The following is a 230,686-nucleotide window of genomic DNA, read 5'->3' as shown; positions in this document are numbered from 1 at the left end:
CTTCGACAGCACCAACGATGGCGTTGCGGCAGCCAACGATGCCGTTAACCTCCTGCGTGACAAAGGTTATCTGGTCTCGGGTGACATCGTCATTGTGACCCAGGGTGATGTAATGAGCATGATTGGCTCCACTAATACCACCCGCGTGATGACCGTCGAGTAATTTCGGTTATGCATTAAAAAACCCCGTTACCGGGGTTTTTTTATTTCTTCGGGAACAGTTCTTTTCGCTTGTACGGCTCTATCTCACCCGGCTTACGCGTTTTGAGCAGTTTAAGTATCCAGGTATATTGTTCCAGATTCGGCCCAACCAGAATCTCCACTTCTTCGTTCATGCGACGCGCGATGGTGTTGTCATCAGCGGTAAGGAGATCGTCCATCGGTGGACGTACTTCGATGGTCAGACGATGCGTTTTCCCATCATAAATGGGAAATAGCGGCACTACACGTGCGTCACATACTTTCATCAAACGACCAATCGCGGGTAGCGTTGCTTTGTAGGTTGCGAAGAAATCGACGAACTCACTGTGCTCCGCGCCGTGGTCCTGATCGGGCAGATAGTAACCCCAGTAACCCTGACGAATTGATTTAATGAATGGCTTGATGCCGTCGTTGCGCGCGTGCAACCGGCCACCAAAACGACGACGAACGGTATTCCACACGTAATCAAAAATTTTATTGCCCTGATTATGGAACATCGCCGCCATTTTCTGGCCCTGCGACGCCATGAGCATGGCCGGAATATCCACGCCCCAACCATGCGGCACGAGAAAAATCACCTTCTCGTCATTGCGACGCATCTCCTCGATTATCTCCTGCCCTTTCCAGTCGATACGATTGAGGACTTTTTCAGGGCCGCGTAATGCCAGCTCGCCCATCATTGCCATCGCTTGCGGTGCGGTTGTAAACATCGCATCGATAATCGCCTCACGTTCCGCTTCACTTTTTTCAGGGAAGCAGTAAAGGATATTAATTTGCGCCCGGCGACGCGCGCTTTTGCCCAGACGCCCGGCAATAAGACCTATTTTGCCCAGGACAGGATCGCGTACTGATGCGGGAAGTAAAGCAACACCCGCAAAGGCGTAAACACCCATCCATGCTCCCCAGTGGCGCGGATGGCGAAACGATTTCTCAAACTCAGGAAGGTATTCAATATTGTTTTTTTTGGTTTCCATGCGGGTTCCAGGGTCTGGTGATGCACAAAATAATAATGAGTTAGTGTAGCGAGGTAGGCTGCAACGCACAAAAGAAAAAGCCGGCACACTGATGTACCGGCTTTATAAAACGAAGAACTAATCGAAGCGCAGCTGCGGCATCACTTCTTTAACCTGAGCCAGGTAATCACTGCGATCTTTGCCGGTCAGCCCTTCAGTACGCGGCAGTTTCGCCGTTAACGGATTGACGGCCTGCTGGTTGATCCACACTTCATAGTGCAGATGCGGGCCAGTGGAGCGTCCGGTATTGCCGGAAAGCGCAATGCGATCGCCGCGTTTCACTTTCTGACCCGGTTTCACCAGCAGCTTACGCAAGTGCATATAGCGAGTGGTATAGGTGCGACCGTGGCGCACGGCCACATAATAGCCTGCTGCACCGCTGCGTTTTGCCATCACCACTTCACCATCACCAACCGACAGCACTGGCGTACCTTGTGGCATCGCGAAGTCAACTCCACGATGCGGCGCAACACGCCCGGTTACCGGGTTCAGACGACGCGGGTTAAAGTTGGATGAAATACGGAACTGTTTGGCCGTCGGGAATCGCAGGAACCCTTTAGCAAGCCCGGTACCGTTGCGATCGTAGAACTTACCGTCTTCGGCACGGATTGCGTAGTAATCCTTGCCTTCAGAACGCAGGCGGACACCCATTAGCTGACTCTGTTCACGTTTGCCGTCCAGCATTTCCCGGGACATGAGAATGGAGAATTCATCGCCTTTTTTCAGTTTGCGGAAGTCCATCTGCCACTGCATCGCCTTGATAACCGAACTGATTTCACCGCTGGTCAGGCCGACATCACGGGCGCTGGCGACAAAGCTTCCGCCAACTGTGCCTTTCAGCACGTTGTTCACCCAGTCGCCCTGCTGCATTTCGCTGGTCATCTTGAAACCGTTTCCAGCACGATCGTAGGTGCGGGTTTCACGACGAGAAACTTCCCAGGTCAGGCGCTGTAGGTCGCCATCGTTAGTGAGTGTCCAGGAAAGCTGCTGACCAATTTTCAGGTTGCGAAGCTCTTTGTCCGAGGCGGCAAGCTGGGTGATATCACCCATCTCGATACCATACTGATTCAGAACGCTGCTTAGCGTATCGCCGGTAGAAACAACATACTCATGGATACCCGCTTCATTCGCGGTTTTATCGTCCAACTCATCCTGAGGAATCGCTTCGTCTTCCTGCGCCGCCTGATCGATAGGCTCACTGGCTTCAGGCAGTAACGAACGAATTTCATTCTTCTCCAGCTCGATGGTTTTAACGATAGGGGCTGAATGCGGGTGGTACACATAGGGCCGCCAGACGGCGACCGCTAAAGTGAGAACTGTAAGGGACCCCAGCATAACGCGGTGGGGTCGAGGCAGATTATTAAATGCCAGGGCGACAGAGCGGGCTATCTGTTGCACGTGTTCACTTCCTCGTTAATCTCCTTTCAGGCAGCTTGAATACTGGTTCGCCAATTGGCTGAGAAACTGCGAATAGCTCGCCTTGCTCAACTGAATATTGGTTCCAAGCGGGTCCAGGGTTCCCATGCGCACGGAAGTTCCCCTGGCCACGGCTTCAACGACCGCTGGCCTGAACTGTGGCTCAGCAAAAACGCATGTCGCTTTTTGCTCAACCAACTGTGTTCTAATTGCATGTAAACGCTGCGCACCAGGCTGAATTTCAGGGTTAACAGTAAAGTGACCCAGCGGGGTCAGACCGTAGTGTTTTTCATAGTAGCCATAGGCGTCATGAAAAACGAAATACCCTTTTCCTTTCAGTGGCGCGAGCTCGTTACCCACCTGCTTATCGGTTGCGGCTAATTGTGCCTCAAAATCTTTCAGGTTGGCGTCTAGTTTGGCTCGACTTTGCGGCATAAGTTCCACTAATTTGTTATGGATTGCAACCGCTGAGAGCCGCGCTATCTCTGGGGAGAGCCAAAGATGCATGTTGTACTCGCCGTGATGGTGATGGTCGTCACCTTTTTCGCCGTCAGCATGTGCATCACCCTGATCGTGGTCGTCATCCTCGGTGCCTTTCATCAGCAGCGGTTTCACACCGGCGAGTTCTGCAATCGTGACCCGCTTTTTCTCAGGTATCTGTTTTGCCGACTTCTGCATGAAGGCTTCCATCTCGGGGCCAATCCAGACAACTAAGTCCGCGTTTTGTAAGCGTTTTACATCGGATGGACGCAAAGAATAATCATGCTCAGAAGCACCGTCTGGCAGTAAAACCTCGGTTTCCGTCACGCCATCTGCAATTGCTGATGCGATGAAGCCCAGCGGTTTAAGCGAAGCGACAACGGCAGCGTTAACATCTTGTGCTGCCGAGCCCCAAAGGGCAGCGGATAATGCTGCGAAAAGAAGCGTATTTTTATGTAACATAATGCAACTTATTATCGTAATGAATGCGTGGAATGTGATATTATAACATCCGATAACTTCTGCAAGCTTAAATTGACATGACGACTTTGGTTTCTCTTGAAAATATCTCCGTTTCCTTTGGTCAGCGCCGCGTCCTCTCTGATGTGTCGCTAGAACTAAAACCCGGCAAAATTTTAACGTTGCTCGGCCCTAATGGGGCGGGTAAATCAACGCTGGTGCGCGTGGTTCTCGGTCTGGTAGCACCTGATGAAGGTGTTATCAAGCGCGATACTGCGCTACGTATTGGCTATGTACCGCAAAAGCTGCATCTCGACGCGACGCTGCCACTCACCGTGAGCCGCTTTCTCCGACTGCGCCCTCATACGCGCAAAGACGATGTTCTTCCGGCACTGAAACGCGTTCAGGCAGGTCATCTTGTTGATGCGCCGCTGCAAAAACTATCCGGTGGCGAAACCCAGCGCGTATTGCTGGCACGCGCATTACTGAGTCAGCCTCAGCTACTGGTGCTTGATGAGCCGACACAGGGTGTGGATGTTAACGGGCAAGTTGCGCTTTATGACTTAATCGATCAGCTTCGTCGGGAGCTGGATTGCGCCGTGCTGATGGTTTCGCATGATTTACATCTGGTGATGGCGAAGACCGATGAAGTGCTGTGCCTTAATCATCACATCTGCTGTTCCGGTACGCCGGAAGTGGTGTCGATGCACCCGGAATTTATCTCCATGTTTGGCTCTCGCGGGGCTGAACAGCTTGGTATTTATCGCCACAACCATAATCATCGCCATGATTTACAGGGACGGATTGTCCTGCGTCGGGGAAATGGACACTCATGATTGAATTGTTACTGCCTGGTTGGTTTGCCGGGGTCATGCTCGCCTGTGCAGCGGGCCCGCTGGGTTCTTTTGTGGTCTGGCGCAGAATGTCTTACTTCGGTGATACGCTGGCCCACGCTTCTCTGTTAGGGGTGGCGTTTGGCCTGCTGCTGAATGTAAACCCGTTTTATGCCGTTATTGCTGTGACGTTAATGCTCGCCGCCGGGCTGGTGTGGCTCGAAAAACGCCCTCACCTCGCGATTGATACCTTGCTTGGTATCATGGCGCACAGCGCGCTGTCACTGGGGCTGGTCGTCGTGAGTTTAATGTCAAACGTTCGCGTTGACCTGATGGCTTATCTGTTTGGCGACTTGCTGGCCGTTACGCCGGAAGATCTCATCTCCATTGCTATCGGCGTGGTCATCGTACTGGGCATCTTACTGTGGCAATGGCGTAACCTGCTCGCCATGACCGTCAGCGAAGATTTGGCCTTTGTTGATGGCGTTAAGCTACAACGCGTCAAACTGCTCCTGATGCTGGTGACGGCATTAACCATTGGTGTTGCGATGAAATTCGTCGGTGCCTTAATTATTACCTCTTTGCTGATTATTCCGGCAGCGACGGCGCGTCGTTTTGCCCGAACGCCCGAGCAGATGGCAGGTGTTGCGGTGATTATTGGTATGCTTGCGGTAACGGGCGGCTTAACCTTCTCGGCGTTTTACGATACACCGGCTGGTCCGTCAGTCGTGCTGTGCGCGGCGGTGATGTTTATCTTCAGTATGATGAAAAAGCCGGCCAGTTAGGTTGATGACCCTCTCCTGCGGGAGAGGGTTGTGCAGTTTAAGGCATGGCAGGCGGCGTGATACCGAAGTGGTTCCAGGCACGTACTGTTGCCATACGTCCACGGGGGGTGCGCTGCAAAAAGCCCTGCTGAATAAGATACGGCTCCAGCACATCCTCAATGGTTTCGCGCTCTTCACCAATCGCTGCCGCCAGGTTATCTAACCCCACCGGGCCACCAAAGAACTTATCCAGAATCGCGAGCAGCAGTTTGCGGTCCATGTAGTCAAAGCCTTCGGCATCCACATTAAGCATATCCAGCGCCTGCGCCGCTACATCCAGCGAAATCGTGCCATCGTGCTTCACTTCAGCAAAATCTCGCACACGACGCAGCAGACGGTTTGCAATACGCGGCGTACCGCGAGAGCGCTTAGCCACTTCATATGCGCCATCGTCGCTGAGCTCCAGCCCCATAAAACGCGCGCTGCGCCCGACGATATACTGCAGATCGGCCACCTGATAGAACTCAAGACGCTGCACGATACCGAAACGGTCACGGAGCGGCGAGGTCAAGGAGCCGGCACGCGTTGTCGCACCAATTAGGGTAAAGGGCGGGAGGTCGATTTTGATAGAGCGCGCCGCCGGGCCTTCGCCAATCATGATATCCAGTTGATAGTCTTCCATCGCTGGATAGAGCACTTCTTCGACCACAGGCGACAGACGGTGAATCTCATCAATAAACAGGACGTCATGAGGCTCAAGGTTAGTCAGCATTGCCGCCAAATCGCCGGCTTTCTCCAGCACCGGGCCTGAGGTCGTACGCAAGTTGACGCCCATCTCGTTGGCAACGATGTTAGCCAGCGTGGTTTTACCCAGACCTGGCGGGCCAAAAATCAGCAGATGATCGAGCGCTTCTCCGCGAAGTTTCGCCGCCTGGATAAAGATCTCCATTTGCGAACGAACCTGCGGCTGGCCGATGTACTCCTCCAGAAGCTTAGGGCGAATCGCGCGATCCACCACATCTTCCGGCGGGTTGCTGACTGCCGATATCAGGCGGTCTGCTTCAATCATCCTTTACCTCACAATGCAGCGCGTAGCGCTTCACGAATCAGAGTTTCACTGTTAGCGTCTGGCCTGCCGATTTTACTCACCATACGGCTGGCTTCCTGAGGCTTATAGCCCAGTGCCACCAGCGCAGCAACCGCTTCTTGCTCAGCATCATCACTGACCGGGCCACTCGGCGAGGTCAGGACCAGATCGGCTGCTGGCGTAAACAGGTCGCCATGTAAACCTTTAAAGCGGTCTTTCATTTCGACAATCAGACGTTCGGCGGTCTTTTTACCAATACCAGGCAGCTTAATCAGCGCGGCGGGATCTTCACGCTCAACGGCATTCACAAACTGTTGTGCAGACATACCGGATAAAATGGCCAGTGCCAGCTTCGGCCCAACGCCATTAGTTTTAATAAGCTCGCGGAACAGCATACGTTCCTGCTTATTGTTAAACCCGTAGAGCAGCTGCGCATCTTCCCGCACCACAAACTGGGTGAAAACAATCGTCTCTTTGCCCGCATCCGGAAGCTCATAGAAACAGGTCATCGGCATAAGGACTTCATACCCCACGCCTCCGGCTTCAAGCAGGACTAACGGGGGTTGTTTTTCAAGGATGATGCCTCTGAGTCTGCCTATCACATGACGCTCCTGCGTTTAGGGCTAAGTATTTTACCGCCATCATAAAAAAAGGCTGGATAAACATCCAGCCTGATTTGTGATTATCGTAACCGGCCTCTTGCCAGATTGAGCCGCGAATCACTCATTTGCATAGCGTTTTGGCTGATATGACAATGGGTTATCGCTATCGCCAGCGCATCGGCGGCGTCCGCCTGCGGGTTCGCCGGGAGCTTAAGTAAGGTGCGCACCATGTGCTGCACCTGGCTTTTTTCCGCACTGCCAGTACCCACTACGGTTTGCTTCACCTGACGTGCGGCGTATTCAAACACCGGCAGGTCCTGGTTCACCGCGGCAACAATGGCAACTCCGCGCGCCTGGCCCAACTTCAGTGCCGAATCCGCGTTTTTCGCCATAAAGACCTGCTCGATGGCGAAAAAATCCGGCTGAAACTGGGTGATGATTTCCGACACGCCCGCGTAGATTAACTTGAGGCGCGACGGTAAATCGTCCACTTTGGTGCGAATACAGCCGCTGCCAAGATAGGTCAACTGACGGCCTACCTGGCGGATAACGCCATATCCGGTGATGCGTGAGCCGGGGTCAATCCCAAGAATAATCGACATCACGCGCCTCCGGTTTTCATGAGGTTAAACCACGCCATTACAGCGTAGCCGCCACCTCATCAGAGATCTCACCGTTGTGATAAACTTCCTGCACGTCGTCACAGTCTTCAAGCATATCGATCAGACGCAGCAGTTTCGGTGCGGTTTCAGCATCCATATCCGCTTTAGTAGACGGAATCATCGACACTTCAGCGTTATCCGCTTTCAGGCCAGCTGCTTCCAGCGCATCACGCACTGCACCCATCTCTTCCCACGCGGTGTAAACGTCAATCGCGCCGTCGTCGAAGGTCACAACGTCTTCTGCACCGGCTTCCAGCGCCGCTTCCATGATCGCGTCTTCATCACCGGCATCAAAAGAGATAATCCCTTTCTTGCTGAAAAGATACGCAACGGAGCCGTCGGTGCCCAGGTTTCCGCCCGTTTTGGTGAAGGCATGACGCACTTCAGCGACGGTACGGTTACGGTTGTCGGACAGGCATTCCACCATTACTGCGGTGCCGCCAGGGCCGTAACCTTCATAAATAATGGTTTCCATGTTCGCGTCATCATCACCACCTACGCCACGCGCAATTGCACGGTTGAGGGTGTCACGCGTCATGTTGTTCGCCAGCGCTTTGTCGATGGCCGCGCGCAGACGTGGGTTAGAACCCGCATCGCCGCCGCCCAGACGCGCTGCTGTCACCAGCTCACGAATGATTTTGGTGAAAATTTTACCGCGTTTGGCATCCTGTGCCGCTTTACGGTGCTTTGTGTTGGCCCACTTACTATGACCTGCCATAAAAATATCTCCAATAAACCGTCTGTTCAGACAGCATGAATTACGAATTCTTCAATCGCCTGCCGGTTGCTCCACGATTTAGTTAACGCAGCGGCTTCGGCTGCATTAACCCAGCGGTAGGTCAAATGTTCGGTGAACTCGACGTCCCGTTCGTGGGGTAGCGCAAGGCAGAACCATGATTCCGTATTGCGCTCGATTCCCGGTGCATAGCGATGGCGTAAATGGCTAAAAATTTCAAACTCCACCGTGCGCTGGCAGTTCATCAAGGTCAGTTGCTCGTCGGCAACATCAATCAGGACCTCTTCCTTTACTTCACGCGCGGCGGCCTGCGGCGCGGTTTCACCCTCTTCCAGGCTGCCGGTAACCGACTGCCAGAAATCAGGATCATCACGCCGCTGCAACATCAGCACCCGCTTCGTGTCCTGCGCAAAGATAACAACCAGAACAGAAACGGGGCGCTTATAGGCCATGTCAGTTTTTCTCTTCCTTTTTCACCACGTCGATACCCAGCTCAGCTAAAGAAGCCGGGTTCGCAAAGCTTGGCGCTTCGGTCATCAGACACGCTGCTGCGGTGGTTTTCGGGAAGGCAATAACGTCACGGATGTTATCAGTACCGGTCAACAGCATTGTCAGACGATCCAAACCAAACGCCAGGCCCGCGTGCGGCGGGGTACCGTATTTCAGCGCATCCAGCAGGAAGCCAAACTTCTCGCGCTGTTCTTGCTCATTGATACCCAGAATGCCAAACACGGTTTGCTGCATTTCAGTGCTGTGAATACGTACGGAACCGCCGCCCACTTCGTAGCCGTTGATCACCATATCGTAGGCGTTAGCGACGGCCTCATCTGGTCCCGCTTTCAGCTCTGCCGCATTCATGTCTTTTGGCGCAGTGAACGGGTGGTGCATGGCGGTCAGGCCGCCTTCACCGTTGTCTTCAAACATGGGGAAGTCGACAACCCACAGCGGAGCCCATTTGGCTTCGTCGGTCAGGCTCAGGTCTTTACCCAGCTTGAGGCGCAGTGCGCCCATGGCATCAGCCACCACTTTCTTGTTGTCTGCGCCGAAGAAGATCATGTCGCCGTCCTGCGCACCAGTGCGCTCAAGAATAGCGTCGATGATTTCTGCGTTCAGGAATTTAGCCACTGGGCTGGTGATCCCTTCAATGCCTTTCGCACGCTCAGTCACCTTAATATAAGCCAGACCTTTCGCGCCGTAGATCTTCACAAAATTGCCGTAGTCGTCAATTTGCTTACGGCTCAGGGCAGCGCCACCAGGAACGCGCAGTGCCGCCACGCGACCTTTCGCATCGTTAGCCGGACCAGCGAAGACCGCGAACTCTACCGCTTTCAGCAGGTCAGCAACGTCAACCAGCTCCATCGGGTTACGCAGGTCCGGTTTATCAGAACCGTAACGACGTTCCGCTTCGGCAAAGGTCATGACCGGGAAATCGCCCAGATCCACACCCTTCACGTCCAGCCACAGGCTGCGAACCAGCGCTTCCATGATTTCACGCACCTGTGGCGCGGTCATGAAGGAGGTTTCAACATCGATCTGGGTAAATTCAGGCTGGCGGTCAGCACGCAGGTCTTCGTCGCGGAAGCATTTTACAATTTGATAGTAGCGATCGAAGCCAGACATCATCAGCAACTGCTTGAACAGCTGAGGAGACTGCGGCAGTGCGTAGAATTTGCCTTTATGAACGCGCGAGGGAACCAGGTAATCGCGCGCGCCTTCCGGTGTGGCTTTGGTCAGCATCGGGGTTTCAATATCAAGGAAACCGTTATCGTCCATAAAGCGACGTACGAGACTGGAAATCTTAGCGCGGGTTTTCAGGCGTTGAGCCATTTCCGGGCGACGCAGGTCCAGATAGCGGAACTTAAGACGCGCTTCTTCAGTGTTGACGTGGTTGGAGTCAAGCGGCAGCGATTCTGAACGGTTGATGATGGTCAGATCGGATGCGAGCACTTCGATTTGGCCAGTCGCCATATCTGCGTTAATGTTTTTTTCGTCACGCGCACGCACGGTGCCGGTAACCTGGATGCAGAACTCATTACGCAGTTCGGAAGCCAGCTTCAACGCATCTGCACGATCCGGATCGAAGAACACCTGTACGATGCCTTCACGATCGCGTAGATCGATAAAAATAAGGCTACCAAGATCACGACGACGGTTGACCCAACCACACAGGGTCACCTGCTGTCCGACGTGGGACTGACGCAATTGCCCGCAATATTCTGTACGCATGAGATATCCCTTAATTTAGCCGCCGGCTAAATGTCGCCTGTTTGACAGGCTACTATGTCGCAGCTTTCTGTATGTCACAAATGGGTGAAAAAAGGCGGCTATTATACTGGAAATTCCGCCGTACGATAAGAGAGAAGCGCGCCAGACGCGCGATTGCTGCGCTCTTATTGCGCATTCTCACAAAAATTAACAAAATTATCCGATCTTCAACAGCCTTTATCGTCGTATGGTGTAGCCGAAGCTATTCATTTGACTGGAGTTACCATGTTTACACTTGATGCCACCAAAACCGCGCTTGTCGTGATTGATTTGCAGGAAGGGATTCTGCCCTTCGCCGGAGGTCCCCATACGGCTGATAACGTTGTCAGCCGCAGCGCGCGACTGGCCGAAAAGTGCCGTGAGAACGCTTCGCCTGTCGTCATGGTACGCGTTGGCTGGTCGGCTGATTTTGCCGAAGCCCTAAAGCAGCCGGTCGACGCCCAGTCGCCTGCCTCCGCTCTACCGGACAACTGGTGGACCTATCCTGCTTCACTCGGTAAACAGGATAGCGATATCGAAGTGACCAAACGTCAATGGGGCGCTTTCTATGGCACCGACCTTGAGTTACAGCTTCGCCGTCGCGGAATCGACACCATTATTCTGTGCGGGATCTCTACCAATATCGGCGTGGAATCCACGGCGCGGAACGCCTGGGAGCTTGGGTTTAATGTGGTCATTGCCGAAGATGCCTGTAGTGCGGCCTCCGCTGAGCAACACCAGGGCAGCATGACGAACATCTTCCCGCGCATCGGTCGCGTGCGCACCACTGATGAGATTTTACGCGCGCTATGATGTATCTGGGCCTGCCCCAATGGTCGCACCCGAAATGGGTGCGCCTTGGCATCACCAGCCTTGAAGAATACGCTCGACACTTTAACTGCGTTGAGGGAAATACCACGCTCTATGCCCTGCCGAGGGCGGAAATTGTCGAGCGCTGGCGTGACCAAACCACCGATGACTTTCGCTTTTGTTTTAAATTCCCGGCAACCATTTCCCACAATGCGGCTTTGCGCAACTGTGACGATCTCACTCAGGAATTTTTCGAGCGCCTGTCGCCGCTTGCAAACCGTATCGGCCAGTACTGGCTGCAATTACCTGCCACCTTTGGCCCGCGCGATCTCCCTGCGCTGTGGCACTTCCTTGATGCCCTGCCGCGCGATTTTAGCTACGGCGTTGAAGTGCGACATCAGGAATTTTTTACCAAAGGCGAAGCGGAGAAAACGTTCAATCGGGGCCTGCTCGAACGCGGCGTAAACCGAGTCATCCTTGACAGTCGGCCAGTTCACAGCGCCATTGCGCATAACGAAGCGATTATTGATGCGCAACGCAAAAAGCCTAAAGTGCCTGTGCATGCCATTGTCACGGCGAATCATCCGATGGTGAGGTTTATCGGCAGCGATAATATGCAGCAAAATCGTGATTTATTTGCCGTATGGCTGCAAACGTTGCCGAAATGGGAGCAAACCACCACCCCGTACCTCTTTTTGCATACTCCTGATATCGCTCAGGCACCTGAACTGGTCGATGCTCTTTGGCAAGCCTTGCAGGCTGCGGTTCCGTCACTCGGACCGGCCCCTGCCATCCCACAACAATCTTCTCTTTTCTGAAATCAGCCCCTATCATAGAAGTGCCATCTGCCAAAAACAGGGAGTTTGTATGGTCAGCGCGCTGTATGCCGTCTTAGGTGCATTACTGCTGATTAAGTTTTCGTTCGATGTTGTGCGCCTGAGAATGCAATACCGCGTTTCGTATGGTGACGGTGGGTTTTCTGAGCTGCAAAGCGCGATTCGTGTTCACGGCAATGCGGTGGAATATATTCCCGTTGCCTTGATACTGTTACTGCTGATGGAAATGGACGGTGCCGAAACCTGGATGGTCCACGTTTGCGGACTGCTGTTGATCGCCGGACGTTTAATGCATTACTACGGCTTTCACCACCGCTTATTCCGGTGGCGTCGTTCCGGCATGAGCGCAACGTGGTGCTCGCTGTTGCTAATGGTGCTGGCCAACCTGTGGTATATGCCGTGGGAGTTGGTTTTCTCTTTCCATTAGCGCACAATACGCCACTTTATTTTTCCCGGATTTTTACGTTATGTCTGATCGCGACACGCTTTTTTCCGCGCCTATCGCCAGCCTGGGCGACTGGACCTTTGATGAACGGGTAGCCGAAGTCTTCCCGGATATGATCCAGCGCTCTGTTCCAGGTTATTCCAATATTATCTCCATGATCGGCATGCTGGCTGAGCGTTTCGTTCAGCCCGGCACGCAGGTCTATGACCTGGGCTGTTCGCTGGGAGCGGCAACGCTGTCCGTTCGTCGTAACGTGCACCATGACGGTTGCAAAATCATCGCCGTTGATAATTCTCCGGCCATGGTAGAACGCTGTCGCCGTCATCTTGACGCCTATAAAGCGCCAACCCCGGTAGAGGTGATTGAGGGTGATATTCGCCACATTGAGATCGAAAATGCCTCGATGGTAGTGCTGAATTTTACCTTGCAGTTTCTGGAGCCTGAAGACCGCCAGCTGTTGCTGGATAAAATCTATCAAGGCCTCAACCCCGGCGGCGCGCTGGTGCTATCAGAAAAATTCAGTTTCGAAGATACCAGCATGGGTGAGCTGTTATTCAACATGCATCATGACTTCAAACGCGCCAACGGCTACAGCGAGCTGGAAATCAGCCAGAAACGCAGCATGCTGGAAAACGTGATGCTGACCGACTCGGTTGAAGCACATAAAGCCCGTCTGCATAAGGCAGGTTTTGAACACAGTGAATTGTGGTTCCAGTGCTTTAACTTCGGTTCACTGGTCGCGTTAAAAGGCGGTAAGGCATGATTGAGTTCAGTAATTTTTATCAACTTATCGCCAAAAACCATCTATCCCACTGGCTAGAAACGCTACCGGGTCAGGTTGCCGCCTGGCAACGCGAGCAACTGCACGGTCAGTTTAAGCAGTGGAGCAACGCCGTCGAATTTTTGCCGGAAATGACGCCTTATAAACTCGACCTGCTGCACAGCGTCACCGCCGAAAGCGAAGAGCCGCTCAGCGAAGGTCAGATGATTCGTCTCGATAAGCTGATGCGTAATCTTATGCCGTGGCGCAAAGGGCCGTTTTCGCTGTACGGGCTGAATATCGATACCGAATGGCGTTCCGACTGGAAGTGGGATCGGGTGCTACCGCATCTTTCCGATCTTACCGGTCGTACCATCCTCGACGTCGGTTGCGGCAGTGGGTATCACATGTGGCGCATGATTGGCGCGGGTGCGCATCTGGCCGTCGGTATCGATCCGATGCAGTTGTTCCTGTGCCAGTTCGAAGCGGTTCGTAAATTGCTGGGTAACGACCAGCGCGCACACCTGCTGCCGCTGGGCATCGAACAGTTACCGGCCCTGGCCGCTTTTGACACTGTATTTTCGATGGGTGTTCTCTACCACCGTCGCTCGCCGCTCGAACATCTGTGGCAGTTGAAAGATCAGTTAGTCAGCGGTGGCGAACTGGTTCTGGAAACGCTGGTGATTGAAGGCGATGAAAATGCGGTTCTGGTACCGGGCGATCGCTACGCGCAAATGCGTAACGTCTATTTTATCCCTTCAGCCCCGGCGCTGAAAAACTGGCTGGAGAAGTGTGGCTTTGTTGATGTGCGTATCGCTGATGTGTCCGTAACATCTACTGAAGAACAGCGTCGTACCGACTGGCTAACAACCGAGTCTCTGGCCGAATTCCTCGATCCGAATGACAGCACAAAAACGATTGAAGGGTATCCAGCACCAATGCGTGCGGTATTGATCGCCACCAAGCCTTAATCGACGCGGCGACCAGAAGTGTACAGCTGAAAAAAAGGCCCCTGTTGAAATTGCAGGGGCCTGGTACAAGCAAGCATCATATTGGGCAAGATGATGCGCGGTAAAAATCGCTACGTTGCTACACGTGATGACGCTCTATTATCGATTTCATTACCGCAACCGACTCTCCATCTACACCGTAGCGGGAGTACTCATCCGCTTCGGCATCTGTCGACATTGACAACCCTGTATTGCGATAACGCATGGGTGAAGGCGTCCATTTGCCAGCAGAGCTATGAAGCTCCTCAACCCCTGCGTTGATAAACATTTCCAGATTGCTGGCACGGACACCCGCACCCGCCATAATTATTGGAACACCTGAATGTGCTTTTAGTTCCGTAATTAATTTAATTCCTTTTTCCGCCGACGATTGCTGACCCGATGTCAGGATACGTGCAACCCCTAACTCTGCAAGATTATCAAAAGCTTGCAATGGATTAACGCACATATCAAAGGCCCGATGAAACGTCACCGCCATTCCTTTTGCAGCAGTCATAACGTGGCGCATACGTGCAATATCGATCCTGGCATCTTTGTCCAGCAGGCCAATCACAAGCCCCGGAAAACCAAGGTCGCGCACCAGAGCAACGTCCTCCAGCATGGCGCTGAATTCATCGGAGCTATAGCAAAAATCCCCCCCACGCGGGCGAATAATCGGGTGCACCGGGATCGTCACGGCCTCACGTACCGACTTAAGCACGCCATAGGATGGCGTTAATCCACCCTCTTTCGGCGCGGCGCAGAGTTCAACGCGGTCCGCACCGTACTTTTGTGCGGTAAGCGCGCACTCCTTGCTGTAACAGCAAATCTCCAGAATCGCCAAGTCATCCTCCTTAAAATCCACATCAACACGCCATCATGCCATGCCGTAAAGTTGCCAACTCAGCGTGAGTTCACAAACTGTTGCGGCCTACTCTTCACTGGCAACAATTTGCTCGATAGTCCATGGATGAAACTTAACCGTTACCTTACCGTCCGTGACGGCAAGCGTTGGGTTCGGCAAACGTTCACGCTCCCCTTTGGGAGAACTGGTTTTGACAAAGATGCCCGACTGGCTCAGCCCATCGTCAGACATCAAGGCCAACGCACGCGCATTCAGCGCATCAGGCTCGCCCGGCAGGACAATTTCGATATGTTCCCAGCCTTCATGCGGATAACGCTTTTCACCAGGCCAGGGTAATTCCACCACGCTGAACTGCCAGTGCGCGACACAAACCGGCTCATGCAGTTTAAACAAACAAATGGGGCGACCATTGATCAGGTTTTCTGACAACAGTTCGCCACATTGTTCAAACCCGCGACGCCAGCGCTCCGCCGTCGCATTTTGATGGCAGCGCAAAGAAATGTGATCGGCATCGAGCGGCGTGATATCAAGCCCGAGACGAGTGGCAAGTTCTGTGAACGCCTGAGTGAAACGAGGTAAATCTGCGGAAATATCATGCAGTTCGTCAATGGTTTGCCAGTTCGCCATAGGGGATACTCTTTTCATGTTGTAAAGCCGCTAATTTACTCTGTTGGGCCTTGCCAACCAACCGTAGATTTCGGGATTTTATCACTGCATGTTTATGCACTATTTCTCTGGCTGTTTTCTAAACGCTCCAGAGGTGGTGCAATGCTGACGCCAGTTGGCATTTGCAGTATACTCCCGCCCTAAATTCTCAAACTGGTGCGAGCGGTCTTTTTACTCGCGTCAAAAATGTAAGGTACCCAGGTGAATATTCAGGCTCTTCTCTCCGAAAAAGTCAGTCAGGCAATGATTGCCGCAGGCGCGCCTGCGGATTGCGAACCACAGGTTCGCCAGTCAGCGAAAGTACAGTTTGGCGACTATCAGGCCAATGGCGTGATGGCAGTAGCCAAGAAACTGGGCATGCCGCCGCGACAACTCGCTGAGCTGGTGCTAACTCATCTGGATCTGGGCGGTATCGCCAGCAAAACCGAAATTGCCGGTCCGGGCTTTATCAACATTTTCCTGGAGCCTGCGTTCCTGGCAACCCACGTTGATGCCGCGCTTAAATCCGACCGTCTGGGCGTGACCCAACCGCCAGCACAGACCATTGTGATTGACTATTCCGCGCCAAACGTGGCGAAAGAGATGCACGTTGGCCACCTGCGCTCAACTATCATCGGCGATGCGGCAGTACGCACGCAGGAGTTCCTGGGCCACCGCGTTATTCGCGCCAACCACGTCGGCGACTGGGGCACCCAGTTCGGCATGCTGATTGCTTATTTAGAGAAACAACAGCAGGAAAATGCCGGTGAAATGGCGCTGGCCGACCTTGAAGGTTTCTACCGCGAAGCGAAAAAACATTACGACGAAGACGAAGCCTTCGCCGAGCGCGCGCGCAGCTACGTCGTCAAACTGCAGGGCGGCGACGAGTACTTCCGCGAGATGTGGCGCAAACTGGTCGACATTACTATGTCCCAGAATCAGCTCACCTATAATCGTCTGAACGTGACCCTGACCCGCGATGACGTGATGGGCGAAAGCCTGTACAACCCAATGCTGCCGGGTATCGTTGAAGACCTGAAAGCCAAAGGACTGGCGGTGGAGAGCGAAGGCGCAACGGTCGTATTCCTTGATGAATATAAAAACAAGGAAGGCGAACCGATGGGCGTGATCATCCGTAAGAAGGATGGCGGCTATCTGTACACCACCACCGATATTGCCTGTGCAAAATACCGCTACGAAACACTGCATGCCGATCGCGTCTTGTATTACATCGATTCCCGTCAGCACCAGCACCTGATGCAGGCGTGGACAATCGTGCGTAAAGCGGGCTACGTTCCTGATTCCGTTCCGCTGGAACACCACATGTTCGGCATGATGCTGGGTAAAGACGGCAAACCGTTTAAAACCCGCGCAGGCGGCACGGTCAAACTATCCGATCTGCTGGACGAAGCGCTGGAACGCGCCCGTCGTTTGGTCGCCGAGAAGAACCCAGACATGCCAGCCGACGAGCTGGAAAAACTGGCCAATGCTGTCGGTATCGGTGCGGTGAAATATGCGGATCTGTCAAAGAACCGCACCACCGACTATATCTTCGACTGGGATAACATGCTGGCCTTCGAAGGCAACACTGCACCATACATGCAGTATGCCTACACCCGCGTGCTGTCCGTGTTCCGTAAAGCGAATATGGATGAAAGCCAGTTGGCCAATGCCACGGTTGTGATTAACGAAGATCGTGAAGCTCAGTTAGCGGCACGTCTGTTGCAGTTTGAAGAGACTTTGACGGTTGTCGCGCGTGAAGGGACGCCGCACGTGATGTGTGCTTACCTGTACGACCTTGCTGGTCTGTTCTCAGGATTCTACGAGCACTGCCCTATTCTCACCGCTGAAAGCGAAGAGATTCGCAACAGCCGTCTGAAGCTGGCACAGCTCACGGCAAAAACGCTTAAGCTTGGTCTGGATACCTTAGGGATCGAAACCGTCGAGCGTATGTAATACCGAAAGAATAAAGTTGGGACTGAGAGGACTAAGCCCGGTAAATTACCGGACTTAGTCCTGCTGTCTGACCTGAATCTGTTCCAGCTGATGGGGTTCAGATTATAAAATGGAGAGGGCGTACATTGTGCAAATCGGCAATTTGTAGGGCCTCCTCAGAAATATTTCCGTAAGTATTCTGTAAGACACAAAATTGCCATCGCCTGTCCGTACGGCATCGATGTTAAAGGGATCTGGCGGTAGAACTCCAGATTGCTGCCCATTCCTGTACCAAACGACGTTTGCAGTAACTCGCCTTCCGGCGAGATGTTTTTCACAATCCCACGAATGGCTTTCTCTGCGACTTCAGCATACTCCGTGCCCACATAACGTTTGCGCACCGCTTTCAGGATCCCATATGCAAACCCCGCCGTCGCCGACGCCTCCAGATACGAATCAGGATCGTCAAGCAGCGTATGCCACAGGCCGCTCTCATCCTGGCACTTCGCCAGCGCGGCAATCTGCGCGTTTAGCACCTGGACCAGATAGCGTCGCACGGCGTTGTTTTCCGGCAGATCCACCAGTTCAAGGAAGTCCGGAATAACTATCGTTAGCCAGCTGTTTCCGCGCGCCCAGCGGGCGTTCGCAAAGTTATGCTGCCCGTCGTAGTTCCAGCCGTGGAACCACAGCCCGGTTTCACGATCCATCAGGTTCTGCACGTGAAGCAAGAACTGATAGATCGCTTCTTCAACGTATTCCGGGCGGTTCAGCAGTTTGCCGATTTTCGCCAGCGGCAGGACGGTCATCATCAGCGTGTCATCCCACATCTGCTGAGGGTTCTCTTCTGCCAGGGTAATGTGCTGCATACCACCGTGACTGGTGCGCGGCATGTCGTTCATTGCCCATTCAGCCCAGGTTTCCAGCCACGGTAAATACGTGGGATTGCGCGTCTCTTCGTAGCGATACGCCAGCGTCAGGAACGGTGCCATGGTGTTCACGTTTTTGGTGGTTGCGCCCTCGGCAAAGCGATCGGCAAACCAGCCGTCAATGATGTCACGCATGTCGTCATCGCCGGTCTGGCAATAATACTGCCAGATACCATATAGCCCGACGCCGTGCGTCCATTCCCATCCCGACCAGCCTTTAGTGTCAATCACACGTCCATCGTCGAGACGCAGCAAAAATTCGCCCGTTTTGTCATGGATATTCACCAGGCCGTGCGTCATCTTCTGAATCAGCGATTTCAGTTCATCCCTGGCAATGAAATGCTCGGGCTGACGCAGTAAAGGGCTATGTTTGACAGGCCACACCTTCATAATCTTAACCTCTGTGATAAGTCGAATTCAGTACCGCGCGATCCTTCAGCGAAGGTGCAGCAGGCTTATTGCGATTCAGATAACCAATGTTGTTGTTGCCCCACAGCGATTCGTACGGCATACCCGCCAGCAGTTCCACCGTTTCGCGCGCCTGCGGCGTAGCGGTGTCTGGCATCGCCCGACCTGATTCGCGCATTTTGGCCGTCTCTTCGCGCAGTGTGCTGTGGGTTTGCAAATTGAGTTTAAAGCGCAGCGAAACCAGGAAGCCGCAGAACAGCACCAGAATGGTACCAACGCTCAGGATCATCAGGATGGTGTGACTCACTTCCGCTGGCTGTGTTTTTTGACCGCTCACAAAGCCGGACATCTGCATGACAATCCCCACCAGCATAATGGCACCTGCCTGCGAGGCTTTACGGGTCAAGGTCATGATGCCTGCGAAGATGCCTTCGCGACGCTGCCCGGTGATCACTTCATCCACATCGGCAATATAGGTGTAAACGTTCCACGGAACATAGTTGATACCACCGCGTCCCAGACCTGCAACGGCAGAAACCAGCAGCAGAAGGGAATACACATCACTCAGCCCTGCGTAATAGAGTACAGCGTAGGAGATTGACGCCAGGCCAAACAGCACCACCACCATCCGGTAAGACGGTGCTGGTCCAAAGCGAATACAGAGTGGGATCATTGCGATAACGGCGATGAACTGGAAGATTGCCATTGTTCCCAGCAGGTTAGACGCCATCGAGGCTTCCTGCATCAGTACGAACACCACGTAATAGGTGAACACGGCGTTGAACACGTCCTGGGCGATATAGCCGCCAAGATACATCCCCAGATGCTGGCGGAAAATCTTCACGCGCAGCGTAGAGCTGAGCTCAACGAACAGACGGTTGAGGCTCTGACTCAGGTTCAGTTTTTTCTTCTCTTCTTCAGCACGAAGCGCCGCTTCAGACCACTCTTCTCGTGGACGTTCCCAGGTGAAGAACCAGACGAAGGTCAGCATCACCGCGCACAGTACGGAGAACACCAGGCTCGCATAGAAGAAGGACACCGCGTTGTCTTTACCGAAATGCGTCAGCAGAATGCCCGGCAGGAAGGAGGCCAGAATCGCCGACATTTGCGCCATCGAAATGCGCGCCCCGGAGAATTTGGTTTTCTGTTTGAAATCGTCGGTCATTTCTGGGACCAGCGTTTCGTACGGCACCAGAATCATGGTGTAGACAATGTCAAACACCAGGTAAGTGACCAGATAATACCAAAAGCTCATGTCGCCCACCCACATCAGCGAGTAGCTGAACACGAATGGAATACCCAGCAGAATAAAGAACTTACGACGGCCAAAGCGTTTGCCGAGCCAGGTAGTACCAAAGTTATCGGTTAAGAAGCCCATCAGCGGACTAACAACCGCATCGAGCACCCTGGCCGCCGCAAAGATGAATGTCGCCTCAATAGGCGAAAGTCCGCAGAAGGTGGTATAGAAGTACAAAAGCCAGGCAGCAGTCAGCGCCGTCGTGCCCGCGCCAAGAAAATCGCCTGATCCATAAGCAAGGTAATTTGTGAGTCCAATTTTACGTGTTTTCATTGCCGTCAACCCTATAAGTTTTGGGAGACTCCCTGTATGCAAACCTCGTCCGGGAGTTTTTACACGGCTACAGTAAAAGTATCGCTGTGTTGATACCTTTCTGTTTTTGCCACCACGACCAGGCGAATGGCAAAAATGCAAAGAGAATCAGTACGCGTGTCACCGATTTATAAAACAGCGTTTCTTTACTATCAAAAGGCAGGGTCATTTTTGCGAGCCAGCCGTCAGATTAGACTGAAGGCTGGTGAAAAGGCAGGCAACTAGCGGTAGTTAACGATAACGGAATTACTTTGCACTTTGAGCGCCGGGATCAGACGTCCACCGCCCGGCACTTCCCAGATAAAGCGCAGCGGCTCAATAGCGGGCACATTATTGAAGGCATGGGTGGTGCCGCTTTCGCCGTCAAGCTCGGTACATCGGGTTTGCGAACACAGGCGCACGCGCAGGCCAGCAGGCGTTGGGCCAATCAGCTGATAACGCCAGACCACCAGCGTCATCAGTCCTGAAACCGGTTCAGCCGACGCCAGAGGGCGCGACGAAGCCGCCACGCCACGGTTGCTCAACGTAATGCCGATACTGCTGGCCTGCCACATACCATCACCCGCGGCCTGCGCCGCAAGTGGCAACCATAAAACCCATAGCCATTTGCGCATTATTTACCTCCAATCGTCGCCGTCATTCTAATTTGACGATTATCCGACAGCTCCATATTCGACAGCACCACCAGTTGGGTCAGGCTGCGACGAAGGAAGCGAGAGAGCAGTGGACGCAGTGCGTGATTGACCAGCAACACCGGCGGTGCGCCGAGCATCTCCTGACGTCCTAGCGCCTCTTGCGTTTGCGCCAGCAGTCGATCCGCCAGACCCGGCTCCAGCCCGCCACCGCCCTGTAATGCCTGCAATAGCAAGCGTTCGAGCGGCGTATCAAGCCCAATGACCTGCACTTCTCCCGAGCCCGGGAACCACTGCTGAGTAATCGCGCGGCCCAGTGCGACGCGCACAACGGCGGTCAGCTCATGCGGATCGCTTTGCAGCGGTGCATGCTCCGCCAGCGTTTCCAGAATGGTCCGCATATCGCGAATCGGCACTTTTTCGTCAAGCAGGTTTTGCAGGACCTTATGCAGCGTGGTCAACGTGACGACGCTCGGTACCAGATCTTCCGTCAGCTTTGGCATCTCTTGCGTCACGCGGTCAAGCAGTTGCTGCGCTTCCTGACGTCCAAACAGTTCGGCAGAGAATTGTCCTATCAGGTGGTTGAGATGCGTCGCGACGACGGTACTGGCTTCAACCACGGTATACCCCTGAATTTGCGCCTGCTCTTTTAGCGCGCTCTCAATCCAGATGGCCGCCAGCCCAAAGGCCGGGTCGATAGTTTGTTCGCCAGGCAATGTCCCTGCGGCCGTCCCTGGATTGATCGCCAGCCAGCGTCCAGGGTAGGCATCGCCGCTGCCAATTTCCACACCTTTCATCAGGATGCGGTAACGTGCGGGCGGCAGATCCATATTGTCGCGGATGTGAACCACCGGCGGCAGGAAACCCATGTCCTGCGCGAATTTTTTACGAATGCTGCGAATGCGCCCGAGCAGCTCACCGTCCTGCTGAAAATCAACCATCGGGATCAGACGATAACCCACCTCCATCCCCAGGGAGTCTTCAAGCTGGACGTCATTCCACGTAGCTTCAACGGCCTGGGTGTTTTCCGGCATTTTGACCGGAGCAGGTTCTGCCGCAGGCTTGATATCTTTACCGCGCAGCCACCAGGCCAGGCCGAGTAATGCGGCGGTGAACAGCAGGAAGACGAAGTTTGGCATTCCCGGGACCATCCCCAGCAGGCCCAGAACCGCAGCGGACAACATCAGTACGTTTGGATTACTGAACAGCTGCCCGACCATCTGCTGGCCCACGTCCTGATCGGTACTCACGCGGGTGACGATAACACCCGCCGCGGTGGAGATAACCAAAGCCGGTATCTGCGCCACCAGGCCGTCACCGATGGTCAACAGCGTATAGCTTTCCGCCGCGTGCCCCACGTCCATGCCGTGTTGCAAAACACCGACCAGCAGGCCGCCGACTACGTTTATCACCATGATCAAGATGCCGGCAATAGCATCGCCACGCACGAACTTACTCGCACCATCCATCGAGCCATAAAAATCGGCTTCTTGCGTAACGTCAGAACGGCGTTTTTTAGCCTCATCCTCGCCAATTAACCCAGCGTTCAGATCGGCATCGATCGCCATCTGCTTGCCCGGCATCCCGTCCAGCACAAAACGCGCGCCAACTTCGGCGATACGCCCCGCACCTTTGGTAATGACCATAAAGTTAATGATCACGAGGATGATAAACACCACGATACCGATGGCGAAGTTACCGCCAACAAGGAAGTGACCAAAGGCTTCAACCACTTTACCCGCCGCTGCACCACCCGTATGACCATCCATCAGGATGATACGCGTAGAGGCTACGTTCAGCGCCAGGCGCAGCAACGTGGTAAACAGCAGAATGGTTGGAAATGCGGCAAACTCCAGCGTGCGTTGGGTAAACATCGCCACCAGCAACACCATGATGGAAAGCGCAATGTTAAAAGTAAAAAGCAGGTCAAGGATGAATGCTGGCAACGGCAGCACCATCATCGACAGAATTAGCAGGATGAGAATCGGCCCGGCAAGGATTTGCCATTGCGACGATTTAATGTTGCTCGGCAAGCGCAACATTGCCACCAGATTAGCCATCAGAGTCCTTCTCGTTCATAAAATCCAGTGCATCAGGCACCGGAAGATTTTTCGGTTTAACAGGCTGTTGACCGCCAGCCAGACGCCAGCGCTTCAGTTGCCATACCCATGCCAGAACTTCTGCCACAGCGGCATAAAGCTGGCCTGGAATTTGTTGTCCAATTTCGGCATGTCGGTAGAGCGCACGCGCCAGCGGCGGTGCCTCCAGTACCGGAATGCGATTTTCTGCGCCAATTTCACGAATGCGTAACGCAATCAGCCCTGCCCCTTTAGCCACCACCTTTGGCGCGCTCATTTTGTTTTCGTCGTATTTGAGGGCAACGGAGTAGTGCGTCGGGTTGGTCACGATAACGTCCGCCTTCGGCACATCTTCCATCATGCGTCGACGCGCCGCGGCACGCTGCATTTGGCGGATACGCCCTTTAACGTGCGGGTCACCTTCCATCTGCTTGTATTCGTCGCGAATATCCTGCTGTGACATTCGCAGCTTTTTGATATGGGTAAAGATCTGGAAGAAGACGTCAAAACCCACCATCGGAATAATGCTCAACACTACCAGCAACGCGCAGAATCCCACCAGATCCATGGCGTTACTCATTGCGGTGAGCGGGGACTCGCTGATGAGGCGCATCATTTCGGGCCAGTTGTGCCACAGATAGAAACCTGCCGCACTGCCCATCAGGGTCGATTTGAGTATTGCTTTCAGCAACTCCGCTCCCGTTTGCGCAGAAAACATTTTCGCAATGCCGGGCAGCGGGTTGAGTTTTGAAAATTTAGGTTGCAGCGATTTGCCGCTAAATACCAGGCCACCCAACATCACCGGGGAAATCAGCGCCACCAGCACTACACCTGTGATCAGCGGCAACAGGGCAATCATGGCATCTTTAATTAGCAGGATGATTTGGCTCAGAATGAGATTGGGATCGTTAACCATGCTGTGATCGAAACGCAGCCCGGCAGAGAGCATCCCCGCCAGTTTACGGGCGAGCGTCTCCCCACCCAACCAGATGATGCACACGCCTACGAGCAATATCAGCAGGGAGGTCAATTCTCGGGATCGGGGGACTTGCCCATCCTCACGCGCCTTTTCAAGTCGGTGGGGTGTGGGGGCTTCTGTTTTGTCGTCGCTGTCTTCTGCCACAGTGCGCACTCGTTGCCCATTACGTCACGGGTATCATGCCAGAGCATGCCGTAATCAATGGGCAGAAAAGCCCGTATAACGCCCCCTTTTTACCCTGTTCAACTGAAAAATCGGGTTACATATACTCACAAAAAAAATAGTCCAGCCCTGTACCAAAAATACAAAAATTAACATTGACAATGCTGTGGGATTTAATTCCAAAGAAAATAAAAAATACACTTTAATAATAAATAGTTAACTATCATCGTTTGAACTGATTTGTTTTGAGCAAAAAAAGATCATCTAATAGACATTGGATATATATTTGAATATATGAATAGCGCATAGGAATGTAATTTCAAATTGTTATGCCGCCACTCTTAACGGGTACACTTAACAACATTATTTAATATCTTATAAACCACCTCTTTTTGCTGTTTAATATCCATGTATACTTCTGCTTACTGCTCGCGTACTTTTTAATGCAATATTTTTCCTGGAGGAACTATCGAAAATGAACGTTACGAAAAAAGCGATAGCGAGTGTTATTCTCGCACTTTCATCAACCTCGGTTTTTGCCAGTGAAATGAATGCTGGCACTATTCATTTCACCGGCCAAATTATCGAACCAAGCTGTACGATTGTCGGTGAAAATGGTACCGATAGCACAGTGCCGTTGGGTACCTATCCTAAATCCTTATTTACCGATATTGGCACAGAATCAACGTTAATGCCGTTCTCCGTCACGCTAGCAGATTGTCCGCTCAAAAGTGATGGTCTGCCTTCCGTTCAGTTGACGTTCAACGGGCCAACCACGCAGGCTGCCTCCACGACGTTGTTGGACGTCAGTAAAATCACAACTGACGGTGATACAGCGGCAACAGGCGTTGGCATTGCCATTAGCCCTGACGGCAAAAACACCCAACTCATTGCGATGGATGGCACAGAAGAGCAGGTTTCAATCGAATTACCCACCAAAAAGGAAGACACTATTAAGGCTGATTTTAATGCCCGATATAAGTCTTTTTCTAAAACGGTCACTGCTGGCCCTGCGGATGCAGACTTAACGGTGAATATTCTTTACCGCTAATCATCAGACTCGAAGCATTCATTAAACCCATAATTAATAATTGGGTAGCCATTATTGAATATTGAAAAGTCAGTAGTATTACGGCCCGTTTCTTGCGGGCTATTACCTTTTCTTTTTACATGTTTATTCAACAGGGATTTTTATGCGTACTCTTTCGCAAATAATAATATGCCTTCCTTTGTTTTTTACATCCTTTAGCTATGCGGCAGGCATTCAAATTGGTCGCACGCGCATAGTATATGATGCTAGCAAAAAAGAGATCGCACTCCCGTTGGTCAACAAGGATAAAGAACTCCCCTGGTTAGTACAGTCGTGGACAGATACCGGAGACGGAAAAACGCGAGGGCCATTTATCGTCACGCCACCACTATTTCGCCTCGATCCCGAAAAAGAACAAAGTCTCCGCATTGCCTGGAATGGAACAGCGTTGCCTGGCGACAGCGAGTCGCTCTTTTACCTGAACGTACGCACCATCCCCGCAACAGCAAAAGAAAATGACGATAAAAACGTTCTACGCCTGATCTACAAAACGCGCCTGAAGCTCTTCTGGCGACCAACGGGTCTAAATGGAACACCGGGTGAAGCGTGCAAAAACCTGAAATTTATCCGTCATGCCGAACAGTTGATCGTGGTGAACAACAGCGCTTATCACAGCACCTTTGACAGCCTGTCATTAGGCAAAACGAAGCTTGTAAAAGCAGACATGGTCAGACCTCACGCTCGCGTTCCAATCGCCTTACCCGATACCACATCTGGCACCTCCGTAAGCTGGCGTTGTATTACGGATTACGGTAACGCCTCTGAACAATACACCGCTTCTCTGGCCCAGGAATAGAGTAACAAAATGACTACAGGACCAGCCCCGCGAAGAGGGATACACAAGAGCTCAGTGATGGGCTATCTGGGCGGAGTGTTGCTGATAACGTCAAGCGGATCGGATGCTCGGGAATACCATTTTTCGCCCTCTGCGCTGGAAGGCGACATGCTAACGCAACAAGATGTCGATCTCTCCCTCTTCTCAAAGAGCAATGCCCAATTGCCCGGGATCTATCCTTCTAAGGTGATGATCAATAATTCCCGACAAGATGAGACTGACATTCGCTATCTCAGCAATTCCGACGGTGAGCTTGTGGCGCAAATCACCCCGAATATGCTGCGTAAATGGGGTGTCAGCATTGAGAAATTCGACGCTCTGGCCACGCTTGATACCGCGACGCCGCTGACAGAATCCCTGGGGCATTACATACCGCTTGCCTCGGCAACGCTCGATTTCTCGGTGATGACGTTACATCTAAGCCTGCCTCAAGCAGCGATTGAGAATAACGGCAAAGGCTACATCAGTCCTTCCCGTTGGGACGACGGTGTTCCGGTCGTCTTTGCCGACTATGCTTTTTCTGGATCGCAAAACAAAGATGACGCGCATAACACCACTAAAAATCACTATCTCAATCTGCGCAATGGAGCCAATCTCGGCGGCTGGCGTCTTCGGAACTATTCCACCTGGAGCAAAACGAATGATGAGAATCACTGGGATACCATCAACACCTATTTGCAGCATGATATTGATGCCCTGAAAGCCCAGTTCACTGGCGGCGAGAGCAGTACCCGTGGCGAAGTTTTCGATAGCCTGCAATATCGTGGCATCAATATCGCCTCTGATGAAGAAATGCTGCCTTACAGCCAACGCGGCTTTGCTCCCGTGATACGCGGTATTGCGAGCTCAAATGCGGAAGTGTCTGTTCGCCAGAATGGCTATCTTATCTATCAGCAAAACGTCGCCCCTGGCGCGTTCGAGATCAACGATCTTTACTCAACCACTAATAGCGGCGATTTGGAGGTGACCGTCAAAGAGGCTGACGGGACCGAGCACCATTTCACCCAGCCCTACTCCAGCGTCGCCGTGATGCAGCGTCCTGGACACAAAAAATATGAGTTCACAGCAGCCCGTTACCGGGCCGACAGTGGTAGCGACCAGAATGAGCCCGTCTTTGCCCAGAGCAGCCTCATTTACGGTCTGAACAACACCATGACGCTATTTGGTGGGATGACAGCATCAGAAGATTATCAGGCGGTGAATACCGGCACCGGTATCGCACTCGGAACGCTGGGTTCTATCTCAGCAGACGTCACCGTCGCGAAAACGCACCTCGACAACGATACCGAAAGCACCGGTCAGTCCTACCGACTGCTCTATTCAGGAAAAATCGATACCACCGACACCAACTTCTCGTTAGCGAGCTATCGCTACTCCACCAGCGGTTATTACAGCTTTGCCGATGCGAATCAAAAATATGAGCGGCACGAAGATGACATGCTATTTCGTTACAACAAGCGCAACCGTATCCAGGCCAGCATTAGCCAGAATATCGCGGGGGTCAGCCTGTACCTGAACGGTTACCAGCAGGATTATTGGGGAACAACGCAAAAGGAACGGAGCGTATCGGCCGGATTGAATACCGTCATTCAAAGCGTCAGCTTTCATCTGGCCTATACCTACAGCAAAACCAACGGCGAAGGCAGCGACCAAATGATCGCTTTCGGCCTGAGCATGCCGCTGAGTCAATGGCTTCCTCGCGCCTGGAGCAGCTACAACCTGAGCAATAGTCGACATGGCTACACCCGGCAGAACCTGGGGCTGAACGGCACGCTGCTTGATGACGAGCGGCTAAGCTATTCGCTACAGCAAAGCCACGCCAACCATGATAGCGAAGATACCAGCAGCGTCTACGGAAGCTATCGCTCACAGTATGCCAATCTGAATGCCGGGTATTACTCCTCTTCCGATAGTTCACAGCAGCTGAGCTACGGTGTTAGCGGCGCGATAGTCGCGCATCCACAGGGCGTCACTCTGGCCCAACCGCTGGGTAGCCAGTTTGCGATTGTGAATGCCAACGGAGCCTCCGGCCTGCGATTCCAGAATTACCGTGGCGTACGTACCGACTGGCAAGGCAACGCCATCATTCCCTCACTGAGCCCGTACCAGGAAAATAGCATCCGCGTCGATACCACAAGCCTTCCTGATGATGTTGATACCAGTGAAACGGCGGTGACCGTGATCCCTACTCGCAATGCCGCTGTTATTGCCCGCTTTGACGCTCGTGTAGGGTATCGCGTACTGATTAAACTCACGCGTCCCGACGGCAGGCCGGTGCCTTTTGGTGCCATCGCTACGGCGAGCGCACCCGCCATGAGCGGCATTGTTGACGATACCGGAAACCTCTATTTGACGGGGGTCTCAGATACCCTGCAAGTCAACGTGAAATGGGGTAACGCAGAACAACAACAGTGCCGCGCCAACGTTACGCTTGATGCCCCGCCATCTGCTATCAGCCCCACCGGCATCCGTTCCGTCAGTGCCCTTTGCCAGCAGGAAAAACCTTATGTTAACTGACACACTCAAACCGCTGTTTTCCGCCTGTATTGCCGCGCTATTCTGGGTTGCATTACCCTTCCCTGCGCAGGCCGTCACGGTCCTGCATGGGTGTTTCGATAACCCGCAGAACTACAATATCGTCTACGACCGCGAACTTAATGCGAGTGAAAACGTCGCCCATCGTGACGTTGACGTCCTTGAACATCTGATTGGTGGCGGAGCCGCAATGGAAGCAAATTGTGAATGCCCCGGCAGCATGGTAGCGTCTAATCAGGTGCTCGAACTGACGCTGGCCGGAAGCCCGCTTAATCCCGGAACCAGTGGCTACGGATACCTCACCGAAAAGCTGGATATTAAGGTCAAGGGTTACAGCGATGCCATCAATTCCCCGGAAGCAACGGGATTAATCGGGATCAATATCACTCAGTATCCTTCGGACATTTCTTCGATGTCGAAAACAATTGAAAACATCAAAACCACCGAAGGAACTGCCAGCGTATGTAGCCAGGATACGCGCCCCGAAGGCGCCGCGACGGTTAAACGTCAGTTTAAGTGGGATGTTGTCGGGGTGACTTTTTACATCAAAAAACCCATTTTGGGCAAAGAAACCATTCCCTCCACGATAATCGTACAAAACTACGCCTGTCTTTACTTCGGCTCAGGCAGCTGTGATGTCAACAATGCCCGGCTGGTATCCAATATATGGCTCAGTGGCACTCTTTCCGCCCCGCTAAGCTGTACGATCAATGAAGGCAGTACCATCGAGGTGGACCTTGGCAATAATCTCGTCAGTAAACAGTTCAGATATAAAGGCCAACCTCCCAAGGGATACGCCCTTAAAAATGTTGATATCTCATACCATTGCGATGATAACGCCGTTGGCAATAACGACAGAATTAAGCTCACGTTGACTGCCGACCAGGGGGTTGTCGATAGCGGTGAACCGCTCATTGCTAAGATGCTCAACCGGGATGATCTGGGCATCAGGGTGTACGACGAAAACAGTCAAAACGTGGCGCTTGATGGTACGTTCGAATTTCCGGTCACGATGGATGAACTGGGAAATGGTACGGTGCGAATTAAAGCCGCTCCCGTGGGGACCAGCAACGCCTCGCCGAAACCGGGGGGATTTGAAGGCAACATGACGGTAAAAATGGATTTGCGGTGAAAGGTTCTCAGGTTGCAGGACAACCTGAGAACCAACCGTATGACTAGAAGCCGAGGCTATCCAGCAGATCGTCAACCTGATCCTGGCTGGCAACAACACCGGCCTTGTTGGTATCAAGCTGCGGGCCATTAAGCAGGCTTTCGTTCTCGCGTTTCGGACGAGCCGCTGGCTCCGGCATGTTTTCCAACAGCACCATCAACAGCTGACGTTCGATTTCCTGAATAACGTCCATCATGCGCTTGATAACCTGGCCGGTCAGGTCCTGGAAATCTTGCGCCATCATGATGTCCATCAACTGGGCATTGGTGAAGCTGGTGTGGCCGGGCACTTCGCCAAGATACTGACGGGTGTCGGTCACCAGTTCACGGGCATCGGCCAGTTCGATTGGGTTTTCAAACCATTCGTCCCAACGCTTACTCAGCCCTTTTGCGCCTTTTTCCATCTCATCCTGATGCGGCTGAGACGCTTCGACGCTGTTTAACGCGCGTTCAGCGGCCTGCGCCGTCATCTGGACCACATAATCCAGACGATCGCGGGCGTCAGGAATCGCTTCTGCCGCTTCAGCAATTGCCTGGTCAAGCCCCAGTTCACGCAGGCTGTCACGCAACATACGCGTCAGGCTGCCGATACGAGCAATAATGTCGCTCGGCGAATGTTCTTCAACAGGTTTCATCGTAGAGTGCAACATGACCAGCTCCTCACATGCCTAGTTTCTCGAAGATCTTGCCGAGCTTCTCTTCCAGCGTCGCGGCGGTAAATGGCTTCACCACATAACCGCTCGCGCCTGCCTGTGCTGCCGCAATAATGTTCTCTTTCTTCGCTTCTGCGGTCACCATCAGAACCGGCAGAGAAGACATTTTGCCGTCAGCACGAATGGTTTTCAGCAGTTCCAGGCCATCCATATTCGGCATGTTCCAGTCGGAGATGACAAAACCAAAACTACCCGCTTGTAGCTTGTTTAGCGCATCAACACCATCTTCTGCTTCTTCAACATTATTAAAACCCAGCTCTTTCAGCAGGTTGCGCACAATGCGACGCATGGTGGAAAAGTCATCCACAACCAAAAATCTGAGCTCTTTGTCCGCCATATAACACCACTCCTCATTAAATACGTATTGCCTGTCCGGCACTGATTTTTGCCAACATTTGCTGGCTTACCTGGCTAAGATCGACCACTTCGCTCACGCCACCCATATTGATGGCCTCGCGCGGCATGCCGAACACCACACAACTTGCTTCATTCTGTGCAATGGTCCAGGCGCCCGCCTGGTGCATTGCCAGCATTCCGGCGGCACCATCGTTGCCCATCCCCGTCAGGATCACCCCAACGGCGTTGCGCCCCGCATGTTTTGCCACCGAATGAAACAGCACATCCACTGATGGACGATGCCGGTTAACCGGCGGCCCATCATGAATTTTGATCTGATAGTTTGCCCCACTGCGCGACAGTTCCATGTGCTTGTCGCCCGGCGCGATATACGCATGCCCTGGCAGCACACGCTCACCGTCTTCTGCCTCTTTCACGCTTATCTGACAGAGCTTATTCAAACGCTCGGCAAACGAACGGGTGAAGCCCGGCGGCATATGCTGAGTAATCAGAATACCCGGGCTTGAGAGCGGCAATGGCTGGAGTACATGGCGAATTGCCTCTGTTCCCCCGGTTGACGCGCCGATCACCAGCAGTTTTTCCGAACTCAGCAACGGCCCGGCTTTGAGCGTGACGGGTGCGCCCATCGGCTTATGTGCCGCCAGTTTCGCCCGCGAAGCGGTACGAATTTTCTCAGCGATCATTTCGCTGTAAGCCAGCATCCCTTCACGAATGCCTAACTGCGGTTTGGTGACAAAATCCACCGCTCCCAGCTCCAGCGCCCGCAGCGTTATCTCTGACCCTTTACCCGTCAGTGAGGAAACCATCACCACCGGCATAGGGCGTAAGCGCATCAACTTCTCAAGGAAATCAATACCGTCCATGCGCGGCATTTCAACGTCCAGCGTCAGCACGTCCGGATTAAACTTTTTGATTAAATCCCTGGCAACGAGCGGATCGGGCGCGGTTGCCACCATCTCCATATCGCTGTGGCTATTGATAATCTCCGTCATGATTTGACGCATCAGCGCTGAATCATCTACAGACAACACCCTGATCTTACTCATGCTTTTTCCTTACTCAGCGCATAAACCGTCTGCCCGCGCAGGCTAAACTCGCGAGCAAGGTTGCTGAAGTTCTCCGAATGCCCGGCAAACAATAATCCGTCAGGCTTAAGCAGCGGGGCAAAACGACGCAGAATCTCCTGCTGCGTCGTTTTATCAAAATAAATCATGACGTTACGACAAAAAATGGCGTCAAATGGCCCCGGCACGTTGTACTGTTTATCCAGCAGGTTAACCGATGCAAACTCAACACAGTTCGCCAGCTCCTGACGGACGCGCACCAGGCCTTCATGCGGTCCCGTACCGCGCATGAAGTAGCGCTGTAGCTGCTGTGGCGACAACGTTTTCAGCTCATCCTGGCGATAAACGCCGTTCCGCGCTTTCTCCAGCACCTCGGTATCAATATCGCTGGCGTACACTTTCCAACGCCCTGGGGCCATTCCCAGCGTGTCGGCAAGCGTGATCGCCAGAGAGTAAGGCTCTTCTCCTGTCGATGCCGCCGCACTCCAGACACGGTATTCACCGCTGCGACGACGCGCATGCTCTGCCAGCACCGGGAAGTGATGGCCTTCGCGGAAAAACGCCGTCAGGTTAGTGGTCAGCGAGTTGATAAACGCCTGCCATTCTGCACTGTTCGGGTTGGCTTCCAGCATGCTCAAATAGCGACCGAAGTCATCCAGTTCAAGCGTGCGTAAGCGCCGCACCAGACGGTTGTAGACCATGTCTCGCTTATGATCGGCGAGCACAATCCCTGCACGCTGGTAGATCAACTGACATATCCGACGAAAATGCACGTCGGATAGCGCGAGACGCTGTGTCATCTGTAACAATAATGACGATTGCCCATTGGGCTGTGATGATGTCATAGCGCCTTCTTAATCACTCTCAGGATACAACTGGCACGGCCTGTGACCGTCCGACTTCTGCTACTGTTTCGACTTGCTCTTTCACGTTAAATACCGCAACCAGACCGGTAAGATGATCGGCCTGATTAGCGAGCTGGTCGGTAGCGGCCGCCGCTTCTTCTACGAGAGAAGCGTTCTGTTGCGTTACCTGATCCATCTGCGACACGGCCTGAGCAACCTGCTCTATTCCGCGACGCTGTTCATCTGAGGCGGAAGCTATCTCACCCATAATGTCGTTGACGCGCGTCACCGATGTCACAATTTCAGTCATGGTATGCGCGGCGGTATCGACCAGTTCAGCGCCCTGCTTAACGCGGGAAACGGACTCTTCAATCAATACTTTGATCTCTTTTGCTGCGTTTGCGCTGCGGCTGGCGAGATTGCGAACTTCACCCGCAACGACGGCAAAACCGCGTCCCTGTTCACCCGCGCGCGCCGCTTCCACCGCGGCGTTCAGTGCCAGGATATTGGTCTGAAAAGCAATACCGTCGATCACGCTGATAATGTCGCCAATTTTCTGCGAGCTGGTGGCAATTTGTTGCATTGTGCTGGCAACGTGTGACGTTTGATCGCCACCTTTTCTCGCCGTTTGCGCGGCACTTTTTGCCAAATCTGACGCCTGACGAGCATTGTCGGCGTTCTGGCCAACCGTCGCCGTTAGCTCTTCCATACTGGCCGCAGTTTGCGCCAGCGAAGCGGCCTGCTGTTCAGTACGAGATGACAGATCGTTGTTACCTGCTGCAATCTCCGAAATACCGGTGTGCATCGCGTAACTGCCGTGACGCACTTCCGTTACCGTTTCACGCAAAGAACCCTGCATCGCTTTCAGGCTGGCAAAAATAGCCGAAATTTCATTCTTACCGAATACCGCGACCGGACGCGCCAGATTACCTTTTGCAATGCTGTCGAAATGGCTGCTGATAATCGCCAGCGGTAACACAATCATCCTGCGCGACCAGAGCAATGCCCCACCAGTGAGCAGCGCGGCCAAAATCACCATCGTGGCAAATATCACTCCCGACATGTGGTAGCTGGTGCGGCTATCCCGACTCGCGTGTTCGACAAACTGGTTCATGTCCACCAGCCAGGCGTTAAAGCTTTTATTGAAAGCAGCCTGAGAATCCTGCACCGGTGCGGTGAGGAAGTCTGACAGCTGATTGTTTTCAAGCCAGGTGGCCTGATGCTCCAAATCGCTGTGCCACTGGGTATAACTTTTCTGCATTTCCGCTTTCAGCGCTTTGCCCTTTTCACTGACCGCGTCCTGTGTGCCAAAGGTTTTAAACTGCACATCGGCCTGCTTCAGACTTTCGCGAGCGGTGACCATCAGTGCTTTGATGTCATCCGGTGGATAGCTTAATGCCGTGAGCGTGCCCGCCTTATTCAGCGCGGTGCTGGCCTGCAATAACACCACTCGCGTTTCTGCGAGCGAGGAGCGTTGCTGGTTACTCGTCTCGACTTCCTGCAAATTCTGATAACCATCGCGAAACGCCCAAAATGACAACCCGTTACTGCCAACCTGCAATACACCGCAAAGAATCAAAATTAAAAACAATGTGGTCGAGATACGAATACGATTTAACATCCACGCTCCCATCATGCGGCAAGCAGCCGCGGTTAAATATCAGTCAAAATGTTTCCCAGTTTTCTTCTTGTCCCTGTCCATGTGTCGTCGCACGGGTGTTTTTCACCCCAGCGACAGACGCCGTCCCGGCAGGTCTTGTCCGTGACGTATCCGTATTGAGTGGTGTAGAGGTAAGGCGAAACGCCGAGACGGCCATCTTCAGACGACTCGCCTGGTCTTCCAGCGCAGCGGCCGCCGCAGCAGACTCCTGCACCAGCGCGGCGTTTTGTTGTGTGACGCGATCCATTTCCTGTACCGCCAGTGCAACCTGGTCGATACCACGACTCTGTTCATCCGACGCAGAGGCGATTTCGCCCATGATGTCGGTCACGCGAGTCACCGCATTGACGATTTCATCCATCGTTTCCCCGGCGCTTTCTACCAGCACCGAACCGGTATTCACACGCGAGACGGAATCTTCAATCAACGCTTTGATTTCTTTCGCTGCATTGGCGCTTCGGCTGGCAAGGTTACGCACTTCGCCAGCAACAACCGCAAAACCGCGCCCCTGCTCTCCGGCACGCGCCGCTTCCACTGCCGCGTTAAGCGCCAGGATATTAGTCTGGAAGGCAATACCGTCGATAACGCTTGTGATGTCGGCGATCTTCTTCGAGCTGCCCGCGATGTCATGCATGGTTTTCACCACACCATCCACCACTTTGCCGCCGCGCTGAGCGGTTTCAGAAGCGCTTTCCGCCAGCTGAGCCGCCTGACGCGCGTTATCGGCGTTTTGCTTCACGGTTGCCGTCAGCTCTTCCATGCTGGCTGCCGTCTCTTCCAGCGCGGAAGCCTGCTGCTCCGTACGTGAGGAGAGATCGTTATTGCCCATCGCAATTTCGCTGGTGCCGGTGTAAATCGCATCCGAACCCTGACGCACGTTGGTGACGGTATCGGTCAGCGAACGCTGCATATGGTCAACGGTAGTTGCCAGTTCGGTCATTTCGTTACGCCCGGAAATGGTGAGCGTTTTAGTCAGATCGCCGCTGGCAATCTCACGAATATGAGCGATGACACGACCCAGCGGATTCAGCAAAACATGTCGGATGCCGTACCATACGCCCACCAGCACAATGACCAGTGCCAACGCTAAAAACGCCATCTGCCACTTGGCAAAACGGTAGTCGTTCTTGCTCTCGGTAAAGGCGGAATGATACTGCTCGCTGCTGGCCTTCGCGTATTCGCTCAACGCGGCACCGAGGGCGTTTTGCATCCCCTGGGTTGGCTGAGCAAAGTAAGCGTCGGTATTGCCGCTCTCGAGGAACTGAATCAGCTCCGTCAGACCGGCAGCATAGCGGGTGTATTTTTCGTCAATGTTCTGGCTCGCCTGCTCCATCGCGGGAAGGGGCGTGATTTTTTTGAAGGCATCGTAATGCTTTGCGGCCTCAGCAAGCGTGGTGCGGGCATTTTTCAGGAGATCGGTTTTTGCACTGCTCTGCTGATTAGCGGGATCCATCATCATGCGCGCTGAAGATCGGCTCAGGTTGATACGCGTTTGCAGCATCAAATCCCAAGTGGACGTCAGTTCACTTTGCTGTAAACGCAGATCGTTCGATACCGCAAAACTTTGCTGGTTTTGTTTTAAAGATGAGAACAACAGCCCACCGGAAAGGAGCTGAAGAAGTGCGAAAATGACCAGCACCATCATCAGCATCGTGACTACGCGGATACGGTTCAACATACAACACCTTCTCTAAGTTTTATTAACGGTGTTATCGGCACGGACGGCGGGAACTTTACATTTGCGAAAGGGAAAAGCGTCGGCTCAGAACGCGACATCAACCACGAGGGTGTCGGTATAGGCTCCGGCGGGGGGTGTGGTTTGGCTGGTCAACACTTTGGCGGTGTAGTTGTAGGTACGCAAAAGCCCATCGGCACTGAGCTGCGATGAGGCCGCGCTGGCCCAGCGTTCGGTCCCGCTACCGCCCCAACGATTGCTGGTGGCTTCTTTATAGATGTCATAACTCATGTAGTTTCCGCTATTCACCATCCGGCGCACGCCGTTAAGTGCGTTTAGCCCATTATTAATGCCGATGGTATAGGTGCTGCCCTTGGTACAGGTCACGGCGACAGCCTGGGAAATCGTCGGGAAATTCTGAACCAACGGCGCGCTATTAAAGCTGACGTTGGGTGTGGTCATGGCACTACAGTCGTTGGTGACGTTCATATTTAGGGTAATGCTGGTCGTTGCCGTACCGGTTTGCGGGGTAAGACACACCGCACCCAACCCGACCGAACAGACGCTGTAGTTAATGCTAAACGTCAGGACAACCTGATACGGGCCTGCCGTCACGTTTTGCCCAGAGACCGTACGGAAGTAGAGCGGGATGTTGTACTGCTTCGCGCCAATCAGGTTTAACAGCGTGTTACCACTCCAGGTATAGGATTTGGCGATTTGAACTTCTGAGCTGCCCGAACAGCCCGTCAGCCCGCACAGGCGCGTGGGGATCACGTCGGTAATCGCCGCGTTATCGGTACGTTTCATGGTCGCCCGGCTATTCGCCGACACGGTAGCGGCGGTGTAGTTGAGCGTCACGGAGTCGTTGGTCAATAAATTGAGCACTGCGTCACAGGTGACCACCAGCGTGCCAGTGGTTTCCACCTCGCCGGTTCCGCTTAACGCAAATGACGTCACACTTCCAAAGGCGGCATTCACGGTGCTGACCGTACAGGCCGCCTTACTGCCGCCCGCAATGACCAGCAGCAGCAGCAACATGAGCAGCACACGTTTCATTTCCCCTCCCGGCAAACCAGCGGGCCATAGGTCTTGAGCTTGTGCTCCGGGTTGGCGTCAATGGTCAGGGTGGCATGGCAGCGTTTACCCTCCGGCGTCGTGACACTGAGCGCATTGATGTCGTTCAGGCTCTCCAGCCAGGCAATACCGTCGTAGCCAACCACCGCCGTATTGCGCGATGGCCGCCTGACCTGGCTTCCCACCGGGATATCTTTCCCGTTGGTATCGTGGAGGATCACGCTTGCCACGCGCTCCTGCTCCATCGGAAAATCAACCAGATAGCCGCTGTGACGGCGGATCGCCACACGGCGCTCGGTCTCTTTTAACCGCGTATCAGCAGGCAAATTCAGCGTGTTGATACTGTAACTTGCAGGGTAATAGGCCGACACGCCGCTGATCAGCAGATAGCCGTTATGATTCGTTTTGCCCACAGGCTGGTTTTCATAATTGACCGGCACGTCCGGATGCCCGTCGGTGCTGATCACCACAAAGGCGTCATTGATTTTATTCGCGGCGAACAGTTCGTTATCCATCAGGACTATCGACCCCATCGCCTCGCCCCACCAGGTCATCATGTCCCGTTCACCGTAGCCGCCGCCCTGCAACTCGATGTTATTGTTACGCCAACCCAGTGTGGCTTGCTGGTAGTGGCTTGATGTCGACTGGTTAGCCAACGCCATATTCCAGCTAAAACCGCCGTCCGATGGCATCGAGTGGTTGTAGTTAACCCGCTGGGTGCTGCCTGAATCAGGCGTGTTTTCGAGGGTAATCGCCGCACTGTCCCGCTCTCCTAGCGGGATTTGCAGCGACATCGCCACCGTCCAGTCACCGCGCTGTTGGTCGCGGCTGGCGGCAAGATAGAGACTGCTGTTGCCCCACAGGTTGCGACTCCAGGAGAGATTGAGCAGCTCTGTTTTTTGACTGTCAAAGCTTTCGACGCCAATCCATGCGGCACCGATATTGCCGAAATCACCCAGATTAAAGGTCAGGGAATACTGGTCGGTGTTGCGACTCAGGCTCGCGATAGGCTGGTTTTGTTCATCGTAGATAGTGGGCTGATCGTAGAGCGCCAGGTTGCCGTAGCCGCGATCGCGTCGGGAATGCTGAGTGGCGAGGCTGAACGCGCTGGTGCTGTACTGATAGCCCCAGTTGATTTGTCCGCCGTCGTCGCCCCGCATCTGGCTGTGGGTATAAGAGGAGTTCACCACGCCGTAGCGACCCAGTTTCACCACCGCCCCTGCTCCGCCCAACGCCAGCTCCTCGGCGGCCTCGGCGTGCCCCTCGAGCGTCAGCCAGTCGGTCGCGCCGTAGCGATAGGATCCGCTCCCTGCCGCCGGGCCGTAGTCAAAATTATCAATGCCGTAACTACGGCGCAGGCTGCCCAGCGTGAACGCCCCGTCGCTCAGGCCTTGTTTTAGCAGATCGCTGGTGACGTAAAATGGCATGGTCGTACTCACCTGACGCCCCAGGGCATCGGTGGTGATTAGCACCGCATCCCCCGCCCCGTTGATGTACGGCAGGTTGGTCAGGGTAAAGGGTCCCGGCTGGAGTTGCGTTGAACCGGAACGGTAGCCGTTAATAAACAGATCGACCGATGTCGGCACGGCGGCCTCGCCGGAAAACTCAGGCAGCGGCCAGGTGACCAGGTCCGGGCGCAACGAAAAATCGCGTCCGTAACTGATGCCGCCCATTCGCACGCTGCTGCTCCAGCTCACCGCATCACTGATCACATCCCCCACGGTCCACGTGGTGGCATCGTCTTCGTTGGTCATCGTCAACGTGGTGTCGTAACGCACGTAGCCTTCCTGCTGGCCGGTATTCCCGTCAAAGCTTTGGCGCGTATAGCCCGTAGAGGAGAGAGAGCCGTTTTCATTAAAGTAGCGGAACTCATGCCATAGCGAGGCCTGACCGCCAATATGTTCGGTGTGGTTGGTGTAGAGATCGTAATTGAGTAAAGCCCCGGTGCCGTAATAGGGTTTGCTCTGAGCAAGCTGTCCACCGAAAGGCGTCACGCGGGCGGATACCCACTCGCGCGGCACGTTTAACAGCAAACGCTGCGCGGTGCTGTCATATTCAACCCGCACCTGCGCCAGTTGCGAGAGATTTACCTCGCCAACGGGCACCTGCTCTGGCGGCAGCCCCGCGCGCAGCAAATCTGCGCTGGAGATGAAAAACATCCCTTCACGCTGCGTGACGGGGACCACCAGCCCGGTGTCGTAGTGGTTAATCACCACCGACAGCTGAAATACTGCTTCGCTATTGACCGCCTGCGCACCTGGCGGTGGCGGTAAATTGTCATCGCCGGACTCGGCCCAGGAGCGTGTCGTGACGCAGAGCAGGATTATCATCGCCGCCTTCAGTTGACAGGCGCCGACTGCCATTGCGGATCCCGGGCATTAATTTGCGCACTCAGCTGACGTGGCTGGCGAAGCCCCGCAGGAAGCGGCCAGCTACGGGTGCTACCCGGCAGAACGTAGCCCAATAGCCCCTCTGCCAGCGTGCGTTTTTGCCCTCCCTGACCGAGCGCAACCTGACTTAACCGCACGTGAACATCCCCTCGATTGCTAACCTGTAACGCAGGTTGCCCTCCGTCCTGAACCACTCGCCAGCTCAGGTTATTGGTTTCCACCAGCGCATGATGCGCCCCTTCTTTGATGGTCTGGATACCCTGACCATAAACAAAAAGCGGAATGGAATAGCGCATCTGGAGTTTGAGGCCCATTTCAGGCTGGGATGTGTCGCTGGGTTGAGGGATTTCATCGACAATAATGCGATAGGCTTGTTCGACCCCCATCGGAACATCGCTTTGTTTGATCAGTCGAATTAACTGCTTGCTGCCCTTAGAAATATTAACGATAGGCGGGCTGGCGACCACATCCTGCTGGGCAGTGTAGCGCTCGTAGCCATTTTCCTGCCGCCAGCGCACGATGCGCACCTGCATGGTGGTCGCGCTATTCCCTTGATTCTGGATCCATAATTCGGTGGCTTTGGTATCAGCGGAAAGCCAGGGATCGATAGGCCAAAGCAAAATGGTTGCCGCCGCGTTTGCTCTCCCCATGGCTGAGGCAAATATCACCCCTAAACCCAGCACGCCATAGCGTAAAAAAGATGCCTTCATTGACCTTCTCCCTGTTTCACCATGACAGGGTCACGGTGAGTTGATCTGTATAGGTTCCTGCGGGGCTAAACCCCGTCAGGAGCGCCACACCAAATAACGGCAGCGCAATATTATTGCTGTTGGTATAGGTCACTGGCACCGCTTGATTAACCCCTATCTCGCTGTTTGCGGCCAGCGAACTGCTGCTGTAAAGCCGGTAACCCACCATGTCGTTACCGCTCGCTCGCGGCATCCGACGCACCGACGAGTAATGCTGCCCGCCATCGATACTCATGCTCAGCGTCACCCCGGGCGTACAGGCGATAGACAGCGCACCGTTAGGCACAAAGCTGGTACTGACCTGGCCCGTTGCTACCCCACTGCGAGCACCAAAATTCAGCGTACCCAGCACTCCCCCCGTTCCCGTCGTCACGGCACAGCCCGGCGTGATAGTGGCGGAGACCTGAAAAGATTGCGTGGTAACCGCCCCCACCGATGTCGCATAAAGCAGACATAACGGCAGGGTAAAAAAAAGATGCAATTTTCCCTCTGCGAGTATTCGCAGATCTGGGATCACAACGGTCATTGCCGGTGTGTAACTAGTAGGTCACGCTAACGTTGATGGTATCGGTGTAGGTGCCAGGCACCACCGTTACGCTGTTTCCGCCGCCGGTAATGCGTCCGTAAAGGGTATAGCTGTCTACCCCCCCTGCGGTTGAGGCCACCGGGATCGGCGCGTTGTTGGCCACGATGTTGTTGAAGCCGCTATCACTAAAGAGGCTGTACGCGACGCCCTGAGCCGTATTCGTCGCATTCACCAAATAACGTGCTGGCGTTCCTGGGGTCCCGACGACGGTGCCAGGTGCGGTGGAGTTGGTGTTGCCGGTTATCGCTACCGAATAACTGGCGGTGGTGCATTGAACGGTAAAGGTATTCCCGCCACTGGCACCGGCAAGTTGGGTCGTGAGCGTTGAGAAGGTGGCTGGATGAGTACCAAAATCCAGGGTCCCGAAGTTAATGCCGTTTTGGGTTGGTGAGCCGTTAATCAGGCAACCGTTTGATAAGGTGAGCGTGGCCCCGATGGTCCCGTTACTGGTCACCGCAACGGCATTGCTCGTCGCCATAGCCAGCATACTGCCCATGCCAATGAGAAGGAGTTTTCTTTTCATGTACAGCCCTCCAGAGAATATTGCCTTTCGCTTTTTGTATTTTATTCATAATGCTCAATCTGTTAGCACCGCTTAACTTTGCTGATAAGCAGTTATTGAGAATTTAGTTTATGGATCTCGCTTCAACCACCAGAGGGGTTTGAGCTGATACTTTTGCCTTATTGACGATAATTATTGTTTAAATACAAAAAGTTAACATTTCAAACATCTCTCGGAGTCGCCATAAACTGAGGATATATTGGTGTTAATGTGATAAGCATCACAATATATCGCACCGGCACCAACAACAAATCTAATAAAAACTAAAAAATAGTTGTATCTACTTTGGCTTTACTTCAATTTATGTGATGAATGTATTGGTGCGCTGCAATTAGAAAATAATATGTCTCAGCGCACGGTTAAAATCATAAGCGCATAGAGGGTATTTTTTCGTGGCAAGTGCAAACAAACTCACGCTCTTCATCGTGATCTTCATGCTGGCGGGCATTCTTTCCGGGGCCGTTATTCATGAGTATGCGTCAACTGACGTCATCACCGCCTGGGCAGACAACATCACACTCCTGACCGACATCTTCCTTCGACTCATTAAAATGGTTATCGCCCCGCTGGTATTTAGCACCCTCACGGTTGGGATAATGAGGCTCGGGGAAACCTCAACCATTGGCCGCGTTGGCGGTAAAGCCATGGTCTGGTTTATCAGCTCTTCTGTGCTGTCTATTCTGGTGGGATTGTTTATCGTCACTCTCGAACAACCGGGCAGCGGTCTTAATCTCAGCATTCCGGTTGAAGCGGTAGATACCGGTCTTGCGGTCGGCGGCATGTCGCTGAAAGGTTTTCTCTCGCATACGATCCCGACCAGTATCGTGGGGGCGATGGCCAATAATGAGATCCTACAGATCGTCGTGTTCTCGATGTTCTTTGGTATTGGCGGCGCGTCGCTGGGCGAGAAATTTAACGCCCCGCTCGTCGCGGCGCTGGACGTGGTTTCTCACATCATGTTGAAAGTCACGGGCTACGTGATGTACGTGGCACCCCTGGCTATCTTCGCCGCCATTTCGTCGGTTATCGCCACGCAGGGTTTGGGCATTCTGTTGAATTACGCCTCGTTTATCGGCGGATACTATGTGGCTATTCTGCTCACCTGTCTGGTGCTGCTGGCGGTGGGATACATGGTGCTGAAGAAAGAGGTCTTCCGCCTGGTCGTCATGCTAAAAGACCCGGTGCTGGTCGCGTTCACCACCAGCAGCTCCGAAGCGGCCTACCCGAAAACGCTGGAACAGCTCACCCGTTTCGGCTGTTCACGCAATATCGTGTCGTTTGTACTGCCGATTGGCTACTCGTTTAATCTGGTGGGCTCGATGGTGTATTGCTCGTTTGCGTCGATGTTTATCGCGCAGGCTTACAATATTCACCTGAGCTTTGCCGAAGTCACCGTGTTAATGCTGACCTTAATGCTGGCATCGAAAGGCATTGCTGGCGTACCGCGCTCTGCACTGGTTGTACTGGCGGCGACTATCCCGAGTTTCCACATTCCGGTTGCCGGGATCCTGCTGCTCATGGGGATAGACCATTTCCTGGATATGGGTCGTTCCGCGATTAACGTTCTGGGGAACGGGATTGCCACGGCGATGCTGGCGCAGAATGAGGGGCTGCTGGAAGAAGAAAGCGATTTGGTAGAGCAAGAAGCCTAAGCTAAAAAAATGCCCGGCAGACGCATTGCGCCGCCGGGCAAGTCGATATTACGCTACGTGGCTTGCCGCGATATCCAGCAGTGCCATCTCATCGCTATTCAGCAGTTTCTCGATGTTCACCAGAATCAGCATACGATCGCCCAGCGCGCCGAGACCCGTCAGGTACTCGGTGGACAAGGTCACCGCAAATTCTGGTGCCGGGCGAATCTGATCGGTGGTCAGCGACAGCACATCAGATACGCCATCAACCACAATACCGACCACGCGCTGTCCCAGATTCAGGACGATTACCACGGTGTTCTCGTTGTACTCGACATCGCTCTGGCTAAACTTCACGCGCAGGTCGACAATCGGCACGATGACGCCGCGCAGGTTAGTCACACCTTTGATAAACGAAGGCGTGTTGGCAATGCGAGTGACCTGATCGTAGCCACGAATCTCCTGCACTTTAAGAATATCGATGCCGTACTCTTCATCGCCTAAAGTGAAAACCAGGAATTCCTGCCCTGATGGCTCGCCCGCCAGTTTCGTTACATTACTCATACCGGTCATGTTTTTACCTTCTTAACTAATCAGGCGGCTGTGTACGCCACACGTTGTTCACGATTTAAACCCTGAAGCGCCGACACATCGACGATCAGTGCGACGCTGCCATCGCCAAGGATAGTGGCAGCTGAAATTCCCGGCACTTTGCGGTAGTTGCTTTCGAGGTTCTTCACCACGACCTGATGCTGACCAATCAATTGATCAACCAGCAGCGCATAGCGGCGGCCTGCACTTTGCAGAATGACGACGATGCCTTGAGTGGCTTCAGTCTTCGCACCGTCAACCTCAAACACTTTCCACAGTTCTACCAGCGGCAGGTATTCACCACGCACTTCAAGCACGCGCTCACCGCCGGCCAGCGGATGTAAATCTTCTTCGCTTGGCTGCAAGGACTCCATGACCGCATTCAGCGGCAGGATAAAGACCTCACCGGCGACTTTCACCGACATACCGTCAAGGATCGCCAGCGTCAGCGGAAGCAGAATTCGGATAGTGGTACCGGTGCCTTGTTTAGATTTGATCTCAACGTGCCCACCCATCTCCTGGATGTTACGTTTCACCACATCCATGCCCACACCACGACCTGAAACGTCCGTAACCTGTTCTGCCGTCGAGAAGCCAGGCGCGAAGATAAGCATCCCCACTTCTTCGTCGGTCATGTTTTCGTTAACGGCCATCCCTTGAGAAAGTGCTTTCGCAAGGATACGTTCGCGATTGAGGCCTGCGCCATCGTCGGTCACTTCGATACAGATGTTTCCGCCCTGGTGTTCAGCGGACAACGTCAGGTTACCGACTGGAGATTTACCCGCCGCAATGCGGCTTTCGGGTGACTCAATGCCGTGATCCAGACTGTTACGCACCAGGTGCGTCAACGGATCGATAATGCGTTCAATCAGGCTCTTATCAAGCTCGGTCGAACTCCCCAGTTGGGTGAGTTCAATTTGCTTGTTCAGCTTGCTGGCCAAATCACGGACCAGACGCGGGAAGCGGCTAAAGACATATTCCATCGGCATCATGCGGATGGACATCACCGACTCCTGCAGGTCACGGGCGTTACGTTGTAACTGACCCATGCTGGTAATCAAATCGCCGTGCGTTACGGGATCAAGTTCATTAGAACGCTGAGCCAGCATCGACTGGGTGATGACCAGTTCGCCGACCAGGTTAATCAGTTGGTCAACCTTCTCAACCGCCACGCGAATGCTGGTTGATTCACTGCTTCGTGCTGCTGGTTTTTCGCGTTCCGCACGATTTGGCGTACCCGCTTCATTCGGCACGGCCTTCAGCGCAGGCGCGTTTGCCGCCACGGCAGGCGCAGCCACTTCTGGCGCAACACCCTTTTCTTCGCTTTCAACAGGCACGGTTTCTGCGACGGCTTCGGTTTCAAAATCGATTTGATCGGCTTCAATCACAAAGCACAGCACCGCCACGATATCATCCTGACCAATACCACCATCCAGCGTCGCGGCAAGACTGTCTTTGCCTTTTACCACGTTACTGAGGGTCGCCAGATTACCGAGCTCTTCTTCGAGTAAATTCACTTCGCCTTCTTTAAGGCGAGAGAGAATCACGCGAAGCTTTGCTTCCTCCACGGGCGCGGTCGCGCCTTCAGCGGCAAGGGCATCAACCACGCTTAATTTTGCCGCATTCACGGCAGGCGCGGCCACTGCACCTTTTGCTTCCAGCGCAAGCTGGCGCAACGCGTTGCAGATGTATTCGAAGCTGGCAGCATCAGGCTCTTGCGAGCTTTTATAGGCGTCGAGCTGTTCCTGCATAATATCTTTGGTTTCCAAAAACAGGTTGATAATGTCGGTATTCAGCTGCATCTCACCGCGTCGAGCTTCATCCAGCAGGTTTTCCATTAAATGGGTTGTCTCCTGCAGGACGGTAAAACCAAAGGTTCCGGCGCCACCTTTTATCGAGTGTGCCGCGCGGAAAATGGCATTAAGCTGTTCTGAATCCGGTGCCTCAGGCACCAAATCCAGCAGATGCTGCTCCATGTCAGCCAACAACTCGTCGGCTTCATCAAAAAATGTCTGGTAAAAATCGCTAATATCCATGCTCACGCTATCACCTCGGATTGGCTGGTGGCGATGTTGGAACGGCAGCCGAAGGCACTGCCCCTGGCTGTTTTAAATCGTCCAGTGACTCATTCTGGCTTTCGGCGTTTTCATGCAGAATGGTCTGCTCCGCCTGCTGATTGAGCACCAAAAGACTGATACGACGGTTAACGGCGTCATCCGGTCCACGGTCGGTCATTCGCATGGTTGCGGCCATGCCAACGACGCGCAGAACTTTGCCTTCATCAAGCCCACCGGTGACCAGCTCGCGACGCGAGGCGTTGGCACGGTCGGCAGAAAGCTCCCAGTTGCTGTATCCCTTCTCGCCGTTGGCATACGGAAAATCATCCGTGTGCCCCGAGAGACTAATACGGTTTGGAATACCGTTCAGGACGGGCGCAATACCGCGCAAAATGTCGCGCATATAAGGCTCGACGTCCGCGCTGCCGGTTTTAAACATTGGGCGATTCTGGCTATCAATAATCTGAATACGTAAACCTTCCTGCACCAAATCAATCTTGAGGTGCGGGCGCAATGCGCGCAGTTTCGGATCGGCCTCAATGAGCTGGTCGAGGTCACCGCGCAGTTTTTTCAGGCGCGCTTGCTCCATGCGTTTTTTCAGCTCATTGATGTTAGGTTCTCTTTTGACTTCACCCTTCTGCTGGGTGAAATCATCACCCCCGCCTGGAATGGCACTGTCGCTTTCAGATATACGCTGCCCACCTGTCACCGCTGTGGCCAGTGGGGTTCTGAAATACTCTGCAATCTGTATCAGCTCTTTCGGGCTGGAGATAGAAATCAGCCACATCACAAGGAAAAACGCCATCATGGCGGTCATAAAGTCCGCATACGCGATCTTCCACGAGCCGTGGGATCCATGCCCATGACTTTTGTGCTTGCGCTTTTTTACGATGACGATGGGATGGGACTGATTTTTCATGCGTCCTCAGTCGTCGTCTGCTGGTTTGGGTTTTTCACCGCGCGCACGTGCTCTTCGAGCTCAATAAACGATGGGCGCTCGCTGGAGTACAGCGTTTTACGTCCGAACTCCACAGCGATTGGCGGTGCATAACCGTTAAGATTCGACAGCAGCGTAATCTTCACACACTGCATCATTTTGGTGGTTTCGGCGCTCTTCTGACGCAGTACGCTTGCCAGTGGAGAGATAAATCCATAAGCGAGGAGAATACCGAGGAAGGTTCCCACCATCGCGTGGGCAATCAATGCGCCGAGTTCCGCCGCCGGGCGATCCGCCGAGGCCAGTGCGTGAACCACGCCCATTACCGCCGCAACGATACCGAATGCCGGTAACGAGTCGCCGACCAGTGCCAGGCTGTTTGCCGGGACTTCGGATTCACTTTCGTGGGTTTCGATTTCCTCGTCCATCAGCGCTTCGATTTCGAAGGTGTTCATGTTGCCGCTGATGATGAGACGCAGATAGTCGACAATAAAATCGAGCATCATCGGATCGGCCAGAATCCGGGGATAGCTGGCGAAGATTTCGCTCTCTTTCGGGTTTTCAATGTCCCGCTCCAGCGAAAACATCCCCTGCTGGCGTGACTTCGCCATCAGGCGATACAGCAGCGCCAGTAAATCCATGTACATGCTTTTGGTGTATTTCGAACGGCGAAACAGCAGCGGAAGCGCTTTCAGCGTTCCCTTAATCGATTTACCGTTGTTGCCAACGATAAACGCACCAATTCCCGCCCCGCCAATGATAATAAACTCAGACGGTTGATAGAGTGCTCCAAGGTGCCCGCCGGTCATCATATAACCGCCGAAAACTGTTACGATTACAACAAGGTAACCTAATAAGATAAGCACGACATCATCCTTCCGCTAGTGACTTTGGCGGGATGTTCAGATCGCATGATTGTCCGAGCTCAGGGCAAAAAAAGCAGCGGTAATAATTTACCGCTGCTGGAATCTTTCCCACACGTTCGGGTTAAACAGCGTGTTCGATCTGTTCATCCAGCAGTTGTGGAATAATATCGGCAGCATTCGAGGAAAGTTTACGTCTTTTTACCGCGCGGGATGGCGGCTGGCATAAACTACAGGCAAAGCTACCCGCGGGTTGATGAGCATGGGTGATAAAGTTGCCATTGCAGCAGTTGCAGCTAGACAATTGTAAGAGACCACTTTCAACGAAACGAACCAGCGTCCATGCGCGAGTCAGCGCCAGCAACGGCCCCTCTTCTGGCTGCGGACACTGTTCAAGATAGAGCTTGTAAGCTTTAATAACGGCATCGACGCCGCTACATAAACCGGTTTTCAAAAGATACTGCCAGGCGTTACAAAACATCGATGCGTGAATGTTTTGTTCCCAGGTCATAAACCAGTCGGTTGAAAATGGCAGCATACCTTTTGGTGGGGGGCTGCCACGTAATTCTTTATATAACTTAATAAGACGACCGCGACTCAACTGAGTCTCGCTTTCCAGCATTTGCAAGCGGGCGCCCAGCGTGATCAGTTCCATTGCCAACTGAATGTCGCGAGCTTCCTGAACAATGCTTTTTACGCTCATCATTAAGCCCTTTTCTTACGGGCCACGTCATCAGACTTACTGACTTCAGAGAGGAGGCGTGTCGAAAGCAATATTCCGGTATGGATCTGTTGCAGATCGTCAACGCGAGAATCCTGAGTCAGACGAGTAATTGTCTGATGGCTGTCAAAGCGGAACTGACAAACCAGTTGATTTGTTTCCGCCAGTTTCACCATCTGAGGGAGGGTCAATCCGCCCAGCGTCGTTGCCATCTCTTCGCTGATACCCAGGCGGAACATTGCGGACGCTTTGTCTTCACTAATCAAACGCTGCGCAAGCAATAAGTATGACAAATTGATGTCATACACGTGTTTCAGCAACTCGGATGTATGCATTTTTCCCATCCAGAATAACCAACTATTATTTTATGCGGTAAGACCGCACCCCGTGATGTCGCCGGGAAAACCCCGGTAAAAAAAAAGAAAAGGCGTAAATGCATAGTTGAATTAAGGGCTCTGTGATTAAAGCGCATGGTGCGGAAAATGATGTCCTTTTGCTTACACGCTTTATCATTTCTTACAAATAACTAAGATTTTTCCTAATTCGAGGCAACTCTACTCGTCAGTTTTCACACATACAATGCAGCCCCTCCCGAAATTTAAAAAAAATGTGACGTGCGTCACATAATTTAACCAAGAATCACGCATAAATCCATCAGCGTGTCTTGTAAATTGGACAAAATATGCTCAGTCGAAGGCGTTATCTATTCCTTGTTGACGAATACTCATTCAGAAGCATTATCGATCCGGGCACGTATCTTGCTCTCGGGGGGCGATTCCAGAGGCTCAGAATGTCATGCGATCTCTTAGTTAGAAACGTTAAGTTAATATTCTTAAAAAACAGGCAGTTATTGAGTAAGCAAAACGCAATGGTTTCGGTGGGTAACCATAATCATTCTGTTGATAACCCGTTAAGACGATTTAACAGTACATTATTTAATTTGTAAGATTTCCGTTAAGTATCTAATTTTAGTTAGCAACCCGACTTATGCCATTATTCTTTTTATAAGAATAATTAATGAATAATTATGAGAAGCGTCACACTAATGTCGTATTGCCCTCTTGCGAAGCGGCGCAAATCGCGCTAATGGTTTCTCATAACCTGTTTTCACTCATCTAAGGAGTGGGCGATGAGTTACTCACATCTACTTGTTTGCGTAGCCGTTTCACCAGAAAGCCACCTTCTTTTATCTCGCGCGGTTTCCATCGCCAGACCCCACAACGCGCGGGTAAGCCTGGTCACTCTTGCCGCTGAGCCGGAAATGTTTAATCAGATGGCAGCCCCGATGTTAGAAGACCTCCGTGGCGTATTGCAGGAAGAGACGCAGCAGTTTTTGCAGGAGCTGGAAGAGAAGGCGCAATATCCAATTGAACGGACGTTTATTGCAACGGGGGAATTAAGCGAACATATTCTCGATATTTGCCGTAAACAGAATATTGATTTGGTTATTTGCGGAAACCATAACCAAAGCTTCTTTTCACGCGCGGCGTGTTCGGCTAAAGCGATTGTTCGCTCAAGCCTGGTGGATGTGCTGTTAGTTCCCCTCGGTGGCGCGTAGGGCCACCGAGGGGCAAACTCAGGCGAGTTTAGGGAAGGCCGCGACCTTTTTTTGCAAATTGCTCTCCACGCTGCGTGCCGTTATCCGCTCAAGATCGCTGATGAAACGCTCCTGCCAGTGATTAATGTCATTTTCGCGAATGACCTTCATCATCTCAGAATAACGAGAGATTCGCTCCGTTAGCGGCATTTTCAGCGCTCTGTCTAGTGCGTTCGCGACATCATCACTATCGTAAGGATTGACGATTAACGCTGAGGTTAACTCGTTCGCAGCACCTGCAAATTGCGATAAAACCAGAACACCAGGATCATTCGGATCCTGTGCTGCGACATACTCTTTTGCGACCAGATTCATCCCATCGCGCAAAGGCGTAACCAACCCCACCTCTGCATAACGGAAGACCTTCATCAGCACTTTGCGATCAAAATGCTGGTTCAGGTAATAAAGCGGGGTCCACCCCAACTGACCGTAGCGACCATTAATCCGCCCTGCTTCGGTTTCCAGTTGATGCCGAATATCCTGATAGGCCTGAACTTCGCCACGTGACGTCGGCGCAATTTGGGTGTAGCGGATTTTGCCATGATGCTGAGGATACTTATCCAGCAGCGTCTCGTAAGCCTGGAAGCGTTCTGGCAGCCCTTTTGAGTAATCCAGTCGTTCTACCGAAAAGATGTTCTTAACGTTCTTGAGCTCGTTTTTAAGCTGCGCCAGTTTAGGCGGCAGCGGCCCGGAAGCATCAGCCGCGATTTCGTCAGGCTCGATACCAATAGGATAGACCGCAGTACAAAACGTTTTGCCCCATGCCGTATGCGATTTGCCGCTGTTGGTCACCAGCCGCGTTTTACTGGAAACGCTGTCCAGGAACGCCACGCGGTCATTCTCAGTCTGGAAGCCAAGCAGATCGTAATCACAAAGCCCCTCTAACAGCTCTTCGTGTGGTGGCAAGGCGTTAAAGATTTCTGGCGTGGGGAACGGAATGTGCAGGAAAAATCCGATGCGATTGTTAACACCACGCTTTCTCAGCTTGCTGGCAAACGGCAGCAGGTGATAATCGTGGATCCAGATAATATCGTCCTCCTTGATGAGCGGCTGCAGTTTGTCTGCCAGCAAGGCGTTGACGCGGGTATAGCCTTCCCATGCATCTCGCTGAAATTTGACGAGGTCCAGGCGATAGTGGAACGCAGGCCACAGCACGGCATTGGAGAACTGCGAGTAATACTCATCGTAGTCCTTCTCACCGAGGTTAAAGGATGCCCAGGTAATATTACCCCGTGTTACCTTTTTTAGCGGCTGGTCCTCGTTGCCGACATCCCCGCTCCAGCCAAACCACAATCCCCCTGCTGCCTTCAAGGCACCTAAGATCCCTACCGCCAGGCCACCTGCACTGGTTTTTTTATCGTCCGGTGGCGCAATACGGTTAGAGACTACGACTAAGCGACCCATCATGTTTTCTCCTGTTGTTATGCGCTATTTTTTCTTGTTGTTGCTGGTTAGCGATTTCTGTTACCCATTGCCAGACGCTGGCCACGGTGGGCAAACGCCATTTGGCCCGTGTTTCGCCCTGTCCGACTTTAATCGACAGGCCTTTAGCCCGATTGACGACGTCAAAACCGTACTCGTCAGTCAGATCATCTCCAATAAAGACCGGCGTTCTCCCCTGGAAGGGGGCTTCTGTCATGAACGACGCGATTGCCTCGCCTTTATTGATACCTTTGGGCTTAATCTCTACGACGCATTTCCCGGGCTGGAGCGCCAGTTGCGGATTGGCTGCAACCATCGCCGCAGCTAATGCCGTTACCGCCAGCTCGTGCTGCGGAGCCTGGCGGTAATGTAACGCAAAGGCCATCCCTTTCGCTTCGAGTTCGGTGCCGGGTAAATGCGCTAGCGCCGCTGTCAGCTGCGCCTGAAGCGTCTGAATCAACGCCTCCGGCAAAGAGACGACATGTGTGTGATCATGGATGTCGCGGCGCTCCGCTCCGTGCACACCGGCAAGCGGAAAGCGATAAGGCCCGGCGAGCGTATCCAGCTCGGCCATTGAGCGCCCTGATATCAATGCCAGTGCCCCATGATTCATCTGCGAAAGCTGGTAAAGCACCTGAAGTACCTCGGTGGGGATTGCCACCTGATCAGGATGCGGTTTTATCTCTGCGAGCGTACCGTCGAGGTCAAAAAAGAATGCAAAATTCCCAGCCAGCACAGGCGGTACGGTTAACGTGTCAGCCACCTTTGTCCTCCTTACAGTTTGCGAGATGTGAAAACTGTTAACATCTCAATCGCCATGTAAGTATAGACAGTGTGACGCTGCTCGCCATTTAGCAAACCGCCCACCAGGGATGCTGGCGGGCGGTTAAGAGGTGCGACTACACTTAAAAGTTGTGTCGCGTTCAGGCAGGAAAAGCGTTATACGGTGCGCTTTGCTTTTTGCTTGTAACGGTCGAAGATCACCGCTGCAAGCAGGATGAGGCCACGTACGACGTATTGAGAGAACGGCGAGATGTTCAGCAGGTTCATGGCGTTCTCCACGGTGCCGAGGATCAGAATACCGGCCACCACATATGAGATTTTTCCGATGCCTCCTTTGAGCGAAACACCGCCTAAAACGCAGGCTGAGATAACAATTAGCTCATAACCAATCGACGTCATCGGCTGTCCGCTGGTCATTCGCGATGCCAAAATAATCCCCGCCGCGGCAGATACCAACCCTGAAAGCACAAAGATGATGATCTTCGTGCGAACGACTGGGACACCGGCCAAACGCGCCGCCTCTTCGTTCCCGCCAATCGCCAGGGTATTACGCCCAAACGTGGTCCGATTGAGCAAGAAGCCGAAGATAATCAGGCAACCCACTGTGAGCCAGATAGGCGCAGGCAGACCCAGCCAGTTAGCGTAGCCCAGCGCGAAGAAACGCTCGTCTTCGATACCCACCGCTTTACCATCAGAAATGATATAGGCCAGGCCGCGCACAATTTGCATGGTCGCGAGGGTGGTAATCAGGGCGTTAATCTTCAAACGCGCGATCACAAAGCCATTGACCAGACCACTGAGCATGCCAAGCAGCAGACCGGCAAATACGCCAATCCACAGGCTTTCTGTCATGTTGATAACCACCGCCGTGGTCACCCCGGCGCACGCAATCACCGACGCAACGGAGAGATCAAAGTCTCCGGAGGCCAGGCAAAAAAGCATGCCGCACGCCACCATGCCGGACATGGAAATCGCCAGCCCCAGCCCTTTCATATTGATAAAACTGGCAAAGTTCGGCACAAAGATCGCACATCCGAGGAACAGGACGGCAAAGACGACCAGCATCCCGTATTGATCCCAGATTCGCCCAAGACTGAAAGCCGATTTCGGCGCCCGGGATGTAGTTACAGAGGACATCATTAACTCCTTACTCAGGCGACAGCCTGGCTGACTTTAGGCATGGCGAGGCTCAACGCCTGTTGTTCATTCGCCTGTTCATGGTGCAATTCACCAGCGATATCGCCTTCACGCATGACGATGATGCGGTCGGCTACGCCTAGCACTTCGGGCAGGTCACTCGAGGCGAATAGCACCGCCACACCGCGTTTTGCCAGCGCATAGATGACGTTATAGATTTCGTGCTTCGCGCCAACGTCGATACCGCGCGTTGGCTCATCAAGCAAAATGACCTTCATATCCTCGGACAGCCAACGACCCAGAATGGCTTTCTGTTGATTGCCGCCAGAAAGGTTCATGATCAGCTGCTCGGCCCCAGGCGTTTTGATATTGAGCGAACGGATATGGTGATCCGCATTAGTCGCTTCCCAACCGTCATTGATCAGACAGCCAGCACGGATAAACTTCCGTCGGGCAGAAATATTGATGTTGTCCCGCACGGAGTGCACAGGAATGATCCCATCCGCTTTACGATCCTCAGGACAAAGCATCATGCCCGCACGGATAGCATGCGCAGGTTTTTGGATATCGACCGGCTGACCGTCGATGTAAACCTGACCCGCGGTGATCCTCGTTCCGCCAAACAGCCCTTTCATTAATTCGCTACGCCCTGCCCCTACCAGGCCAAAGAGCCCGACGATTTCTCCGCTACGCACCGTCAGGCTAATCGGGGTACGCACCCCAGGAGCCTTAACGCTATCCAGTCGCAGACGTTCTTCGCCGTACGGTCGGGATTGCCAGTGATAGATATCCCCTAGTTCACGTCCTACCATCGCTTGCACCAGTTGGTCGTGATTGACCTGCTGCATGTCGGTGAAGGTACGAACGTATCGGCCATCTTTAAATACGGTGATGGCGTCGCTGAGGGCAAAGATCTCTTCCATACGATGCGAAACGTATAAGATGATGCGACCTTCTTTGCGTAACTCGCGGATGACGCGGAACAGATTCTCGATCTCTCGCGCCGACAGCGAGCTTGTCGGTTCATCAAAGGCGATTATCTTGGCGTTACGCGCCAGTGCCTTGGCAATTTCAACCATCTGCCATTGGCCGATAGAAAGGTATTTCAGTGGGGTTTGGGGATCGATATCCAGACCGAGGTGCTTGAGCTGCAATCCTGCTTCGTAATTAAGCAGTGAGCGATTAACAAAACCGCCTTTGTGCGGGAGCTGCCCCAGATAGATGTTTTCTGCCACCGTCATCTCAGGAACAAGGTGAAGTTCCTGATAGATGATTGCGATCCCTGCGTTTAGCGCCGCGTTGGTATCGGCAAACGAGACCTCTTCGCCTCGGATGGCGAGCGAACCCGTGGTGGGGGCGTAATTACCGCTGAGCACTTTCAGCAGTGTGGATTTCCCTGCGCCATTCTCCCCCATCAGGGCGTGAATCTGACCGGGATAGCAGTCGAAACTGATGTCGGTCAGCGCGTTAACACCGGGAAACGTTTTACCGATGCCGCGAAAAGAGAGATACGGGTCAGACTGTTGCATAACGTCTCCGTGATTTCAGTAGTGTACGTCTGGCCCCTCATGACGCCATGAGGGGCGCAATCACAACAAATTACTTACCGCCTAACCCTTTTTTCGCCAGCTCCTCTTTGAAGTTATCGCGGGTTATCAGCACCACATCGGTCACTTCGGTAAATTTAGGTGGCTCTGCGTCTTTGGTAACCCAGTTGTATAGCATTTCGCTCGACTTATAGCCGTGTACATCCGGGCTTGGCAGCAGCGAGCCATAGAAGCCCGTTGCCTGCGCTTTAGACAGCTCACTTACCGCATCCACGCCGTTGATGCCCACACCGATAACGTCTGGCGCTTTAAAGCCCTGACCTTCTGTTGCACGCACACCGCCCAGCACCGTGTTGTCGTTCATCCCCAGCACCAGCCAATGTTTGACTTCCGGGTGCTGCACCAGCATGGAGTTGGCAGCATCAAAAGCGCCCGGAATATCGTTGGATTTTGTCGGGACTTTATAGATCTGTTTTTCCGGGAATCCGGCGGCTTTCAGCGCGTCCATTGATCCCGTTGTACGGCGGCGAGCGGTATCCAGCTCATCCGCGGTGATAGCCATGACGCCAGTTTCTTTCACGTCCCAGCCGCGTTTTTGCATCTCTTTATAGAGCTCCTGGCCCTGGCGCTCACCGATTTTAGTGGCCGCCATCATCACCAGCGGAACGGTGTCCATTGGTTTGCCTTTCGCGTTGACGAACTGATCGTCAACGGCGATGACCTTCATGCCATAGCCACGCGCTTTAGCCACAATGGCGGAACCCAGCTTCGGATCCGGGGTACAAATAACGAAACCTTTTGCTCCGCTGGCGGCCAGGCTATCGATGGCGTTCAACGTTTTCTCACCGTCCGGAACGGCAATTTTAATCACTTCAAAACCCAAATCTTTTCCGGCTTTGTCGGCAAATTTCCATTCCGTCTGGAACCACGGTTCCTCAGGTTGTTTCACCAGAAAACCAAGTTTTAAATTCTCCGCCATAGCGGATTGTGACATAACGGCAGCCAGGCCGATGGCCGCCAGCGTTTTAGTAAATTTGTGCATGGTTAACTCCAGCTTTAGCATTCTTTTATGTAGGGAATAATGGTGTGCTTTACGTTTAATCGGACTTAAAACAAGGCATTAGCGCTCACCCTGTAATAAGCGTTAGTGCTGGAGATAGTTTTAGCGGGAAATTAATCATCCATAAGAGAGCGCCATCACACCGCAGAATTACAGTAATTGCGTACATAGATTCAGCGGAAAATGACATAAAGAAGGAGGCTTTTGTCAGACAAATCAGAAAGGGTTAAGCAAGATAGTCCATAAGGTCAGCTAAGAAATCCCTGTAACCCGGACGCCGTAGCGTCCAGGTGGAAAATTACCAGGCGTAATAGATATGGTCAGCGTGATCGCGAACGGCTTCTTCGTCATTAAGCAAACGCGCAGAAAGCGTCAGGGCAAAATCAAAAGCGTGACCCAAACCTTTGCCGCTCAGCAGATTACCATCTTCAACCACGGGTGCATCAACGTACTTGCCATCCTTCACCGTTTCGAAGAGATCGCCTGAACAGACGTAGCGACGGCCTTTCAGCAGGTCGTTCCCGCCCAGCACGCGCGCGGCGGCCGAGCATATCGGGCAAATCAGTTTACCTGCCGCATCGTGCGCCGAAATAAAACGAATCACGTCTTTGTTGGCCGCAAGATTCACACTGCCCTGCGGACCACCCGGTAACACCACGGCGTCGTAAAGCGTTTCACTGTGCTCGGCCAGCGTGCCGTCCGCCACCATTGGGATCTGATGATAGCTGACCACCGCACGTGATTCGGCGCAGGCAAGCGTGTCGACTTCAATATTCATTCGGCGCAAAATATCAATGGTGATAATTGCTTCTGCTTCTTCAAATCCTGGTGCTAAAAGAACTGCAACTTTAGCCATCATGGCCTCCATAAAAAGTGACTTAAAACATCGTTTCATTTTCACAAAAAGACCAAAGTCAAACTTTCGTCTGGATCACATTTTTCAGTGTTCTATCAAAAATGATCTGTCGCAGGTTTCATTATTAATGACGACACTATTACCGCACGCAAAGCTAATTTAGCTTGCGTAACTGATTTAATGTCGTTATTCAAAACCCCATATATAATCATTAAAAATCATGGCGTTAAAAATAACGTAATATTTTATAGTGATGATGTCGCTATGAGAGTTTTATATAGTGATAGAAGTGGATAGTGGGTCACATAAAGGAAGGGGGGAATAGATCTATTCTGTCATTGATCGTCGCACTCCGTAAATAAGGATATTATTATGACAACTCCAGGCATGATTCAAAAACTCAATACGCAAATGAACCTTGAGTTTAATGCATCGAATCTTTATCTACATTTAAGCGACTGGTGCTCCGAGCATAGTCTTAACGGTACAGCAACCTTCCTGCGTACGCAGGCCCAGGGCAACATTACGCAAATGATGCGTGTTTTTGACTATATGAAAAGCGCGGGTGCAAACCCCATCGTGAAAGCCCGCAATATCACCGATGAACCTTATTCCTCGCTGGAAGAACTGTTTCAGAAAACCCTCGATGAGTACGAGCAACGACTCACTACCCTTAACACCCTTACTCATGAAGCCGAAGCCCTTCAGGACAGTACCACCCTCGATTTCTTACATGATATGGAAAAAGAGCAGCAGCATGATGGGTTACTCCTGAAAACGATCCTGGACGAGGTACGCAATGCAAAACGTGCCGGGTTAGGTATGGCACAAACCGACCAGCACCTGCTGAATGTCGTGAACTATCAACAACATTAATGCTCTCCGGGTCTGTGCATTTTATTTTGCATAGACCCATCATTGTTAAAAAATCGTTATCAAGTCTTTGCTTTTATTGAAATTTAACAAATCCGATCTGGCTCTCAACCCATACCCACACAACATGCAATGATTTAGTGAATTTCGCTAATATGGATGAGAGCTTCATGATTACCATTGAGTTTATTGTCATTATTCTTTGCCTGCTGGTGGGTACGCGGTTCGGTGGCATGGGGCTTGGCCTGATAAGCGGCATCGGCCTGTTTATATTGAGCTTTGTGTTTGGTTTGCAGCCCGGCAAACCACCCGTTGACGTTATGCTCACCATCCTCGCCGTCATCGGCTGCGCGGCCACGCTGCAAACAGCAGGCGGTCTTAACGTCATGATGCAATTTGCTGAACGTCTGCTCAGACGACACCCTCAGCACATCACACTGCTCGCCCCTTTCACCACCTGGATGCTGACCTTCCTGTGCGGTACAGGGCATGTGGTTTACACCATGTTTCCTATCATCGCGGATATCGCTCTAAAAAAAGGGATCCGTCCAGAACGCCCAATGGCGGTCGCCTCCATTGCCTCACAGATGGCGATAACCGCCTCTCCGGTTTCCGTTGCCGTGGTCTCTCTGGTCTCTATTATTGCCGCGCAGCATGGGATTGGTCAGGCATGGGGTATTCTCCAGATTTTAGCCATCTCTGTTCCTGCCTCCCTGTTCGGTGTGGCCATTGCGGCGCTCTGGAGCTTACGTCGTGGCAAGGATTTGGCGGATGACGTTGAGTTTCAGGAAAAGCTCAAAGACCCGAAACAGCGCGAGTTTATTTATGGCAGTACTGAAACCTTAATGAATCAGCGGTTCCCAAAAGAGGCGTACTGGTCGACCTGGATCTTCTTCGCCGGTATCGCAGTTGTGGTCATGCTGGGTGCCTTGCCAGAGCTGCGGCCAGCCTTTGAAATCAAAGGCAAAATGACCGCGCTGTCGATGAATCTGGTCATTCAGATGATGATGCTGATTGCCGGTGCTATTATGCTGGTGGTCTGCAAAGTTAACGCCTCTGCCATTTCTAGCGGGGCCGTTTTCAAAGCAGGAATGGTGGCGATTTTCTCGGTATTTGGCGTGGCATGGATGAGCGATACCTTTTTCCAGGCCCATCTGGACGAGCTGAAAATGGCGCTTGAGGGCGTGGTGAAAAGCCATCCGTGGACCTACGCTATCGTGCTGTTCCTGGTATCGAAGCTGGTGAATAGCCAGGCTGCTGCGTTAACTGCGGTCGCCCCTATGGGATTGATGCTGGGCATCGACCCAAAAATGCTGATCGCCTTCTTCCCGGCCTCTTATGGCTACTTCGTGTTACCCACTTATCCGAGCGATCTGGCCTGTATTGGTTTCGACCGTTCCGGGACAACCCGAATTGGTAAATTTATTATCAACCACAGTTTCATTCTACCGGGGCTGATTGGCGTCAGCTGCGCCTGTGCGGCAAGCTATCTTCTGGTGCAAACGTTCTTCTGACATACCAGCCGGGCGACATTCTCTGTCGCCCGTTCGCGTTTTACTATAAAAACGTTTCAAATTTCAAAACATCGGTTTATTTTAGTGAGACTCACCCTGCGGTGTAAATTTCAGTTCGATGAGCGCGATGGCCTTCTGGACCGCGCGCAGCGTAACGGGATCCGCCGCAGCAGGATGACTGGTGAAATCGATATTTTTCAGCTGAGTGGACATTTTTTCGCGCACTTCAATGGGCGCAATAATGTCTAAGACATCAAGGATTTGTTTAATGACCAGCTGGCACGCGACGACGTCAGATACCAGTTCCTGATCGGCGCTCAGGTTTTGAGACATAGGCTTCTCCTAATTTAAAGGCCGCCATAGTAGCAAACCGTTAGCCCTTTCATCTTCCCTCTCGTCGTTTATGGGCGTAAAAAAACCTGCCGAAGCAGGTTTTTTCATCAGAACATCGCGCCTGGCGGTACGTCTTTAAACGTATTGCAGTAATTTTCCCACATGCTTTTCAGGATTTTGCGCAGTTTCATGGTCATGCTCCGGTAATTTGTTATGCAGATGTTATTGTCTTTGCGCATATAATATGACCAATATCACAAAAATCAACGATTATGTGATGCGAATCACGTTTAAAAAAACAACAAAGCTGCTCACTTGTTAAGAAAAACAACGATAAATCCGAGAGTTAGGATTTTATAAGTTCCAGTAAATTTTTATAATTTTTTTTGATATGGCAGGAAGAGATGGCTGACAACATTACCGGTAAAGAGAGTCGCGGCATGTCCCCTGCGGCACTGCTCGTCGCCGGAGCGTTCTTTATGGAGTTTCTGGACGGTACGGTGATCGCCACTGCGCTGCCGGATATGGCTAAGAGTTTTGGCGTTCAGGCCGTCGATTTGAATATCGGTATTAGCGCCTATCTGATTACGCTGGCAGTACTTATCCCGGCCAGCGGCTGGATTGCCGATCGGTTTGGCGCACGTAAGGTGTTCGCCGTGGCGCTGGCGATATTCACCCTGGCATCGGTGTTTTGCGGGCTTTCAACGACCGTCGATCAATTCGTCGCCATGCGGATACTTCAGGGAATGGGCGGTGCGCTGATGGTCCCGGTAGGACGGCTCGCGGTTTTGAGAACCACGCCGAAACACCAGTTAATTACGGCCATCGCCACATTAACCTGGCCTGCATTGGTCGCCCCGATAATTGGCCCACCGCTGGGGGGATTTATCACCAGCTATGCCGACTGGCGATGGATATTCTTTATCAATGTTCCGCTGGGCATTATTGCCATTATCCTGGCGCTGCGTATTATTCCCGACCTTCATGAAGATACCCGTCGACCTTTTGATACACCGGGGTTTATTGCCACCACCATTGCCATGGTAAGCCTGGTGTACGCGATGGAGTCTATGGGCGCGCAGCAGATGCAGGGGTTGGTCATTTTCGGATTATTGGGCCTCGGTGCGCTGACATTAGTCTACGCGTTACGCCATTTCCAGCGCGCTCAATGGCCGATGATTCGACTCGACGCCATGCAAGTACCCACGTTTCGGGTCACTATGTACGGAGGCTCGCTGTTTCGGGCTTCTATCAGTGCAGTTCCCTTCCTGCTGCCCTTGATGTTTCAGGTCGGCTTTGGGATGGATGCCTTTCATTCTGGCCTGCTGGTGCTGGCGGTGTTTGTTGGCAATCTGACAATTAAGCCTGCGACCACACCCTTAATCCGCCGCCTGGGTTTTAAGAAACTGCTGCTGATTAACGGGGCATTAAACGTGCTGGCTTTATTGGCCTGTGCCTTTATCACCCCAGACACCCCCGTCTGGCTGATAATGCTTATCTTGTATTTAGGCGGCGTTTTCCGCTCCGTTCAGTTTACTGCGGTGAGCACCCTCGCTTTTTCTGATGTCCCGTCGGCGCAGATGAGCTACGCCAATACGCTATTTTCCACCGCCACACAGCTTGCGGTTGGGCTGGGGATTACGCTTGGCGCAATAGGGATCCGGATTGGGGAAAAAGCCAGTGAATTGCTTGGAATTGTAGCCGTACCCGGCATTAGCTTTCGCCTGGCCTTTGTCGCCATCGCGTTGATTTGCCTGGTGGGGATGTTTGACACGCTACGGCTAACGAACGATGCGGGAAGCGCGGTCTCGAACAAAAGGTGAAAAAAAAGCCAGCATCGCTGGCTTTTCATTTGGCCGTTAGATTAACCAACGATACCGCGAACAAAGGCTTCGATCTCTTTATCCTGGCAATTTTCGAAGAAGCACTGCTGGAAGCGTTGACCAGACACGGCTGTTTTCACCAGTTCCGGATCGATGGCACGCAGGGTATCCAGATAGTTTTCTTTCACGACCGCGGCTTTCACCTGGTTCAGGATCCCGGCGTTACGTACCTGAGGCTCTTTGCGCTCTGGTGGATAGCCTTCTCCTTTACGACCGGTGAACGCTTTTTCAAAGATAAAGCGCACGTTCAGTTCAGCGCCCCAGCCGAAGCCTTTAGCGAACGGCAGAGACAAGGCGTTGCCGTTGTTAATCTGAGCAAACAGGAACGCATCTGCCGGATCGATGCAGTAACCGCAGATCACACCCGGATGGATGTTCAGGGACATCAATGCACCCTGACCCGTACCGCAACCGGTCACGACAAAGTCGACCGCTTTAGAATTTAACAGAATGCTGGCCATGATCCCAAGGTGGATGTAGGTCAGGTGGTGATCGTTTTCATCACTCATCCCGACGTTGTAAACCGGGAAACCTTTTTCATCGACAACCGTTTTTAATTCATTAAGGATGGTGGAGTTTTTACTCGCCTGGCTGTTTTCCATCATCAGTGCAATTTTCATTCTTCATCTCCTAATGCGTTGCGGGTTTTCCGCCGTGGATAGCTTTTCGAGTCAACCTTACTACTTAGCAAACGGACTTTCAAATTAACTGAAAAATAGTTTTAAAAAATTAAGAGGCGCTCACAAATTCATGCAAAGAAACTCATTTTTAGTGCTTATGCACAACCTGCCGGCCCCTCCCTCTTTCAACGGTTTCCGCCAACATCATTTGAAATTCAGAATGATATTCGACAGCCTGGCCGACCGATCTTCATCGTTGCAGAAAGTACGGGGCGAATGACGGGCTATTCTTGGCATTGTATGCCGCGTCAGGCGTTACGATAGGTTATTTCCAGTGGCTCAGAGCGAGATATGAAGAAATTAATGGTTGCAGGCATGCTTTTGTTACTCGCGGGTTGTAGCGTGACTCGCCAGGCTGAGGTCAGCACTGCGGATACTACCAGCGGAGTCGTCAAGCTCAACTATGGTCAGGCAATGATGCAAAATGCCCATTATGATGACTACGTCACTAACGGTACCGCTACACGCGAATGCCAGAGTATGGGTTATGCAACGGCCTCGTCTTATGGTCAACCGATAAAAACGTGCACCCTGGTGAGCGGTTCTGTTTGCCTGAATGAGAGCGTCACCATTCAATATAAATGTCTGGGTTATGCCGTCAATCCAGCCGCGGCGCAGACCTACTATTAATGATAGTTCTGCCAGTTATCCGCTGGCAGACAATTTAAATAAGAAACAGAACAATTCTCATTAATATATAAATCATTGCCAATGCGTTTTATTCCCATTCGTATTTTTAATAAATAGATAATTTATTTTACCTTTTGCAAATAAATAAATAACAAATTATAGTGACGCTCTCGCTGACGAATAAATAATTATATGGAGCTGCACCATGCTGAAAACCGAAATGATCGACAAGCTGAATGAGCAAATGAACCTTGAGCTTTTTTCATCCCTGCTCTATCAGCAGATGAGTGCCTGGTGTAGCTTCCACAGCTTTGAAGGCGCTGCGGCATTCCTTCGCCGCCATGCGCAGGAAGAGATGACCCACATGCAGCGTCTGTTTGATTATCTGGCGGATACCGGCAGCCTGCCGCGCATCAATCCGGTCGCTTCACCGTTTGCCGAATACGCCTCCCTGGACGAACTGTTCCGTGCCACTTATGAACATGAACAGCTGATCACCCAGAAAATTAATGAACTGACTCACGCCGCCATGATTGGCCAGGATTATCCAACCTTTAATTTCTTGCAGTGGTATGTTGCTGAACAACACGAAGAAGAGAAGCTGTTTAAATCCGTGCTGGATAAGCTGTCTCTGGCAGGTAAATCAGGTGAAGGCTTGTACTTTATCGATAAAGAGCTTTCAACTCTCGATACGCAGAATTAATTAAAAGGGGAGCCACAACAGGCTCCCTTTTTTAATGGCGACATATTTTGCTTTCGTGGGTAGAAAAACCTGTTTCTACCGGAATGAATTTACCTTTAGCGGCCAAAAACGCCACCAGCGCTGAAGCCGACATCTCAGAAGCAGAACAGGTGTGAAAGCGCGCCGTTTCCCCAAATCGCGAATGGATGGCCAGAACCAAACTTTGTTCGCTGTACTGCTCGCCCGACTCAATCATCATGTTGAGTACTTCATGCCCGTGAATTGACGCCATATAGCCTCCCGTTCAAAAACACAGCCTAAACGTTCATCCCACGTCACGTATTGCGCTGGCACAGCTTTCGACGCATAAGCGCTAACGCCTGTAAAAAATTAATTACACCACTTGTAACGACGATTTGACGAAATAATGATTTTCCCTTACGCTGCGCCGCAGATTAAGTTGCGAAGTGATGGCGCAGTAGAGGAAAGCGTGAAGAATAGAACTCTGGGAAGTATTTTTATCGTCGCAGGCACCACGATTGGCGCAGGAATGCTGGCGATGCCTTTGGCCGCCGCAGGCGTGGGTTTTGGTGTGACGTTGCTGCTGTTAGTCGGACTTTGGGCGCTGATGTGTTATACCGCGTTGCTGCTCCTCGAGGTTTATCAGCATGTTCCCGCCGATACCGGACTGGGTTCTCTGGCGGCAAGGTATCTGGGTCGTTACGGCCAGTGGATCACCGGTTTTAGCATGATGTTTCTGATGTACGCCTTAACCGCAGCCTACATGAGCGGTGCTGGCGAACTGATTGCCTCAAGCGTCAACGACTGGTTTGGCTCGGATATCTCTCCAGCAACCGGCGTTCTCTTCTTTACCCTGATTGGTGGTGGCGTAGTCTGCGTGGGAACATCGCTTGTCGATCTGTTTAACCGCTTCTTGTTTAGCGCCAAGATCGTTTTCCTGGTGGTTATGCTGGCGTTACTCGCCCCGCATGTTCATAAAGTGAACCTGCTAACCTTACCGCTTGAGCAAGGGTTGGCGCTTTCCGCCATCCCGGTTATTTTCACGTCGTTTGGCTTTCACGGCAGCGTGCCAAGCATCGTGAGTTATATGAACGGTGATATTCGTAAACTGCGTCGCGTTTTCATTATCGGCAGTGCGGTTCCGTTAATTGCCTATATCTTCTGGCAGTTGGTTACGCTCGGCAGCATTGGTTCCTCGACCTTTATGGGGTTGATGGCTGACCACTCTGGCCTGAACGGTTTTCTGCAGGCGCTGCGTGAAGTCGTTGCTTCGCCACACGTCGAGCTGGCGGTTCATCTGTTTGCGGATCTTGCCCTGGCGACCTCATTTCTTGGCGTAGCGCTGGGGCTGTTTGATTATCTTGCCGATCTTTTCCAGCGTCGCCGTTCTGTTGCAGGGCGTATCCAAACGGGCATCATTACCTTCTTGCCACCGCTGGCCTTTGCGCTGTTCTATCCGCGTGGATTTGTTATGGCGCTGGGTTACGCCGGCGTGGCGTTATCGGTGCTTGCCCTGCTGCTCCCTTCCCTTCTCGCATGGCGAAGCCGTCAGCAGCATCCTGACGCGGGATATCGGGTTAAAGGGGGAAAACCGTTGCTGGTCATGGTGTTTGCGTGCGGGATAGCGGTGATTCTGGTGCAGTTTTCAATTGCCACCGGGCTACTGCCCGAAGTGGGCTAAAAAAGAGGGGCTCAATATTGAGCCCCTCTTTTTATCAATGCAGACAGCAGCTTTTAAATTTCTTACCGCTTCCGCACGGACACGGATCGTTACGACCTACTTTTACCCCATTCACTATCGGTTGTTGCGCGACAGATTCCTGAGGATTCTCCAGCCAGTAGTTGTATAAGCGCAGCGCCGCTGGCTTAATGCGTTCGATGCTAGCCTCAAACTCTTCTTCCGTTAACCCTTCCAGCTTATCAAAGTTATCTTCGCTACCATGAAGGGCGATGACGTCGAGATCGGCTTTTAACGCTTCGGGCAGTGTGGACCAGTCGGTCAGCGCCATACCGCGCAGATACCCGAAGCACCACTCTTCCACCACCGTGTAGGTTTTGCCGTCCACTTCGTTATAGCCAAAGACGGGTTCGAACTGATCAGGATAGTCGCTCAAGCGTTCGGCGATATCATTCATATGCTTAAAGCAGAGATCGATAAAACGATGCATCTCACGATCGTTTTTCCAGCGCGGAATATGCGCCTTGCCACCCCACACGGCAACCAACCAGGCATCTGGCTCTACCACAACCGGGCCAGATAGCACGGCAGTGAGCATGCCATCGAGTTCAGAAACATCGATTACGGATTCATCGGCATGACCGTGGGACATTAATGTCTCTTCCAGCCACTCCAGTTCGCTTTCATTTAATGGGCCTTCAGTCATTGCAGACACTCCTGATGAAAAAAGAAAAGAATTTTACCACATAACATCAGCCCTAAGGAGAAACGTGCACAACTATCCATTTAGCCAATAGAATACAAATATTCTAATTATGTAATTGATTTTATTGGGCTTGGTTATGGCACATTTTGGTTAACCGCTGCGAGATCAACCTGTTATTTATTTCGATGGAAATATATACACCGATTGATTAACGACAAGACAAATGGGGATTGAAAATGGCAATACCAGCCTATTTATGGTTAAGAGACGATGGTGGCGCAGCGATAAAAGGGTCTGTGGATGTCCATGATCGTGAAAGCAGCATAGAAGTTTTATCTTTTGGGCATGGGCTTTATCTACCAACCGATAATAACACCGGCAAGATCACCAGCACCCGAGTACACGCCCCTTTGGGTTTTCAAAAAGAATTTGATTCATCCAGTCCTTATCTCTACAAAGCGATCGCCAGAGGACAAACGTTAAAGAGCGCAGAATTTAAATGGTACCAAATTAACGACGCGGGTCAGGAAGTTGAATACTTTAATATGTTACTTGAAAATGTAAAAGTGGTCAGCTGTACACCCCACATGCTCGACGTAAAAAACCCCGCTACCGAAAAACATAACCATCTGGAAAATGTTTCACTCCGCTATGAGCGCATTACCTGGAAATACTGCGATGGTAATATTCAGTTTTCAGACGCATGGAATGAGCGATGATACAGTGCACATTCCATTTGAACGGAGGCCAGCTTTCAACATTGAGTTGCCCGGGGATTGGGTTCTTTTCCGCTTACTCTGGCAATACTGGTCCGCACAGAAATAATCCTGATTCTACGGCTGTGAAGGGTAAAGGTCCTCTACCCACGGGAAAGTATTACATTGTATCTCGTCCAAGAGGAGGTCTTAAAAGTCGCTGGGAGGATATGATTCACGGGCTGGAAAGCGGCTCAGATCGTGATTTATGGTTTGCTCTTTACCGAGAAGACGGGGAAATAAATGATATATCCTTTATAGAAAAGGTTGAGCGCGGAAGTTTTCGATTACATCCTGCGGGCAAGTCTGGAATTAGTAACGGATGTATAACCATTCCAAATCATTCTGACTATGCCATTCTTTTTATGGCATTACTGAGTACACCTTACATGATGATTACAGCACAACTTAACGCCTTTGGCACAATTCAGGTATATTAATGAAGCCCATTACTCACGTATTAATATGGCTCATTGAGCTTTTTACACTTTCAATTTTATACAGCATTTTATGCTATCTCGTACCGGGTGAGGAAATTTATGGCTGGTATGAAGAACATTATGGATTCGTCATGGAAAATCAGTGGTACGGTTGGTACACCCTGATCCTGATGATCATCGCGGTTCTCATTAATTGTGGTCTTATTTGGTTCACCGTAAAAATGTACGCGAAAAAAACGCGCAGAGATAAGACAGCCTGTTAGTGATATTTACCGTAACAGCTCCCGCCAGGTCTTTGCAGGAGCTGTTACATAAATCTTCAATATTCTTTAAAGGCCAGTTCCAGTCGCGCGATTAACGGTTTGAACAGATAGCTCAGCATCGTGCGTTCACCGGTTTTTATCGTCACGCTGGCGGGCATGCCCGCTTTAATTTTGTAATCACCGAGTAGATGTACGCCCTCCGCTGAAACCTGCACCTCTGCAAGGTAATAGGGTTGTTGGCTGACTTTATCAATTAACCTGTCGGCTGATATGGTTAATACGCGAGCCGGAACCGACGGCAATAACGCGTGGTTGAGCGCGGGAAACAGAACATCCACCGTCAGTCCTGGGGCCAGTTTGTCGATCGCCTGCACCGGGATTTTGGCGTCAATCTGCAAAGGTTGGCCTGCCGCAACGATATCCATGAGGTGCTCACCCGGTTGAATAACGCCGCCTACGGTGCTGACTTTGACATCCAGCACAATCCCCTCGATAGGAGAGCGGATTTCGGTATTCTCCAGTTCATGTCTGGTGGACACTAATTCATCTTCCAGCATGGCAACATCTTTTTGTTTAAGCGTTAACTCAGACTCGACCTCTTTCATATACTGATGATTAACCTGATACGCTTTTATTTTCAGTTCATTTTGCTGTGACTTGAGTTTAGCAATATTAAGAATGTCCTCAGACACATTGCTGGATATTTCTGCGGCCTCACGCTCGAGGCCCAACAGCTGCGCCTTCGGATAATAATTTTTTTCACTCAACGCCCTGACCGCCCCCAACTCTCTGCTAATCAGGTTGAACTGATGTTCACGAAATCCTTTTATTTTATTCAGATTCTCAGTCTGCCCTGCAAGACCATCCAGCGTCTCATCAATCATCGACAGTTCATCCTGAATGGTTTTACGGCGGGTCTCGAACAGTTTTTCCTGTAGATGTTTAATCTCTTCAAGGCGTTTATTATTGGCAAAATTCAGCGACAGGGTTTCACTAAAGGAAATGATCTCAAGCCCGTCTCTCTCTGCCAGTAAACGGTCTTCGATGGCTTTGGCGGAAATGTACTGCGCGCTCAGCGCGCTGTAGCGCATATCCAGCTGCATTTTATCTAAACGCACCAGTACCTGATTTTTTTTCACCAGATCCCCTTCTTTTATAAAGATATCGGTGACCCGCCCACCGCTTAAATGCTGAATGGTTTTACGATTGCTCGATACGGTGACTGTACCATCCGCCACAACCCCGGCATCAAGAGGGGCTTGCACTGCCCACAGTAAAAAGCCACCTACTCCCAGGATGATAATGAAGATCCCACGTAATAATGGCGGCCAGATATTGGTATCAACACCGCTGGCATTAGGTGTCGGGGGGTTATCGCTTATTTTTTTCATCACAATGCCTCTCGCTGCGGCTCACCATTCAGTCCAGACGCGGTGGATACCGGTTTTAAAATATTCGCCTGACGAAGATTGGCGAAAACCTGGTCGCGGGTGCCAAACTCTTGAACCGCACCGTCGTTAAGCAACAGGATTTTATTCACAACCCCCAACAACGTGGGGCGATGGGAAATAATCACCACGGTTTGTCCCTGCGCGCGCACCGCATTAATGGCCTGGATCAGGGCATATTCCCCGGCGTCATCAAGGTTGGCATTGGGTTCATCAAGAACAATAAAGGCGGGGTTGTTATAGACAGCCCGGGCTAACCCAATACGCTGTCGTTGCCCCCCGGATAATTGATACCCGTTTGCACCGAGCGGCGTGTCGTAACCCTGCGGCAGTCGTAAAATCATGTCATGCACGCCTGCCAGCGTCGCCGCAGCCACGATGGCGTCGCTATCGTTTTGTGTAAAGCGCGCAATGTTTTGCGCGATGCTCCCGTCAAACAGTTCAACTTCTTGCGGCAAATAGCCTATCGACGGGCCAAGTAGGGCTTTGTCCCAATGGCAAATATCCGCACCGTCAATGCGAACCTTACCGGCAAGCGGAGCCCAGACCCCAACAAGTAATTTAGCGAGAGACGTTTTACCGGATGCGGACGGGCCAATAATGCCCAGCACTTCACCTTGATCAAGCTGAAAGGCTATATTTCGAAGCGTTGGCGTCTTTTGTCCGGGAGGCGCGGCAAACAATCCCTCAACGCTAATATTGCCTTTCGGACGCGGTAGCGTCAGCACCGCTTTAGGCTCCGGATACTCTTTCAGCAGCGTTGAGAGTTGCTGCCACGCGTGGCGAAACTGGACAAACTGTTTCCAGCTCGCAATGACTTGCTCAACGGGATTCAGTACCCGCCCAAGAATAATGGATGCTGCAATCATCAGACCCGGGGTAATTTGCCCTCCAATAACCAGCAGCGCACCTGCGCCCAGTGAAACGGATTGCAGCAGTATCCGGACAAACCGACTCAGGCTACTTAGCCCTGAGGTTCTGTCGGCGATATGCGTTTGTATCACCAGGACTTTACTGTGCTGCTCCAGCCAGTGACGCTTCAGGGTTGGAAGCATCCCCATCGCCTCGATGGTATCGGAGTTTTGCAGCTGCTTGTTAAGCTTGCTGCTATTGCTTTGCGTTAATGAATGAGCCTGTTGAATCGGTTTTTTGGTGGTCAGTTCTGTTATCAGCGTCAGGGTAAATAAAAGCAGTATTCCCACGACGGAGATATATCCCAGCAAAGGGTGAACGAGAAAGGCAATTAATAAATAAAAAGGTGTCCAGGGAATATCGAGTAAAGCAAATATACTGTTGCCGGAGAGAAATTGTCGAACCTGAGCCAGATCACCGAGCGCCTGTGCCGGGTTATTATCCCCCGTCACAATGCGTCGCTTAAACGCGGCATTAAACACTAACTGATTTAATTTCACATCCAGCCGATTGCCAAGTCGCGTCATTACGCTGGCGCGCGCAAACTCAATCATCGAAATAACGGTGTAAATACCGATAATCAACAGCGTTAACATGAGTAGTGTGGTGGTGTTTTTACTGACCAGCACGCGATCGTAGACCTGCAACATATAAATTGCTGGTGCCAGCATCAGCATATTGATGGTGCTGCTAAAAAATAGCAGCACCAAAAATGCTGGCCGGGTTCCCTTTAACGCAGTTTGCAATTCTGGTGACGTTGGCTGGCGCGGCATAGTTTTCTCCTTATGCAGTGAATCGCCACGACCCCAGAAAAGGGTCGTGGCTGCCTGAGGTTATAAGATGAAATCCGATACGTTCACGGTGCTGGCCGTGACGCCCGCGAGCGTAATAACGTTGCCGTCAATGTTAACGAGTGCATCGCCCGCACTCGCCGAGATTGCCACGCGTGATGTGAAGTTCGCCGTGGTGATGCCAAGCAGGCTGATATCCATCAGATCCTGCCCACCGCGAGAATCACTGTCGAAACCGGTGATACGATCCCGTCCGAAGCTGGTGCCAAACGCGAAGAAATCGTCGCCGGTTCCCCCGTCGAGGCTGTCATTCCCCGTACCGCCGTTGAGCACATCCACCCCAATGCCACCGCTCAGAACATCGATACCCGCGCCACCGGACAGGTTGTCATTACCGTTTGCACCCTGCAGATTGTCGTCACCCTCGCCGCCATCCAGCATATCATTACCGATGCCTCCTGATAGCTGGTCATTTCCGCCCATCCCTGAAAGACGGTCATTTCCGGAGCCGCCGGTGATGGTGTTGGCAAGTGCATTCCCCGTCGCGGTAAAATTGCCCTGACCGGTAAACACCAGAACCTCGACGTTTTCGGTCATCACGTAGGTATTGAGATCGGTCTGGACAGTATCGTTACCGGCATTAACGCCTTCCGTCACCACATCCCCCACGTTATCCACGATGTAGATATCATCCCCAGCGCCACCCGTCATATTGTCCGCATCCAGCCCGCCGTCGAGGCGATCGTTGCCCGCTTCACCCAGCAGCGTGTCCAGGCCGCGACCACCGTCCAGGCTGTCATTTCCTGCTCCGCCGTTCAGCAGGTCATCTCCAGCCTGGCCCAGCAGCGTGTCATTACCGCCTTCACCAAGCAGCACGTCACTCCACGCCGTACCGACAAGGGTGTTTGCCGAGTTATTGCCGACAACCATATCGCCGATAGGCTGTGTTGCCCCGGAAGTCAGGACGACCGAAGGATTCCCCTCGTCATCCGTGACCGTCACCACAACCTGCAACGTCCGTCCAATCATGTTCTGACCCGGCGTGTAGGTGGCGGCAGTCGCGCCGGCAATGTTGGTAAATGCCCCACCCGTGCTCATTCGCCACTGGTAAGTAAAGTTGCCTCCGGTCAGACCATCACTGTCGGCAATCCCGGAGACAATAGCGGTCAGCGTAACGCTTTCCGTCGGCGTCAGGTCGCTGATAACCGGTGCGCCCGTCGTAGGCTGGTCGCGAACCATTACCGCGCCGGTCTGTGTCGAAACCAGCCTTTCTGCATCCCCCATCATGTCGGTAAAGCTTGCGATAACCCGCAGAGGCGCACCCAAAATGCTACCCGGCACCCGGAATTCCGCGCCAGTCGCCTGATCACGCCACTGGCCTGCAACCAACGCTTGCCATGTCAGCGTAATGGCCGCATTTGCCGCGATACCGTTTCCATCCTGCAGGTTGGCCACATTGACGCGTAAAAGATCGCCGACTTCGGGCGTGCTATCCGAAATGGTCAGATTGCCGGTCGCGCTTTGCGCCGTCACCCACAGTTGCTGACCATTGCCAAACTCCAGCTTTTCGATATTGAGCAGGCGGTCAATACCGTCATTGAAAGCCAGTCCTGCCGCCGGGGTGGCATGATTCACCGTCAGACTGCCATCGGCGTTGCGGTTAAACAGATAGTTGCTGCTGATATCGCGATAGAGCGCAACGTCCGTTTCCGAGCCGTCCCCGTCTCGCACGATCTCGCGCACAATGGAGAGTTGGTTGGGTTTTAAGGTTCCCGCCAGCATGTACGACTTGAGTTCATTCATGCTGTCAGCGCTGGTCACGCTTGCCATTCCCGACACTGCAATGCGCACGTTCAGCCAGGCATCGCCATCAATGATGTCATTCCCCGATTTACCCGTGATACGGTCGCTGCCACCACCGCCGAGTAAAATGTCACCGCCGTTATCCGGATTAAACACCACGGCATGAGGGTCGAGTAGACGCGGGCCGCCCACAATGGTTTGAAGCCCGTTGATCCTGTCTACCCCTTCCTGAGTCAGATTGTTGGATAACGGGACGCCCTGCACTGGCGCAGTACCAATGGGTCGTTCCGTACCGATTAAGACATCATCGAATTTCCAGCCCGACAGCCCCTCGACCAGGTCGAAGCGATCCCGCAGGATAAACTCCTGCTGGTTCACAAAAAGTGGAATACCCAGGTCCGAGTTTGCCGCGTTGGGGTCGCCTTTGTGGATGGCCCAGTCAAAACCCGACATGCCGTTATTACGCTGTATCCCGGCCCCCTGAACCATAATGTCATCGCCGGCTTCGCCATCGTAGTCAGTATCATTACCCTGACCGTTCAGGACATCGTGACCAATAATGGTGCTGTTGAAGAACAGCTCTGAGTTATCACCCGCCAGAGAGTCAAACCCGTCGCCACCTTCCAGCCAGTCGTCGCCTTCGTTGCCCATCAGCGTGTCGCCGCCGGAACCGCCCAGGGCAAAATCGTTGTCACGCCCGGCGAAAATTTCCTGTGCATCTTCGCCCACAACCATAAAATCACTGCCGCTGCCGCCGAAGATGAGATCGTTTCCGTTACCGGAGAAGATAACGTCGTGACCGGCATCGCCATGCAGGAAGTCGGCCCCGCCGATCGGCGTTCCCGTGTCGGTGATAATGTCGTTTCCATCGCCGCCGTGAACCACATCGGCTTCATCGCCTCCGTCGAGACGATCGTTACCCGCATCGCCCCACAGGCTGTCGATGCCTTTACCACCGATTAAGGTGTCGTTACCGGCCGAGCCTCCAAGCACCACATGCCCATCGCCCGAGTATTTAAGATAAGCGCCGTCTGCCGCGCCATCCCCGTCAACATCTGCGCCCGCCGCACGTCGTACCACCAGCGGGAACAGCAGGTCTTTAAGCGCATTTCCCCATTTCGGATCGATATCCGTCTGAACTGCTTTGTTGACTTCCAAAATAAGGTCCGGCGTCTGGAACAGATGAGCAGGCAGGTGAGACGATCCCGCATCGCCCAGGTCGCTATTACGCATCACCAGCGCGGAGAAGGAGTTAGCTTCCAGTTCATTGAGCAAGTTCAGCCCCTGAACGCGGCTCAGGTAGTAGAATCGGTCGCCGTCCTGCAACATCTCCATTTGCGTTTCAAACACAAAATTGAAGGTAGAACCGAGCATCCCGCCAAACTCGTTTTTGCGCTCTGCCAGCCCGCCAATCCAGAAATCAACCGTATTCAGGCCCGATTCTTTTGTCGTCCAGGCTCCCGTGCTCATGAAGAAATCAAGCGCATCGGCACGCGCCGGGTCATCGGGATCGCCAAACAGCAGGAAGTTCACCGCATCGCGCTTCCCTTCAAGGGTAGTGGCGTTTCGAATGAGATCGTGCTGACCGTAGGCGGCCATAAAGTTGATGATGGAAGCGGGATTTTTCAGGAAGGAAGCAAAATCAGCCCAGCTGGTATACGGCCTTAACTCACTGTTGCCGCTCAACTCGTAAAATTGCTCACGCGCCTGATTCAGGGTCGGCATGAGCGTATCGCGTCCACGCGCTAAGTTGAGCGCACCTAAATCCAGCGGCAAGCCGACAAGATTATTACGCAGGGCATCCGTAATAAATTCATCGATTTCGTTGCCAACCTGCCGGGTCATCCCGCGTACAATCGCACCAATGGCCTGCTCATCAGAGATGGTTTCCCCATTTAGCTGATTAAAGGCTAGCGGATTAAGGAACGCCTCAATAAGACCAATATCATCATCCTGCATCTCTGCATCGGTTCGCGCGACGGTTTCCGTCAGCATCGAGTGGCCAAAACGGTAAACCACATGCGCGAATTCTGCGAAAATCGCGGGATTGATGTCGGCACTGTTAGAGAAAACAAACGGATCGACAGCGGGCTGAACGGTGCGGGCAAACTCTTCAAAAACAAGATGCTGATATTCCATTTCGGTGGCGAAGCGCCCCGCCTGGAATAAATATTCACCGTTCCACTGCAAGGTGCTGGTATCGGCCGGTATTTCCGTAATTTGATGATTTGGCATCAGCCATTCGTTGATCAGGCTAATGTCGTGACTGTCGAGAATGGTGGTTTTGTACTGCTCCACCAGCCGGTTGTGCTCGCTATGGAAGACCGAGTGAACGGCGGTAAGACCGATGTTTTCGTTGCCTCGCCCGTCACCGGTAATAAAGTGCCTGTCGAGCAGTTCATCGTCATATGTCCCGGTAGCCGGCGTGCCGCCAATGGCACTGTCGGCATCGGCTACCAGGCCCGCTTTCGGCACGGCGCTATGGGCGATATCATCCAGGAAGGCATGCCCGGTGCGTACTGTATCGGACGGCAAAACATCGCCGTTCGCTTCAACCAGTCCGTGCGCGGTCACGATTTGCACCTTACCGCTATCGCTGAGAATCAGGTTTCCGTAACGGTCGGTTGCCAGCAGAGGAACATTGAAAACATCCTGATTTGTCAGCTTAATGCCGAGCAGCGTTTCCGCCTGATGCTTAACATCAGACCAGGTTGCCAGTCCACCGTTTGCGCCTTCTAATAAATGCCCTGTCGGCTCGGGTTTGCCATCGACCATCACGTATTCACGAATGAAAATCTGGTGTGATGGATGCGAAGTGTAGGTCTGATTCTGATCGATAAACGGAGTCGTCGTATTTTTGGTGTCATGAGCGGCGTTAACTTCAGCACGAGTCAGGAGCATAAAGTTAGTCGGCGATCCTTCAACATATAATGGGTCATCGGGTTGCAGCGGGATAAATACAATTCCGTTTCCCGCCTTTGGAATAAGATCCAGACCATGGTCAAAGAATTGGCCAAAGAACGTCATCCAGCCATTAAACGCCGGGGATAACCCAACGTCAGGGGACAGGTTCGGAATGGACAAACTGCCGTTATCCGAAATAGTTCCTCCGCCTGGGGCATCCAGCAGCGAGTCGTGTGCTTCTTGCGCTGCGGGGTTAGATGCCGTTTGGTCCGAAATTAAATTACTGATGATTCGCGGGTCGGCGTCGACCACCATCTGATTAGGATTTAAATCGAGGTATTTCGCTAATGCCTGCAAATTATTCAGATCAAGTGCAATTAACCGTGGCATGGTTTGATCGGCTGAGCCATACAACTCCTGACCCGGCAACAAATTATTCCATGAACCATCGACAGTGCGTAGCCCGTAGGGTAATAGCGGGCTGGAGACCAGGTCTCGCAGCAGCTCTCCATTAATGGAACCATCCGGGTTTGTTGCGGCTTCAGATATTTTTATCTGTTGCAAAATAAACGCGAGATCGTGCAACGTGACGGTAAAGTCATATTGTGTGGCCATAAATAATTACCTCTTCTCGAATAAGCTATCCCCACTCTTTTTACCGCGAATGATAAATGCTGAAAAAGAATGATCCTCACCAGAAAACGCTGAATGCAATGATAGTAATAAGCTCCTTTTCGTTAATTAAGGACAACGTCTCACCCTGAAACTAAAGTCAGCTGGATAGATCTATAGACGAGTTTATTTACCGCCCAGATTACGCTAAATAAAAGAACACCAATGTTTAGCCAAACTTAACTAGTAATGTATTTTTACCCTTGGTTACGTTTGCACTATGTCATAACTATGCGGCGTGGTTATCTTCCTGACATCATACTTTATAATGAAACACGTTTATTCTGGCCTAGGCTTATCAACACAATAACAACATACTTTAAATGGTCTTTGCTGGTGCAATAAAACGTAAATCGTGACCGTTGCACACATTAGGTGCTTTGTTGTTAACGAGATGTGATCCCCGCTGTAATTTCAGTTCACCGTCCCAGGCGGCTTAAAACGCCGCTCTATACTGAAATATGTCAAAACCCGTACCGTGGGTTAACCACTCTGGCAACCATTTTGCTTAATGTTCCTGCCTGTAAAAGAGAAAAGGAATCCTCGCCGTTATCAGCGGGATAATGTCAGGTTGTTTTTCGTTTAGTGCATTTTGTTCTCGCATTTGCTTTTGGATTGAGTGCGCCGTCAGGCGTTCGGCTTCACACCGTGGTGCAACACACTCTTTACTAAGGAAAATAATAATGTCGCTGAAATTTATCAAAAGTCCTCTTTCTCTGGTGTTAGCGGGTTGCCTGGTGACGGCTTTTTCCGCTCAGGCGGATATCGTCATTGGCGTGGCAGGACCGTTCACCGGGCCGAATGCCACCTATGGCGATCAATACTGGCATGGTGCAACGCAGGCAGCGGAAGATATTAATGCCGCAGGCGGAATTAACGGCGAAAAGATAAAGCTGGTCCAGGGCGATGACGCTTGTGAACCAAAACAAGCCGTCTCCGTCGCAAACCGTTTGGTTGATCAAGATAAAGTCAAAGCCGTGGTCGGGCATTTCTGCTCTTCTTCAACGATGCCAGCCTCTGAGGTTTACAACGACGCGGGCGTGCTTGCCATTACCCCAGGATCAACCAATCCGCTGATTACCGAACGCGGCATGAGCGATATGTTCCGCATGTGCGGACGTGACGACCAGCAGGGGAAAGTCGCCAGTGATTTCATCATTGATAAGCTTAAGGCTAAACGTGTGGCCATCATTCACGATAAGGACACCTACGGTCAGGGACTCGCCGATGCAACCAAAGCAGCACTGGCGAAACGCGGCGTAAACGATGTGCTGTACGAGGGTCTGTCGCGAGGTGAAAAAGACTTTAATGCGCTGGTCACCAAAATTGGCGCGCAAAAACCGGACGTGGTGTTCTTTGGTGGCTGCCATCCTGAAGCCGGACCGCTGGTTCGCCAGATGCGCGAGCAAGGCGTGCAGGCCAAATTCTTCTCCGGCGACTGTATCGTCAATGAAGAGATGGTCACCGCCGCGGGTGGCCCGAAATACACCAACGGGATTTACATGACGTTTGGTAAAGATCCGCGTCTGATTCCCGATGGCAAAGCCGTCATCGAAAAATTCCGCGCCGGTAAATTTGAACCTGAAGGCTACACCCTCTATTCCTACGCCTCTGTGCAGGCAATCGCGGCGGCATTTAAAGCGACCGGCGGGACGGATTCAGCCAAAGCCAGCGCCTGGTTAAAAGCCAATCCGGTGGAAACGGTGATGGGCAAAAAATCCTGGGATGATAAAGGCGACCTGAAAGTCTCGGACTATGTGGTTTATCAGTGGGATGACAAAGGCAAATATCAGGAAGTGCAGTAACGGGACGGCGTTACGCTCAATCTCGACTAACGCGATAAACACCTCAGGCTGCATGTGAATCGACATGCAGCCTGAGGTATGACGGGTACATAACAAGAGCGCGCGAAGATGAGTACATTCTTTCTGCAACAGCTTATCAATGGTTTAACGCTGGGTTCAGTCTACGGGTTGATCGCCATCGGTTACACCATGGTGTATGGCATTATTGGCATGATAAATTTCGCTCATGGCGAAGTGTATATGATCTCTGCTTATCTCAGTGCCATCGGTCTGGCGTTACTTTCTTTCTTCGGTCTGCACTCTTTTCCTTTACTGATCCTCGGCACGCTGGTGTTCACCATTATCGTAACCGGGGTGTACGGTTGGACGATTGAGCGTATCGCCTATAAACCGTTACGAAACTCGACGCGATTAGCCCCGCTTATCTCCGCCATCGGCATGTCGTTAATTTTGCAAAACTACGCGCAAATCAGCCAGGGTCCACGCCAGCAAGGCGTGCCAACGATGCTTGACGGCGTACTTCGTTTTCATATTGGCGAAGGTTTTGTGCAGGTGACCTATACCAAGGTGTTTATTTTGATCGCCTCATTTGCCGGCATGCTGCTGCTGACGTGGATAATCAGCCGCACTCGTCTGGGACGGATGTGTCGCGCGGTACAGCAAGACCGGAAAATGGCGTCAATCCTCGGGATTAACACCGACAGGATTATCTCGCTGGTATTCGTGATTGGCGCAGCTATGGCCGGTCTCGCGGGCGTATTAATTACCATGAACTACGGCACCTTTGATTTCTACGTAGGCTTTGTCATTGGCATTAAAGCCTTCACCGCCGCCGTACTTGGCGGTATTGGCTCACTGCCCGGCGCGATGCTAGGGGGATTAATCCTCGGTATTGCGGAAGCGCAATTTTCAGGGATGGTGAACTCCGATTACAAAGACGTGTTCTCGTTTGGATTACTGGTGGTGATCCTCATTTTCCGTCCTCAGGGACTGCTTGGCCGCCCTGTTGTTGCCAAAGTGTGAGGAGTGAATATGACGACACTTACGGATTCACACGAAGGTTTCTCTTTGAAACGCTGCATTCTGGATGCCCTTTTTGCCGGTATGGTCGCGTTAATTATTTTTGGCCCGATCGTGGGTGTGGTGCTGGATGGTTACAGTTTTAACTTCGACGGGCACCGATTAGCCTGGATAGTGGCGGCCGTTATGATCGGGCGTTTTTTACTGACGGCCTTTCTGACAACCGCCATCGGTACTCGTTTCTTATCGCGCTTCGACGCACAACACGCGGGCGTTTACGTGCGCGCCCCTGAATATAAAAGCCGTATGCGCTGGATTATTCCTCTGGTTCTCACGCTTGCCGTCTGTTTTCCATTTATCGCCACCAAGTACGTCCTCACCGTCGCGATTCTCGGGTTGATATACGTGTTGCTCGGCCTGGGTTTGAATATTGTTGTCGGCCTGGCCGGGTTATTGGATCTGGGATATGTCGCCTTTTACGCCATTGGCGCATACGGTCTGGCGCTGGGTTATCAATATCTGGGGCTGGGATTCTGGACGATGCTGCCGCTGGCGGCGCTGATGGCCGCAGCAGCCGGTGCCTTGCTGGGGTTTCCGGTGCTGCGTATGCACGGCGATTATCTGGCTATTGTGACCCTCGGATTCGGGGAAATTATCCGCCTGATCCTCAATAACTGGCTGACGTTCACCGGTGGACCAAACGGGGTTTCCGCCCCGCCGCCCACCTTTTTTGGCCTTGAATTTGGCAGGCGCGCAAAAGAGGGAGGCATTCCGTTTCATGAGTTTTTCCACCTGACCTACAACCCAAATATGAAGTTTATCTTTATCTATACCGTTCTGGTTCTGGTGGTATTGCTAGTGCTGTATATCAAGCATCGCCTGACGCGAATGCCGATTGGCCGAGCCTGGGAAGCGCTGCGCGAGGACGAAATTGCCTGTCGCTCATTGGGGTTGAATCATGTTCTGGTGAAGCTTTCTGCTTTTACGTTGGGGGCATCTACCGCCGGGATTGCTGGCGTGTTCTTCGCCACCTACCAGGGGTTCGTCAACCCGACGTCGTTTACCTTCTTTGAGTCAGCACTGATCCTGGCCATCGTTGTATTGGGCGGAATGGGCTCAACTCTGGGCGTGGTGCTGGCCGCGTTTGTGCTTACCGTGACGCCAGAGCTGCTGCGTAGTTTCGCGGAATACCGTGTGCTGCTGTTTGGCATGCTGATGGTCGTTATGATGATTTGGCGGCCGCGAGGCTTAATCCGCATCAACCGTAGCGGTTTCGCGGTACGTAAGGGAGTCGCACCATGAACGGTACGATATTAAGCGTTGAGCATCTGATGATGCATTTTGGCGGTATCAAGGCGCTAAATGACGTCAACCTTGAGGTACAGCGGGGTTCGATTACCGCCTTGATCGGGCCTAACGGTGCGGGGAAAACCACCGTATTTAACTGCTTAACCGGCTTCTATAAGGCTTCTGGCGGTAATATCCTTTTCAATACGCGCCAGAAAACAACCAACGTTATCCAGATCCTCGGCCAGAAATTCCAGCCGGGAGATTGGGTAAACCCGCCCCAACTGGCGCAGCGAATCTTTTATAAAATGTTCGGCGGCACTCACCTCGTTAATCGCGCAGGGCTTGCCCGCACGTTTCAAAATATCCGCCTGTTTCGGGAAATGTCAGTGGTGGAAAACCTTCTGATTGCGCAGCACATGCGCGTCAACCGCAATTTGCTTGCCGGCGTGCTGAATACTCCGGCCTGGCGTCGTGCAGAGAGCGACGCGCTGGATCGTGCATTTTACTGGCTGGAGGTGGTGGATTTGGTGGATTGCGCCAATCGTCTGGCAGGCGAGATGTCATATGGCCAGCAGCGCCGACTCGAAATCGCGCGTGCCATGTGTACTGGCCCAGAAATGCTGTGTCTGGACGAACCGGCCGCAGGGTTAAACCCCGTTGAAACCCGTACGCTAAGTAAAATTATTCGTTTTTTACGAGACCATCACGGTATCACCGTTTTGCTGATTGAACACGATATGGGAATGGTGATGGAGATTTCAGACCGCATTATTGTCCTCGACCACGGCGACGTCATTGCCGAGGGCAAACCTGAACAAATCCAACATGATGACAAGGTCATTGCCGCCTATCTGGGCACCGATGAAAACGAGGTCAGCGCATGAGCGACACGATGCTGGAGTTCAGGGAGGTCGACGTTTTTTATGGCGTTATTCAGGCCCTCAGGCAGGTTTCTTTACAGGTGAATAAAGGCGAAACCGTGTCTCTGATCGGTGCCAACGGTGCGGGTAAATCAACCTTACTCATGTCAATATTTGGTCAGCCCCGCATTCGTAGCGGCCAGATACGCTTTCGCGGCGAAGATATTAGTCATAAATCAACACATTACGTAGCCTCGACTGGGATCGCACAAGCCCCAGAAGGTCGGCGTATTTTCCCGGACATGACCGTCGAAGAGAATTTGTTAATGGGCACCATTCCTGTCGGTAACCAGTATGCAGCTGAAGATCTGCAAAGCATGTTCGACCTCTTTCCGCGCCTGAAAGAACGCCGCAAACAGCGCGCCATGACCATGTCCGGTGGGGAACAACAGATGCTGGCCATTGCCCGCGCGTTGATGAGCCGCCCTCAGCTTTTACTTCTGGATGAACCCAGCCTGGGACTCGCCCCGATAGTGGTGAAACAGATATTCCAGACGCTACGCGAACTGGCTCGCAATGGAATGACTATCTTTTTGGTGGAACAAAATGCCCACCACGCGCTTAAGCTTTCCGATCGCGGATACGTGATGGTGAATGGGCAGATCAGGTTAAGCGGCAGCGGCGAAGAACTGTTAGGGAATCAGGAAGTCAGAAAAGCCTATTTAGGTGGGGTATAAAACGCCAAAGACGCTCGAAATCACGGGGTTGCGCCTATTATTTTTATGCTCAGTTACGCAAACCGTGAGCCATTACCCTGTATGAGAATGCAGGACGTGGTTAATAGATAACGTCGCCAGAAATTAGGCTTAGCTAACAGGATGCGGTATGGAAAATTACGCCAACAAAAGCGGTGATTCACAGGTCGTCAGCTTCCACATTGATGCCAATTCGATGAAGGTCCGTTTTAAGAATAACCACGTCTATGCCTACGATATCCGCCACCCGGGGCCGGAGCATCTGGAAAAAATGAAAGAGCTGGCACGCGCCGGATGGGGTCTGAATACCTATATAGAAAGTGAAGTCAAAAACGATTTTTCATCAAAGGTGTTTTAAGCTTCAATTCCTGATCTGGGGCGGCTCGCCAGTCTCCCCACTATCGTCATGCTAATTGCGGTTAAGTTTATCAGGGCACGAATTTCAGGCACAAAAAAACCCGCACAACGGCGGGTAAGGAGAATGAAAATGCCCAGGTTCATGCCAGGGCTAATGATGTTTACGGTTCAAAGGCTGCTTTCTGCTGCAACTTTTGCCTGGGCAATTGCTCCGGCATTGAATATTGGGTGCTCGTAATTGTTCGTTATGTCACGAACGCGGTAGATTTTCCATGCATCATCTTCACGACGAAGAAATACTTCAATGTGTAGACTTCTCCCATCACCCGCCCCCTCAATAACCTGGACGACTTCACCGTTTAAAAATGGCCTTGCGTTTTCCACTCGTAACGCAGGAATCCATTCGCGAGAGTAATCCTGTGTATACGTAAAATAGTCAGACTCTATTAACTCTTGTTCAGAGATTTCCTGAATGGCATCAATACGAGCAATAGTATCTGTAGAAACATATTTACGCAGTTCATCGACAGGGTAAGGTCTGGCTTCATCGCTGCCGAATGCGAAAAGATAGGATTTATAAAATGATTCGGTAGCGTCTTGCGCACTCTGATCTTGATTGGCAGTCGAACTACATCCCCCCAGCAACATAACGACTGATAAATATATCCTTTTCATCAATGTATCCTGTAAATTTTAAAGGATGGTTGCATTTTGCGGTACCCAGGCCCTGGATACAGGCTTTTTTGAACAAAATCAGAAATCCACTGAGTGCCGTCATACATAGTCATGTGACCTATGCCATTTCCACCGTGGTACGGCTGTATCACAGCCACATCGCCAGAAATTAAAGTTGAACCGGGCGGCAACTCACTGAATCCAGCACGTAATAATTCCGCCCCATAATCTTTTGCATATTCTGTGTTCGATACCTTAACACCTCCAGCCAGAATGGCCAGGCGGGTAAACTTTGCACATTCACTATGAGAGTGCCCCAGAGCGTGTGAACGGAGATACGAAACTGCAGCTTCTTTTTTCCAACTCATTCTTAGTTCCTTTAAGTAAGTAAGAATGAAATTATTACGTTAACCGTTGATATATTGTGGGATAAAAAATGCTGATCTTAAAAATACCCCGGCGATATAACAGGGGTAAAGTATCGGGTGCTTGGGCAATCTTGAGCGTAATGCCTGCCAGTAAACCTGATCTCTTGTCGAGCCTCCTGCAGGAGCTTCTTTACGTCGCATCCTTACCTCGTACTACTCCGGAGTCACATTAATCACACGGGTGAAACCAATCTGATCTTCAATACTGCTGGTGTATGAAATTTGGAAGGAACGCTGCAAGAGAAGCAGGAGATATCGGGCCACAAGAACGCGTCTCAAACGGCAAGATATAATAGGAAAATCTCAGTGGTGCCAGTCGTAGGAGGGCAGTGATGCACCCTTCATATGGTGAAGCTGAATGGCGAAACAATGGCGAATGGCGAAATTTAGGCAATAAAAAACCACCCGAGGGTGGCTTATACGACACTGCTTATTGCTTTGTTATTCTACTTTTCCCATGGTACCCGGAACGAGACTTGAACTCGTACAGCCTATGGCCGAGGGATTTTAAATCCCTTGTGTCTACCGATTCCACCATCCGGGCTCGGGAAGAAAGTGGAGGCGCGTTCCGGAGTCGAACCGGACTAGACGGATTTGCAATCCGCTACATAACCGCTTTGCTAACGCGCCTTGATTCTTCAGGTCTTGCGACCAGCATCCGCAACTGCCAATGCTTTTAATTTGGAGCGGGAAACGAGACTCGAACTCGCGACCCCGACCTTGGCAAGGTCGTGCTCTACCAACTGAGCTATTCCCGCAATCATCAAGCTATATGCTAATCACTTGATTTTGTTATCGACTGGCGAAACGTGCCGCCGTTCGATGCGTTGCATTCTACTTATATGACGTTTTGAGTCAACGTTAATTTTGCTTCACCGAATCGTTTGCTGAAAATTACGGCGAAACGATCACTGTTCAAGCAAATCCCCGCGAGAGGCGTTCAGGTATTGCAGCATTGACCACAGGGTCAGCACCGCTGCGACCCACAGCAGACCAATCCCTGCCCATTCTACCCATGCGTTTGGACGCCATAGCATCCACACCAGCGAGGTCATCTGTGCGGTGGTTTTGACTTTCCCAATCCAGGAAACCGCTACACTGCTGCGTTTACCCAGTTCAGCCATCCATTCACGCAGCGCAGAGATAATGATCTCACGCCCAATCATGGTCGCCGCTGGCAATGTCACCCACCAGGTATGATAGTGCTCGGCGACCAGCACCATCGCAATTGCCACCATCACTTTGTCCGCGACCGGGTCGAGGAACGCACCAAACCGCGTGCTCTGGTTCCAGCGACGCGCCAGATAGCCATCAAACCAGTCTGTCACTGCCGCAACGAGGAAAATGAGTGCACAAGCGAAAGAAGCCCACGTGAACGGCAGGTAAAACGCCAGTACAAAGAATGGGATAAGTACGACGCGAAAGAGCGTAAGCAACGTAGGGATATTAAATCGCATAGTGACGGTAACTGTCTGTTGTCAGTAAAATTTAGCTCTATGTTGCTACAGAGCCCTCAATGTTTCAACGAGTAGTAGATCTTTTCTGCCAGCCCTTGCGAAATGCCCGGCACTTTTGCAATTTCTTCAACGCTGGCGTTGAGTAATCCTTGCAATCCACCCATGTACTTTAGCAGCATTTGGCGACGTTTTGGCCCAACACCTTCGATAGTCTCAAGCGTACTGGTATTTTTGACCTTGGCCCTTTTCTTACGATGGCCACTAATAGCGTGATCGTGCGATTCGTCGCGAATATGTTGGATGACATGCAACGCAGGGGAATCCGGTGGAAGATTAAAACCTTCGCCTTCCGGCTCGAAGAACAGCGTTTCCAGGCCGGCCTTTCGATCGGTTCCTTTCGCCACACCCAACAGCAACGGGTGATGCTTGTCCCACTCGACATCCAGTTCGGCAAACACGGTTTTGGCCTGACCTAACTGCCCCTTCCCGCCGTCGATTAAAATTACGTCCGGGATTTTACTCTCTTCAATCGCTTTACCGTAGCGGCGACGCAGCACCTGATTCATTGCCGCATAATCATCGCCTGGCGTGATGCCGGTAATGTTATACCGACGATATTCCGCCCGCACCGGGCCATTAGCGTCAAATACGACGCAGGACGCGACCGTCTGCTCTCCCATGGTATGACTGATATCAAAGCATTCCATGCGCTTTATTTCTGGCAATTTTAACACCGTTGCCAGGGCCAGCAGACGCTGGTGGATGGTCGACTGTTGAGAGAGTTTAGTCGTGAGCGCAATGGCCGCATTGGTGCGCGCCAGCTTCAAATAGCGGGCGCGATCGCCACGCGGTTTTGTCTGCACATTCACGCGTCGCCCCGCCAGCTCGGAAAGGGAATCCGCCAGTAGCGTTTTGTCATTAAGATTGAAATCGAGCAAAATCTCTGAAGGTAGCGTACGCATCTGGCTACCCTGCAAATAAAACTGCCCCACAAAGGTTTCCACGACTTCACCCTGCTCCGTACCGCCCGGAACCTTTGGAAAGTAGCTTCTGCTCCCGAGCACTTTACCCTGTCGGATAAACAGCACGTGAACGCAGGCCATACCCGCATCAAACGAGACGCCGATGACATCCAGATCGTCACCGGTATTGGACACAAACTGTTTCTCCGTCACGCGACGCACGGCCTGGATCTGATCGCGTATCCGCCCCGCTTCTTCAAATGCCAGCGCCTGGCTGGCTTTCTCCATGCGAGCGATGAGCTGGGTTAAAACCTGATCGTCTTTGCCCGCCAGGAACAAGCGTACATAGTCCACCTGTTGTGCATACTCTTCTTCGCTGACTAACCCCGCGACGCAGGGGCCGAGACAACGGCCAATCTGGTATTGCAGGCAAGGACGTGAGCGGTTGCGATAAACACTGTTTTCACACTGGCGCACAGGGAAGATTTTTTGTAGCAGCGCCAGCGTCTCACGCACCGCATAGCCGTTCGGAAACGGACCAAAGTATTCACCTTTGGCATGCTTTGCACCGCGGTGAATCGTCAGGCGTGGATGCGTATCGCTGCTGAGGAAGATAAACGGATAGGATTTATCATCACGTAGCAGAACGTTGTAACGCGGCTGATACAGTTTGATGTAGTTGTGTTCAAGCAGCAGCGCTTCCGTCTCCGTGTGGGTCACGGTCACGTCAATTTGATCTATCAGAGCCACCAGGGCTTCAGTCTTGCGGGAGGCGAGATTACTGCGAAAATAGCTGGAAAGACGTTTTTTAAGATCCTTCGCTTTGCCAACATAAATAACCGTACCGCCAGCGTCGTACATCCTGTAGACGCCCGGCTGGCTGGTTACGGTTTTCAGAAATGATTTTGAATCGAACACATCACTCACTGGCTAGTTAGGGTCTCTGCGTTGCACAAACCATGTCGAATGGCCAGGTGAGTGAGTTCAACATCACCATGAATGTTCAGTTTACTGAACATTCGGTAGCGGTAGCTGTTCACCGTCTTCGGGCTGAGATTCAACTGCTCAGAAATCTCATTCACCTTTTGGCCTTTGGTGATCATCAGCATAATCTGCAATTCACGCTCAGACAAACTGGCAAACGGCGAACCTGTTTTATCAGGTTCAATCTGACTCAATGCCATCTGCTGAGCGATATCCGACGCGATATAGCGCTGTCCGGCAAACACCGAACGGATGGCATTGACCACTTCCTGTGGTGCAGCGCCTTTACTGAGATATCCCGCAGCCCCGGCCTGCATCACTTTAGCCGGTAGCGGATTTTCGGTATGTACGGTCAGCATGATGACTTTAGTATCAACATAAGCACGCGCGATTTTACGCGTTGCTTCTAAACCGCCGATGCCGGGCATGTTCATGTCCATCAGCACGACGTCGGCAGAGTTCGCACGGCACCATTTCACGGCGTCTTCACCGCAACAGGCTTCCCCTGCGACTTTAATACCCTTTATATCTTCAAGTATGCGACGTATCCCTGCGCGCACCAGTTCGTGGTCATCAACAAGAAGGACGTTGATCAATGGAAATGTCTCCAGAATAGGGATAACGCAACTGACTGCTAATTTGGTTTATATTAACGGTTTTCATCTCAACATTAAAACGCTAAAAGCGCGCCATTCGATTTCGTTCTCGTTTTTGGAAATTAGCCTGTACAGCAAGTGGAAAGAGAATGCGTCATTCAAAGGCGATTGCGCCTATTTTTAAGCACCTGTATTCAAAAAGTTACGAAAAACCCAATGCAGACGCTTAAAAAAGAGAAGCTTATTTTTTTGTAACAATAATTAACGATCACGCCACTATCCATAAACAATTAACCGATGCTTAGTCTTTATTGATACTACGCTTAATGCTTGTTTAACCAAATAAACAAAACAGAGAAAAGTACAAAAATTAACCACTGCTTTTTTTGCGCTGGCTTGTGGTATACTCCGCCGCCTTAACTTTCATCGTCGCGCCAGAGCGCAGTTTTGTAATGAGGAAAATAAATGAGCACACCTGAATTCGCCACCGCGGAAAATAACCAAGAACTGGCGCAGGAAGTATCCTGCCTGAAATCGCTGCTGACCCTGATGCTTCAGGCGATGGGCCAGGCCGACGCGGGGCGTGTGATCATTAAGATGGAAAGACAAATCGCGCAGATGGAAGATCAAGCTCAGGCTGACGTATTCTCCAGCACCGTTAAGCAAATTAAACAGGCATATCGTCAGTAAAAAAAAACGGCTGAACGCATCGCATTCAGCCGTTTTCGTGTCTGGCACGCAGAACGGTATTTATCTCAGATGAAACCTGTCGCGGCTGCATAGCACGCTATTTGCGTCTTATTAGGCGCATTAAATTTCTTCTGCATATTCTTTTGATGGAAGTTAACGGTATTCTCGGAGATCGAAAGAATAATCGCGATTTCCGCGGATGTTTTTCCTTCCGCCGTCCACTTCAGAATTTCCTTCTCACGTTTGCTGAATTTCATTTCTGGTGGCATCACCATCTCATGTTCAAATCGCAGCAATGCGGTTAATGCCATTTGCACTAACATTTGCAAACGCAGTTCTATTTCTTCGCTATTCATCATTTTACCAAACTGACTGGTGCGAGAAACCGAAAGAAACCCTAACGCGTGATTAGGCAACATCAGGCACTGTGTTATTCCCTTACGCAACCCATGGTCGCGAGCACTATCCCATAATTCCTGCGCATCCGCGAATAACTCATCGGTCCATGGAAGATGACCATGAATGAAATTCTCGCGCTTCAATACCGGATCGATGGAGAAATAATTCTCAGATTGATATTGTGCCATCCACTCAGCTGGATAAGTTGAATGAACTGACACCTTAGGACGCGTGAATGGCACTGGATGACGAACGCAAAGCGCGAAGTAATCGAATTCCAGAACCTGCGTTTGTTGCTGGAGTTCCTGGTATACCTCGTCGGCTGTTTCCATTTGCTGGAACCGATGAAAGCACTCCCGCCGCCATGTGAAAAAGTCTGTATCCCTCATACTTACTAAATGAAGCCCCTGATAAAAACAATCATAATTATGGTGAATATAACGTAACACATAAATCTTTTTTATAAGTGTAAAATATCGGCTGAATTCCGAATAACTTTAGTTTTTATAAGGTTTAATCATAAATATCGGAATAAAAATTCAATACAAACCCGCCATGCGGCGAATAATTTGCTCCAGAAAAATATTCCAGAGCAAAATAGTGCGATTGTGCTATTGAGTCAGAAACTTATCGAGGAACTGACGCGTGCGCGGATGTTGCGGATTGGTGAATAATTCTTTTGCTGGGCCCTGCTCAACGATGCGTCCCTGATCCATAAATATCGCCCGGTCGGCTACATCGCGAGCAAAACTCATTTCATGGGTGACGATCACCAGCGTCCGCTTTTCCTGCGCCAACTGGCGGATCGTATTCAGTACCTCCCCCACCAGCTCAGGATCCAATGCTGACGTAGGCTCGTCGAAAAGAATCACGTCCGGGCGCATCGCCAAAGCACGAGCAATTGCGACGCGCTGCTGCTGCCCGCCCGAGAGACGCCGAGGATAGCTGGTCTCTTTGCCGGAAAGCCCGACTTTCGCCAGCAGTTCTCTGGCTCGCACGATCGCCTCTTCTTTCGGCTCACCTTTAACGATGACCGGACCTTCAATAATATTTTCCATCACCGTGCGGTGTGGGAACAGATTGAAGCTTTGGAAGACAAACCCAACGTGCTGACGCAGACGGCGAATTGGCCCTTTCTGCTGGCTGAGCGATTTGCCAGTATCAATCGTAATATCACCCACACGAATGGTTCCACCCTCAGGATGCTCCAGCAGATTAATGCTGCGCAGCAGCGTGGTTTTGCCCGACCCGCTCGGGCCGATAATCGCCACCACTTCACCCTGCTGCACCTCAAGATCAATGCCGTGCAGAACCGTTTGTCCGTGGAATTTCTTCACCAGGTTCTTGACGTCGATTGCACTCATTTCGGATCTCGCTCCTGACGGTTAAGCTGGTTTTCAAAATAGTTTTGCAGCGTGGACAGCACGGTCGCCATGACCCAGTAAATCAGCGAGGCCGCCAGATACATGGTAAAGACCTCCAGAGTACGGGAAGTGATGAGCTGCGCCTGGCGAAACAGTTCCGGCACCTGAATGGTTGCGGCCAGCGACGTGTCTTTCACCAGACTAATAAAACTGTTGCTCAGCGGTGGCAGTGCCACACGCGCCGCCTGCGGCAGGATCGCACGACGCAAGGTTTGCCACGGCGTCATCCCAATGCTGGCTGCGGCTTCCCATTGGCCTTTATCAATAGAGGAGATAGCCGCACGTAGAGTTTCTGAGGCGTAGGCTGCTGTATTCAGCGATAAACCAATCATCGCAGCCGGAATCGGATCCAGTTCAATGCCAAACTGCGGCAGACCGTAATAAATCATAAAGAGCTGGGCGATAAGCGGTGTACCGCGAAAGATAGAAATATAGCAACGCGCCAGCCAGCGCACCGGCCAAATAGGCGACATACGCATCAGCGCCAGTACAAAACCCAGCACCAGCCCAAAGAACATGCCTCCCAGGCTCAGCTGTAGCGTAAACACCGCGCCCTTGAGCAGATACGGCAGCGAATCAAGAACCAACTGGATACTTTCTTGCATTATTTGTAGACCTGCAATTTAGACGTGGGGATGATAGGCAAACAGCGCGGGTGCTCCGCCAGTATGCACAAACAGTATCGGGCCTTCATCCTTAAAGCGTTTCTGGGTAATGCCATCTATAAGCCCTGCCATGGCCTTACCGGTATAGACCGGGTCGAGCAAGATACCTTCCAGTCGGGCCAGCAGTTTGACGGCCTCCTGCCCTTCTTCATTCGGCGTGCCGTAGCCTGGAGCAAAGTAGTCATCCCACAGCACAATATCTGCTTTCGCCTGCACCTCAAGCTGCTGCGCGACGGCCTGTTGCAGCGTAACCACTTTCGGTTTTTGATCCGCTACGCTGCGCGAAACGGTAACGCCAATCAGCTCGACATCCGGCATCAGTTGCTCAAGCCCGACCGCAAGCCCGGCATGCGTACCCGCGCTGCCCGATGCCACCACCACCGAAGACAAGCTCACCGCGCCTTCGCATTGCTGAGCGATTTCCAGCGCGCTTTCAACATAACCGAGCGCACCCAGAGCATTAGAACCGCCGACGGGAATAACGTAAGGACGAAAACCCTGCGCTTCCACGCGCGTAGCCAGTTCTTCGAGCTGCGCCGCCGGGTCGATCAGGGCATCGCACATCTCAATCTGCACGTTAAACAGATCCAGCAGCAGGCGGTTACCGTTTGAGAGATAGTTTTCGGCACGCGTGCCAATCGGGTTTTCCAGCAGTGCCACGCAGTTCAGCCCCAGCTTTGCCGCCACCGCTGCGGTTTGGCGCACATGGTTAGACTGAATCGCCCCGGCGGTAATCAGGGTATCGGCACCTTCACGCAGTGCGTCGGCGGCCAGGAACTCCAGCTTACGCAGTTTGTTGCCCCCCATCGCCATTGGGGTTACGTCATCGCGCTTAATCAAAATCTCGCGCCCTAAATAGTCAGAAAGACGTGGCAGATACTCCAGCGGGGTCGGCGAGCCGATGAATTCGAGACGGGGAAAACGCGTTAAATTCTGCAATGACATGGAACCTCCGGTAACTCTGTTTTTTGTTTGATGTTTTTATTATGCACGTTGATGCGCCGGAAATAAAAAAGGCGCTTTTAAAAGCGCCTTTTTTTGTCATTCAAGACTTACTTCGTCACATCTGCCCCGAACCACTTCTCGGAGAGCGCTTTCAGAGTACCGTCTTTCTGCATATCGGCAATCGCACCGTCGATAGCTTTCACCAGATCCTGATTGTCTTTACGAATGGCAACACCGGCTTCCTGACGGGAGAAGGCATCACCTGCAACGGCCAGCGTATCTTTGGTCTTTTTCACCAGGTCCAGCGCGGCCAGACGATCGACCAGGATCGCATCGATACGGCCAACGCGCAGATCCTGATATTTAGTCGGGTCATCATCATAGGTGCGGATATCCACGCCTTGTACGTTCTGACGCAGCCACTCTTCATAGTTGGTGCCCAGACCGACGCCAACCTTTTTACCTTTCAGATCCGCCGCCGAGGCGATGGTGCCCTCGTTACCTTTTTTCACCAGTGCCTGAATACCTGACACGGTGTACGGCGTAGAGAAATCATATTTCTTCTTACGTTCGTCAGAAATGGTCACCTGGTTAATTACCACGTCGATACGTTTGGAGTCTAGCGACGCCAGCATACCATCCCATTTTGTCGGCTTCAGCGAGGCCTTAACGCCTAAATGCTTCGCCAGTTCTTCGGCAAACTCCACTTCAAAACCGGTCAATTTTCCATCATCGCCCTGGAAGCTGAATGGAGGGTAAGTGCCTTCCAGTCCAACCAACAGCGTGCCGCGCTCTTTAACTTTATTCAGCAAATTTTCCGCAGCGAAGGTTTTCACGCTCATCCCTGCGACCAGCGCTACTGCCATGACGCCCATCAGCGCCTGACGACCCAGAAGTGCTAATTTCATAGTTACCCCGATATAGTGGTTTTTTGAGTAGTGTAGGGCTTTCGTTTATTACGTCAAACACGAGTACGCTACATCTTATTCAATTTTAATATATATCAGAAGTTGTCTCTGCGTAGACTTTCTGCTTCATTGATGCGGGCATTTGCGCTTTATATTGCGCGTACTTACGCAGTGCGATGCGGTAGTTATTGGTGCTGGTAGCGGGTAACCACGGTTCCAGATTTTCATCCAGATAACCCGTTTTCAGCAGATCGCGGGAGATGTCCAACTGGGTGAGATGTTGACCTAAACGACGCAAACGTACGACATATTCGCGTACCGTGCCGTGGCTCATCTCTGTTTGTTCAAACAGGTATTGTTTAAAGCCGATGATGTCAAAAAAGTCGCTCTGCTCTTTGCAATGCAGATCGCCACAAAAACGACACAAGGCAACCCACTCCTGCTGCTCTTCCTGCCACGCCGATTCATCCATCAGGGTGTCGAGACGAGAGATCGCAATCTTATTTACGATTTCGCCGCGACGAACCAGCGTGATACGGTCAAGAAGCTTATTGCAATGGGCGCAATGCGTCTGGCTGTGTTTAAAGTCTTTTAGATAGCGGCTTAAAGGCCGTCTTTTAGATTGCTGCACCGTCATGATAACTCCTGGTTGTCAATACGTTGTGCGGCACTTTTCGGGCGAATAAATCACCTATAACTTACCCAGCTTGGTACGTAAGCGTTTAATGGCCTGGCTGTGCAGCTGGCTCACCCGCGACTCTCCTACTTCCAGTACCGCGCCGATCTCTTTGAGATTCAGCTCTTCCTGGTAATAAAGCGTCAACACCAATTGCTCACGTTCCGGTAACGCTTCAATAGCGTCCATTACGCGTTGGCGTAAATTACCTTCCAGTAACTGGTGTAACGGGTTTTCTTGCTGATTTTCATCAGTCACCAGCTCAATACTATCGCCATGCTCTTCACGCCACTCATCATACGAGAAGAGTTGGCTGTTATTGGTATCGAGCAACATCTGACGATAATCTTCAACAGCGATACCCAGACGCTCTGCGACTTCGGTTTCCGTCGCGTTACGTCCAAGCTCCTGTTCCAGCTGTCCCATCGCATGCGCCACTTCGCGTGCGTTACGGCGAACACTGCGCGGCACCCAGTCGCGGCTGCGCAGCTCGTCCAGCATCGCACCACGAATACGCTGTACTGCGTAAGTCGTAAATGCCGTTCCTTGCAGAGCGTCGTATCGGTCAACTGCATTCAATAACCCGATACCGCCCGCCTGTAGCAGATCGTCCAGTTCCACACTCGCCGGCAGTCGCACCTGGAGGCGCAATGCTTCGTGACGCACCAGCGGGACATAACGCTGCCACAGCGAGTGTTTATCCATTACACCATCAGCGGTATAGAGTGAATTCACGATAAACAGCCCTGCGTTAATTGAGTTATCGGCATGATTATCCGATTCTGGAGGGGTTTCAATTGGATGAATAGTGGGTGAAATAAGGGGTTATTTGGGGGGTTATGATAAAAAAGGGAATAAAAAAACCCCGCCGAAGCGGGGTTTTAGTTTGGGCTTACTGCAGCAGAGACAGAACCTGCTGAGGAACCTGGTTAGCTTTCGCCAACACTGAGTTACCTGCCTGCTGGATGATCTGCGCTTTAGACATATTTGACACTTCGGTCGCATAGTCGGCGTCCTGAATACGGGACTGCGCTTCTGACAGGTTAGTAGTGGTGTTGTTCAGGTTGGTTACCGCAGAGCTCAGACGGTTCTGAACTGCACCCAGAGAAGAACGGAATTGGTCTACAGATGCGATAGCTTCGTCCAGCTTAGCCAACGGATTAGAAGATGAACCAGTAGTCAGGTTTTTCAGGCTAAGACTTGAAGTATCAATGGTAAAGGCAGCAGTATCTCCGCCTGCAGCGGTTACTGCTGCTTGAGGATCAAGAGCAATGAAATAATCTTTAGGTTTTGTTGCTTCACTTTCAAAACCATTTGCTTTCAAATTGTTTACTTCAGCAGCATCTGCTGGAGTAATGGTGACTTTTGCAAACAAGTTACCATTGTCATCTTTGTAGACTTCATCGCCTTTTAACACGACGCTCGCAGTTGCAACACCAAGACGTGTAGCTAAATCAGTTGGGGATTTTTCAACTACTGTTGCTTTATCAACGCTAGTGGTAGTGCCGTAATAAGCGGTGAAATCGGCGTTTGCTACGGTACCTAAGGTACCATCTTTGTCTTTAGGACCGTTTACGTTGAAGCTGTCCAGACCCAGAGTTTTAGAGTCGATTTTTTTCAGGTCGATGTCGATGGTTTCGCCATCGTTCGCGCCAACCTGGATAGACATTTTGCCGTCTTTAGCCAGTACGTTCACGCCGTTGAACTGAGTCTGACCGGATACGCGGTCGATTTCAGACAGACGGGATTTGATTTCGTCCTGGATTGAAGACAGGTCAGAACTGGAGTTAGTACCAGTAGAAGCCTGAACGGTCAGTTCACGTACACGCTGCAAGTTGTTGTTGATTTCAGACAGTGCGCCTTCAGTAGTCTGTGCAACAGAGATACCGTCGTTTGCGTTACGTGCAGCCTGAGTCAGACCTTTGATGTTAGAAGTGAAGCGGTTGGCAATTGCCTGGCCCGCTGCGTCATCTTTAGCGCTGTTGATGCGCAGACCAGAAGACAGACGCTCGATAGAAGTAGACAGAGCAGACTGGTTCTTGTTGATGTTGTTCTGAGTGATCAGCGAGAGGCTGTTGGTATTAATGACTTGTGCCATGATTTCATTTCCTGTTGTTCATCAAATCTGTGGATTAGATTTGGGTTTCCACCCTTCGGCTTCATCGCCGTCAAAGTTGTTATCGTCTGGTCTAAAACAACCTTTAGAATTATTTTCAGGATCGCGATAATTTTTTTAACCACAGAAATACTCCTCTCTATACGGCTTTTTCCCGCCATTAAAAAAAATCAATTAATCGTAAACTTTGCCTTATTCGGGCCGATAACCAGTCTATTCGTTCTACGTGTCGTCAAATTAAGGAATAAATATGGCAAGTATTTCAACGCTGGGAATCGGGTCGGGCCTGAAATTAGGGGATATGTTGGCTGACCTTGAGACCGCTGAAAAAGCACGGCTCGCGCCGATTTCCAAGCAGCAGACATCCTATACCGCCAAGCTGAGCGCTTACGGCACGTTGAAGAATTCTCTGGAGGCTTTCCAGACCGCCAACACGGCGCTGAACAAAGCCGACCTGTTCAGTTCGACCACGACCACCAGCAGCAGCAGCGCGTTTAGCGCCACCACGACCGGCGGTGCGATTGCGGGTAAATACACCATCAGCGTGTCGCAGCTGGCGCAGGCGCAAACCCTGACCACGCGTAATACGCAGCCTGACAATAAAACGGCTATCGCCAGTGCTGACAGCAAAATAACCATCCAACAAGGTGGCGACAAAAAACCGGTTACCATCGATATTAGCGCTGCGAATTCGTCATTAACGGGCATTCGCGATGCGATCAATAAAGCGGATGCCGGCGTGAGCGCCAGCGTGATTAACGTCGGTAACGGCGAATATCGTCTGTCTATTACCTCGACCGAAACGGGTAGCGACAACGCCATGACGCTGACGGTTAGCGGCGATGCGGCTCTGCAAAGCTTTATGGGTTACAACGGTACCAGCACCGACGCTGGCAACGGCATGCTCGAAAGCGTCACGGCGCAAAACGCCCTGCTGAAGGTCAACAACGTTGATATCGAGAACAGCAGCAACACCATCAGTGATGCGCTCGAAGATATCACCCTGAACCTGAATGATACGACGTCCGGCAACCAGACCCTGACAATCACTAAAGATACGTCGAAATCTGAAACCGCCATTAAAGCCTGGGTCGATGCATACAACACGCTGCAGGATAGTTTTGCTTCATTGACCAAGTACACCAAGGTCGATGCAGGAACTGATGCACAGGACACCAGCAACGGTGCGCTGATCGGTGATAGCACGCTGCGTACTATTCAGACACAGTTAAAAAGCATGCTTAGCAGCACGACCAGCACCTCAAGCTACAAAACGCTGGCACAGATCGGTATTACCAGCAATCCCACCACCGGCAAGCTTGAGCTGGATAACACCAAACTGAAAGCAGGCCTGGCTAAAGATTCTGCGGGTATTAAAGAGCTGATTGTGGGTGACGGTACCAAAACCGGCATCACTACCACGATGAGCAGCAATTTGACCGACTGGCTCTCAAGCAAAGGCATTATTCAGGCAGCGAAAGACGGTGTGAGCAAAACGCTGAATAATCTGACTGAAGATTACAACAACACCAGCACGCGTATTGATGCCTTAGTCGCGCAGTATAAAGCGCAGTTCACCAAGCTGGACGTCATGATGAGCAAGTTAAACACCACCAGCGACTACCTCACGCAGCAGTTCACGACGACAACCAGCAAAAACTAATACGACCTGAGGGGAATAACATGTACGGCGCAAAAGGCACGCAGGCCTACGCAAAAATTGAGGTTGAAAGCGCGGTGATGAGCGCCAGCCAGCATCAGCTGGTTATCATGCTATTTGATGGAGCCCTCAGCGCGCTAGTGCGCGCACGGTTGTTCCTGGACGACGGCAATATTCCAGCAAAAGGGCTGGCACTTTCTAAAGCCATCAACATTATTGAAAATGGTCTGAAGATTGGGCTGGAAGAAAAGAGTAGCGATGAGTTAACGCAAAACTTAATCGCCCTCTATGCCTACATGGTAAAACGCCTCGTCCATGCCAATTTGCACAATGATTCAAGCGCCATTGAAGAAGTTGAAAATCTTCTTCGCAACATTGCAGAGGGATGGAAGGAAGCTTCCGGCTCGCCAAATCTTATTCAGGACGCTGTCTAATGAATAATGCACCGCAACTCTATACCCTCTACCAGCAATTACTTGAACAAAGTAAGTTGATGCTGCGACTCGCCAGCCAGGGACTGTGGGACGAATTGATCGCCTGCGAAACGGATTATGTCAACGCGGTGCATGCGCTGTCTCGAATCACGCAGGAATTTGAACCTTCCTCGCAAATGCAGGAGCAGCTTAGACCTACGCTGCGCGTGATCCTCGAAAACGAAAAACAGGTTAAAGATCTGCTGCAAAACCGAATGGATGAACTGGCGAAACTCGTTGGGCAGTCATCAATTCAAAAGTCCGTGATGTCCGCCTACAGCAATCAGGGCGGCCACGTCCTGGTCCCACAACACAATCTCGATCAGTAATCATACCTGACGTACGAATTTAACTTACTTCGTACGCCAGGCATTTCTGCGCTTCGTATTCCATACTAGAGGTTCGCAACCTCATGGAGACGGTGCATGCGCAATCCAACCTTACTGCAGTGCTTTCACTGGTATTACCCCACTGGCGGTGAATTATGGCGAGAAGTGACCGCGCTGGCCCCCAATCTCAACGAAATCGGTATTAACATGATCTGGCTCCCGCCCGTCTACAAAGGCGCATCGGGTGGCTATTCGGTGGGTTATGACTCGTACGATCTGTTCGATCTTGGCGAATTTGATCAAAAAGGTTCGGTTGCCACCAAATACGGTGACAAAGCTCAGCTAATGGAAGCGATCGATGCGCTAAAAAGCAACGAGATTGCCGTGTTGCTCGACGTGGTGGTCAACCACAAAATGGGTGCGGACGAAAAAGAGTCGATTCGCGTGCAGCGCGTTAACGAGCAGGACCGTACGCAGATCGACGATGACGTCATCGACTGCGAAGCCTGGACGCGCTACACCTTCCCGGTTCGCGCGGGGCAATACTCCAAATTCATCTGGGATTACAAATGCTTTAGCGGTGTCGATCATATTGAAAATCCCAACGAAGACAGTATTTTCAAAATCGTCAACGACTACACCGGCGAAGGCTGGAACGACCAGGTCGATGATGAGATGGGCAACTTCGACTATCTGATGGGCGAAAACATCGATTTTCGCAATCACGCGGTCACTGAAGAGATCAAATACTGGGCACGCTGGGTGATGGAACAAACCCACTGCGATGGTTTTCGACTTGATGCGGTCAAGCATATTCCGGCATGGTTCTATAAAGAGTGGATCGAGCACGTGCAGGAAGTGGCACCTCAGCCGCTGTTTATCGTCGCGGAATACTGGTCTCACGAAGTCGACAAATTACAGCAGTACATTGAACAGGTTGAAGGCAAAACCATGCTGTTCGATGCGCCGCTGCAGATGAAATTCCACGATGCCTCACGCCAGGGCCGTGATTATGACATGACGCAGATCTTTACCGGCACGCTGGTAGAAGCCGACCCGTTCCATGCGGTTACATTGGTTGCCAACCACGATACCCAGCCGCTACAGGCGCTGGAAGCGCCGGTTGAAGCCTGGTTCAAACCGCTGGCCTACGCGCTTATCTTGCTGCGCGAAAACGGGGTTCCAAGCGTGTTTTACCCGGATCTGTTTGGGGCAAGTTATGACGATACCGGCGGCGATGGTGAAACCTATCATATCGATATGCCGGTCATTGAGCAGTTGCACGAGCTGATTCTGGCGCGCCAGCGTTTTGCCCACGGCGTACAGACGCTCTATTTTGATCACCCAAACTGTATCGCGTTCAGCCGCAGTGGTACCGACGACGCGCCGGGCTGCGTGGTGGTGCTGTCCAACGGCGATGAGGGCGAAAAAGTTATCCCACTCGGGGAAAACTACGGCGATAAGACCTGGCGTGATTTTCTGGGTAATCGAGAGGAGACCGTCACGACCGCAGCCGATGGTGAAGGCACGTTTACCTGTAACGGTGGCAGCGTGAGCATTTGGGTCATGGAGGATGTGTTGTAGCAGATTGAATAGCCGGGCAAGATTTGCGTTTTGCCCGGCAAATGCGCTTAAGGCAGTGTGCTCTCAAGCGGATTTTTCGTCAGATAATTTGCGCATTCCACCGTTGGACGGTCGACGCGCTGTAGCTCCATCCCGTCGTATTCCAGCGTACTGCCTTCACGTTCGAGCTGATAGATATCGAGCTTGCTCGTGACGTTATAAAAATTGTCCGAGCGCAGCATAATCTTACCCGGCACCGCCACAACGCTTTTCCACTGACGACAATCCAGCGTATCGCCCTCTTGCGTCACCACAAGCGTAGCAATCGCTTCCGGGCTGACCATCTTGCTTTGCGGCCCTTTCGACTGCCAGTAACCCGCCAGATGAGCAGGGACAGGATGCTTAATCACGTCCTGATAATTATCGACCTGCACACAACCGGTTAACGCCAGCAACGCGCCAACCATCACTATTTTTTTCATCAGATTTCCCGCATGTGAAGAAAAAAAGATTGTGGCATTAAAGCGTTAAAGCCGCCAGCGTAAGATGGCTATGTAAAAATAGTACTGACTAAAAAACCAAGGCAGCGCTAAGTAAACATCAAAAATTGATGATTTGCGCAATGAACTCTCTCTACATTTTCAGGATATACGATCCGGGGACATCATGGACACTTGTTCAGGGACATAGTAGACACTTGCCACTCAGGCATAAGAATCCGTTGATGAAGTCGCTCATGGCCGTTGGGTACGCTATGATTAAGCGTTGGTTAGAAGACCGGATGACAATGAACAACGGTGCACCCAGGGGAACGGCAGTGGAGGCATAAACATGGGGGTGACCGACCTGAAGAAAAAGTCGATCACTATGGGTAAAGGATGTTAAAAAGCTTTCATCATGACCCCGGACCGTAAATCATTTCGGAAACGCTTTTATAACTCAACTGGATCATGGTGTAGCCGTAAGTCATTTATTCTATTCAATGCAGTAATTTCAAATATTTCCAATTTGCGAGTTACCAGGGCTCCGCAGCACTAGAGTAAGAATAAAATAATTATGCAGTTGTAGTACGATGGATTTTTTCATCTGTGACACTTCTTTTTTCGATCACGGTAATATTTTTGGCCAAGTGAATTACTGGCATTTCAATTAGTCGGAATATCGCATAAGAAACAAGCATAACAAAGGGTGCAAAAACAAATAAACAGAAAGCTAACCTTGCGTCTTTTGTAATATTACCTAACAACGGAAATATATATCTACTAGTAATAATAAATAGGATTCCATGTAGTAGGTACAGTGGGTATGAAATATCGCCAAGAAATTTGAGGCACTTCTCAACGATATTTTTCTCATCCGTTTTGAGATTAAAAATGAAGTATGACAATGCGAAAATTACCGCTGTAAACGCAATTCGCTTCCATCCAGTGATGATAGTAATCTGGTTTCCCTCTGCGGGTAGTATACAAAACACGGCCGCGCAAAAGAGCACCATCAATCCTGTCACTTTGTTTGATAACACTATTTTGTAACTCATAGAGAGATAAGCGATCGCAATTCCGCCAGAGAATAGCAGCGCCTGATTTAAAGGGTTAATATATTTAGCCCACTCTGAACCTACATCTGAAGATGAATTAATAGCAATAAAACAAAAGTATATATAGAAATAAAATAGCAAAACATTTGCTATTGCAAAGGCAAACTTATTCCTGATAGCCAACATTAGGAATGGGAAAAATAGGTAAAAAACAACTTCGTTACCAATCGACCATCCCCCTGTTACCATATATTTTGTTGGTTCGAAGATACCAAATGACAGAGTGAAATTGTAGAGATAAACAGGCCAGTCAATGCGAAGTACCGGTGCAGTGATAACGGCAAGACCTATTACAAGGGCCATTGCAATCCAGTAGACAGGAGCCAACCTGGCGAAACGCCTAACAAAAAATGAAACTGTTGAATTTAAGGTCCACGCGGTATTTTTATATGATATATACATAGACATCCCGCTCACGATATAAAATATAGATACTCCATAAATCCCTAACTTTCCCAGAATCGTATCAGACTGTGGGACGCCAATAGTCCAGGCTGTCAGATGGTACAAAAGAATAGAGAGGGCCATAAGCCCTCTCAGATAGTCAATGCTATGAATTCTCATTCTCTTTTAATAATCCATTAAGATGCTTCTGATTTTGTTATTCTACAAATAATGATAAGAGAGTTCCACGTATAATCCCTGATCAGCTGCATTTTGGGTCTTTCATTGACCTGCATAAAGGCAAGTTAAACCTTCGGCCTTACATTCAGCCTTTCAGGAAAATTAAATATTTTCAATTAGTTAAAACTTAAACCTGCATGCCCATCACTTCTTGATAAGCCGACACCAGCTTATTACGAACCTGAATACCCATCTGCATAGAGATTGATGATTTTTGCAAATCGGTCATCACATCATTAAGCGCAACGCCGGGTTCGCCAAGGCTAAACTTTTCTGCCTGGGTGCGGGCAGCGGTCTGCGTATCGCTGATACGGTCGAGGGCGGCATGCAGTTGGCCTGCGAAGCTGATACCCGGCTGTACGTCAGCCACGCTCTGGTTGCGGGCCGTCATCGCCGTTGCCTGCAACTGACTGAGTACCCCTTCAATGCCTTGTATAGCCATGACTTTCCCCTGGATGGATTTTTATGCGGTCAAGACTAGCACCTTGTCAATAAGATAAAGGCGCTAAATAGCGTGAAAAAATCGGGTTATTTGAGCCATAGAAAATCCTGAATCATCAAATAATGACGGTGCCATCCATATGGAACTTTTGTCGTGTTTGCCGACCCGGGAGTCAGTTTTGTTTCTCTACACGAATAACGTTATTCACGAAGAGCCGCGAGGTGCGCTATGACTGCGACAGCATCGGCAGCACCGCAAAATAAATCGCTCGAGTGGATGAACCGCCTGCGCGCGAACCCTAAAATCCCATTGATCGTGGCAGGCGCTGCCGCCATTGCGATTCTTGTAGCGATGGTTCTGTGGGCAAAAAGCCCTGACTACCGCACGCTCTACAGTAACCTGACCGATCAGGACGGCGGGGCCATCGTTACCCAACTGACCCAGATGAATATCCCCTACCGTTTCTCTGATAACGGTGGCGCACTTGAAGTTCCTGCCGATAAAGTCCACGAACTCCGTTTACGCCTTGCCCAACAGGGGCTGCCGAAAGGCGGTGCCGTCGGGTTTGAACTGCTGGATCAGGAAAAATTCGGCATTAGCCAGTTCAGCGAGCAGGTTAACTACCAGCGCGCACTCGAAGGTGAACTTGCCCGCACAATTGAAACGCTGGGCCCGGTAAAAAGCGCTCGCGTCCATTTAGCGATGCCAAAACCAACTCTGTTTGTTCGTGAGCAAAAATCCCCCTCTGCCTCTGTCACCGTTAACCTCGAACCTGGCCGTGCTCTTGATGAAGGGCAAATCAGCGCGGTGACGCACTTGGTCTCTAGCGCCGTGGCCGGTTTACCGCCAGGCAACGTCACGCTGGTCGATCAGGGTGGCCATTTGCTTACCCAGTCGAATACCAGCAGCCGCGACCTGAACGACGCGCAGTTGAAATACGCCACCGACGTTGAAGGCCGCGTTCAGCGCCGCATCGAAGCCATCCTTGGCCCCATCGTCGGGAACGGTAACGTGCATGCGCAGGTTACCGCGCAGATCGACTTTGCGAATAAAGAACAGACCCAGGAGCAGTACAGCCCTAACGGTGATGCCTCACAGGCGGTGATGCGTTCACGCCAGATGAATACTACCGAGCAGATCGGCGGCCCGTATCCGGGCGGCGTACCGGGTGCGCTGTCCAACCAGCCTGCCCCGGCAAATAACGCCCCGATCTCCACGCCTCCGGCGAACCAGCAGAATGGTCAGCAACAGACCACGTCGACCGCAGCCAGTTCGGGACCACGAAACTCCAGCCGTAACGAAACCACTAACTACGAAGTCGACCGCACCATTCTCCACACCAAAATGAACGTGGGCGATGTGCAACGTCTGTCGGTTGCCGTAGTGGTGAACTATAAAATGCTGCCTGACGGCAAGCCGTTGGCGCTGACCACCGATCAGATGAAGCAAATCGAAGACCTGACGCGTGAAGCGATGGGCTACTCCGAGAAACGCGGCGATACGTTGAACGTTGTGAACTCTCCGTTCACCGTCACCGATCAGACGGGTGGCGAACTGCCGTTCTGGCAACAGCAGGCCTTCATCGACCAGATGCTGTCCGCCGGTCGCTGGCTGCTGGTTCTGATTGTCGCATGGTTGCTGTGGCGTAAAGGGATTCGTCCGCAGCTCAACCGTCGTGCAGAAGAAGCCAAAGCCGCGCAAGAACATATGAGCGCGCGTCAGGAAGTCGAAGAAGCGGTGGAAGTTCGCCTGAGCAAAGACGAGCAGACGCAGCAGCGTCGTGCTAACCAGCGTCTGGGTGCTGAGGTCATGAGCCAGCGTATTCGCGAAATGTCAGATAACGATCCGCGCGTTGTCGCGCTGGTCATTCGCCAGTGGATGAGTAACGAAGATGAGTAACCTTTCGGGTACGGATAAAAGCGTCATCCTGCTGATGACCATCGGTGAAGATCGTGCGGCAGAGGTGTTTAAACACCTCTCCCAGCGTGAAGTACAAGTGCTCAGTGCGGCGATGGCAAACGTCCGTCAGATTTCTAATAAACAGCTGACCGAAGTGCTGGCCGAGTTTGAGCAAGAAGCCGAGCAGTTTGCTGCGCTTAACGTCAACGCCAACGAATATCTGCGTTCGGTGCTGGTCAAAGCGCTCGGTGAAGAACGCGCGGCCAGTCTGCTGGAAGATATTCTGGAAACACGCGATACCGCCAGCGGCATCGAAACGCTCAACTTTATGGAGCCGCAGAGCGCCGCGGATCTTATCCGCGACGAGCATCCGCAGATCATCGCGACCATCCTGGTTCACCTCAAACGTGGCCAGGCCGCGGATATTCTGGCGCTGTTCGACGAGCGTCTGCGTCACGACGTGATGCTGCGTATCGCCACCTTCGGCGGTGTTCAGCCGGCAGCTCTGGCCGAATTGACTGAAGTGCTGAACAGCCTGCTCGACGGCCAGAACCTCAAGCGCAGCAAAATGGGCGGCGTGAGAACGGCAGCAGAAATTATCAACCTGATGAAAACGCAGCAGGAAGAAGCGGTTATCACCGCCGTGCGCGAATTCGACGGCGAGCTGGCACAGAAAATTATCGACGAGATGTTCCTGTTCGAAAACCTGGTCGAAGTCGACGATCGCAGCGTCCAGCGCCTGCTTCAGGAAGTGGATTCCGAATCCCTGCTTATCGCGCTCAAAGGCGCCGAGCAGCCGCTGCGCGAGAAGTTCCTGCGCAACATGTCTCAACGTGCGGCGGATATCCTGCGCGACGACCTTGCCAACCGTGGCCCGGTTCGTCTGTCTCAGGTGGAAAACGAACAGAAAGCGATCCTGCTTATCGTACGACGTCTGGCAGAAACCGGCGAGATGGTGATCGGCAGCGGAGACGATGCATATGTCTAATGAGCTGCCGTGGAAACGCTGGACTCCGGACGATCTGGCACCTCCCATGATGGAGTTTATGCCAGCGTTAGCCGAACCCAGCGAGGAAGGCAGTACTCCAGAGGTGCCGGAGCTCAGCGAAGAAGAGCAACGTGCGCAAATGCTGGCACAACTGCAAATGCAGGCGCACGAGCAGGGTTTTAATGCGGGCATGAGTGAAGGCCGGCAGAAAGGCCATGACCAGGGTTATCAGGAAGGCGTAAGTAAAGGTCTTGAACAGGGGATGGAGCAGGCGCGTCAGCAGCAAGCACCGATCCATGCCCGTATGCAGCAGTTGGTCAGCGAGTTTCAAAACACCCTCGACGCGCTGGACAGCGTCATCGCCTCGCGCCTGATGCAAATGGCGCTGGAGGCGGCACGTCAAGTCATTGGCCATACCCCAGCCGTGGATAATTCCTCGCTGATTAAACAGATTCAGGGTTTGCTACAGCAGGAGCCGCTGTTTAGCGGCAAGCCTCAGCTGCGCGTTCATCCTGACGATCTCCAGCGCGTTGAAGAGATGCTGGGCGCGACCCTTAGCCTGCACGGCTGGCGACTGCGTGGCGATCCGTCACTGCATCACGGCGGCTGTAAAGTGTCTGCCGATGAGGGCGATCTGGACGCCAGCGTCGCCACGCGCTGGCAGGAACTGTGCCGACTGGCCGCACCGGGAGTTGTCTGATGACCGCCCGTCTCACGCGCTGGCTTAACACACTCGATAACTTCGAAACGAAGATGTCACAGCTGCCCTCGGTTCGCCGCTATGGTCGTCTGACCCGCGCAACCGGGCTGGTACTGGAAGCGACCGGACTGCAATTGCCACTGGGCGCGACCTGCGTCATTGAAAGACAGACCGGCAACGAGACTCAGGAAGTTGAAAGCGAAGTGGTGGGTTTTAACGGTCAGCGTCTGTTCCTGATGCCACTCGAAGAAGTCGAAGGCATTTTGCCCGGCGCACGTGTTTACGCGAAAAACATTTCCGGCGACGGACTACAAAGCGGTAAGCAATTGCCACTGGGTCCAGCGCTGTTGGGCCGTGTGCTTGACGGCAGCGGCAAGCCGCTCGATGGCCTGCCCTCTCCCGATACCACCGAGACCGGTGCGCTGATCACTCAGCCGTTTAACCCGCTGCAACGTACCGCCATTGAACACGTACTGGATACCGGTGTGCGCCCTATTAACGCCCTGCTGACCGTCGGTCGTGGGCAGCGAATGGGCTTGTTCGCGGGTTCCGGCGTGGGTAAATCGGTCCTGCTCGGCATGATGGCGCGCTACACCCAGGCGGACGTCATTGTCGTGGGCCTGATTGGCGAGCGTGGCCGTGAAGTTAAAGATTTTATCGAGAATATCCTCGGCACCGAAGGTCGGGCACGTTCCGTCGTGATTGCTGCACCGGCGGACGTTTCGCCGCTGCTGCGTATGCAGGGTGCAGCTTACGCCACGCGTATCGCAGAAGATTTTCGCGATCGCGGCCAGCACGTGTTGCTGATTATGGATTCCCTGACGCGCTACGCGATGGCCCAGCGTGAAATCGCGCTGGCTATCGGTGAACCGCCGGCAACCAAAGGTTATCCGCCTTCGGTCTTTGCCAAACTGCCTGCGCTGGTTGAACGTGCGGGCAACGGTATTACCGGTGGTGGCTCAGTAACGGCATTTTATACGGTGCTAACCGAAGGCGACGATCAGCAGGATCCGATTGCCGACTCCGCGCGTGCAATCCTTGACGGTCACATCGTGCTGTCACGCCGACTGGCTGAAGCCGGACACTACCCGGCCATTGATATTGAAGCGTCGATCAGCCGCGCGATGACCTCGCTTATCACCGAGAAGCATTACGCCCGCGTGCGTAACTTCAAACAACTGCTTTCCAGCTTCCAGCGCAACCGCGACCTGGTGAGCGTCGGGGCGTATGCCAAAGGCAGCGATCCGATGCTCGACAAGGCCATTACGCTCTGGCCGCAGCTGGAGGCCTTTTTGCAACAAGGCATATTTGAACGCGCCGACTGGGAAGATTCTCTTCAGGCTTTAGAGCTGATTTTCCCGCAGGCGTAATACAGGTGGAGGGCGAAGATCATGGCGCAAAACAGCGCATTAACGACGCTGAAAGATCTGGCTGAAAAAGAAGTCGACGATGCCGCATTGCAGCTTGGCGCGATGCGACGGGGATACCAGCAGGCTGAAGAACAGTTGACGATGTTGATCGACTATCAGCATGAATATCGCACCAACCTCAATACCGATATGACACAGGGCATTGGCAGCCAACGCTGGATAAACTATCAACAGTTCATTCAGACGCTGGAAAAAGCGATAGACCAGCATCGCCACCAGCTTACCCAGTGGGACCAGAAAGTTGATAAGGCGCTCAATTTCTGGCGAGAAAAGAAGCAGCGATTGCAGGCCTGGACAACATTACAGGACCGGCAAACCGCCGCCACGTTGCTTGCCGAAAACCGTCTTGACCAGAAGAAAATGGATGAGTTTGCCCAGCGCGCATCAATGAGGAAACCTGAATGATCACACTGCAACAACTGCTGATGACCGACAGTGACCTGTCCGGCAGTACGCTTTCCGGTAAAGGCGCTGACGGCGCGCAAGATTTTCTCTCGCTGCTGGCGGGTGCATTGACCGATACCGCAGGTAAAGGAAAAGAGGCTCCCCTGACGCTGGCCGACCTTAAGGCCGCCAGCGGTAAGCTGTCCAAAGCCGCGCTGCAACAGGATGGCAAGAGCGCTATTCCGGCCAAACTGGCCGATTTGCTGGCACGTCAGGATGCCCTTGCCACTGAAGATACCGTAAAAGCCACGACGACTATCCAAAGCCTGGTCTCCGGATTAATGCCCGCGACCCACAGCGATGCGCTGAAAACGTTAACCGCTGCGGTGCAAAAAGATGACGGCCAAACCGAGCTAAACGAAGAGGAGCTGGCAGGACTTAGCGCCCTGATGGCGATGTTACCGCATCAGCAAACTACCGCGACGGTGACGGCTCAGCCGGTTAGCACCGATGCGGTCACCGCGAAAACGTCGCTGCCGCAGGCCAGCACCGGCCGTCCGTCAGTGCTTCACAACGACATCGCCGACCAGAGCAAAACTCAGCCCGACACGCAGGATACAGACGTAAACCTGTCGACTAGCGCGCAGCTCACGCCAGCCGCCGCTGCGGCCGCCGCAAAACAGGAAGCCTCCAGCACGTCGTCTTCTGCCACGCCAACCGCCACGCTGGCCCCGGTGATGTCCAGCCACGCTACCGCGCAGCCTGCCGCTGCCACCGTGGCGACAGCACCGGTTATCAGCCAGCCTTTGGGTACGCATGAATGGCAGCAGGCCATTAGCCAGCACGTGACGTTATTCACCAAACAGGGGCAGCAAAGCGCCGAATTGCGCCTGCATCCAGAAGATCTGGGCCAGGTGCAAATTTCGCTTAAACTGGATGATAACCAGGCACAGTTGCAGATGATTTCCGGGCATAGCCACGTGCGTGCAGCGCTCGAAGCTGCCCTGCCGATGTTACGCACCCAGCTTGCGGAAAACGGTATTCAGCTTTCCCAAAGCAGCATCAGCAGCGAAAGCTCTGCAGGCCAGCAGCAGTCGTCATCTCAGCAGCAACAACACGCCTCGCGTTCAGGTCAGCAGGGCGGATTTAATGACGAAAGTGATGAATTACTGGTCACGCCTGCCGCACTGCAGTCCGCTGCTCGTGGAAACGGCGCGGTAGACATCTTTGCCTAAACGCCAGAGGTAGCGTGATTATCCTCGTCTTTTCCACGCTTTGACCAAAGCAGGACACGGGATAATCACCTCATTAGCTGTACCGAAACAGGAAGCTCGTATCAGATGACTGACTCCGCTATCAACAAAAAAAGCAAGCGCTCCATCTGGATCCCGCTGCTGGTGTTGATCACGCTTGCCGCGTGCGCCACCGCAGGCTTTAGCTACTGGCGTATGCAGCAAGCCCCGTCCGCTGCCGCCAAAGCGGAACTCCCCCCGCCACCGGCCCCGGTATTTTTCGCCCTGGATACGTTCACCGTTAACCTGGGCGATGCCGATCGCGTGCTCTATATTGGTATTACGCTGCGTCTTAAAGACGAAGCAACCCGCACTCGCCTGAGCGAATATCTGCCAGAAGTGCGTAGCCGTCTGTTGCTGCTTTTTTCGCGCCAGGAGGCTTCCGGGCTCGCTACTGATGACGGTAAACAAAAGCTGGTCGATGCTATCAAGCAATCGCTGGCGGCACCGCTGGTAGCCGGTCAACCTAAGCAGGAAGTCACTGACGTTCTGTATACAGCTTTCATCCTGCGGTAGAGACATGGGCGATAGTATTCTTTCTCAAGCGGAAATCGATGCGCTGCTTAATGGCGACAGCGACCAGAGCGATGATCCAAAACCGGGTTCAGGCGGCGAAAGCAACATTCGTCCCTACGATCCCAATACCCAGCGTCGCGTGGTGCGCGAGCGTCTTCAGGCGCTGGAGATCATCAACGAACGTTTTGCACGTCAGTTCCGTATGGGACTGTTTAACCTGCTGCGCCGTAGCCCGGATATTACCGTCGGTGCGATTCGCATCCAGCCTTACCACGAGTTTGCCCGCAACCTGCCGGTGCCAACCAACCTTAACCTTATCCATCTGAAGCCGCTGCGCGGAACCGGGCTGTTCGTGTTTTCACCGAGCCTGGTATTTATCGCAGTGGATAACCTTTTCGGTGGCGACGGTCGTTTCCCGACGAAGGTAGAAGGACGCGAATTTACCCATACCGAACAGCGCGTAATCAACCGCATGCTGAAGCTGGCGCTGGAATCTTACAGCGACGCGTGGAAAGCGATTCATCCGCTGGATGTGGAGTATGTGCGTTCTGAGATGCAGGTGAAATTCACCAACATCACTACCTCGCCAAACGACATCGTGGTGAACACCCCCTTCCATGTGGAAATCGGTAACCTGACCGGCGAATTCAATATTTGTCTGCCGTTCAGCATGATCGAACCGCTACGCGAGGTTCTGGTTAATCCGCCGCTGGAAAACTCCCGCAACGAAGACCAAAACTGGCGCGAAAACTTGGTACGCCAGGTACAGCATTCACAGCTGGAACTGATCGCCAGTTTTGCCGAAGTCCCCCTGCGGTTATCCCAGATACTCAAATTAAAACCCGGTGATGTGCTGCCGATAGATAAACCCGACCGCATTATTGCCCATGTGGATAGCGTGCCGGTATTGACCAGCCAGTACGGCACGGTAAACGGTCAGTACGCGTTACGCGTTGAGCACTTGATCAATCCGATACTGAATTCGCTGAATGAGGAACAGCCCAAATGAGTGATATGAACAATCCGTCCGATGAAAACAGCGGAGCACTGGACGATCTGTGGGCTGATGCGTTAAACGAGCAAAAAGCACCTGCCAGCAAAACCGCGGCGGACGCGGTATTCCAGCAACTTGGCGGTGGTGACGTGAGCGGCACGCTGCAGGATATCGACTTGATTATGGATATCCCGGTCAAACTGACGGTTGAACTGGGCCGTACACGTATGACCATTAAAGAGCTGCTGCGTCTGACCCAGGGTTCCGTCGTTGCGCTGGATGGCCTGGCGGGTGAACCGCTGGACATTCTGATCAACGGCTACCTGATTGCACAGGGTGAAGTGGTGGTGGTTGCCGATAAATACGGCGTACGTATTACCGACATTATCACCCCGTCAGAACGTATGCGTCGTCTGAGCCGTTAAGCATGAAAACCCAGGCAACGGTATCACAACCCTCTGCGGTTCCCGGCTCGCCACTGCTACAGGTCAGCGGCGCGCTGTTGGGTATTATTGCCTTTATTCTTATCGCTGCGTGGCTGGCAAAGCGCTTTGGCGTGGCCGGCAAAACCGCGACAACGCGCGGGTTAAAGGTGAGCGCAAGCACTTCGCTCGGTCCACGCGAACGCGTCGTGATTGTAGATGTGGAAGATGCCCGGCTGGTGCTGGGCGTAACGGCATCGCAGATCACTGTATTACATAAGCTGCCTCCCGCGCCTGCTCTGGGCGAAGTGAGTGCAGAGAATCCAGCGGATTTTCAGTCCGTGTTAAAGAGTTTGCTTAAGCGTTCCGGGAGATCGTAATGCGCCGTTTGTTAACCCTGACGCTCGCGGGTGTCGGCCTGTTTGCTCCCGCCGTTTATGCCCAGTTGCCCGGTCTGATTTCAACGCCAATGGCCGGAGGCGGACAAAGCTGGTCGCTGCCGGTTCAGACGCTGGTATTTATCACCTCGCTGACCTTTATCCCGGCGATCCTGCTGATGATGACCAGCTTCACCCGCATCATCATCGTCTTCGGTTTATTGCGAAACGCGCTGGGCACACCGTCCGCACCGCCAAACCAGGTATTGCTGGGTCTGGCTCTGTTTCTGACCTTTTTTATTATGTCGCCGGTTATCGATAAGATTTATGCCGACGCCTATCAGCCGTTTAGCGAAGATAAAATCTCTATGCAGGAAGCGCTGGAAAAAGGCGCTCAGCCATTACGTGAGTTTATGCTACGCCAGACGCGCGAAGCCGACCTTGCGCTGTTTGCTCGTCTGGCAAACGAAGGGCCCATTCAGGGACCCGAAGCGGTACCGATGCGCATCCTGTTGCCCGCCTATGTTACCAGCGAGTTGAAAACCGCATTCCAGATTGGCTTCACCATTTTCATCCCGTTCCTGATAATCGACCTGGTGATCGCCAGCGTCCTGATGGCGCTGGGTATGATGATGGTGCCACCGGCAACCATTGCCCTGCCCTTTAAGATCATGCTCTTCGTACTGGTTGACGGCTGGCAATTGCTCGTCGGTTCGCTGGCGCAAAGTTTCTACAGTTGAGGCGCGCGAAATGACTCCTGAATCGGTCATGATGATGGGCACGGAAGCGATGAAAGTCGCCATCTCCGTTGCCGCTCCTCTGCTGTTGGTTGCGCTGGTTACCGGTCTGATTATCAGTATTTTGCAGGCTGCAACGCAGATCAACGAAATGACGCTCTCGTTTATTCCGAAAATCATTGCCGTCTTCGTGGCCATTATTATCGCCGGACCGTGGATGCTAAACCTGCTGCTGGATTACATGCGTAATCTGTTTACCAATCTGCCGTACATCATCGGCTGACTCAGAGATGCTGCATTTCACCAGCGATCAATGGATGCACTGGCTCGGGCTCTATTTTTGGCCTTTGCTGCGCGTCATGGCGCTTATCATGACCGCCCCCATTCTGAGCGAAAAGTCGATCCCCAAACGCGTCAAAGTGGGGCTCGGCATGCTCATTACCTTTGTTATCGCCCCCTCATTACCGCCGGTTAACGTCGCTATCTTTTCCGCGCAGGCGGTATGGCTGGCACTCCAGCAGGTGCTCATTGGCGTGGCTATCGGGTTCACCATGCAGTTGGCTTTTGCCGCGATACGTACCGCAGGTGAGCTTATTGGCTTACAGATGGGTCTGTCGTTTGCTACCTTCGTCGATCCCGCAAGCCACCTCAACATGCCGGTTCTGGCACGATTGATCGATATGCTGGCGATGCTGCTGTTCTTAACCTTAAACGGCCACTTGTGGCTGATCTCCATGCTGGTGGACACGTTCCACACGCTGCCGATTGGCGATAATCCGGTGAACAGCAACGCCTTCCTGGCATTGACGCGGGCCGCCGGGCTGATTTTCCTCAACGGGCTAATGCTGGCACTGCCGATCATCACGCTGCTGCTGACGGTGAACCTTGCATTAGGTTTGCTAAACCGTATGGCGCCGCAGCTTTCAGTATTTGTCATCGGCTTCCCGGTGACGCTTACCGTCGGGATGATATTGATGGGGCTGTTAATGCCGCTCATCGCTCCGTTCTGTGAACATTTATTCGGTGAAATATTCAATCTGTTAGCCAATATTGTGAGTGAACTACCCCGAAATATTAACCCCTGATGTTTATATTGTCTCTCTGAGGATATTCCTAAAATAAAACATTAAAAACATCTACCAGGATATATCTGATGCGGTTTATTTGTTTTTACACCCTTCACAATACTTAATATTTACTTTACTTTAAGAAGATTCCTGGCAAATTATACGTAACTTTACGGGATAGTGAGTTCGCCTGAAAGTCTATGTATTGCTCACAGGTTAATACCTTTTTATCCATCCCGTATGGCTGTTTATGAGCTCTCAGGCAGGTGGTGAATTATCGTTACGCATTGAGTGAGGGTATGCCATGTCAACGATCATTATGGATTTATGCAGTTACACCCGGCTAGGGCTAACCGGGTATCTTGCAAGCAGAGGGGTTAGAAAACGAGACATCAACGATGTTCATAACGTTGAAGAACTTGCAGCCGCTTGTGAACTTCACAAGCCCGGCGTGGTGTTTATTAATGAGGACTGTTTCATTCACGATCCAGCCAACAGTCAGCACATTAAGCAAATCATTAATCAGCATCCTACAACCCTGTTTATTGTTTTTATGGCCATTGCAAATATCCATTTCGACGAATATTTGTTGGTGCGTAAAAACTTATTGATCAGTTCTAAATCGATTAAGCCCGAGTCACTGGATGACATTTTGGGCGATTATTTGAATAAAGAAGTGAAGAGTGTAGGAGAGTTTAACTTACCCACGTTATCATTAAGCCGCACTGAATCAAGTATGTTGAGAATGTGGATGGCAGGGCAAGGGACAATTCAGATTTCCGACCAAATGAACATCAAAGCAAAAACCGTTTCGTCACATAAGGGAAATATTAAAAGGAAAATTAAAACGCATAATAAACAAGTTATTTATCATGTTGTTCGTCTGACGGATAATGTGACGAATGGCATTTTCGTGAACATGCGCTAACCACTTTTGATATCTTCTGCACAACATCAATCTCTGGCCTCGCCAGAGATTTTTCCATTAACGCGCGCCAAAAAGTGGGTCGGGTAATCCAGTCGTCACCCGACGCTCGTCTACTCAGCCAGTTCCACAAACACGCCGTCAGAATGACCAAGCTCGTTAAAGAACCAGATCCCGAGCGGGTAATCTTCCAGCGACACCAGGTACATCACGCCTTCACTGAATTGTTCTACTGCCAGTACCACGCCAGGGCGACGCGGCCCGCCGTCTGTCTTTACGGTAACCCGATCGTTGACCTTCATAAAATCCTCCTGTGGTTTTGAGCCAGTGTAGAACAATTCGCAACAACTGGCAGCGCCTGCGCGTGCAATTGCCGCTTTTCCAGGCAGTCTATACTTAACGTTGGATACGGCTAAAAGAGGTATGCGTAATGAAGACGTCAAAAGAGTACAGCGAGACGGCCAAGCGGGAAGTGAGCGTCGATGTCGATGCCCTGCTCGCCGCGATTAACGAAATCAGTGAAAGCGAGGTCCGTCGTACGGCGGACGATCCCAATCGCGTCATCGTAAATGGACGGGACTATCACACTTACACTGAGCTTGCCGAGGCCTTTGAACTCGACATCCACGATTTCAGCGTGACGGAAGTGAATCGCTAAGGCGAAAAAAATCCCGGTCATGGGGTGACCGGGATCAAACTTGCATAAGCAAGAAGCACTTACAAATTCGTTACACCAGGAAATCTGATGTCGGATAAACCTTATCCGCAATTTTTTTGTATGACAAGGATATATTCATTTACACCACATATACGTCATCAGGAGTTGCTATGTCCTTACTCAAGGAGACGCTGTTGGTATTCACCGACCTTGACGGTACGCTGCTGGATATTCATACCTACGACTGGCAGCCCGCCGCGCTATGGCTGGAGAAATTGCAGGACCACCAGATTCCGGTGATTCTGTGCAGCAGCAAAACGGCCGCAGAAACGCTTGAAATTCAACAAGACCTGGGGCTGGAGGGATTACCTTTTATTGCCGAGAATGGGGCCGTCATTCAGTTAGACGTACGCTGGAACGATCATCCCGATGCCCCTCGTTTGATCAACGGTACACCGCACAGTGACATCAAAGAGGTTATCGATACGCTGCGTGAACGAGGAGGCTATAAATTCACCACCTTTGACGATGTCGATGAAAAGACGATCGGCGAATGGACCGGGCTCAACCGTGAACGTTCAACGTTGGCGCGTCTGCATGAGGCCTCGGTGACCCTTATCTGGCGCGACAGCGACGTGCGGATGACGCAGTTTGAAACCGAACTCACCCAGTTGGGATTTACGTTTGTTCAGGGTGCGCGGTTTTGGCACGTTCTGGATGCGCGCGGAGGTAAAGACCAGGCCGTGAATTGGCTTATTGATGAATACCGCAAGCGCGAGGGATTTGTCCCTACGACCATCGGACTTGGCGATGGGCCAAACGACGCCCCCCTGCTGGATAACGTCGATTACGCCGTGGTAGTAAAAGGTATCAACCGACTTGGGATTACGCTACAGGATGACATTCCAGAGCGGGTTTATCATACCCAGCAATCCGGACCCGATGGCTGGCGGGAAGGCTTAGATCATTTTTTATCCGGACCGCGGCACACCACTTGATTTCTCCCCTGCTGTTTAGCCAGATAGAGACGTGCATCGGCAATGGATTGCAACTGCTCGAAGTCAAAGGCTTCGTTCTCTTCCGTGCTGCTGACGCCCAGAGAAGCGCTTACGCACACCGTGGTACTCTTCTTCACCAGTATCTGCTTGCTGCTAATGCGCGCACGGATACGCTCCGCCACGGCCGCCGCCTGCTCTGCCGTTGCACCCGGCAGCACAACGCAAAATTCCTCGCCCCCTACACGTCCGGCGACATCGGTGCCGCGCATAGCGCTGGCAATCAACGAGGCGGCGTGGGCTAAGACTTTATCCCCAGCCTGATGACCGAAGCGATCGTTGACATCCTTGAAGTGATCGAGGTCTATCTGAATCACCGAGAACGGTACCTGCTGCTGACGGCACACTGCCGCCAGCGCGTTAGCCCGTTCAAAGAGCGCGCCGCGGTTATTGAGTCGGGTAAGCGGATCGTGCCACGCCTGCCACTGCAACGAATTTTGCATGGTGTACATGTTGCTCACCATTCGGCGAATCACCAGCCAGGAGATCAGCAGCATGGCGGTGAACAAGGCCCACAGCAGGGCAAGCGCAATACTAATACTACCGAAGTCACCCTGTACGCCTTCTTCAAGCGTATGAATTCGCAGAATGACGCCGCTGAAATGGTCGAGTCGATGCCAGCTCACAAAACGCGGCCCCAGACGAATACCGCCTGCGGTATCGGTGCTTATGGCCTGCGCGATTTGCGCCACTTCTCGCTCGTCGAACGTTCCAACTTCATTGACTGACGGGGCAGACGAAGCAATCAGGTTAAGTCGGCTGTCATACAGTTGATACTCGCCCTCGTTGCGTCCGTCGACCGCCTCTACCAACAGTTTTTTCATGGCCGGAATGGTGAAGTCCATCGCCAGGACGCCGTACCAGTAACGATCAAAATAGACAGGGACGCTGGCGGTAATAGCGTCTTCCCCCATATAACCCGATGAGGCTGGGGTGATAAACCACTGCACCCCGCGGGCGCGGTTTTCACGATCGGATTGCAGGGTAAACCAGGGGCGCGTCACCAGATGATAGTAACGTGACGCAATCTCCGCGTTTTGCGCGACGCCATCGCTGGCGAGATAAAAACCGGCACGCGAAACATATACGACTCGCTTTTCAGCCATATTCGGGCGCATCGCCAGCTTCAGCAGATAACCCACCTCAAGCGCCGCAGAAAGCTCGTTATCGATTTTGCTATCATCACGGGAAAGCAGCTCAGTTTTTTCAACGAAGGCGTCCGAGACACCTTTTAGAGGCAACGTGCGTTGTGTTTCGACGGCAAGCTGCCAGTAAGGTAAATAGCGAAGTTGACGAAAACGCTCGACCGCACCATGCAGCACTTCAAATGCCAGCGGCGTATGCAGCGCCGCGCCCATACTGTTACGGAAAAAAAGCAGTTTATCGACGCCGAACTGCAACTGTCTGTCTAATGCGCTCGAAACATTTTCCAGGTGATTCTGCTGACTGGAAATATAGGCATCTTCCAGCACCACCACTTCGCGCCAGGTCAGAATAGTCGAGAAGACAAGGACAACCAGAAAGCAGATGTTCACAATTTGTCCGGGGTGGCTACGCCACCGCCCCAGAAGATTTTTCTTTGCTACAAAGGTATCGCGCTGCACACACACTCCCTGCTCACAACTCTGCCCTATCCGCACAATACCAAAGCCTGGCGGGTTTTATGATTTAAACAAACACCGCTCGCGTTAACAGCCGACAAAAACGCCCGGACATGCCGGGCGTTGCGTGATTAAGCCGACTCTCGTCGCTGTTGGTCGTCACCGCGCAGGAGCTCATCTTCTCGAAAAGCTTCTCGCTTGATGCCGAAACCATCATACCATCGGCATTCCACCATGCCACTGGAATACCCCGTGACTATCATCGATGGACCACCGTTTTTCGGCTTAACTTCATCACTGACCACAAAGACCATATCCGCCTCCAGTATCAGGGTGAAACTGTTTCAATCTAGACGAGAAACGGCCTTTTTGCGTAATCCAGCGTATGGCATTTAGTGCGAAACACCGCGCATTTTTGCTACAAGCTTAACGCCCGCGATGACAATGGCACCGATGATAAAACCGATGACCAGGTTCAGGAGCATAGGCAGTATCGCCGCCACAATGGCACCCTGCGCTGTCGCGAAATGTTCAATCGCGTGATGCAGCGGCGCAATACCGTGGACCACAATCCCGCCGCCGACAAGGAACATCGCCAGCGTACCGATCACCGATAAACTTTTCATCAGCCACGGCGCAAGCACCAGCAGACCTTTACCGACGGCTTTCGCCACCCTGCTTGATTTATCAGCCAGCCAATAGCCCATATCGTCGAGTTTCACGATCACCCCGACCAGACCATACACCCCAACGGTGACGACAATAGCAATCCCGGACAGCACCAGCACCTGATTCAGGAGCGGTGCCTGTGAAACAATACCCAGCGTGATAGCAACGATTTCAGCCGAAAGTATAAAATCGGTGCGGATCGCGCCCTTCACTTTGTCGCGTTCAAAGGCTTTCGGATCCTGCGCGGCGAGGGCTTCCAGCCGCTGCTGACGCGCTTGCGGCGTTTCGTCATCCTTACGCGACGCAAATGAGTGCAGCACTTTCTCCACGCCTTCATAACAGAGGAACGCCCCGCCGATCATCAACAGCGGCGTGATAGCCCACGGAATAAAGGCGCTGATGAGCAACGCCAGCGGCACCAGAATCACTTTATTGAGAAACGACCCTTTCGCCACGCTCCATACCACCGGCAACTCCCGGTTGGCACGAACGCCGGTAACCTGCTGCGCGTTTAGCGATAAATCATCGCCCAGCACACCCGCCGTCTTCTTCGCGGCGATTTTACCCATGACCGAAATATCATCCAGCAAGGTGGCAATATCATCCAATAATGTTAATAAGCTACTTCCCGCCAAAATCTCTATCCTTCTTATTTTGATATCTAAGTGATTAGTATGGAGCAAAAATGAGAACCCTGAAACAGGCACCTCAAGTCAACAAATAATTCACATCATTGATACAACTAAAGCGCTCGCCAGAGCGATAGTTTTGACGTTTACTATGAGCGACCTTTTTAATACGCCGTGAGGGACTATGCGTTTCAGGCAACTATTACCACTTATTGGAGCGCTTTTTTCGCTCTATATCATCTGGGGTTCCACCTATTTTGTCATACGTATCGGCGTGGAAAGCTGGCCGCCGCTGATGATGGCGGGTGTGCGTTTTATGTCGGCCGGTGTTCTGTTGCTGGGGTTCTTACTGATCCGCGGCCATAAATTACCGCCGCTGCGACCGATGCTCAATGCGGCGCTGATCGGCCTGCTGCTCTTAGCGGTCGGGAACGGTTTTGTCACGATTGCTGAGCATCAGAATGTGCCTTCTGGCATCGCTGCGGTGGTGGTCGCTACCGTTCCGTTATTTACACTCTGCTTTAGCCGTCTTTTTGGGCTGCGTACCCGCAAGCTCGAATGGCTGGGTATTGGCATTGGTCTCGCGGGAATTATCATGCTCAACAGCGGCGGGAATCTGAGCGGGAATCCGTGGGGCGCATTGCTGATTCTGATTGGCTCAATGAGCTGGGCATTTGGTTCTGTACTGGGCTCACGCATTGAGTTGCCCACCGGGATGATGGCGGGTGCCATTGAAATGCTGGCTGCGGGGATTGTTCTTTTGCTCGCCTCAACCCTGACGGGCGAAAAAATGACGACGATGCCGGGCCTTTCAGGATTACTGGCCGTGGGTTATCTGGCGATATTCGGTTCGGTCATTGCGATCAACGCCTATATGTTCCTGATACGCAACGTTAGCCCTGCCGTCGCCACCAGCTATGCGTACGTCAATCCGGTGGTTGCCGTGCTGCTGGGTACCACGTTCGCGGGTGAAACGCTCTCTTCCATCGAATGGCTGGCGCTGGGGGTCATTATTATGGCGGTGGTGCTGGTGACGCTGGGTAAATATCTGTTACCGGCTAAACCGGTGATTACCCCGTGTGAAGTGGAAAAACCGTAAGCGAGTGAATACCTTTGACGTCGATCTGCGCGGACTGACCGCCGCCGCAGATCCACTCTTCCAGACGCTCCGTCAGCGCCGTATCATTGAGCTTCATCCTGCCTCGTAAGGCGCACTCCCAGACAATCAATACTCGCCATCCTTGCGCACATAACGCGCCGATATCCCGCCTGTCACGCGCCACGTTCTTGCCAATCTTATCAAGCCAAAAATCGGTCCGCGTGGCGGGGACTTTGAACAGATAGCAGTCGTGATGATGCCAGAAACAGCCGTGAGTGAAGATAATGCACCGGTAGTTTTCGACGACGAAATCTGGTCGTCCGGCAAGCGAGGCATCCTGCACGCGAAACTCAACGCCCGCCTGAGTTAATAAACTTGCCAGCCGTTTTTCAATGGCGGTATCACGCGTGCCGATGGCACGCATGTTTTTGCTGCGGGTAGCCTTATCGTGCACATCCGTCATTGACGGCCTCACTCTGGCGCTGCTTAACCGCCAGTTTAATGCGCGACTCCAGCAGCTTCGCGACGGCAGCAAAGGCAGGTACCACCACGGAATTGCCGAACTGACGGTACGCCTGAGTGTCCGAAACCGGTATGCGGAAGCCGTAACCCTGAGGCGATTCAAAGCCCATCAGGCGCGCGCACTCCCGAGGCGTCAGGCGTCGTGGACGATGGCGCTGGTTTTGCGGATCGTCAAAATTCACCTCGCCAAGGGCTTTATCCCAGCCGCGATCGATCAGGATTTCAGCACCATCTTTGTAATAACGCGCCGACAACGTTCGCGTCACGCTAAGCGGGTTGTCCGGATTCACCATGCCAAAGCCAAAACCGTTACCTTTAGCCTGATGCTTTTTGGCATAGCGATAGAGATATTTCCACAGCACCGGCGTGAGGATAAATTTTGCGTCGAAAGCAGGCTCCAGCAGATCGGCCACCGACGGGCGACGCGCAGGATAAAGCGACGGAATGTCACGCAGGGTAAAATCGCCCTTCAGGTTTAAATCCCGACGGAAGCCCACCAGCACGATGCGCTCACGGTGCTGAGGCAAGAAATGTTTACCATCGATAATTTTGGGATCGTCCGCCCCCATATTTTGGGCGTCTGCGACGTCGTAGCCTAATTCATCGAGGGTTTGCATAATAATGCGGAAGGTTTTTCCGCCGTCGTGGCTTTTTAAATTTTTGACGTTTTCCAGCACAAAGATTGGCGGACGCCGGGCATCAATAATGCGTACAACGTCAAAGAATAGCGTGCCTTGTGTATCGCAGGCGAAACCGTGAGCGCGCCCCAAGGCGTTCTTTTTCGAAACACCCGCCAGCGAAAATGGCTGACACGGGAAGCCTGCCAGCAAAACATCATGCTGCGGAATATGCTGTCGAATATGGTTCGCCGCTTCCTCGTCGCTGATACCGGCTTTATGGCTGAGCGTCACATCTCGAATATCTTCATTGAACTGATGCGTGTTGGAATCGCAGTACCAGTTCGCCTTGTAGGTCCGCACCGCGTGTTTATTCCACTCGCTGGTGAACACGCACTGACCACCAATCGCTTCGAAGCCGTTGCGGATCCCGCCGATACCGGCGAAGAGGTCGACAAACCGAAACGCATAATTTGGGTGGATGGCCGGGGGACGAGGCAGCAGATTATGCAGAAGATGATACTCGCCTTCACTTAGACGATGCCCTGCCCGCTCGCTGGTGACCAGACGCTTGAGGATGGCCGGACTCCAGTGGCTCTCGCCAAGGGTATTGAGCTGATTCACCAGCGTTTTTGCATCGTAAATGGTCAACAGCTTGCACAATAATTCCTGCACCGTTGCCGTTGATTTATCTGCCAGCAGAAGCGCGGGCTCAGTCACTGATAATTTTTCCTGCATACCTTCAACCGGTCAAAAAAGACTACAGACAGATTACCATAGTTCCGCCTTACAGACTCCGCTGGAATCGGCTCAGTACCTGCGTATCAAGGCCAAGACAGTCTCCTTGCAATTCTGCACCCAGTTTCGCCATAAACTGCACCAGGAAATCCGCGTTATGCCGCGCGAGCTCCCGACCCATGTCGGTCTGCATCGTTTCAGGCAAACGTAATAGCTTGGTCTGGAAATGGTCGAGCGCAAAAGCCCGGTCGTTTAATGTGCGCGTGGCGGCAAACGGGTCTTCTGCATCAAACAACGCTACGCCAAGCTGTCCAGATACCGCAAAAACGCGTGCTAACCCAATGGCACCCAGAGCTTCAAGCCTGTCGGCATCCTGAACGATTTTCGCCTCAAGCGTTTGCGGGGCCATTCCAGCGCTAAAGCTGTGGGCTTCAATCGCGTGCTGAACGCCGGCATAAAGTGATGATGGAAAGTCAGGAAACTGGTCGCTGAGGATGTGCCGGGTTTTGCTCGCCGCGAGTCGGGATGACTGGCCACGCTCAGGATGATTTTTCGCCAGACTGACGATATCATGGAAATAACATGCCGTAAGCACGATTAGCGGGTCGACCGACTGGCCTTCCATTATCTTCTGCGCCGTCATCCAGACACGACGAAAATGGGAAATATCATGGGCCGCATCCTCGGTGGAATGATGGTTACGCTGCCAGGTTTCAAAGCGTTGTTGCCACTGCTGAGTGTTCATACCGGTTCCTTTTAGTCGTTTTGCCCCCTGCGCTGTGAAATCAATCACATTTCAACGCAAAATGCGCTCTGCCGCGACCTCTGGTCCAGAATATCTTGCGGCAAATTGATCCTAAACAATAACGTTTTTTCATTTCTTATTATATCGCTGCCGAATTACATAAACGACAAATATAGTAGTAACCAACATTATTGATATGAAAAATAATGAGATCATTTGAAATATTTAGAAATAACTTACATCATTTTATTACATTTATTTTTGAAACTATTCCCTCGTTCTTAGAATAGTATCGCCAATGTAGTTACGGAGGTAATTACGTATATTCATACAAATTATAGATAAAGGGAATATATAATGAAAAGAAAAGTTTTGGCTATTTTAGTACCCGCTTTATTAATGGCTGGCGCAGCAAATGCGGCTGAGATTTATAACAAAGACGGTAATAAAGTCGATTTTTACGGAAAGATGGTTGGCGAACGCATCTGGAACAACACTGATAAAAGCAACAGTGAAAATGAAGACACCTCTTATGCCCGTTTCGGTGTTAAAGGCGAAACGCAGATCAGTTCTGAACTGACGGGATACGGTCAGTTTGAATACAACCTGGACGCCAGCCAGCCTGAAGGTAATGGCGTTACAAATGAAGACACCCGTCTGGCCTTCTCTGGTCTGAAACTTAACGATTACGGTTCATTTGATTATGGCCGTAACTATGGCGTTGCGTATGACGCTGCGGCGTACACCGATATGCTGGTTGAATGGGGCGGCGATTCCTGGGCCTCAACCGACAACTTTATGACCCAGCGTACCAACGGTGTCGCCACTTACCGCAACACTGATTTCTTCGGAGCAGTTGATGGCCTGAACTTTGCCGTTCAGTACCAGGGTAAAAATGACGATCGCGATGTATTTAAAGCGAACGGCGACGGTTACAGCATGTCTGTTAACTACAACATCGACGGTTTTGGCTTCGTCGCTGCGTACGGTAAATCAGATCGTACCGACGAGCAGACCGCAGACCAATACGGTGACAACGCTGAAGTCTGGTCACTGTCCGGCAAATATGATGCGAACAACGTTTACGCAGCAATCATGTACGGTGAAACCCGTAATATGACTAAAACTGGCGAAAACTTAGGTTTTGCTAACAAAACTCAGAACGTTGAAGCTGTTGTACAATATCAGTTTGATTTCGGTTTGCGTCCATCCCTGGGCTATGTCTATTCTAAAGGCTTAGATCTGGGTGCGCGTAATGGCGTCGAAGGCGTTGATGCAGATCGCGTTAACTATATTGAACTTGGTACCTGGTACTACTTCAACAAAAATATGAACGTGTATACCGCGTACAAATTTAACCTGCTGGATGACGAAGACGGTGCAATAACCGGAAACGCGACTGACGATCAGTTCGCAATGGGTATCGTTTACCAGTTCTAATCTCCAAAAATACCAAAGGCCGCATTGGCGGCCTTTTTTATTGCCAGCGCATTTACGTTACGGCGCTTCCTGCAACGCTACACGAATAAATCCGTTGTTCTGTTCCAGCAGATCACGTGCTTGCCACGCATCAAGGCTGGTCATCACCATCAGTACTGCCGTTTTAAGATGGTGATTGCAGTTTTCAAGCGCCGTTTTTGCGACCAAACGCGTACATCCTCCCGCTTCCATCACTATCGCAATCTGCCGTTCGGCCCACTTCGTCGTGCTGGCCTCTAGATCGACGCGCATATTACTGTAAACACGCCCGGTGCGAATCGCCAGCCCAGTGGCAATCATATTCAGGATCATTTTTTGGGCGATCCTGGCTTTTGCATTGGTAAACCCTGCCACCACATCCGGCCCGGTTTGGGGAGATATCACCATGCTCGCCAGTTGTGCTGCCTCGCTTTGTACATCATCGGTTATTACCGCAACCGGTGATCCCAGCGACCAGGCGTGACGCATGGCTCCCCAGACCCACGGCGTCTTACCGCTGATGGTCAGCGCCAGCATCATGTCGTGCTCGCCAAATTTCATCGCCTGCAGACAGGCCACGCCGCGCTCGTAACTCTCGATTTCCTCGCCAGCATCAATGCCAATGACCGGATGTTTTCCAGGTGCAAATTCACGCGCTGCCTGAGTAGCCGCGCAGCCTGACAGCCCAGCGCCAACGATCGCCAGACGTCCGCCATGGTTTAGCGTGGCAGCAGCGTTATCAATGACTCGGGCAATGGTGGGTAAAAATGGGGTAATCGCATCGGTAATCCGTTTATCATCCTTGTGAATAACATTTAGCATGTCCAGGGTAGACAACCTGTCGATATCCGCCGTATCAGCGTGACGTCTCTCCTTGACCAAACCGTTCAGCTTAATGCTCATAAACTGCCTCCTTTTTATGAATTACCACACACTATAAAGTGTTTTATATGGATGACTGCGAGGGGGCTCACGAAAACAGTTCCATTCGTAAGCTTTTACATGGCTTTAAGAAAACGCCGTCATCGGCGATAATTACCCCTTAATTATTAGATTCGGAGTGTTGATGAGCGATTTGCAGCCTTTTACGATGACGCACAAGCGCCCAATGAAGCTCAACACCCTGGTCACGCTGATGGTAAGCAGCGTCATTGGCTCCGTTCTGCTGGTCATCTTTGCGCTCTATTTTATGCAGATTACCAGCGCGACACGGGACGGAGTACGGGATACCGCGCTGGCTATCGCCAGAACGATGGCCGATAGCCCCGACATTAAACATGGCCTGCTGTTGTCCCCGGATAAAAACCTTATTCAGCCCATCGCAGAGGCCGTAACGGCGCGCAACGATCTGCTGTTTGCGGTGGTCACCAATATGCAGGGCGTCCGCTTTTCCCATCCTGATAGCAGCCTGCTCGGCAAACATTTTATTGGCAATGATATTAAACCCGCTCTTGAAGGCCGGGAGAATGTCGCGGTGAATCATGGCGTGCTGGCAGAAGCGCTGCGCGTCTTCACGCCGGTCTATGACAATCAAAGCCGGCAAATCGGCGTCGTTGCCATTGGCATTTCGTTAAACAAAGTCGATGAAGAGATTGCTCGCAGCCGCTGGAGCGTTATCTGGACGGTATTGTTCAGCGCGCTGATGGGCTCGCTTGGGATCTGGGGGCTGGTACACATACTTAAGCGTGTCCTTTTCGGCCTCGAGCCTTACGAAATCTCGGCGCTGTTTGAACAACGCCAGGCGATGTTGCAATCGCTCAAAGAAGGCGTCATTGCCGTCGACAGCCAGGGCCGCGTGACGATGATTAACCACGCCGCACGGCAGATATTGCTTTTGCCTGCGAATAAAGCAAACGAAGCCAATCACGTCCCGATGCTCGCTTCCTTGCGTCGGGTGTCGCAAACCGGTAAGGCGTTGCAGGATCAAGAGATCGACTGCAACGGTCGACTGCTGTTGTGCAACACCTTTCCCGTCAAAAGCCAGACAAAGGTCATTGGGGCGATCAGTACCTTTCGCGACAAAACTGAAATCAGGCAGCTCATGCAGCGTATGGATGGCATGGTGAGCTACGTCGATGCGCTGCGTACGCATTCCCACGAATTTATGAACAAGCTGCACGTTATCCTGGGTCTGCTGCACATGAAACGTTATGACAAGCTCGAAGAGTATGTTATTCAGACCGCGCAAAATTATCAGACGGACATCGGCGCTATTCAGCGCAGGATCAAATCGCCGGTGATTGCAGGCTTCCTGCTAGGCAAAATCAACCGAGCTCACGAAGCGGGTTTCAGCCTGACGCTGGCGGAGGAGTGCCTGGTGCCGGATACTCCCAATGAGGAGCAGGTGACGGTGCTGATCACCGTGCTCGGCAATCTTATCGAGAACGCGCTGGATGCGATGACCGGCCAGGCCGAAGGCGAAGTTGGCCTGTTACTGCACTATCAGAACGGCTGGTTAAGCTGCGAGGTCAGCGATGATGGCCCGGGCATAGACCCCGCGCGGCTTGAGCATATTTTTACCAAAGGCTTCTCGACCAAAGGTGAAAACCGCGGTGTGGGATTGTTCCTTGCCCGTCAGCAGCTGGAGAAATTAGGCGGTGATATTACCGTTGAATCAGAGCCTGGCGTCTTTACCCAATTTTTTGTTCAGATCCCCTGGGATAGCGAGAGGAAAATCGCGTGATAAATGTCTTAATTGTCGATGATGATGCCATGGTGGCCGACCTTAACCGTCTGTACGTGAATCGGGTTGAGGGTTTTAGCTGCTGTGGTGTCGCCTCCACGCTCAGTCAGGCCGAAGCGGCCATCAATAATCACACGCAGCCCGTCGATCTGGTGCTGCTCGATGTATATATGCAGCAGGATAACGGTCTGGATCTCTTGCCCGTTATCCGCTCGTCCGGTCGCCTCATTGATGTGATCATGATTTCATCGGCATCCGATGCGGCAACCATTCAGACCTCCATGCACTACGGCGTCGTGGACTATTTGATTAAGCCTTTTCAGTTTCCGCGCTTTGAAGAAGCGCTTAACGGCTGGAAGGAAAAGAAGCAGCTGATGGGCTCTCATCAGTATTACGAGCAGGCGGAAGTAGACCGCTTGTTACACGGTGGCGCGCCTGAATTAGCCGACAGCAAACGCCTGCCGAAAGGGCTTACCCCTCAGACGTTGCGCACTATCTGTCAGTGGATTGACGGGCATCCGGCGGTGGAATTTTCTACCGACGATCTGGCAAATGCGGTGAGTATTTCGCGAGTGTCTTGCCGTAAATACCTGATTTGGCTGGCACAGATTAATATTCTGTTCACCAGTATTCACTATGGTGCTACCGGGCGTCCGGTGTACCGTTATCGCCTGCAAGCCGATCAGAGCGGGCTTCTCAGGCAATACTGCCAGTAACACGATAGCGGCTGTCGAGCAGCGTAAAGCGGAAATGGTTCAGGGAGGAGATCACCACCTCCCTGGCTTTAGTGACAAAGATTGCCTCAATATCCGGTCGCGAGCGCAGCGCCGCGCACCCTTTTTCAATACCCATCCCGTAAACGAGCGTGGTCCAGATATCGCCGTCGATCGAGTCACCCGAGATAATGGTTACGCTGTCCAGCTCATTATCCAGCGGATAGCCGGTACGTGGATTGAGGATATGGTGATAACGCTGACCATCACACTCAAAAAAGCGCTCATAAGTTCCCGATGTCACCACTGATTTATTTTCAACCTCAATCGTACCGATGAGTTCATCTGCTTTCCCGAAAGGTTTCTTGAGCCCTACGCTCCACCCCCCTGCTGGCGATCCTAACGTCTGGACGTTACCGCCGAGGTTGATCAATCCCAGCGTTTGTCCCTCTCTACGCAGGTAATCCCGCACTCTGTCGGCAATGTAGCCTTTAGCAATGGCACCGAGATCGATCTCCATCCCCGAACGGGTGAGAAACACGCTACAAGCATCGTCGTTGAGCTGAACATCAGCCGGGTTTGTGACTGCCAGCAGCGTCTGAATCTCATCATCATGCGGCACGCGATCGCCTTTGAAACCTATTTTCCAGCATTTGACGAGCGGACCGATAGCCAGGTTGAACGCACTATCATCAATCTGACTTGCCGCTTTCGCGCAGCGGATCAGCTCAAAAACCGGACGGCTGACGACGACCGGATGTCGCCCGGCGGCGTGGTTAATGTCCATGACCTCGGACTCAGCCCGATTGACGGTGAGCAGATTTTCGTACTGTTTAATGAGACGAAACACCTGAGAGGCCAGCGCTTCGTCATGTGAAAAGAGCTTCAGGAGAATGGGAGAACCCATCAATACGGCGGAATAGCTGTAGACGCGATTATCGGCAGACATGCGTTGTCTCCTTTGTTTGTAGCCCCGGCAAGCGTCGCGCCGCCGGGGAAATTACCGGATGACGCTGCGCTTATCCGGCCTACAATATGGCTGGCCTACGCCATTTTTGAACGCATCGCCGCCTGATGTCCGGCAAGGGTACCAAAAATAATAATATCTGCCACCGCGTTCCCACCGATACGGTTCCCGCCGTGGATCCCACCGACCACTTCACCTGCCGCGAACGCACCGGGAAGGATGTTGTGCTCACTATCGAGTACGCAGGTTTGCGTATTGATCGTCACGCCGCCCATGGTGTGATGCACGCCTGGGGCGATACGAATAGCGTGGAATGGACCCTCGTTAATCGGGGCACGCAGCGCGGTGGTGCGACCAAAGTCGTCGTCATGCTGTTTTTCAACAAAGCCGTTGTAACGCTCAAGCGTGGCCAGGAAAGCGTGATGATCCATACCCAGCGCTTCGGCCAGGGCCTTCGGTGAGCTGGCGCTAGTGACAAACCCTTTCGCAATGTACTCGTCTGCGGCTTTATTTTTCGCGCGAACATGCTCGTCAAAAACGATATACGCATACTTCTCTGGCAGCGCGATAATCTCTGCAGAAACTTTGTCGCGGGTTTCCATTTCGTTGAAGAAACGACGGCCTTCCTGACTAACCAGAATCGCCCCACCGCCACGGATGGATTCAGAAATCAGGTAGGAGGTGTTCTGCTCAACGGTCGGGTGAATCTGGATTTCTCCCATGTCCACCGTGCCTGCACCAATACGCTCCAGCAACGCAATACCACCGCCGGTCGCGCCTTTATGGTTGGTCGTCACAAAACCATCGAGATCCGGGCGGTATTTCACCACCATCTGGCTATTCGCACTGAAACCGCCGGTCGCCATAATCACGCTTCGGGTCGATACGGCGATCGTTTCATTCTCTTCCGTTATCAACTGCACGCCGGTGACTTCGCCGTTTTCGAAGATAATGTCGCTAACGGAGGTATCCAGCATCACGTCGATATGGCGTTTATTCACGTTCCGCACCAGGCCACTAATCAGGTAACCCCCTACCGCAGAACCGTCTTTTGGACGGTGCGTACGGTCAATGCTCATCCCGCCGGTCGTGGTGATGTCATTCAGCATGATGCCGCGCGTGGCCAGCCACTCAATGGCATCCGGCGCATTTTCGACAAAGCGGCGCAGCAGTTCAGGGTTGTTCCTGTTTTGCCCGCCCTTCAGGGATTCCTGATAGAACAGCTCTTTACTGTCCTGAATACCCTTCACACGCTGAAAACGCGTCTCTGCCGCATTCATCCCGGCGGAGGCTTTAATGGTATTCCCGCCAATCGTTGGCATTTTCTCAACGATCAGCACGCTTGCGCCTTCATCGTGCGCCTGAATAGCTGCGGCTAACCCTGCGCCACCGCTACCCACCACGACCACATCGACGCATTTAGCCATATTAGGGTCAACGCCCTCTTCCGCCGCCAGCACTTTGCTGGATTTGGTCATCGCCTTCGACACCGCCTTTTTCACGGCTTCGCTCTGGCTGGTGGCACCGGTGATGGCGTCCACGTGCGGGGTGTTTGCATCGAGAATGCGGCTGCGGATCTCTTCAAAACTGGTGACAAACTCCACGTCGTGGTCCGGGCCTGAGGCCAGCGCGATATCCGCGATGCGGTCCGTTTCCAGGCTCACGTTGATGACCAGTTCATTGGCCTCATCCTGCACTTTCTCGACAAAAACACCGGGTTTGAATTTTGACTCAGCCATGCTCATATCGCGGATCATCGCTTCAACCAGCGAGAAGCGCCACAGCGGCTCAGGTATGTGCAGTGACTCACGCCTGGTGCTATCCATAAACAGCTCCAGCGTTTCGCCGTTGCTGATACGGTCAGTCCAGTCGGGATAAGCTATGGTCGCGCGACCCACAGCAATCAAATCGTAGCCATTATCCAGCGCGTCGTTAACATCCACGGCATTGACCACCCCGCCCACGCCCATTACCGGAACTTGTGCGAGCGTGTCGGAACGCATTGCGCGGTATTGGGTAATAAGCGGCGTCGGATCTTGCGTATCGACAATTGAGGAGCGTAGCGTCGCGCCCACTGAGAAGTGCAGGTAATCCACGCCGCGCGCGGCCAGTTTCTCCAGCAGATACAGGGTGTCGTCAAAGCGAATCCCCGGAACTTCCATCTCTTCAGGTGAGAAACGATAGCCAATGATGAACGCATCATCAGCGTACTGGCGCACCATTTTGTGAGTGATTTCCAGCACCGCCAGCGGGAATTTTGCGCGGTTATCGCGGCTGCCGCCCCACTCGTCATCACGCTGGTTCGAATTTGGCGAGTAGAACTGCTGAATTAGATAGGTATTGGCCCCGTGAATTTCGACGCCGTCAAATCCCGCCTGAATAGCGCGACGCACGGCTTCGCCGAATTTGCCGATCATGCCTTCGACTTCTTCACCCGTTAACGCAACCGGTGTCGCAGCGCCCGCGCGCGGCGCTGCGACGGCGCTTGGGCCCACCGGAGTGCGCCCGCCAATCAACAGGGGATCAACCATGCGTCCGCCGTGATAAATTTGCAGCACGGCTTTCGAACCTCGGGACTGAATAGCGTCGGCAATCTTTGCCAGGCCGGCGATTTTCTCGTCATTATCGATGCCAATCGCGCCGGGGAAGGCCAGCCCCAAATCGTCAACAAAACAGCATTCAACAATGATGGCACCGATGCTGCCCGAGCGAGCACGATAGTACTCCACCAGCTCACTCGTTACCGTACCGTCGTAATACCCCGTACAGGTGGTCATGGGTGCCATTAACAAACGGTTTTTGAGTTCTGTGCCATTCGGTAAAGTGAAAGGACTTAAGATTCGTTCGTTCGTGCTCATAATAGAAACTCCAAACTTTAAAATTGAAATTCAAGAATTCTTTATCGGATTCGTTTTTGGTTAATTTTTTTGCCGATGTCATGGTATTAATATAGCGATATTTTTAGTTACTAAAGCTATTACGTTAGTTAATAAACTATTTAATCCCTGCAATAACATTATTACTACATTGGTGTTAGCCACATTAATATTGGATGTTTACATTTAAATAAATATCATTAACGTACTCGTTACTTTTAATAAATAACAACCACCAAACATAACCCATGGAAATCAGTAAGTTATATAATATAATCGTTTGCGTGTAATTGCCAAATGAGAATTTATCGCAACCTTAATGATAATATCCACATAACTCATTGGGGTTATTTAACGACGCTCAAAAATACATCTGAAATTCTCATTTCTTGATCGTGATCAATAGAATTGACCTTCAGAAGCGCAATATATAAATATCATTTACTTTTAATTTAACGCATCCAAATATGCGTTGAATCGCTATTAGAGAAATGAGTAACCCGCACCTTAAATAACTAAAGAAAGCAAAGAAACTAAAAAAGGCGCGAACGCATTTCTGAGAAATCCAATTCCTAACAACTTAAGACGCAAACTATGAAAGAAAATACAGCTGTAACGCCCCCGGTGGCGAGCAAGCCGAAAGACGGAAGCAAAAATCGTCTGCTGATGATGGCCCTGCCCATCATCGTTGCAGTGGTTCTGCTTTTTGTTCCAGTACCGGAAGGACTGCCGCCTTACGCCTGGCACTATTTCGCGATTTTTGTTGGTGTCATTGTCGGATTGATCTTCGAGCCTCTACCGGGCGCGGTGATTGGTTTGACCGGGGTGGTTGCCATCGCCCTGTGCAGCCAGTGGGTGTTATTCAGCCCGGAGCAGCTGGCAGATCCGCAGTTCAAGCTGGCGGGAGCCTCGTTTAAATGGGCGGTAAGCGGGTTCGGTAACTCCACCGTCTGGCTTATCTTCGGTGCCTTTATGTTCGCAGCGGGCTACGACAAAACCCGTTTCGGTCGCCGCCTGGCGCTGATTTTGGTGAAATACCTGGGCCGTCGCAGCCTGACGCTTGGCTACGCCATTACCTTTGCCGACCTGCTGCTGGCACCGTTTACGCCGTCCAACACCGCGCGTAGCGGCGGGACAATCTACCCGATCATTGCCAACCTGCCACCGCTGTACGGCTCAAAACCTAACGACCCAAGCGCGCGTAAAATTGGCTCCTATCTGATGTGGGTGGCGATCACCGCAGCGTGTATCACCAGCTCAATGTTCCTTTCAGCCCTTGCGCCGAATCTGTTGGCCCTGGCACTGGTGAAAAGCATTGTGGGTATCGACATCTCATGGGGCACCTGGTTTATCGCCTTCCTGCCAGTGGGCGTGCTGCTGATTCTGGTGATGCCGCTGCTGGCCTACTGGCTCTACCCACCTGAAGTCAAAATTAACGACGAAGTTCCGCTGTGGGCGAGCCGCGAGCTTGAGAAGCTGGGCAAACTATCCCGCAATGAAATCCTGCTGCTGATCTTCGTATGCTGCGCGCTGATGATGTGGATCTTCGCCGCAGCCTGGATTGAACCCGCGTTAGCCGCCCTGTTAATCGTTGGACTGATGCTGTGGACCGGCGTGCTGGAGTGGAACGACATCACCGGCAATAAAGCCGCCTGGAACACCTTTGTCTGGTTTGCCACTCTGGTCGCGCTTGCTGATGGCCTTTCTACCACGGGCTTTATCGGTTGGCTGGGGAAAGAAGGCGGCATGCTGATGAGCGGTATCTCGCCGGGTACAGCAACCATCGTCCTGCTGCTGGCGTTCTACCTGCTGCACTACCTGTTTGCCAGCACCACCGCGCACACCACCGCGCTGCTGCCTGCGATGCTGACCATCGCCGCCACCATTCCCGGCATGAACATGGAAGTGTTCGTCCTGCTGATGGTCACGTCACTGGGCATCATGGGGATCATCACCCCTTACGGCACTGGTCCTAGCCCGATTTACTACGGCAGCGGCTATCTGCCAACCAAAGATTACTGGCGTCTCGGCACTATTTTTGGCGCCATCTTCCTGGCCGCCCTGCTGCTGATCGGTTATCCGTGGATGTCTATGATGTTCTGATTTCTGGCCGCCGGATTTATCCCCCGGCGGTTTTATTTTTGTGGAGCAATACGCTATGTCGAACAAACCGTTTTACTATCAGAATCCTTTCCCGCTCGCGCATGACGACACTGAATATTATCTGCTGACCAACGCGCACGTCTCCGTTGCCGAGTTTGAAGGCCAGGAAATCCTGAAAGTCGAGCCAGAAGCCCTGACGCTACTGGCACAGCAGGCGTTTCACGATGCAGCATTTATGCTACGCCCATCGCACCAGAAGCAGGTTGCCGCCATCCTCAGCGACCCGGACGCCAGCGAAAACGACAAATACGTGGCGCTCCAGTTCCTGCGTAACTCAGAGATTGCTGCCAAAGGCGTACTGCCAACCTGCCAGGATACCGGCACCGCAATCGTGATGGGTAAAAAAGGCCAACGCGTGTGGACCGGCGGCGGTGACGAGGCAGCGCTCAGCCAGGGCATCTATAACACCTACATTGAGGACAACCTGCGCTACTCGCAAAACTCGGCGCTGGATATGTATAAAGAGGTGAATACCGGCACCAACCTGCCCGCGCAGATTGATCTCTACAGCGTAGATGGTGATGAATACAAATTCCTGTGCATGGCAAAAGGCGGCGGTTCCGCTAATAAAACCTATCTGTATCAAGAAACTAAAGCGTTGATCACTCCCGCCAGGTTGAAAAATTATCTGGTCGAGAAGATGCGTACCCTGGGCACGGCGGCCTGCCCGCCTTATCACATTGCCTTTGTGATCGGCGGAACCTCTGCCGAGAGCACACTCAAAACCGTGAAGCTGGCCTCTACCCGCTACTATGACGGTCTGCCGACTGAGGGGAACGAACATGGTCAGGCATTCCGCGACGTTCAGCTCGAACAGGAACTGTTGCAGGAAGCGCAAAATCTTGGTCTGGGCGCGCAGTTTGGCGGGAAATACTTTGCCCACGATATCCGCGTCATTCGTCTGCCGCGCCACGGTGCCTCCTGCCCTATCGGCATGGGCGTCTCGTGTTCCGCTGACCGGAATATCAAGGCCAAAATCAACCGTGACGGTATCTGGATTGAAAAACTGGAGCACAATCCGGGCCAGTATATTCCGGAATCACTCCGCCAGCAGGGTGAAGGCGAAGTGGTGAGTATCAATCTGGATCGTCCGATGGCCGAGATTCTGGCGCAACTTTCCGCCCATCCTGTCTCCACCCGCCTGTCGCTGAACGGCACAATTATCGTGGCGCGCGATATGGCCCATGCCCGGCTCAAAGAGCTTATCGATAACGGTGAAGACCTGCCGCAATACGTGAAAGATCATCCGATCTACTACGCGGGTCCGGCGAAAACACCCGAAGGCTATGCATCTGGCTCGTTGGGTCCAACTACCGCAGGCCGCATGGACTCGTATGTGGATTTACTGCAATCGCACGGTGCAAGCATGGTGATGCTGGCAAAAGGTAACCGTAGCCAGCAGGTGACCGATGCCTGCGGCAAACACGGCGGTTTCTATCTTGGCAGTATTGGCGGCCCGGCAGCGGTTCTGGCGCAAGACAGTATCAAGAGCCTGGAGTGCGTGGCATATCCTGAACTGGGTATGGAAGCTATCTGGAAAATCGAAGTGGAAAACTTCCCGGCGTTTATCCTGGTGGATGACAAAGGCAACGACTTCTTCCAGCACATTCAGAACCAGCAGTGTTCCGGTTGTCCGCAACGGTAGAACGTAAGGCGTCAATATGAAGAGACAAAGCCAGGCAAATGCCTGGCTTTTCAATGTGAGTAGCACAATGTCATTCAGTGTTATAAATGAAGAACTAAGCTACGACATAGTTCACAGAATGAATGACATAGTGGCAAAGCGCTAACGTGGGAGGCAAACGAAGTGGTAACGTGTGTGGCAAAGAGAGGGGTATTTGGCATGTTAACCGTTCTCTATCCTGATCCTGCAATTCTGTTCAAGTGATGAGTTTGCGAACGAAGCGATGATTAAGTGGCCCTGGAAAACGAATGATACCACCCGAAGCACGACGCTGCCGTGGGATGAAGCGTTGGCGATCCCTGTTCTGGCTTACCTCACGCTGGACGAGCAGGCTAAACTGGTTCAACTAGCCGACCGTTTTTTGCAGCAGAAACGGCTCGTCCCCCTTCAGGGCTTTGAGCTGGATGAGCTAAAAAACACCCGTATCGCCCTACTCTTCTGTTTGCCCGTTCTCCAGTTGGGTATCGAATGGCTGGATGGTTTCCATGAGGTGCTTATTTATCCGGCTCCTTTTGTGGTCGATGACGAGTGGGAAGATGACATTGGCCTGGTTCACAGCCAGCGCGTGGTGCAGTCTGGACAGAGCTGGCAGCAAGGCCCGATTATCCTTAACTGGCTCGACATTCAGGACTCTTTCGACGCTTCGGGCTTTAACCTCATTATTCATGAAGTGGCCCATAAGCTTGATACCCGCAATGGCGATCGTGCCAGCGGCGTGCCATTTATTCCCTTACGCGACGTGGCCGGCTGGGAACATGACCTGCACGCGGCCATGAATAACATTCAGGATGAGATAGACCTGGTGGGTGAAAGCGCGGCCAGTATCGATGCCTATGCTGCGACCGACCCTGCGGAATGCTTCGCCGTGCTATCGGAATATTTCTTTAGCGCCCCTGAGCTGTTCGCCCCTCGCTTCCCGGCGCTCTGGCAGCGGTTTTGTCATTTCTATCAGCAAGACCCGTTACAACGTTTACGTGATAATCAAGCGCAGGACGCCGTTCCACCGTCTCAAGTACACTAAAACATCAGGTTGAGTCTTAATTAATCATCTGAATCAGCGTGTTAAATTTAGTGTTGACACAAAATAGCAAGGCAATTAACATGCGCCTCGTTCACACGATTCCTCTGTAGTTCAGTCGGTAGAACGGCGGACTGTTAATCCGTATGTCACTGGTTCGAGTCCAGTCAGAGGAGCCAAATTAGAGAAGCCCGCTTAAGGAAACTTAAGCGGGCTTTTTGTTGTATGGGTGTACTGAATCGATGCCCTATGGGCATCCTGGCACTCTGTAGATTTCGGAAATCACCTGCATCGTGGCGTCTTCGACTGTTCCTTCATTTCGGCATAAAAACCAGTCGTGATTTGCCCTTTCTCGCTCGAACGCGTGGGTAGAAGCAACATGCTCTTCCAGCTTATGCATCACCGTACTGCTTAGCCCACGCGACCGAGCTGCGGCCCTCGCCCATGAAATATCTGGCGCAGTCACAACGCCGACATGCAGGTCTGGCGCTCGCACGTTTCGTTCAATGTTAAGCTGTAAAATCTCTGCAAATGGCACCATCCGACGAAACGCGGCATCCGAGGGATACCAACGGTCTATCAAGATAATGCTGTCTGGTGGCTGTTTAGACAGCACATGCCGGGAAATCCATGAACGGCTATCAGCAAAGCGCTGACAGACCTCCAGTTCCAATTCCAGGGTGGGGTTTCTGACAAATTTGTTAACAAGGGCCATTGTCTCCCCCCTGTAGGGATCGCTTTTTTTCTCGCTAAGTCGGAGTACCTTCTTGTTGTCTGCCCTTAGCACTTTCGTAATAGCTTCCAACAGAGTGGTTTTACCGGCTCCCTTGGGCCCATCCAGAGAAACAAACAGCTGACGACTCATTCTTCAAATGACCAGTGATATTCGCGCAGATTTAAAACCATCACGGTAACAGATTCTCCAGCCACCATCCGAATCTCTTTATCCTTCTATCCCAACTTGCGGTAAAAAGACGCTTTCAGGCCAGCAGTCGCTGCCAAAAGTAAGGCCACAGTCGCAACCCCACAGGCCAGCCAGAGTGTATCAGTCAGGGCCAACCTATCTACGATATAACCCCCGCTCCATGATCCCAGCGCAATCCCCGTATTGAATGCTCCAACATAAAGCGCAGCGGCGATCTCCACGGCACGGGGTGCGGCTTTCATCATCCAGGTCATCAGTCCGACCGAAAGCCCACCGTAAGCCAGCCCCCAGAAGATGAGAACACAACCACCACCTGCGATCGATTGCCCGGCAGTCATGAACAGCAACGGTGTTAACACAAGCCCTGTCGCAATCGCAATCAGGGTGAATGTTGTATAGCGGGCTGCGGTGATACCCGCCAGAAAGTTACCTGCGATGCCGGCAGCACCGTAGGCGAACAAGATGGCACCTATCCACTGCGTATCAAATCCTGATACGGAGATCAGTAGCGGGCGCACAAAGGTAAAGGCCACGAAATGGCTCGTGACGAGTAATAACGTCAGAAACAGGCCCGCTTGTATTTTGCAGTTGCCAAGTTGGGCAATGAAATGGCTGATGTTAGCCGAGCCCGTTACGGGCAACGACGGAATAACCGCAAGGTGGAATATCAGCACCAGCGCGCTGAAAATTGCCATGATTCCAAATGCCCAGCGCCAGCCGATGACATCGCCAATAAACGCCCCCAGTGGCACGCCCAATACCGATGCAGCAGCAACGCCGCCAAAGATAATGGAGGTGGCCAGGCCAATAGCATTCTCCGGAACCAGACGTGACGCAAGACCGCCCGCGATTGCCCATATTCCCCCCATGCAGAAACCAACAAGAATCCGGGCGGCGAGCATTAAGATCAGATTTGGTGCCAGCGCGGAGGCAAGATTTGCTATAACCAGCAACGCCAGCAGGCCACACAGTATCCATCGGCGATCTATTCCACCCGAGGCAATGACGACGAATGGCGCGAATAAAGCGGCCAGCAATGCTGGCAGGGAAATCATCAGACCCGCACTTCCGGTGGTGATGTTCAGTGTTCCGGCTATGGATGTCAGTAAGCCCGCCGGGAGCATTTCTGTGGTGACAACAGAGAAAGTCGCCAGCCCGACAGCAATAACGGCGGTCCAGGCGTTGCGAACAGGTTTTATGGTAGAAAGTGTATTCATCATTCAGCTCCTGGAGAATGCAAATTATCCTGCTTATGCAGGGTTAAATGACTCAAAAGTGCCATGATCAGCACCAGGACTCCGGCACATAAAGCGACGTAGAATCCAACCTGTGCTCCACTGCTATCAACAACCTGACCAGCAATTGCGGCACCCAGCGCAACCCCCACATTCAGCCCGGCCAGCAGCCAGGTCATGCCCTCTGTTAACTGGTTTTCAGAAACTTGACGTTCAATGAGCGACATGGCCACAATCATAGTTGGGGCAAAAAAGAGGCCCGCTACCAGGACGGCTGCCGCCAGCGCGGTAAGATTGGTGACCAATATGAGCGGGACAGTGGTTGTGGCCGTTGCCAGCCCGCCCAACCACAACAGCCGATGGAGCGGAGTTTTCAGTTTAAGTGAGCCATAGAGTAATCCGGACAGACACGAGCCAACGGCATACGCTGATAATACCAGGCTGGCAGCGGCCGGCTGCCCCAGTTGTCCGGCGTAGGCGACACTCACGATATCAACCGTGCCGACAATGACGCCCATCGCCACCATCAGCAGCGCCAACAACCTTACGCTTGCCATACGAATGACTGAACCAGAGCCATTTTTGTAGCAGGAGAACGCCATAATCGGAGGTTCCGTGCCGCGCTGCATCACCAGTGCAAACACGCCTAAAAACAGTAAAAGTGCCGTAAGCAGCAGACCCGCCTGGGGAAACAAGGCGATGGAAAGGCCAATCGAGAGGGGCGGGCCAACAATAAACGTCAGTTCATCGAGCACCGTTTCAAGCGAATAGGCTGTTTGCAACCGCGACTGGCCCCGGTAAAGCGCCGTCCAGCGTGCCCGTACCATGGCAGACATACTTGGCATAAATCCCGCCAGGAATGCGCCAAAAAACAGGGCCCAGTTGGCAACATTCCAAATGGAGCTGGCGATGAGGATGAGAAAGCCGGTGATACTAATAGCCGTAGCAGCAGGCAAAACCTGTCGCTGCCCATAAATGTCCACATAACGGGAGATCCGCGGTGACAGCAGAGCGTAGGTCAGAACAAAGGTCGCGGAAATTGCTCCGGCCAGCGCATAGCCACCGCATTGCTGCGAAAATAGAGTGATCATCCCGATGCCTGCCATCGGCAATGGGATGCGCGCAAGCAGACCAGCAACAGTAAAATATCCCGTGCCAGGGACAGAAAAAAGATCTCGATACAGATTAGCCATCACAATCTCCGGTAGCATTCGCTTGCCACAACCACGTGATACAGCGAAAATACATACAACACGTATGAATACACACCCTATATTCATACGGAGTGTTTGTAAATAATCATTCATGTCGTATGTAAGGAGAAAATGATGGTTCGCCGAACCCGCGCTGAGATGGAAGAGACAAGAGCTACGTTGTTAGCCACTGCCCGTAAGGTTTTTTGCGAATATGGCTACGCTGAAACCTCGATGGATGACCTGACTGCGCAGGCAGGGCTGACCCGTGGCGCGCTTTATCATCATTTTGGTGACAAAAAAGGATTGCTGGTGGCCGTTGTGGAGCAGATCGATGATGAGATGGATCAACGCCTGCAGGCGATTTCCACTCATGCAGCGGATCCGTGGGAGGGCTTTTGTAACCGCTGTCGGGCTTACCTCGAGATGGCGCTGGAACCTGAATTTCAGCGCATTGTGTTGCGTGATGCCAAAGCGGTATTGGGCGGTTCGTCACCTGAATCACAACGTCATTGCGTGGAATCCATGCGCTGCCTGATTCGCAATCTAATTCAGCAAGGTGTCGTTGATGACGTTGATCCAGAGGGATTGGCTTCGCTGATTTACGGTAGCCTGGCAGAAGCGGCGTTCTGGATTGCCGACGGTGAAGAAAGCGAGGCGCGTCTGACGAAAGCCATTACCGCGCTGAACCTGCTGCTTCGCGGACTTCGACATACTGGCTGATACGCATGTCGACACTCGTTGGTAGCGGGTGTCGGCTAAACGTAGCGAAGGTGGGATGGGTATCTGGATGGGCAATCCTTAACGCTCAGGCCATGTAAGGCCGCCTTTGTTCATAAGCTTCCCTGGTTTAATCGCAATGGCCTCTTTATAGGTCGTCATTTCTGCGGTTTGCTCAAGGTACTCTTTAAAATGGGGCGTCAGTCGATGAGCCTGATAAGCCTCTTCGCTGGCGTAGACTTCATAAAAATACCAGCGGTTAGGATTCGCTTTATCGATAGCGGCATACATGGCCAGAACCCCCTCCTCCAGCTTAATGGACTGTGCCATTTCGGGTAAAACGACACGACGAAAAGCCGACGTGAACTCTGGTTTTACCTCAACGATGACAAAGTTATTTATCGTGTTATTGTTTTGCACAATTTTTTTATCTGCCAGAAATTGCGGCACGACATCAAATTTACGCTTTTGACTCGACTCCAGAATATCCACTGAATGACGCAAAAAATCTTTATAGCTCGCTGAGTTCAGGTGTTTTTCGTAAGCATCACTGTCAGCATAAATTTCAAAAACATAAGCAACTGATGGGTTTGTTTCCTTGTTGGCGGAATACATCGCCAGGGTTCCAGGTTCGCTGGTTACCGAAGCGGTAATATTTTTTTCAGCCAGGTTGTTATATGCGTTATTTTTATCTTGCTTGATGACGAGTTCAAAAATATTGAACACGGGCGGCACAGAGACTTTCTGCTCCTGCGCAACAGCAGAACAGCTCAGCGCCAATAAAAGTGATAAGGAAACCCCGGTTTTCATAAATGACCTCTCTTTTACGGCGGCATTCATTTTGCGTCACTATTCCTGATAAGGCGCGTTAACCACACCATCATCTCGACCAATTTGCTATTTGATTCGCAAAGGTGAAAGTCGTGGTGCTTGTTCAGGGAGCGGCGGTACGATGCCATCAACGACATGAGGAACGTACGGTGCTTCCAGGCGTGCCATTTCTTCTGCCGATAATGTCAGGTTAAGTGCTTCCACTGCGGTTAAAAGGTGCTCCGCTTTTGTGGCACCGACGATAGGCGCGGTAATGACAGATTTAGACAGCAGCCATGCCAGCGCAACATGCGCACGAGGGACGCCTCGCCCGTCGGCAATCTGTGCCACAACCTCAACCACCTTCTGGTCCTGTTGCGCGGCGTTTTCATACATTTTCAGCGCAAAGGCATCGTTTTGCGTTCGGGGGGTGGTTTTATTCCAGTCGCGTGTCAGCCTACCGCGTGCCATTGGGCTCCAGGGAATAACACCCACGCCCTGATCCTCACACAGCGGCAGCATTTCCCGCTCTTCTTCCCGATACAGTAAATTATATTGCGGTTGCATCGAGACAAAGCGAGTCCAGCCGTTACGCTCGGCGGCATGCTGCATCTTAGCAAAACGCCAGGCTTCCATAGAGGATGCACCGATATAGCGAACTTTCCCGGCTTTCACCAAGTCATGAAGTGCTTCCATGGTCTCTTCGACAGGTGTGCCGTGATCAAAACGGTGAATCTGATACAGATCCACATAATCCATACCCAACCGGGTCAGGCTGTCGTCGACGGACTGAAACAGCGATTTTCGCGACAGAAAACCGGTGTTTGGCGAGTTACGCCATGGGAAAAATGCCTTGGTAGCGACGACGATTTCGTCCCGATACGCCATATCGCGCAGCGCCCGACCAACAATTTCTTCAGAACTTCCGCCTGAATAAATATTAGCCGTATCAAAAAAATTGATTCCGGCTTCAAGTGCCTGTCGAATTAACGGTCGTGAAGCATTTTCATCAAGCGACCACGGCTGAGGAAGGCGTTCTGGGTCGCCGTAACTCATGCATCCCAGACACAGTCGTGAAACTTTCAGACCACTTCGCCCCAGGTTTACATACTGCATAATTATCTCCTAACCCCGTTTTCAAATGGAAATTGCCACGTCTTTTAGTGCCAGCTTCCCACCATTTTTGGGGTAAATTCTCGAATCTCATAGTCAGCAAGATTGGGGTAATATGCGTCTTCACTCAGAATAGTATCCAGCTCTTCCCGGCTTACGGTCTGAGCAATAATCACCCCTGCTCTATCGCGATCCGAATAAGGGCCGATGAGTACAAACTTGCCTGCCTCAAAATACTGCTGAAACCAGCTGACATGGCGCATAAAAAGCGCTTCATGCTGATCAGGGGAAATGTCTTCATTGACTGCTATATTGATCAGATACAATTTTTGTCCTCTTTTTCAGACAGCCATTTTTAAAGCAGGCGCAGTTTCTTTAATCGTGGTAATCAATCGCAAGGCGTGATCTTTCGCCATCGCTTTCTGTTCCCGGATTTTGGCCTCATCACGCCCGGCATAGCTCATCCCAAAGGTATAAATCGGGTTCTGTAAATCCAGATTGCACAACAATGCTGTCGTTTCAAACGGTGTCATGTATTCCTGAATGTTGTGACCGAAAAAACCTTCAGTGGAATACAGGGCCTCTGGTGTTCCGGCGGTAAAGGAAATAATCAGTTTTTTGCCACCCAGTTTTGCGGTGGAACCATGGGCAAAACCGTGAACAAACACCTGGTCAATCCATAACTTCATTAACCCCGGCACGGAATACCAGGAAAAAGGAAACTGCCAGACAATCACATCGGCGTTGAGTAAGGCTTCCTGCTCCTGTGTCACGTTGATGTGGTAGTCAGGATACAAAGCATCAAGAAAACGCATCTCGGCCTCGGGCAGCGCTTTTGCTACTTCACCCAGGATAGTGGCGTTGCCAATGGACTCATTAAGATTCGGATGACCTGAAATAATCAGTACATTTTGCATTTTTGGCTTCCTGAACAGTGGTTTGTTTAACTGGAAATGAGTATAAACACACCTGATTCTGTTTTTTAGAGCAGTAATAGCTCATACACTCTTAGCCAATAGCTAATAATTTACTTAATTTCCTCTTCCGGATGACGCTATGAACAATGTCATTTACAACCAAATCCGTATTTTCCAGAGCATCGCCCATGAAGGCAGCATTACTGCTGCGGCCAGGAAACTTGAGATAACCCCCCCTTCTGTGAGCAAAGCGTTAAAACTGCTTGAGCGACATATTGGCCATCCGCTTTTTGTGCGCACCACGCGGCGCATTGAGCTGACTGATGCCGGGGAACAGTTGTTGCAACAGACGTCGCGAGCTGTTCAGTCACTGGAAAGTGCGGTGGAAAGCATCAAAGACCTGAATCAGGAACCTTCCGGGCTTGTCAGAATTACGCTTTCACGCTTTGCTTACCTGCTTATTCTGAAACCTTGTATGGCGGAGTTTTGCCAGAGCTATCCGGGGGTCCAGCTTGAGATATCTGTTTATGACGGAACGGTGAACATGATTGATGAACGCTTTGATTTGGGGATACGTTTTGGCGATATCCTCGAAGAGAGCGTAGTGGCTCGCCAGTTGATGAAACCGTTTCGCGAGGGTTTGTATGCTTCTACGGCCTATCTCGCACAACACGGTACGCCAGAACTGCCGACGGACTTGCATCAGCATCAACTCATCGGCTATCGCTTTATCACCAATAACCGTATCCTCCCCCTGATTCTGGAAGACAAAGGTGAGCAATTAACCGTTGAGATGCCAGGGCAGATCATCAGTAATGATATTGATGTCATGGCAGATGGAATACGCAGCGGTCTGGGTATTGGCAGATTATTCGAACCGGTGTATGAATTACAGCCCGATAAAGAGCAATTTATCCCTTTGATGATACCTTACTGGAAGACCTATCCAGCGGTTTATCTTTACTACTTAAAAAACACCGGTAAAGCAAAGCGAGTCAAAGCACTGATTGATTTTTTAATCATGAAAACCACAAAATAGCTAACGATATAACTTGTTATACGCCCGCGTCTGTTAGTTTGAAGCGCGAAACAGTGTCATCAGACTGCTTTGAGCGGTGAGTTCAACTGGCTACTGACTTTTCGGGTAGATCGATAATAACCAATGTACCAAAGCTGCCGATTTCCACAGAATGAGGTATGCCAGCCATGGCGACATAAAGCTGACCAGCCGTGACAGAAATTTTTTTACCCTTAACGTTCAGCTCTAAACGTCCGTCAATGACCAGTAAACACTCATCATACTCGTGTACCTCTTCAATTACTGAGCGTCCATCCATACGTAAAACTTTGAGGTTTGATGCGCCAATATGACCTAAGATGGCAGAGTGCCAGGCCTCTGGTAATGCATTTGCTTCGGTTTTAAGATCATAAAGCGACATAAGGTCATTCTCTTTGTTATACGTTCAATCCTTTATGCCATAAAAGTGACCCGTGACTTATAACAAATATTAAGAAACAAATCGAAAAATAAGATATAATAACATCCACGCAGCTATTGATATAAATCATAGTCAAAGGTTAACAAATGAAAAAAACACTTCCGAAATATACCCCTGTTGACTTATCCCGTTGGGCAAGGAAGGAGCATTTTGAAGTCTTTCAGTCATTTGCTCAAAGTACCATTAACCAAACTGTCCTGCTAGATATTACCATTCTGCTAAAACATATAAAGGAATCTGGCTGGAAATTTTACCCTACTCTCATTTTCTTGCTTTCTAAAATCGTAAACAGTCATGCGGAATTCCGTATGGCCATAAAAAATAATGAGCTTGTCATATGGGATGACATTCATCCAAGCTATACCATATTCCATAACGACACGGAGACTTTTTCATCATTATGGAGTCACTATGATGGCAATATTCATCACTTCCAGAACGTTTATGCAGAAGACCTTGCACGCTATGGCAATAACCTTTCTTATTGGCCTAAGGAAGAGACACGGGAAAATGTATTTTTCGTATCGGCTATTCCTTGGGTAAGTTTTACCAGTTTTAATATCAACGTGGCTAACATGCAGAACTTTTTTGCCCCCATGTTCACTCTTGGAAAATATTACAAAGATAATGAGAAAGTATTGTTGCCTCTCGCCGTTCAGGTACACCATTCCGTATGCGATGGTTTCCATGTGGCAAGACTGGTCAATGAGTTACAAGAGATGAGTGATGACATACTGCGCCTTTCAGAGGAATTCAATTCTTGACACTTAATGCATCAAGAGTCATGAAAACCTCTTTTTTATAGAGCGTGGGCAGCAGACGGAGAAACAAACCTGGCAACAGGAGTTTGCTACCCCTTTAGTTTTTCATTTAACCGTTTCTTATTTTCCCATCAATATAAGGCTGAGGTTTACCAAACAGATAGCCTTGAATGAAATCACAGCCCAGCACCTGAAGGCTTTCCAGCTGCTCCTGTGTTTCAACACCTTCCGCAACGGTCTTCATATTGAGGGATTTCGCCATGCCAGTAATGAGCCTGATGATATTAAGGGCGTCTTCCTGTGTCGATATTGAATTGACAAATGACTTGTCTATTTTTATTTTATCGAAGGCAAGCCTGCTGAGGCGCGAAAGAGAAGAATAACCGGTGCCAAAATCATCGATGGAGATTTTCACTCCCAGAGCCCGCAGCCTGTTAAGCGTATTCATCGGCGTATTGCTCTCAGTAAAGAGAGAGGATTCAGTCACTTCCAGCTCAAGACGCTCAGCGGGAAGTCCCGTTTCGTTTAGAATAGACACCACTATTCCGGCAAAGGCTTTGCTGCTCAATTGGACAGGAGAGACATTGACTGAAATTTTAGCCGGAACCACCCAGGAAGCGGCTTCCCGGCAGGCCATTTCAAGCATTGATTTCCCCATCTCGATAATCATTCCTGTTTTTTCAGCGACAGGAATAAAGGTGTCCGGCGACAGTATACCCTTCAGAGGATGTATCCAACGAATAAGCGCTTCATAGCTGTAAGTTTCCCGGCTGAAGGAATCGACAATAGGCTGATAGTAAACCACGAATTCTTTATTCACTAACGCCAGTGCCATATCATGCTCAAGTGTTCGACTTTCTTGCAGCTTATCTAACATCCATTGCCGGAAGACTTTTATCTTACCCGCGCCTTCATTTTTGGCTTCATAAAGAGCCAGATCAGCAAATTTATAAAGATAGTCCGAGCGGCGTTCAGTATCTGAGATGACAATCCCGACACTGGTGGTTATATTGATAATCGTATTATTAATCGTGTAGGGCTGGTTGATAGCATCACATATTTTTTGGGCTAGTGAAACGGCATTATTTTCCGTCAGGCCACTCGAGAGAAACGCAAACTCATCACCGCCTAAACGATAAAGCGTATCGGAAGTCAGGCCCATCGAAATCAGACGTTGTGATATCTGGCGTAGTAACATATCACCGACATCATGACCATATGTATCATTGACCACCTTGAATCGATCTAAATCAAACAACATCACATTCACAGTATTATTGCTTTTTACTGCGTTCTCGATGGTTTCATTTAAATTCCCCCAAAAAAAATGGCGGTTATTCATTTCTGTCAGAGAGTCATGGTAGACGTCATACTCCAGCTTTGCATTCTGGACCTGCAGCTTTTCTTTAGATTCCTGCAGTGCTTCAGCGAGACTTTTTACCTGAAGGTGAGCTTTAAGAATATTTCTGTTTTGATAAAATATCAACACACCCAGTATCGCACTCATTATTATCAGCAGTACAGACGTCGCTGAGTAAATATAGTACAGGGTTTTAATTTTGAGGTTGGCATCATTTATTGAGTTAATATCCTTGTCTAACGCGCCGGAAGACAGATGACTCAGTGGTGCATCAAGCGTCTGCATGGTTTTCAGGTATGCCTGGATTTCTGAGCGATTCATTTTCTCAAGATGAATATCCAGATACTCCAGTTTCTCTTCAAGCTTTAGCGCTAGTGCATGATGGGATTTATTACTTTCTATGTAATGTTTAAGATCACCTTCTTTCATTAAATCACTCTGGCTGAGCATAATGTCGAGACGCATGCGCACATCATCCAGCTTCATCGTCTCGTCGATAGTGTAAAGACCAAGCACCGATTCGAACCGGTAATATTCTGATACCATCTGTGCAGCAGACCACGCAGCGGCGTAGTGAGTCAGTTTCTGTAACTCTTGTTGCCTTTCATGCACAAGGAAAGAGATATACCCGGTAGATATAAAAAGGAAAAAAATGATGCCAGCCAGAATTCTGTTCATGTTGGTCTTCTGAGCCCTTACTCAATATTCATTCTGCTGACCTGCCATGCTGACCTTGAATAGTAAATCTGATTATTCAACTCAGGTATGCTGTCATAGGGGTAAACCACAAACAACGGGCCTTTATCACGGATACGCATATATTCTCCGTTGATTTTTAAAGCAAGTATAACGTTGTATTTCTTAAAATCACTGAGGGGGATTTCGGTGGTGTAGTCATTGAGCGCAGTGACCTTAACAACAGAACCTTTCGCGCCGACATAATCCATGAGCTTTTGCAGTGAAATACCCGTAAAGGTCGTGCGGCCATCATACCAGGGCGAAGTGGTCTGAAAACTGACCATACCCAGTTTCTCAAGGCTTGCGAGATCAAAGACGGCTTTTCCACCTTCATTTGTATTTTCGATATTGCCAGACAGCGTTAAAAGGACTTTTCCGGCAGGTCTTGAAAGTTCACCCGCCCAGACCTGTGTAGAGAGCACAAAGCTTAACAGCATGATTATTGAACGCATTCTGACCTCGTATATCAACCGGATGTTAAAGAAGTATAATTTAGTTACTGTGCTATTTATATATGCTCCAGGCTATTCTTCATGCAATCATTACACAATATTTTAGTGCATTAAAATCAACTGGTTGAAAAAAATTTCTTTTTATATTGATTAAGCCTGGTCGATGCCGCTTTTTGATATACATAAAACAGCGTTGCACCTGTACAAAAAAAAGCCGCATGTTTACTCAGCGTAAATAAACACACAACAATATAAAGGTTTATTGATTTATGAGCCGGCAGGGATTTCTAACAAACTATGTCCGCGCCTGGCCCGCTTACCGCAAAATCTCCCGCTCGTCACCCGCTACACATCAAACTCCCCACCTTTAAATACCACCCAAAACAGTAATGATAATTATTTGCATCGATGTGATATGTTGAATGCACTTATAGCAAGACATATTTCTCAACACGTTATGGAGATAAGATGATAAGAGTTTCAGTCCGTTCAGTGCTGTTGGCCTCCATCATTGCGATGTCAACCGCCACAACGGTATACGCCGATAGCCAATGGGTAGCCGCCGACACTACCTTCCCTGGCAGTATCCGTGCCGGGTCACGAGACGTTCCTGTTAAGCCCGGAGATAAAACAGTTATCACGATTAAGGGCCTGCAGACGGGCGCAACCGTCACCATGCTGAATGGGGCTGAAGTCCTGACACCGAAACCATTGACCGCCGACGAGAAGGGAAACCTCACGATTCCATTAACCGTTCCGGCCGATGCCGCTACAGGCCTTCATCCACTCACTGTTATCACGCAAAATCCCGCGAGCGTTTCGCAGGTCATGTTGAAATTGTCCCAAATTATTCCCCCGAAAAACACAGAGGCCTTCGGGCTGCAAACCATTCCCGTCGGTGAGCGGGCTTACCAGTCGGCAATTTCGGCCGACGGGAAGTTGTTCGTGACCTCCGCACGCGGTCCTAAGGAGGGTAGCCGCCTGATGAGACTGAACGCGGGAACGCTGGCTGTCGAAGCTGAGGCTACGCTGCCTAAAGACAAAAAGGGTGAGCAGATTAGTGTCTTCGGCGTCGGTGTTGATAATGTCCATAATCATGTCTGGACGACGAACACGCTTGCCGAAACAGTGACCGTCTATGACGCAAAAAACCTTGCCGTCGTGAAAGTCTTTCCGGAGGGGTCGGTCGTACATCCACGCGATGTGATTATTGATGAGGCCCACAATCGGGCTTATGTCAGCGCAGCGTTGACCGGTTTTATCGAGGTATATGATACAAAAACGCTGGAACATATCGGTCAGATGGAATTCGTGACGAACCGTGGCCGCGACCCGTTTTACAGTACCGATCTTGCGCTTGACAGTGCCGGTGGGAAACTCTACGGCGTCAGCCGCGATACGCCCTGGGTGGGCTGGATTGATCTCAAAACGGGCAAGAGTACAACGGTGAAAATACCGCAGGCGCAAGGCGCAACCGACATTGCTCGCGATCCGGAGACCGGCCGCCTTTACGTCGTTTCCCAGGAGACGAACAATGTTGTGGTTCTTGATGCAGAGGGCAAGGTTCTCGCTGACACTGACATTGGTGCCGGGGGCGTATCTGTCGTCTGGGATCCTGTGACGTCGCAGGTTTTCGCCGCCACGCGTGCAGGCGGAACCGTTGCTGTTCTGAACAAGGACGGCAAACTGGTCGCGAATATCCCGATGGATGATACGCCAAACCACCTTACCGTCGCGCCTGATGGAGCCGTTTATCTTGTATCTATGTATGGTACTACCGGAGATAAAACGCAAACTGGCTCAGTGACGAAAATCACCCCAAAAAAATAACGGTTTTATTCCGCTACGTTATTCACGAGCAGGTCTGCTTGGCATTATTATCAACCCCCAGCCGTCTATCGGGTGGGGGTATTTTTTATGTCGGTTCAACGGGTCGATGCACTTAGCAACCATCAACTTTCGCAAATCAAAACATTTTTTTTTACGACTCGTGTATTTTAACCACCACTTTTCCTTTTGCATGCCCCTGAGCAAGATAGTCCAGAGCATCCTTTGTTTCTGCAAAGGGGAATACCTTGTCGATCACTGGCTTGATTGTTTCAGTTTCGACGAGTTTGCTAATTTTATTAAGTTGATCGCCATCCGGTCGGACAAAGAGAAATGAATAGGTCAGGCCTCGTTTTTTTGTTAAACGTATAATCTTGCGGCTCATCAGACCAAATACAAATCGCAGAAAGAAGTTTACCCCCCTAGCCCGTGCAAACGCGGCATCTAATGGTCCAACGAGAGAAACAATACTTCCGCCCGGCTTAAGAATGCGGGTGGATTTTTCAATTAAATCACCCCTGATCGTGCCAAGAACAATATCGTAGCCACGTAATACTTCTTCGAATGGGTGTTTTTTATAATCGAGCACTTCATCTGCGCCAAGACGACTCACCCATTCAAGGTTGCTTGTACTTGTTGTCGTTCCCACTTCCGCGCCAAGATGCTTAGCCAGTTGGATGGCAAAACTGCCAATACCCCCTGAACCTGCCGGAATGAAAACCTTTTGACCGGCCTGCAGACTGACTCGCTCGGTCAGTGCTTGCAAGGAAGTAAGGCTCACCATCGGGAGCGACGCTGCCTGTACAAAATCCAGGTTTGCGGGTTTCATCGATGCCGTACTTTCATGCACTAATGCGAATTCGGCAAGGGAACCTGTTCCGGTATCAAAAATACTGGCAAAAATTTCGTCGCCTGGAGCAAAACGCGTTACTCGACTCCCCACAGCAATAACAACGCCAGATAAATCGCTCCCCAGTGTGGCGGGAAGATTGAAATGTAGCACCGGCTTAAATAACCCTGTGGGGATAATGTTATCAATCGGGTTCAGACCAACAGCATAGACTTTAACCAGAATTTCATCAGCATTAGGCGAAGGATAATCTACGTTATCGAATCCCAACTCAGGGGATTTACCGTAGCGTTTAAACGTAAACGCTTTCATCGTCTTAGTATTCATCTATCGTTTACCCTAACGTATTTGCCTGTGACATTTTATTTAAAGGGCCTGTAACCCGTGCTACACGTTTATTTGTCATGCTAAATCACACGCGTTTATATCGCTCTGCGGCTTCATCTTGTTTGATGTCCGAAAGCAGCGCCTGACGCAAGGTATCAAGGGCATCCCAGCGGGCAGCATTATGTAGAGGCGGGATAGTGACGAGTTCTCGGCGATCAAAGCCCACTAACGCTGCGTCAACTAATTCGCCCACCGCCATCATTTTGGGCAATGTGTTGATGTCGATTCCCGCCCGGTCCCATATTTCCGTATAAGTCCCGGCAGGGAGCACCGCCTGGATATAAATACCCTTAGACGACAACTCAATATTCAGTCCCTGAGACAAGAAAAGAACAAACGCTTTGGTTGCGCCATAAACCGACATTGCAAATTCAGGGGCGAGTCCGACGATGGAACTGATATTGACGACTGCCCCCTCTCCGGCTTCGACAAATCGTGGCGTCACGGCACTTGCAAGTCTCGTCAGCGCAGTGACGTTGAGCGCGATAAGGCTTTCAATCGAATCAGGTGTTTGCTCTGTAAAGCTGCCCGACTGCGCGATACCCGCGTTATTGATAAGAATGCCTATCCGCGTATCTTCGCGCAGACGCGCCTCGACCCTGGCTAAATCCGCCGCTTGTGTGAGGTCAGCCGGAAGAACATCAACAGAAATGCCTTTTTCTTGTCGCAGACGCTCTGCCAGTATCTCTAACTTTGCGTTGTCGCGGGCGACCAGAACAAGGTCGTGTCCCCGACTGGCGAATCGTTCAGCGTAAACAGCACCAATACCCGATGATGCGCCTGTAATGAGAACTGAATTGTTGGTCATAGGTTGTTCTTCTTTATCAATGTGTAATCAGAATTCGCAATGTGCGATGGATGTAGAACCGTGACACCGATAGACAGACTTGCATTGAGGTGTAGGCACGGATTAATGATGATGATCATAATCTAAAAAGTCAAACGGTATGATTATGATCATCATCAATGTATAATTATGGGTGAGAGGCTTAGAAGAGGAGCTGATAACAATGAAAGTGTCGAAAGAACAGGTTCGTGAAAATCGCAGGCGGGTAGTCGAAACGGCATCAGTGTTATTTCGTGAGCGGGGATATGACGGTGTCGGCGTAGCGGACCTGATGTCATCAGCCGGTTTGACTCACGGCGGGTTTTATAAGCATTTTGCTTCAAAGGCTGATTTGATGCTGGAAGCGATGAACTGCGGTTTCTCTCAATCAGCTCAGAACAGCGAGGGGGTCAGCCGAGAACAATTTATAGAAAATTATCTGTCACGCCCTCACCGCGATTCAATGGGTCATGGCTGCGTGATGTCAGCATTAGGTACAGATACAGCCCGACAATCAGAGTCAATGAAAACGACATTTGCGGCTGGACTTGAACAGCAGTTGGCTCTTTTAGCGAATGAGAATGCCGCAGAAGGAAAGACACGCGCCGATCTGATCGACACCATTGCACATCTCGTCGGTGCCATGGTGTTATCCCGCGCCTGCCCGGATAATTCAGCGCTGGCAGATGAGATACTGGAAGTTTGCCGCTCACGTATTCTCAGTCACCATTCAAAGTGAACTGAATATGCGATTACAGAAGAAATATGAACCAAAATGCAGGCCGTAACCTCTTACATCAGGGCTGGCGCTCTTAAACAGAGCGCCGATATGTAGATAGCAAATCCGTTTTGCATTAATGGCGAATGAGTCGCGCTCGGATTGGCCAGCGGATGCCACAGTTGCGTCGTATCCCGTTGGTTATGGCCTCAGCAGAAATTACTCATTGCCCCATTGATTCAGGAAGGTGGCGATCTCGTCGATACGCTCCTCGGCAATACCGGCTTCTTTTGCCATTTCCTTCTGCGCGTCTTCACCGATTTCTTCATTATTCATTAAACGGGTGAGTAGCAACTCGAAATAGCGCGCCAGTGGTTCACGTTCAGACTCGCTTACCGGTTTTGCGGTTTCCGTCGCATACTCATCTGCAATGTCATAATATTTCAGTGGTACTTCGTTGTTCATCAATCGCCTCCAGGCTTACGCCAGTGTCAGTTGCTGCCTGTATTGTCTGGCGGGAATAATATCATTTTTTGGCTGAACTCACCCTAAAACACCTTGTGATGGAGTGATAACGTCAGCGTTTTTTGCACCAGGGTTATCACTTATCCGAATTCGCCTGTCGGCAGAAAATTGGTTATCATCCGCTCCCATTCTCTGTCCGGGCAGCCTGATGTCTACGATTATCGATACCTTTATTGCCCCGCCCTGCCACGACCAGATTGAGACTGTCTATCAGGATGAGCATCTGGTGCTGATCAATAAACCCGCCGGGTTGCTCAGCCTTTCCGGAAAGAATCCGCAAAATCTCGATTCGGTACATTACCGGCTAGTGAAGATCTTTCCCGGCTGCACGCTGGTTCATCGACTTGATTTTGGCACCTCCGGGCTGATGGTGATCGCCCGTAACAAAGCTATCAATGCCGCGCTGTGCCACCAGTTCAGTCAACGCACGGTGACAAAAGCGTACAGCGCCCTGCTCTGCGGGCATCTGGCCGAAAACGAAGGTGTTATAGATGCAGCAATCGCCAAAGATCCGGCGCTGTTCCCGCTGATGTCGATTTGTTCAATCCACGGTAAGCCCGCCCGATCACGCTATCGGGTTGTTGAACGACTTTATCGCGAGCAGGAGGACGGGACGTTACTACCGGTGACGCGAGTGGAACTGATCCCCGAGACCGGGCGCACCCATCAATTGCGCATTCACTGTCAGCAGTTGGGCCACCCGATTTTGGGCTGCGACCTGTATGGTGGTCGCCTGTTGCCAGGTACTGAAAGAACGCCACGCCTGATGCTGCACGCCAGCGAGTTGCATTTCGTGCATCCCGTCAGCAAAGAGTTGATTCACGCCCGGAACTTGAGCCCATTCTGAAAACAAATCTGCGGGTTAAAACGCCAGGATTATTTTCTTCGCGATGATAAAAATGTGAGCCCCGCCGCCGCCAGCAGTAACCCGCCGCTCAGGGCAAACGTACTCTGCCAGCCGCGATGGTCAAAGGCCAAGCCACCCAGAGTCGAACCCAGCGCGATAGACAATTGCACGACGGCGACCATCAGTCCGCCGCCCGCCTCGGCATCATCCGGCAATGTGCGGGCCACCCAGGTCCACCATCCGGTTGGCGCCGCCGTAGCCATCAGCCCCCAGAATCCCAGTAACACCGTCACCATCCAGACATTGTGACCATTGAACATCAGCATCCCGGCTATAACAGCCATCAGTAACGGGATGGCGATCAGCGTCGAATAAAACCCCACCTTCAAAAAATAGCTAATAACCAAAGTGCCGATAAAACCCGCTACCCCGATGGTTAATAAAATGAGGGATAACGTGGCAATCTTCACCTGCGTGACGCTTTCAAGAAACGGACGGACGTAGGTAAATAATGAGAACTGCCCCATAAAGAACAATCCGCAGGCTAACAGGCCAATAGCGACGAGGGGTTGGGAGAGCAGACCAAAAATCGATCCGCCAGAACGGGGGCCTTTATCGGTTTTCATCGCAGGCAGGCTGAAACACTGCCAGACAAAGGCCACTATCGCTACCGGAACCAGGCAAAAAAAGGCTCCACGCCAGCCAATCACCGCCCCGAGATAACTGCCAAGCGGCGCGGCCACGACGGTTGCCAGCGCATTACCGCCGTTAAAGATAGCTAATGCCCGAGGCACCAGACGCTGTGGAACCAGTCGAAGCGCGGTGGCCGCCGACATCGACCAGAATCCTCCAATCGCGACGCCAATCAGAGCGCGACCCACCATATAGACCGTATAGCTGGAGGACATGGCGACAATCATTCCCGAAACGGCCATCAATGCCGTCATGCCAAGCAGCAGAAATTTTCGATTCAGATTTCCAGCCAGAATGGTAAGAGACAGACTTGTTAACACCGCCAGCGCCCCTGAAATGGCAATCCCCTGGCCTGCAAGACCTTCGCTGACGCGCAAATCGGTGGCGATCGGCGTCAATAAACTGACCGGTAAAAATTCCGACGCGATCAGCACAAAAACGCACAGGGTCATGGCAAAAACGCCGCCCCAATGTGCGTGTTCTTCGTTATGTCGTGTTTTACTCAGTGTGGACATTATAGGCATCTCTGAATTCGATCCGTCCCTCTTCAGGCACAGGCGTGTCCCAGGGAGGCGTTGAAACCACCTGCAGATTACAGGTGGCTTTTAGCATGGTGATGGCTCAGATTTTTATCTTAAGCTGGTCTTGAAAAACTGGTCAAAGCGAGCAAACGGGATTTTACCGGCGGCGTTGTCGTATAAGTCCACGTGGTTTGCCCCAAGGACAATCACCAGCTCCTTCTCCTTGCTGCCTACCGCTTTATAAGCATCTTCAGCAAAGTATCGAGAGTGCGCATTTTCACCGGTAACGATCAACGTAGGGATGGTGATTTCATTTGCATAGCTCAGTAACGGCATGTTCATAAACGACAGAGGGGTCGTGGCTGTCCATGCGCCAGTCGAGTTGACGGAACGTTCATGGAACCCGCGCGGCATCCGATAATAATCAAAAAACTCTTTCAGGACAGGGTTGGGATCCGCAGGCAACGTTTCAGGGAGAATGCGTTCAGAAGTGGTTACCTTGCCATTTTTGTCCACGTAAATATCATGACCCGCATGGGCAGTCGTTCCGCTTTCCGCATCCTTCCAGCGTTGTTCGTTCAGATACTGCAATACGGCGCGGCGATCGGCAGTTGAATAACGGTCTTTGCCGTCACCCACGCCATGCCCCATCGCCCGGCTCATGTCATACATGACGCTGGTCGCGACGGCCTTAACGCGAGTATCCATTGCCGCTGCATTGAGCGCCATACCGCCCCAGCCGCAGATGCCGAGTATCCCAATACGGTTGCGATCCACCTCGTTTTGGATGCCAAGAAAATCCACCGCGGCGCTAAAGTCTTCGGTGTTGATATCAGGGGAGGCAACGTTACGAGGGCTGCCACCGCTTTCCCCCGTGTAGGAAGGATCGAACGCCAGCGTAATAAACCCCTGCTCTGCCAGCGTTTGCGCATACAGACCGCTGGACTGTTCTTTGACTGCGCCAAAAGGTCCGCTGACCGCAATTGCCGCCAGTTTGCGTTCTCCGCGATCTTTTGGAATGTAAAGGTCGCCGACTAAGGTAATGCCGTAGCGGTTCTGGAACGTAACTTTACGGTGATCCACCTTTTGGCTCTCGGCGAAGGTTTTATCCCATTTTTCGACCATCGAAACGGGTGCGTTTGGATTTGTCGTTTCAGCATAACTCATCGTTGTGACTCCACTTAATGATGCACATAGCAGCATGGCGGGTATCGCGGTTGTCAGTTTTCGAGTGATAGCAATCATGAAAAGTCCCCTAAAAAAGTGATAGGTACAGGTTTCATACGGACAACGCTGCTGTGCTTTGTTGCAATGCGCACATTATAATCAGCAGAAAGAGTGCTGATTAGAGGGGGATAAATGCTAGGATTAATATCAAATTGTTATAGATAAGGTTACTGGCGGCAGCATTGCTGGTAGCCAGAAAAATGAGGACAGGTCGATGGCGAAACGGGAAAACTATAATGAGCTCTACCTGTTTATGCAGGTAGTGCGGGAAGGCAGTTTTACCGCAGCAGCGCTTCGGCTTGGTCTGGCGCAATCGGGGGTCAGCCGTTCTGTTCGCGAACTTGAAGAGAGGCTAGGCGTGCAGCTTTTGGTTCGCACCACGCGCAAGCTCTCGCTGACGCAGGCCGGCGAGCAACTCTATCAGACGGCAGAGTCGGGATTTGATGCTTTGGATATGGGGCTGGCAACGCTGGCACATTATCGTCAGACTCCCTCAGGCACGGTACGCATCAATGCCAGCCAGCATGCGATTGATAAATTTCTGCTGCCTAAACTCGCGGTATTTAAACAGCGCTATCCTGATATCAGGCTGGAATTGATCAGTGAAAGCCGGTTCGTCGATATTATCGCAGAGAGATTTGATGCCGGTGTACGCCTTGGCCCGGAAGTGGGCAGTGGCATGATCGCGGTTCGCATTACGCCCGATATGGAGATGGCCGTTGTCGCCGCGCCCGAGCATTTTCGCCGTTACGGCTTTCCGCAAACGCCCGCTGATTTGGTGGTACATCCCTGTATTGCCTATCAGTTTGCTGACGGCAGTCTGTATCAGTGGGAGCTCAATCAGGATGACAAAAAAATAACCCACCGACCGCAGGGCCAGTGGGCTTTTTCTGACAGCTACATGGAAGCAGAAGCCGCCCGCCTCGGCCTGGGGTTGGCCTATGTTCCTGAAGAACTGGTGACTGATGATATAGAACGCGGCGTGCTTATCCGCGTGCTGCAACGTTATAGCCAGCGCATGGAAGGTTCCTTCCTTTACTATCCTCATCGCAACGTGTCCCCCGCCCTGAGAATAGTCATTGATACGCTGAAAATCTGATATTCGCCGCTGTGGATGGCGGCGGCAAACCCTGTTCTCAAAAAAGAGCAATAATCAAATCTGATAATCAATGGCCACTTCTTCAGGCTCCATCACCTGACGTTTGATCTCATCCACCGACAGACCTGCATTACACAACTCGATGAAACGCCACACGTAGTTTCGCTGCAATTGTCCACGCTTAAGCCCCAGCCAGACGGTGTTGGCGTCGAAAAGATGTCGGGTATCAAGGCGGATCAGATCCCCCACCTCGCGCTCGCCGCTGGCCTGTTCCGCCACCAGGCCAATTCCCAGCCCCAGCTCAACGTAGGTTTTGATGACATCGGAATCCTGCGCGCTCAGTACCACGTCCGGGGTGATGCCCTTACGGTTAAATGCCTCGTCGATGCGCGAACGCCCGGTGATACCTTGTCGGTAGGTAATGATCGGCCATTTGCCAATATCCTCCAGCGTCAGCGGGGATACCTGGTTCAGGGGATGATCAACGGGAAGCAGAAGGCTGTGATGCCAGCGGAACCACGGGAAGGCCACCAGCAGCGGGTCATTGCTCAGACGTTCGCTGGCGATACCAATATCCGCCCCACCGTTTTGCAGCAGCACTTCTATCTCCTGTGGCGTGCCCTGAATCAGCTCAAGGCGCACGTCCGGGAAAAGATCGCGGAAGGCTTTGATCACTGGCGGCAAGCTGTAACGCGCCTGGGTGTGGGTAGTAGCAATGGTAAGGACGCCAGTAGCGTCGTTGGTAAAAAGATCCGCCAGGCGACGGACATTGCTGGCCTCGTTAAGAATGCGCTCAGCGATGATCAGCAGCGCTTTACCAGGTTCAGTCATCCCCAGTAGACGCTTGCCGCGACGAATGAAGATCTCAATGCCAAGCTCTTCTTCCAGCTCACGGATATGGCGGCTGACGCCCGATTGAGAGGTATAAAGCATGTTGGCGACTTCGGTCAGGTTGTAGTCCCGCCTGGCCGCCTCACGGATAATTTTAAGTTGCTGGAAATTCACGATTCACTCCGGCGCATCTGATATAGCTCTATTGTTAGAGTCAGCAGACCTACAGAACAAATAATAAAAACCAGCATCTTATTCCATAATGGAATATCAGCTCACCAGCATCAGCTCGCGATTCTCCAGGGATGGACGGCTCACCAGCGACATCAGGATCTCTTTCACGGCCTGAGCCTGCGGCGACAGCGAACCTCGTGCGGACATGTTCAGCGATAACGGCAGGCTCATGGATGGCGAGGTGATACGCGCCATCCAGCCATTCGCCGCGCTGCACAATGAACGCGCGGCGGATTCAGGGAGAACCGTCACCCCCATCCCGCTGGCGATCGCGGCGGTTAGCGTAGAGATAGAATCTATCTCGCCAATGATTTTTGCCGTCAGGCGACGCAGAGAAAAGGCTTCGTCGACGCGCAACCGCACGGCGCTGTAATCGCGTGGCAAGAACAGATTCATTTCCGCCACGGCTGTCAGGTCAATGCTCTGGCCCGGGCAATCACGCGTTCCCACCAGATACAGATCTTCTTTTAACAGCGGCTGGCTGGTGATCCCTGCGATAGGCGAACGATCGTAGAGAACCGCCATATCCAGTTGGCCATTCAGAAGCTTATCGTTAAGCACCGACCCACTGTTCTCGTGCAGGTAAACCAGCACTTCCGGGAGCTCAGCACGCACCGCCTGTAGCAGCGGCATGGTAATAGAGGAGGCCGCCGTGCCCGGTGCAAGGCCGATTGACACTTGCCCGCTCAGGGTTTGCCCTACATTGCAAACCGCCAGTTGGGCCTGTTCACATTGACGTAGAATAGTGCGCGCATGGGTATAAAGAATTTTGCCCGCTTCCGTCGGCGTCACGCCGCGTTTAGTCCGTATCAACAGCTGCTGGTCCAGTTCACCTTCCAGAGTGGCCACCTGCTGGCTCAACGCAGGTTGCGCGATATGCAACACTTCCGCGGCCTGAGTCAGGCTACCGATATCGACGATTTTTACGAAGTATTTCAGTCGTCTTAAGTTCATTTTGCCCCCTGTTCGAATTAAAGTGCCGGTACTGGCGCTAATTGTTGAAAAGGGTTTTGCAATATGGATGCCAGTTTTTTAAAGAGGTCGGAGAAGTTCGCTAAGCGGCTGAAAATAAGGAAATCTAATCACACGAACCCGTTTCATGATTGAAACAGCGGTTTATGATCTGCCCCATAAGGGGTATACCCGCACCAAAACCGTGCGTAACGACGCGAAAAACTGCATTTTGATGATTTTGTCAGCAATCGAGCAAAGGGGGGCGATCCACCCTTTGACAAGCGTTAGCGAGGTCGATAATATGCGCCCCGTTCACACGATTCCTCTGTAGTTCAGTCGGTAGAACGGCGGACTGTTAATCCGTATGTCACTGGTTCGAGTCCAGTCAGAGGAGCCAAATTAGAAAAGCCCGCTTAAGGAAACTTAAGCGGGCTTTTTGCTTTCAGGTATTTAAACTAGCTTGGGCGCTCCACGCGCCATTTCCGGGTCAGTGGTTTTTCGATTTCCACGATCAGGAACATCGCAAAGCCGATAATAAAGGTGATGACCCAGTAGCGGAATGGCAACGATGTCGTGCCAAACAGCATCTGCATAAACGGTGCGTAGATAATCAGTAGCTGTAACACCAACAGTACGCCACTCACCATCCAGATGCCCCGATTCGCCAGCAGGCCTTTGCTCAGAGAGAATCCGTCAGACACGCGACAGTTGAGCATGTAGAACCACTGTGCGGTGACGAGCGTTTGCAACAGCACGGTGCGGATAAACTCCGGCGAATAGCCGCGAGGCTGTAGCCACGCCTCAAGCACAAAGGCGCTGACGGCGATCATCGATCCGACGAATATCACGCGCCAGATAGCAAAACCATCCATCACATGTAGCTTAGGATCGCGCGGCGGTCGGTTCATGATGTTCTTTTCACCTGCCTCAAACGCCAGACCAAACGACAGCGTGGCTGAGGTCGCCATGTTCATCCACAGAATCAACACTGGTGTCAGCGGGATTAAATTTCCAGCCAGCAGGGCAATAATAATCAGCAGCCCCTGCGCCAGGTTGGTGGGCATGATAAACAGAATGGTTTTTTTCAGGTTATCGTAAACCCGACGCCCTTCCCTGACGGCACTGGCGATGGTGGCAAAGTTATCATCGGTCAGGACCATATCAGCCGCTTCTTTAGTCACCTCCGTTCCTTTGATACCCATCGCAATGCCAACGTCAGCCCGTTTCAAAGCCGGTGCGTCGTTGACACCGTCGCCGGTCATTCCGACCACTTCCTTCTTGCTTTGCAGCGCCTGGACCAGGCGGAATTTGTCTTCCGGGCTGGTACGGGCAAAAATATCAAACTTCTGCGCCGCTTCACTTAGCTGATTATCGTCCATAACCTCAAGTTCACGACCGGTAATCGCAGTACCCGCATTGCCGATACCCAGCATTTTGCCGATACTCATCGCCGTTTGCGGATGATCGCCGGTTATCATTTTCACCCGGATCCCCGCTTGCAGGCAGTCGCGGATAGCGGTGATGGCTTCAGGACGCGGTGGATCCATCATCCCGGCAATCCCCAGCAGTATCACACCGTGCTGTAGATCGTCGTGAGTCAGCTCAGTCTGTTCAAAACTTGCAGGCTTCCAGGCCGCCGCGACCATGCGCAGACCTTCCCGGGCATACTCTTCAATCTTCGCTTCCCAGTAGGGCTGATCGAGCGGTTCAAGCCCAATTTCCGTCTGCTGATGCTGACACAGTCGGAACAGCACGTCCGGGGCACCGGTTATCAAGATCATCTCTTCATCACCGATGCGGTGCAGCGTCGACATATATTTGTATTGCGAATCAAAAGGAATTTTACTGCGCAGTTCGGTATCGAGCGCAGGCAAGGTCACTTTGGCGGCGAGCACCTTCAGCGCCCCTTCCGTCGGCCCGCCGGTGATTTTCCAGAATCCCTGCTCGTCTTTGATCAGCTGACTGTCGTTACAAAGATCGATAGTGCGCAGATAGCGCTCAAGCAGTGAACCGTGTGTAACGGTTACGGGAGAATCTTCATCTATTGGGTGAATATTCCCCACCGGTTCGTAACTATCGCCTTCAACCCGGTAGACTTTGTCAGCGGTAATCACCGCCTTCACCGTCATTTCATTCATGGTCAGCGTGCCGGTTTTATCCGAGCAAATCACCGTCATTGCACCCAGAGTTTCGACCGTAGGCAGCTTACGGATAATCGCCTGCTGCTTGGCCATTGCCTGAACGCCGAGCGACAAAATGATCGAAATAATCGCAGGCAGACCTTCAGGTACGGACGCCACCGCCAGGCTTATCAGCGAAAGCATCAATTCTGAAACCGGCATATCCCTGAACAGCACGCTAAAGACAAACAGCGCAGCCATCATGATGAGGATGATAATGAAGATAGCTTTTCCGAGCTTATCCATTTGAATCAGCAGCGGCGTACGGTGCTTTTCAATGTCCGACATCATCTGGTTGATATGGCCCAACTCGGTATCGCTGCCCGTCGCAACGACAATCCCTTTGCCGCCACCAGAGCTTACCGTGGTGCCCGAGTACAGCAGGTTGGTGCGATCCCCAAGCGGGAGTTCGCCTTCGAGCCTTTCGGTGCCTTTTTCAACGACGGTAGATTCCCCCGTCAGAATGGCCTCTTCTACCCGCAGATTGTGCGCCTCGATAACCCTGAGATCGGCAGGAATACGGTCCCCTGCACGGATGACGACGATATCGCCAGGCACCAGCGCCGTCGTCGGAACGGTTTCATGAGTTCCCTGACGTACCACCACAGCCTCGCTGGAGAGCATATTGCGAATACTTTGCAGGGATTTTTCCGCATTGCTTTCCTGAATATGACCGATCAGCGCATTGATGACCGCCACGCCCAGGATAACCAGCGTATCCACCCAGTGTCCCATCACGGCGGTGAGCACGGCGGCGGCAAGCAGTACGTAAATTAAGACATCGTTAAAATGGGCCAGAAACCGCAGCCATGCGGGTTTACCGGCTTTTTGCGGTAAGGCATTTTCACCATACTTCTGGAGTCTGGCTGCCGCTTCTGAACCGCTAATTCCCTCGGCGGTACTGGCGGTATTCGCCAGCGTCTCCTCTACGGAGAGCCGGTAAAAGGGTTGTTCCGGTTTTTCGGTATTCATAGTTCCGTCCTTAAATCCTGCAACAAAAACACGCTTGTTATCTCTCGTCTAACGCACAACCAAAACCGGAACGTGCGCGTAGCGAACAATATTTGCCGCGTCTGAGCCCAGCAAATGCGTCTGAATATTCGGGTTACGGGAACCAATAATGATGACTTCCGCAGCGAGTTCGTCGGCCAGCAGTGTCACCTCGTCGCGCACATTACCGCTGCGGACATGGAGATGTATGCGGTCCTGAGGAAACGAGGTTCTTTGCGCCAGAGCAGAGAGTTTTTCTTTTGAATTATTAATCATATAGTCATCCATTTGACGCGCATCGGAAATAAACCCGCGCGTCAGCTCCGGCGAAAGCTTAGGAGTGACATAGAGCAAATGAATTTCGGCTGAAGCACTTTGCGCGAGGAACTTCGCGTGGGCCAGGGCTTTATCGGCCAGCCCGATTTCGTAGACATCGACGGGAACCAGAATGTTTCTGTACATAGGGAGCATCCTTTTATAACCAATACGAAATGTAATGAAACGTAGGGAAATAAGCTCTATAACCAGATAAGGCAAAACGGGGTGGATGCTTTTAAACGTAGCACACGGGACTCAATATTTTTTCAGTTACGCTTAATTATCTGAATACTGGTAGGTATCTGTCCCAATCACTTCCCCCAGCGCACTTCCCTTCGCTTTCTCCTCCTCCCCCCCAATTTTTGAAAGTGCCTAACTTTTTCCATTTTCAGCGTGTATGATAATTAACATACATTCGGCTTTCTTAACAATCCACTACAGATTTTACATTGCAATTATTGACGCACCTGCGTTTCTTGCGAAAGGAGGGAAGATGTTTGGATACAGTTTGATTCGCCTGGTTTTATTTATCGCTCTGGCCATTATAACCAGCTCAGCTGTAGGGGTATTGACCTACCTGGTGGTTTCTGCTCTCGCGGAATAACATCTCTAATAGCTAAATGCGCGCCATAAGTCGGTTTTTTATTTATTAGGGGAATATAGTGAATCGTTACTTTTCTCTTTTACCTGCCATTATTCTGCTTACGACGGCCTGCGATCCCAAGACGCAGGAAGCTGCCCCTCAGCCGCGCATGGTTAAAGTCGCCGTAGTGCAGGCGGCAGGACAAGCTCAGCAGCGGGTTTTTCCGGCACGGATAGAATCCGGTGATGCTACCGACCTTGCGTTTAAACGTGGCGGACAGATTGAAACGCTTGATATTCGTCAGGGTATGAACGTCAAGCAGGGGCAACAGCTTGCCAGCCTTAATGCACGAGAAGCCCAGCAGCGCCTGAGAGACAGACAGACGTCAGCCACGCTGGCGCAGCGGCAATTCGACCGTTTTCAAACGCTGTCAGGCCGCCAGGCGATCTCCAAAGCTGAGATGGACGTGCAGCGAGCCACGCGAGACTCTGCCAATGCAGCGTTAAAAATTGCTCAGGAGGAGCTTAATCAGATGACGCTCTTCGCCCCCTTTGGCGGTGTGGCTGCAAGCGTTCATGTTCGTAATCATCAGGTCGTCTCCGCCGGGCTGCCCATCGTGACGTTAACGCGAACCGACCTGCTCGATGTAAGCTTTAACATTCCCGAAAATCTGTTCAAAACCCTGGATATTCGCAATGCGAATTACCGTCCGGTGGTGAGAATCAACGCATTGCCGGATCGCGAGTTTAGCGCGGTTTACAAAGAGCACACGGGAAGCAGCGATAGCAATACGCTCACCTGGCAGGTGATCCTCACGATGCCCCGTCCGGACGATTTCCCAAGCGTGGGAGGCGTGAGCGGTACGGTGACGGTGAACCTCGCCAATCTGCCGGCAAGCGCAGGGCAGAATGCGCTGGTGGTCCCGGTGGAAGCGGTGTTTAACCCCGATAACAGCCCACGTAATGAACCGCACGTCTGGGTGGTAAAAGGTGACGGCGACCAGCTTCACCTTGAAGATCGCAAAGTTAGCGTAGGCCCAGTCACCGCCCAGGGGGTCATCATTACCGAGGGCCTTCAGGCTGGCGATCGCGTTGTTGCAGCCGGCGTCGGTGAGTTACACCCCCAGCAGCAGGTTCGCATCTGGACGCGTGAGCGAGGTCTGTAATGGATATCTCCCGCCAGTTTATCAATAACCCTATCCGCGTCTGGCTGACCATATTACTGCTGGGCGTGGGCGGTATTTTTGCCCTGCTGAATATTGGTCGCCTTGAAGATCCGGCGTTCACCATTAAAACGGCCGTCGTCATTACCCATTATCCCGGAGCCTCTGCACAGCAGGTTGAAGAAGAGGTGACGCTGCCGGTTGAAAACGCTTTGCAGCAGTTGCCGTATCTCGACAACATCAGCTCAATATCATCGAACGGGCTGTCGCAAATCACCGTTAATATCGCCTCGCGCTATCACTCAAACGAGCTGCCGCAAATCTGGGATGAGCTGCGCCGCCGGGTTGGTGACGCGTCACGACAGTTTCCCCCTGGCGTGGTGACCCCTTTCGTCAATGACGACTTTGGCGATGTGTTTGGCTTTTTCTTTGCCATCTCTGGTGATGAATTCACCAATGCTGAACTCGCTCAATACGCGGATCAACTGCGCCGTGAGCTGGTGTTGATTCCAGGCGTGGGTAAAGTCGCGATTGGCGGCGCGATCCCCCAGCAGATCAATGTCGATATTTCGCTGCCAAAAATGGCAGCGCGCGGTATTACACTCGCGCAACTCTCTGCCATCCTGACGCGCGTCAATGTAGTCTCAAACGCGGGAGAGATAGCTTCTGGCACCGAGTCGATCCGCCTGCATCCTACCGGTGAATTTCAAAATATCGATGAACTGGGGGATTTGATAATCACCCCTTACGGTACAGGAGCAACGACGCGGTTACGGGACATTGCCACCCTCTCTCGCGGTCTCACCGAGTCACCTTCCAGTATCTATCACGCTAACGGTCGTCAGGCCGTCACCATGGGCGTTTCGTTTATCCCTGGCGTCAATGTTATCGATGTCGGGCGCGCCCTTGAGGCGAAGCTTTCGCAAATGTCTGCCGAGAAGCCCGCAGGCATTAACATCGATCTTTTTTACGATCAGGCCTCCGAAGTGGGTCATTCGGTTAACGGCTTTATCATCAATTTCTTGATGGCACTCGCGATTGTCATTGCGGTCTTGCTGATTTTTATGGGCATCCGCAGCGGGATTATCATCGCCCTTTCCCTGGCGCTCAACGTGCTGGGTACACTGTTGATTATGTACCTGTGGGGCATTGAACTTCAGCGCATCTCTCTTGGGGCCTTGATCATTGCCCTGAGCATGCTCGTCGACAACGCTATTGTCATCGTTGAAGGCGTGCTGATCGCAAGGCAGCAGGGCTCCACCCTGATGACTGCCGTCAACTATGTGATCCGTCGCTCAGCGCTTCCCCTGTTGGGAGCAACGGTTATCGCTATCCTGGCCTTTGCACCGATCGGGCTTTCTCAGGACTCTACCGGCGAATACTGTAAGTCGCTGTTCCAGGTGCTGCTCATTTCCCTGATGCTGAGCTGGTTTTCTGCACTCACCATTACACCGGTAATGATTAAGTGGTGGCTATTCAAAGGTGGGCAAACCACAGTGGAAACGCCCGCCGATGAAGACCCGTACAACCGGCGCTTTTACCGGATTTACCAGCAGATGCTTAACACGCTGCTGGCGCGTAAAACCATCACCCTGACGCTAATGGTGGCACTGCTGGCGGCGGCCATCTGGGGATTTGGGTCGGTACGGCAAAACTTCTTCCCATCGTCCAACACCCCTATTTTCTTTGTCGACCTGTGGCTGCCGTACGGCACGGATATCAAGCAAACTGAGAAAATGGCCAGTGACGTCGAGAACGCCATCAAACGTGAAGCTGGCGTGGTGACCACGGTATCAACGATTGGTCAGGGCAGTATGCGCTTTATTCTTACCTACAGCGGCCAACGCCAGTACAGCAACTATGCCCAAATCATGGTGCGCATGGACGATCTGCGTAACATCGCCCCGCTCACGCGCCACATCGACGAATACATTGCTCGCCACTACCCGCAGATCAATGCCAGCACCAAACGCGTCATGTTTGGTCCCTCTGGCGACAGCGCGATAGAAGTTCGTATCAAGGGGCCAGAACCTGACAGGCTGCGTTTGATAGCCAGCCAGGTGGGCGATATTCTGAGCCGCGATCCGGCAACAGACAGCGTGAGAAATGACTGGCAAAACCGCAGTAAGGTCATACGCCCACAATATTCCACCGCGCTGGGCCGTGAACTGGGTGTGGATAAGCAAGATATCGACAACGCGCTGGAGATGAATTTCTCCGGCAGTCGGGTTGGACTGTATCGCGAAGGCTCGGACCTGCTGCCCGTCGTCGTCAGGCCGCCTGAAAGTGAGCGGCAAGATGCAAATCATCTGAACAACGTGCTGGTCTGGAGCCAAAACCGCCAGCAGTACGTGCCGTTAAGCAACGTGGTCAGCGATTTTACGCTGGAGTGGGAAGATCCGCTGATCCTGCGCCGGGACCGGAGCCGGGTACTGACGGTTCAAACCGACCCGAGTCCTCTCAGCCAGCAAACCTCCGGCGATATTCTTGCGCGAGTGAAACCGCAAATTGATGCTTTGGCGCTCCCGCATGGCTACAGCATTGAATGGGGTGGTGATGCAGAAAGCTCCAGTGAAGCGCAGCAAGGGGTCTTTTCTACCCTGCCGATTGGCTATCTGGTGATGTTTATCATTACCATACTGATGTTTAGCTCGCTGAAAAACGCGGTCGCCATCTGGCTGACCGTTCCGCTTGCGCTTATCGGCGTGACGCCTGGGTTTTTGATGACAGGTATCCCGTTCGGCTTTATGGCGCTGATTGGGCTGCTTAGCCTGAGCGGTATGTTGATCCGTAACGGTATCGTGCTGGTCGAGGAGATTGAACAGCAGAAGCAACACAGGAACCAGCATGACGCGATTGTCTATGCCGCAACCTCCCGTTTGCGCCCTATACTGCTGACCGCTTTCACCACCGTGCTGGGTCTGGCCCCTCTACTGCGCGATGTGTTCTTCCAGAGCATGGCCGTGGTGATTATGTTTGGCCTTGGATTTGCTACAATCCTGACGCTACTGGTGCTTCCAGTCATTTATGCATGTTTCCACCGTACGGATAGGGTCGAGGATAATGAATTCAACAGGATTGAACATACTTAAAACGCTGGGATGCATGACGGCGGTGACGTTTTTCACCATCTATAATACCTGGGATCGCTACGATTACGATTATCACTGGATACTGGGATTCCTGACCTTTATCTCCACCATCGCCACGCCACTGTTTTTTGTGGTGGCGGGCTATCTGGACGCGCAGTCCAGGCATGGGTCGCGCTGGCAAATCGGTAAAATTAAAAGTGTAGTGGTGGTTTTTCTGTTCTGGATGACCGTTTACTATATTTGGGAGCCCTACCAGCGCGGATACCTGATCCAGCCCTGGTTTGTTTTTACCTTTATCGTGATTTACACCTTTCATCCGATTATCGAATGGCTCAGCCAGCGCCGAAGCGTATTCTGCGGCGTCATCTCCCTGCTGCTGGTTTTATCCTACGGCTACGATTTACTCGCTGCGCTCTATCCGGATAAACATCTGCTTTCCCTTGCGCCGGAATATCGCCTGTGGACCTGGCTACTGTTTTATCTGACCGGTCAACTTTTTTTCGACCCGTTAATCTCTGCGTGGATAAGCAAAGATAAGGTCGTGAAAACGGCTCTCGCCTCTATCCCGATAATCTATTTATTCACCTGGTTTTACGAGCAGCACTTCTTTTTTGCCCTCTTTAAGGCAGACAGAAACGCCTTTATTTTGACAGGTTCGCAAATCTACATTTTGATTGTCGCACTGGTCATCGCTGCCAACAGCGTGCGTTTTCGCAAAAACGTTGAGTTGAAGGAGGCTATTCTAGGCGCAGTGAGCAAGACAATGACCGGCGTGTACATCCTGCACTATTCCGTTTTTCATCTGCTCACCGCATTGATACCGGTGACGTCGCTTACCACCAAACTGATGCTGATTGCGCTGACGTTTATCGCTTCGGTGCTTATTTCCCTGTTAGCACTGTCGAACTCGGTGGTTAAAAAAGTCATTACCCTGTAAGGGCGATTAAAAACCTAAACGTAGCCATGCAAACAACACGTTGCCGTTGTTGTAAGTGCCAGGAATATAGGTGAACTGGACGGTAACGCGTTTATATCCGGCAGAAAACAGCGGGAAGATAAACGGCAGTGGGACATAGTTAGCAAAGTCATCACGCGCGGTTATCCCCGCAGCCGCACCCAGACCAAGACGGAAATCTTGAGCGTTATCAAGATACCAGCCCTTCTCCCAACCGTAGCCCACCGCAGGCTGCCATTCGTTATGGGAGTCTTTGAACATCATGGCAAAGAGTGCGCTCCAGTTTCCTTCTTCGTTATAACGCGAGACACCCAGACCTCCACCCCACGGCATTTCATTGTAGTTATCCGTCTTTTCCTTGTCATACATAAACCGGGCATGCCAGCTCAGAAACGGTAAATACACATCGTAACGTTCCGGCTCATTCCAGGTCTGAGAGATATCAGTGGAGAGGTTATCCCACCAGCGACTGATACGTTGTTCACCGTAAACGGTGGGCTCCGCTCGAAGCGGAAATGCGGTTAAAAACAGGATAATCCCTAATACGGAAAAGAAGCGTTGCATCGTTAATCCCTCACTATAATCACGCAGCGATCATCATTACTGTAAACCATTCAGCAACCTTCGCGAGGATTTATCTACCAAATGGTTTAGATAAGATTTATTTATTTGGTGCGTTCCGGAAATATAAAAACGTTTTCTCCAGCCCGTTGTCGCGGTAGTCTCACTAGCGTTGCCGATCGTTTAGCAACGCTAATGTGAGTAACCTTTCAATACTAATAACTAAAAATCAGTGCAGACAGGACAACAAATGGATACCACCCTCATCTCCGATCGCCCCAACGAGGAGACACCGTCACTTCATCGCGCCCGTCGCGCCGCTTTTGGTAGTTTCGCGGGGGCCGTGGTCGACTGGTATGATTTTCTGCTTTACGGCATCACCGCCGCGCTGGTGTTTAACCGCGAATTATTCCCCCAGATAAGCCCGTCCATGGGGACGCTCGCCGCATTTGCGACCTTTGGCGTTGGTTTCTTATTCCGTCCCTTAGGCGGGGTCATCTTCGGACATTTTGGTGACAGGCTTGGCCGTAAAAAAATGTTGATGCTCACCGTCTGGATGATGGGAATTGCCACTGCGCTTATCGGCGTGCTGCCCTCCTTTGACACGATCGGCTGGTGGGCTCCGGTATTGCTGGTGACCTTACGCGCCATTCAGGGCTTTGCCGTCGGCGGGGAATGGGGCGGTGCAGCGCTGCTTTCCGTTGAAAGCGCGCCGAAAAACAAGAAGGCGTTCTACAGCAGCGGCGTGCAGGTGGGTTACGGCGTGGGCCTGTTGCTCTCAACCGGACTGGTATCGCTCATCAGCCAGCTCACCACGGATGAACAGTTCCTGAGCTGGGGCTGGCGCATTCCGTTCCTGTTCAGCATTGTGCTGGTGCTGGCCGCGCTGTGGGTGCGTAACGGCATGGAGGAATCGACCGAATTCGAGCAACAGCAGCGTGAAAAAACGCTGACGAAAAAACGCTTGCCGGTGATGGAAGCATTAGCGCAGCATCCAGGTGCATTTTTAAAAATTATCGCGTTGCGTCTGTGTGAACTGCTAACGATGTATATCGTTACCGCGTTTGCCCTGAACTATTCCACGCAAAACCTCGGTCTGCCACGCGAGCTTTTTCTGAATATTGGTCTGCTGGTGGGCGGAATTAGCTGCCTGACCATCCCGTGCTTTGCCTGGCTTGCCGATCGCTTTGGCCGACGTCGGGTATACATTACCGGTGCCACGATTGGCGCACTGAGCGCCTGGCCGTTTTTTATGGCGCTGGAAGCACAGTCGCTATTCTGGATTGTGTTCTTTGCCATCATGCTGGCGAATATGGCTCATGACATGGTGGTGTGCGTACAGCAACCGATGTTTACCGAAATGTTTGGCGCCAGCTACCGCTACAGTGGCGCAGGTGTCGGCTATCAGGTGGCCAGCGTGGTCGGCGGCGGATTTACGCCCTTCATTGCCGCGGCGTTAGTGACTTTCTCGGGAGGCGACTGGCACAGCGTGGCGTTTTATCTGCTGGCAGGTTGCCTGATCTCCGCGACGACGGCTTTATTAATGAAAGACGCCCGCACCTGATGTCCTGACTTTTTTTTCACATACGAGTGACATACTATCGAGTAACGTCGCACATATGTGGAACAAGGAGACAGACATGAATAATAAGGGCTCCAGCCTGACACCTGCCCAGGCTCTGGAAAAGCTAGAAGCGCTGTACGAGCAATCCGTCAGCGCCCTGCGCAGCGCCATCAGCGAGTATATCGAAAACGGTAAACTACCCGACGAAAAGGCCAGATTCGATGGCCTTTTTGTTTATCCCTCGCTTTCTGTAACCTGGGACGGCGGCACAACGAACACACCAAAAACCCGCGCCTACGCTCGCTTTACCCACTCCGGCTGTTACTCCACCACCATCACGCGCCCTTCCCTGTTCCGCCCCTATCTTGAAGAGCAACTCACGCTGCTGTATCAGGATTACGACGCACATATCGCCGTGGGACCGTCGATGCACGAAATCCCTTATCCTTACGTCATCGACGGCTCAGCCCTGACGCTGGATCGCTCAATGAGCGCCGGGCTGACGCGGCATTTCCCGACGACAGAACTCTCGCAGATTGGCGATGAGACGGCAGATGGGATTTACCATCCCGCAGAGTATTCACCGCTATCGCACTTTGACGCCCGCCGCGTTGATTTTTCGCTGGCGCGCCTGCGTCACTACACGGGAACGCCGGTCGAACATTTCCAGCCTTTCGTCCTGTTTACCAACTACACCCGCTACGTGGATGAGTTTGTTCGCTGGGGATGCAGCCAGATTCTGGATCCGGATAGTCCGTATGTCGCGCTGTCTTGCGCGGGGGGGATCTGGATCACCGCCGAAACCGAAGCGCCGGAAATGGCCGTTTCCGACCTGGCATGGAAAAAACATCAAATGCCGGCCTGGCACCTGATCACTGCCGACGGCCAGGGAATTACCCTCATTAATATCGGCGTGGGGCCTTCCAACGCCAAAACTATCTGCGACCATCTGGCCGTACTGCGCCCGGACGTCTGGCTGATGATCGGCCACTGCGGCGGCCTGCGAGAGAGCCAGCTCATCGGTGATTATGTGCTCGCGCACGCCTACCTGCGCGATGACCATGTGTTAGACGCGGTATTGCCTCCGGACATCCCCATCCCAAGCATTGCCGAGGTACAACGCGCGCTGTACGACGCCACCAAAGAGGTGAGCGGGATGCCGGGCGAAGAAGTTAAGCAGCGCCTGCGCACAGGAACCGTGGTCACCACCGACGATCGCAACTGGGAGCTGCGTTATTCGGCGTCCGCGCTGCGCTTCAACTTAAGCCGCGCCGTTGCCATTGATATGGAAAGCGCCACCATTGCCGCGCAGGGTTATCGCTTCCGTGTGCCTTACGGCACGCTGCTGTGCGTCTCAGATAAACCGCTTCATGGCGAGATTAAGCTGCCGGGTCAGGCCAACCGGTTCTATGAAGGAGCGATTTCCGAACATCTCCAGATTGGCATTCGTGAGATTGATTTACTGCGAGCAGAAGGCGACAAGCTGCATTCACGCAAGCTGCGTACCTTTAACGAGCCGCCGTTCCGCTAATAGTAAAAAGGAAAGACATGAACACCACATCACCGTTATCCGCCCTTCGCCACTGGCTTGAGGAAAACCATCTCGACGGCATGATCGTTCCGCGCGCCGACGCCTGGCAGAGTGAATACTGCGCATCACACGACGAAAAACTGGCGTGGCTGACAGGCTTTGATGGCACCGCCGGGCTGGCGTTGGTGCTTAAAGATCGCGCCTTACTGTTTGTTGACGGTCGTTACCAGGTGCAGGCTCGTGTTCAGGTCAACATGGATGATTTTGAAATCCATCACCTGCATAACGAACCGCTGGTCCAGTGGCTGGAGAATCATACTGTTCCCGGCACGCGCATCGCGTTCGACCCGATGTTGATGACCCATACTGAGTTTCAGGAATACGGCGCAACACGCTGTGAATTCGTTCCGCTAACCGAGTCGCCTTTTGATGCTCTGTGGACCGATCGTCCATCAGCACCAGTGGGCCTTATTCGTGAAATGCCGGTTGAGGTCAGTGGCGAAAGTAGCGCCGCTAAGCGCCAGCGCATTGCCCAACTCCTGGCGGATAACGATGCCGATTACCTGGCGATAACGATGCCGGATAACATTGCCTGGCTGTTAAACGTGCGAGGTTCTGATATCCCGACCAGCCCGGTTCCCCTCTCCTTCGTCTTACTGAGCCGCGAGGGCAGCACCGAGTGGTTTGTGAATGGCGATAAGGTGAGCGCGCTGCCCGCATCGGTACTGGACGGGGTGATAGTGTCACCACAGGATGATTTTATTACACGCTGCGGCCAGCTATCCGGTGGCAAGCGCATCTGGCTGGATGCGGATTCAGCGCCCGTCGCGCTTCGCTTTGCTATTGAACCGCAGGGAGAAATTTTGTGGAAGGCCGATCCGATAACCTTTATCAAAGCGGTGAAGAATCCGGTTGAACTGGCAGGCTATCGTGAATCTCATCATTACGATGGCGCGGCGTGGGTTAATTTCCTGGCGTGGCTATCCCATGAAGTCCCGCAGCGTGAAGCGGCAGGCAATCCACTGACGGAGATGGAAGCGCAGGCACAACAGCTGGCGTTTCGCGAGCGGCAGCCAGGGTTTATTGAGCAGAGTTTTGCCACTATTTCGGCCTCAGCGAGCAATGCCGCGATGTGTCACTATCACTCCAGCGAGGCGACCAACAAGGCCATCACCAGCGGGCATTTCTATCTGAATGATTCTGGTGGCCAATATCACAACGGCACCACCGACGCGACGCGTACGCTTTCCTATAGCAAACGGGATGCGCAGCAGCGGTTGCATTACACCGCCGTTCTGAAAGGGTTCCTGTCGCTGATTACGTTGCAGTTCCCGTCAGGGACGCAGGGCCATCAACTGGACGCATTTGCCCGCCGTCCACTGTGGGAGCTGGGACTGGATTATGATCACGGTACCGGACATGGCGTGGGGCATCAGTTGCTGATTCACGAAAATCCGCAGCGTATGGCCAAAAAGGTGAACCCGTGGGCGCTGGTGGCAGGCAGCATTATCACGATTGAACCGGGCTATTATCAGGCCGATAGCCACGGGATTCGTATTGAGAATCAGGTGGAAATAGTGGAAAGCGTACCGGGTTTCTGCCAGTTCGCTTCGCTGACCCTGATCCCGATTGATTTGAGCCAGGTGGAACTGCACTTGCTGAGCGAGAGGGAACAACAGTGGCTGGACAGCTATCACCAGCAGGTGCGTGAGGCGCTTTCTCCGCTGGTAGACAGCGACGCGCGTCCGTGGCTGGTTGCAGCAACGGCACCGATTCGCGTACAGGCAGGTTGATGTTCATTGCCGGGTTTTAGCCCGGCATATGACCTGAACGCAGAAAAGCAAAAAGCCTGCTTAAGTTTCCTTAAGCAGGCTTTTCTAATTTGGCTCCTCTGACTGGACTCGAACCAGTGACATACGGATTAACAGTCCGCCGTTCTACCGACTGAACTACAGAGGAATCGTGTGAACGGGGCGAATACTAACGATGCCACCCCTCATTGTCAAAGGCTGAATGCGCCAAAACAGATCGTTTGCCGATTTATTCTCCACTTTGCGCATTTGGCAGGCGCTCCGCAGGTATTTTGTCTTCTACATCGCGTTTCTTACGCGGGTATTTCCACAACCAACGCCCGCTGACCATCCGCCAGTAGAACAGTACACCGCGCACCGCCCAGTCGAGGAACATCCCGAGCCAAACGCCGACCACCCCCATCCCGAGCATAATCCCCAGCGTATAGCCTGCCACAACGCGACAGCCCCACATCCCAAGCATTGATACCCACATGGCAAAGCGCGCATCTCTCGCCCCTTTCAGCCCGGCTGGCAGTACCCAGGACGCGGCCCATATCGGCATAAACGCCGCATTCATCCAGATGAGGATTTTGACGACCTCTTTGACGTCATCCTCCTGGGAATAAAACGAGGCCAGCAGCCCGGCGAAAGGTGCTGAGCCCCAGGCAATCAGCGTAAGCCCGATCGTCGACAGCCAAAAGACATGACGAAGCTGACGTTCGGCCTGATAAATTTGTCCTTTGCCCAGACGCTTACCGGTAATAATCGTCGACGCCGAGCCAAGGGCGTTCCCCGGAAGGTTTATCAGTGACGCGATGGAGAAGGCAATGAAATTACCGGCAATCACATCGGTCCCCATTCCGGCGACGAACATTTGGGTCAACAATTTACCGCTGTTAAACAGCACCGATTCAATACTGGCAGGTACGCCGATCCCCATCACTTCCCAAATAATGGCGAAATTAAAGGGGCGGAAATAGCTTTTTAGTGAGATACGCAGCGCAGGGTTAAAACCCACCATCAGCACAAAGATGATGGCAATCGCCCCAATGTAGCGTGAGATCGTTAGGCCAAGCCCCGCACCGACAAAACCCAGCCCATCCCAGGAAAAGACGCCGTAGATAAGAATGCTGCTGATAATGATATTCAGGATGTTCATCCCACCATTGATCAACAGCGGAATTTTGGTGTTCCCTGCCCCGCGTAACGCCCCGCTGCCAATCAGCGCAATCGCCGCCGCCGGATAGCTGAGAACGGTCATTTCCAGATAGGTGAGCGCCAGCCCTTTTACCTCACTGGTGGCTTCCCCGGCGACAATATCGATAATTTCTTTGCCAAAATAGTGAATTACCGCCGCCAGGATGATGGAGAAGATGGTCATGATCATCAGCGATTGCCGCGCCGCCTCACGGGCACGCTTCGGGTCGAGTTTCCCGAGGCTGAAGGCAACCACCACCGTGGTACCCAAATCGATGGCGGCAAAGAAAGAAATAATCACCATATTGAAGCTGTCAGCCAGCCCCACGCCCGCCATCGCCTCTTTCCCAAGCCAGCTCACGAGAAACGTGCTCAGTACACCCATCAGCAGAACACAGGTATTCTCCAGAAAGATAGGCACAGCAAGAGGGGTGATTTCACGCCAGAAGAGAACACGGTAACTTTTGCGTTTGGCATACCAGGGCGTGCGCATGACGGCCTGACGTAAAGCAGCAGTGACGTTCAAAATGGACCTTACAGAGAGAAAGTTGAAACTACATTTCAAATGATGATGGAGAAATGCTCATCCTGCAAAGTATTTTCCTTAAAAAATTGTTTGGTCGGGCGACAAACTGTCGACAGAATCAGCAGTTGAACCACAGAAGGTAAGATCAGGTTTGACAAAACTTTTTTGGCCGTTAAGATAGGCCTCCAAACCGATTCCTCTGTAGTTCAGTCGGTAGAACGGCGGACTGTTAATCCGTATGTCACTGGTTCGAGTCCAGTCAGAGGAGCCAAATCTCAATTCTTATGCCTACCTGTTAGTTTTTCTTCAAATTCGACCCAATCATACTGTTGTAAACCCGTGCTAAAGAAAGTAGTAATTGCGTTACGCGCCCAGCGGATAACGGGGTACTGCGAGTAAAAATCGTTTGTTTGTAAAGCCACTGGATATAGCGCCTGCTGGCAGTTAAAGAGAGTGTTTTTAGCGTTATTCATGTCCCCGCCCGTTAATGAGCAGACCATCTTACGGTTTTCTTCCTGTACCCAAAGCTGCCACCGATTTTGCCACCAACCATGGTGCGTTGTTCCCTGACAATACCAGGGCGTATTAATGTCACTGTCAATTATTTCCTCTTCTAAAAACCAAAGCTCACCTTGTCGTTCGCGAAATAAATCTGCTCAGGCAGTAATAATTGCGCCCCTAAGAAAGCATTCGTGTGAAATTACCTATGTCTTTACCTTAGAGTCGTTATCCTCTGCCAGACACCATGAACAACATGAGTAGACTGACGGCGGGAAACGTAATGAACCAAAAAAAGCCCCTCAGCTTTCGCAAAGGGGCTCCATAATTTTTAGCGGATTTTACTCGCTTTTGGCTTCAGCGTTTTTGATTTCGCCAATCACTTTCAGCTTTTTAGAGATGTCACGACGTTCTTTAGACAGCTCAGCATTTTTGATGATGTAGTCATCAACGCGATCTTCATAGTCGGTTTTCATGCTGGCGATAATGCCCTGAATGGCTTCGACGCTCATACCTGGCTTGATGTAGTCGCTCAGGTTGTCCAGCAGCAGAACACGTTTCTGGTTGTCACGGATCTTCTTCTCAACGTCCTGGATTTCACGCTGCAGCTTGTTTTTGCGGCGGAACAGGCGGACGAATTCCAGAACATCCTGGAACGAAGGCTTGGTAGTTTCCATTTTGATACCCCTGATAATGTGAGATTCGGATTCGTTTAAGCAACCGTTGTCAGTTAACCTTACTGACAGCCGTCGCGAATGACAATGAGTAAATCGTTTAACCCTATCATAACCCCAATTGCTGCTGAATCGAAGCAGCAGGCGTCACATCTGGCGGTGGCTGCTTTTTATTTGCGCAGCGCCCGGCAGATAAGATGCGATAACAACTCCAGTTGTCTGGCGAGTTCCATGCTTAACCAGACATAGCCGTGAATCGGCGTCTCCGCAACGTTGTCGCCCTTGTGTTCATTTATCAGTTGGCGTAACTCGACCATGATTTCGTTAAGGCGTTCGGTATTCGCAAGGATCGGCTGCGGATTGCCTTCATATAGCGCGTGAGCAATGGTCAACAACGTTTGCTGAGTCATCTGTTGGGTTTCTTTCAACGTCTGCGCATTCAGCAATACAAAATGGCTGGCGCGAGAAGCCCAATGGGCATTGATCTGTAGCTCAAGCATGCACACCAGATTGCGGCTCACGGTCTGTATCGCTTCAAAAATCGATTTTTGGATATGAGTCTCTTTGCTGGCTGGCACAATAAGACCACGCATTTTTACCACATCGTTGAGTATTTTTTGCAGGTGCTTTTCGAGTCGCGGGCGCTCGACCAGATTGGGTGAAAATCCCGCCTGGTACACACGGTTGAAGGCGGTGACATAGTTAGCCATTTGAATGCGCCAGTGCAAAAAAGCACGTTGAGGCCAGATGCCGGTAAAAAGCATTGCCAGCAGTGAACCTAAAATCACATCTCCGCTTCGCCACAGCGCGGTTGCCATGTCCCCTGCCGGAGCACCAACTACCACCGACAGCGTGATACCGATAAGTAAAGCCTGGTAGGGTTTTTTACCCAGCGCCAGCCAGCCGCACAAGAACATAGCGGCAGCGCACCATAGCAGCATGACAGGCATAGAGATCAGCTCAAGCTTGAGCGCAATCAACCCTAGCGCAGAGCCAAAAATCGTCCCGCCAATGCGCTCGAAGGCGCGCGGAACGACGTTACCCCAAAATGAAATGGGCCCCATAATCACGACCAGCGTGATCAACGGCCAGGTTCCTTCAGGGATGTCCAGAAGCCGCACCAGCAAAAAGGTGAGAAGGAACGCAAGAGCAATACGGCATCCGTGTACGACGCGATAATGTCGGTACAGGCGAATTTCAAAAGGAGTTAATGATTTGTCGGGACGCACACCCGCTCTCCAGCTACTCGGCAAGTCACAATTGTACTGGGTTTTCTGCCAGACGTATCACGCCCGGCAGAAAAACCCTTCAAATATTAGGAAATAAGCGTTTAGCCTGCTTTATGCACTACTGGTACATACATCTCGATATCCCAGAAGCCGTCTGCGTTACCGTCATTCAGATACCGTTCAAAGCACGGTTTAGGCGCAATTTGATAATGATTATCCTGAAGGAGACTGTTAAAGAAGCTGTGCCACGGCGTTGAAAAATCGTGGTTTTCGACGCGCGTAGTGGCGACGGCATAATCACCTGCGGCAATTTCAGTCAGGATCACCCCTTCGCTATTCGCCGGGATGCTGAAATCGTCGGGCACGGTAACCGCGGTGTCACAGCGTAGCTTTTCAGCGGGGACTTCATCAGGATTATCATAATAAACCGCGACCCATTCGAGCGGCTGGATTTGATGCCCATCCACCCACATCATAAGTTGCTCAAAACCTTGCTTAACGGTTTGCTCCCACGGGCCGACCAGGTGGAAACCGGCAATTTTACGTTTCTGTTGCTGCTTGATGCTGTAGTCCATGCTGCCTCCGATTTTTACTGTATATGCATACACTATAAAGCGAATTTTGCGTGTTCAACAAATATAATGTGTTCATTATGCGAGCAGGCTCGCAAGAGTGCCAGTCTGCTCTTTTCGCGAACTCATCCGATCAAAGGGTATGATGTAAATAATCGCTCAGACGCGAGAACATCCCGCCTTTTCCCACGCTTTCCAGCGTAACCAAAGGCCAATGGGCAACGATTTTGTCCCGGTCATACAGTTCGATCTCACCGACACGCTGATGCGCGGCGATAGGCGCTTGCAGCTCTTTTTTATCCATCACGTTCTTCGCTTTGATATTCGCGACTTCCGCTTTTGGCAGAGCCAGCCAGAAATCCTGGTCGGTACCTAATGAAATCTGCTCTTTATCACCGTACCAGATGCGTTCTGTTCCAACTTGCTTCCCGTTTCGCAAAATTTGTACGGTATCGAAGTTTTGTTGTCCCCAGTGCAGCAGTTTACGCGCCTGCTCTTCACGACCTTTTGGACTCTCTCCACCCATAATGACCGCAATCAACCGACGTTGCCCATCGACAGCCGACGCAATCAAGTTAAAACCTGCGCCAGACGTGTGCCCGGTCTTCAGCCCGTCGACATTCAGCGTCTTGTCCCACAACAGTCCATTACGGTTCTGCTGCGTCACGCCGTTCCACGTCAGGCTTTTCTCACTGTACATATGATAAAACTCGGGCTCGCCATGAATAATCGCCCGGGAAAGTACGGCCAAATCGTAAGCAGAGCTGTGCTGTCCGGGGGCATCAAGCCCATGCACCGTTTCGAAATGCGTGTCGCGCAGCCCCAGCTTCTCAACATATTCGTTCATCATCGTGACGAACTGCGGCTGTCCTCCTGCCACGTAATCGGCCAGCGCCACGCACGCGTCATTCCCCGAATCTACGATCAGGCCACGGCTCAGGTCGCGTACCGAAACGCGCTCGCCCGCTTTAAGAAACATGAGCGACGAGCCGTCAAACACAGGATTCCCTTTTGCCCACGCATCGCGCCCAACGGTCACCATGTCGTCAGGCGTAATGCGATGGCTGTCGATTGCGCGATCGACGACATAGCCGGTCATCAGCTTGGTAAGACTCGCCGGATTGCGCTGTTGATGCTCGTTGCCCGCCGTTAGAATTTGGCCAGTGGTATAATCCATCAGCACCCAGGAGCCTGCCTGCACGGCAGGTGGCTGCGGTGAGAAATCCAGTGGGTCAGCAGCCAGAACAGATGAAATACTCGAAGCGAGTAAAGAAACAGCAATAAACAGACGGCGTTTCAACGGTATATCCTCAGTCATGTAAAATCGTTGACCTTTTTACGGAAGTTCTCATGTCGTTACCTGGTTAAATTGCAAAAAAATGTGACTATCCGCAAATTTTCATCGGAAGCGCGCTCGCATTTTTGGCGTCGGAACGTGCTTTTTATTCGGTGTGTTGACCTCGATGGTTTACCATAGAGGAGTAACTTTTCAACAGGATGGTATTACTGGTGTCTGATTCCGCCGCGCTCCCCACTTTTCTCTTCCACGATTACGAAACCTTTGGTACTAGCCCCTCGCTGGACAGGCCTTCGCAATTTGCGGCGATCCGCACCGATGCTGATTTCAATGTCATTGGTGAACCCGACGTCTTCTACTGCAAGCCTGCCGACGATTATCTGCCGCAACCGGGTGCCGTAATGGTGACGGGCATTACGCCCCAGGAAGCTCGTGAGAAAGGCGTTAATGAAGCTGATTTTGCGCGTCGCATCCACGATTTATTCACCGTGCCGAATACCTGCGTAGTGGGCTACAACAACATCCGTTTCGATGATGAAGTCACGCGCAATATCCTGTATCGCAACTTTTACGACCCTTACGCCTGGAGCTGGCAAAACCGCAACTCACGCTGGGATTTACTCGATGTGATGCGCGCTTGCTATGCCCTGCGTCCCGAGGGCATTAACTGGCCCGAGAATGACGACGGTTTACCCAGTTTCCGTCTTGAGCATCTGACCCGCGCTAACGGCATTGAGCACAGCAATGCGCATGATGCGATGGCCGACGTTTACGCCACCATCGCGATGGCGAAATTGGTCAAAACAGCACAGCCCAAATTGTTCGAGTATCTGCTGAGCTATCGCAGCAAGCAGAAGTTGATGACGCTGATTGATGTCCCTCAGATGAAGCCGCTGGTGCATATTTCTGGCATGTTTGGTGCGTGGCGCGGCAACACCAGTTGGGTTGCGCCTCTGGCGTGGCATCCCGATAACCGCAACGCGGTCATTATGGTGGACCTTGCAGGCGACATGACTCCGTTGCTGGAACTTGAAAGCGATGCGCTACGTGAGCGGCTCTATACGCCTAAAGGCGAGCTGGGTGATAGCGCCGCCGTGCCGGTGAAATTGGTCCATATCAATAAGTGTCCGGTACTGGCGCAGGCGAACACGCTTCGTGCTGAAGATGCCGACCGTCTGGGCATTAATCGCCAGCTGTGTCTCGATAACCTTAAACTGCTGCGTGAAAACCCTCAGATTCGCGATAAAGTTGTCGCCATCTTTGCAGAAGCGGAACCCTTTGTTCCCTCCGATAACGTGGATGCGCAGCTTTATAACGGCTTTTTCAGCGATGCCGATCGCGCCGCGATGAACATCGTGCTGAAAACCGATCCTAACAATTTACCAGCGCTGGATATCACCTTCTCAGACAAGCGTATTGAGAAGCTGATGTTTAACTATCGGGCGCGCAATTTCCCGGGCACGTTGGATGAAGCAGAACAGGCGCGCTGGCTACAGCACCGACGTAATGTCTTCACGCCGGAGTTTCTGCAAAGCTATGCTCAGGAACTGGAAATGCTCTACAACCAGTATGAAGGTAACGCCGAGAAGCAGTCGCTGTTGAAAGCGTTATATCAATACGCGCAAGAAATTGTCTGAGAACATTAGGCATAAAAAAACCGGAGACATATAGCCTCCGGTTTTTTTACGCTGCGTCGTATTTACTGTGCGATATCTTCGTACTGCGGTACAGGATTGCGGAAGCTTTTGGTCACGCAAGCCAGGTAAATCAGGCCAATAGCACCCCAGATAAGACCCAGAATCATGGAGCTCTCTTCCAGGTTAATCCACAATGCCCCCACCGTCAGCGCACCACATAATGGCAGCACCAGGTAGTTGAAATGGTCTTTCAGCGTTTTGTTACGCTTCTCACGGATCCAGAACTGAGAGATCACAGAGAGGTTTACGAAGGTAAAGGCCACCAGCGCACCGAAGTTAATCAGCGCCGTCGCCGTCACTAAATCAAATTTGATTGCCAGCAGAGCGATAGCACCAACCAGCACGACGTTCCATGCCGGAGTGCGCCATTTTGGATGGATATAGCCGAAGAAGCGTGTCGGGAAGACACCGTCGCGGCCCATCACGTACATCAGACGAGAAACGCCTGCGTGGGCAGCCATACCTGATGCCAGTACGGTGACGCTTGAGAAAATCAACACGCCCCACTGGAAGGTTTTCCCTGCAACGTACAGCATGATTTCTGGCTGTGACGCATCCGGATCTTTAAAGCGAGAAATGTCCGGGAAATACAATTGCAGGAAGTAAGATGCACCGATGAACACCAAACCACCGATCACTGCGGTCAGGAGAATCGCTCTCGGAATAACGCGCTCAGCGTCTTTGGTCTCTTCAGACAGAGAAGAGATACCGTCAAAGCCCAGGAAGGAGAAGCACAGAATAGTCGCTCCGGTAATCATCGGCACAACGTGTGCGCCTTCAGACCAGAATGGACGCGTGCTCGTCAGCGTTCCTGCACCTTCACCATGCGCCACACCGTAAACAATCATGCCCACGATTACTGCAACAATACCCATCTGCAGGATAACGATTAAGGTATTGAAGTTGGCAACGGTTTTAATGCTCCGCAGGTTGGAGATGGTCATAAAGGCCACCAGCGCAACGACGAAGATCCACGACGGCACGGAAGGCACCAGCGCTTCGAAATAAATTTTTGCCAGCAGAATGTTGATCATCGGCATGAACAGGTAGTCCAGCAAAGATGACCAGCCCACCATAAAGCCAACCGCCGGGCTAATGGATTTCTGAGCATAGGTATACGCAGAACCAGCGGACGGGAACCGGCGAACCAGTTTACCGTAGCTCAGCGCGGTAAAGAGAATAGCGATCAGCGCAAAGGCGTAAGCCGTTGCAACGTGACCGTCTGTGAGGCCCGAAACGATACCAAACGTATCGAACAGCGTCATCGGCTGCATATAGGCAAGGCCCATCATAACAACCGGAACTAACGTAAGCGTTTTACGTAATTCCACGCGAGAGGTTTTTGGAGTAGCGTTAAGCGACATGGTTATTCTCCTTGACGGTGAAAGCCAGCGCGTAAGCAAAATATTGCCCCATTTTCTGAATTCCTCAGCGACAACAACTGTCGGATTTTAGTAAGTATCTATCCGGTACGAAGCCCGGCCTCTTGGGTTTTTTAAATGGCGTTTGGTACATGCAAAAAAAAATAACCGACGCCTTTTATATCGTCGATTATTCCAATGTTTTGCAGCGGCGCATTTTGCCCCATCTTTGGGATAAAAGGCAATAGATTCAGTATCCGATCGTTATTTTCTTTTTTCTAAGCGTTTGATTTTGCGCCATCCGCTGAACTGTAAACACCAGCAATAGCACTATTTGCTAAAATCTCGTCTCGCCACCACGCGCTTGCAAGCCCAGCTGTCTGCTCATTCCAGCCAACCCACACCGATTCGTTGTTGCTTTGCGCCAGGACCTGTTTTTCTATTAACGCACCACTTTCGATAAACCGCTGCGCCAGATAGCGCGGTAAATATCCGCATCCTAACCCGCTGATTTGCAGTTCCAGCTTGGTTTTAAAATCGAATACGGTGATCGCCTCTTGATCGTCAAGCAGTTGTGATGAAACGGCGCACTCGGGTCGAGAACTGTCTCCCACGACTATCGCACGGCATCCTTTAATCACCCGGCGCGAAATCGGTTCGGCCTCGTCGGCAAGCGGGTGATGCGGGGCAATAACAAAAACCTGTTCAAGTTCGCCCAGACGTGAAAAACCAAAATCGCTAAGCTGCGGCGGATCGCGCAACGCCCCGACGATGATATCTGCGCGCCCTTCGATAAGGGCTTCCCAGGATCCGCCAAGCACGCCATTAATGAATTTGAGACGGGTCACGCTGTGGCGTTGATAAAACGCCTCAATCAGCGGAGTCAGCAGAGAAAACGGGAATGTATCATCAACACCAATGACCAGCTCATTTTCCCAGCCTTGATGCAGCTTTACCGCCTGCTTTTCCAGCTCGCGCACCGTATGCAGCACTTCACGCCCTTTTTCCAGCAGCATCTGGCCTGTACGGGTGAAGCGAGCGCGATGACCTGAGCGGTCAAGTAACTGGATATTAAGATCGCTTTCAAGCTTATGAACGGTGTAGCTAAGCGCGGAAGGTGTTTTGAAGAGCTTCGCAGACGCAGCGGCAAAGCTCCCCTCTTTTTCCAACGCATCGAGGATAATCAGAACGTCCAGCAGCGGTTTCATACTCGCCCCCCAAAAGGTGTGCGAATGTCTCCGCTGGCGGAGTTATTCCATTGGCATTACCAGCGGATCGGGATATTGATACTCAAATCCCAGTTCACGACAAATACGATTGCCATCAATCACTTTGCCTTGCCCTTCCCCTGATGCGTCGCGGAACTGCGGCGGCTCAAGCCCAAGCTGACGGGCCATCACGGGATAAAATTGACTGCGCGCCGGATGAGAAGGCGCACATATATTATAGATGTGTCCGCCTTTAGGAGCCTGTAGCAGCATCGTAATCGCGTTAACCACATCTTCGAGATGCACAAGATTGACGCCGTGATGACCGTTCGGCGCTGTTTTGCCAGCAAAAAAGCGTCCTGGATGACGCCCTGGCCCCACCAGCCCCGCAAGGCGAAGAATATCCACCTGCGTACCCGGCAAATTATGTAGCCAGTCTTCAAGCTCTTTCAGAACGCGACCGCTTGCGGTGACGGGATGACGTTCGGACTGTTCTTTCGCCGTTCCTTCGATGTCCCCGTACACCGAGGTCGAGCTGGTGAAGATAATGCGCGGAATATGATGCGCCAGCGCACTATCCACAATCTCCTGCACCGCCTGAAGATAAAAACCTTCTCCGTCCCCGCTTCGCCGAGCGGGCAGCGTAATCACGAGGGCATCCACGTTCATTAACGCATCCAGATCGTCAACGTCGCAGACCATCTCAGGTTCGAGGCGTAACGCGACGCTGTCGATTCCGCACATCCGCGCGGCCTCAACGCCATCCAGCGTGGTTTTGCTGCCGGTTACCTGCCAGCCTCTTGATGTTAATGACATGGCTAACGGCATCCCTAACCATCCTAAACCGACAATTGCGACCTTTTTCATGCGTTTTCTCCTGACTGACATGCATCTGTATTAAGGCTACGCCAGCGCTGCGGAACTGACAATTCATAGCATCAATATGAAATGAATTAATGATTAAAAAAAGCCCTTGCGTTGAATAGCGGATGTGGTTTACGTTAAAAGACATCAAATGCATAAGCATTCAAAGAGAATTTATATGACACGCGTTCCATTTAAAAACCACCATCATCACCATCATCCTGACTAGTCTTTCAGGCGATGTGTGCTGGAAGACATTCAGATCTTCCAGTGGTGCGAGAACGCAAGAAAAGCCCCCGGAAGATCATCTTCCGGGGGCTTTTTTTTGGATCGTATTCAGACAGATTAAAACAGGATAACGAGGACAAAAGAATGTTAGATAACACACGTTTACGCATAGCTATGCAGAAATCAGGTCGTCTGAGTGATGATTCACGCGAACTGCTGGCTCGCTGCGGAATTAAAATTAATTTACACACCCAGCGCCTGATTGCCCTGGCAGAGAACATGCCTATCGATATTCTGCGCGTACGTGATGACGACATCCCTGGCCTGGTCATGGATGGCGTAGTGGACCTCGGTATCATTGGCGAAAACGTGCTGGAAGAAGAACTGCTGAACCGCCGCGCCCAGGGCGAAGACCCGCGCTACTTTACCCTGCGTCGTCTTGATTTTGGCGGATGCCGCCTGTCGCTGGCCACCGCCGTTGACGAAGCCTGGGATGGCCCGGCTGCGCTGAACGGTAAGCGTATCGCCACCTCTTATCCTCACCTGCTCAAACGCTACCTGGATCAAAAGGGCGTGCAGTTTAAATCTTGTTTGTTGAACGGTTCCGTCGAAGTGGCTCCGCGCGCGGGTCTGGCTGATGCTATCTGCGACCTCGTATCAACCGGGGCTACGCTTGAAGCTAACGGCCTGCGTGAAGTCGAAGTGATCTATCGCTCTAAAGCGTGTCTTATCCAGCGCGATGGCGAAATGCCTGAAGCCAAACAGCAACTGATCGACAAATTGTTGACCCGTATTCAGGGTGTCATTCAGGCTCGCGAATCGAAATACATCATGATGCACGCGCCAACCGAACGTCTGGATGAAGTGATTGCCCTGTTACCCGGTGCTGAGCGCCCGACGATTCTGCCACTTGCGGGCGATAAGCAGCGTGTGGCCATGCATATGGTCAGCAGCGAAACCCTGTTCTGGGAAACGATGGAAAAACTGAAGGCGTTGGGGGCAAGCTCCATTCTGGTGCTGCCAATTGAGAAGATGATGGAGTAACCACCATGAGCTTTAGCACCCTCATCGACTGGAATAACTGTAGCCAGGACCAGCAGCAAGCACTGTTGATGCGCCCTGCTATCTCGGCGTCTGAAAGCATTACCCGCACCGTGGCGGAGATTCTGGATAACGTGAAAGCCCGTGGTGATGACGCGCTGCGCGAGTACAGCGCAAAGTTTGATAAAACTGACGTCGGCGCGCTGAAAGTGACCGCGCAGGAGATCGATGATGCCAGCGATCGGTTGAGCGACGAACTCAAACAGGCGATGGCCGTCGCGGTTCAGAATATCGATGCTTTCCACACCGCGCAGATATTACCCATCGTCGATATTGAAACGCGCCCAGGCGTACGTTGTCAGCAAATCACCCGCCCTGTCGCCTCCGTTGGACTTTATATTCCGGGCGGCTCTGCGCCTCTGTTTTCAACCGTCTTAATGCTGGCAACACCCGCGCGTATTGCTGGCTGTCAAAAGGTTGTGCTCTGCTCTCCCCCACCCATTGCAGATGAAATCTTGTATGCCGCAAAGCTGTGCGGGGTAAAGGATGTCTTTAAAGTCGGCGGCGCGCAGGCAATTTCTGCACTGGCCTTTGGAACGGAGTCTGTTCCGAAAGTCGATAAAATCTTCGGACCGGGCAACGCGTTTGTCACCGAAGCCAAGCGCCAGGTTAGCCAGCGCCTGGATGGCGCAGCGATCGATATGCCTGCCGGTCCGTCTGAGGTATTAGTGATTGCGGATAGCGGTGCAACGCCTGATTTTGTCGCCTCCGATCTGCTGTCACAGGCGGAACACGGACCGGATTCACAGGTCATTCTGCTGACGCCAGATGCCTCAATGGCAACGCGCGTCGGTGAAGCAGTCGAACGTCAGCTTGCCGAACTACCGCGTGCGGAGACGGCGCGTCAGGCGCTTTCTGCCAGCCGCCTGATCGTGGCCAGAGATCTTGAACAATGTATTGAGATTTCCAACCAGTACGGTCCGGAGCACCTGATTATTCAGACTCGCCGCGCGCGCGATCTGGTTGATAGCATTACCAGCGCGGGATCGGTCTTCCTGGGCGACTGGTCACCAGAATCTGCTGGCGACTATGCTTCCGGCACTAACCACGTATTGCCCACTTATGGTTACACGTCGACCTGTTCAAGCCTGGGCCTGGCCGATTTCCAGAAACGCATGACCGTGCAAGAGCTGTCGCGCGAAGGGTTTGCATCACTGGCTTCGACTATCGAAACGCTGGCTGCTGCAGAACGCCTCACCGCCCACAAAAATGCCGTTACGCTGCGCGTTGCAGCCCTGAAGGAGCAAGCATGAGCATCGAAGAATTAGCCCGTGAAAACGTGCGCAGATTGACGCCCTATCAATCCGCTCGCCGCCTGGGCGGTAACGGTGACGTCTGGCTGAACGCCAATGAATTCCCGACGGCGGTCTCCTTTGAGCTTTCACAGCAGACGCTGAACCGCTATCCAGAGTGCCAGCCAAAAGCGGTCATAGAAAACTATGCGCAGTATGCCGGCGTGAAGCCCGAGCAAGTGCTGGTGAGCCGTGGGGCCGATGAAGGTATTGAGCTGCTGATTCGCGCGTTCTGCGAGCCGGGTAAAGACGCTGTGCTTTACTGTCAGCCGACCTACGGCATGTACAGCGTCAGCGCCGAAACCTTCGGCGTCGAGTGCCGCAATGTGCTCTCGCTCGACGACTGGCAGCTCGATCTTCCGGCCATTGCCGAAAAGCTCGACGGCGTTAAGGTCATCTTCGTGTGCAGCCCAAACAACCCGACCGGGCAAATCGTGGATCCTCAGGACATCCGCACCCTGCTGGAGATGGCTCGCGGCAAAGCATTGGTGGTCGCCGACGAGGCGTACATTGAGTTTTGTCCGCAGGCTACGCTTGCAGGCTGGCTGGATGAGTACCCGCACCTGGTCGTGTTGCGTACACTGTCGAAGGCCTTTGCGCTAGCAGGTTTACGCTGCGGCTTTACGCTTGCCAATCAGGAAGTGATCGACCTGCTGATGAAGGTTATCGCCCCCTATCCGCTTTCGACTCCTGTTGCCGACATCGCTGCGCAGGCGTTGGCGCCGTTGGGCATTAATGCAATGCGCGAGCGCGTGGCGCAGATTCTGGTCGAGCGGCAATATTTAGTGCAGGCTCTGAAAGACATCCCCTGCGTAGAGCAGGTGTTTGATTCAGAGACCAATTACATCCTGGTGCGCTTTATCGCTTCCAGCGCCGTATTCAAATCGTTGTGGGATCAGGGCATTATCTTACGAGACCAAAATAAACAACCTTCTTTAAGCGGCTGCCTGCGTATCACCATTGGCACCCGTGACGAGAGCCAGCGCGTTATTGACGCCCTGAAAGCGGAGAAAGTATGAGCCAGAAGTATCTCTTTATCGATCGTGACGGCACCATAATTGCCGAGCCACCGAGTGATTATCAGGTCGATCGTTTCGACAAGCTGGCCTTTGAAGCTGACGTCATTCCTGTCCTGCTCAAGCTGCAAAAAGCGGGCTTTAAGCTGGTGATGATCACCAACCAGGACGGTCTGGGAACAGACAGCTTCCCGCAGGCGGAGTTTGATGGCCCGCACAATCTGATGATGCAAATTCTGACTTCACAAGGTGTTGCATTTGATGAAGTGCTGATTTGCCCGCATCTTCCCGCCGATAACTGCGACTGCCGTAAGCCGAAGGTGAAGCTGGTAGAGCGCTATCTTGCTGAAGATGCGCTGGATAAAACCAACAGCTACGTGATTGGCGATCGCGCCACCGACATCGAACTGGCCGGGAATATGGGCATTCAGGGTCTGCGTTTTAACCGCACCGAACTGAACTGGGCAATGATTGGCGAACAGCTGACCAAACGCGACCGTTATGCCCATGTCGAACGTAATACCAAAGAGACGCAGATCGACGTTAAGGTGTGGCTGGACCGCGAAGGCGGCAGCAAGATCCACACCGGCGTGGGCTTTTTTGATCACATGCTGGACCAGATTTCCACCCACGGTGGTTTTCGCATGGAGATCAACGTTAAGGGCGACCTCTACATTGACGATCACCACACCGTCGAAGATACCGGCCTGGCGCTGGGCGAAGCTCTGAAACTGGCCTTAGGTGACAAGCGTGGGATTAATCGTTTTGGCTTTGTACTGCCGATGGACGAATGCCTCGCACGCTGTGCGCTGGATATCTCTGGTCGCCCACACCTGGAATATAAAGCCGATTTCGCCTACCAGCGCGTGGGCGATTTGAGCACCGAAATGGTTGAGCACTTCTTCCGTTCGCTCTCTTACACCATGGGCGTAACGCTGCATTTGAAAACGAAAGGTAAGAACGATCACCACCGTGTCGAAAGCCTGTTTAAGGTGTTTGGCCGCACGCTGCGTCAGGCCATTCGCGTGGATGGCGACACGCTGCCCTCGTCAAAAGGAGTGCTGTGATGAACGTGGTGATTCTGGATACCGGATGCGCCAACCTGAACTCGGTTAAATCCGCCATCGGGCGTCACGGCTATGAACCCATTGTGAGCCGCGATCCTGACGTTGTGCTTCGTGCAGATAAGCTGTTTCTGCCGGGCGTGGGAACGGCCCAGGCCGCAATGGATCAAATACACGAGCGCGAGTTGGTGGAGTTGATTAAAGCCTGCACTCAACCGGTACTGGGGATTTGCCTGGGTATGCAACTGCTGGGACGGCGCAGTGAAGAGAGCAATGGCGTTGATCTGCTGGGCATTATCGAAGAGGACGTGCCAAAGATGACGGACCACGGTCTGCCGTTACCGCACATGGGCTGGAACCGAGTCTATCCGAAGGCTGGCGACCGACTGTTTCGGGGTATCGAAGACGGATCGTATTTTTACTTTGTGCACAGCTACGCGATGCCGGTCAATACCTGGACCATTGCGCAATGTCAGTACGGCGAAGCCTTCACCGCTGCGGTAAACAAAGATAATTTCTTTGGCGTGCAATTCCACCCGGAACGCTCTGGTGCCGCCGGTGCGCAGCTGCTGAAAAACTTTCTGGAGATGTGATGATTATTCCTGCGTTAGATCTTATCGACGGTACGGTTGTCCGTCTCCATCAGGGCGATTACGGCCAGCAGCGCGACTACGGTAACGATCCGCTACCACGTCTGCAGGAGTACGCAGCTCAAGGCGCGGAAATTCTTCATCTGGTCGACCTGACCGGAGCAAAAGATCCGGCCAGGCGACAGATTGCGTTGCTGAAAAAGCTGGTTGCTGGCGTGAACGTGCCTGTGCAGGTTGGCGGCGGCGTACGCACTGAAGAGGATGTCGCGGCTCTGATTGACGCTGGCGTGGCGCGCGTAGTGGTTGGCTCCACGGCGGTTAAGGATCCGGAGAGAGTCAAAGGCTGGTTTCGCCGCTTTGGTGCCGATGCTCTGGTGCTTGCCCTGGACGTACGCATCGACGAGCAAGGTAACAAGCAGGTCGCGGTGAGCGGCTGGCAGGAAAATTCCGGCCTGACGCTTGAAGCGCTGGTTGATATCTATCTGCCTGTCGGGCTGAAGCACGTGCTGTGTACGGATATCTCACGTGACGGCACATTGGCCGGCTCAAACGTCTCGCTGTATGAAGAAGTCTGCGCACGTTATCCGCAGGTGGCGTTCCAGTCATCGGGTGGTATTGGTGATTTGAATGACATCGCGGCCCTGCGCGGTACCGGCGTACGCGGGGTCATTGTGGGTCGTGCTCTATTGGAAGAAAAATTTACGGTGTCGGAGGCGATTCAATGCTGGCAAAACGGATAATCCCCTGTCTTGACGTGCGTGACGGTCAGGTTGTTAAAGGCGTGCAGTTCCGCAATCACGAAATTATCGGCGATATCGTTCCTCTGGCGAAACGCTACGCAGAGGAAGGGGCTGACGAACTGGTGTTTTATGATATCACCGCCTCCAGCGATGGTCGCGTTGTGGATAAAAGCTGGGTTGCCAGCGTAGCTGAAGTGATCGATATTCCGTTCTGTGTAGCTGGAGGAATTAAGTCTGTAGAAGATGCCGCGAAAATCCTGACTTTCGGCGCAGACAAAATTTCCATCAACTCCCCTGCCCTGGCGGATCCTGAGTTAATTACTCGCCTTGCCGATCGTTTTGGCGTGCAATGCATCGTGGTCGGTATCGATACCTGGTATGACGCTGCTACCGGTAAATATCACGTCAATCAATATACCGGCGATGAAAGCCGCACCCGCGTCACACAGTGGGAAACGCTGGATTGGGTACAGGAAGTGCAAAAGCGCGGTGCGGGAGAAATTGTCCTGAATATGATGAACCAGGACGGAGTGCGTAACGGCTATGACCTGGAACAGCTGAAGAAAGTACGTGAAGTTTGCCATGTGCCGCTTATCGCTTCTGGTGGCGCGGGAACGATGGAGCACTTCGTAGAAGCCTTCCGCGACGCGGACGTTGACGGCGCGCTGGCTGCGTCGGTTTTCCACAAGCAGATTATTAATATTGGTGAGTTAAAAACGTACCTGGCGACTCAGGGCGTGGAGATGAGGTTATGTTAACTGAGCAACAACGCACGCAGCTGGATTGGGAAAAAACGGACGGATTATTGCCGGTAGTAGTCCAACACGCCGTTTCTGGTGAAGTGTTAATGCTGGGCTATATGAACCAGGAAGCGCTGAGCAAAACGCTCGATAGTGGGAAAGTCACCTTTTTCTCTCGCACTAAACAGCGTTTATGGACCAAAGGCGAAAGCTCTGGCCATTTCCTGAACGTGGTTAGCATCACCCCTGATTGCGATAACGATACCCTGCTGGTACTGGCAAACCCTATCGGCCCGACCTGCCATTTGGGGTCCACCAGCTGCTTTGGTGACGCGAGCCACCAGTGGTTGTTCCTGTATCAACTGGAACAACTGCTTGCAGAGCGCAAAACCGCTGACCCGGAAAGCTCGTACACGGCGAAGCTATATGCCAGTGGAACTAAGCGCATCGCGCAAAAGGTCGGGGAAGAAGGGGTTGAAACCGCATTGGCCGCAACCGTTAACGATCGCGATGAACTGACCAATGAAGCCTCTGATTTGATATATCACCTGCTGGTGCTGCTACAGGATCAGGAACTGGATTTGACGGCGGTCATTGAGAATTTACGCAAGCGACACAAATAAAAAAAAGACCGGGGAAACCCGGTCTTTTTTTCGAAATGATTATCAGTTTTTATTTTGGTAGCTACGAAGCGCATTACGCCCCAGCACAACAGCAGAACCCATAATCCCGCCCAACAGAACGGCCAGAATCAAAGCAATAGCTTTTTTAGGACTATCGCGACGAATCGGCAAGTCCGGTTTCATCACGTAACGATACACATGAATAGTCGCCGGATCGACGTTCAGGTTTTCGATATCCAGTAAATTCTGTTTGGTCTGGTAATACGCTGAAGAAAAGACCAGAGGTCGCGAACTTTCATTCTGAATCATCGAATTCAATGCTACGCTGCCCAGAAGGAACAGGGTGTCCTGAGTGACATCCTGAGTTTGCTGGAGTTGCGGCGTGGTGATTTTTGCCGCCTCAGCAAACTTAATAGCCTCTGTAATCTGCTTAATACGCAGGTCTTTCTGTTCCTGAGCGACTTTTTCCTGGTTACCCAGAGAGTCGTTCAAGGTTGTGATCTGCTGCTTAATGTTGTCCTTAAGGTCAACGCTAAGTTCTTTAGCCGTTTGCTCGTCAACCAACTGAATATACTGCGCCAGCTGTTTTTGCGCGTCTTCTGCCGTTTCGCCTACGTAGGAAACGCTTAAAGGCATCGCTTGCCCTTTAACCGCTGCTTCAATCGTTAACTTTTCAGGTGCTTCCTGATTGTCCAGCGTCTGAGACAATGCCGAGAAAGCCGAGTTAAAACGAGCAATGACACGACTTTGCGTGTCCAGCATACCAGGTGCTGCGCCACCATAAAGAATATTCAGGGCATTACTGTAGGTTGCAATTTGCGCCGCATCAGGCTGAGTGATAATTGCTGTAGAGGTCCATTTCTCCTTTGCAATCGTAATGTAAACACCAGCAAGTACAATCGCGATGGCGATAAAAGCAGCAATTGTCCACTTCCCACGCCAAATTTGCAGAACTAAATCAATTAAATCAATTTGCTCCGGGTCATTGCTTCGGTTGACCACGTTGTTGTTATTCTGGGACATACAATCCTTTAACAGTTAAAGCGCAAAAATATTATTTATGTAGTGTATCGATTGTTAGCAATTTTTCTATAAGAATCCGATGACTTATCGTCTAAGCAGTGAAGTTTTACGAAGTAAACGCTTAAGGGTATGATGAACATCATAGATTTTTACTACTCGTTTAGCGATTTTGTTACTGAAGAGGATGGATATGAAATTTTTAGTCACTGGGGCAGCAGGCTTTATCGGCTTCCACGTCAGCGGACGTCTGCAGGAAGCAGGGCATCAGGTCATTGGCATTGATAATCTGAATGATTATTACGACGTTAGCCTGAAGCAAGCCCGTCTGGATCAGCTGACTTCTGAAAATTTCACCTTTCATAAACTCGATCTGGCCGATCGTGACGGTATGGCAGCCCTCTTTGCCAACGAGAAATTTGATCGGGTTATTCATCTGGCAGCCCAGGCAGGCGTGCGTTATTCGCTTGAGAATCCTCACGCTTACGCCGATGCTAACCTGATTGGCCACCTGAACGTGCTGGAAGGCTGTCGTCACAACAAAGTGCAGCATCTCCTGTATGCTTCTTCCAGCTCTGTGTACGGCCTGAACCGTAAAATGCCGTTCTCTACCGATGATTCGGTTGACCATCCCGTATCGCTCTATGCCGCGACCAAAAAAGCCAACGAGCTGATGTCGCACACCTATTCGCATTTGTATGATCTGCCGACCACTGGCCTGCGCTTCTTTACGGTTTATGGACCCTGGGGCCGCCCGGATATGGCACTGTTCAAATTCACCAAAGCGATGATTGAAGGCAAGAGCATCGACGTCTATAACTTCGGCAAGATGAAGCGTGACTTCACCTACATCGAGGATATCGCCGAGGCAATTATCCGTCTGCAGGATGTTATTCCTCAGGCAGACGCTAACTGGACCGTTGAAGTAGGTTCACCGGCAACCAGCTCCGCGCCGTATCGAGTTTACAACATCGGTAATAGCTCACCTGTTGAACTGATGGATTACATTACTGCGCTTGAAGAAGCTGTCGGCGTAGAAGCCGTTAAAAATATGATGCCAATGCAGCCGGGTGACGTTTTGGAAACCAGTGCCGACACGCAAGCACTGTATGACGTTATCGGCTTTAAGCCACAGACGTCGGTGAAAGATGGAGTGAAAAACTTCGTGCACTGGTATCGCGATTTCTACAACGTCTAAAAACAACAATGCCCGGTTTAGGCCGGGCATGTTCGTCATAGGTTGAATGACAGTATCAATCGCTACCAAACAGATCGCGGGTGTAAACCTTGTCCGTCACATCGGCCAGTTCCTCGGCCATACGGTTAGAGATAATCACATCAGCTTCTTTTTTAAATGCATCCAGGTCGCGCACAACGCGTGAGTGGAAGAACTCATCTTCCTTCATCGTAGGTTCGTAAATAATTACCTGCACGCCCTTCGCCTTGATTCGCTTCATAATCCCCTGAATGGATGAGGCGCGGAAGTTATCCGAACCACTCTTCATAATCAGGCGATAGACACCAACGACTTTAGGTTTTCGGGAAAGAATCGAATCCGCGACAAAATCTTTACGGGTACGGTTAGCATCAACAATCGCTGAGATAAGGTTGTTCGGGACCGACTGATAGTTAGCCAACAGCTGCTTCGTATCTTTTGGTAGACAATAGCCACCGTAACCGAACGAAGGATTGTTGTAGTGATTACCGATACGCGGATCGAGACACACCCCTTCAATAATCTGACGACTGTCCAGACCCAGGCTTTCGGCATAGCTGTCCAGCTCGTTGAAGTACGCCACGCGCATGGCAAGATACGTATTAGCAAACAGCTTGATGGCTTCCGCTTCGGTGGAGTCGGTGAATATTACGGCGATATCTTTCTTCACAGCACCCTCCTGCAATAGCGCTGCAAAGCGCTTTGCGCGCTCAGAGCGCTCACCGATCACGATACGTGACGGATGCAGGTTATCGTATAACGCCCGCCCTTCCCGCAAAAACTCGGGGGAGAAGATGACGTTATCAATACCGTATTTCTCCCTGACTGATTGGGTAAAACCAACCGGGACGGTAGATTTGACGATCATCACTGCATTGGGATTAATTTCAATGACATCGCGGATAACTGACTCAACGCTCGAGGTATTGAAATAGTTTGTTTTAGGATCGTAGTCGGTAGGCGTCGCAATGATCACATAGTCCGCATCACGGTAAGCGTCTTGCTTGTCCGTCGTCGCGCGGAAGTTTAGCGGCTTGGTTGCCAGGTATTCTTCAATCTCTTTGTCTACAATTGGGGACTGCTTCTGGTTAAGCATATCCACTTTGGCCTGCACGATGTCCAGCGCAACCACTTCGTGGTTCTGCGCGATGAGGATACCGTTAGAGAGACCGACGTAACCTGTACCGGAAATTGTAATTTTCATTCGCTAATGACTTCTGTGAGTTAACTGTAGAGATGATCATCAGACCATCACGATAATCAATAACTGTTGGGCTTTTTACCTCTTGGCTTGTAGAAGTGTCAAGGAACAGTCGGAAGATTCACCCGCTCCGACCTGATATTCAGACAACTTCGAATAACTATCGTCATTTTTAAGATAAAAAAAACCCGGAGAGCATCTCCGGGTCCTGATTACCTTTGACGGATAAAGATTAATCCAGCCATTCGGTGTGGAACACACCTTCTTTATCGGTACGCTTGTACGTATGCGCACCGAAGTAGTCACGCTGAGCCTGAATCAGGTTAGCAGGCAACACTGCTGCACGGTAGCTATCGTAGTAGGCTACGGCTGCAGAGAAAGTCGGAACCGGAATACCGTTTTGTACGGCATATGCCACAACGTCACGCAGCGCTTGCTGATAGTCGTCAGCAATTTGCTTGAAGTATGGTGCCAGCAGCAGGTTTGCGATGTCTGCATTTTCAGCGTACGCATCGGTGATTTTCTGCAAGAACTGAGCACGGATAATGCAGCCTGCACGGAAAATTTTCGCGATTTCACCGTAGTTCAAATCCCAGTTGTTCTCATCAGACGCGGCACGCAGTTGAGAGAAGCCCTGAGCGTAAGAAACAATCTTGCCCAGATACAGGGCGCGGCGTACTTTCTCGATAAACTCTGCTTTATCGGTAGCGAGTTTTGCCTGAGGGCCAGACAGCACTTTAGAAGCGGCAACACGCTGCTCTTTCAGAGACGAAATGTAACGAGCGAAGACAGACTCGGTGATCAGAGACAGCGGCTCGCCCAAATCCAGAGAGCTCTGGCTGGTCCATTTACCCGTGCCCTTGTTCGCGGCTTCATCCAGAATCACATCAACCAGGTATTTACCTTCTTCGTCTTTCTTGGTGAAGATATCTTTGGTGATGTCAATCAGGTAGCTGTTCAGCTCGCCTTTGTTCCACTCGGTGAACGTTTCTGCCAACTCTTCGTTGGACAGGTTCAGACCGCCTTTCAGCAGAGAATACGCTTCAGCAATCAGCTGCATATCGCCATATTCAATGCCGTTGTGAACCATTTTAACGTAATGACCAGCACCATCTGGACCAATATAGGTCACACACGGTTCGCCATCTTCAGCAATAGCCGCGATTTTAGTCAGAATAGGCGCAACCAGTTCGTAGGCTTCTTTCTGACCACCAGGCATGATGGATGGGCCCTTCAGAGCGCCCTCTTCTCCACCTGAGACGCCGGTACCAATGAAGTTAAAGCCTTCAGCAGACAGATCACGGTTACGACGAATGGTGTCGTGGAAGAAGGTGTTACCACCATCAATGATGATGTCGCCTTTATCCAAATACGGCTTTAGGGAGTCGATGGCAGCATCGGTGCCTGCGCCCGCTTTCACCATTAACAGGATACGACGAGGCGTTTCCAGTGATTCAACAAACTCCTGCACCGTAAAGAACGGAACCAGTTTTTTGCCTGGATTCTCGGCAATCACTTCTTCGGTTTTATCGCGGGAGCGGTTGAACACGGAGACGGTATAACCACGGCTTTCGATGTTCAGCGCCAGGTTGCGCCCCATCACTGCCATACCGACAACGCCGATCTGTTGTTTGGACATTACATACTCCTGTCAGGTGTGAATTCACCTGCCGCTTTGCCGGGCGACAGGGTAAAAGTGAAGAACATGTTAACTCAGGTTTGAGGGCAGAAGGTAGCAATTGATGTCGTCTTTAAGTGGTACTAAACGCATTAATCATTCAGTTTTGGGTGCATTAATATGCACCATCACGATGTAATACCACTTTTACAGTTTTGAACAGAATGGCAATATCGTTCCACAAGGACCAATTTTTGACATACCAGCTATCAAAGTAGACGCGGGTATCATAATCCACATCATTACGACCGCTCACCTGCCATAATCCCGTCATACCGGGTTTAGCCATAAGGTAATAATCGACATTGCTGTCGTAGCGTGCAAGCTCTTCAGAAATAATTGGGCGTGGCCCAACAAGACTCATTTCACCTTTAAAAACATTGAACAGTTGTGGTAACTCATCAAGGCTAGTTTTACGTATGAAACGACCGACAGGCGTAATACGTGGATCATTTTTTAGTTTAAAATCACGATCCCATTCTTCGCGGGCTTGTGGGTCGGAATCAAGGAGTTGTTGTAACACTTCTTGTGAGTTTAAAACCATTGATCGGAATTTATAACATGGAAATAATTTCCCATGACGCCCCACTCGCATATGTCCGTAAATAGCGGGACCACCATCACGCGTGACTTTGTAATATAAATACGCGAGAAGCGGAGAACTCACTAGAATTATCAACGATGAGCATACAATGTCGAAAGAACGTTTTACAAAGCGCGAAGTTCGCTTCGCGAGGTTATTATTAACACGTAAAATCATTACTTCATGGCTAAATAAAAATGCCATGTCTGTACCATAAAGCGGCAATCCGCGGGTGGTCGGGATGACTGAAACATGGCGAAAGCCGTGCATCGAAAACGTTTTAAGCCAATAGTCGCGGATATCTGACTCATCAGATTCAACAGCGATAACAAATTGAACCACTTTATCGTCAAAATGTGAGAGTAACCAAGCCTCATCACTGATAAATGTAATACCTTCCATTTGTTCAGCGTGGCCTGGTGAGCTGCCGAACATATACTCAACGTTAAATCCAAGGCTTTCTTCGCTGCGCAACGCCAGACAAGCATCGACAGCATTTTTACCTGTCCCAATAATGACGGTGGTTTTCTTCCAACACCCGAGCCTGTCAAGAATCTTGCGTGACAGCGCTCGCCCAATGGGCACGATTATCATCGCAATAGTCCACGTCAACACCCACAGATACCGCGAAGATTGCCACTTTGAAAACGCGATAACGGACAATTCAATGATGGCAAAAATAACTAATGTACGAAGCAACTCTTTTAGTTCAAACCAGAACGGCTTTCTGTAGGAGTAATGTCTCAATCGGATCCAAAACCATCCAATACAAATCGCACTCAAAGAGATATGGGTAATGACACGGTCATCAAACTCACCTTGTGGGATAAATCTTGGCAAGTTCCCGGTGAAGAAATCCAATATACCTAATGCGATAAAGAATGGTAATACAATGGTAATAAAATCCACTAAAGCAACAGTGCATTTAGTATAAAAAAAGGTGCGTGACGATGTCATAACTCTGCTCACTTAATCCCCTATTTCCAATATGCTTTATGCATGCTAAATGACCTACGCTGTGCAGGAGATAATTTAGCAAAATTCTTCCCAAGCTTATAACCCACTATTTTCATAGCGTTATTGATGCAAGCTGGGATGAGGTAGAGTGGATTGTGCTTCAGTAAATATTTGAATTCTGAAATAAGAAATTTTTTGCCTTCACCGCCCGCCCCACCAAATTTTTCACTAATCCACGGTTCACAGGAGTGAAAAACACCAATATCAAAATAGCGCTTAAACTCAGCAGAAGGCGTATAGTTATGAGAGTGTTTAACTGCTACTTCAGGACAATAACCTATCGCGTAACCATTTTGAATTGAGCGTGCTGCGTAAAACATATCCTCACAGAGGATGGTATTTTCAGGAAAACCACCAAGCAATGTGAAAATTTCAGCCCTGTATGCTGAAAAAGAGTTCGATAAGAAAACAGCCTTCAAACCCATCGATTTATAGTTCTCAGGTGTGGCTACATATGATGCATTTCTGTAATTGTAATAGCGTGCATGCTGCGCGATAACGTTCGCATTATCATGGGGTTGCTGCTTTCCGTACAATGCAGAAAGAGCTGGGTTTTGCTCAAATTTCGCTTCAATCTGAGCGATTGCCTGCTCTGGTGCTTGTAAAATAGCGTCTTGCGTCAAGAATATTATTAGCTCTGCGCTGTATTTATCAATACAGTAGCGGGCGGCAATATTACGTGTTCCACCATGATTGAATTCCGCTCTTTTAACATCCAAAACTTCAAAACCATACTTTTTTGACGTTATCTTCGTCGAGTCAGTAGACTCCGAATCAATCGTCACAACGAAAACTGAGTCATTTGTCAGGGCTGAAAGCTGCAATGCCGCTTGTTCCCAGATTTCACCACCGTTGCAAGTGGGCACGACGACACAGATATTTTTAGGCATAAAGCTTACTCTTTTTTAAAAGTATAATTTTGTAGATATAAAGGAAGATAACAGCTAATACTTGCCCTACTGCCACACCATATACGCCACAATAGTATGCGCCAATTGGCATTGTTATTGCACCTACGATAGCCGCCAGAATAGAAGAAGATATTATTTTTTTATCTTCATTATGAGCATACAATTCGTAGTGAGGCAAAAGTGCAAAACTATAAATGATGCTACTGAGCATCAATATACCGATGAGTGGGAAGTAATGAATATACTCTGTTTTCCCCATCCATAGAAGTAAAACATAAACCCCCGCTGGGAGAATACAAAACAACCCTAGGCTAAGAATTGAAACAGATTTAATGAATTTTTTCTTATACTCCCTCAAATTCTCAAAGTCATTATCTTTAACCGATCTGACAATTTTAGGGTAAATTTGCATAACAACAGCCGCATCAACAAATGCCAATAAAGCACTTGCGAAACTTGAGTAAAAAGAATATACCCCGACAGCGGCAAGATCAGAAAAGTAATTTAAAGAATACCTATCTATAATATAAAGCGATCGAAGTGCTAAAGTACCTACGAGTAATGGCGCTGCAATCTTTACACCCGACCACATCCAGCCATAATCAATTTTTTGAGGTGTAGCTAAAGCACTGCGTCTCAAACGGAGAATCTCTGGAATAACAAATAATACAGATAAACTTGACCCCACGAACCACAGAGTCAATATGACGTAGACTTCTCGCAATCCGACGTCGAAAAACATGAGCGTAACAGCAACATAAACCCATAAACCAGAACGAATAAATAAGGAAATATTCGCGACAAATGCCTTGTTAAGAACGACAAGAAGACGCATTGACTCCTGAGAAAGATGCTCAGCGACTAAGATCAAATAAAACCAGATAACTACTTTTTCCGGCAAAAAACCAAAATAGAATAAACAGTATATTAGTGGGAAGCTGAAACAATAAAACAATATATAAAAACTAAATTGATTTTTAACGATACCAAACCATTTTGGTTTGTCTACAGAAAGGATTTCTCGTGAAGAAAAAGTATAAAAATCCATTCCGACAAAAAACAGTGCATAGCTGATTGATGCCGCAAACAAAGAATAAGCGCCAAGTTCCTCAACGGTCAGAAACCTGGCAATGAAAATAACTAAAACGAAGCGACTCGCTAACGTGGCGCCTCGTATAAGTAAATTGTATATTTTCACAATTATGCTTTGGAGTTTATAACAGAACGCGTAATTTCGAGGAATGTTTTGCCCATAATTTCATCAGGCTCCAGATGACAGCCCTCAGCCCATTCATTCCATGCATTGATAAAGACAAACTGCTGGTCATCTTCATAAGAACCGGTAGATTTAACGGCATATTCTAACCATTTACGATAGTCCTCCGGATCATTATTCTGAATCACTGTAGGCGTTTTTCTACGTGCGGTATTATCCCAGGATGGAAACACTGCGGGATACTTCACATAGTTTTGCGGCCAATCCTGAGCGATTTTCTCATCGACAAGTTGTTTGTAATCAATCCGATTTACAGCTGAAACGCTCCCTTTCAGAGCCTGATAAACAGATGCAGGAAGAAGTTTTCTGGCGGTATCGACAAGCATCTGAGAAGAGGATTTATGTTCTTTAGGGAAATCGTTCCGATTAGGCTGGAAATCCATTATCGCATCAAATCCGTGAGACAAAATTTCCTCATCCGCCAACTCAACGAAACCATTTTTTACAGCAACTAAGTGGAGTTCCGGCACACCATAATCTGCGGCATATTTTCTAATAGATTCAATATAATTTTTAGCTTGAGGAATATTATCGACTCGGTAGATTAAGAAGACAGGTTTACCATTGACGCATATGTGGCGGGGATCCGTGAAGTACGGAGCCAGATACTGCATATGTGATGCCAAATCTTCATCAGTGTAATCCTGCTTAATCAGAACTTCTCGATCCATTCCATCCCAGGCGCGAGTCCAGTTTTCATTTGCCCAACATAGGCAGAATGGAAAATCTGGACTGCCAGAAGTCAGCATGTCCTCGACAGGTTGTTCTAATAACAATTCACCGTTAAACCAGTAATGGTAGTAACAAAAACCATGAATACCATACTCTTTTGCCATCTCGGCTTGTTTATTTCTTGTTTCTGCAAGACGTAGATCGTAATACCCTAAATCTGCTGGCAGTTGAGGTTGATTGTGACCTGAAAAACGAGGTTTTGCCTTAACAACATTACGCCACTCAGTGAAACCCTCCCCCCACCATTCGTTATTTCGTTTTACTGGGTGGAATTGAGGTAAATACATGGCTACTAATTTGTGCATTTTTCAACCTTAGTTCAGAAAAAAATAACAACAATAAGAAATAAACAAAAAACTTTACGTCAATAACATTATAAATATTACCCATGTTAAATGCATGCGTTTCAATCAACAAAACTTTTGCCGAAAGAAATAATGAAATAACATTTGGATATTCAATCGATTTTTTGACTAGGAAAAGTGTAACACCAACTAATACGGCGAAAAGTAAATTAAACAGAAATCCGCTAAAGTAGCCTACCGATGAAATCAAGATTGCCGGATAACCCATTGTAAATGTAATACCGCGCTCACAATAAGAATCTACAAGACTCGAAGGCGCAATCTGGTACATAAGTGAGTATAAGCCACCACTCATTCTACAATTATCACTATAGGAGTAAAGATAAGACAGTCCGTTTCCTGTGGGTGCACTGCTATCAATTGCCCACCATACTTCTCCTTGCAAATTGAGAACGCGGCTTTCAATGAATGAAAAAATACTACCTGGCAATTGATGAATATATTTATACTGATAATATATCAATCCATATAGAAGCAAGGACATAACAACTACAAACATGATAGTTTTAGCATTGACAATATTGATTTTTTTATATAATACTAAAGACCCAAACATGCCGATAAAGAAATATAACAGCGTAAGAAAGACACCTGTAAATTTCTCACCATAGAGCACATTAAAGAGACAAAAAAGAATGACAATGCCGATATAACTTATTGGTTTACCGGTGCGATTTAGTTTAATTTTAGTGATATAAACGCCGAGTATAAATGATAATAAGTATCCTTGATACAACAAATTACGAATACCTGGATAAGGATGCCCCACCCAGTAATCAAAACGTTGTACTCCTTTTAATAAAGGACTGCCCCATAAAAATGCATTTAGCAAAAGTATAGCAAATATAACGCCTGAAAAAAGAACAAGAAGTTGCTTCTCTAATCGAGAGTAATCACCTTTAAGAGTTAAGAAAAATCTATTGACCCGATATTTTTCGATGACATTAAAAGCTAGCATTGCAACCATGAAAAAGGAGAGCATAAAGAATACTAAACGCGTAACTCCCCCGGTAGCATATGACATAACCTGAAGCTCCTCAATATAAGCACCTGTTTCAAGTGAAAAATTTGAAACTATTGCTGTAAAATGAGGAAATATAAAAGGCATCAACAAAAAGAAAAAATACTGCTTATGTTTGTATAAATAGACACAAAACATAAAAAATAATATTAGGCTTACGCCCCCACAAAATACATACATGTCAGAACTGACTGCAACGGTCATTACTGTCAATAAAGACAAAACCAATAGCATTATTGGGTACAGTTGGATACTAAAGGTTGGTTTCACACTCCCACCATTGCAATTTTTTTGATTTGAGTAACAAGGTTATCAAACTCGGGCATCTCAAGCTCAAAGGGAGGCATTTTGAGAACATCCTGCGCTAGTTTTTCTAAATCATCACTTTGAATTGAATAGGAGTAACCAAGATTCTCAAAGTTGTCACAGGCAAATTGTTGATCATAGATTTGTACTGCAACTTTACCTGCCATAGTTACTTCCAATAATGCAGTGGAGGTGAATGAAAAGAAAACATCATAACCAGCGATTGCTTCATTCATATTTCCTTTAAATAAATTACCCATCTCTTGTAAATAAGGAGCATCAGTTTCCCAAGGATGTGGTTTAAAGGCATATACTATTTTTTCAGATTCAAATTGAGCTGAAAGAATACCAAGGACTTTTAGGTATTTTTCTTTATAATCATCACCATATTTGAACCATGGTTGCCCAAGGAAGAGGACTTTTATAGCACTTTCATTGGTTTGAGAAACATTTGCTTTAACAATTGGTTCATAAAAGCCACCAATGATGACTTTATCTTCACTTATTCCAAGCCCAGTAATAACTAATTTCTGGTTTTTGTCGTAGCAAATAAAATAGTCACACTTCCATCCGTCAATAGTTTTAGCGTCAGTTTTCGACTGAAAAAGACCATGTTGGATACAAACGGTTTTAATATTTGCATCTGATGCTATATTACAAAATGTGCGCTGCATTGGTAACGAGTCATTCTCGACTACAAGTATTGCCTGTGCATCTGAAGCGACCAAGCGCTTGAGATAATTACTTTTATTCAGGGATGCTCTAAATAACTTATTTTTTACGCTCGTAGTAAAACCTTGACTTAAAACTCTCCAAAAATATCCATTGGGGATATAACTAATATTATTCTTAAGACAATAGATTAACTGTCGCGGCCCACCAATTATGCAAATTTCTTGTTTTGGCAAAGAAGCAATCAAATGAGAAAATCGATTACCTAAAAAGAAGTATCTTTTATTTTTTTCTGGCCTAAGCCAGAAAAAAATCACTGCAGTAAGCAAGTCATAGAAAGGAACTATCCATTGCGCATTTTTTTTATAAAGATGTGCAATATTACTTTTGAATTTACTGTCCTTCAAATTCCTTTGCTGTACATATTCATATACATCGTCCACATTTAACATAGTATACCTGTTGGACTAATCAAGGAATTCAAATTTCAATGGTTCGCCATATTTGATATCGCATTTTGCAGTTTTGCCGATAAAAAGATCAAAGTTCTTAGGCGCAACACCATAGCCAGGTCTTATGCTTTTAATATTGTCCATGGTGAAAAGCTCACCTTTCTTAATATCTTTAACAACATATAAAGAGCGACGGAATTTTGCGTTTCCTTTTTCACTTTCTTTACGTTCATAGTTAACAGCACCCAAGGCTTTCCACGCTGTTTTCGCATCGCGGCACAATGCCCTTAACTCATCAGGCTCTAATGAGAAACTGTCGTCTGGTCCACCACCATTACGGTCCAATGTAACGTGTTTTTCAATAACGTTTGCACCAAGCACAACAGAAGCCACAGCCGTAGTATTATCAATAGTATGGTCGGACAGCCCAGTAATAACGCCAAAGCGTTCTGCCATATCAGGTATCGTTGCCAGGTTATAATCTTCCGCTGGCGCAGGATAGCCACTTACGCAATGCAAGACGACGAGCTCTTTGCAGCCGCCTTCACGGGCAGCATCTATAGCTTCCTGAATTTCTTGTTTATCAGCCATACCAGTAGAGATAATCATTGGTTTGCCCGTTTTGGCAACATATCGAATCAACGGCAGATCGATCGCTTCAAAAGATGCAATTTTGTAGGCCGGAGCATTTAACTCTTCAAGTAAATCAACGGCGCTAAAATCAAATGGGCTACTAAAAATCGTAATACCAAGCTCTTTTGCTTTGTCAAAAAGAGGTTTGTGCCATTCCCACGGCATCTGAGCACCTTTGTACAGGTTAAACAGAGTCTGGCCATCCCACAGACCACCATGGATTTGAAAATCCTCCGTGTCACAATCAATAGTAATCGTATCCGCACGATACGTTTGTAACTTAATCGCATCCGCTCCTGCGGCTTTGGCCTCTTCCATAATCTTAAATGCGCGGTTGATATCGCCATTATGGTTGGCCGAAAGTTCAGCAATGATATAAGGAGGATGATCTTTACCAATCTTACGACCATCAATAGTTATAAATTCATTCATTTCTTTTTCTCACTAATATATTCACTGGAAGAAACTTTGGCAAAACCATTTCGTCCAAATAGCTGATGGGAAGCGTGATTTTCGGGTAATACCGTAGCTAAGATATTCACATCATCGTTAAGCATTAACGCACGTTTAATTGCTGCACTTGCAATACCTTTACCGTGACAGTCTACTGTCAGGAAGATAGAAATTTCGACATCTGCATTCGGATGTTCAACAGGCTCTAATCTCAGCACTCCGCAAGAGGCATCATGCTCTATGATATAAAAACTGACTCTGTCATCGTCTAGTTTACGTTGCATCCAGGAAGTATGTTGCTGGTAGGAAGGTACATCTGGATTACGTGCATACCGTCGCGTTTCCGGCTCACATTGGAGCAGGTAAACAAAATCAATATCCTCCGCTGTAGCCTGACGAAGAGTGATATTCACACCATCTTTTGCGGGTACTAACATTATTTCTTGTACCACTCTGAACAGTCCCTGACCATCGCAAATATCCATAGCAAGAAGGCGTTGATCATGATAATAAGTCATGAGTTTTTTTAAGGACGTAATTAAATCATTTTCATTAAAACTATCTGCACTCAAAACAATTGCACCGACTTCGGATAAATTTTTGGCTATAGTTTTTTGATTATCCGCAATTGCAATATTTACAGCTGGCAGCGCCATTACGCAACGCTCCCATGTCGTCCCCCCCATGGCACCGATAGCAAAATCATGCTCAAGCATTAATTCCGCCATGTTTGTCACGTTTGTTAGAACATCCACTTTATATTTTGATTTACTCGCCTGGCTACGTATGGCTGCATCGTGTGGACAAGCACTGCCTAATATAATTGTGATTTTTTCAACTTGGTTAAAAATGCCTACTTCCAGGTATTCAAGAACTTGGCCCGCTACGTTGAAGGCATCAACGCCCCCCATTGTCACCATTAGCGTTTTTGGCTCTAATATCGCTTCCTTACGAATCCGAGATTGTTTTCTTAACGAAGAAAATTTTGGGTCTAGCAGAGCATACTTAGTACCGGCCAGTATCACTGCATTATTCGTATTAAGGCCATGATAGTCGTAGGGATCTCGCCGAAATGTTTGATCAATCAACAGATCGCAAAAATGAGGACGATTACAGAGATCGTCGATAGCTATTAGTCGAGTTGTAGGAAAATGATTTTTAACAATCCTTTCCCACTCGTGATCTAAAGAATAGTGATCGACAATTACGATATCAGGGTTAGTGTAATGTCGTTTTAACAGAGTAATAAATTCTTCTGCATCTTCACTCTGACTCCCATTTAACCAAGATTTTTCATCTCGAATATAGTCATCAGATTGATTTGAAGTCGAAGTAACGATTACCTGGAATTCTGATTGCTCAATTTTATCGATGACGTTGCCATGATGTTCTTTCGATACAAAACAACATTTGGCACCCGACTTCCGTAAGGCCTTCGCCAGATTTAGACATCGAATAATATGGCCGGAACCAATCGATAGAGACGAATCAACCCGCAGAATGACTTTCATTTTTTAACTCCATGGCTTTATAAAGCCATTCAGCTACTCGCCAGTCCTCGGGAGTGTCTATATCCTGGACGCGTTCACGCGGCAACTCTATTGAAAATGATTCGGCGCTAAATATAGGCTTCTCTTGCATCCAGGCATCTGCCGTTCCCCAATAAAACTGGCCAGCATCATGCCATGACTCCTCAAGATCCTGAGATCGAACATGGAACATATCAGGATAAAACATGCTGATATGCTGCTCATGGCTGACTTTTAGCGCACGTTGTATCGGATAAGGGAATCTTGTCACTGAAAATGCATAATCACCTTTACGTTCACGCAACGTTTCCAACCCACGTACGATATCTTCAGAACGGATGAATGGAGCAGTGGCGTAAATGCAGCAGACATTTTCAGCTGGGACACCGTTATCGATTAACCATTCTGTGGCATGTCGAATCACAGGAATTGTTCCAGCATAATCATTCGATAGCTCTTCCGGGCGCATAAAAGGCACATCTGCACCATTTTGACGTGCTACCGCAGCTATCTCTTCATCATCTGTTGAGACAATGATTCGGTCAAAGACGCCGCTCTGCTGAGCGGCTTCAATAGACCAGGCAATCATCGGTTTCCCGCAAAATGATTTGATATTTTTGCGCGGTATCCGCTTACTTCCACCACGCGCAGGAATGATTGCCACATTCATTTAGAAAAACTCCCGAATGCATTTAATGACGTAATCCTGCTCTTCATCAGAAAGTGTGGAATACATCGGAATACTAATGGCTCGAGAGTAATAGTCCTCGGCTAATGGATAGTCACCGGCCTTATGCCCCAGTTGCTCGTAATACGGCTGGGTATGAACCGGAATATAGTGAACGTTAACACCAATGCCTTTATCGCGCAGGTAGTCAAAAAGAGGTTTGCGCTGAGCAGGATCGTTGACCGTCAAAGGGTAGAGATGGAAGGCGCTATAGCCACTCACCGCTTGTTCCGGTGTGGAAACCGGAATGCCATCGAACGCATTATCATAACGCTCAGCAAGTTCATGACGACGAGTAACAAAACCATCAATGCGTTTTAACTGGCTAACACCCAGTGCAGCCTGCAGTTCGGTCATACGATAGTTCAAACCGAGATCGACCTGCTGGTAGTACCATCCACCTTCAGAGGCTTTACTCATTTTATCGCTGTCGCGAGTAATGCCATGGCTGCGGAAAAGCTGCATCTTTCCAGCCAGTGAATCACTGTTAGTGAGTGCCATGCCGCCTTCAGCAGTGGTGATAATTTTAACCGGGTGGAAACTCAAAATAGTTACATCGGCAAAACGAGAATTACCGATTTTATCACCCTGATAGCTGCCACCAATTGCATGTGATGCATCTTCAATAATGGCAAAACCATACTCTTTGGACAGCTTATGGATTGCTTCCATCTCGCAGGACTGTCCCGCAAATGCAACAGGAACAACCACTTTAGGCAGGATGCCTTGAGCTTTTGCCGCAATCAGCTTCGCTTCAAGTGCACTCACACTCATGTTAAACGTCTGCGGATCGATATCAACGAAACTCACGTTCGCATCGCAATACAATGCGCAGTTGGCAGAAGCCACAAATGTGTTCGGCGACGTCCACAGCCAGTCGCCTTTCTTCATCCCCAACGCCATGCAAGCAATATGCAATGCAGAGGTCGCACTGTTCACCGCTACAGCATGTTTGACACCAACATACTCTGCAATAACTTGTTCAAATTGCGGAACGCACGGGCCCTGAGTTAAGAAATCAGACTTCAGTACGTCCACAACGGCACTGATATCTTCATCAGAGATATCTTGCCGTCCATAGGGGATAAATTTCATCAGATGTTGCCCACTTTTTCACGGTTATCTTCGATCCACTGGCTTAGCTCTTCAATGCTCATCCACTCTGCATTGCTGTCGCTTTCGTACACGAAGCCTTCTGGAACGCGCTTGCCATCTTTGATGCGCTCTGGAGAATCACACCAGTTATGAATTGCAGGCAAGATTTTAAAGTGTTCTGGATATTCGTAAGTGTAATGAGCATCTTCAGCACTGATCATCTGCTCATGCAGTTTCTCACCAGGGCGGATACCAATGACTTTCTGAGCGGCATCTGGTGCAACAGCAGTCGCAACATCAGTCACTTTCATTGAAGGGATTTTTTTGACATAGATTTCACCGCCAATCATGTCTTCAAACGCATGCCATACCAGTTCAACGCCCTGCTCTAGGGTGATCATGAAACGCGTCATGCGATCGTCGGTAATCGGCAACTCACCTTTGTCTTTGATAGACAGGAAGAAAGGAATCACAGATCCGCGTGAACCCATAACGTTACCGTAGCGCACTACGGAAAAACGGGTCTTCGTTGCACCAGAATAGGAGTTACCAGCAACAAAAAGCTTGTCGGAAGCCAGCTTAGTTGCGCCATAAAGGTTGGCAGGACTGCTTGCTTTATCGGTAGACAGCGCAACAACACGTTCAATGCCTTTATCAATACAGGCATCAATCACGTTCATTGCGCCATTGATGTTTGTTTTTACACATTCGAAAGGATTGTACTCTGCTGTAGGAACAATTTTGGTTGCCGCAGCATGCACAACAAAATCAACACCATCTAACGCGCGATATAAACGGTCTTTATCACGAACATCACCGATGAAGAAACGGATACGGCTTTCATCTTTGAAGTGCTTTGCCATTTCCCACTGTTTCATTTCATCACGAGAATAAATGATGATCTTCTTCGGATTATATTTTTCCAAAGTCATGCGGACAAATTTGTTACCGAAAGAGCCCGTGCCGCCAGTTACCAGAATTACTTTATCATTAAACATAATATTCTACTCTATTAAACAAGTTAGACGAATTGTCCGCAAAATTTAGTCAAAATACTGAACATCATTCCAGAGAGGCTGTATTTTATCCTTCTCTGACAGAGAGTAATTCCCTTCTAATGGCCATGGAATCCCAATAGTAGGATCATCCCATTTTACTCCGCGATCGAATTCAGGTGCATAGTAGTTCGTCGTTTTATAGAGAAACTCTGCTGTCTCACTTAAAACAAGGAAACCGTGCGCAAATCCTTCAGGAATCCATAACTGACGTTTATTTTCAGCTGAAAGATGAACGCCAACCCACTGACCGAATGTTGATGATGACTTTCTGATATCAACTGCAACATCATATACTTCGCCAGAAACACAGCGAACGAGCTTACCCTGGGCATAGGGTTCAAGTTGATAATGCAGGCCGCGTAAGACCCCTTTACATGATTTTGAGTGGTTGTCTTGCACAAATTCAACATGACGACCTACAGCTTCATCGAAAATTTTCTGGCTGAAACTTTCCAGGAAAAAACCACGGTCGTCACCGAAAACCTTCGGTTCAAAAATTAATACTTCCGGAATATTTGTCTCAACGACGTTCATTACTCAGTAACCTTTTATCATTTTTAGCAGATACTGACCGTATGCATTCTTTTTAAGCGGCTCAGCTAATTTTTTGACCTGCTCAGCATCAATGAAACCTTTGCGATACGCGATTTCTTCCGGACAGGAAACTTTCAATCCCTGACGTTCTTCGATCGTCGCAATGAAATTACTGGCCTCAATGAGGCTCTGGTGAGTGCCGGTATCAAGCCAGGCATAACCTCGTCCCATCATTGCTACTGACAAACGCCCCTGCTCCAGGTAGAGGCGGTTGATATCAGTAATTTCTAGCTCGCCACGGGCCGACGGTTTTAAATTTTTCGCCATATCGACAACATCGTTATCGTAGAAATAAAGGCCCGTAACCGCATAGTTGCTCTTTGGTTCGAGAGGTTTTTCTTCAAGACTGATTGCAGTGCCATTCTTATCAAACTCAACAACGCCGTAGCGTTCTGGATCGTTAACGTGGTAAGCGAAGACGGTAGCACCCTCACCTTTCGTTAACGCTGCTTCAAGTTGTTTTGGAAGGTCGTGACCATAGAAAATGTTATCACCCAGCACCAACGCACAGTTATCGTTACCAATAAATTCCTCACCAATGATAAATGCCTGAGCAAGTCCATCTGGGTTTGGCTGTACTTTGTACTGAAGATTAAGGCCCCATTGACTCCCATCACCGAGCAACTGCTCAAAGCGAGGAGTATCTTGCGGTGTACTAATGATAAGGATGTCTTTGATACCCGCTAACATCAACGTTGAGAGTGGATAATAAATCATCGGTTTATCATAAATAGGCAATAATTGTTTGCTCACTGCCATCGTAACCGGATATAGACGAGTCCCAGAACCGCCTGCCAGAATTATTCCTTTACGCGTTGTCATTATTTTTCTCTTTTAATACAAAATGCCCGTATCCGGGCATTTGTTTAATGATTAAATTGCTTGAGCTGAAAATAGCTCGGCGAGCATCCGTTTAACGCCAGTGTGCCAGGCAGGCAGAACCAGATCAAAGTTACGCTGGAACTTTTCTGTATTCAGACGCGAATTCTGCGGACGACGGGCAGGCGTTGGGTATGCGGTAGTTGGAACAGCATTCAACTTCTCGATAGCTAGTTCAATACCCGCTTTTCTGGCTTCTTCAAAAACTAAAGCCGCGTACTCGTGCCAGGTTGTCGTCTCAGATGCAACTAAGTGATAAAGACCGGCCACTTCAGGCTTATTGAGCGCAACGCGGATGGCATGAGCCGTACAATCAGCAAGCAGTTCAGCACCTGTTGGCGCACCAACTTGATCGTCAATGACAGACAGTTCTGTGCGATCTTTTGCAAGACGCAGCATTGTTTTCGCAAAGTTATTCCCTTTCCCAGCGTAAACCCAGCTAGTACGGAAAATAAGATGTTTGGGGCAATGTGCTTGTAATGCTAACTCACCGTCAAGTTTGGTCTGACCGTATACATTTAGCGGTGCCGTTACGTCTGTTTCCTGCCATGGCGTCTCACCATCACCGGGGAATACGTAATCGGTCGAGTAATGGACTACCCAAGCACCAATCTTCGCGGCTTCTTTTGCAATCGCTTCAACACTGGTAGCATTCAACAGTTGTGCAAATTCTTGCTCAGATTCAGCTTTATCAACGGCAGTGTGTGCGGCTGCGTTAACAATTACATCCGGTTTTATGCTACGGACCGTCTCAGCAATACCCTCAGGATTGCTAAAATCGCCGCAATACTCCCTGGAATGCACATCAAGGGCAATCACGTTACCTAAAGGGGCTAAGGCACGTTGAAGCTCCCAACCAACCTGCCCCGTTTTACCAAACAGCAGAATATTCATTATTGACGTTCTCCGTAATTCTGCTCCATCCATGTTTTATACGCACCACTTTTGACGTTATTAACCCAGTCATGGTTGGTTAAATACCATTCTACCGTTTTACGAATCCCTGATTCAAAAGTCTCTTCAGGCTTCCATCCCAGTTCAGCGGCAATTTTATGTGCATCAATGGCATAACGACGATCGTGGCCTGGACGGTCGGTCACATAGGTTATCTGATCGCGGTAAGAGCCTTCTTTTGGAACGATTTCATCCAGCAGGTCGCAGATCGTATGGACCACATCCAGATTTTGCTTCTCATTATGACCACCAATATTGTAGGTCTCACCCGGCTTGCCATGAGTTACAACGGTGTAAAGCGCGCGGGCATGATCTTCTACATATAGCCAGTCACGGATTTGGTCGCCCTTACCGTAAATTGGCAAGTTTTTACCATCCAAAGCATTGAGAATAACCAGAGGGATCAGCTTTTCAGGAAAATGATACGGACCATAGTTATTTGAGCAGTTAGTGACAATGGTGGGGAATCCATAGGTGCGCAACCATGCGCGGACCAAATGATCGCTGGACGCTTTAGAGGCAGAGTAAGGGCTGCTTGGTGCGTAGGCAGTCGTCTCAGTGAACAGCGGCAACTCGCCAGAAGTATTATGTTCATCTGGGTGCGGCAGATCACCATACACTTCATCTGTTGAAATGTGGTGGAAACGAAACGCCGCTTTAGCCGCATCATTAAGAGTCGACCAATATGCACGAGCTGCTTCAAGCAATACATAAGTGCCGACAATATTGGTTTCAATGAAGGCTGCTGGACCAGTAATCGAACGGTCAACGTGGCTTTCAGCTGCAAGATGCATTACCGCATCGGGTCTGTGTGCGGCAAAAATACGCTCCATTGCAGTTTTGTCACAGATATCGGCCTGTTCAAAGACGTAACGATCGCTTTCGCTCACATCCGCAAGGGATTCAAGATTGCCGGCATAAGTCAACATATCCACATTGACCACGTGATCTTTGGTATTTTTAATAATATGCCGTACAACCGCAGATCCGATAAAACCGGCACCGCCAGTGACAAGAATTTTCACGTTAACTATTCCGTTGATTGAGTATATCGGGATATTGATGTACTGAATTCAAGCCAAAATATGAACTGAATCAGAAAATATGCACGCTACCGCCCCTGGCTTAACAGCTACCAGTGCACTGAACGTCTTATAGAGGTGTCATTATCTACGGTCAAATCCAGAAAGACGTTGTCTCTGGACTCCCGTAAAACAGCTGTTAATTGTCATCCTAATTGGCCTCAGAAACAAGCAGAAATATCAGTTATAAGGCGCAAAAAGAACACATCTAACACTTTGTTATATAAGATTTTTTATATAAAAAAAAGCAACTACCATTCTTGAACAATGAAATCTGCTCAGAGTGCTAGCTGCCACTTTATCTTCACGAAATTAAACTGACCGAGCTATCAGCTGTTAGCCAGCAACTTCTGGATGCTTTCCCTGAACTTCTGCCCTTCCTTCAGGTTACGCAGCCCATACTGCACGAAGGCCTGCATATAACCCATTTTCTTACCACAATCGTAGCTGTCGCCCGTCATCAACACGGCATCAACAGACTGTTTCTTCGCCAGTTGCGCGATGGCATCGGTCAGCTGTACGCGACCCCATGCACCTGGCTCAGTGTTTTCCAGCTCAGCCCAAATATCCGCATTCAGAACATAACGCCCCACCGCCATCAGGTCGGAATCCAACGTCTGTGGCTGATCCGGTTTTTCGATAAACTCAACGATACGGCTAACCTGACCTTCGGAATCCAGTGGCTCTTTAGTCTGGATAACAGAGTACTCAGACAGATCGCCCTTCATGCGTTTTGCCAGCACCTGGCTACGGCCGGTTTCATTGAAACGCGCGACCATAGATGCCAGGTTGTAGCGCAGCGGATCGGCAGAAGCGTTGTCCAGAATGATATCTGGCAGCACAACGACAAATGGATTATCACCCACTATCGGGCGAGCACACAGGATGGAATGTCCGAGACCCAGCGGCTGAGCCTGGCGAACGTTCATAATGGTCACCCCTGGTGGGCAGATTGACTGCACTTCGGCCAGAAGCTGACGCTTAACGCGCTGCTCAAGCAACGCTTCGAGTTCGTAAGAGGTGTCGAAGTGGTTCTCTACCGCATTCTTGGACGAATGGGTAACCAGAACGATTTCTTTGATCCCTGCAGCAACAATCTCGTCAACGATGTACTGAATCATTGGCTTGTCAACGATCGGCAGCATCTCTTTAGGAATCGCTTTTGTGGCTGGGAGCATGTGCATGCCCAAACCTGCTACCGGAATGACTGCTTTCAAATTAATCATTATAACTTCCACCTTAAAATGGTTGCCGAATTATAGCTCTTAAACCTAATTTCGCTAGCATGATTTGATTCAATATTGGATTGATACTACGCTTTCAGCCCACAAATTACAGTAGTTGCAATCCGAATCACGCACAGTTTTATTCCAGGAATCGTCGCAAAATCTGAGAGACGATAATTTATCGATGTGGCAGTTTAAAATTCAACCGCTCCACATTCACCACCTGCTGATCCACCCTGTCGATATCCACGGAGCTCTGCCCTTTTTCGTTAACCGCGTGAATGTTTGCCAGTGACAGCAGCGTTTCGTCTTTAGCCATAAACTTGCCGCGAACGTCCTTACGCAAATCGAAATTCATCTTCAGCGCAGGTCCAACTGTTGATTCCTGCATCACGTTGATGTTGCGCAAGAAAAGGTGCTGCGGCTTGTTATGCAGCTCAAGCGTGGCGCGTTTCATCTCCAGGTTGGTGATGGCAACGAACGAGGTGGCATTCCCTGATGAGATCTGAATACCTCGCAGCTTATAAGCAAGCTGGCTATTATCTAGCCGGATATCGTTGAGTTTAAAGTTCTGCGGAATGGACAGGTAATCGCCTTTGATGACGCCGTAACCAATTAACATTCCGGCACTATCTTTCATATCGATATTATCAATAACGAAATTATCACAGCCATAAATAGCCACAGTTGCATTGTCAATCCCCGCCTTTTTACTGAAGTCTGGGGTGATATTCGTGGCTTTTACATTACGGATAATAAAGTGTTTACCGTTTTCGACATGAACTAGCTGGCGACAGTTGCTGCCGGTGATATTCGCCACCACGAAGTTCTTAACGGTTTGTTTCTCGGGGTAGTCATTATCGTAAGTGCTTCCCGCAAGGCCGATACCGATGCCCCAGTTGATCTTGCCGTTAGTACAATTGATGTTGTCGATGACGTGGTCGGAAATCAGAATATTGCGGTCATTGATCGCCACGTTCCACTCGATGGCATCACCCTGCAAATGGCTAAAGCGGCTGTTGGTAATGCGTGCGCCGTCTACCTGGTTATGAAACCCCTGACGCAGGATCGCGTAGTTAGCCTGAGTGACGGTCAGATTGTCGATCAGCAGGTTACGCATCACCCGCGGTTTTTTACCGCCGATGTAGATCTGCGTGACCGGCCCAAAGCCGCTCATGGCCAGCCCCTGAATAACACAGTCGGAGCCACGCACGTCCAGCGTGATGTTCTCCGTGCGCCCTTTTCCTTCGCCGATCACTTTACTGCCTTCTTGCAGGACAAAGCGCCCGCGCCCGTTGCCCGTCAGCGCGCCGCGAATAAGCAACGTTTTACCGTCCGGGATGAAAATACCCGTATTGATGTTCTCGCAGGTTAATCCTGCGGGGACGACCACGGTGTCACTCTCCGCGAAGGCCTGCTTAAAGGAGGCAATCCAGTCTTTACTGTTGTACTGGCTGATATCGACCTTACCGCCCGTTGCGGCCGCTCGCGCCACGCGAGAGCCCAGGATCGGCGTTGCGGCCAGTAACGTGCAGGATGTCACAAAGGTACGTCGGGTCATTTTTTTCAGCATACTACCTCGGCTTTATAGCGTTTGTAACAGGCTCGCTAACTGACGATTAATGACCTGCTGATTAAAATCGGCTTCCACTTTTTGTCGCGCATTGCGCAGAACCGGCATCAGTTCCTGCTGGTCAATATCACTGAAGGCGGCCAGACGATCGGCCAACGCGAGCGCGTTATTTTCAGGCACCAGCCAGCCAGAATGACCCGGTTCGATAAGCTCGGGGATGCCGCTGTGAACGGTCGACACGACGGGGATCCCAACCGCCATGGCCTCCATCAGCGCAACGGGAATACCTTCCATGTCGCCATCTGCCCCCGTCACTGAGGGCAACAAAAACACATCCGCATCGTCAAGCATGGCTTTGACTTCATGGCTGGGCTTAAAGCCCGGCATCTCAACGTAGCCTTCAAGTTGGTATTGTTCGATGAGCGTGCGCAGGCGACGCTCCCACGGGCCAATGCCCAGGATACGATAGTGAAAATCCACCCCGCGCGCTTTGAGTTGACGACACGCTTCAATGGCGACGTGCAGCCCTTTTTTCTCGGTCAGGCGCGCCACAGAGATGATTTGCAGCGGCTTGCCCGGCACCTTCACCGGCCGTTGGGTAAAGCGCTCCATGTCTACACCCATGCGCGAGACGGCAATCTTCTCACTCGGACAGCCCATGGTTTTCAGCCGGCCTGCCCACAGTTCGCTGATGGGCAGCATCATGTCACCGCGGCGGAATAGCTGCTGATATTCAGGCGTATAGTGGTTAAGAACTTCCCGGCTGGAGATATCAATCCCGTGAAATATCGTGGCAATTTTGCCCTCAATCACACCCAGCTCGCGCAACTTCGCCGCCGTTACGCCCGCCGGGCCGAAGTGAGCGATAAACACGTCGGCGCGATACGGCTGGGCGGTTTGCCCGCAAATCGAGGAGAGGATCAGGTTGCGGGATTCAGAACCATAGCGAGAAATATTCAGCGCTTTCCACGTCGAGGCGCGCAGTGCCCCTTTCAGCGTACGGGTCGCACGGTAGCGCAGCTTGGCCAGTCGCCCTTGCGGCTCGTGCTGTAGCCAGCGGGTTTTTGCCTCCAGCCCATACTGTGCCCACGCGGCATGGGTGTTTTGCGTGTCACCCTTTTGCAGGGCGACAATCTCCACGTCATAGCCCATATCGATAAACGCTGTAATTTGGTTCAGCACAAACGTTTCTGACGAGAGCGGGAATTTCAGCAAGAAGAAACCTACCTTCATTTGCCCTCCCCGATGCGTTCGAGGACGGATTTGACCATTGCAATACCGTTTTCGCGCTCGGCTTTTACCGCTATCGCCAGCCGTGCGTTGATGGCAGGTAATTGACCTAAAGTGTCGCCCACCATCGCGCCCAGCGATCCGTCCAGCAGGTGACGAATATCCACCGCCATTTCCGGCATGCCCAACTGCTGCATAATCCCCGCTGATTTGTGCTCATAGTTGATGGCAATCGCCGGAGTGCCGAAGTTCATCGAGATAATGGCGGAGTGCAGACGAGTGCCCACGGTCAACTCACAGGCGGAAAGCAACTTGCCCATTTCCAGATCGTTCAGTTCGTCCATCACCACGTGATACCGGGAAGGATCGTTCACCAGTTTGCCGAGATTCAGCGCCACCATACGGTCGTCTTTGTTGTAACTGTCGATACCGGTACAGGTAGAAAGCGCCAGCACCTGATAACCGCTATCCAGCACGCGGTTCACCACCTCGGCAAAGGCTTTCTCATACGCCGCTTGGGTCGTTCCCAAACGTTTATCAAACGGTGCCAGCTCGCGCAGGGTAATGGCCACCGTTTTCTGTTTTGCCGCCACGTTCAGCCAGTGCTGCACCGCGTAACTCGCCTCAAAATTCTCAACCTGATGATCCACCAGCCAGGCGGTATCCACGCCATGCTCCACCTTTGAGGTATCGATATCGCTGCGCTTCATCAGGTCCAGACTCACCGATTCGCGCAGGATCAGCGCATCGCAGTGACCAAAAACGTAGTTTGCCAGTTGGTTAAACTGGGGATCCTGGAACGGCCCCACGCTATGACCAATCATGAACAGCGGCTTTTTCGCCATAAAGGTACACAGCGCATGTTCAAACTGCGGCACACCGTACAGATCGACAAAGAACGAGCCGCCAACCTGGATAATGGCGTCGTATCCTGACAGCAAGCGGACAAAATCGGTAAAGCCCTGTGCGATAGCGATATTGCGCAGCTTGCCGGTGTCGGTCACGCGCGAGAGCAGCACCTGATGTTGATAGCGGCGGCGCAGCACTTTCTTCACGCGGCCCATCACGCCCGCTGCGTTGTTGTGCTGCTTCATCTGACTGTAAAGCGGATCGCCCATGACGGGACGATTGAGTAACCACGATGAGCTCACCGGATAGCGGCTCATCACGTCAACTTCTATCTCAGGGTCAAGGGTGTTAATGGCATCCAGTAAACCGCGCAGAATGGCGCTATCGCCACGGTTGCCGCAGGTATGGTTGCCAAGAATAAGTAATTTCATAATGGCCTCTTAAATATCTAGCCTGCGCGAAGCAGCGTTTTCATTTTTTCGTTACGGCAAAACTGACGTTTCATCTCCACCACCAGCGCGTTGCGCGACAGCACAATCATCACCATAAACGCCAGCGCGCCCGCGGTAATTTGCGTCGTCAGCAGCATGCCCAGTGCCAGATGACCGTCGAGCACAATACCCAGCCCATAGCTCACCGCCAGCGTCGGCAGCGACAGGTAGAACGGTAGCCACAGGCTCAGGATGTACTGCCGATAGCTGGAGCCCAGCACCGGTTTGATCATCACGAAGTAGCTCAACACGGTATTAATGATTTGCACCAGCAGGAAGCCGAGCGTCACGCCAATCGCCCCCGCCGTCTGGCCGCCGATGATAATGGCCGGAATGAACAAGAAGGTTTTGAATACGTTAAATTTGAAGCTGATATCCACGCGCGCTTTTGCCATCAGCAGTGAACCGATCGGATTCCCAACGGAACGCAATAGCCCCACCACGCACAGCAGTTGCAGGATCGGCACAATCCCGCTCCACTTTTCACCAAACACCAGCGGGACAAAGTTATTGGAAACCACCATCAACCCGAGTAACGCCGGGAAGTTAATAATCCCCACCACCGACAGCAGCTTGTAGAAGTTCACGCGCAGCTTCTCGGTATCGTCCTGAATCTTGGCAAACGCCGGGAACAACACGCGGGTGATAATCGGGTTAAGCTTCATTGGCGGGACAACCGCCACGTTGTACGCCAGGTTATAGCCGCCCGCGACACTCGCCCCGAGGATACGCGCCAGCACCAGCGTAGACAGGTTAGTATTGACGTAATTGATAATGCTGTCAGCGGTCAGCCACGCGCCAAAGCGCAGGTTAGACGACACGGAAGCAAGGGAGAAATGCAGACCAGGTCGGTAAATCTTGCGGCCAAAGTAGCCGAACAGCAGTGTGCGCACGGCGGTATTGACCAGATAACCCAGGATCGCCGTCATCGCCAGTGGCCAGAAATGCGCGCTCACTACGGTAAAGGTAAAGCCCGCCAGCACCGAGGTCGTTTCGATCATGCCAATCTTGCTGAATTCCAGCTCTTTTTGCATCAATGCGCGGAATTGCTGCCCATGCGGGATCACCACAAAGGCAAACGAGAGCGTGCGGATAAGCGGTGCGAGGTCCGGGTTATTCAGCACGTCGCCAATAAAATCGCTCAGCAGAAACACCGCCACAAATACCGTGATACCCAGCCCCACGTTCAGCCAGTAAAGCGTCGTCAGCTCCAGTTGGCTGATTTGTTTGCGCTGAATAATCGAGTTCGCAATGCCAAAGTCCGAGAGCGTATCGGCCAAAGCGATAATCACCAGTGAGATGGTCAACAGCCCAAACTGGTGGTTATCGATGATGCGCGCCAGCACGGTCATCTGCGCCAGCCCCAGACCGATGATGATGACCGTTGCCATTGCCGACCACTTTGCGCCGCTGATGGTTTTTTCACGTAAGCTCATGACCGTTCCTTAATACGCCGCTTTGTTCACAAAGCCTTTAAAGATGGTCAGAAAGACGATTTTGATATCGAACCAGATGCTCCACTCGCGGATGTATTCCAGGTCGAATTCAATACGTTTTTCCATTTTTTCCAGCGTGTCGGTTTCGCCGCGCCAGCCGTTGATTTGCGCCCAGCCGGTAATGCCAGGTTTCACCTTGTGGCGCAGCATGTAGCCTTCAATCAGGGCGCGGTACTCTTCGTTATGCGCCACCGCATGCGGACGCGGGCCGACGATCGACATCCCGCCGGTGAGCACATTGATAAACTGCGGCAGTTCGTCGAGCGAGGTACGGCGCAGGAAGTTACCAACGCGGGTCACGCGCGGATCGTTTTGCGTCGCCTGGGTCACCACGCTGTCGTTTTCCATCACCTTCATGGAGCGGAACTTCCAGACCTTGATCGGCTTACCATCCATGCCGTAGCGGGTCTGGCGGAAGATAATCGGGCCAGGCGAGGTCATTTTTACCGCCAGCGCAATCCCGCACAGTACCGGGGAGATCAGCAGCAAAATCAACGTGGCCAGTACAATGTCTTCCAGGCGTTTCAGCACACGGTTAATCCCGGAAAGCGGCGTGTCATACAGCGGCACCACCGGCACGCCGTTCACCTCTTCAACACGCGAATGCAGAATATTAAAAGTAAACACGTCAGGAATAAGGCTCACCGAGCAGGTGGTATCCGCCAGCTCGCGCATCAGGTTGCGGATGCTGTGTTCCTCGCTCATCGGCATGGCGATGTAAACGTTATGGATTTTCCCTGCTCTGGCATCGTCGATAAGCTGTGCAAAATTGCCTGCCCATTCCGACGGCACACCGCCGGGTTTTGCGTCGTGGTAAACCCCCACCACCTCCAGCCCCAGCCAGGGTTCATTGCGAAAGCTATCGAGCAGGTTCAACCCAACGGGCAAATCACCCGCGACGGCAACAAAGCGGGTGTTATAGCCACGGTTACGCAGCCAACCTGCGCCAAAGCGGATAAGCGAACGGCACACCACCAGCCCGACGCTGGTTAACACATACCAGCAAAGATAGGTCACAAAGCTGTTATCAAAATCGCTGCTAAATGCCACCAACCCGGCGCTGAAGATCAGGCTGAGGGTCCAGTTTTGCAGCAACAGCATCAGCTCGGTCGTCATTTTGACGCCGCGCCACGAACGGTAGAAATCGGTCATTCCCCCGATCATCTGGAATACCACCAGCGCAATAAGCGCCATCAACAGGTGCATATATAAAAACGATAGACCGCTTACCTGACACACTACCCACAGCCCACCGAACATGATGGTGATGTCAGAAAAACGCTGCACCATAGAGATTAACGATGCATTCGTTTTGGCTCGCTCGCGCTTTTTTAGATTTGTCATCGTTGTTCCTTGAGTTCCTTTGCCCCTCCCCCCGCCCTCTCCCCAAAGGGGCGAGGGAGAAAAGACAGCTCCGTGCAATCCCCTCTCCCCTTTGGGGAGAGGGTTAGGGTGAGGGGTAAGGCTTTAGGTTTTAGATTTCGTATTACTGTTTCAACAGCGCCAGAATGTCCTGCGTTCGCGCCTTCATCAGAGGGATGTCGGCGCGGGATTCCACATTCAGGCGCACCACCGGCTCGGTGTTCGACGAGCGCAGGTTAAAGCGCCACTGCGGGAACGCCATGCTGATACCGTCCGTGCGGTCGATTTCCAGCGCGTGAATGGCAAAATGCTGCTCAACACGAGCAATCGCCTCAGCGGGTTTTTCCAGCTTGCTGTTGATTTCGCCACTTGCCGGGAATGCCGTCATACGATCGCGTACCAGTTCGCCCAGCGTCTGGCCCTTCTGGCACAGCAGTTCGCTCACCAGCAGCCAGGGAATCATCCCACTGTCGCAATAGGCAAAATCACGGAAGTAATGGTGAGCGCTCATCTCGCCGCCGTAGATAGCGTCCTCTTCGCGCATGCGTTCTTTAATAAACGCGTGCCCGGTTTTAGACATCACCGGCTCTCCGCCCGCGGCGCTGACCACATCAACCGTGTTCCAGGAAAGACGCGGGTCGTGGATGATTTTCGCCCCCGGATTTTTCTCAAGAAACGCTTCTGCCAGCAGGCCGACGATGTAATAGCCTTCGATAAACTGGCCTTTCTCGTCGAACAAGAAGCACCGGTCAAAGTCACCGTCGAAAGCGATACCCATATCCGCGCCGTGCTCAATCACCGCGTTGCGGGTATCGTCACGGCACTCGGGCAGCAGCGGATTAGGAATACCGTTCGGGAAGTTACCGTCCGGCGTGTTATGAACTTTGATGAAGGTGACCGGCACGTTCAGCGCCTGGAAACGGGCTTCCAGCGCGTCGACCACCGGGCCCGCCGCGCCGTTGCCGGAGTTTATCACCAGCTTCAGCGGCTTAAGGTTGGCTACGTTGATGTAGCCCAGCAGATGATCGATATAGTCTTTACGCAGGTCGATTTGCTGGTAGCTGCCGCGTTTCTCGTCAACAACCGGCGGGAAGTCGTTCGCTTCGGCCAGACGCTGCACGTCGCGCAGGCCCGTATCGCCGCTAATCGGGCGAGCGCCTTCGCGCACCAGCTTCATGCCGTTGTAATCCATCGGGTTATGGCTGGCAGTCACTTCGATACCGCCGTCCACGCCCAGATGGAAAGTTGCAAAGTAAATCTCTTCGGTACCGGACAAACCGATATCCAGCACGTCCACGCCCGCGTCCTGTAGCCCTTTTGCCAGCGCCAGCTTGAGCGCTTCGCTGGTCAGGCGCACATCGCCACCCAGCACAATCGTTTTCGGCTTTAAATATTCGCCGTACGCGCGGCCAATGCGCCACGCAATATCTTCATTCAACTCTTCGCCCAGCTTGCCGCGAATATCATAGGCTTTAAAACAGGTTAACTTTTCCATGATGACCCCTTCTTCAGGCAACAGTCGGCCCTGGCCGATTAATGGCCACATTATTTTTGTCATTGGTAGGCCCGGTTAGCGCAGCGCCACCGGGCATGATGCAAAGGTGCTATACCCGCCCGTAACGATCTTCAAAGCGGACAATATCGTCCTCTTCCAGATACGAGCCGGAGCGCACTTCAATCAGATCGAGCGGAATTTTCCCCGGGTTTTCCAGGCAATGTTTCGCACCCAGCGGGATGTAGATAGATTCGTTTTCACCGAGCAGTTTGATTTCGCCATCGATGGTCACTTTCGCCGTACCGGCGACGACCACCCAATGTTCTGCGCGGTGATGGTGCATTTGCACCGACAAGCCTTCGCCTGGTTTCACGGTGATACGCTTGACCTGATAGCGGTCACCCGCGTCAATGGAGTCATACTTGCCCCACGGACGATAGACTTCACGGTGAATGTGGTGCTCATGGCGGCCATCAGCCTTAATCTGCTCGACCACTTTTTTGACGTCCTGCACCGCATTGCGATCGGCAATCAAAACCGCATCTTTGGTTTGCACAACCACCAGGTCCTTCACGCCCACGGTCGTGACCAGCCCTGATTCGGCATAAATGTAGCTATTTTCCGTTTTATGGCTGATCACATCGCCATGATGTACGTTGCCTTCCGCAGTATGCGCGCTGATTTCCCACAACGAGGACCAGGAGCCGACGTCGCTCCACCCGGCATCCATCGGGACCACAACCGCATCCGCCGTGCGTTCCATCACCGCATAGTCAACGGACTCTTCCGGACAGGCGAGGAACGAGGCTTCATCGACGCGGATAAAGTCCAGATCCGGGTCAACAACGGCCATCGCCTTTTCGCAGGCGCTGAGGATATCCGGGCGATACTTTTGCAACTCTTCCAGATAGCGACCCGCGCGGAACAGGAACATGCCGCTGTTCCAGTAATATTCGCCGCTGCCAACATAGGCCTGCGCCGTTTCAAGATTCGGTTTTTCCACGAACTGCGCGACGTTAAACGCCACGCTATCGCCCTCGCCCGGCGTCACGTCACCGCGGCGAATGTAGCCATAGCCGGTTTCCGGCAGATCCGGCACGATGCCGAACGTCACCAGCTTGCCGCTGTCGGCATACGGAATAGCGGCGCGTACCGCATCGCGGAAGGCCTCTTCCTGCTGGATGATATGGTCTGCCGCCAGCACCAACATCAGCGGATCGCAATCCGGGCTGCTGCGCTGGGCCGCCAGCGCCGCCAGCGCGATGGCCGGTGCGGTATTACGTCCTGCGGGTTCAAGAATGATGTTCTCGGTCAGCTTGTTCAGCTGACGCAGCTGCTCGGCGACGATAAAGCGATGCTGCTCGTTGCAAATCACCACCGGGCTTTCGCACTCCACACCATTCAGGCGATTGACCGTGGTTTGCAGCATGGTGAGATCCCCTTTCAGGCAGAGGAACTGTTTGGGATAGAGCACGCGGGACAGCGGCCACAACCGGCTACCAGAGCCCCCAGCCATCACGACCGGATACAATTTGCTAAGACTCATGATTTATCCCCGTATATCTGCAATAAATTGGCTAAGCACGTTCTCTTTTTCGAGCGTGCGTTCGGCATATTCACGTGCCACCGTGTTGACTTTTGGCATGGCAAGCGCCCGTTCGATACCGGCAACCAGTGCGGATACCGATTCCGGTTCCACGCAAACGGCAATCTCCGGATAGAGGTCGCACAGCTGGCCCAGCTCGGTTTCGGGTTCAGCGGTAATCACCGCGTTGCCGCCAACGGCCAAAATGTTGGTGAGTTTTGACGGTAAAACCGCATCCGCCGCGCCGCGCTTTTGCACGACTAAATGGCAATCACCCATTTTGAGTAGCGCAGGCAACGCCTCATAAGACTGAAGCGGGAAGAATTTGACGTTTTGCAGGCCGCGTTCGCTGACCATTTTCTCCAGTCGCGCTTTACCGCCGCCCTGCCCGACAATCACAAACATCCATGATTGTTTATTAAGCTGGGTCGCCGCATCGATAACGCTTTCCAGGCCCTGCTTTTCGCCGATGTTGCCTGAGTAAAGAATGATTTTTTGGTCTTCAGGCAAACCTAGCTGGTTGCGTAACGCATGAGCATCGCTGTTGGTGACATCACGAAAGCGCGCCACTTCTGACCAGTTCGGAAAGAAAATCACTTTTTCCGCCGCGACGCCTTTTTCCTGCGCTTTGTTCATCATTGAGCGCGAAATGGTCGAGACATAATCCACGTTGTGCAGCCCGCTGCGCTCAAAAGCGCTGGCGAGTTTTGCTACTTTGCCGCCCTTGCCTTTACCGGCCATCCCCAGACCGAGCATGGCATCCACTTCATAATCCTGAATGTGCAGCAGCGTGCGAGCGCCCGAAAGCTTGCCCAGCAAACGCATGCCCGGCGTGCAAAATAGGGTCGGTACCACGCCGATAATGCGATCCGGCTTCCAGTGGCGCTGGGCCATCAGCGGGAAAAAACTGCTCAGCGCAAAGCTGCCCAGATGAATCAGGCGCTTTAACGTAGAGGGCTGTTTTGGTACATACAGCGGGCAACGCCATACGGTGGCGCGCCCCTCTTCACGGCGATAACGCCAGTTTGAATACTGCTCACCGACTTTCCATTCCGGGTAGTAAGGCGGGGCCGTAATGACCCGCACCTCGTGACCCTGGCTTGCCATCCACTCGACCATTTCACCGGTGTACTTGCCGATACCGGTGAGTTCAGGCGAATAGTTAATGCCGTACACTAAAATTTTCATAAGCCCGGCACCCCGGCCTGACGTTCTGCCAGGAAATACGCGCGGCTGTTGTCATGCACGTTTTCACTGGCAAGTAGCGCATCCGGTTTCAGCCAACGGTAGTCGTCGTGCTGAGCATCAGGCAGATGTAAATCTGCCTCACTCACCTTCAGGCGAAAACCGAGCACCACGTAGTGGGTGCTGAAATCGGTGCCGGAAAAGTTATCGTCATAGAAGTGCTGCCAGACTCCGTAAAACTGACCGGCGGTCATCGGCAAACCCAGGCCCAGTTCCGCCAGCGTGAGGCGCTCGAAAGCGCGCTCAAGCGTCTCATCCTTCTGCACGCGCCCGCCCGGTACAAACCAGTACCCCTGAGCGGGGCGATTGGTTCGTTGACCCAGCAGGAACTCTCCTCGCTCGTTTTCCACCACCAAATCGATGGAAATGAGCGGGGTAGAACGTACGACCGTGGCAAAATCTTCCTGACTTAAAAACATGATTACCCCCGGAAGCGGTGCTGGTTTTCCAGGAACCACTGGTAGGTGCTTGCCAGCCCCTGCTCAAGTGATACCTCGTGATACCAGCCCAGCTGATGCAGACGCGTCACATCCAGCAATTTACGCGGCGTGCCGTCTGGCTTGGTGGCATCGAATACCACGCGGCCTTTATAGCCCACCACCTGCGCGATGGTCTGCGCCAGCTCGCGGATGGTGCAGTCCACACCAGTGCCGACGTTGATATGCGACAGCATCGGTTCGGTGTTCTCCTGCCACACTTCGCGGTCCAGCCCCATCACGTGAATGCTGGCCGCAGCCATGTCATCCACGTGCAGGAATTCACGCATCGGCGTACCGCTACCCCACACCACCACGTCTGGCGCGCTTTCCGCCGTTGCTTCGTGGAAGCGACGCAGCAGCGCCGGGATCACGTGCGAGTTGCTCGGGTGGAAGTTATCGTGCGAACCATAGAGATTGGTCGGCATCACCGAGCGATAATCACGGCCATACTGGCGGTTGTAAGACTCGCACAGCTTGATGCCGGCAATCTTGGCAATCGCATACGGCTCGTTGGTCTCTTCAAGCGTGCCCTGCAACAGTTCGCTTTCGGGGATCGGCTGTTTAGCCATCTTCGGATAAATACAGGATGACCCCAGGAACAGCAGCTTATTCACGTTGTGCAGATGCGCCGCGTGGATAATGTTGCTTTCGATCATCATGTTCTCAAAGATGAAATCTGCCGGGTAGGTATTGTTGGCGACAATGCCGCCCACCTTTGCTGCCGCCAGATACACCTGGTCAATCTGTTCGTTCGCGAAGAAACTCTGCACCGCTTTGCTATCCAGCAGATCAAGTTCGTCGCGAGTACGAACAATCACCTCTACGTCGCCGCGCTGTTCAAGCTGGCGGACGATGGCAGACCCCACCATCCCCCGATGACCGGCGACAAAAATACGTTGTTTGGTCATTCTTAAGACTCCAGCGCGATGGCAACCTCGTAGCCATGGGACTTCAGCAGGGAGTGTTTTTTCGCCGCTTCCAGATCGTTAGCGACCATTTCAGAGACCATTTCCTGCAAGGTGATTTCCGGTTTCCAGCCCAGCGTTTGGTGTGCTTTGGTCGGATCGCCGAGCAGCGTTTCCACTTCAGCAGGACGGAAGTAGCGCGGGTCAACTTCAACAATCACATCGCCTGCCTTCACGCCTGGTGCATCGTGGCCGGTCACGGACACAACGATGCCTTTTTCTTCTACGCCAGTGCCTTCAAAGCGCAGTTTGATACCCAGCTGTGCGGCGGCCATTTCGACGAACTGACGCACGGAGTACTGCACGCCGGTTGCGATCACGAAATCTTCCGGGGTGTCCTGCTGCAACATCATCCACTGCATTTTCACGTAATCTTTCGCATGGCCCCAGTCACGCAGGGAATCCATGTTGCCGAGGTGCAGTTTCTTCTCCAGACCCTGCGCGATGTTAGCGATCGCACGGGTAATTTTACGGGTCACGAAGGTTTCGCCGCGACGTGGTGATTCGTGGTTGAACAGAATGCCGTTACAGGCGTACATGCCATAAGATTCACGGTAGTTCACGGTGATCCAGTAGGCGTACAGTTTTGCGACAGCGTACGGGGAGCGCGGATAGAAAGGTGTCGTCTCTTTCTGCGGGGTTTCCTGCACCAGGCCGTACAGCTCTGAAGTCGACGCCTGATAGAAACGCGTTTTCTTCTCAAGACCCAGGAAGCGAATGGCTTCCAGCAGACGCAACGTGCCCATAGCATCAACATCGGCGGTGTATTCAGGGGATTCGAACGAGACCGCAACGTGGCTCATCGCCCCCAGGTTGTACACTTCATCCGGCTGCACTTCTTGCAAGATACGGGTCAGGTTGGAGGAATCCGTCAGATCGCCATAGTGCAAATGGAACTTTGGATTCGCTGAATGTGGATCCTGATAGATATGGTCGACACGTTCGGTGTTAAACGAAGACGCACGGCGCTTAATACCATGGACTTCGTACCCTTTTTCCAGCAGAAGCTCTGCCAGATAAGAACCATCTTGCCCGGTAACGCCGGTGATGAGAGCGACTTTAGACATGTTTATATTCCTCTACTTATCGAATTTAATCAGTTTCAACGCGTTCGCGTATCACCACTGCGGGGTTGCCACGGCAAATCTTATTTGCCGGTAGCGATTTAAAAACGCTGCTGCGCGCACCCACTACGGTGCCATCGCCAACAGAAACACCAGGTGCAACAAAAACATCTGTCGCCAGCCAGCACTTTTCGCCAATCACAATCGGCGTGGCGTTAATATCAAAATGCGGACTCATAAAATCGTGACTGCCGGTGCACAAATAACATTTTTGTGATACCACCGAATGAGCGCCAATCGTAATATCCCCAAGGGTATATAACACCGCGTCATCGCCTACCCAGGCGTAATCGCCGAGCGTTAATTTCCACGGGTAAGTAATCTTCACCGACGGGCGAATAACGACGTTTTTTCCGATTTTTGCACCAAATAAACGCAGTAAAAAGGCTCGCCAGCGATACAGCACCTGCGGCGACCAGGCAAATAACGTTGCCTGCACGGCCCACCACAACTGAACTTTTATTCCACTTGCGCCCCGAAATCCTTTGGGCACGGAGAATCCTTTAAGGTCCTGCATCACTATTCCTTATATTCAGGCTTTGTTATATAAGGCTTTCGTTTTGCCCGTTGTTTTCAAACGAACAAAATAAGACAATTCCGCCCAAAAACCGGGAACGCGTAATATCTTGCGCTGGACATTCCTGGCATCCTGACATAATTCAAGATTATTGGAGGTTGACACGCCTCCCATCGAGAATTCAGAGACCAGCCCCTTTATGCGACGGAACGGATAGCCTGATTTATACAGACTGGCAGCCAGTGCATAATCTGACGACACCTTATATTGCAAATCATAGGGATGTTTTTTCAGCCCCGCCGTCGGGAAGAAAATCGCCTGATGGCTGGCCGGAAGGCTGTGATAAATATACCAGCCATGCTTGGCACCGCGACGAACTTTAGTGCCGTCACCAAAATCCAATAAAGCATCGCCGATGACCATTGCATCATCCTTCTGACGCGACAGCTGCCGGGCAAATAAGGCCACATCTTCGTGGAACACATCACCCGAATTTAAAAAGATAGCGTAGCGGCCTTGCGCTAAATCGATACCTTTATTCATGGCATCGTAAATGCCCTTATCTTTCTCGCTGATGAAGCGTAAGTTGAACTCACCGTTGAGTTTTTCCAAAAATTCAGCGGTGCCGTCGTCCGAGCCGCCATCGACCACGATCCATTCAAACGTGAGGCTGGGGTCGCGTGCCAGGTTGCGCAGCGAGCGCCAGGTTTTTACTACCCCTTCGTGATTGCGAAAGGCGACAGTAATGACGCTAAGAAACATAAAACCACCTCGTCATGAATTCGTCATATTTAGCGCCTTGCGCAAAATAAACGGACAAACTATTAAGAACGCATATTCCGGGCTAAATATTGACCCGGTAAAAAACAGCGACACCGGCGTAAAAAGATACAACTGCACCCGAAAATTTTGGTTATCACCAAATGCATTGATCATCATTTTGAAAACTTTAAACAGGTACCACGCTGTTAACAGCACGGCAAACCACGAAAAATAAATAATGAGCAGATACAGACCATTGTCTATGGTTTTACCGACATCCGCACCGTTAAAGATTCCGAATGATGCGACATATTCGTAAAGTGAGCCAAATCTTACTACCCCGTCAATATGGGTTAATGAATAACCCACCATCACCAGCGGACCGATAATGCGATAATAGGAGGATGATCCTTCCGTTCCTAAATCGCCCAGGCGCGTAGAGATATACGGGAAGGCAAAAATAATACCCACCAGCAGTACGGTTAGCGAAATTATCGCTAAGGGTAGCTTTTTCTTGATCGCGTCTTTATTGAGGTACTGAAATGCCCATTCCAGCAGGTAAAACAAGATAAATGTCATTACCCCAGAGAAGGAACCTGACAGTACAATCCCTGCAAGAATCATAGCATCGGTCTTGGGGGTTTTGATACCAAACTGTTTGATACTGAGCCAAATTGAGATTAACGCCAGAGCAAAAAATGCCGGTTCAAAATACAACGCGGTGGTTCGCTTACCGCCAAACTTAATGAAGTTCAGTACATAGCTATTACTGTAAATGAGATATTTCGAAATTATTTCCATCAGGCTACTGCCGCCTGTCAAAATAATTTGCGCCATTTCCATCGCAGCAAGCATAACAATTAACGCCACGGCAATATAAAAGAACCTAAGGATTTTCCGATAATTGTGCGGCGAAATAGTTTTAAAG

217 protein-coding genes, 7 tRNA genes, 2 pseudogenes and 1 other annotated feature (2 of these 227 cut by a window edge) are annotated in these 230,686 nt (G+C 51.3%); of the genes and pseudogenes, 86 read left to right on the top strand and 140 right to left on the bottom strand.

Going from position 1 to position 230,686, the window contains the following annotated elements; all coding sequences use genetic code 11:
- On the top strand, window positions 1-163 hold the end of the coding sequence (pyk, locus tag AC6EMZ_RS09405) for a pyruvate kinase (RefSeq protein WP_498402166.1). It extends 1,280 nt beyond the left edge of the window; 163 of the gene's 1,443 nt are visible here — the last part of the coding sequence; the start codon falls outside the window, past its left edge; its stop codon occupies window positions 161-163.
- Window positions 164-203: 40 nt separating this feature from the next.
- Here the strand turns inward: pyk and lpxM are convergent, their stop codons facing one another.
- From lpxM to znuA, 3 genes are all read right to left on the bottom strand, one after another.
- Entirely contained in the window at window positions 204-1,175 is a 972-nt protein-coding gene (gene lpxM / locus AC6EMZ_RS09400; RefSeq protein WP_498402165.1) for a lauroyl-Kdo(2)-lipid IV(A) myristoyltransferase, read from the bottom strand.
- Window positions 1,176-1,292: 117 nt separating this feature from the next.
- Window positions 1,293-2,612 carry a murein DD-endopeptidase MepM gene (mepM, locus tag AC6EMZ_RS09395; protein ID WP_498402164.1) on the bottom strand — a complete coding sequence of 440 codons (1,320 nt, stop codon included), beginning with the start codon at window positions 2,610-2,612 and terminating at the stop codon, window positions 1,293-1,295.
- A gap of 15 nt (window positions 2,613-2,627) precedes the next feature.
- Window positions 2,628-3,572: a zinc ABC transporter substrate-binding protein ZnuA gene (znuA, locus tag AC6EMZ_RS09390; RefSeq protein WP_498402163.1), complete on the bottom strand. Its 945-nt coding sequence runs from the start codon at window positions 3,570-3,572 to the stop codon at window positions 2,628-2,630.
- A 77-nt stretch (window positions 3,573-3,649) separates the two neighbouring features.
- Here znuA and znuC point away from each other — a divergent pair, with 77 nt between their 5' ends.
- Together znuC and znuB are read left to right on the top strand one after the other, a co-directional pair.
- Window positions 3,650-4,405, top strand: a complete 756-nt coding sequence (znuC, locus tag AC6EMZ_RS09385; protein WP_498402162.1) for a zinc ABC transporter ATP-binding protein ZnuC — start codon at window positions 3,650-3,652, stop codon at window positions 4,403-4,405.
- Window positions 4,402-5,187: a zinc ABC transporter permease subunit ZnuB gene (znuB, locus tag AC6EMZ_RS09380; protein ID WP_498402161.1), complete on the top strand. Its 786-nt coding sequence runs from the start codon at window positions 4,402-4,404 to the stop codon at window positions 5,185-5,187. The genes znuC and znuB overlap by 4 nt, the downstream gene beginning before the upstream one ends.
- Before the next feature lie 37 nt (window positions 5,188-5,224).
- On the opposite strand, the gene ruvB is transcribed toward znuB, so the two are convergent.
- The 6 genes from ruvB to aspS form a co-directional block, all read right to left on the bottom strand.
- Complete coding sequence (ruvB, locus tag AC6EMZ_RS09375) at window positions 5,225-6,235, bottom strand: Holliday junction branch migration DNA helicase RuvB (protein WP_498402160.1); 1,011 nt, start codon at window positions 6,233-6,235, stop codon at window positions 5,225-5,227.
- Window positions 6,236-6,243: 8 nt separating this feature from the next.
- Window positions 6,244-6,855, bottom strand: coding sequence for a Holliday junction branch migration protein RuvA (gene ruvA, locus AC6EMZ_RS09370; RefSeq protein WP_498402159.1), 612 nt, complete (start codon window positions 6,853-6,855; stop codon window positions 6,244-6,246).
- A gap of 80 nt (window positions 6,856-6,935) precedes the next feature.
- On the bottom strand, window positions 6,936-7,457 hold the full coding sequence (gene ruvC, locus AC6EMZ_RS09365) for a crossover junction endodeoxyribonuclease RuvC (RefSeq protein WP_498402158.1): 522 nt from the start codon (window positions 7,455-7,457) through the stop codon (window positions 6,936-6,938).
- Window positions 7,458-7,494: 37 nt separating this feature from the next.
- Entirely contained in the window at window positions 7,495-8,235 is a 741-nt protein-coding gene (locus AC6EMZ_RS09360; RefSeq protein WP_498402157.1) for a YebC/PmpR family DNA-binding transcriptional regulator, read from the bottom strand.
- Between the two features lie 26 nt (window positions 8,236-8,261).
- Window positions 8,262-8,705: a dihydroneopterin triphosphate diphosphatase gene (gene nudB, locus AC6EMZ_RS09355; RefSeq protein ID WP_498402156.1), complete on the bottom strand. Its 444-nt coding sequence runs from the start codon at window positions 8,703-8,705 to the stop codon at window positions 8,262-8,264.
- Between the two features lies 1 nt (window position 8,706).
- The gene (aspS, locus tag AC6EMZ_RS09350) at window positions 8,707-10,479 is read right to left on the bottom strand and encodes an aspartate--tRNA ligase (RefSeq protein ID WP_498402155.1); all 1,773 of its coding nucleotides are present in this window, start codon (window positions 10,477-10,479) and stop codon (window positions 8,707-8,709) included.
- A gap of 264 nt (window positions 10,480-10,743) precedes the next feature.
- On the opposite strand from aspS, the gene AC6EMZ_RS09345 reads away from it, so the two are divergent.
- The 5 genes from AC6EMZ_RS09345 to cmoB are packed head-to-tail and all read left to right on the top strand — an operon-like array spanning window position 10,744 to window position 14,319.
- Window positions 10,744-11,310 (top strand): hydrolase, encoded by a 567-nt coding sequence (locus AC6EMZ_RS09345; protein WP_498402154.1) that lies wholly within the window; start codon window positions 10,744-10,746, stop codon window positions 11,308-11,310.
- The gene (locus AC6EMZ_RS09340; RefSeq protein WP_498402153.1) at window positions 11,307-12,125 is read left to right on the top strand and encodes a DUF72 domain-containing protein; all 819 of its coding nucleotides are present in this window, start codon (window positions 11,307-11,309) and stop codon (window positions 12,123-12,125) included. The genes AC6EMZ_RS09345 and AC6EMZ_RS09340 overlap by 4 nt, the downstream gene beginning before the upstream one ends.
- A gap of 49 nt (window positions 12,126-12,174) precedes the next feature.
- Window positions 12,175-12,570, top strand: coding sequence for an MAPEG family protein (locus tag AC6EMZ_RS09335; RefSeq protein WP_498402152.1), 396 nt, complete (start codon window positions 12,175-12,177; stop codon window positions 12,568-12,570).
- A gap of 40 nt (window positions 12,571-12,610) precedes the next feature.
- Complete coding sequence (gene cmoA, locus AC6EMZ_RS09330) at window positions 12,611-13,351, top strand: carboxy-S-adenosyl-L-methionine synthase CmoA (protein ID WP_498402151.1); 741 nt, start codon at window positions 12,611-12,613, stop codon at window positions 13,349-13,351.
- Complete coding sequence (gene cmoB / locus AC6EMZ_RS09325; protein ID WP_498402150.1) at window positions 13,348-14,319, top strand: tRNA 5-methoxyuridine(34)/uridine 5-oxyacetic acid(34) synthase CmoB; 972 nt, start codon at window positions 13,348-13,350, stop codon at window positions 14,317-14,319. Before cmoA ends, cmoB begins: the two co-directional genes overlap by 4 nt.
- 118 nt (window positions 14,320-14,437) lie before the next feature.
- Here the strand turns inward: cmoB and cutC are convergent, their stop codons facing one another.
- Both cutC and AC6EMZ_RS09315 read right to left on the bottom strand, forming a co-directional pair.
- Entirely contained in the window at window positions 14,438-15,181 is a 744-nt protein-coding gene (cutC, locus tag AC6EMZ_RS09320; RefSeq protein ID WP_498402149.1) for a copper homeostasis protein CutC, read from the bottom strand.
- A gap of 87 nt (window positions 15,182-15,268) precedes the next feature.
- Window positions 15,269-15,829 (bottom strand): VOC family protein, encoded by a 561-nt coding sequence (locus AC6EMZ_RS09315; protein WP_498402148.1) that lies wholly within the window; start codon window positions 15,827-15,829, stop codon window positions 15,269-15,271.
- A gap of 240 nt (window positions 15,830-16,069) precedes the next feature.
- Here AC6EMZ_RS09315 and argS point away from each other — a divergent pair, with 240 nt between their 5' ends.
- A complete protein-coding gene (gene argS / locus AC6EMZ_RS09310; RefSeq protein ID WP_498402147.1) occupies window positions 16,070-17,803 on the top strand; it encodes an arginine--tRNA ligase in 1,734 nt (577 codons plus the stop codon).
- 155 nt (window positions 17,804-17,958) lie between these two features.
- On the opposite strand, the gene bglB is transcribed toward argS, so the two are convergent.
- From bglB to flhB, 5 genes are all read right to left on the bottom strand, one after another.
- Complete coding sequence (gene bglB, locus AC6EMZ_RS09305) at window positions 17,959-19,098, bottom strand: beta-galactosidase BglB (protein WP_498402146.1); 1,140 nt, start codon at window positions 19,096-19,098, stop codon at window positions 17,959-17,961.
- Window positions 19,099-19,102: 4 nt separating this feature from the next.
- Window positions 19,103-20,686, bottom strand: a complete 1,584-nt coding sequence (locus AC6EMZ_RS09300; RefSeq protein ID WP_498402145.1) for an MFS transporter — start codon at window positions 20,684-20,686, stop codon at window positions 19,103-19,105.
- 260 nt (window positions 20,687-20,946) lie between these two features.
- Window positions 20,947-21,339, bottom strand: coding sequence for a flagellar protein FlhE (gene flhE, locus AC6EMZ_RS09295; RefSeq protein ID WP_498402144.1), 393 nt, complete (start codon window positions 21,337-21,339; stop codon window positions 20,947-20,949).
- Window positions 21,339-23,417: a flagellar biosynthesis protein FlhA gene (gene flhA / locus AC6EMZ_RS09290; protein ID WP_498402143.1), complete on the bottom strand. Its 2,079-nt coding sequence runs from the start codon at window positions 23,415-23,417 to the stop codon at window positions 21,339-21,341. Before flhA ends, flhE begins: the two co-directional genes overlap by 1 nt.
- Window positions 23,410-24,558: a flagellar biosynthesis protein FlhB gene (gene flhB / locus AC6EMZ_RS09285; protein ID WP_498402316.1), complete on the bottom strand. Its 1,149-nt coding sequence runs from the start codon at window positions 24,556-24,558 to the stop codon at window positions 23,410-23,412. Before flhB ends, flhA begins: the two co-directional genes overlap by 8 nt.
- 493 nt (window positions 24,559-25,051) lie before the next feature.
- Between flhB and AC6EMZ_RS09280 the strand changes: the two genes are divergently transcribed.
- The 4 genes from AC6EMZ_RS09280 to AC6EMZ_RS09265 all read left to right on the top strand — a co-directional run bounded on the left by AC6EMZ_RS09280 (window position 25,052) and on the right by AC6EMZ_RS09265 (window position 30,168).
- Entirely contained in the window at window positions 25,052-25,627 is a 576-nt protein-coding gene (locus AC6EMZ_RS09280) for a fimbrial protein (protein WP_498402142.1), read from the top strand.
- A 142-nt stretch (window positions 25,628-25,769) separates the two neighbouring features.
- Window positions 25,770-26,462, top strand: coding sequence for a fimbrial biogenesis chaperone (locus AC6EMZ_RS09275; protein ID WP_498402141.1), 693 nt, complete (start codon window positions 25,770-25,772; stop codon window positions 26,460-26,462).
- Window positions 26,463-26,471: 9 nt separating this feature from the next.
- Window positions 26,472-29,018: a fimbria/pilus outer membrane usher protein gene (locus tag AC6EMZ_RS09270; protein WP_498402140.1), complete on the top strand. Its 2,547-nt coding sequence runs from the start codon at window positions 26,472-26,474 to the stop codon at window positions 29,016-29,018.
- On the top strand, window positions 29,008-30,168 hold the full coding sequence (locus AC6EMZ_RS09265; protein WP_498402139.1) for a fimbrial protein: 1,161 nt from the start codon (window positions 29,008-29,010) through the stop codon (window positions 30,166-30,168). The genes AC6EMZ_RS09270 and AC6EMZ_RS09265 overlap by 11 nt, the downstream gene beginning before the upstream one ends.
- A 43-nt stretch (window positions 30,169-30,211) precedes the next feature.
- Here AC6EMZ_RS09265 and cheZ read toward each other — a convergent pair whose 3' ends face one another.
- From cheZ to AC6EMZ_RS09210, 11 genes are all read right to left on the bottom strand, one after another.
- Window positions 30,212-30,856, bottom strand: a complete 645-nt coding sequence (cheZ, locus tag AC6EMZ_RS09260) for a protein phosphatase CheZ (protein ID WP_498402138.1) — start codon at window positions 30,854-30,856, stop codon at window positions 30,212-30,214.
- Between the two features lie 10 nt (window positions 30,857-30,866).
- Window positions 30,867-31,256 carry a chemotaxis response regulator CheY gene (cheY, locus tag AC6EMZ_RS09255; protein WP_498402137.1) on the bottom strand — a complete coding sequence of 130 codons (390 nt, stop codon included), beginning with the start codon at window positions 31,254-31,256 and terminating at the stop codon, window positions 30,867-30,869.
- A 16-nt stretch (window positions 31,257-31,272) separates the two neighbouring features.
- On the bottom strand, window positions 31,273-32,322 hold the full coding sequence (locus AC6EMZ_RS09250) for a protein-glutamate methylesterase/protein-glutamine glutaminase (RefSeq protein ID WP_498402136.1): 1,050 nt from the start codon (window positions 32,320-32,322) through the stop codon (window positions 31,273-31,275).
- Window positions 32,319-33,185, bottom strand: a complete 867-nt coding sequence (gene cheR, locus AC6EMZ_RS09245; RefSeq protein ID WP_498402135.1) for a protein-glutamate O-methyltransferase CheR — start codon at window positions 33,183-33,185, stop codon at window positions 32,319-32,321. Before cheR ends, AC6EMZ_RS09250 begins: the two co-directional genes overlap by 4 nt.
- 19 nt (window positions 33,186-33,204) lie before the next feature.
- Complete coding sequence (gene tap, locus AC6EMZ_RS09240; protein WP_498402134.1) at window positions 33,205-34,806, bottom strand: methyl-accepting chemotaxis protein IV; 1,602 nt, start codon at window positions 34,804-34,806, stop codon at window positions 33,205-33,207.
- 43 nt (window positions 34,807-34,849) lie between these two features.
- A complete protein-coding gene (gene tar / locus AC6EMZ_RS09235; protein WP_498402133.1) occupies window positions 34,850-36,523 on the bottom strand; it encodes a methyl-accepting chemotaxis protein II in 1,674 nt (557 codons plus the stop codon).
- An 84-nt stretch (window positions 36,524-36,607) separates the two neighbouring features.
- On the bottom strand, window positions 36,608-37,576 hold the full coding sequence (locus AC6EMZ_RS09230) for a Csu type fimbrial protein (RefSeq protein ID WP_498402132.1): 969 nt from the start codon (window positions 37,574-37,576) through the stop codon (window positions 36,608-36,610).
- Window positions 37,573-39,957 carry a fimbria/pilus outer membrane usher protein gene (locus AC6EMZ_RS09225; protein ID WP_498402131.1) on the bottom strand — a complete coding sequence of 795 codons (2,385 nt, stop codon included), beginning with the start codon at window positions 39,955-39,957 and terminating at the stop codon, window positions 37,573-37,575. Before AC6EMZ_RS09225 ends, AC6EMZ_RS09230 begins: the two co-directional genes overlap by 4 nt.
- Window positions 39,933-40,694, bottom strand: coding sequence for a fimbrial biogenesis chaperone (locus AC6EMZ_RS09220; RefSeq protein WP_498402130.1), 762 nt, complete (start codon window positions 40,692-40,694; stop codon window positions 39,933-39,935). Before AC6EMZ_RS09220 ends, AC6EMZ_RS09225 begins: the two co-directional genes overlap by 25 nt.
- 16 nt (window positions 40,695-40,710) lie before the next feature.
- A complete protein-coding gene (locus AC6EMZ_RS09215; RefSeq protein ID WP_498402129.1) occupies window positions 40,711-41,259 on the bottom strand; it encodes a Csu type fimbrial protein in 549 nt (182 codons plus the stop codon).
- A 13-nt stretch (window positions 41,260-41,272) separates the two neighbouring features.
- Entirely contained in the window at window positions 41,273-41,842 is a 570-nt protein-coding gene (locus AC6EMZ_RS09210; RefSeq protein ID WP_498402128.1) for a Csu type fimbrial protein, read from the bottom strand.
- 431 nt (window positions 41,843-42,273) lie between these two features.
- Between AC6EMZ_RS09210 and AC6EMZ_RS09205 the strand changes: the two genes are divergently transcribed.
- Complete coding sequence (locus AC6EMZ_RS09205) at window positions 42,274-43,533, top strand: dicarboxylate/amino acid:cation symporter (RefSeq protein WP_498402127.1); 1,260 nt, start codon at window positions 42,274-42,276, stop codon at window positions 43,531-43,533.
- A 48-nt stretch (window positions 43,534-43,581) separates the two neighbouring features.
- Here the strand turns inward: AC6EMZ_RS09205 and cheW are convergent, their stop codons facing one another.
- From cheW to flhD, 6 genes are all read right to left on the bottom strand, one after another.
- Complete coding sequence (cheW, locus tag AC6EMZ_RS09200; RefSeq protein ID WP_498402126.1) at window positions 43,582-44,085, bottom strand: chemotaxis protein CheW; 504 nt, start codon at window positions 44,083-44,085, stop codon at window positions 43,582-43,584.
- A 20-nt stretch (window positions 44,086-44,105) separates the two neighbouring features.
- Window positions 44,106-46,145 (bottom strand): chemotaxis protein CheA, encoded by a 2,040-nt coding sequence (gene cheA, locus AC6EMZ_RS09195; protein ID WP_498402125.1) that lies wholly within the window; start codon window positions 46,143-46,145, stop codon window positions 44,106-44,108.
- Window positions 46,146-46,149: 4 nt separating this feature from the next.
- The gene (gene motB, locus AC6EMZ_RS09190) at window positions 46,150-47,079 is read right to left on the bottom strand and encodes a flagellar motor protein MotB (RefSeq protein ID WP_498402124.1); all 930 of its coding nucleotides are present in this window, start codon (window positions 47,077-47,079) and stop codon (window positions 46,150-46,152) included.
- Window positions 47,076-47,963, bottom strand: a complete 888-nt coding sequence (gene motA / locus AC6EMZ_RS09185) for a flagellar motor stator protein MotA (protein ID WP_498402123.1) — start codon at window positions 47,961-47,963, stop codon at window positions 47,076-47,078. The genes motB and motA overlap by 4 nt, the downstream gene beginning before the upstream one ends.
- Window positions 47,964-48,084: 121 nt before the next feature.
- Window positions 48,085-48,663 carry a flagellar transcriptional regulator FlhC gene (flhC, locus tag AC6EMZ_RS09180; protein ID WP_498402315.1) on the bottom strand — a complete coding sequence of 193 codons (579 nt, stop codon included), beginning with the start codon at window positions 48,661-48,663 and terminating at the stop codon, window positions 48,085-48,087.
- Between the two features lie 2 nt (window positions 48,664-48,665).
- Window positions 48,666-49,016: a flagellar transcriptional regulator FlhD gene (flhD, locus tag AC6EMZ_RS09175; RefSeq protein ID WP_498402122.1), complete on the bottom strand. Its 351-nt coding sequence runs from the start codon at window positions 49,014-49,016 to the stop codon at window positions 48,666-48,668.
- A gap of 794 nt (window positions 49,017-49,810) precedes the next feature.
- On the opposite strand from flhD, the gene uspC reads away from it, so the two are divergent.
- Window positions 49,811-50,239, top strand: coding sequence for a universal stress protein UspC (gene uspC / locus AC6EMZ_RS09170; protein ID WP_498402121.1), 429 nt, complete (start codon window positions 49,811-49,813; stop codon window positions 50,237-50,239).
- 18 nt (window positions 50,240-50,257) lie between these two features.
- Here the strand turns inward: uspC and otsA are convergent, their stop codons facing one another.
- From otsA to AC6EMZ_RS09140, 6 genes are all read right to left on the bottom strand, one after another.
- Window positions 50,258-51,682 (bottom strand): alpha,alpha-trehalose-phosphate synthase, encoded by a 1,425-nt coding sequence (gene otsA, locus AC6EMZ_RS09165; protein ID WP_498402314.1) that lies wholly within the window; start codon window positions 51,680-51,682, stop codon window positions 50,258-50,260.
- Window positions 51,657-52,463 (bottom strand): trehalose-phosphatase, encoded by an 807-nt coding sequence (gene otsB, locus AC6EMZ_RS09160; protein WP_498402120.1) that lies wholly within the window; start codon window positions 52,461-52,463, stop codon window positions 51,657-51,659. Before otsB ends, otsA begins: the two co-directional genes overlap by 26 nt.
- Window positions 52,464-52,639: 176 nt before the next feature.
- Window positions 52,640-53,620, bottom strand: a complete 981-nt coding sequence (araH, locus tag AC6EMZ_RS09155) for an L-arabinose ABC transporter permease AraH (RefSeq protein ID WP_498402313.1) — start codon at window positions 53,618-53,620, stop codon at window positions 52,640-52,642.
- Window positions 53,621-53,634: 14 nt separating this feature from the next.
- Window positions 53,635-55,149, bottom strand: coding sequence for an L-arabinose ABC transporter ATP-binding protein AraG (gene araG, locus AC6EMZ_RS09150; protein WP_498402119.1), 1,515 nt, complete (start codon window positions 55,147-55,149; stop codon window positions 53,635-53,637).
- A 70-nt stretch (window positions 55,150-55,219) separates the two neighbouring features.
- Entirely contained in the window at window positions 55,220-56,209 is a 990-nt protein-coding gene (araF, locus tag AC6EMZ_RS09145; RefSeq protein ID WP_498402118.1) for an arabinose ABC transporter substrate-binding protein AraF, read from the bottom strand.
- A gap of 316 nt (window positions 56,210-56,525) precedes the next feature.
- On the bottom strand, window positions 56,526-57,083 hold the full coding sequence (locus tag AC6EMZ_RS09140; protein ID WP_498402117.1) for a DJ-1/PfpI family protein: 558 nt from the start codon (window positions 57,081-57,083) through the stop codon (window positions 56,526-56,528).
- 372 nt (window positions 57,084-57,455) lie between these two features.
- Between AC6EMZ_RS09140 and AC6EMZ_RS09135 the strand changes: the two genes are divergently transcribed.
- Window positions 57,456-57,959, top strand: coding sequence for a non-heme ferritin-like protein (locus AC6EMZ_RS09135; RefSeq protein WP_498402116.1), 504 nt, complete (start codon window positions 57,456-57,458; stop codon window positions 57,957-57,959).
- Between the two features lie 167 nt (window positions 57,960-58,126).
- Window positions 58,127-59,470, top strand: coding sequence for an anaerobic C4-dicarboxylate transporter (locus AC6EMZ_RS09130; RefSeq protein WP_498402115.1), 1,344 nt, complete (start codon window positions 58,127-58,129; stop codon window positions 59,468-59,470).
- A gap of 81 nt (window positions 59,471-59,551) precedes the next feature.
- On the opposite strand, the gene AC6EMZ_RS09125 is transcribed toward AC6EMZ_RS09130, so the two are convergent.
- Both AC6EMZ_RS09125 and azuC read right to left on the bottom strand, forming a co-directional pair.
- Window positions 59,552-59,803 (bottom strand): DUF2766 family protein, encoded by a 252-nt coding sequence (locus tag AC6EMZ_RS09125; RefSeq protein WP_498402114.1) that lies wholly within the window; start codon window positions 59,801-59,803, stop codon window positions 59,552-59,554.
- 107 nt (window positions 59,804-59,910) lie between these two features.
- Window positions 59,911-59,994 carry a stress response protein AzuC gene (gene azuC / locus AC6EMZ_RS09120; RefSeq protein ID WP_154125957.1) on the bottom strand — a complete coding sequence of 28 codons (84 nt, stop codon included), beginning with the start codon at window positions 59,992-59,994 and terminating at the stop codon, window positions 59,911-59,913.
- Window positions 59,995-60,207: 213 nt separating this feature from the next.
- Here azuC and AC6EMZ_RS09115 point away from each other — a divergent pair, with 213 nt between their 5' ends.
- Window positions 60,208-61,626 carry an MFS transporter gene (locus AC6EMZ_RS09115; protein ID WP_498402113.1) on the top strand — a complete coding sequence of 473 codons (1,419 nt, stop codon included), beginning with the start codon at window positions 60,208-60,210 and terminating at the stop codon, window positions 61,624-61,626.
- 41 nt (window positions 61,627-61,667) lie between these two features.
- Here AC6EMZ_RS09115 and AC6EMZ_RS09110 read toward each other — a convergent pair whose 3' ends face one another.
- A complete protein-coding gene (locus AC6EMZ_RS09110; protein WP_498402112.1) occupies window positions 61,668-62,306 on the bottom strand; it encodes an RpiB/LacA/LacB family sugar-phosphate isomerase in 639 nt (212 codons plus the stop codon).
- A gap of 351 nt (window positions 62,307-62,657) precedes the next feature.
- Here AC6EMZ_RS09110 and yecR point away from each other — a divergent pair, with 351 nt between their 5' ends.
- On the top strand, window positions 62,658-62,996 hold the full coding sequence (gene yecR / locus AC6EMZ_RS09105) for a YecR family lipoprotein (RefSeq protein WP_498402111.1): 339 nt from the start codon (window positions 62,658-62,660) through the stop codon (window positions 62,994-62,996).
- A gap of 205 nt (window positions 62,997-63,201) precedes the next feature.
- A complete protein-coding gene (ftnA, locus tag AC6EMZ_RS09100) occupies window positions 63,202-63,699 on the top strand; it encodes a non-heme ferritin (RefSeq protein ID WP_202667593.1) in 498 nt (165 codons plus the stop codon).
- A 31-nt stretch (window positions 63,700-63,730) separates the two neighbouring features.
- Here the strand turns inward: ftnA and AC6EMZ_RS09095 are convergent, their stop codons facing one another.
- The gene (locus AC6EMZ_RS09095; protein ID WP_498402110.1) at window positions 63,731-63,970 is read right to left on the bottom strand and encodes a YecH family metal-binding protein; all 240 of its coding nucleotides are present in this window, start codon (window positions 63,968-63,970) and stop codon (window positions 63,731-63,733) included.
- A gap of 198 nt (window positions 63,971-64,168) precedes the next feature.
- On the opposite strand from AC6EMZ_RS09095, the gene tyrP reads away from it, so the two are divergent.
- Entirely contained in the window at window positions 64,169-65,380 is a 1,212-nt protein-coding gene (gene tyrP, locus AC6EMZ_RS09090; RefSeq protein ID WP_498402109.1) for a tyrosine transporter TyrP, read from the top strand.
- Between the two features lie 34 nt (window positions 65,381-65,414).
- On the opposite strand, the gene AC6EMZ_RS09085 is transcribed toward tyrP, so the two are convergent.
- Entirely contained in the window at window positions 65,415-66,083 is a 669-nt protein-coding gene (locus tag AC6EMZ_RS09085; RefSeq protein WP_498402108.1) for a YecA/YgfB family protein, read from the bottom strand.
- A gap of 236 nt (window positions 66,084-66,319) precedes the next feature.
- Between AC6EMZ_RS09085 and AC6EMZ_RS09080 the strand changes: the two genes are divergently transcribed.
- Window positions 66,320-66,802 (top strand): Hcp family type VI secretion system effector, encoded by a 483-nt coding sequence (locus tag AC6EMZ_RS09080; protein ID WP_498402107.1) that lies wholly within the window; start codon window positions 66,320-66,322, stop codon window positions 66,800-66,802.
- Window positions 66,799-67,278, top strand: a complete 480-nt coding sequence (locus tag AC6EMZ_RS09075) for a DUF2778 domain-containing protein (RefSeq protein WP_498402106.1) — start codon at window positions 66,799-66,801, stop codon at window positions 67,276-67,278. The genes AC6EMZ_RS09080 and AC6EMZ_RS09075 overlap by 4 nt, the downstream gene beginning before the upstream one ends.
- A 319-nt stretch (window positions 67,279-67,597) precedes the next feature.
- Here AC6EMZ_RS09075 and AC6EMZ_RS09070 read toward each other — a convergent pair whose 3' ends face one another.
- The 3 genes from AC6EMZ_RS09070 to AC6EMZ_RS09060 are packed head-to-tail and all read right to left on the bottom strand — an operon-like array spanning window position 67,598 to window position 76,014.
- A complete protein-coding gene (locus AC6EMZ_RS09070) occupies window positions 67,598-68,932 on the bottom strand; it encodes an HlyD family type I secretion periplasmic adaptor subunit (RefSeq protein WP_498402105.1) in 1,335 nt (444 codons plus the stop codon).
- Window positions 68,932-70,674 (bottom strand): type I secretion system permease/ATPase, encoded by a 1,743-nt coding sequence (locus tag AC6EMZ_RS09065; protein ID WP_498402104.1) that lies wholly within the window; start codon window positions 70,672-70,674, stop codon window positions 68,932-68,934. Before AC6EMZ_RS09065 ends, AC6EMZ_RS09070 begins: the two co-directional genes overlap by 1 nt.
- A gap of 60 nt (window positions 70,675-70,734) precedes the next feature.
- Complete coding sequence (locus AC6EMZ_RS09060) at window positions 70,735-76,014, bottom strand: peroxidase family protein (protein WP_498402103.1); 5,280 nt, start codon at window positions 76,012-76,014, stop codon at window positions 70,735-70,737.
- A gap of 740 nt (window positions 76,015-76,754) precedes the next feature.
- Between AC6EMZ_RS09060 and AC6EMZ_RS09055 the strand changes: the two genes are divergently transcribed.
- From AC6EMZ_RS09055 to AC6EMZ_RS09030, 6 genes are all read left to right on the top strand, one after another.
- Window positions 76,755-77,876: a branched-chain amino acid ABC transporter substrate-binding protein gene (locus AC6EMZ_RS09055; protein ID WP_498402102.1), complete on the top strand. Its 1,122-nt coding sequence runs from the start codon at window positions 76,755-76,757 to the stop codon at window positions 77,874-77,876.
- Between the two features lie 108 nt (window positions 77,877-77,984).
- A complete protein-coding gene (locus AC6EMZ_RS09050; protein ID WP_498402101.1) occupies window positions 77,985-78,899 on the top strand; it encodes an ABC transporter permease subunit in 915 nt (304 codons plus the stop codon).
- A gap of 9 nt (window positions 78,900-78,908) precedes the next feature.
- On the top strand, window positions 78,909-80,198 hold the full coding sequence (gene livM / locus AC6EMZ_RS09045; protein WP_498402100.1) for a high-affinity branched-chain amino acid ABC transporter permease LivM: 1,290 nt from the start codon (window positions 78,909-78,911) through the stop codon (window positions 80,196-80,198).
- Window positions 80,195-81,070: an ABC transporter ATP-binding protein gene (locus AC6EMZ_RS09040; protein ID WP_498402099.1), complete on the top strand. Its 876-nt coding sequence runs from the start codon at window positions 80,195-80,197 to the stop codon at window positions 81,068-81,070. The genes livM and AC6EMZ_RS09040 overlap by 4 nt, the downstream gene beginning before the upstream one ends.
- Window positions 81,067-81,783 (top strand): ABC transporter ATP-binding protein, encoded by a 717-nt coding sequence (locus AC6EMZ_RS09035; RefSeq protein WP_498402098.1) that lies wholly within the window; start codon window positions 81,067-81,069, stop codon window positions 81,781-81,783. The genes AC6EMZ_RS09040 and AC6EMZ_RS09035 overlap by 4 nt, the downstream gene beginning before the upstream one ends.
- A gap of 148 nt (window positions 81,784-81,931) precedes the next feature.
- Window positions 81,932-82,159, top strand: a complete 228-nt coding sequence (locus AC6EMZ_RS09030; RefSeq protein ID WP_498402097.1) for a hypothetical protein — start codon at window positions 81,932-81,934, stop codon at window positions 82,157-82,159.
- A gap of 167 nt (window positions 82,160-82,326) precedes the next feature.
- On the opposite strand, the gene AC6EMZ_RS09025 is transcribed toward AC6EMZ_RS09030, so the two are convergent.
- Window positions 82,327-82,833, bottom strand: a complete 507-nt coding sequence (locus AC6EMZ_RS09025; protein WP_498402096.1) for a DUF3828 domain-containing protein — start codon at window positions 82,831-82,833, stop codon at window positions 82,327-82,329.
- Window positions 82,833-83,201, bottom strand: coding sequence for a hypothetical protein (locus AC6EMZ_RS09020; protein ID WP_498402095.1), 369 nt, complete (start codon window positions 83,199-83,201; stop codon window positions 82,833-82,835). Before AC6EMZ_RS09020 ends, AC6EMZ_RS09025 begins: the two co-directional genes overlap by 1 nt.
- A 279-nt stretch (window positions 83,202-83,480) precedes the next feature.
- Between AC6EMZ_RS09020 and AC6EMZ_RS09015 the strand changes: the two are divergent.
- Window positions 83,481-83,594: pseudogene (locus AC6EMZ_RS09015) on the top strand (integrase); the annotation flags it as partial.
- Window positions 83,595-83,719: 125 nt separating this feature from the next.
- On the opposite strand, the gene AC6EMZ_RS09010 reads toward AC6EMZ_RS09015, so the two are convergent.
- The 6 genes from AC6EMZ_RS09010 to uvrY all read right to left on the bottom strand — a co-directional run bounded on the left by AC6EMZ_RS09010 (window position 83,720) and on the right by uvrY (window position 87,260).
- A tRNA-Leu gene (locus tag AC6EMZ_RS09010) sits at window positions 83,720-83,805 on the bottom strand.
- A gap of 12 nt (window positions 83,806-83,817) precedes the next feature.
- Window positions 83,818-83,891, bottom strand: a tRNA-Cys gene (locus AC6EMZ_RS09005).
- 52 nt (window positions 83,892-83,943) lie between these two features.
- A tRNA-Gly gene (locus AC6EMZ_RS09000) sits at window positions 83,944-84,019 on the bottom strand.
- A gap of 150 nt (window positions 84,020-84,169) precedes the next feature.
- On the bottom strand, window positions 84,170-84,718 hold the full coding sequence (pgsA, locus tag AC6EMZ_RS08995; RefSeq protein WP_498402094.1) for a CDP-diacylglycerol--glycerol-3-phosphate 3-phosphatidyltransferase: 549 nt from the start codon (window positions 84,716-84,718) through the stop codon (window positions 84,170-84,172).
- Between the two features lie 56 nt (window positions 84,719-84,774).
- Window positions 84,775-86,607, bottom strand: a complete 1,833-nt coding sequence (gene uvrC, locus AC6EMZ_RS08990) for an excinuclease ABC subunit UvrC (protein WP_498402093.1) — start codon at window positions 86,605-86,607, stop codon at window positions 84,775-84,777.
- Window positions 86,604-87,260 (bottom strand): UvrY/SirA/GacA family response regulator transcription factor, encoded by a 657-nt coding sequence (gene uvrY / locus AC6EMZ_RS08985; protein WP_498402092.1) that lies wholly within the window; start codon window positions 87,258-87,260, stop codon window positions 86,604-86,606. The genes uvrC and uvrY overlap by 4 nt, the downstream gene beginning before the upstream one ends.
- 398 nt (window positions 87,261-87,658) lie before the next feature.
- Between uvrY and AC6EMZ_RS08980 the strand changes: the two genes are divergently transcribed.
- Window positions 87,659-87,739 (top strand): hypothetical protein, encoded by an 81-nt coding sequence (locus AC6EMZ_RS08980; protein WP_498402312.1) that lies wholly within the window; start codon window positions 87,659-87,661, stop codon window positions 87,737-87,739.
- On the top strand, window positions 87,726-87,950 hold the full coding sequence (locus AC6EMZ_RS08975; RefSeq protein WP_498402091.1) for a DUF2594 family protein: 225 nt from the start codon (window positions 87,726-87,728) through the stop codon (window positions 87,948-87,950). The genes AC6EMZ_RS08980 and AC6EMZ_RS08975 overlap by 14 nt, the downstream gene beginning before the upstream one ends.
- A 65-nt stretch (window positions 87,951-88,015) precedes the next feature.
- Here the strand turns inward: AC6EMZ_RS08975 and sdiA are convergent, their stop codons facing one another.
- The 8 genes from sdiA to AC6EMZ_RS08935 all read right to left on the bottom strand — a co-directional run bounded on the left by sdiA (window position 88,016) and on the right by AC6EMZ_RS08935 (window position 95,065).
- Entirely contained in the window at window positions 88,016-88,738 is a 723-nt protein-coding gene (gene sdiA / locus AC6EMZ_RS08970; protein WP_498402311.1) for a quorum-sensing transcriptional regulator SdiA, read from the bottom strand.
- Window positions 88,739-88,960: 222 nt separating this feature from the next.
- Window positions 88,961-89,713, bottom strand: a complete 753-nt coding sequence (tcyN, locus tag AC6EMZ_RS08965; protein WP_498402090.1) for an L-cystine ABC transporter ATP-binding protein TcyN — start codon at window positions 89,711-89,713, stop codon at window positions 88,961-88,963.
- Window positions 89,710-90,378: a cystine ABC transporter permease gene (tcyL, locus tag AC6EMZ_RS08960; RefSeq protein WP_498402089.1), complete on the bottom strand. Its 669-nt coding sequence runs from the start codon at window positions 90,376-90,378 to the stop codon at window positions 89,710-89,712. Before tcyL ends, tcyN begins: the two co-directional genes overlap by 4 nt.
- A gap of 18 nt (window positions 90,379-90,396) precedes the next feature.
- Entirely contained in the window at window positions 90,397-91,383 is a 987-nt protein-coding gene (dcyD, locus tag AC6EMZ_RS08955) for a D-cysteine desulfhydrase (RefSeq protein WP_498402088.1), read from the bottom strand.
- Window positions 91,384-91,490: 107 nt separating this feature from the next.
- The gene (gene tcyJ / locus AC6EMZ_RS08950) at window positions 91,491-92,291 is read right to left on the bottom strand and encodes a cystine ABC transporter substrate-binding protein (protein WP_498402087.1); all 801 of its coding nucleotides are present in this window, start codon (window positions 92,289-92,291) and stop codon (window positions 91,491-91,493) included.
- Window positions 92,292-92,376: 85 nt separating this feature from the next.
- Window positions 92,377-92,928, bottom strand: a complete 552-nt coding sequence (gene fliZ / locus AC6EMZ_RS08945) for a flagella biosynthesis regulatory protein FliZ (protein WP_498402086.1) — start codon at window positions 92,926-92,928, stop codon at window positions 92,377-92,379.
- A 54-nt stretch (window positions 92,929-92,982) separates the two neighbouring features.
- Window positions 92,983-93,702, bottom strand: coding sequence for an RNA polymerase sigma factor FliA (locus AC6EMZ_RS08940; protein ID WP_498402085.1), 720 nt, complete (start codon window positions 93,700-93,702; stop codon window positions 92,983-92,985).
- Window positions 93,703-93,859: 157 nt separating this feature from the next.
- Window positions 93,860-95,065, bottom strand: a complete 1,206-nt coding sequence (locus AC6EMZ_RS08935) for a FliC/FljB family flagellin (protein WP_498402084.1) — start codon at window positions 95,063-95,065, stop codon at window positions 93,860-93,862.
- 268 nt (window positions 95,066-95,333) lie between these two features.
- Here AC6EMZ_RS08935 and fliD point away from each other — a divergent pair, with 268 nt between their 5' ends.
- From fliD to amyA, 4 genes are all read left to right on the top strand, one after another.
- Window positions 95,334-96,746, top strand: coding sequence for a flagellar filament capping protein FliD (gene fliD, locus AC6EMZ_RS08930; RefSeq protein WP_498402083.1), 1,413 nt, complete (start codon window positions 95,334-95,336; stop codon window positions 96,744-96,746).
- Between the two features lie 20 nt (window positions 96,747-96,766).
- A complete protein-coding gene (gene fliS, locus AC6EMZ_RS08925) occupies window positions 96,767-97,177 on the top strand; it encodes a flagellar export chaperone FliS (RefSeq protein WP_498402082.1) in 411 nt (136 codons plus the stop codon).
- Window positions 97,177-97,545 (top strand): flagella biosynthesis regulatory protein FliT, encoded by a 369-nt coding sequence (gene fliT / locus AC6EMZ_RS08920; RefSeq protein WP_498402081.1) that lies wholly within the window; start codon window positions 97,177-97,179, stop codon window positions 97,543-97,545. Before fliS ends, fliT begins: the two co-directional genes overlap by 1 nt.
- Window positions 97,546-97,641: 96 nt before the next feature.
- Window positions 97,642-99,129, top strand: coding sequence for an alpha-amylase (amyA, locus tag AC6EMZ_RS08915; protein ID WP_498402080.1), 1,488 nt, complete (start codon window positions 97,642-97,644; stop codon window positions 99,127-99,129).
- A 47-nt stretch (window positions 99,130-99,176) separates the two neighbouring features.
- Here amyA and yedD read toward each other — a convergent pair whose 3' ends face one another.
- The 3 genes from yedD to fliE all read right to left on the bottom strand — a co-directional run bounded on the left by yedD (window position 99,177) and on the right by fliE (window position 101,771).
- Entirely contained in the window at window positions 99,177-99,590 is a 414-nt protein-coding gene (yedD, locus tag AC6EMZ_RS08910; RefSeq protein ID WP_498402079.1) for a lipoprotein YedD, read from the bottom strand.
- A 572-nt stretch (window positions 99,591-100,162) separates the two neighbouring features.
- Window positions 100,163-101,269, bottom strand: coding sequence for an acyltransferase family protein (locus AC6EMZ_RS08905; protein ID WP_498402078.1), 1,107 nt, complete (start codon window positions 101,267-101,269; stop codon window positions 100,163-100,165).
- Window positions 101,270-101,456: 187 nt separating this feature from the next.
- The gene (gene fliE / locus AC6EMZ_RS08900; RefSeq protein WP_498402077.1) at window positions 101,457-101,771 is read right to left on the bottom strand and encodes a flagellar hook-basal body complex protein FliE; all 315 of its coding nucleotides are present in this window, start codon (window positions 101,769-101,771) and stop codon (window positions 101,457-101,459) included.
- 228 nt (window positions 101,772-101,999) lie between these two features.
- Between fliE and fliF the strand changes: the two genes are divergently transcribed.
- The 14 genes from fliF to rcsA all read left to right on the top strand — a co-directional run bounded on the left by fliF (window position 102,000) and on the right by rcsA (window position 113,505).
- Window positions 102,000-103,670, top strand: a complete 1,671-nt coding sequence (gene fliF / locus AC6EMZ_RS08895; protein ID WP_498402076.1) for a flagellar basal-body MS-ring/collar protein FliF — start codon at window positions 102,000-102,002, stop codon at window positions 103,668-103,670.
- A complete protein-coding gene (gene fliG / locus AC6EMZ_RS08890) occupies window positions 103,663-104,658 on the top strand; it encodes a flagellar motor switch protein FliG (RefSeq protein WP_498402075.1) in 996 nt (331 codons plus the stop codon). Before fliF ends, fliG begins: the two co-directional genes overlap by 8 nt.
- On the top strand, window positions 104,651-105,358 hold the full coding sequence (gene fliH / locus AC6EMZ_RS08885) for a flagellar assembly protein FliH (protein WP_498402310.1): 708 nt from the start codon (window positions 104,651-104,653) through the stop codon (window positions 105,356-105,358). The genes fliG and fliH overlap by 8 nt, the downstream gene beginning before the upstream one ends.
- Window positions 105,358-106,728 carry a flagellar protein export ATPase FliI gene (gene fliI, locus AC6EMZ_RS08880; RefSeq protein ID WP_498402074.1) on the top strand — a complete coding sequence of 457 codons (1,371 nt, stop codon included), beginning with the start codon at window positions 105,358-105,360 and terminating at the stop codon, window positions 106,726-106,728. The genes fliH and fliI overlap by 1 nt, the downstream gene beginning before the upstream one ends.
- A 21-nt stretch (window positions 106,729-106,749) precedes the next feature.
- Window positions 106,750-107,193: a flagellar export protein FliJ gene (gene fliJ, locus AC6EMZ_RS08875; protein WP_498402073.1), complete on the top strand. Its 444-nt coding sequence runs from the start codon at window positions 106,750-106,752 to the stop codon at window positions 107,191-107,193.
- Complete coding sequence (fliK, locus tag AC6EMZ_RS08870; RefSeq protein WP_498402072.1) at window positions 107,190-108,407, top strand: flagellar hook length control protein FliK; 1,218 nt, start codon at window positions 107,190-107,192, stop codon at window positions 108,405-108,407. The genes fliJ and fliK overlap by 4 nt, the downstream gene beginning before the upstream one ends.
- Before the next feature lie 105 nt (window positions 108,408-108,512).
- The gene (gene fliL / locus AC6EMZ_RS08865) at window positions 108,513-108,980 is read left to right on the top strand and encodes a flagellar basal body-associated protein FliL (protein WP_498402071.1); all 468 of its coding nucleotides are present in this window, start codon (window positions 108,513-108,515) and stop codon (window positions 108,978-108,980) included.
- Window positions 108,981-108,984: 4 nt separating this feature from the next.
- On the top strand, window positions 108,985-109,989 hold the full coding sequence (gene fliM, locus AC6EMZ_RS08860; protein ID WP_498402070.1) for a flagellar motor switch protein FliM: 1,005 nt from the start codon (window positions 108,985-108,987) through the stop codon (window positions 109,987-109,989).
- Window positions 109,986-110,399, top strand: a complete 414-nt coding sequence (gene fliN / locus AC6EMZ_RS08855) for a flagellar motor switch protein FliN (RefSeq protein WP_498402069.1) — start codon at window positions 109,986-109,988, stop codon at window positions 110,397-110,399. Before fliM ends, fliN begins: the two co-directional genes overlap by 4 nt.
- Before the next feature lie 2 nt (window positions 110,400-110,401).
- Window positions 110,402-110,776, top strand: coding sequence for a flagellar biosynthetic protein FliO (gene fliO / locus AC6EMZ_RS08850; RefSeq protein ID WP_498402068.1), 375 nt, complete (start codon window positions 110,402-110,404; stop codon window positions 110,774-110,776).
- Window positions 110,776-111,513: a flagellar type III secretion system pore protein FliP gene (gene fliP / locus AC6EMZ_RS08845; protein ID WP_498402067.1), complete on the top strand. Its 738-nt coding sequence runs from the start codon at window positions 110,776-110,778 to the stop codon at window positions 111,511-111,513. Before fliO ends, fliP begins: the two co-directional genes overlap by 1 nt.
- Window positions 111,514-111,523: 10 nt before the next feature.
- Window positions 111,524-111,793 carry a flagellar biosynthesis protein FliQ gene (gene fliQ, locus AC6EMZ_RS08840; protein WP_032612271.1) on the top strand — a complete coding sequence of 90 codons (270 nt, stop codon included), beginning with the start codon at window positions 111,524-111,526 and terminating at the stop codon, window positions 111,791-111,793.
- Window positions 111,794-111,800: 7 nt separating this feature from the next.
- Entirely contained in the window at window positions 111,801-112,595 is a 795-nt protein-coding gene (gene fliR / locus AC6EMZ_RS08835) for a flagellar biosynthetic protein FliR (RefSeq protein WP_498402066.1), read from the top strand.
- 286 nt (window positions 112,596-112,881) lie between these two features.
- Window positions 112,882-113,505, top strand: a complete 624-nt coding sequence (gene rcsA, locus AC6EMZ_RS08830) for a transcriptional regulator RcsA (RefSeq protein WP_498402065.1) — start codon at window positions 112,882-112,884, stop codon at window positions 113,503-113,505.
- Between the two features lie 110 nt (window positions 113,506-113,615).
- Here rcsA and dsrB read toward each other — a convergent pair whose 3' ends face one another.
- Window positions 113,616-113,804, bottom strand: coding sequence for a protein DsrB (gene dsrB / locus AC6EMZ_RS08825; protein WP_498402064.1), 189 nt, complete (start codon window positions 113,802-113,804; stop codon window positions 113,616-113,618).
- A 128-nt stretch (window positions 113,805-113,932) separates the two neighbouring features.
- Between dsrB and yodD the strand changes: the two genes are divergently transcribed.
- Both yodD and AC6EMZ_RS08815 read left to right on the top strand, forming a co-directional pair.
- Window positions 113,933-114,160, top strand: coding sequence for a YodD family peroxide/acid resistance protein (yodD, locus tag AC6EMZ_RS08820; protein ID WP_498402063.1), 228 nt, complete (start codon window positions 113,933-113,935; stop codon window positions 114,158-114,160).
- Window positions 114,161-114,330: 170 nt separating this feature from the next.
- Window positions 114,331-115,158, top strand: coding sequence for a mannosyl-3-phosphoglycerate phosphatase-related protein (locus tag AC6EMZ_RS08815; protein WP_498402062.1), 828 nt, complete (start codon window positions 114,331-114,333; stop codon window positions 115,156-115,158).
- Here the strand turns inward: AC6EMZ_RS08815 and dgcQ are convergent.
- From dgcQ to AC6EMZ_RS08800, 3 genes are all read right to left on the bottom strand, one after another.
- Window positions 115,125-116,819 (bottom strand): cellulose biosynthesis regulator diguanylate cyclase DgcQ, encoded by a 1,695-nt coding sequence (gene dgcQ / locus AC6EMZ_RS08810; protein WP_498402061.1) that lies wholly within the window; start codon window positions 116,817-116,819, stop codon window positions 115,125-115,127. The genes AC6EMZ_RS08815 and dgcQ overlap by 34 nt on opposite strands.
- A 128-nt stretch (window positions 116,820-116,947) precedes the next feature.
- Window positions 116,948-117,130 (bottom strand): YodC family protein, encoded by a 183-nt coding sequence (locus AC6EMZ_RS08805; RefSeq protein WP_498402060.1) that lies wholly within the window; start codon window positions 117,128-117,130, stop codon window positions 116,948-116,950.
- Window positions 117,131-117,208: 78 nt separating this feature from the next.
- Entirely contained in the window at window positions 117,209-118,120 is a 912-nt protein-coding gene (locus tag AC6EMZ_RS08800; RefSeq protein ID WP_498402059.1) for a DUF808 domain-containing protein, read from the bottom strand.
- A 178-nt stretch (window positions 118,121-118,298) separates the two neighbouring features.
- On the opposite strand from AC6EMZ_RS08800, the gene yedA reads away from it, so the two are divergent.
- The gene (yedA, locus tag AC6EMZ_RS08795; RefSeq protein WP_498402058.1) at window positions 118,299-119,213 is read left to right on the top strand and encodes a drug/metabolite exporter YedA; all 915 of its coding nucleotides are present in this window, start codon (window positions 118,299-118,301) and stop codon (window positions 119,211-119,213) included.
- Here the strand turns inward: yedA and AC6EMZ_RS08790 are convergent.
- Genes AC6EMZ_RS08790 through AC6EMZ_RS08780 form a run of 3 tightly spaced genes read right to left on the bottom strand, consistent with a single transcriptional unit; the run spans window position 119,185 to window position 121,835 of the window.
- Window positions 119,185-119,676, bottom strand: coding sequence for a very short patch repair endonuclease (locus tag AC6EMZ_RS08790; RefSeq protein ID WP_498402057.1), 492 nt, complete (start codon window positions 119,674-119,676; stop codon window positions 119,185-119,187). The two genes, yedA and AC6EMZ_RS08790, sit on opposite strands and share 29 nt — an antisense overlap.
- A complete protein-coding gene (locus AC6EMZ_RS08785) occupies window positions 119,657-121,090 on the bottom strand; it encodes a DNA cytosine methyltransferase (protein ID WP_498402056.1) in 1,434 nt (477 codons plus the stop codon). The genes AC6EMZ_RS08790 and AC6EMZ_RS08785 overlap by 20 nt, the downstream gene beginning before the upstream one ends.
- A 49-nt stretch (window positions 121,091-121,139) precedes the next feature.
- Complete coding sequence (locus AC6EMZ_RS08780; protein ID WP_498402055.1) at window positions 121,140-121,835, bottom strand: phosphohydrolase; 696 nt, start codon at window positions 121,833-121,835, stop codon at window positions 121,140-121,142.
- 357 nt (window positions 121,836-122,192) lie between these two features.
- Here AC6EMZ_RS08780 and AC6EMZ_RS08775 point away from each other — a divergent pair, with 357 nt between their 5' ends.
- The gene (locus AC6EMZ_RS08775) at window positions 122,193-123,275 is read left to right on the top strand and encodes a porin (protein WP_498402054.1); all 1,083 of its coding nucleotides are present in this window, start codon (window positions 122,193-122,195) and stop codon (window positions 123,273-123,275) included.
- Window positions 123,276-123,332: 57 nt separating this feature from the next.
- Here AC6EMZ_RS08775 and AC6EMZ_RS08770 read toward each other — a convergent pair whose 3' ends face one another.
- Window positions 123,333-124,196, bottom strand: a complete 864-nt coding sequence (locus tag AC6EMZ_RS08770) for an N-acetylmuramic acid 6-phosphate etherase (RefSeq protein WP_498402053.1) — start codon at window positions 124,194-124,196, stop codon at window positions 123,333-123,335.
- Between the two features lie 163 nt (window positions 124,197-124,359).
- Here AC6EMZ_RS08770 and AC6EMZ_RS08765 point away from each other — a divergent pair, with 163 nt between their 5' ends.
- Together AC6EMZ_RS08765 and dcuR are read left to right on the top strand one after the other, a co-directional pair.
- Window positions 124,360-125,976 (top strand): sensor histidine kinase, encoded by a 1,617-nt coding sequence (locus tag AC6EMZ_RS08765; protein WP_498402052.1) that lies wholly within the window; start codon window positions 124,360-124,362, stop codon window positions 125,974-125,976.
- The gene (gene dcuR / locus AC6EMZ_RS08760) at window positions 125,973-126,692 is read left to right on the top strand and encodes a two-component system response regulator DcuR (RefSeq protein ID WP_498402051.1); all 720 of its coding nucleotides are present in this window, start codon (window positions 125,973-125,975) and stop codon (window positions 126,690-126,692) included. Before AC6EMZ_RS08765 ends, dcuR begins: the two co-directional genes overlap by 4 nt.
- Here dcuR and AC6EMZ_RS08755 read toward each other — a convergent pair.
- Window positions 126,673-127,638 (bottom strand): FAD:protein FMN transferase, encoded by a 966-nt coding sequence (locus AC6EMZ_RS08755; RefSeq protein WP_498402050.1) that lies wholly within the window; start codon window positions 127,636-127,638, stop codon window positions 126,673-126,675. The genes dcuR and AC6EMZ_RS08755 overlap by 20 nt on opposite strands.
- 95 nt (window positions 127,639-127,733) lie before the next feature.
- Window positions 127,734-130,514: a flavocytochrome c gene (locus AC6EMZ_RS08750; protein WP_498402049.1), complete on the bottom strand. Its 2,781-nt coding sequence runs from the start codon at window positions 130,512-130,514 to the stop codon at window positions 127,734-127,736.
- Between the two features lie 612 nt (window positions 130,515-131,126).
- Between AC6EMZ_RS08750 and AC6EMZ_RS08745 the strand changes: the two genes are divergently transcribed.
- The 4 genes from AC6EMZ_RS08745 (at window position 131,127) to AC6EMZ_RS08730 (ending at window position 135,576) form a co-directional block, all read left to right on the top strand.
- Window positions 131,127-132,635: an anion permease gene (locus AC6EMZ_RS08745; RefSeq protein WP_498402048.1), complete on the top strand. Its 1,509-nt coding sequence runs from the start codon at window positions 131,127-131,129 to the stop codon at window positions 132,633-132,635.
- A 55-nt stretch (window positions 132,636-132,690) separates the two neighbouring features.
- Complete coding sequence (gene fumA, locus AC6EMZ_RS08740) at window positions 132,691-134,340, top strand: class I fumarate hydratase FumA (RefSeq protein ID WP_498402047.1); 1,650 nt, start codon at window positions 132,691-132,693, stop codon at window positions 134,338-134,340.
- Between the two features lie 262 nt (window positions 134,341-134,602).
- Window positions 134,603-135,400, top strand: coding sequence for a DgsA anti-repressor MtfA (gene mtfA, locus AC6EMZ_RS08735; protein ID WP_498402046.1), 798 nt, complete (start codon window positions 134,603-134,605; stop codon window positions 135,398-135,400).
- 100 nt (window positions 135,401-135,500) lie between these two features.
- Window positions 135,501-135,576 (top strand) — tRNA-Asn (locus AC6EMZ_RS08730).
- Between the two features lie 68 nt (window positions 135,577-135,644).
- On the opposite strand, the gene AC6EMZ_RS08725 is transcribed toward AC6EMZ_RS08730, so the two are convergent.
- From AC6EMZ_RS08725 to AC6EMZ_RS08715, 3 genes are all read right to left on the bottom strand, one after another.
- Window positions 135,645-136,262, bottom strand: coding sequence for a dTMP kinase (locus AC6EMZ_RS08725; RefSeq protein WP_498402045.1), 618 nt, complete (start codon window positions 136,260-136,262; stop codon window positions 135,645-135,647).
- A gap of 86 nt (window positions 136,263-136,348) precedes the next feature.
- On the bottom strand, window positions 136,349-137,539 hold the full coding sequence (locus tag AC6EMZ_RS08720) for an MFS transporter (RefSeq protein WP_498402309.1): 1,191 nt from the start codon (window positions 137,537-137,539) through the stop codon (window positions 136,349-136,351).
- On the bottom strand, window positions 137,539-138,750 hold the full coding sequence (locus AC6EMZ_RS08715) for an MFS transporter (RefSeq protein ID WP_498402044.1): 1,212 nt from the start codon (window positions 138,748-138,750) through the stop codon (window positions 137,539-137,541). Before AC6EMZ_RS08715 ends, AC6EMZ_RS08720 begins: the two co-directional genes overlap by 1 nt.
- A 135-nt stretch (window positions 138,751-138,885) precedes the next feature.
- Here AC6EMZ_RS08715 and AC6EMZ_RS08710 point away from each other — a divergent pair, with 135 nt between their 5' ends.
- Complete coding sequence (locus tag AC6EMZ_RS08710) at window positions 138,886-139,473, top strand: TetR/AcrR family transcriptional regulator (protein WP_498402308.1); 588 nt, start codon at window positions 138,886-138,888, stop codon at window positions 139,471-139,473.
- A 78-nt stretch (window positions 139,474-139,551) separates the two neighbouring features.
- On the opposite strand, the gene AC6EMZ_RS08705 is transcribed toward AC6EMZ_RS08710, so the two are convergent.
- From AC6EMZ_RS08705 to AC6EMZ_RS08690, 4 genes are all read right to left on the bottom strand, one after another.
- Entirely contained in the window at window positions 139,552-140,280 is a 729-nt protein-coding gene (locus tag AC6EMZ_RS08705; protein ID WP_498402307.1) for a putative quinol monooxygenase, read from the bottom strand.
- Window positions 140,281-140,367: 87 nt separating this feature from the next.
- The gene (locus AC6EMZ_RS08700) at window positions 140,368-141,396 is read right to left on the bottom strand and encodes an aldo/keto reductase (protein WP_498402043.1); all 1,029 of its coding nucleotides are present in this window, start codon (window positions 141,394-141,396) and stop codon (window positions 140,368-140,370) included.
- 44 nt (window positions 141,397-141,440) lie between these two features.
- On the bottom strand, window positions 141,441-141,719 hold the full coding sequence (locus tag AC6EMZ_RS08695) for a YciI family protein (protein ID WP_498402042.1): 279 nt from the start codon (window positions 141,717-141,719) through the stop codon (window positions 141,441-141,443).
- 15 nt (window positions 141,720-141,734) lie between these two features.
- On the bottom strand, window positions 141,735-142,310 hold the full coding sequence (locus tag AC6EMZ_RS08690; RefSeq protein ID WP_498402041.1) for an NAD(P)H-dependent oxidoreductase: 576 nt from the start codon (window positions 142,308-142,310) through the stop codon (window positions 141,735-141,737).
- 139 nt (window positions 142,311-142,449) lie between these two features.
- Between AC6EMZ_RS08690 and AC6EMZ_RS08685 the strand changes: the two genes are divergently transcribed.
- Window positions 142,450-143,349: a LysR family transcriptional regulator gene (locus AC6EMZ_RS08685; protein ID WP_498402040.1), complete on the top strand. Its 900-nt coding sequence runs from the start codon at window positions 142,450-142,452 to the stop codon at window positions 143,347-143,349.
- A gap of 82 nt (window positions 143,350-143,431) precedes the next feature.
- Here the strand turns inward: AC6EMZ_RS08685 and AC6EMZ_RS08680 are convergent, their stop codons facing one another.
- Complete coding sequence (locus AC6EMZ_RS08680; protein ID WP_498402039.1) at window positions 143,432-143,749, bottom strand: cupin domain-containing protein; 318 nt, start codon at window positions 143,747-143,749, stop codon at window positions 143,432-143,434.
- A gap of 146 nt (window positions 143,750-143,895) precedes the next feature.
- On the opposite strand from AC6EMZ_RS08680, the gene catA reads away from it, so the two are divergent.
- Window positions 143,896-144,573 (top strand): type A chloramphenicol O-acetyltransferase, encoded by a 678-nt coding sequence (catA, locus tag AC6EMZ_RS08675; RefSeq protein ID WP_498402038.1) that lies wholly within the window; start codon window positions 143,896-143,898, stop codon window positions 144,571-144,573.
- A gap of 106 nt (window positions 144,574-144,679) precedes the next feature.
- Here the strand turns inward: catA and AC6EMZ_RS08670 are convergent, their stop codons facing one another.
- Window positions 144,680-146,608, bottom strand: a complete 1,929-nt coding sequence (locus AC6EMZ_RS08670; RefSeq protein ID WP_498402037.1) for a putative bifunctional diguanylate cyclase/phosphodiesterase — start codon at window positions 146,606-146,608, stop codon at window positions 144,680-144,682.
- 17 nt (window positions 146,609-146,625) lie between these two features.
- Window positions 146,626-147,120, bottom strand: coding sequence for a putative pterin-binding protein (locus AC6EMZ_RS08665; RefSeq protein ID WP_498402036.1), 495 nt, complete (start codon window positions 147,118-147,120; stop codon window positions 146,626-146,628).
- A gap of 468 nt (window positions 147,121-147,588) precedes the next feature.
- Here AC6EMZ_RS08665 and AC6EMZ_RS08660 point away from each other — a divergent pair, with 468 nt between their 5' ends.
- Window positions 147,589-148,950 carry a YncE family protein gene (locus AC6EMZ_RS08660; RefSeq protein ID WP_498402035.1) on the top strand — a complete coding sequence of 454 codons (1,362 nt, stop codon included), beginning with the start codon at window positions 147,589-147,591 and terminating at the stop codon, window positions 148,948-148,950.
- 151 nt (window positions 148,951-149,101) lie between these two features.
- Here the strand turns inward: AC6EMZ_RS08660 and AC6EMZ_RS08655 are convergent, their stop codons facing one another.
- The gene (locus AC6EMZ_RS08655; RefSeq protein WP_498402034.1) at window positions 149,102-150,124 is read right to left on the bottom strand and encodes an NADP-dependent oxidoreductase; all 1,023 of its coding nucleotides are present in this window, start codon (window positions 150,122-150,124) and stop codon (window positions 149,102-149,104) included.
- A gap of 85 nt (window positions 150,125-150,209) precedes the next feature.
- Window positions 150,210-150,992, bottom strand: coding sequence for an SDR family NAD(P)-dependent oxidoreductase (locus tag AC6EMZ_RS08650; protein ID WP_498402033.1), 783 nt, complete (start codon window positions 150,990-150,992; stop codon window positions 150,210-150,212).
- Window positions 150,993-151,194: 202 nt separating this feature from the next.
- On the opposite strand from AC6EMZ_RS08650, the gene AC6EMZ_RS08645 reads away from it, so the two are divergent.
- Complete coding sequence (locus AC6EMZ_RS08645) at window positions 151,195-151,749, top strand: TetR/AcrR family transcriptional regulator (protein WP_498402032.1); 555 nt, start codon at window positions 151,195-151,197, stop codon at window positions 151,747-151,749.
- A 198-nt stretch (window positions 151,750-151,947) separates the two neighbouring features.
- Here AC6EMZ_RS08645 and AC6EMZ_RS08640 read toward each other — a convergent pair whose 3' ends face one another.
- Complete coding sequence (locus AC6EMZ_RS08640; protein ID WP_498402031.1) at window positions 151,948-152,193, bottom strand: DUF2543 family protein; 246 nt, start codon at window positions 152,191-152,193, stop codon at window positions 151,948-151,950.
- A gap of 208 nt (window positions 152,194-152,401) precedes the next feature.
- Here AC6EMZ_RS08640 and AC6EMZ_RS08635 point away from each other — a divergent pair, with 208 nt between their 5' ends.
- A complete protein-coding gene (locus tag AC6EMZ_RS08635) occupies window positions 152,402-153,100 on the top strand; it encodes an RluA family pseudouridine synthase (protein ID WP_498402030.1) in 699 nt (232 codons plus the stop codon).
- A 29-nt stretch (window positions 153,101-153,129) separates the two neighbouring features.
- Here AC6EMZ_RS08635 and AC6EMZ_RS08630 read toward each other — a convergent pair whose 3' ends face one another.
- A complete protein-coding gene (locus AC6EMZ_RS08630; protein ID WP_498402029.1) occupies window positions 153,130-154,308 on the bottom strand; it encodes an MFS transporter in 1,179 nt (392 codons plus the stop codon).
- A 114-nt stretch (window positions 154,309-154,422) separates the two neighbouring features.
- On the bottom strand, window positions 154,423-155,559 hold the full coding sequence (locus tag AC6EMZ_RS08625; protein ID WP_498402028.1) for an alpha/beta hydrolase: 1,137 nt from the start codon (window positions 155,557-155,559) through the stop codon (window positions 154,423-154,425).
- Between the two features lie 196 nt (window positions 155,560-155,755).
- On the opposite strand from AC6EMZ_RS08625, the gene AC6EMZ_RS08620 reads away from it, so the two are divergent.
- A complete protein-coding gene (locus AC6EMZ_RS08620; RefSeq protein WP_498402027.1) occupies window positions 155,756-156,640 on the top strand; it encodes a LysR family transcriptional regulator in 885 nt (294 codons plus the stop codon).
- A 54-nt stretch (window positions 156,641-156,694) separates the two neighbouring features.
- Here the strand turns inward: AC6EMZ_RS08620 and cbl are convergent, their stop codons facing one another.
- Both cbl and nac read right to left on the bottom strand, forming a co-directional pair.
- A complete protein-coding gene (cbl, locus tag AC6EMZ_RS08615; protein WP_498402026.1) occupies window positions 156,695-157,645 on the bottom strand; it encodes an HTH-type transcriptional regulator Cbl in 951 nt (316 codons plus the stop codon).
- Window positions 157,646-157,741: 96 nt separating this feature from the next.
- Window positions 157,742-158,659, bottom strand: coding sequence for a nitrogen assimilation transcriptional regulator NAC (nac, locus tag AC6EMZ_RS08610; RefSeq protein ID WP_498402025.1), 918 nt, complete (start codon window positions 158,657-158,659; stop codon window positions 157,742-157,744).
- Window positions 158,660-158,980: 321 nt separating this feature from the next.
- Here nac and AC6EMZ_RS08605 point away from each other — a divergent pair.
- Window positions 158,981-159,056: transfer RNA gene (locus tag AC6EMZ_RS08605), tRNA-Asn, on the top strand.
- Window positions 159,057-159,114: 58 nt separating this feature from the next.
- On the opposite strand, the gene AC6EMZ_RS08600 is transcribed toward AC6EMZ_RS08605, so the two are convergent.
- On the bottom strand, window positions 159,115-161,811 hold the full coding sequence (locus AC6EMZ_RS08600; protein ID WP_498402024.1) for a cation-transporting P-type ATPase: 2,697 nt from the start codon (window positions 161,809-161,811) through the stop codon (window positions 159,115-159,117).
- Window positions 161,812-161,859: 48 nt separating this feature from the next.
- Window positions 161,860-162,291 (bottom strand): universal stress protein, encoded by a 432-nt coding sequence (locus AC6EMZ_RS08595; RefSeq protein ID WP_498402023.1) that lies wholly within the window; start codon window positions 162,289-162,291, stop codon window positions 161,860-161,862.
- A 518-nt stretch (window positions 162,292-162,809) separates the two neighbouring features.
- On the opposite strand from AC6EMZ_RS08595, the gene AC6EMZ_RS08590 reads away from it, so the two are divergent.
- Genes AC6EMZ_RS08590 through AC6EMZ_RS08580 form a run of 3 tightly spaced genes read left to right on the top strand, consistent with a single transcriptional unit; the run spans window position 162,810 to window position 167,921 of the window.
- Complete coding sequence (locus AC6EMZ_RS08590; protein ID WP_498402022.1) at window positions 162,810-163,895, top strand: efflux RND transporter periplasmic adaptor subunit; 1,086 nt, start codon at window positions 162,810-162,812, stop codon at window positions 163,893-163,895.
- Entirely contained in the window at window positions 163,895-166,984 is a 3,090-nt protein-coding gene (locus tag AC6EMZ_RS08585) for an efflux RND transporter permease subunit (RefSeq protein WP_498402021.1), read from the top strand. The genes AC6EMZ_RS08590 and AC6EMZ_RS08585 overlap by 1 nt, the downstream gene beginning before the upstream one ends.
- Window positions 166,985-166,997: 13 nt before the next feature.
- Window positions 166,998-167,921: an acyltransferase gene (locus AC6EMZ_RS08580; protein WP_498402306.1), complete on the top strand. Its 924-nt coding sequence runs from the start codon at window positions 166,998-167,000 to the stop codon at window positions 167,919-167,921.
- Between the two features lie 6 nt (window positions 167,922-167,927).
- Here the strand turns inward: AC6EMZ_RS08580 and pagP are convergent, their stop codons facing one another.
- Window positions 167,928-168,503: a lipid IV(A) palmitoyltransferase PagP gene (gene pagP, locus AC6EMZ_RS08575; protein ID WP_498402020.1), complete on the bottom strand. Its 576-nt coding sequence runs from the start codon at window positions 168,501-168,503 to the stop codon at window positions 167,928-167,930.
- Window positions 168,504-168,750: 247 nt separating this feature from the next.
- Here pagP and shiA point away from each other — a divergent pair, with 247 nt between their 5' ends.
- The 3 genes from shiA to AC6EMZ_RS08560 all read left to right on the top strand — a co-directional run bounded on the left by shiA (window position 168,751) and on the right by AC6EMZ_RS08560 (window position 173,388).
- Window positions 168,751-170,064 carry a shikimate transporter gene (gene shiA, locus AC6EMZ_RS08570; RefSeq protein WP_498402019.1) on the top strand — a complete coding sequence of 438 codons (1,314 nt, stop codon included), beginning with the start codon at window positions 168,751-168,753 and terminating at the stop codon, window positions 170,062-170,064.
- 76 nt (window positions 170,065-170,140) lie between these two features.
- Window positions 170,141-171,595, top strand: coding sequence for an AMP nucleosidase (locus AC6EMZ_RS08565; RefSeq protein WP_498402018.1), 1,455 nt, complete (start codon window positions 170,141-170,143; stop codon window positions 171,593-171,595).
- A 17-nt stretch (window positions 171,596-171,612) separates the two neighbouring features.
- A complete protein-coding gene (locus AC6EMZ_RS08560; RefSeq protein ID WP_498402017.1) occupies window positions 171,613-173,388 on the top strand; it encodes an aminopeptidase P family protein in 1,776 nt (591 codons plus the stop codon).
- Between the two features lie 90 nt (window positions 173,389-173,478).
- Here AC6EMZ_RS08560 and AC6EMZ_RS08555 read toward each other — a convergent pair.
- Window positions 173,479-173,554 (bottom strand) — tRNA-Asn (locus AC6EMZ_RS08555).
- Between the two features lie 81 nt (window positions 173,555-173,635).
- Window positions 173,636-175,078: a multidrug efflux MATE transporter EmmdR gene (gene emmdR, locus AC6EMZ_RS08550; RefSeq protein WP_498402305.1), complete on the bottom strand. Its 1,443-nt coding sequence runs from the start codon at window positions 175,076-175,078 to the stop codon at window positions 173,636-173,638.
- A gap of 228 nt (window positions 175,079-175,306) precedes the next feature.
- On the opposite strand from emmdR, the gene AC6EMZ_RS08545 reads away from it, so the two are divergent.
- Window positions 175,307-175,382, top strand: a tRNA-Asn gene (locus tag AC6EMZ_RS08545).
- A 24-nt stretch (window positions 175,383-175,406) separates the two neighbouring features.
- Here AC6EMZ_RS08545 and AC6EMZ_RS08540 read toward each other — a convergent pair.
- From AC6EMZ_RS08540 to dacD, 5 genes and pseudogenes are all read right to left on the bottom strand, one after another.
- Window positions 175,407-175,815 (bottom strand): annotated as a pseudogene (locus AC6EMZ_RS08540) (hypothetical protein); the annotation flags it as partial.
- A gap of 135 nt (window positions 175,816-175,950) precedes the next feature.
- On the bottom strand, window positions 175,951-176,286 hold the full coding sequence (locus AC6EMZ_RS08535; RefSeq protein WP_498402016.1) for a DUF496 family protein: 336 nt from the start codon (window positions 176,284-176,286) through the stop codon (window positions 175,951-175,953).
- A 167-nt stretch (window positions 176,287-176,453) separates the two neighbouring features.
- On the bottom strand, window positions 176,454-177,512 hold the full coding sequence (locus AC6EMZ_RS08530; protein ID WP_498402015.1) for an FUSC family protein: 1,059 nt from the start codon (window positions 177,510-177,512) through the stop codon (window positions 176,454-176,456).
- A gap of 101 nt (window positions 177,513-177,613) precedes the next feature.
- A complete protein-coding gene (sbmC, locus tag AC6EMZ_RS08525; protein ID WP_498402014.1) occupies window positions 177,614-178,087 on the bottom strand; it encodes a DNA gyrase inhibitor SbmC in 474 nt (157 codons plus the stop codon).
- A gap of 130 nt (window positions 178,088-178,217) precedes the next feature.
- Window positions 178,218-179,384 carry a serine-type D-Ala-D-Ala carboxypeptidase DacD gene (gene dacD, locus AC6EMZ_RS08520; protein WP_498402304.1) on the bottom strand — a complete coding sequence of 389 codons (1,167 nt, stop codon included), beginning with the start codon at window positions 179,382-179,384 and terminating at the stop codon, window positions 178,218-178,220.
- A 209-nt stretch (window positions 179,385-179,593) separates the two neighbouring features.
- Here dacD and sbcB point away from each other — a divergent pair, with 209 nt between their 5' ends.
- Entirely contained in the window at window positions 179,594-181,018 is a 1,425-nt protein-coding gene (gene sbcB, locus AC6EMZ_RS08515; RefSeq protein ID WP_498402013.1) for an exodeoxyribonuclease I, read from the top strand.
- Between the two features lie 62 nt (window positions 181,019-181,080).
- Here sbcB and AC6EMZ_RS08510 read toward each other — a convergent pair whose 3' ends face one another.
- The 4 genes from AC6EMZ_RS08510 to AC6EMZ_RS08495 form a co-directional block, all read right to left on the bottom strand.
- The gene (locus tag AC6EMZ_RS08510) at window positions 181,081-182,442 is read right to left on the bottom strand and encodes an APC family permease (RefSeq protein ID WP_498402012.1); all 1,362 of its coding nucleotides are present in this window, start codon (window positions 182,440-182,442) and stop codon (window positions 181,081-181,083) included.
- Window positions 182,432-182,494 carry a membrane protein YoeI gene (gene yoeI, locus AC6EMZ_RS08505; protein ID WP_498402303.1) on the bottom strand — a complete coding sequence of 21 codons (63 nt, stop codon included), beginning with the start codon at window positions 182,492-182,494 and terminating at the stop codon, window positions 182,432-182,434. Before yoeI ends, AC6EMZ_RS08510 begins: the two co-directional genes overlap by 11 nt.
- A gap of 223 nt (window positions 182,495-182,717) precedes the next feature.
- Complete coding sequence (locus tag AC6EMZ_RS08500) at window positions 182,718-183,647, bottom strand: LysR substrate-binding domain-containing protein (protein ID WP_498402011.1); 930 nt, start codon at window positions 183,645-183,647, stop codon at window positions 182,718-182,720.
- 42 nt (window positions 183,648-183,689) lie between these two features.
- On the bottom strand, window positions 183,690-184,514 hold the full coding sequence (locus AC6EMZ_RS08495; RefSeq protein ID WP_498402010.1) for an SDR family oxidoreductase: 825 nt from the start codon (window positions 184,512-184,514) through the stop codon (window positions 183,690-183,692).
- Between the two features lie 175 nt (window positions 184,515-184,689).
- Between AC6EMZ_RS08495 and hisL the strand changes: the two genes are divergently transcribed.
- The 9 genes from hisL to hisIE all read left to right on the top strand — a co-directional run bounded on the left by hisL (window position 184,690) and on the right by hisIE (window position 191,905).
- A complete protein-coding gene (gene hisL / locus AC6EMZ_RS08490; protein WP_099516347.1) occupies window positions 184,690-184,740 on the top strand; it encodes a his operon leader peptide in 51 nt (16 codons plus the stop codon).
- Window positions 184,716-184,838 (top strand) — a sequence feature (His leader region). Its footprint overlaps the gene before it by 25 nt.
- A gap of 45 nt (window positions 184,839-184,883) precedes the next feature.
- Entirely contained in the window at window positions 184,884-185,783 is a 900-nt protein-coding gene (hisG, locus tag AC6EMZ_RS08485) for an ATP phosphoribosyltransferase (protein WP_498402009.1), read from the top strand.
- Between the two features lie 5 nt (window positions 185,784-185,788).
- Window positions 185,789-187,093: a histidinol dehydrogenase gene (gene hisD / locus AC6EMZ_RS08480; protein WP_498402008.1), complete on the top strand. Its 1,305-nt coding sequence runs from the start codon at window positions 185,789-185,791 to the stop codon at window positions 187,091-187,093.
- Window positions 187,090-188,151, top strand: coding sequence for a histidinol-phosphate transaminase (hisC, locus tag AC6EMZ_RS08475; protein ID WP_498402007.1), 1,062 nt, complete (start codon window positions 187,090-187,092; stop codon window positions 188,149-188,151). The genes hisD and hisC overlap by 4 nt, the downstream gene beginning before the upstream one ends.
- Window positions 188,148-189,215, top strand: a complete 1,068-nt coding sequence (gene hisB / locus AC6EMZ_RS08470) for a bifunctional histidinol-phosphatase/imidazoleglycerol-phosphate dehydratase HisB (RefSeq protein ID WP_498402006.1) — start codon at window positions 188,148-188,150, stop codon at window positions 189,213-189,215. Before hisC ends, hisB begins: the two co-directional genes overlap by 4 nt.
- The gene (hisH, locus tag AC6EMZ_RS08465) at window positions 189,215-189,805 is read left to right on the top strand and encodes an imidazole glycerol phosphate synthase subunit HisH (RefSeq protein WP_498402005.1); all 591 of its coding nucleotides are present in this window, start codon (window positions 189,215-189,217) and stop codon (window positions 189,803-189,805) included. Before hisB ends, hisH begins: the two co-directional genes overlap by 1 nt.
- Window positions 189,805-190,542, top strand: coding sequence for a 1-(5-phosphoribosyl)-5-[(5-phosphoribosylamino)methylideneamino]imidazole-4-carboxamide isomerase (gene hisA, locus AC6EMZ_RS08460; protein WP_498402004.1), 738 nt, complete (start codon window positions 189,805-189,807; stop codon window positions 190,540-190,542). Before hisH ends, hisA begins: the two co-directional genes overlap by 1 nt.
- Entirely contained in the window at window positions 190,524-191,300 is a 777-nt protein-coding gene (hisF, locus tag AC6EMZ_RS08455) for an imidazole glycerol phosphate synthase subunit HisF (protein WP_498402003.1), read from the top strand. Before hisA ends, hisF begins: the two co-directional genes overlap by 19 nt.
- Complete coding sequence (gene hisIE / locus AC6EMZ_RS08450) at window positions 191,294-191,905, top strand: bifunctional phosphoribosyl-AMP cyclohydrolase/phosphoribosyl-ATP diphosphatase HisIE (protein WP_498402002.1); 612 nt, start codon at window positions 191,294-191,296, stop codon at window positions 191,903-191,905. Before hisF ends, hisIE begins: the two co-directional genes overlap by 7 nt.
- A 42-nt stretch (window positions 191,906-191,947) precedes the next feature.
- Here the strand turns inward: hisIE and wzzB are convergent, their stop codons facing one another.
- Entirely contained in the window at window positions 191,948-192,928 is a 981-nt protein-coding gene (gene wzzB / locus AC6EMZ_RS08445; RefSeq protein WP_498402001.1) for an LPS O-antigen chain length determinant protein WzzB, read from the bottom strand.
- Window positions 192,929-193,118: 190 nt separating this feature from the next.
- Between wzzB and AC6EMZ_RS08440 the strand changes: the two genes are divergently transcribed.
- The gene (locus AC6EMZ_RS08440; RefSeq protein ID WP_498402000.1) at window positions 193,119-194,123 is read left to right on the top strand and encodes an NAD-dependent epimerase; all 1,005 of its coding nucleotides are present in this window, start codon (window positions 193,119-193,121) and stop codon (window positions 194,121-194,123) included.
- 55 nt (window positions 194,124-194,178) lie between these two features.
- Here the strand turns inward: AC6EMZ_RS08440 and ugd are convergent, their stop codons facing one another.
- From ugd to wcaD, 32 genes are all read right to left on the bottom strand, one after another.
- On the bottom strand, window positions 194,179-195,345 hold the full coding sequence (gene ugd, locus AC6EMZ_RS08435; RefSeq protein ID WP_498401999.1) for a UDP-glucose 6-dehydrogenase: 1,167 nt from the start codon (window positions 195,343-195,345) through the stop codon (window positions 194,179-194,181).
- A 229-nt stretch (window positions 195,346-195,574) separates the two neighbouring features.
- A complete protein-coding gene (gene gnd, locus AC6EMZ_RS08430) occupies window positions 195,575-196,981 on the bottom strand; it encodes an NADP-dependent phosphogluconate dehydrogenase (RefSeq protein WP_498401998.1) in 1,407 nt (468 codons plus the stop codon).
- 154 nt (window positions 196,982-197,135) lie between these two features.
- Window positions 197,136-198,560 (bottom strand): undecaprenyl-phosphate galactose phosphotransferase WbaP, encoded by a 1,425-nt coding sequence (wbaP, locus tag AC6EMZ_RS08425; RefSeq protein ID WP_498401997.1) that lies wholly within the window; start codon window positions 198,558-198,560, stop codon window positions 197,136-197,138.
- A 20-nt stretch (window positions 198,561-198,580) separates the two neighbouring features.
- Window positions 198,581-199,510 carry a glycosyltransferase family 2 protein gene (locus AC6EMZ_RS08420; RefSeq protein ID WP_498401996.1) on the bottom strand — a complete coding sequence of 310 codons (930 nt, stop codon included), beginning with the start codon at window positions 199,508-199,510 and terminating at the stop codon, window positions 198,581-198,583.
- Window positions 199,503-200,729, bottom strand: coding sequence for a lipopolysaccharide biosynthesis protein (locus tag AC6EMZ_RS08415; protein ID WP_498401995.1), 1,227 nt, complete (start codon window positions 200,727-200,729; stop codon window positions 199,503-199,505). Before AC6EMZ_RS08415 ends, AC6EMZ_RS08420 begins: the two co-directional genes overlap by 8 nt.
- A 2-nt stretch (window positions 200,730-200,731) precedes the next feature.
- Entirely contained in the window at window positions 200,732-201,844 is a 1,113-nt protein-coding gene (locus AC6EMZ_RS08410; protein ID WP_498401994.1) for a glycosyltransferase WbsX family protein, read from the bottom strand.
- The gene (locus tag AC6EMZ_RS08405) at window positions 201,789-203,195 is read right to left on the bottom strand and encodes a DUF6418 domain-containing protein (protein ID WP_498401993.1); all 1,407 of its coding nucleotides are present in this window, start codon (window positions 203,193-203,195) and stop codon (window positions 201,789-201,791) included. Before AC6EMZ_RS08405 ends, AC6EMZ_RS08410 begins: the two co-directional genes overlap by 56 nt.
- The gene (locus AC6EMZ_RS08400; protein WP_498401992.1) at window positions 203,192-204,355 is read right to left on the bottom strand and encodes a hypothetical protein; all 1,164 of its coding nucleotides are present in this window, start codon (window positions 204,353-204,355) and stop codon (window positions 203,192-203,194) included. Before AC6EMZ_RS08400 ends, AC6EMZ_RS08405 begins: the two co-directional genes overlap by 4 nt.
- A 15-nt stretch (window positions 204,356-204,370) precedes the next feature.
- On the bottom strand, window positions 204,371-205,420 hold the full coding sequence (gene pseI, locus AC6EMZ_RS08395; RefSeq protein WP_498401991.1) for a pseudaminic acid synthase: 1,050 nt from the start codon (window positions 205,418-205,420) through the stop codon (window positions 204,371-204,373).
- A complete protein-coding gene (gene pseG / locus AC6EMZ_RS08390) occupies window positions 205,417-206,952 on the bottom strand; it encodes a UDP-2,4-diacetamido-2,4,6-trideoxy-beta-L-altropyranose hydrolase (RefSeq protein ID WP_498401990.1) in 1,536 nt (511 codons plus the stop codon). The genes pseI and pseG overlap by 4 nt, the downstream gene beginning before the upstream one ends.
- Window positions 206,930-207,640 carry a pseudaminic acid cytidylyltransferase gene (pseF, locus tag AC6EMZ_RS08385; protein ID WP_498401989.1) on the bottom strand — a complete coding sequence of 237 codons (711 nt, stop codon included), beginning with the start codon at window positions 207,638-207,640 and terminating at the stop codon, window positions 206,930-206,932. Before pseF ends, pseG begins: the two co-directional genes overlap by 23 nt.
- The gene (gene pseC, locus AC6EMZ_RS08380) at window positions 207,641-208,792 is read right to left on the bottom strand and encodes a UDP-4-amino-4,6-dideoxy-N-acetyl-beta-L-altrosamine transaminase (protein WP_498401988.1); all 1,152 of its coding nucleotides are present in this window, start codon (window positions 208,790-208,792) and stop codon (window positions 207,641-207,643) included.
- Window positions 208,792-209,790: a UDP-N-acetylglucosamine 4,6-dehydratase (inverting) gene (pseB, locus tag AC6EMZ_RS08375; RefSeq protein ID WP_498401987.1), complete on the bottom strand. Its 999-nt coding sequence runs from the start codon at window positions 209,788-209,790 to the stop codon at window positions 208,792-208,794. The genes pseC and pseB overlap by 1 nt, the downstream gene beginning before the upstream one ends.
- 45 nt (window positions 209,791-209,835) lie before the next feature.
- Window positions 209,836-210,384 (bottom strand): dTDP-4-dehydrorhamnose 3,5-epimerase, encoded by a 549-nt coding sequence (rfbC, locus tag AC6EMZ_RS08370; RefSeq protein ID WP_498401986.1) that lies wholly within the window; start codon window positions 210,382-210,384, stop codon window positions 209,836-209,838.
- Window positions 210,385-210,387: 3 nt separating this feature from the next.
- On the bottom strand, window positions 210,388-211,266 hold the full coding sequence (gene rfbA / locus AC6EMZ_RS08365; protein ID WP_498401985.1) for a glucose-1-phosphate thymidylyltransferase RfbA: 879 nt from the start codon (window positions 211,264-211,266) through the stop codon (window positions 210,388-210,390).
- Window positions 211,267-211,317: 51 nt separating this feature from the next.
- Window positions 211,318-212,217, bottom strand: a complete 900-nt coding sequence (gene rfbD, locus AC6EMZ_RS08360; RefSeq protein ID WP_498401984.1) for a dTDP-4-dehydrorhamnose reductase — start codon at window positions 212,215-212,217, stop codon at window positions 211,318-211,320.
- Window positions 212,217-213,302 carry a dTDP-glucose 4,6-dehydratase gene (gene rfbB, locus AC6EMZ_RS08355; RefSeq protein ID WP_498401983.1) on the bottom strand — a complete coding sequence of 362 codons (1,086 nt, stop codon included), beginning with the start codon at window positions 213,300-213,302 and terminating at the stop codon, window positions 212,217-212,219. Before rfbB ends, rfbD begins: the two co-directional genes overlap by 1 nt.
- A 386-nt stretch (window positions 213,303-213,688) precedes the next feature.
- Window positions 213,689-214,585 carry a GalU regulator GalF gene (gene galF, locus AC6EMZ_RS08350; RefSeq protein WP_498401982.1) on the bottom strand — a complete coding sequence of 299 codons (897 nt, stop codon included), beginning with the start codon at window positions 214,583-214,585 and terminating at the stop codon, window positions 213,689-213,691.
- Window positions 214,586-214,763: 178 nt separating this feature from the next.
- Window positions 214,764-216,158: a colanic acid biosynthesis protein WcaM gene (gene wcaM, locus AC6EMZ_RS08345; RefSeq protein WP_498401981.1), complete on the bottom strand. Its 1,395-nt coding sequence runs from the start codon at window positions 216,156-216,158 to the stop codon at window positions 214,764-214,766.
- Window positions 216,159-216,170: 12 nt separating this feature from the next.
- On the bottom strand, window positions 216,171-217,391 hold the full coding sequence (gene wcaL / locus AC6EMZ_RS08340; RefSeq protein WP_498401980.1) for a colanic acid biosynthesis glycosyltransferase WcaL: 1,221 nt from the start codon (window positions 217,389-217,391) through the stop codon (window positions 216,171-216,173).
- Window positions 217,388-218,668 carry a colanic acid biosynthesis pyruvyl transferase WcaK gene (gene wcaK, locus AC6EMZ_RS08335; protein ID WP_498401979.1) on the bottom strand — a complete coding sequence of 427 codons (1,281 nt, stop codon included), beginning with the start codon at window positions 218,666-218,668 and terminating at the stop codon, window positions 217,388-217,390. Before wcaK ends, wcaL begins: the two co-directional genes overlap by 4 nt.
- A 17-nt stretch (window positions 218,669-218,685) precedes the next feature.
- Window positions 218,686-220,164: a colanic acid undecaprenyl disphosphate flippase WzxC gene (wzxC, locus tag AC6EMZ_RS08330; RefSeq protein WP_498401978.1), complete on the bottom strand. Its 1,479-nt coding sequence runs from the start codon at window positions 220,162-220,164 to the stop codon at window positions 218,686-218,688.
- Between the two features lie 9 nt (window positions 220,165-220,173).
- The gene (gene wcaJ / locus AC6EMZ_RS08325) at window positions 220,174-221,568 is read right to left on the bottom strand and encodes an undecaprenyl-phosphate glucose phosphotransferase (protein WP_498401977.1); all 1,395 of its coding nucleotides are present in this window, start codon (window positions 221,566-221,568) and stop codon (window positions 220,174-220,176) included.
- A gap of 142 nt (window positions 221,569-221,710) precedes the next feature.
- The gene (gene cpsG / locus AC6EMZ_RS08320; RefSeq protein ID WP_498401976.1) at window positions 221,711-223,081 is read right to left on the bottom strand and encodes a colanic acid biosynthesis phosphomannomutase CpsG; all 1,371 of its coding nucleotides are present in this window, start codon (window positions 223,079-223,081) and stop codon (window positions 221,711-221,713) included.
- 109 nt (window positions 223,082-223,190) lie between these two features.
- Window positions 223,191-224,627: a mannose-1-phosphate guanyltransferase gene (gene cpsB / locus AC6EMZ_RS08315; RefSeq protein ID WP_498401975.1), complete on the bottom strand. Its 1,437-nt coding sequence runs from the start codon at window positions 224,625-224,627 to the stop codon at window positions 223,191-223,193.
- 3 nt (window positions 224,628-224,630) lie between these two features.
- Complete coding sequence (gene wcaI / locus AC6EMZ_RS08310; protein WP_498401974.1) at window positions 224,631-225,854, bottom strand: colanic acid biosynthesis fucosyltransferase WcaI; 1,224 nt, start codon at window positions 225,852-225,854, stop codon at window positions 224,631-224,633.
- Window positions 225,851-226,330, bottom strand: coding sequence for a GDP-mannose mannosyl hydrolase (locus tag AC6EMZ_RS08305; RefSeq protein ID WP_498401973.1), 480 nt, complete (start codon window positions 226,328-226,330; stop codon window positions 225,851-225,853). Before AC6EMZ_RS08305 ends, wcaI begins: the two co-directional genes overlap by 4 nt.
- Window positions 226,331-226,332: 2 nt before the next feature.
- The gene (gene fcl / locus AC6EMZ_RS08300) at window positions 226,333-227,298 is read right to left on the bottom strand and encodes a GDP-L-fucose synthase (protein WP_498401972.1); all 966 of its coding nucleotides are present in this window, start codon (window positions 227,296-227,298) and stop codon (window positions 226,333-226,335) included.
- Window positions 227,299-227,300: 2 nt separating this feature from the next.
- Window positions 227,301-228,422, bottom strand: coding sequence for a GDP-mannose 4,6-dehydratase (gene gmd / locus AC6EMZ_RS08295; protein WP_498401971.1), 1,122 nt, complete (start codon window positions 228,420-228,422; stop codon window positions 227,301-227,303).
- 25 nt (window positions 228,423-228,447) lie between these two features.
- Window positions 228,448-228,996: a colanic acid biosynthesis acetyltransferase WcaF gene (gene wcaF / locus AC6EMZ_RS08290; protein WP_498401970.1), complete on the bottom strand. Its 549-nt coding sequence runs from the start codon at window positions 228,994-228,996 to the stop codon at window positions 228,448-228,450.
- Between the two features lie 15 nt (window positions 228,997-229,011).
- The gene (gene wcaE, locus AC6EMZ_RS08285) at window positions 229,012-229,758 is read right to left on the bottom strand and encodes a colanic acid biosynthesis glycosyltransferase WcaE (RefSeq protein ID WP_498401969.1); all 747 of its coding nucleotides are present in this window, start codon (window positions 229,756-229,758) and stop codon (window positions 229,012-229,014) included.
- A gap of 12 nt (window positions 229,759-229,770) precedes the next feature.
- Window positions 229,771-230,686 carry the 3' portion of a colanic acid polymerase WcaD gene (gene wcaD / locus AC6EMZ_RS08280; RefSeq protein WP_498401968.1) on the bottom strand. 305 nt of this gene lie beyond the right edge of the window, so only the last 916 of its 1,221 coding nucleotides appear in the window; its start codon lies off the right edge, out of view; the stop codon is at window positions 229,771-229,773.

This window comes from Enterobacter sp. SCRI0065 (genome assembly GCF_059766475.1).
Note: the sequence above shows the minus strand (reverse complement) of the source record. Positions and strands in the feature narration are given on the sequence as shown.

Excerpts from the sequence above, each read along its gene's own strand:
- emmdR (WP_498402305.1), bottom strand. The coding sequence starts at position 175,078 with ATGCGCACGCCCTGGTATGCCAAACGCAAAAGTTACCGTGTTCTCTTC.
- cmoB (WP_498402150.1), top strand. The coding sequence starts at position 13,348 with ATGATTGAGTTCAGTAATTTTTATCAACTTATCGCCAAAAACCATCTA.
- fliT (WP_498402081.1), top strand. The coding sequence starts at position 97,177 with ATGAATAATGCACCGCAACTCTATACCCTCTACCAGCAATTACTTGAA.
- fliI (WP_498402074.1), top strand. The coding sequence starts at position 105,358 with ATGACCGCCCGTCTCACGCGCTGGCTTAACACACTCGATAACTTCGAA.
- fliL (WP_498402071.1), top strand. The coding sequence starts at position 108,513 with ATGACTGACTCCGCTATCAACAAAAAAAGCAAGCGCTCCATCTGGATC.
- AC6EMZ_RS08765 (WP_498402052.1), top strand. The coding sequence starts at position 124,360 with ATGAGCGATTTGCAGCCTTTTACGATGACGCACAAGCGCCCAATGAAG.
- AC6EMZ_RS08665 (WP_498402036.1), bottom strand. The coding sequence starts at position 147,120 with ATGCGTTCAATAATCATGCTGTTAAGCTTTGTGCTCTCTACACAGGTC.
- AC6EMZ_RS08580 (WP_498402306.1), top strand. The coding sequence starts at position 166,998 with ATGACGGCGGTGACGTTTTTCACCATCTATAATACCTGGGATCGCTAC.
- AC6EMZ_RS09115 (WP_498402113.1), top strand. The coding sequence starts at position 60,208 with ATGGCTGACAACATTACCGGTAAAGAGAGTCGCGGCATGTCCCCTGCG.
- AC6EMZ_RS08720 (WP_498402309.1), bottom strand. The coding sequence starts at position 137,539 with ATGAATACACTTTCTACCATAAAACCTGTTCGCAACGCCTGGACCGCC.
- fliF (WP_498402076.1), top strand. The coding sequence starts at position 102,000 with ATGACTGCGACAGCATCGGCAGCACCGCAAAATAAATCGCTCGAGTGG.
- AC6EMZ_RS08495 (WP_498402010.1), bottom strand. The coding sequence starts at position 184,514 with ATGAAAAAGGTCGCAATTGTCGGTTTAGGATGGTTAGGGATGCCGTTA.
- AC6EMZ_RS09250 (WP_498402136.1), bottom strand. The coding sequence starts at position 32,322 with ATGAGTAAGATCAGGGTGTTGTCTGTAGATGATTCAGCGCTGATGCGT.
- tcyN (WP_498402090.1), bottom strand. The coding sequence starts at position 89,713 with ATGAGTGCAATCGACGTCAAGAACCTGGTGAAGAAATTCCACGGACAA.
- nudB (WP_498402156.1), bottom strand. The coding sequence starts at position 8,705 with ATGGCCTATAAGCGCCCCGTTTCTGTTCTGGTTGTTATCTTTGCGCAG.
- hisB (WP_498402006.1), top strand. The coding sequence starts at position 188,148 with ATGAGCCAGAAGTATCTCTTTATCGATCGTGACGGCACCATAATTGCC.
- AC6EMZ_RS08690 (WP_498402041.1), bottom strand. The coding sequence starts at position 142,310 with ATGCAAAATGTACTGATTATTTCAGGTCATCCGAATCTTAATGAGTCC.
- AC6EMZ_RS08725 (WP_498402045.1), bottom strand. The coding sequence starts at position 136,262 with ATGAGTCGTCAGCTGTTTGTTTCTCTGGATGGGCCCAAGGGAGCCGGT.
- yecR (WP_498402111.1), top strand. The coding sequence starts at position 62,658 with ATGAAGAAATTAATGGTTGCAGGCATGCTTTTGTTACTCGCGGGTTGT.
- tap (WP_498402134.1), bottom strand. The coding sequence starts at position 34,806 with ATGTTAAATCGTATTCGTATCTCGACCACATTGTTTTTAATTTTGATT.
- AC6EMZ_RS08400 (WP_498401992.1), bottom strand. The coding sequence starts at position 204,355 with ATGTTAAATGTGGACGATGTATATGAATATGTACAGCAAAGGAATTTG.
- AC6EMZ_RS08410 (WP_498401994.1), bottom strand. The coding sequence starts at position 201,844 with ATGCACAAATTAGTAGCCATGTATTTACCTCAATTCCACCCAGTAAAA.
- AC6EMZ_RS08565 (WP_498402018.1), top strand. The coding sequence starts at position 170,141 with ATGAATAATAAGGGCTCCAGCCTGACACCTGCCCAGGCTCTGGAAAAG.
- AC6EMZ_RS09055 (WP_498402102.1), top strand. The coding sequence starts at position 76,755 with ATGTCGCTGAAATTTATCAAAAGTCCTCTTTCTCTGGTGTTAGCGGGT.
- AC6EMZ_RS08620 (WP_498402027.1), top strand. The coding sequence starts at position 155,756 with ATGGCGAAACGGGAAAACTATAATGAGCTCTACCTGTTTATGCAGGTA.
- hisIE (WP_498402002.1), top strand. The coding sequence starts at position 191,294 with ATGTTAACTGAGCAACAACGCACGCAGCTGGATTGGGAAAAAACGGAC.
- AC6EMZ_RS09040 (WP_498402099.1), top strand. The coding sequence starts at position 80,195 with ATGAACGGTACGATATTAAGCGTTGAGCATCTGATGATGCATTTTGGC.
- fliP (WP_498402067.1), top strand. The coding sequence starts at position 110,776 with ATGCGCCGTTTGTTAACCCTGACGCTCGCGGGTGTCGGCCTGTTTGCT.
- AC6EMZ_RS09030 (WP_498402097.1), top strand. The coding sequence starts at position 81,932 with ATGGAAAATTACGCCAACAAAAGCGGTGATTCACAGGTCGTCAGCTTC.
- AC6EMZ_RS08755 (WP_498402050.1), bottom strand. The coding sequence starts at position 127,638 with ATGTCTGCCGATAATCGCGTCTACAGCTATTCCGCCGTATTGATGGGT.
- AC6EMZ_RS08715 (WP_498402044.1), bottom strand. The coding sequence starts at position 138,750 with ATGGCTAATCTGTATCGAGATCTTTTTTCTGTCCCTGGCACGGGATAT.
- catA (WP_498402038.1), top strand. The coding sequence starts at position 143,896 with ATGAAAAAAACACTTCCGAAATATACCCCTGTTGACTTATCCCGTTGG.
- AC6EMZ_RS09085 (WP_498402108.1), bottom strand. The coding sequence starts at position 66,083 with ATGACTGAAGGCCCATTAAATGAAAGCGAACTGGAGTGGCTGGAAGAG.
- AC6EMZ_RS08635 (WP_498402030.1), top strand. The coding sequence starts at position 152,402 with ATGTCTACGATTATCGATACCTTTATTGCCCCGCCCTGCCACGACCAG.
- AC6EMZ_RS08600 (WP_498402024.1), bottom strand. The coding sequence starts at position 161,811 with ATGAATACCGAAAAACCGGAACAACCCTTTTACCGGCTCTCCGTAGAG.
- fliK (WP_498402072.1), top strand. The coding sequence starts at position 107,190 with ATGATCACACTGCAACAACTGCTGATGACCGACAGTGACCTGTCCGGC.
- hisF (WP_498402003.1), top strand. The coding sequence starts at position 190,524 with ATGCTGGCAAAACGGATAATCCCCTGTCTTGACGTGCGTGACGGTCAG.
- AC6EMZ_RS09080 (WP_498402107.1), top strand. The coding sequence starts at position 66,320 with ATGGCAATACCAGCCTATTTATGGTTAAGAGACGATGGTGGCGCAGCG.
- AC6EMZ_RS08780 (WP_498402055.1), bottom strand. The coding sequence starts at position 121,835 with ATGAACACTCAGCAGTGGCAACAACGCTTTGAAACCTGGCAGCGTAAC.
- AC6EMZ_RS08655 (WP_498402034.1), bottom strand. The coding sequence starts at position 150,124 with ATGAATACTAAGACGATGAAAGCGTTTACGTTTAAACGCTACGGTAAA.
- AC6EMZ_RS09225 (WP_498402131.1), bottom strand. The coding sequence starts at position 39,957 with ATGGCAGTCGGCGCCTGTCAACTGAAGGCGGCGATGATAATCCTGCTC.
- AC6EMZ_RS09095 (WP_498402110.1), bottom strand. The coding sequence starts at position 63,970 with ATGGCGTCAATTCACGGGCATGAAGTACTCAACATGATGATTGAGTCG.
- ftnA (WP_202667593.1), top strand. The coding sequence starts at position 63,202 with ATGCTGAAAACCGAAATGATCGACAAGCTGAATGAGCAAATGAACCTT.
- pseG (WP_498401990.1), bottom strand. The coding sequence starts at position 206,952 with ATGAAAGTCATTCTGCGGGTTGATTCGTCTCTATCGATTGGTTCCGGC.
- AC6EMZ_RS09360 (WP_498402157.1), bottom strand. The coding sequence starts at position 8,235 with ATGGCAGGTCATAGTAAGTGGGCCAACACAAAGCACCGTAAAGCGGCA.
- flhA (WP_498402143.1), bottom strand. The coding sequence starts at position 23,417 with ATGGCTAATCTGGTGGCAATGTTGCGCTTGCCGAGCAACATTAAATCG.
- AC6EMZ_RS08750 (WP_498402049.1), bottom strand. The coding sequence starts at position 130,514 with ATGAGCACGAACGAACGAATCTTAAGTCCTTTCACTTTACCGAATGGC.
- AC6EMZ_RS09060 (WP_498402103.1), bottom strand. The coding sequence starts at position 76,014 with ATGGCCACACAATATGACTTTACCGTCACGTTGCACGATCTCGCGTTT.
- sbmC (WP_498402014.1), bottom strand. The coding sequence starts at position 178,087 with ATGGACTACAGCATCAAGCAGCAACAGAAACGTAAAATTGCCGGTTTC.
- wcaM (WP_498401981.1), bottom strand. The coding sequence starts at position 216,158 with ATGCTGAAAAAAATGACCCGACGTACCTTTGTGACATCCTGCACGTTA.
- AC6EMZ_RS09280 (WP_498402142.1), top strand. The coding sequence starts at position 25,052 with ATGAACGTTACGAAAAAAGCGATAGCGAGTGTTATTCTCGCACTTTCA.
- AC6EMZ_RS09035 (WP_498402098.1), top strand. The coding sequence starts at position 81,067 with ATGAGCGACACGATGCTGGAGTTCAGGGAGGTCGACGTTTTTTATGGC.
- livM (WP_498402100.1), top strand. The coding sequence starts at position 78,909 with ATGACGACACTTACGGATTCACACGAAGGTTTCTCTTTGAAACGCTGC.
- AC6EMZ_RS09130 (WP_498402115.1), top strand. The coding sequence starts at position 58,127 with ATGATTACCATTGAGTTTATTGTCATTATTCTTTGCCTGCTGGTGGGT.
- AC6EMZ_RS09065 (WP_498402104.1), bottom strand. The coding sequence starts at position 70,674 with ATGCCGCGCCAGCCAACGTCACCAGAATTGCAAACTGCGTTAAAGGGA.
- AC6EMZ_RS08510 (WP_498402012.1), bottom strand. The coding sequence starts at position 182,442 with ATGTCGCTTAACGCTACTCCAAAAACCTCTCGCGTGGAATTACGTAAA.
- rfbD (WP_498401984.1), bottom strand. The coding sequence starts at position 212,217 with ATGAATATTCTGCTGTTTGGTAAAACGGGGCAGGTTGGTTGGGAGCTT.
- fliZ (WP_498402086.1), bottom strand. The coding sequence starts at position 92,928 with ATGACGGTGCAGCAATCTAAAAGACGGCCTTTAAGCCGCTATCTAAAA.
- AC6EMZ_RS08805 (WP_498402060.1), bottom strand. The coding sequence starts at position 117,130 with ATGGTCTTTGTGGTCAGTGATGAAGTTAAGCCGAAAAACGGTGGTCCA.
- AC6EMZ_RS08975 (WP_498402091.1), top strand. The coding sequence starts at position 87,726 with ATGAGCACACCTGAATTCGCCACCGCGGAAAATAACCAAGAACTGGCG.
- pagP (WP_498402020.1), bottom strand. The coding sequence starts at position 168,503 with ATGCAACGCTTCTTTTCCGTATTAGGGATTATCCTGTTTTTAACCGCA.
- wzzB (WP_498402001.1), bottom strand. The coding sequence starts at position 192,928 with ATGTCCCAGAATAACAACAACGTGGTCAACCGAAGCAATGACCCGGAG.
- tar (WP_498402133.1), bottom strand. The coding sequence starts at position 36,523 with ATGTTGAACCGTATCCGCGTAGTCACGATGCTGATGATGGTGCTGGTC.
- fliR (WP_498402066.1), top strand. The coding sequence starts at position 111,801 with ATGCTGCATTTCACCAGCGATCAATGGATGCACTGGCTCGGGCTCTAT.
- fcl (WP_498401972.1), bottom strand. The coding sequence starts at position 227,298 with ATGACCAAACAACGTATTTTTGTCGCCGGTCATCGGGGGATGGTGGGG.
- AC6EMZ_RS08560 (WP_498402017.1), top strand. The coding sequence starts at position 171,613 with ATGAACACCACATCACCGTTATCCGCCCTTCGCCACTGGCTTGAGGAA.
- wcaL (WP_498401980.1), bottom strand. The coding sequence starts at position 217,391 with ATGAAGGTAGGTTTCTTCTTGCTGAAATTCCCGCTCTCGTCAGAAACG.
- wcaF (WP_498401970.1), bottom strand. The coding sequence starts at position 228,996 with ATGCAGGACCTTAAAGGATTCTCCGTGCCCAAAGGATTTCGGGGCGCA.
- fliM (WP_498402070.1), top strand. The coding sequence starts at position 108,985 with ATGGGCGATAGTATTCTTTCTCAAGCGGAAATCGATGCGCTGCTTAAT.
- pseC (WP_498401988.1), bottom strand. The coding sequence starts at position 208,792 with ATGAAATTTATCCCCTATGGACGGCAAGATATCTCTGATGAAGATATC.
- AC6EMZ_RS09270 (WP_498402140.1), top strand. The coding sequence starts at position 26,472 with ATGACTACAGGACCAGCCCCGCGAAGAGGGATACACAAGAGCTCAGTG.
- lpxM (WP_498402165.1), bottom strand. The coding sequence starts at position 1,175 with ATGGAAACCAAAAAAAACAATATTGAATACCTTCCTGAGTTTGAGAAA.
- AC6EMZ_RS09140 (WP_498402117.1), bottom strand. The coding sequence starts at position 57,083 with ATGGCTAAAGTTGCAGTTCTTTTAGCACCAGGATTTGAAGAAGCAGAA.
- uspC (WP_498402121.1), top strand. The coding sequence starts at position 49,811 with ATGAGTTACTCACATCTACTTGTTTGCGTAGCCGTTTCACCAGAAAGC.
- hisH (WP_498402005.1), top strand. The coding sequence starts at position 189,215 with ATGAACGTGGTGATTCTGGATACCGGATGCGCCAACCTGAACTCGGTT.
- AC6EMZ_RS09215 (WP_498402129.1), bottom strand. The coding sequence starts at position 41,259 with ATGACCGTTGTGATCCCAGATCTGCGAATACTCGCAGAGGGAAAATTG.
- hisC (WP_498402007.1), top strand. The coding sequence starts at position 187,090 with ATGAGCATCGAAGAATTAGCCCGTGAAAACGTGCGCAGATTGACGCCC.
- ruvB (WP_498402160.1), bottom strand. The coding sequence starts at position 6,235 with ATGATTGAAGCAGACCGCCTGATATCGGCAGTCAGCAACCCGCCGGAA.
- yedD (WP_498402079.1), bottom strand. The coding sequence starts at position 99,590 with ATGAAAAAAATAGTGATGGTTGGCGCGTTGCTGGCGTTAACCGGTTGT.
- amyA (WP_498402080.1), top strand. The coding sequence starts at position 97,642 with ATGCGCAATCCAACCTTACTGCAGTGCTTTCACTGGTATTACCCCACT.
- fliN (WP_498402069.1), top strand. The coding sequence starts at position 109,986 with ATGAGTGATATGAACAATCCGTCCGATGAAAACAGCGGAGCACTGGAC.
- AC6EMZ_RS08775 (WP_498402054.1), top strand. The coding sequence starts at position 122,193 with ATGAAAAGAAAAGTTTTGGCTATTTTAGTACCCGCTTTATTAATGGCT.
- AC6EMZ_RS08710 (WP_498402308.1), top strand. The coding sequence starts at position 138,886 with ATGGTTCGCCGAACCCGCGCTGAGATGGAAGAGACAAGAGCTACGTTG.
- araH (WP_498402313.1), bottom strand. The coding sequence starts at position 53,620 with ATGTCCTCTGTAACTACATCCCGGGCGCCGAAATCGGCTTTCAGTCTT.
- tcyJ (WP_498402087.1), bottom strand. The coding sequence starts at position 92,291 with ATGAAATTAGCACTTCTGGGTCGTCAGGCGCTGATGGGCGTCATGGCA.
- fliQ (WP_032612271.1), top strand. The coding sequence starts at position 111,524 with ATGACTCCTGAATCGGTCATGATGATGGGCACGGAAGCGATGAAAGTC.
- hisD (WP_498402008.1), top strand. The coding sequence starts at position 185,789 with ATGAGCTTTAGCACCCTCATCGACTGGAATAACTGTAGCCAGGACCAG.
- bglB (WP_498402146.1), bottom strand. The coding sequence starts at position 19,098 with ATGAAGGTGTGGCCTGTCAAACATAGCCCTTTACTGCGTCAGCCCGAG.
- fliO (WP_498402068.1), top strand. The coding sequence starts at position 110,402 with ATGAAAACCCAGGCAACGGTATCACAACCCTCTGCGGTTCCCGGCTCG.
- AC6EMZ_RS08440 (WP_498402000.1), top strand. The coding sequence starts at position 193,119 with ATGAAATTTTTAGTCACTGGGGCAGCAGGCTTTATCGGCTTCCACGTC.
- AC6EMZ_RS09230 (WP_498402132.1), bottom strand. The coding sequence starts at position 37,576 with ATGAAACGTGTGCTGCTCATGTTGCTGCTGCTGCTGGTCATTGCGGGC.
- AC6EMZ_RS08790 (WP_498402057.1), bottom strand. The coding sequence starts at position 119,676 with ATGACGGATGTGCACGATAAGGCTACCCGCAGCAAAAACATGCGTGCC.
- flhE (WP_498402144.1), bottom strand. The coding sequence starts at position 21,339 with ATGCGCAAATGGCTATGGGTTTTATGGTTGCCACTTGCGGCGCAGGCC.
- znuB (WP_498402161.1), top strand. The coding sequence starts at position 4,402 with ATGATTGAATTGTTACTGCCTGGTTGGTTTGCCGGGGTCATGCTCGCC.
- AC6EMZ_RS09135 (WP_498402116.1), top strand. The coding sequence starts at position 57,456 with ATGACAACTCCAGGCATGATTCAAAAACTCAATACGCAAATGAACCTT.
- wcaK (WP_498401979.1), bottom strand. The coding sequence starts at position 218,668 with ATGAAATTACTTATTCTTGGCAACCATACCTGCGGCAACCGTGGCGAT.
- flhC (WP_498402315.1), bottom strand. The coding sequence starts at position 48,663 with ATGAGCGTAAAAAGCATTGTTCAGGAAGCTCGCGACATTCAGTTGGCA.
- aspS (WP_498402155.1), bottom strand. The coding sequence starts at position 10,479 with ATGCGTACAGAATATTGCGGGCAATTGCGTCAGTCCCACGTCGGACAG.
- znuC (WP_498402162.1), top strand. The coding sequence starts at position 3,650 with ATGACGACTTTGGTTTCTCTTGAAAATATCTCCGTTTCCTTTGGTCAG.
- AC6EMZ_RS08640 (WP_498402031.1), bottom strand. The coding sequence starts at position 152,193 with ATGAACAACGAAGTACCACTGAAATATTATGACATTGCAGATGAGTAT.
- gmd (WP_498401971.1), bottom strand. The coding sequence starts at position 228,422 with ATGTCTAAAGTCGCTCTCATCACCGGCGTTACCGGGCAAGATGGTTCT.
- rcsA (WP_498402065.1), top strand. The coding sequence starts at position 112,882 with ATGTCAACGATCATTATGGATTTATGCAGTTACACCCGGCTAGGGCTA.
- cheY (WP_498402137.1), bottom strand. The coding sequence starts at position 31,256 with ATGGCGGACAAAGAGCTCAGATTTTTGGTTGTGGATGACTTTTCCACC.
- dsrB (WP_498402064.1), bottom strand. The coding sequence starts at position 113,804 with ATGAAGGTCAACGATCGGGTTACCGTAAAGACAGACGGCGGGCCGCGT.
- AC6EMZ_RS08625 (WP_498402028.1), bottom strand. The coding sequence starts at position 155,559 with ATGATTGCTATCACTCGAAAACTGACAACCGCGATACCCGCCATGCTG.
- AC6EMZ_RS09335 (WP_498402152.1), top strand. The coding sequence starts at position 12,175 with ATGGTCAGCGCGCTGTATGCCGTCTTAGGTGCATTACTGCTGATTAAG.
- hisG (WP_498402009.1), top strand. The coding sequence starts at position 184,884 with ATGTTAGATAACACACGTTTACGCATAGCTATGCAGAAATCAGGTCGT.
- cheR (WP_498402135.1), bottom strand. The coding sequence starts at position 33,185 with ATGACATCATCACAGCCCAATGGGCAATCGTCATTATTGTTACAGATG.
- AC6EMZ_RS08660 (WP_498402035.1), top strand. The coding sequence starts at position 147,589 with ATGATAAGAGTTTCAGTCCGTTCAGTGCTGTTGGCCTCCATCATTGCG.
- fumA (WP_498402047.1), top strand. The coding sequence starts at position 132,691 with ATGTCGAACAAACCGTTTTACTATCAGAATCCTTTCCCGCTCGCGCAT.
- znuA (WP_498402163.1), bottom strand. The coding sequence starts at position 3,572 with ATGTTACATAAAAATACGCTTCTTTTCGCAGCATTATCCGCTGCCCTT.
- AC6EMZ_RS09210 (WP_498402128.1), bottom strand. The coding sequence starts at position 41,842 with ATGAAAAGAAAACTCCTTCTCATTGGCATGGGCAGTATGCTGGCTATG.
- rfbC (WP_498401986.1), bottom strand. The coding sequence starts at position 210,384 with ATGAACGTCGTTGAGACAAATATTCCGGAAGTATTAATTTTTGAACCG.
- fliG (WP_498402075.1), top strand. The coding sequence starts at position 103,663 with ATGAGTAACCTTTCGGGTACGGATAAAAGCGTCATCCTGCTGATGACC.
- AC6EMZ_RS08645 (WP_498402032.1), top strand. The coding sequence starts at position 151,195 with ATGAAAGTGTCGAAAGAACAGGTTCGTGAAAATCGCAGGCGGGTAGTC.
- pseB (WP_498401987.1), bottom strand. The coding sequence starts at position 209,790 with ATGTTTAATGATAAAGTAATTCTGGTAACTGGCGGCACGGGCTCTTTC.
- AC6EMZ_RS08905 (WP_498402078.1), bottom strand. The coding sequence starts at position 101,269 with ATGAGAATTCATAGCATTGACTATCTGAGAGGGCTTATGGCCCTCTCT.
- fliJ (WP_498402073.1), top strand. The coding sequence starts at position 106,750 with ATGGCGCAAAACAGCGCATTAACGACGCTGAAAGATCTGGCTGAAAAA.
- fliS (WP_498402082.1), top strand. The coding sequence starts at position 96,767 with ATGTACGGCGCAAAAGGCACGCAGGCCTACGCAAAAATTGAGGTTGAA.
- AC6EMZ_RS08745 (WP_498402048.1), top strand. The coding sequence starts at position 131,127 with ATGAAAGAAAATACAGCTGTAACGCCCCCGGTGGCGAGCAAGCCGAAA.
- azuC (WP_154125957.1), bottom strand. The coding sequence starts at position 59,994 with ATGAAACTGCGCAAAATCCTGAAAAGCATGTGGGAAAATTACTGCAAT.
- araF (WP_498402118.1), bottom strand. The coding sequence starts at position 56,209 with ATGCACAAATTTACTAAAACGCTGGCGGCCATCGGCCTGGCTGCCGTT.
- AC6EMZ_RS09050 (WP_498402101.1), top strand. The coding sequence starts at position 77,985 with ATGAGTACATTCTTTCTGCAACAGCTTATCAATGGTTTAACGCTGGGT.
- mtfA (WP_498402046.1), top strand. The coding sequence starts at position 134,603 with ATGATTAAGTGGCCCTGGAAAACGAATGATACCACCCGAAGCACGACG.
- gnd (WP_498401998.1), bottom strand. The coding sequence starts at position 196,981 with ATGTCCAAACAACAGATCGGCGTTGTCGGTATGGCAGTGATGGGGCGC.
- ruvC (WP_498402158.1), bottom strand. The coding sequence starts at position 7,457 with ATGTCGATTATTCTTGGGATTGACCCCGGCTCACGCATCACCGGATAT.
- dcyD (WP_498402088.1), bottom strand. The coding sequence starts at position 91,383 with ATGTCATTGCAGAATTTAACGCGTTTTCCCCGTCTCGAATTCATCGGC.
- AC6EMZ_RS09265 (WP_498402139.1), top strand. The coding sequence starts at position 29,008 with ATGTTAACTGACACACTCAAACCGCTGTTTTCCGCCTGTATTGCCGCG.
- AC6EMZ_RS09315 (WP_498402148.1), bottom strand. The coding sequence starts at position 15,829 with ATGGCGAACTGGCAAACCATTGACGAACTGCATGATATTTCCGCAGAT.
- shiA (WP_498402019.1), top strand. The coding sequence starts at position 168,751 with ATGGATACCACCCTCATCTCCGATCGCCCCAACGAGGAGACACCGTCA.
- sdiA (WP_498402311.1), bottom strand. The coding sequence starts at position 88,738 with ATGAGGGATACAGACTTTTTCACATGGCGGCGGGAGTGCTTTCATCGG.
- cheW (WP_498402126.1), bottom strand. The coding sequence starts at position 44,085 with ATGACCGGTATGAGTAATGTAACGAAACTGGCGGGCGAGCCATCAGGG.
- AC6EMZ_RS09345 (WP_498402154.1), top strand. The coding sequence starts at position 10,744 with ATGTTTACACTTGATGCCACCAAAACCGCGCTTGTCGTGATTGATTTG.
- yodD (WP_498402063.1), top strand. The coding sequence starts at position 113,933 with ATGAAGACGTCAAAAGAGTACAGCGAGACGGCCAAGCGGGAAGTGAGC.
- fliH (WP_498402310.1), top strand. The coding sequence starts at position 104,651 with ATGTCTAATGAGCTGCCGTGGAAACGCTGGACTCCGGACGATCTGGCA.
- AC6EMZ_RS09125 (WP_498402114.1), bottom strand. The coding sequence starts at position 59,803 with ATGTCTCAAAACCTGAGCGCCGATCAGGAACTGGTATCTGACGTCGTC.
- AC6EMZ_RS08595 (WP_498402023.1), bottom strand. The coding sequence starts at position 162,291 with ATGTACAGAAACATTCTGGTTCCCGTCGATGTCTACGAAATCGGGCTG.
- AC6EMZ_RS09075 (WP_498402106.1), top strand. The coding sequence starts at position 66,799 with ATGATACAGTGCACATTCCATTTGAACGGAGGCCAGCTTTCAACATTG.
- AC6EMZ_RS08935 (WP_498402084.1), bottom strand. The coding sequence starts at position 95,065 with ATGGCACAAGTCATTAATACCAACAGCCTCTCGCTGATCACTCAGAAC.
- AC6EMZ_RS09220 (WP_498402130.1), bottom strand. The coding sequence starts at position 40,694 with ATGAAGGCATCTTTTTTACGCTATGGCGTGCTGGGTTTAGGGGTGATA.
- AC6EMZ_RS08535 (WP_498402016.1), bottom strand. The coding sequence starts at position 176,286 with ATGGAAACTACCAAGCCTTCGTTCCAGGATGTTCTGGAATTCGTCCGC.
- AC6EMZ_RS09300 (WP_498402145.1), bottom strand. The coding sequence starts at position 20,686 with ATGAAAACACGTAAAATTGGACTCACAAATTACCTTGCTTATGGATCA.
- AC6EMZ_RS08305 (WP_498401973.1), bottom strand. The coding sequence starts at position 226,330 with ATGTTTTTAAGTCAGGAAGATTTTGCCACGGTCGTACGTTCTACCCCG.
- cpsB (WP_498401975.1), bottom strand. The coding sequence starts at position 224,627 with ATGAGTCTTAGCAAATTGTATCCGGTCGTGATGGCTGGGGGCTCTGGT.
- pseF (WP_498401989.1), bottom strand. The coding sequence starts at position 207,640 with ATGAATGTGGCAATCATTCCTGCGCGTGGTGGAAGTAAGCGGATACCG.
- cheZ (WP_498402138.1), bottom strand. The coding sequence starts at position 30,856 with ATGTTGCACTCTACGATGAAACCTGTTGAAGAACATTCGCCGAGCGAC.
- rfbA (WP_498401985.1), bottom strand. The coding sequence starts at position 211,266 with ATGACAACGCGTAAAGGAATAATTCTGGCAGGCGGTTCTGGGACTCGT.
- AC6EMZ_RS08770 (WP_498402053.1), bottom strand. The coding sequence starts at position 124,196 with ATGAGCATTAAGCTGAACGGTTTGGTCAAGGAGAGACGTCACGCTGAT.
- AC6EMZ_RS08785 (WP_498402056.1), bottom strand. The coding sequence starts at position 121,090 with ATGCAGGAAAAATTATCAGTGACTGAGCCCGCGCTTCTGCTGGCAGAT.
- AC6EMZ_RS09020 (WP_498402095.1), bottom strand. The coding sequence starts at position 83,201 with ATGAGTTGGAAAAAAGAAGCTGCAGTTTCGTATCTCCGTTCACACGCT.
- AC6EMZ_RS08630 (WP_498402029.1), bottom strand. The coding sequence starts at position 154,308 with ATGTCCACACTGAGTAAAACACGACATAACGAAGAACACGCACATTGG.
- ugd (WP_498401999.1), bottom strand. The coding sequence starts at position 195,345 with ATGAAAATTACAATTTCCGGTACAGGTTACGTCGGTCTCTCTAACGGT.
- AC6EMZ_RS08420 (WP_498401996.1), bottom strand. The coding sequence starts at position 199,510 with ATGCCTAAAAATATCTGTGTCGTCGTGCCCACTTGCAACGGTGGTGAA.
- AC6EMZ_RS08705 (WP_498402307.1), bottom strand. The coding sequence starts at position 140,280 with ATGAAAACCGGGGTTTCCTTATCACTTTTATTGGCGCTGAGCTGTTCT.
- AC6EMZ_RS08500 (WP_498402011.1), bottom strand. The coding sequence starts at position 183,647 with ATGAAACCGCTGCTGGACGTTCTGATTATCCTCGATGCGTTGGAAAAA.
- AC6EMZ_RS08815 (WP_498402062.1), top strand. The coding sequence starts at position 114,331 with ATGTCCTTACTCAAGGAGACGCTGTTGGTATTCACCGACCTTGACGGT.
- flhD (WP_498402122.1), bottom strand. The coding sequence starts at position 49,016 with ATGCATACATCCGAGTTGCTGAAACACGTGTATGACATCAATTTGTCA.
- yedA (WP_498402058.1), top strand. The coding sequence starts at position 118,299 with ATGCGTTTCAGGCAACTATTACCACTTATTGGAGCGCTTTTTTCGCTC.
- AC6EMZ_RS09070 (WP_498402105.1), bottom strand. The coding sequence starts at position 68,932 with ATGAAAAAAATAAGCGATAACCCCCCGACACCTAATGCCAGCGGTGTT.
- wcaJ (WP_498401977.1), bottom strand. The coding sequence starts at position 221,568 with ATGACAAATCTAAAAAAGCGCGAGCGAGCCAAAACGAATGCATCGTTA.
- wcaE (WP_498401969.1), bottom strand. The coding sequence starts at position 229,758 with ATGTTTCTTAGCGTCATTACTGTCGCCTTTCGCAATCACGAAGGGGTA.
- motB (WP_498402124.1), bottom strand. The coding sequence starts at position 47,079 with ATGAAAAATCAGTCCCATCCCATCGTCATCGTAAAAAAGCGCAAGCAC.
- hisA (WP_498402004.1), top strand. The coding sequence starts at position 189,805 with ATGATTATTCCTGCGTTAGATCTTATCGACGGTACGGTTGTCCGTCTC.
- AC6EMZ_RS08685 (WP_498402040.1), top strand. The coding sequence starts at position 142,450 with ATGAACAATGTCATTTACAACCAAATCCGTATTTTCCAGAGCATCGCC.
- pseI (WP_498401991.1), bottom strand. The coding sequence starts at position 205,420 with ATGAATGAATTTATAACTATTGATGGTCGTAAGATTGGTAAAGATCAT.
- AC6EMZ_RS08670 (WP_498402037.1), bottom strand. The coding sequence starts at position 146,608 with ATGAACAGAATTCTGGCTGGCATCATTTTTTTCCTTTTTATATCTACC.
- pgsA (WP_498402094.1), bottom strand. The coding sequence starts at position 84,718 with ATGCGATTTAATATCCCTACGTTGCTTACGCTCTTTCGCGTCGTACTT.
- cpsG (WP_498401976.1), bottom strand. The coding sequence starts at position 223,081 with ATGGAAAAGTTAACCTGTTTTAAAGCCTATGATATTCGCGGCAAGCTG.
- galF (WP_498401982.1), bottom strand. The coding sequence starts at position 214,585 with ATGATTAATTTGAAAGCAGTCATTCCGGTAGCAGGTTTGGGCATGCAC.
- fliE (WP_498402077.1), bottom strand. The coding sequence starts at position 101,771 with ATGGCTATACAAGGCATTGAAGGGGTACTCAGTCAGTTGCAGGCAACG.
- AC6EMZ_RS08700 (WP_498402043.1), bottom strand. The coding sequence starts at position 141,396 with ATGCAGTATGTAAACCTGGGGCGAAGTGGTCTGAAAGTTTCACGACTG.
- cmoA (WP_498402151.1), top strand. The coding sequence starts at position 12,611 with ATGTCTGATCGCGACACGCTTTTTTCCGCGCCTATCGCCAGCCTGGGC.
- wcaI (WP_498401974.1), bottom strand. The coding sequence starts at position 225,854 with ATGAAAATTTTAGTGTACGGCATTAACTATTCGCCTGAACTCACCGGT.
- AC6EMZ_RS09340 (WP_498402153.1), top strand. The coding sequence starts at position 11,307 with ATGATGTATCTGGGCCTGCCCCAATGGTCGCACCCGAAATGGGTGCGC.
- wzxC (WP_498401978.1), bottom strand. The coding sequence starts at position 220,164 with ATGAGCTTACGTGAAAAAACCATCAGCGGCGCAAAGTGGTCGGCAATG.
- fliD (WP_498402083.1), top strand. The coding sequence starts at position 95,334 with ATGGCAAGTATTTCAACGCTGGGAATCGGGTCGGGCCTGAAATTAGGG.
- AC6EMZ_RS09025 (WP_498402096.1), bottom strand. The coding sequence starts at position 82,833 with ATGAAAAGGATATATTTATCAGTCGTTATGTTGCTGGGGGGATGTAGT.
- wbaP (WP_498401997.1), bottom strand. The coding sequence starts at position 198,560 with ATGACATCGTCACGCACCTTTTTTTATACTAAATGCACTGTTGCTTTA.
- tcyL (WP_498402089.1), bottom strand. The coding sequence starts at position 90,378 with ATGCAAGAAAGTATCCAGTTGGTTCTTGATTCGCTGCCGTATCTGCTC.
- AC6EMZ_RS09275 (WP_498402141.1), top strand. The coding sequence starts at position 25,770 with ATGCGTACTCTTTCGCAAATAATAATATGCCTTCCTTTGTTTTTTACA.
- AC6EMZ_RS08680 (WP_498402039.1), bottom strand. The coding sequence starts at position 143,749 with ATGTCGCTTTATGATCTTAAAACCGAAGCAAATGCATTACCAGAGGCC.
- nac (WP_498402025.1), bottom strand. The coding sequence starts at position 158,659 with ATGAACTTAAGACGACTGAAATACTTCGTAAAAATCGTCGATATCGGT.
- AC6EMZ_RS08650 (WP_498402033.1), bottom strand. The coding sequence starts at position 150,992 with ATGACCAACAATTCAGTTCTCATTACAGGCGCATCATCGGGTATTGGT.
- araG (WP_498402119.1), bottom strand. The coding sequence starts at position 55,149 with ATGCAACAGTCTGACCCGTATCTCTCTTTTCGCGGCATCGGTAAAACG.
- AC6EMZ_RS08585 (WP_498402021.1), top strand. The coding sequence starts at position 163,895 with ATGGATATCTCCCGCCAGTTTATCAATAACCCTATCCGCGTCTGGCTG.
- otsA (WP_498402314.1), bottom strand. The coding sequence starts at position 51,682 with ATGGGTCGCTTAGTCGTAGTCTCTAACCGTATTGCGCCACCGGACGAT.
- AC6EMZ_RS09110 (WP_498402112.1), bottom strand. The coding sequence starts at position 62,306 with ATGAAAATTGCACTGATGATGGAAAACAGCCAGGCGAGTAAAAACTCC.